The organism is Acinetobacter sp. YH01018 (assembly GCF_013420295.1).
Taxonomy (GTDB): Bacteria; Pseudomonadota; Gammaproteobacteria; order Pseudomonadales; family Moraxellaceae; genus Acinetobacter.
This window is the reverse complement of sequence record NZ_VOYL01000001.1, coordinates 1-210,263: the sequence shown is the minus strand read 5'-3', so window position 1 is coordinate 210,263 and position 210,263 is coordinate 1. Positions and strand designations below refer to the sequence as shown.

The window sequence follows — 210,263 nt, the reverse complement described above, 5'->3', positions numbered from 1 at the left end:
ACGGATGAATATATTGCAGAAATCACTCAACGTTTGAATCATCGCCCAAGAAAAAGACTCGGCTTTAAAAGTCCGAGTCAGGTATTATGGCAACAACATGGTGTTGCACTTCAAATGCTAATCTAAGAAATGTATAAAACCACGCAAAAGAGCGTGGTTTTTTACATCAGTTCAATCTAAATAGAGATTAGATTTTACCTACTAGGTCGATTGAAGGAGCTAGAGTAGCGTCGCCTTCTTTCCATTTAGCTGGGCAAACTTCACCTGGGTGAGCATGAACGTATTGAGCTGCTTTAACTTTACGAAGAAGTTCTTGAGCATCACGGCCAACACCACCAGCGTTGATTTCAACGATTTGGATTTTGCCTTCAGGATCGATAACGAAAGTACCACGGTCAGCAAGACCAGCAGCTTCGATTAATACGTCAAAGTTTTTAGCTAGAGTCCAAGTTGGATCACCAACCATTACATATTCAATTTTTTTGATTTCTTCTGAAGAATCATGCCAAGCTTTGTGCGTGAAGTGAGTGTCAGTAGAAACTGAATAGATTTCAACGCCTAATTTTTTGAATTCAGCGTAGTTATCAGCAAGGTCACCTAATTCAGTTGGGCAAACGAAAGTAAAGTCAGCTGGGTAGAAGAATACAACAGACCATTTGCCTTTAAGATCAGCTTCAGTCACTTCAATAAATTGACCGTTTTGGAATGCAGTTGCTTTAAATGGTTTAACTTCAGTATTAATTAAGCTCATCATTGTCTCCATGATTGAGGTTTGTATTTGATTTCCAAAAGGATAGCGAATTTTTTCTTATTGCTGAAACAGTATTTTTACATTATTGAAATCGGAAAAACCGAATTAACTAATATAAAGTCTACAATTCCACCAAATCTGATTCTTTATCTATTTAATCATTTAAAGATGATTATTAAATGACAAATATGCAGTTTTTCAGCTTGTCTAAGAACATGAAGGCTTGAGACTTAAAATTCAAGGGTAAATTTTTTTAAATTAAATTTATTTTTGACGCTCGAATCATTTTTAGGCTGAGTAATGGTGATCAGAAGATGTGTGTGAACATCATTAAAGATGGTGAATAGTGTAACTCTTGTTATACGTGGCGGATTTTAGCGTGGTTGATGATCTATTTCCCATACTTTTGAATATTCTTTACCTCAAACGCCATGAATAAATATTTGCCTGTCTTTCTCTCTGCGGCGTTACAGCGTAAAATATTCAGTTCAATTTTTTGTTTTGGGATAAATTATCTGTGTTAAGTCATTTAAATGTAGATCAATGGGTCATGGCACGTGACCGTCATCGTTTAAATCGACTACGCAAAGGTAAAGATGCCAACGAAAAACACTATCAAGAATTATTAGAAAAATCGAATCATAAAGTGCGTGAGCGCCTGTCCCGTGTTCCGAACATCAAACTCAATCAAGACCTGCCTGTTACCCAATATAAAGACAAGTTGATTGAAGCGATTCAACAACACCAGGTGATTATTGTGGCAGGGGAAACCGGTTCAGGTAAAACCACGCAATTACCACAAATTGCCATGCTGGCCGGTCGTGGGTTGACCGGAATGATTGGTCATACCCAACCGCGTCGACTGGCTGCGCGTAGCGTATCGCAGCGTATTGCCGAAGAAGTGGGGGAGAAGCTGGGTGAATCCATTGGTTTTAAAATTCGTTTTAACGAACAGGGGTCGCAAGACTCGATAGTTCGTTTGATGACGGACGGTATTTTACTGGCTGAACTGGTCAATGACCGTTATTTGACCAAATACGACACCATTATTATTGATGAAGCGCATGAACGTTCATTGAACATCGACTTCATCATGGGCTATTTAAAACAGCTTCTACCACGCCGCAAAGATTTAAAAGTCATCATTACTTCCGCAACTTTAGATGTAAACCGTTTTAGTAACTACTTTAACGGTGCACCTGTTTTTGAAGTGGAAGGGCGCAGTTATCCGGTAGAAGTGCGTTATCGTCCAATTTCAGAAATGAGTATTGGCGGTAGTGATGATGACGAGTTTGATGACTTTGAAGAAAACTTGCCGCGTGCAGTGGTACAAGCGGTAGAAGAATGTTTTGCCGATGCACAGCAAAAAGGCCATCCTGAACATGCCGATATTCTGATTTTTGCCAGTACCGAACAGGAAATTCGTGAATTGCAGGAAACCTTGCAAAAGCATGGTCCACGGCATACTGAAATTTTGCCTTTATATGCGCGTTTAGCCATAGCTGAACAGCAAAAGATTTTCAATCCTGGCGGTGGTGGACGACGCATTATTATTGCCACCAACGTGGCTGAAACAGCTTTAACCGTACCCAACATCCGTTATGTAATCGACAGCGGTTTTGCCCGTATTTCACGCTATAGCTACCGTTCACGGGTGCAGCGTTTACCGATTGAGGCAGTATCACAGGCGGCTGCCAACCAGCGTAAAGGCCGCTGTGGCCGTATTGCGCCTGGTGTTTGTATCCGGCTGTATAGTGAGGAAGATTTCCAAAGCCGTCCTGAATTTACCGAACCAGAGATTAAACGTACCAACCTGGCATCGGTTATTTTACAGATGCAGAGTTTAAATCTGGGTGATCTGGAAAGTTTTGACTTTATTGAGCCACCAGATCATCGCTTGGTTAATGATGGCCGTAAGTTGTTGATTGAGCTTGGGGCACTTTCTGAGAAAAATCCCCCTAAAGTTACAGATGAAAAGCAATCTGTAACTTCTTCCCCCTTTGGAAAAGGGGGAACACAAGGGGGATTAACCAAAATCGGTCAGCAGATGGCAAAAATGCCAATCGACCCGCGTTTAGCGCGAATGATTTTAGGCGGCGCGCATTTTGGTGTGCTCAATGAAGTGCTGATTATTGTCGCAGCTTTGGCTGTACAGGACCCACGAGAGCGTCCTGCCGATAAACAGATGCAAGCTGACCAGAAGCATGCCTTGTTTAAAGAAGGTGACTCTGACTTTTTGTTCTACATCAAGTTATGGGAAACCTTGCAAGCTAACCGTGCCTCGATGAATGAGAACAAGCGTCGTAATTTTGCACGGCAGCATTTTTTAAGCTGGTTACGTTTACGCGAATGGAAGAAAACCCATGAACAGTTGACGGAATTGGCGCAAGGCTTAAAGCTTTCCTTTAATGATAAAAAAGCCAGTTATGAAAACTTGCACCGTGCTTTATTGACCGGTTTGCTTTCGTTTATTGCCAATAAGACCGATGAACGCAATGTGTTTATGGCCGTTCGTCAGCAAAAAGCCCGTATTTTCCCGGCATCGACTTTGCATAAAACCAATACGCCGTGGGTAATGGCCTTTGAGATGGTGGAAACCTCTCAGGTATATTTGCGTACCTTGGCGAAGATCGAACCGGAATGGATTCTGCTGGCTGCACGTGACTTACTGAAACATCATTATTTTGAGCCGCACTGGTCGAAAAAAGCCGGTATCGTCAATGCTTATGACCAGATTTCCCTGTTTGGCCTGATTATTGAACCGAAGCGTTTGATGAACTATGAAAAAGTCGATCAGCCGGCAGCGCATGAAATCTTCCTACGTGATGCCTTAACCACAGGTAATCTCGGCATTATGCCGCCATTTTTGAAGCATAATCTGCTCAAGCTGGAAGAAGTGGAACGGGTAGAAGATAAGCTGCGTCGTCGTGATCTGGTAGTGGATGAAGAAACCATCTATCAGTTTTATGCCGAGAAAGTACCGCCAGAAGTGGCGAGCCGTCGAAGTTTTGAAGACTGGCGTGCGACGGTTGAGCCGCAAAATCCGCGCTATTTATTTGTCGAAGATGATGCGCTGTGGATGAATGATCGTCCGACCACCCAGCAATTTCCGGATTATTTGCATAATGGCGCTTTGCGTCTGGCAACGAGCTACCGTTTTGATCCAAGCCATGATGAAGATGGAGCGACGGTCAAAATCCCGCTACAGGCCTTGCCACAGGTCGATGAAGGTATCTGGTCATGGGGCATACCCGGCTGGCGTGAGGACTTGATTGAAGCCTTATTGAAATCCTTGCCTAAAGACAAGCGCCGCAATCTGGTGCCGATTCCGGATACTGCACGCAAACTGATGAAAATCATTGATGCAGTTCATTTACGTGAGCATATCTTCAAGTTTTTGGCTTTCCAGTTGCGTGGCGAACAAATTAGCGAAAAAGACTTTTCCTTTGAACGGATCGAGCAGTATTTGCTGCCGTTGATTAAAGTGATTGATGAAAAAGGTCGGGTGATTGAAAAAGGTCGTGATCTGCCCGAACTGAAAGCACGTTGCCGTACCGAAACACATAGTCCGGTCAAGCAGCTCAAAGGCGAATTTAAAGTTTTCCCTGAGAATTTTACTTTTGAAGCTTCACAAAAAGTGACTGGTGTTGTGGTAAAGCAATATCAGGCGCTGGTACCGACTAAAGCATTTGCAGAACTAGATGCAAAAGATGAATCTGGTGTGGTGATTCAGACCTTTAATGATCAGGCTGAAGCGATTAAACAGCACCGGGAAGGGGTCATTCGTCTGGTCTATATGCAGCTCGGCGATCTGGTACGTCAGCTGAAAAAACAGATTTCCAAACCGCTGGCTTTGGCTTATTCGCCTCTGGGCGATAAGGCCCAACTGGAGCAGATGTTGGTTTATGCCACCCTTCAGATGGCAATAAATGAGCTTCCTGTCAATACTGAAGAGTTTCAAAACTTGCTTTTAAATGTAAAAAAATCTTTCCTAACGCATGGTCAAGTGGCATTATCTATACTGAGCGATATTTATATTCAATGGCAGGATATTCGTCGAAAATTGTTGGTTTTAGACGATTCTATCTTTGGAAAAAATATTGATGATCTTGAAGATCAGCTTGATTTAATGAGTCTTTCCAACTGTGTGTATGTCAAATCTTTTGATATATGGCAGGAGTTTCCACGCTATTTAAAGGCTTTGGTCTTGCGTTTAGAACGCTTGCCAAATAACCTGCAAAGGGATAATTCTGCCATTGAGCAAGTTGACCCATGGATGGAAAAATTGTTTAAGTTTAAAAATGACGCTCGCCTGAAAGATTTGTACTTTATGGTCGAAGAATTTCGTATTTCCCTGTTTTCACAACCAATGAAAACAAAAATGCCGGTTTCTCCAACCCGCCTGCAAAAAGTATGGAATCAATTGGGCATTAATTAACAGAGCGCAAAATTAACGGGAGTTTTACATGGGCATTCGTATTACCGGTACCGGTCTTTATCATCCAGAAGAATCCATTAGCAATGATGAATTGGTTGCAAGTTTAAATGCTTATGTGGAACAGTTTAACCACGACAACGCGGACAAAATTGCAGCGGGTGAGATTGAAGCGCGTCGCGGTTCAGATGCAGAATTTATTGAAAAAGCATCCGGTGTTAAAAGTCGCTATGTTGCTGAAAAATCAGGTATCCTTGATCCGAAGCGTCTATATCCGCGTTTACGTGAACGTAGCAATGATGAACTTTCCATTCAAGCCGAATGGGGTGTGATTGCTGCTAAACAGGCGATGGAAAATGCCGGGGTTACAGCTGAAGATATCGACGTTGTGATTCTTTCATGTTCAAACATCCAGCGTGCTTATCCGGCTGTTTCAATTGAAATCCAAACCGCTTTGGGCATTCAAGGCTATGCCTATGACATGAACGTTGCCTGTTCTGCTGCAACCTTTGGTTTAAAACAGGCTGCGGATGCAATCAGAAGCGGTGCACGTCGTGTATTATTGGTCAATGTAGAAATTACGTCTGGTCATACTGATTTCCGTTCACGTGACTGCCACTTTATTTTTGGTGATGTAGCGACAGCATCGATTATTGAAGATACGACTACTAAAACTGGTTTTGACATTTTAGATACGCATTTGTTTACGCAATTTTCTAACAATATCCGTAACAACTTCGGTTATTTAAATCGTAGTGAAGATGCAGTTGTAGATGACAAACTGTTCCGTCAGGACGGTCGTAAAGTGTTTAAAGAAGTGTGTCCGCTGGTTGCAAAAATCATTACCAAACAGCTGGAGAAAAATAACATTGCACCAAGCAATGTGAAACGTTTCTGGTTACACCAAGCCAATGCCAGCATGAATGACTTGATCTTGAAATATGTAGTCGGTAAAGATGCTGACCGTGCGCTAGTACCTATTATTCTGGATGAATTTGCCAATACCTCTTCTGCAGGTGTGATCATTGCATTACACCGTACTGCACATGAAGTGAATGATGGTGAATATGGTCTGCTTTGTTCATTCGGTGCGGGTTATTCTGTTGGCTCGGTTCTGGTGCAAAAACACGTTGTAGCATAAGGAATCATCTATTGCAGGTTAAGCATGATGCCAGATGGATTAAATGCCTCAGTGCGTTGTCCAAACTGTATTTCACCCCAACCTTTTTAGGGGCTGAACAGATTGATGCTGCCAAACCTGCAATGTATGTCGGGAATCACACCCTATATGGGATATTTGATTCCCCGATTCTGATTGATTATTTATATAATCATCATCAAGTGGCTGTGGTCAGTGTTGCTGATCATGGCCATTTTTATTTGCCTGGCTGGCGTACCCTGTTTAAGAAATTCGGTGCTGTCGATGGTGAAAAAGCCTATATTCGTGCAGCGATGCAGCAAGGTTATTCGATTCTGGTCTTTCCCGGAGGCGGGCGGGAAGTTTTAAAAAGAAAAGGTGAGGCCTATCAGCTGATCTGGAAACAGCGTTACGGTTTTCTAAAACTCGCGCAAGAATTTAACTATGATATTGTGCCTTTTGCTGCCTTAGGTGGCGATGAAATCTTTGAGCTGGGCTTTGATGCCAATCGGATTATTGAAAGCGCGTGGTTTCAAAAACTGTTAAAGTTGCCGCAACTGGATAAATGGTTGCGCCATGGCGATGTCATTCCATCCTTGCCAAAAAGTATCATTCCGAAGCGTCTGCCTTTTTATTTTCAATTTATGCCGCGACAGAATTTAATGCATATTGAAAATAAGGAACAATTAAAAGATTTTCGCGATCAGATCCAGCAACAAATTTATGCGGGTTTAGAATATTTAAAACAACAGCGCGATGACAAAAAAGCTTGAACAGGCTTGACCTGTATTTTATTTCCACAATGATAAATGGATGAACCAGTCATTAGGCTTTAAGGATTCATCGAGCAGATTTGATTAAATTATGAACTCGGCATACAGTACCTGGATTAGATTACTATATGATTAAAATGATTAAATTCATTTTAGCATGATCATTTAATTTGAGGCGAGTATGGAACAGGATCGTTTAGTACTGCAAGATCAAGGGATTGCGAAACAGTTACTCAGAATTTCTAAAAATCTCAATGAAATTTTTCAAGATCAGCTCAATATTGTTGGTGAGCTGAATGCACAAAATATGTTTCGTATCGATCAGGAACGGCATATTGTACACGTGGCCAATGGGTTGTTTCAGTTGCAATTTCATGCCCCTGAGTCGGCGCAGACCAGTATTTTGCATTTTGATTTCACGTATCTGGGACAAAAAGCTGAATTACTGGAAGAATTCATACTGCATGATCTGTACTTTCTCACCAATGACTTAAAGCCGCAACATTCTCTGTATCTGCGTCAAAAAGCCCAGCAGCTGCGCCAGCTCTTACTCGATCAGGTGTATCTGTGGGTGCATGGTGCCGAGCGGGTGCGGGCTTATTTGAAAAATCTTTCCTTGCTTGAAGCTGAAATTATTGATCAGCTGATGATGAAAGCGAATATCTATTCTAATGCCGTTTTGACAGATTATGTCGTGAATAAAACGGCATTACCTGAAGCGCTGATCCAGATGCTGCAAGAGATCTGTTCAGTACAAAGGGTGTATGGAAATGAATTTTTACCCTTGCAAGCTTTAATGGAAGCGCTGGATGAATTTTGTTTTAGTGCAGCCCAGTGTTTGCCTGCAGCGATGTACCGCATTATGGCGCTTTCATTTGAAGAGCGCTTTAACTTGAATGAGCTAATGGAACATCAGGATGATATCCATTTGCTCTATCGGCATGCTTGCGAGCAACCAGCCTTGCTGGGCTTTGTGCGTTTGATGCGGCGTGAACTCTGGCAGCGTGATAATTTACTCTCCAAACATAATTTTCTGCACAGCTCGACTGGGGTCTGGCAAAAGAAAGTCGCAAAATTGCCCTTATTTGATTATCCGCGAGCGGTAAACTGGCTGTTTAAACAGTCTGCCGAGGTACTGGACTGGCTAAGCCGCAATATTCAGCAGAGCAGTGTACGGGTTGCAGTCACGGCATTCAGTTTTATCGATAGCAGTCAGGTTCATCCTCAAGTTATTTTAGCCACCTTGCAATACTTTCAGCATTGTTCAGCACGCATGTTTATTCATAGCTGTCATTATTTTGCCATGCAGGAAGCCTGGTTTGAGCATGAACATAATCATAGTGTGATGCTTAAAGGGCAGAATCAGGCTTTGGATGACCAGCGTATTGCCATCAGCCCATCCATTTTGTATCTGGATGAATGGATGGAGTTAATGCGCAATGTCACCCAAGGCAATGAGCAAACCGTGAAGAAAATCTATTTGCGTTTAAGCCGAGTGATGCAGGCCTATATGTTGTACTTGCACAAAATTACCAGGGTTTTCGGCGATGATTTAATGGCTTATATTCGACCGGAAACCCATCAGAATCGCGAATTTTATAGCGTGTTGCAGCGCTATAAAATGCAGCTGGATGAGTTTAGGCAGATCTTTTACCTGCGTGGCCGAAATATCCGGGTATCGGTGTTCGACGCCTATGTGCGTGATTATCTGGTTGAGTTTTTTAAGGACAATCAACCTGTAGCGAAAAGTACCAGCTGGATCGGGTTTTATCATCAGGCCACGGACTGGCATAATTACATCCAGAAGCAGGAAATTATCAGCCAGTTAAAGGCAAGTTATGCAGCTTCAGTATGGCAGCCTTTGATGCCGGAAAAAGTCATGCACTTTTCCAGCTGGAGCTTTGAAGAATTGACAGATCTGGACCGGATTATTGAAGAGTCGCAAAGATGTCAAAATTGTCTGGCAGCCAGTTATGCACAGCGGATTATTGAAAGAGAGTATGTGGCTTTTCATATGGTCTCGCAAACCGGCAAGTTGCATATGACTTTAGGCTGTTACCTGCGCGAAGGTAAGTTGATCTATGACCAACTTGAATATCCGCATAATAGAAAAACCGAATATCTTTTTGTCAATATCGCGCTGCAATTTATCTCCTGGTTAAATGGCCAGTTTGCGCCGTTTAAGTGACAGTCGCTGTCGCTAAACTTTTTTCCGGGCTTAACTTTTAGCAAAAAAATCGGTAGGCTATAGCCGTTAATTTACGGTTATAGGTCTTATGAAACAAGAAACTGCACTCAAGCTTTTGAAAGCGGGCGAAAATGTCTTTTTAACAGGTTCGGCTGGTGCAGGGAAAACCTATACACTCAATCAGTACATCAATTATCTGAAAGCCCGTAAGGTGCCTGTGGCGATTACGGCATCCACCGGTATTGCGGCAACGCATATGAATGGCATGACCATTCATACCTGGGCGGGAATCGGCATCAAGGATTTTCTGGGTGATGCTGACCTGAAAAACATGAAAGAACGCAAGTACCTCAAAGAGCATCTGGAAAATGCCCAGGTACTGATTATTGATGAAATTTCCATGCTGCATGCCAAGCAGCTGAATCTGGTCAATCAGGTTTTAAAATATTTTAAAGAAAGTGATGAAGCCTTTGGCGGGATTCAGGTCATTGTCGCCGGTGACTTTTTCCAGTTGCCGCCAGTGGGTAAAAATGACGAACGTAACCGGGACAAATTCTGCTTTATGTCCGACGCATGGGTGGAAGCCAAATTTCGGGTCTGTTATCTGACCGAGCAGCACCGCCAGGGCAATGACTATTTAAATGATATTTTAAATGCCATTCGCAGCCAAAGCATAAGCGCTGAACATCTTCGGGCTTTGGAACAGACCCGCCAGCAGGATGTGGGAGAAACCTTCACCCGCTTATATACCCACAATATGGATGTGGATAGCATCAACTTTAAGCATCTGAATGCCATTGATGCCGAAAGCAAGCAGTTTGACGCGATCTGTGATGGCAATGACAAGCTGATTGAAACCTTAAAATCGTCCGTACGTGCGCCTGAAAACCTGACTTTAAAGAAAAATGCCAAGGTCATGTTTGTTAAAAACAACTTTGATATGGGCTATATCAACGGCAGTCTGGGCGAGGTCATGGGCTTTGAAGAAGATGATGAATATGGCATTTTGCCCAAGGTAAAACTGACCGACGGTACGGTACTGCTGGTGGAGCCTGAAACCTGGTCGGTCGATAACGATGCCGGTAAAACCATTGCCAGTTTTCAGCAAATTCCATTACGTCTGGCGTGGGCCATTACCATTCATAAATCACAAGGCATGACGCTGGAAGCAGCCGAGATTAATCTGGCACATACTTTTGAAAAAGGTCAGGGCTATGTGGCACTGTCGCGTTTAAAAGCATTAAGCGGCTTAAAATTGCTGGGCATGAATGAACAGGCTCTGGAACTGGACAGTCTGGCCATCAAGGCGGATCGCCGTTTTCAGGAACTGTCGGAAGAAGCGGAAAACCACTTTGAACTGATCGATTTAACGCCGCAGCATAAGGCCTTTATCCGTCATTGTGGCGGCACCCTGAATGAAGCTGAAATTCAGCGTAACGAGAAGAAAATTGCCAAAAGTGGCGGCAAAACCAATTATGCCACTGCCACACTGGATGAAACCCGTGAACTGTTTGAAGAAGGCTATGAAATTCAGGATATTGCCGTTGAGCGCGGTTTGACGCCAGCGACCATTATCAATCATCTGGCGAAATTGCATAAAGAGCAGGGCTTGGACATTTCTGTAGCTCATCCGGGCGATGAGGTGGTGGAACAGGTACGGAAAATCTATAAGCGTTTAATGAAGCGTCAAAGTCCTGAAAACTTTAGTGAAGATGGTGAAATCAAGCTGCGCCCGATTGTGGAAGCGACCAGTCCGCGTATGGGGTACGATCAGGTGCGTTTGGCTTTGTTGTTTGTAGAATAAAGCATCATCAAACTCCTGCTCATGAATGATCAGTCAGGATGTATTGATCATTCATTACATCATCGCAAACTTCGGTTAAACTAAAGTCCTTTCAATCACGATATGCACGGCTATGGCATTTACTACGTGGTATACACTAAGAAAATTCGTTTATAACAATTTACATAATGAAGACTACGAAACAAAATTTAGTCGGGCGATCAACTATTTTTTAATTTTACTGATTCTGGGCAATGCGGCAGCCGTGTTGTTGGAGTCGGTGAATGACCTGTATCAATCCTATACAGCATTTTTCGATTTTTTCGAATATTTTTCCATCTTCATTTTTTCGCTTGAATATCTGCTGCGTTTTTGGTCGGTTGCCGAAGTAAATCCATTTTACAGTGCCTGGAAAAATCGCCTGAACTGGGTCAAAAGTGGTGCCGCAATTATCGATTTATTGGCCATTCTGCCGGCTTATATTAATTTCTGGGTGCCGATTGACCTACGTTTCCTGAGAATTTTACGGCTGATACGACTGTTAAAATTAACCCGTTATTTTGTTTCCCTGCAAATTCTATTGCGTGTGATTGAGCGAGAAAAAGGATCGTTCCAGGCAGTCATTTTTATTCTAGGCATTATGATCATGATGGCTGCTGCGAGTATTTATGTGGTCGAAAGCAAAGCCCAGCCAGAGGTGTTTACCTCCATTCCTGCCTCCATGTGGTGGGCCGTGGTGACCCTGACCACTGTAGGTTATGGGGATGTTACGCCGATTACACCGTTGGGGCGTTTTTTGGGCGCAATTATTACCATTTTAGGCGTCGGGCTGGCTGCTTTACCGGCAGGTATTTTGGCCACTGGACTAACGCACGAACTGGAACAGCGTAAGCAGAATCTGGAATTAAGGTTTAGAGAGCTCTTGCAGAGTTCGGAAATTGATTTATTGAGTGATCAGGAGAAAATAGAGATCATTCGCAAAGAGGTGGGGCTCACTTCGCATCAAACTCGAGATATTGTTTTCCAGCTGCTGCGCGAACAGCGAGAAGAAGCATTAAAGCAAGAACGCGAGCAATATGCCTATTGTCCACATTGCGGAAAAAAATTGCCAGAGTAAGCTGATATTTAGGGTCCGTTGACATTTCACACATGGTTTGCATTGTAGATTAAAATTGATGACTGGGCTTGATTGATGATTAGGCCGTGAAGGATGGGTGATGTCTTCGCTGGAATTGCTGGATTGATGCGTTCCTGACAGGTTGAAATGTGTATATATGGAGCGCTAAGGTTATGGAACTCACTCCAAGGGAGCCTTGTAAAAAATAATCACTTTGAGTCGGAAAAATAATTTGTTATGTTGGTTGTGATTAACCATAAGCTGGGTCAGTTTTAACGTTGAAAAAAACAGGATGATTTTTTCATTCAATGAAAATAAAAAAAATGAAAAGGAAAATATATGAAACAGTATCAGAGAGCAGCGCTTGCCCTAGTAGTGGCCAAGCTGGAGTTTGGCAATCATAAATCAAATATTTATGATTATAATGAAAGTGCATATCCCCAAATCAGCGGTAATGTAAATGCACATGAGGCAAAACTTTATGATTATCAGCGCTCAGCAGTTTTTGAAGGACGAAATACCGGCCGGGAATTTAACCTGTATGACTATGGTCATAGCGAATATATCAGTTTAAAAAAGAAAGGCATAAAAAAATACGAAGGTTACCATTATGGCAACTCAAGTTACTACGAAATTACGATTTCTGGCTTGACTATAACACTGTATGATTTTAGTACAGGACAATATTATAATTTTAGTTAGTTCGCCCTGAGTTGGATGCTAAAAATAGCTCCGATAAAGGAGCTATTTTTATTGTGCGATCTGGATTATGCAGCTTGCAGCTCTTTACGTACTTCTTTGGCCATTTTCACTAGCGTTGCCAGTGCTATTTTCGTCTCAGCCCAACCACGTGTTTTTAAGCCGCAGTCCGGATTGACCCATAAACGTTCAGCAGGAATGGTTTTTAATGCACCATCAATCACGGTACGCATGTTGTCACTGGTAGGGGTACGTGGACTGTGAATGTCATACACACCTGGACCAACTGCATTGGGATAACCTTGCTCGTGGAACACGTCTAACAGCTGTAAACCTGAACGGGAAGTTTCAATCGTGATGACATCTGCATCCATCGCTGTGATTTGTGGCAGGCAGTCTTTAAAGTCTGAATAACACATGTGGGTATGAATTTGCGTATCCACACGTGCGCTGCTTGAACAGTGTTTGAACGATTTTACCGCCCAATCCCAGTATTCAGCCTGATCGGCTTTACGCAGGGGTAAACCTTCACGGAATGCCGCTTCATCAATCTGGATAATTTCGACACCAGCATCTTGCAGATCAGAGACTTCCTGACGGATTGCTTCAGCCAGCTGTAAACATACTTCACGACGAGTCCGATGCGCAGGAGGGAATGACCAGTTTAGAATAGTAACCGGGCCGGTCAACATGCCTTTGACAATCTTGTCAGATAAGGTATTGGCATACTCAATCCATTTCACTGTCATTGCATTTGGACGAGTGATATCCCCCACGATGATTGGCGGGCGAACACAGCGACTACCGTAAGACTGAACCCAACCAAACTTGGATAACCAGAAGCCGTCCAGCAGACCTGCAAAGTATTCAACCATGTCGGTACGTTCGGCTTCACCATGTACCAGAACATCTAGACCAAGTTCTTCTTGCTGTTGAATCGCATATGCGATTCCTTTTTTCATTGCTGCTTCATAGGCATCGTTGGTCAAATTTCCGTTATTCCAGGCTGCACGTGCTGCACGAATTTCAGCAGTTTGTGGGAATGAACCGATGGTCGTGGTCGGGATCAAAGGCAACTTCAGTTTTTCTTGTTGGGCCTTGAAACGAATTTCAAACGGTGCTTGGCGAGATTGGGCCACTAAATCAAATGGTGCATCCACAGCTTTAGAAAGTTTTCCATTTGCATAAATGTGACCGTTTGCTAAGGCGACAAGCTCCTCTAGTTTTTGGCGGGCAAAAGCAAGTTTGCCATCTACTTCAGCAGGAATAGTTTCAGAACGCAGATCAACCGGCACGTGCAGCAATGAACAGCCCGTAGCAAGCCATAAACGCTCACCTAAAGATTTTTGTGCTGTTTGAACAATATCATTCAGGGCCACTAGGTCACTTGCCCAAACACTACGACCGTTGATTAAGCCCAAAGACAAGATTTTGTGTGTGGGTAATTGGTCAATGACTTTTTTCCAGAAAAACTCACCCACTTTTTCACGGGTAATGTCAATGTGTAAGCCTGCAACTGGAAGATTGACAGCAAGATTTAAATTGGCACCTAGAGTTTCAAAATAACTTGCCACAATCAATTTTAAACCATCATGACGTTGTAACAGATAATAAACCTGTTCAAATGCAGCTTGCCATTCTGGTGCAAGATCAAGTACTAAAGCCGGTTCATCGACCTGTACATATTCTACGCCGCGTGCTTTGAGTTCATCGAATAATGCTGCATAAATTGGCAGCAATGCATCTACAAATTTTAAATTTGTCTGATCTGCGCTTATGTCAGCATGATCATTTCCACATTCACAGGCATGTTTTTCTGCTTCTGCTGTATTTGCATCGACAATACGGGATAAATACAGAAAGCTGACTAAACCAGGGAGTACCACTTTAAGTGGTTGATTCAATGCCTTGGCGCGATCGACTTGCGCCAGTAAATCAGAAAAATCAGCTTTAAACTGTTGTGCTGAATTTAATTCAGGTACTAAGTAGTGGTAGTTGGTGTCAAACCATTTGGTCATTTCTAGTGCAGCAACATCGGTGCAGTGGGGTGCACGACCCCGTGCCAAATAGAACTGTTGATCAACTTGATTTAGCTTTTCAGCTTCTTTAAAGCGGGCTGGAATTACTCCTAAACGCACGGCATGGGTTAAAATACTGTCATAAAATACAAAGTCACCCACAGTCACCAAAGATAAGCCGGCATTTATTTGTGCTTGCCAGTTACTTGCTTCTAGCGCTTGGGCTTTTGCTAAAAATTCTGCTTGAGTTATTTCACCTTTCCAATAGCTTTCTTCTGCAAATTTAAGTTCACGTTTTGCACCAATGCGTGGGTAGCCCAAAATATGTGTAGTTAAAGTCATGATATTTCCAGGGAGATAGATGATCTCATTTTGTTGCAACTATCATGAACAAAAATAAAGATGAATCAAACTCATTATTTTCATGTTAAAATTATTTTTATTCATTATGTGATTTTTTGCTTTTGGGCTTCACGTACAAGGCCTCAAAAATTATGCTCTGTTGGAATGACTATTAATATGTTAGAAATTCGCCATTTAAAAACACTGACTGCTCTGCGTGAACATGGTTCACTGGTGGCTGCTGCCAATGACTTGTGTTTAACACCATCGGCTATTTCACATCAGTTAAAAGAACTCGATCACTGGTATGGGGTAGAGGTGGTCAATCGCCGTAGCCGACCGGTCACTTTTTCCAATGTGGGGCAGCGTTTGCTCAAATTGGCAGATGATGTACTGCCACAAATTCAGATTACCCAGACAGATATTACCCGTATTGTGCATGGCCAGACTGGGCGTATTATTTTCTCCTCTGAATGTCATAGCTGTTTTGACTGGTTAATGCCACTGCTCAACCAGTATCGCCACTTATATCCAGATGTAGATCTGGATTTTGCTTCCGGCTTTGAAGCCAATCCACATGAACTGCTGCAAAATGCCGAATTTGACCTGTTAATTACGGCAGATCCGATTGCCTTAAAAGGCATCGAATATTTTCCGATTTTTGAATATGAATCACGTCTGGTCTTGTCGAACACTCATCCACTGGTTCGTGCAGAACGTATTACCGTGCAGGAATTGGCAGAGGAAACTCTGATTACTTATCCGGTAGATAAGCACCGTCTGGATATCATGGCGAAACTGTTTATTCCTGCCAATATTCAACCCAAACAGATCCGGACCACGGATTTAACCCAAATGCTGATTCAACTGGTGGCCAGTGGGCGAGGTATTGCTGCACTTCCAGACTGGGTGGTGAATGAATATGAACAAAAGGGATGGGTGACTTCGCGCCGTTTGGATTGCGTTTCTGCGAGTGGTTTGCGCCGGACCTTGTATGCGGGTTATCGAACTGAAGAAAAAGAAAAAAGCTATTTTGAGGGTTTCCTGAAACAACTGGAAAAATTCTCGCAAAAGCGTAATCCATATTATTCTGCTTAAAAAATCGTGCTTGAATCCTATATAGAATCAAAGCCTTATAGGGAATTTTTTCATGATCCGAGTCAATGCTAGATTGATTGTTGCAAGCTCTTAGCTTATTCAAATCAACGATAAATAATCGTTTTTATTCTTGCTAGTCTAACGCTGGAATTGCCGAAGGAGAAGGTTGTGAGTGCCGTGCGTTGGCTCAGCAAAGATTTATGGATTATTGCAGCAGGATTTGTCGCTGCCATGCATGTAGGCAAGTTGCCACCCGCGGTTCCTGTACTCCAAGCCGAGTTAGGCATCAGCTTGGTACAAGCCAGTTTTTTATTATCTCTGGTACAGGTTGCCGGTATGTGCATGGCACTCGTGCTGGGTAGTTATACCGCTAAAATTGGCTTAAAACGCTGTGTACTATTGGGCTTGAGTTTACTCGCATTCGCCAGTTTTACTGGTGGTTTTGTGCAGGAATTCCCGGCATTGCTGGCACTGCGTGTGGTTGAAGGTTTCGGATTTTTACTGATTACCTTAAGTGGTCCTGCTTTTATCCGCCAACTGGTTCCGCTCGAGCAGTTACAAGCCAAGATGGGGCTATGGAGCGCCTATATGGGAGGCGGAATGGGAATAGGCTTGCTGTGTACGCCATTCCTGATCAATAGTATGGGCTGGCAAGGGGTTTGGATATGTTTCGGGATATTATCACTGGCTTTGGCAGCTGTGATTTACAGGGTTATTCCCGCAGTGCAGACCCATACCCAGTTGGTTGCAGTATTTGATTTAATTAAACTGACTTTAAAACATCCTCCAGCCTGGATTCTGGCCGCTATTTTTGGTGTATATGCCGGACAATGGTTGAGTCTGGTGGGATTTTTGCCCAGCATTTATCAGCAATATCAAATTCCTTTAGCCGTGGCAGGAGCCTTAACGGCAATCGTGGCGATTGCCAATGCTGTTGGCACCTTTGTGTGTGGTTTAATGTTACAGCGTGGTTTGCGGCCTCAAACTTTAGTCCAAACCGGTTTTGCCACCTTAATGGTCTGTGCCCTGAGTTTTTATCTGTTACGCGAATTTTTGCCCTTTATTCTGCAATTTATATTGGTTTTGAGCTTTTCATTATTTGGCGGTTTGGTCGCAGCGGTCGTGTTTTCTCAAGTATTAAATTTTTCCGCAAAGCCGATTGCCATTACCACTACAATAGGATTAGTCTTGCAATTTTCCGCCACATCTCAATTTCTGTTGCCGCCTTTGATTGCCTCAATTGTACTGGCCACAGGTGGATGGTTTTGGGTGGGAATTTTAATGGCAAGCCTATCCCTGATTGGCATGCTTTTAACCAGAATTTTATTTCGAAAAGCTGCATAAAGTGTGCAGATCAAGCCTGTCAATCATCCGTTGTCAGGCTTAAGAATAAAAAATCAAGAATGACCAATAAACAGGGTTAATATCCCTGCTGCAATTAAAGGGCCGACAGGAACGCCGCGCAATACTGCCACACCTGCAACCGTACCAATCAGCAAGCCTGCAACCACGTCAGGCTGATTGCTCATCAGTTTGACTCCGCGTCCACCTAGCCATGCGACCAGTACGCCAATGGCGATGGCAAGTAAGGATTTAAAACTCAAGAAGGATTTTAAAATGGCATCGCCGGGAATTTTGCCACTGGCAATCGGAGTCAGAACGCCAATAGTTAAAATAATGATGCCAATATTTAAACCATGTTGTTGCAGATAGGGAAAATATTCACTCAGCGGGGTAATGCGAAAAACGATCAGTACACCTGCAGCAATCGTTACGGCACTATTATGGCTAAAGATACCACAGGCCAATAAAACCAGCAGGACAATCAGGTTTAAATCGAGATGGGACATTATTTCAAGGGAGAAATTTATAAATCATTACTATTGTATAAGGTTTTGATGGAAGATTTGCCCGAAAAAGCAGGAACAATAAAAATACCCCTCATTTCAGTATAGAATGCGCATTCCGTGAGAGTAAAAGGTTAGGTCTATGTTGTTGGAAAAGATGTTGCAATCCCAGGGTTTTGGTTCGCGTAAACATTGCCAGCAGCTCATTAAAAACGGAGCGATTGCCATTCAAGGGGAAGTCATCAGCAATCCAAAACATAAACTGGATTTAAAGGATTTAACTTTTACGGTCTATGGTGAAACATTTGATTATCGGGAAAAAGTGTATATTGCCTTAAACAAGCCGCAAGGTTATGAGTGTTCACATCAGGCCACCCATCATTTTAGCGTATTTGATTTATTTGATGATGTGCTGATGAATCGTGGCTTGCAGTGTGTGGGTCGTCTAGATCAGGACACCAGTGGATTGTTGTTATTGACTGATGATGGACAATTTCTACAGGCCTTAACCCATCCGAAAAAACATGTGGCCAAAGTTTATCGTATGCAAACCGCTGATGCTGTAACGGAAGAGCATATTCAGCAGTTAAAGCAGGGAGTGGAATTGAGCAATGAATCGGGTATTTTTGCCGCGACTGATATCATTCTACTGGCTGAACATGAATTGCAGCTGACTATTCATCAGGGCGTTTATCATCAGGTCAAACGCATGCTGGCCGCAGTGGGGAATAAAGTAGAGCGATTGCATCGTCAGCAGATTGGCGCTTTGGAGTTAACAGATTTAGAAGAAGGGCATTGGATCTATTTAAGCCCCGAACAGGTGGAATTAGCCAAGACAAGAATGACAGCTTAATTGTTATTTCAGGAAACAATGATAGGTTTGGAATTCATCATCTTTGACAAAACCCATTTTTTGATAAAGCTGATGGGATTGATAATTATTCTTTTGCGTTTGTAGGCTGATACGTTGAGCGTTTTCATGACGTGCAAATAAAATCGCAGTATCGATGAGCTGTTTGGCTGAACCCTGACGACGAAAAGTCGGGGTGACGTAAACATCATCCAGAATGTAATAGGTGCTACAGGCGACTGATGAAAAGCCGAGATATAACAAAATAAAACCGGTAAAAATATCATCTTTTACATGAATGAAAATGATGCTTTCCTGATTTTGAAATCGCTGCTTTAAAAATTGATAAGATACATCCAGATTAGAAGAAGCACCATAAAATTGACGGTATTCATCGAATAAAACAGCAAGGGGGTGTAAATCTTCTAAAGAGGCGCGTCGTACGATCATGCGATACTCCATGCTTTTTTTTTTATAGTCTTTGCATGAAGCATACCTAAGTTTTTATGAGAATTTTTCTAAATTTTGTTTGTAAATGCGACAGTGTTAAGTTTTGTCACTTTCACCCAAAATGGCATTCAGTTCTTCAAAAAGGTCAAGATGGTCGTCATCCAGATCGAAGTCCTGATCATGAGAAACAGCCTGTTCTGTAGAGCTGTTTGAAGGGTTTTGTTGTTGCTTTAATTTTCGGATTTTTTGCAGTTGATCAAGGTTAATATTCTGATTTTCAATAGAAAATGGAATAGATTTTGTTAAAACAACTTGTTTGAAAAATAGTCGGACTGCTTGTGCTGGCGTAATGCCCAATTGTTTAAATACTGCAAAAGCATGCTTTTTTTCTTGGGAATCCAGTCGTATTTGATAAACTTCGGTTTTTCTCATGATTTTTTAAATACGTCTAATTACTTAACTTTTCAGCATTTATTTTAATCAAATTGAATGTAATTTCAATATTCATACGTTCGATTTACCAAAATATTTTGTAATGACAAAGATATTACAACGTTAGGTCAAAATGGGATGAAAAAGTCATGTTCTGTCCACTCAGGGGATCAATAAATGCAATATGTTTGGCTAACAGTTGCAGTGGTGCAGAAAAATCATCTTCTCTTTTATGTTGTACTGTTGGATAAAATGGATCGTTTTTAATGGCAATGCCTAAACTGCTTAAGTGCAGCCGCAGTTGGTGTTGCTTGCCGGTGGTTGGTCTTAGCTCATATTTTCCCCATGCTCTATCATGTTCGATCAGATCAATCTCTGTTTCACTATTTATTTTGCCTTCAACCACTTGCATGGTATAGAAGGGTTCACCTTTTTCCATACGATAACGTGTATAACATGGAAATGTTAAAGTGGCATGAAACGGTGCAATAGCGTGATAGGTTTTTTTTACCTCACGTTTGGCGAACATCTCCTGATAGATTGCACGGCTGGCAACCTGTTTTGAGAATAAAACCACACCGGCAGTTTCGCGATCTAAACGATGAATCGGGGTTAGAAATTCATTGCCGGTCTGTTTTTTTAATCGTACCAGCAGGGTTTCCTGTACGTATTGCCCCGTCGGACTGATGGTTAAAAAATGTGGTTTATCGATGACCAGCAAATGTTTGTTTTCAAATAAAACTTTATGTTCAAACGGAACGGGTATTTCATGGGCTAAAAAACGGTAATAGAACACATGACTATTTTCATTATAAGGTGCATCAACCGTTAAGATATTGCCTGCGGCATCATAAATTAAAGCGTCAGTAAAACGTTGTTGCCATTCAGCAGGCTTGATATGCGGAAATTGCTGACAAAGATATTGATATACACTGTCTGGTGCAGTAGAGGTTTTAGGAAGAAAAACTTTACTTGCGCTAACACCATCAATCATGGGCGGAAGAAATTCAGTACTGGTCATGTGATTTGTCGTAGATCAATCTGCTGTGCATAAAATCACTGCTATTTACAATGAAATGCAGGAAAAGTTCCATATTTGGAAGTGTGAACATGGGCAATAAAGCGGTGCGATGCTATCATAATTGTTCTTTTGAATCTTGTCGTGAGTAATATGCAGTATTCATTTAATTTGGCTTTAAACAATGAAGACGATACCCAAAATTTAGCACAGGTTTTGGCGCAGCATTTTACAACGGGTGTAATTTATTTAATTGGTGATTTAGGCGCGGGTAAAACCACACTGACACGCTATTTTTTGCAAAGCTTAGGCCATCAAGGGGCGGTAAAAAGCCCCACTTATACCTTGGTGGAACCGTATAATATTCATGGAAAAGACATCTTCCATTTCGATTTATACCGTTTAAATGACCCTTATGAACTGGAACTGATGGGCATTCGTGACTATTTGGAAACGCTGAATGCGCTATTTTTATTTGAATGGCCATCCAAAGGTGGCGATGAAATTCCACAGCCTGACCTGATTATCAATATTGAAAAGTCTGAAGATGAACTGATGCGTACTGCTAGTTTAAGTTTCTCGTCTGCAGCATTAAACCAAGCATTAGAGAGCCATTTTAACAATGCGTGATAATTTAAGCGAACGTCGTATTCATACCCTTAATCCTGCACTGGCGAACCAGATTGCAGCAGGTGAGGTGATTGAACGTCCAGCATCGGTGGTCAAAGAATTATTAGAAAATTCAATTGATGCAGGTGCGACGGAGCTTATTATTCGGGTTGAGCAAGGCGGCAGTACCCTGATTGAAATCATTGACAATGGTCATGGGGTTCATCCTGACGATTTGGCTTTGGCCGTCATGCGGCATGCCACCAGTAAAATCCAGACAGCAGAGGATTTACAGGCCATTGTTAGCTTGGGTTTTCGTGGTGAAGCTTTGGCATCGATTGCTGCGGTGTCACGCCTGACCCTGATTAGCAGTCAAAATGATGAAGGTATCGGTTATCAGGTGGAAGTGAATGGCACAGCTTTTGATCATCAGGAAATTCAGGCGGTTGCAGCACAAAAAGGCACCCATATTCGGGTGCAGGATTTATTTTTTAATGTGCCCGCACGTCGAAAATTCTTAAAAAAACAGGCGACGGAATTTGGTCATATTGAAGAAATCGTGCGCCGTCTGGCATTGACCCATTTCGATATCCGTTTTGTATTGGAGCATAACAACACTATTCGTCTCAATTTACCGGTTGCAGATAGCGGTGAGCTGCGTTTTCAGCGTGTGCAGCAGCTCTTGGGCCGACAATTTACCGAAAATGCGTACTGGATTGATGCTGACAGTATCAATATGCGCTTGTCTGGCTGGTTAGGGCATCCCTCAGATGCGCGTGCTCAAGCCGATTTGCAATATGTGTATGTGAATGGTCGGATTGTCAAAGACAAAACGATCTCACATGCCTTGCGTATGGCCTATGATGGTATTTTGCACGGTCATCAACATCCGGCGTATTTGCTGTTTTTAGAAGTTGATCCTGAAAATATTGATGTCAATGTGCATCCAACCAAACATGAAATCCGTTTTTTAAACCAGCGTGAAGTACATGAGTTTGTACGTCATTTTGCTAAAGAAAAATTGTCTGAATTTCAAACGGCCACAGCAGAACTGGCTTCGGCCATGAAAAGGGATGAAGCAGACCAGATTGCTGCGCTGCAGCCGCAACCACGTTATCAGGAACAATTTCAACTGCATAAAGCGGTAGATGCGTATACGCCACAACCGGAAGCGCAAATTTCCACCGATTTGCTCAGTGATTTTAATGCCAGCAGTCCGCAAACGGTACATTATGCTTCATCTCCGGCTGCAAATAGCTATGTGGGTTCACAACAGCTGAATAATGCCCTGAAAAGCTATCTGGCACCGTTAAGAGAAGAAATTGATACTGCTTCTTCTCAAATAAATAGCCTAAGTAATAGTGATAATATTGAAAAGCTGCAATCGACCTATGTAGATGAGCATCCACTCGGGATTGCAATTGCACAGTTACATGGCATTTATATTCTGGCACAAAACTCTGAAGGCCTGATTATTGTCGATATGCATGCCGCACATGAACGCATTGTGTTGCAGCAAATGAAAGCCGCATGGGATAAGCCTGAATTCTGGACATCACAACAATTGCTGATTCCTAAAGTAATTAGTATTAGCCGTATGCAAGCCATGCGGGTGGATGATTTAAAAGAACAGTTGGCACGTTTGGGCTTGGAAATAGATCAATATGGCGATGAGCAGGTGATTGTGCGCGGAGTTCCTGCCATTTTGCACAAGGCAGATTTTGCTGCTTTGGTTCCTGAATTGCTCAATGATCTCGATCCCAATGATGAAGCACAGGGATTGTTGCAAAAGCGTGACCAAATTTTAGCAGGTATGGCCTGTCATGGTGCTGTACGTGCGCATCGTATTTTAAGTCTTTCGGAAATGAATGCCTTGCTGCGCCAGATGGAACAAACCGAATTTGCCAGTCAGTGTAACCATGGACGTCCAACCTGGCGTGCATTTCCACTTTCACAATTAGATAAACTTTTTGCTCGAGGAGAGTAGTTGTACATGTCGAATCAATTGCCGGTCATCAATTTAATGGGACCAACTGCAAGTGGTAAAACCGCTTTGGCATGTGAACTTTATGAGCAGGGTCATTTTGAGCTGATCTCTGTTGATTCTGCGCTGGTTTATCGAGATATGGACATTGGTACCGCGAAGCCAACGAAAGAAGAGCAGGCACGTTATCCGCATCATCTAATCGATATTATCACTCCATTAGAAGTGTATTCGGCCGCCCAGTTTGTAGAGGATGGCTGTAGCTTAATTGATGATATCCATGCACGTGGTAAAACACCTATTCTGGTGGGTGGTACCATGCTGTATTTCAAGGCTTTATTAGAGGGATTGTCAAGTAATTTGCCCAGTGCCGATTATGCAGTACGTGCAGAAATTGAGGCTAAAGCGGAGCGTGAAGGCTGGGAGTCGGTTTATCAGGAATTATGTGAGGTTGATGCTCTGGCGGGGCAGAAATTTAAGGTCAGTGATAAACAGCGCATCATTCGTGCTTTGGAGGTATTTAAGCTGACTGGACAGCCAATTACAAAACTACAAGCTGAACAACCCAAAAATATACCATATCGCTACACATTTCATAATCATGCCTTATTACCTGATCGTGTAGAATTACACAAGCGTATCGAACAACGGTTAAAAATCATGTGGGATATCGGATTTTTACATGAAGTGGAAGGGCTGATTGAAAAATACGATTTAAATGATAATTTGCCATCCATGCGCTCAGTTGGTTATCGTCAAGCTCTAGAATTTATACAAAAAAGTGATCTAAGTATCAAAAAACGACAGGAAATGGAGGATAAGTCTTTATTTGCAACACGACAACTGGCAAAACGTCAATATACTTGGTTAAGATCTTTGCAAGAATCGCATAATTTTAAAACATATTTGACGGTCAAGCAGGCCCAAGAAGACTTGCGAAAGTGTTACGGATAAAGCAAAATTTAATAACTATCTTTTTTATAATTTTTATTGAGAAATAAAGATAGTTTTTTGCGCTGATTTTTAATTTTTTGGAGTTATAACATGTCTAAAGGTCAAACTTTACAAGATCCGTTCTTAAATTCTCTCCGTAAGGAACGTATTCCTGTTTCTATCTTCCTTGTGAATGGTATTAAATTACAAGGTCATATTGAATCATTTGACCAATATGTAGTTTTGTTAAAAAATACTGTAAGCCAAATGGTTTACAAACATGCGATTTCTACAGTTGTTCCTGCACGTAATCCACGTCCTGCTGGTGCTCCTGCTGGTGCTCAAGGTGCTGGCGGTTTTGGTGGTGGTCAGCCTCAAGGTGGCTTCGGTGGTCAAGGTGGCTTCGGTGGTCAAGGTGGCTTCGGTGGTCAAGGTGGCTTCGGTGGTAATCAAGGTGGTTTCGGTGGTCAAGGTGGCTTCGGTAGCCAAGGTGGTTTCGGTGGTCAAGGTGGCTTCGGTAGCCAAGGTGGTTTCGGTGGTCAAGGCGGCTTCGGTGGTCAAGCAAACCCAGGTTTTGAAGGCGAAACAAAATTTGAAGATTCTCAAGACGATGAAAATAATCGTTAATTGTTAATTCTTAAAAGCCTCTCTTTATGAGAGGCTTTTTTATTTTGAAGCAAATGAATGGACTAAAGACTGTAGACAATTCATCTATGCTTGCTCAATTTGGGCATAAATTTATATATGAAATATCAATAAACCTTAATCAGTTTTCTTGTGGGTAATAAAAAACCAGTTGCTTAAACAACTGGTTTTTGGGCTCAAATCAATTGAGGCTTATTTATTTTTTTTACGGTCTAGATTTGGGTCTTTGACTTCTACAAAGGCATTACTACGAATTTCACGTAACCAGCTATCCAGTTCAGCATCGAATTGACGTTCACCCAGAATTTGACGTGCCATGCGTTGTTGATATTCACGCGTCATATCTTGTTGGCGCATATCTGTAACCTGAAGAATGTGCCAGCCAAATTGAGTCTGGAAGGGTGCACTGATCTGACCGACAGCCGTGTTTTTCATTTGCACCTCAAATTCAGGTACCATAACGCCCGGGTTCACCCAACCTAAGCTGCCGCCATCACGTGCAGAACCTGGATCATTGGAAAAAGTTGATGCCAATACGGCAAAATCTTCACCCGCTTTTAAGCGGTTATGGATACTGTCAATTTGTTGTTTGGCATTTTCAGGACTTACTACTTCCGAAGGCTGAATGAGAATGTGACGTGTCTGGTATTGCGATACGATCGCTTTTTGCGCACCACCTTTACGTTCAATCAATTTTAACACATGAATACCGTCTCGCACTGGAATCAGGTCTGTAGTCTGACCTTCTTGCAACGTACTTACACGGGCTGCCAGTTCAGCCGGGATATCAGACAGGCTTCTAAAGCCCATATCTGCACCCTCCACTTTAACTGTCTTGGTAGTGAACTTTTGGTCAATCGCTTTAACATCATTGCTGTTATTCAGTTCAGCTTTGACAAGTTTTGCAGTTTTTTCTAAGGCTGCTTGGTCATCACCAGATACACGGATATGAATAACATGCGCTTGGTTCCCTAAAGCGGCTTGACCTTGTGGCGTCTTTAAGAAGTTTTCTACATCCTGATCGCTAATTTTAATACGGGACATCACCACTTGTTGACGCAGGCGATTAATTGCTAAATCTTCTGCAATGCGATTGCGCAAGGATTCGTAAGTCCCCGGTGCAATACCATCAAGCTTTTGCTGGAAGGCTTCTAAACTTTTGCTTCCAGATTGACCTGCAACCTTAAGCACAGCTTCATTCAGTTCTCTTTCATTCGGCTTAATATTGTAGCGTTTAACCTGTTCAAGTTGTGCTTGACGAATAATGAGCTGGTCAAGTGCCTGTTGCTGTAAATATTGTTCTGGTGGCAGCTGTTTTTTTTGTGTTTCTAATTGATGTTTGAGTTCTGCGATACCTTGTTCTAAATCACTTTTTAAAATGACACTGTTATCTACCACTGCAACCACTTCATCTGAGGATTGAGCAAATGTAGTCATTGATGAAGATAAGGCTAAAGCAAGCGCAGTCGCTTTAAAAAAATGTTTTAACTGTATTGTCTTCATTAACGTTGTGTCCAAGATTGATTAATATTATTGAAACCTAAAATACGGTTTTCTAGTAAAGATGAAAGCTTGTTGTTGAAGCCGCCTAAGCCTTTGAGGCTAATTTCCGCCATAATGGCACGTTTGGGTGAAACACCATCATCGTTCACGTTGTCCAGGTCATTATAGTAAGAGCGGCCATATACCGAAATGCCCCAGCAACAGGACTCATAATTTACACCGAGTAAATACTCACGAGCGACATTATTGTCCATATCATATTGTGCATGACCTAAAATACGCCAGTTATTTGCTACAGGTTGAATGAATGATGCGACAACCTGATCATACTGGTCTTGACGGTTCGGAATGTCTTTGCGGTAGAAATAACCCAAATTATAAAGATTTCCCTGATTACCTGTGTAATACAATTGCAGATCACGCTGTGCATTATCACCATTCGACATCCATGCAGAATTTGCACCAACGGTGAAATTTTGTGACAGTTGGCTAGAGACACTTAAAATAGGGCCGGTACGACGTTCAGTATCAAACTGATCAGCTTTATTTTCTAGCGTTACCCGGCGATCTTCAAAAAAGAAGCTTTGACCCACGCTGGTTTTTAAGCGTTCTAAACCTACTTCATCAAACAGACTATAACTTAGTCCTAAAGACAGAAAATTATTGTCTTCTAAACGGTCATGTCCATAGAAACGACGTGGACTGAATAACTGATCATAATTGATGGAGGCAGGAGCCGAGTCAAAGTTTGGATGTCCATCCTGGTTTTTATACGGTGCATAGGCATAAAAAGCGCGAGGAGTAAGTGTTTGCAGATATTTACCTTCTTTTTCAAAGGTTAAACCGGTATCTAAAGTGAATTGGGGGACGGTGACGGTCTTTGTTTCATCTGATGAGCTAATATTCTGAGCAGCAATCGTATTTTGATCATATACGGTATTTATATTGCGCAGTGAAATCTCAGGAATCATAAATGACCAAGGAGTACGATAGTTGTAACGCACTGCAAAATCATTGTAAATACGGGTACCGCTTGGTTCGTTGTTTGGGCTATTGAAATCAGTAATATCTTTTTTAAAGTAAGCGGTGTCATTATTGAATTCATATTGCAAACCTAAGGGATTGCCAGTTTTATAATTCAATAAAAATTGTGGTAGACGTGCATAAGGGCGGTCTACAGATGAAACGGTATTATCGAGCGTTTGGAAATTTTCAACTTTGAGTTGCGCAGATAATCCTGGAATTCCATTGCCGTAATTGAGCTGCCAGGCACGGCGCAAGTTTAATTCTGTTTTTGAGTTGGGATTGTTATTTAAATCAGAGAAATAGTCTTTATCTGAAACATAGTTATATTCAATATTGGTAGAAAACTGGTTGTTGATTTGCCAGTTATGTAAGAATTGCAAGCCTTTACGGTCTTGGTCATTATATTCGTTATCTGCAGCCAAGTAGCCGCCCGATACTCTGCCAGTGCCGTAATTTTTCGTTAAATAGCGGAATTCGCCTTCAAGCATTGCGCCGCGATTACCGATATAGCGCGGTGTAAGGGTTGCATCGTAATTAGGTGCCAAGTTTAAATAAACAGGAACTGTAAGTTCTACGCCACCATCGTTGGTAAATCCAAAACCTGGGGTCAAAATACCGGTAGTGCGACGGTCATCAATCGGGAAGTTGAAATAAGGTACTGCAAGCACCGGTACTTCTTTGACATAAAGTTTGGTACCGCGCGTTTCACCGCGTCCGGTTTCTTTATTTAAGGTAATTTTATCAGCCTGAATTTTCCAGCCTGGTTTTTCATCGGGTGGACAGGTGCTGTAGGTAGCGTTATTCATCACCACCACATTTTCTGAAGTGCGGGTGATTTTTTCTGCACGGCCATGTGCATGCTGCTCTTCAGAAATATAAAAGCTGTTATTTAAATCGCCTTGCTGGGTCTTTAAGTTGTAATTGATCTGGTCACTTTGTGCCAGTAAGCCGGCTTGTGCCATTTGCACGCGACCTTGTGCATTTGCGTAGGTTTGGGTCTGGTCGATGGTGATTTTATCGGCACGAATTTTGCGGCCTTGCTGGTCAATTAATACATTGCCTTCAAGAACAGAGTCGCCATTCGGGTCAAAATGACCATAATCTGCAGTCACTGTAGATGTGGCATTGTCTGGATCTGCAGCTTTGGTCTCCGGACTGATTGGTGTAATCCAGGCGCCTTTGCAATAAGCAGAGCTCAAATACTGTCCCTGACGTTGTTGAGCTTCAGGTGCTGATTTGTCTACATAGTATTGTTCAAAAAATTGTTGTCCAGGATATGACTCCTGAATACTGTCTTTCATTTTTTGGTTGTCGACAGTCGAAGCTGGAATTGTAGATTCAGCATAGCTTGAGATCGAGCTGCCACATAAAAGGGTTAAAATAGCAGTCGCTAAAGGATTAAATTTAAACTGATGCTTCATTTGTATCATTAACCAAGTATGCTTAATCGCAATTAATTATTCTCGCATCATAGAGAAAAAGTTGATAAGTGGCTACACTTAGCACTTTAAAAACTCAGCCTGTATTAGAATTTATCGCAAATGAATACACAACGTGAACAATTGATACAAACATGGATTACATCTGTACTTGGTTCAGATCAATTTGAGACGCATTTTTTGGCAGGCGATGCAAGCTTCCGTCGTTATGCACGAATCAAATTGAATAATAAAACATTTATGCTCATGGATGCACCACCAGAAAAAGAAGATTGTGTGCCTTTTGTGACGATTGATGAATTTTTTGATCAGAATGGTGTGCGTGTGCCGCATATTGTTGCCAAAGACCTGGAACTGGGTTTTTTGCTACTCGAAGATTTTGGTGATGTCTTACTTTCGACCTTGCTGAATGAGCAAACGGTAGATACTTATTATGTACAAAGTTTTAAACAGCTGATTCAATTACAAGCCATTGATGGGACAAATCATTTTCCAAATTATTCTTATGAAAAACTGATTTCTGAAATGGAACTGTTGACCGACTGGATGTTGCCGTCATTGCAGATTCAGCCAACAGCAGAAGAAAGTGCCTTAATTAAACGAACCTTTGCTATTTTAGCCAACGCGGCTTTGGCGCAACCGCAAGTCATTGTACATCGCGACTTCCATAGCCGTAATTTAATGAAAATTGCAGGCGAAACCGATCTGGGTGTGATTGACTTTCAGGATGCTGTAATTGGTGCAGATACTTACGATTTGATTTCAATTACCCGTGATGCCTATGTGCAATGGAATGCTGACCGTGTTTATACATGGTTTAAAACCTTCTATGATCTGTTGCCTGAATCGGCAAAACAGGACCGTGATTTTGAGCAGTTTAAAAAAGATGCCGACATGATGGCGATTCAGCGTCATATCAAAATTTTGGGTATCTTTGTGCGTCTGTTCGAACGTGATGGCAAGTCTGGCTATTTAAAAGACCTACCTCGTGTGATGTGGTATTTACTTGAAGAAAGTAAGCCTTATACAGAATTACAACCGTTTATGCAGTTTATTGAAGCCAGGGTTATGCCGAAATTTGAAGCAAAATACGGTGGTTATGAGGTTGCTGCATAATGAAAGCCATGATTTTAGCGGCAGGGCTGGGTAACCGTATGCGTCCACTGACCCTGCATACGCCAAAACCCTTGCTGGAAGTGGGTGGAAAGCCCCTGATCGTTTGGCATATTGAAAAACTGCAAAGTATTGGCGTCACTGAAATTGTCATCAATACGGCCTGGTTGGGCGAAAAACTGGCCTCAGCTTTGGGTGATGGGTCAGAGTTTGGCGTCAATATCTTGTGGTCACATGAAGGTGAAGGACTAGAAACTGCGGGGGGGATTATTAATGCCTTACCGCTTTTGGGCGAAGAACCTTTTATTCTGGTCAATGGTGATGTCTGGACCACCATGGATTTTGCGACCTTATTTGATGTGAAATTGCAGGATGACCTTGCTCATCTGGTTTTTGTCGATAATCCGGCTCAACATCCCAACGGTGACTTTATCCTTGCTCATGGCCGGGCTTATACTTTTGATCAGGCACAGCAAGGTGAAGCACTGACTTATAGTGGCGTTGCGGTGATTCATCCTGCGATGTTTGCAGGCCTGGAAAATGGTAAACGACCACTGGCACCTTTATTAAAGCAAGCGATGCTTGAACAGCAAATTACTGCATCCAAAATGCAGGGTGTCTGGGTAGATGTTGGCACTCCCGAGCGATTAAATGTACTGGATCAACAAATTAAGCAAGGCTTGTACGATTAAGTGCATATTCACTAAGCACAAGCTACTGTGACTTGTTGTATAAATCGGTATACTTCCATTAACTTTTCGAGACGTTATTTGTATATGCACCAGTTTTTCAAAGAACTTAAGCAGGGTAGTCAAGCTTTGGGTTTGGAGCTTAGCGATGAGGCTTTAAATTTATTACTCAAATACCAGGATGCTTTGGTACTGTGGAATAAAGCATATAACTTGACCGCGATTCGTGATCCGAAAGAAATGCTGGTCAAGCATCTGCTGGATAGCTTGAGTATTTTGAAAGATTTGCCTCAAGGTCGTTTGCTGGATATCGGAACCGGTGGAGGTATGCCAGGCATGATCATTGCATTATGTCAGCCTGAGCGTCAGTGTGTGTTGCTAGACTCGAACGGTAAAAAAATCCGTTTCCTGAAACAGTTTATTGCCGATTTAAAACTAAAAAATGTGGTTGCCGTACAGACGCGTGTCGAAAATGAGGAAAGCATTCAGGAGCTGGGTCAGTTTGATGTCATTACCAGTCGAGCATTTGCCTCTTTAACTGATTTTGTTGCCGCTTCTAAACCTTTTATGCATGCGCACAGTATTATTGCATCGATGAAAGGATTAATCCCTGCGGATGAAGTAGAGGCTTTAAAAAATGAATTCAGTTTTGAGATTATTGAACTGAAAGTTCCGCGTTTAGACGAACAACGTCACTTGCTTTTATTGAAACATATTTAATTTTTTCGAAGGATTGGGGTCACCATGGCACAAATTATTGCGATTGCGAACCAAAAAGGTGGCGTAGGTAAAACCACAACCGCAGTAAATTTGGCAGCATCGTTAGCTGTTTTGAAAAAGCGCGTTTTACTTGTGGATATGGATTCACAAGGCAATGCCACGATGGGGTCCGGGATCCAGAAAAACGATCTTCTATATTCGGTTACTGATGTGTTGTTGGGTGAAGTTCCGATTGAGACTGCAATTACCAAATCAGAAGTCGGTTATAAAGTTCTCGGGGCTAACCGCGATTTGGCGGGTGTAGAACTGGCGATTGCCGAACAGGATGGCCGCGAATATATTTTGCGTGAAGCATTGCAAGAAATAGAGTCTTCTTTTGATTATATTATTGTTGACTGTGCGCCCAGCTTAAGTCTGATTACGGTGAATGCCTTGGCTGCCGTACACGGTGTAATGATTCCGATGCAATGTGAATACTATGCTCTGGAAGGTTTGGCGGATTTAACCCAAACCATTGACCGTATTCAGCAAGCCCTAAATCCGGATCTGCAAATCGTGGGCGTTTTGCGCACTATGTACGATGCACGTAATGCTTTAACCCGTGATGTTTCAGAAGAGCTGGAGCAGTATTTTGGTAAAAAACTCTACGATACGGTGATTCCGCGTAATGTACGTTTAGCTGAAGCTCCTGCACATGGTTTGCCGATTATCTATTTTGAAAAAAGCTCCAAGGGTGCAGTTGCTTACCTGAATCTGGCAGCTGAAATGTTAAAGAAAAGTAAAGTAAAAAAAGGAAGTAACGCATGACCACAAAAAAACGCGGATTAGCAAAAGGTCGTGGTCTGGATGCCTTGCTTGGCTCAATCCAGAAAGAAAAATTACAAATGGAAGCTCAAGCGTTAGATCATGGTCAGCTGAAACAGATTAATGTCCATTTACTCAAGCGCGGTGAATATCAACCGCGACGTTTTATTCATGAGCAAGATCTTCAGGAACTGGCAGCATCGATTGAAAAGCATGGGGTGATGCAGCCGATTGTGATTCGTCCAATTGATGATGAAAAGCATCCCTATGAAATTATTGCCGGTGAGCGTCGCTGGCGTGCAGCACAACTGGCGGGTTTGACAGAAGTTCCTGCAATTGTTCGTGATTTGAATGATCAGGTTGCCATTGCCTTGGCATTGATTGAAAACATTCAACGTCAGGATTTAAACCCGATCGATCAGGCGATGGCACTCCAGCGTTTTCATGAAGAATTCGGTTTAAGTCATCAGGAAATTGCTGATACTGTCGGTAAGGCGCGTACTACAGTCAGTAACTTGTTGCGTTTACTGACACTGGCTGAATCGGTAAAAGACTTCATGCAGCAAGGTTTGCTGGATATGGGGCATGCGCGTGCTATTCTGACTTTAAAGGCTAAAGATCAGCTTAAGGTTGCAGAGCATGTGATTGAGAAAAGTTTATCTGTACGCCAAACCGAACAACTGGTGCGCGACTTGAATACGCCAAAACAAGAAAAACCGAAAGCTGAAATTGCACCCGATATTCAGCAACTGACACAGCGTCTGGCAGAGCGTTTCAGCGCAGATGTGAAAATTGATCATAATAAACAAGGCAAGGGGAAGCTTGTCATTCAATACCATTCACTTGATGAATTGGATGGGATATTAAATATCTGCTTTGCAGAATAATTTTTAAAATTTTTATTGGGGAAAACATATGTGGGAATTAGTTAAGGCGGGTGGGTGGCTCATGCTTCCCCTTGTTTTATGTTCAATTTTTACTGTAGCAATCACGATTGAGCGCTTTATTCGGTTAAAAAGAACAATGATCTTGCCTAAGGTATTGCTGTTAAATCAGGTGCAAAATATTGATATGGTCATGCAGCAGTTAAAGCAGGATCAAGCCTTACAAAGCAGTACTTTGGGGCGCATTTTTATGGCGGGTTATCAAAGTAAAAATCAAAATGAACAATTTGCCCGTGCACAAATGGAAACCACTGCTTCTCAAGAAATTGGTTATCTGGAAAAAAACATCAACTTCTTGGGAACCTTAAGTGCGGTAGCACCACTATTGGGTTTGTTGGGTACCGTACTGGGTATTATCGAATCCTTCTTGGTGATTGATTTAGGCACCAATAGCAATCCTACTCTAATGATTCCGGGTATTTCAAAAGCGTTGATCACAACGGCAGCCGGGATGTTTATTGCCATTCCGGCACTGTTTGCCTATCGCTATTTTCAGCGTTTGGTACAAGAATATATTGCAGAACTTGAACAGCAATCGACCTTATTTCATGCAGCGCTTTTCTATCAAAATTCTACAGATGAAGAACAAGATATTAGAAAAGCAGGTTAAGGTGGTGAAACATGAAATTCAAACGCACACAAGTTGAAGATATTCACATTAACCTGACACCCATGATTGACTGTTTGCTGTTTATCCTGGTTTTTCTACTGCTATCCACCACATTCAACCAGTTTAGCCGCATGAATTTAACCTTGCCGGATGCGCAAGGGGTGCCTCCCAAGCAGTATGATCATAAAATTGAAGTGGTGGTAGATGCTTCTGGACACTATTCCATTAATGGACAATCGATTGCCAGTAAGGAAGTGGTCGACTTAAGTACCGCAATTAAACAGATTTCCAATGACCGGCGTGATTTAATGTTTGTCATTGCTGCGGATGCCAAGGCAACGCATCAGGATGTGATTCGTGTGATGGATGTAGCAGGACAGTTAGGTTTTGTGAACGTCAATATTAGTACCAAAGTTCCGTCTAGGGGTTATGAGTGAAGCAAGATTTTAAGGTCTATCTGCGTCTTTTAGGATATCTGAAACCTTTTTGGGGTGTGGCAATACTGGTTTTTATCGGTTTTGCAATTAGTGCAGCGACTGAGGTTTCCATTGCGAAATTACTGGAAAAAATCATTACCGCCATCCAGCACAGAGACCAGAACTTTACTTCTATATTTCCTTTTCTGGTTATTTTATTGATGTTTTTTCGCGGTCTAGGTTCCTTTATTGGAGGCTATTATACCGCAGTCATCTCACGTAATCTGGTGTTTAATATCCGTCAGGAAGTTTTTGGAAAATTACTTAAACTTCCATCGCAATATTATCTGGATAATACCAGCGGGCATATCACCGCTAAAATCATGTATAACGTGGAGCAATTAACGGCTGCTTCATCTGAATCTCTAAAAACGATTGTACAACAAGGTTTGATTACCCTCGGATTGTTAGGGTATCTGTTATATAGCAATTGGCGACTTACTTTTATTATTCTGATTTTTGCTCCACTGATGGGGTTGCTGGTTCGCAAAGCATCCAAACGTATGCGTAAATTATCCCTGCAAGTTCAGGACACCATGGGGGATGTTAACCATGTGGTGCAGGAAACGGTGAATGGGAATTTAATTGTTAAGGGTTTTGGCGGGCAGGAATATGAACAAACGCGTTTTCGTGAAAACTCGCTGGAAAACTTAAGACGCGGTTTGAAAATGGTGGTGGTGCAGCAACTGAATAGCCCGGTTGTGCAGTTCATTATGTCCATTGCCATGGCAATTATCATCTGGATTGCATTACGTCCGGAAATTTTGCGGGATACCAGTGCAGGTGAATTTGTTGCCTACATTACAGCAGCCGGTATGTTAAGCAAACCGATCAAGGCATTGACGGATATCAATGAAAAGCTGCAACGTGGTATGGCTGCTGCACATTCCGTTTTTGAATTGCTGGATTTGCCGGAAGAGCAAAATGCAGGCGCTTTAACGCCAGTGCTTAAAGGTAATATTCGGTTTGAAAATGCCAACCTGATTTATGCAGATGGGCATCACGCGATTCAGGATTTCAACCTGAATGTCAAAGCGGGCGAAACCATTGCATTGGTCGGTCGTTCAGGTGCGGGAAAAAGTTCTCTGGTCAATTTGCTGGTACGTTTTCAGGAATTGAGTTCTGGCCATATTTATCTGGACCAGCAGAATATTCAAGATATAGACCTGCATAGCTTGCGTACACAAATTGCCATGGTGAACCAGCAGGTGGTATTGTTTAACCGCACTGTACGTGAAAATATTGCCTACGGCCAGCTTGAAAATGCGACCGATGCAGACATCATTGCGGCCGCAAAAGCTGCCTATGCACATGACTTTATTATGGCCTTGCCACAAGGGTATGACACGCAACTGGGTGCACAAGGCTTGAACCTTTCGGGTGGACAGCGCCAGCGTATCGCCATTGCACGTGCCATTTTGAAAAATGCACCGATCCTGATTCTGGATGAAGCCACCAGTGCACTGGATAATGAATCAGAGTATTTTATCCAGAAGGCATTTGATGCAGCCATGCAAGACCGGACAACCATTGTGATTGCCCATCGTTTATCCACCATTGAAAATGCGGATCGCATTGTGGTGATGGATCACGGTAAAATTGTCGAACAAGGTACGCATGCAGAATTGATTGCCCAACATGGAGCTTACTATCAATTGCATCAGCGTAATTTCGAGGAACACTGATTTATGTCATTCGCACAATTTATTCAAGATGCTTGGAATAGACAGGCCAAGTGGTTGATTGTGCTTAGACCTTTGTCATGGATTTATCGTGGTGGGTTTTTACTGAATAAAAAACTGTACCAATGTGGCGTTAAGGCCAGCTATCAATCTCCAGTTCCGGTAATGGTGATTGGTAATATTACCGTTGGTGGCAGCGGTAAAACGCCGCTGCTGATTCAGTTGGTTAATTATCTACAAAGCCAAAATGTCCGTGTCGGTGTCATCAGTCGCGGTTACGGTGGAAAAGGACCATTTCCAGCCTATGTGGATTTGGAATCGCTCCCCGAGATTGTGGGAGATGAACCCTGCCTGATTGTGCAGTCAACTGGTGTGCCCATGGTGGTAGGTTCAAACCGTCAGCGTAGTATTGAATATCTGTTGTCTAAACATGAGCTGGATTTAATTATCAGTGATGACGGTTTGCAGCACTGGGCTTTGGCACGCCAGATTGAGTGGATTGTGCTGGATCAGAATCGTGGTTTGGGTAATCAAAAGTTATTGCCTGAAGGATATTTGCGCGAACCGCCAAGCAGCTTAACAACAGCGACGGTCATTGAGCATGCCAGTCAGCCCAATTCCGAACTGAATATGCATTTAGAAGTCGCTGCGCCTTATTTGCTGAATGATGCGGAAGATGAAAGATCTTTTAATCCGGCGGATAATTTTTATGCTGTCGTGGGTATTGGTTTTCCGCAACGTTTTTACAGCACCCTGGATTCCATGGGGATTCACCAGTTTCAGTGCCATGAATTTCCTGACCACTATGATTATGAAATTACGGATCTGCAGTTTGAAGATAACAATCCTATTATTACCACGGAAAAAGATGCGGTAAAACTGCTGCCCCTATTAAAGCAAAATCCAAATTTTAAACGGGAAATCTGGGTGGTTCCTGTTGAAGCAGTGCTTTCACCGCAATGCTACGATGTCTTGCATCAACAGTTACAGCAACTTGGCATTCCAATCTCTTAAGGTTCATTGTTTATGAAACATATTGTTATTCCAGCACGTTTTGCAAGTTCCCGTTTGCCGGGCAAGCCGCTATTGGAAATTCATGGTCGTCCCATGATTCTACGAGTGGTCGACCAGGCAAAAAAAGTGGCTGGTTTTGATGATTTATGTGTTGCAACCGACGATGAGCGTATTGCAGAAGTTTGCCGTGCAGAAGACGTGGATGTTGTCATCACCAGTGCAGATCATCCCTCTGGCACAGACCGTTTAAGTGAAGTTGCCCGCATTAAAGGCTGGGACAGCGAAGACATTATTGTCAATGTACAAGGTGATGAACCTCTGCTTCCGGCTCAATTGGTGCAGCAGGTGGCTCAATTACTGGAATCGCAACCTGAATCTTCCATGTCGACCCTCTGTGAGCCGATTCATAGCCTGGAAGAGTTCCAGCGCGACAGCATTGTGAAAGTGGTGATGTCCAAATATAACCAGGCTTTGTATTTTAGCCGCGCCACGATTCCTTATGACCGTGATGGTGCCAAACAAGAAATGCAGCAATTACATCAACGGGCATACCGTCATTTGGGGCTGTATGCCTACCGTGTGAATTTGCTGCAAGAATATGTGTCCTGGGATATGGGTGTGCTGGAAAAACTGGAAAGCCTGGAACAATTACGTGTACTGGAAAATGGTCACCGTATTGCGATTGCGGTTGCAGAAGCCAACTTGCCACCGGGTGTAGATACCCAGGCAGATCTGGACCGTTTGAATCAGATGGACGTTTCCTGCTTCGAATAAGGTGAATACTTCCATGCAAGATAATGTTGTGGCACAAGTCTACCCATGGCAGCAAACGGTTTGGGAGACCTTGACCGGACGCTTTCCCAAGCTGGGGCATGGCCTGCTTTTTTACGGCAAAAAAGGCTGTGGCAAGGAAGCTTTTGCCCAATATTTTTTGGCTTGGGTGTTATGTGCCAATCGTCATGAAAACAATGCCCCTTGTGGTGAATGCGGCAGTTGTTTGTGGTTAAAGTCTGATACCCATCCCAACTATGTCCATATCAGCACGGATGAAGACAATAGAAAGCAGAATGCCAAAATCAAGATTGAAAAAATCCGTGATTTATTGCCCTTTGTGCAGCAAACCGTCGATGGCTGGCGCGTGATCGTGATTGAACCGGCAGAAGCCTTAAATATCGCTTCTGCCAATGCTTTGCTGAAAACCCTGGAAGAGCCGGGTGAGCGGGTGGTAATCATCCTGCTGGCCGATCATTACTTGAAACTTCCAGCCACGATTCGCAGTCGTTTGCAGCATTTTGCGCTGGACCGTATTTCTTCTTCGCAGGCCGATGCGTATTTAACCGAGCATTTACCCAATTTAGATCAAATGCAAAAACAACTGTTGATGAATTTATCTAATCAGATGCCATTACAGGCCATGCAGCTGGCTGAAACGGAATGGTTAAATAAGCGGCAGGAATTTTTAACGGACTGGCAAAAACTGGTCACGCAAAAAAATATGCCGATGGCGATTGCGACCAAATGGAATAAGGCGCTGAGTTTTAGTGAATTTTCACAAATGTTTGAATACTTGTTGTCCGATTTAATTTGTGTCAAGCTCAGTCAGCAGGTTAAAAATTCCGATCTGGATTTGAGTGCATTATCCAAACACTATACCTTGGAATTTTTATTTGTGGTTTATTCTGATTTGCAGCAAGCTAAACAATATATTGAGCAAAATGTACAAAGCAATTTAGTGCTTGATCAATTGTGTATAAAACTAATGAACATTTAAATATTTTTAAGGGGAATAAAAATGCAACCACGTATGGGCGGTATTATTCATGCCAATATCCCGGATATAGAAACTTTGTATGCCAGCTATATGCCTTATGTTGTTGGTGGAGGATTGTTTATTCCGACCAAACAGCCGGTTAAGCTTGGTGAAGAAGTGTTTGTGCTGGCAACCTTACCCGAACAATCACAAAAAATTCCTTTAACAGGCAAGGTTATCTGGGTCTCCCAAAAACAAAATGGCATCAAATTACAAGGTTTTGGTATGCAATTGACCGGAGAAAAAGGCGTTTATTACAAATCAGAAGCTGAAAAGTTGCTTACAGGTCTTAAGTCTGAGGGTCGAACTAGTTACACTATGTAGATATTTAAAAGATTTAGGAAATCACTGTGTTTGTAGATACTCACTGCCATTTAACCATGCTGGATCTAACGCCTTATGATGGCAATCTGGACTTGGCATTAGCTCAGGCGCGTGAAGCAGGAGTATCCAAATTCATGACGATATCGGTTGATTTGGATGACCATATCGAGCTTGCTAAAATTGCAGCACGTCATGCTGATGTTGGGTACAGTGTCGGTGTTCATCCCTGTGAAGATCCGGCGACCATGGCACGTGCAACTACAGATTATCTGATTGAACTGGCACAGCCTGAAAAGGTCTGGGCGATTGGTGAAACCGGCCTGGATTATTTTCATAGTACCGATTTTATTGCTGAACAAAAAGAATGTTTTGCCCGCCATATTCATGCCTCACAGGCAGTAAAAAAACCGGTGGTGGTGCATACCCGTGCAGCGAAACACGATACAGTCGATATCATTCGGGCTGAAAAATCCACGCATGGTATTTTGCATTGTTTTACCGAAGATTGGGAAACCGCAAAAGCTGTGCTGGATTGTGGTTATTATGTGTCATTTTCCGGCATTGTCTCTTTTAAAAATGCGCAGGATTTACGTGATGTGGCCAAGCAGGTTCCACTAGATCGGGTGCTGATTGAAACTGATAGTCCTTATCTGGCACCGATGCCATATAGAGGAAAATCTAATGAACCAAAATACGTGCCTTATGTAGCCAAAGCCTTAAGTGATGTATATGATAAGTCTGTTGAGGAAATTGCTTTCATTACAATGCAGAACTTTGAAAACCTCCTTAATTTAAAGTAAATAAATTAAATTGATATAAGCGCAGAAGAGAATTACAGAGTGAAGATGGATCGTCAGGCTCAGTTTCGAGCAAGAGAAGCGTTGATTTTTCAGGTTGCAGAGCAGTTGCTGTTAGAAAATGGCGAATCAGGGATGACACTGGATGCGTTGGCAGCAGAACTCGATTTGGCGAAGGGAACTCTATATAAGCATTTCCAGAGTAAAGATGAACTGTACATGCTTCTGATTATTCGTAATGAGAACATGTTGCTCGAGATGATTAAGGATGCAGAGAAGGCTTTTCCCGAGCATCTGGCATTCTTTATGTTGCATCATTTACATCATCCTGAGCGCACGGTACTGTTCCATCAAATTGAAGAACGTTTGTCTACGACCGGTATTGGGATCAATCTACTATTTAGTGAACTGTATCAGGTCAGAAAACAGCGTTTACGGATTATTATCCGTATGACTGAAAGCTATCTGGAAAGCATTCAAAGCAGCATGTCGACACGCGATTACCTGGCCTCCATTTGGGCCCTGACCCATGGTGCTGCGGCTATTCTGAATTCCAGTTTTTACCAGCGTTATCTGGGGTCGCGTGACACATTGCGCGTGGCCTATATCGATCAGGCACTGGCAATGCCCAAACAGGTCAGTTCTGCGGAACAGTTTGCTTAAAGGTATGCCATGAAGCCAATCCAGCCCTTATCAATTCGTGGTTTTACCCTGATCGAGTTGATGGTGGTCATTGTGATTATGGCAATCATGGCTTCTTTAATTCTGACCAGTATTAACGGGGTAGACCAGCGTAAAGCCATGCAGGCACGGGAAGTGTTTATGATGGATTTACGCAGGATTAACCGTGAAGCCAATGATCAGGCCCGCATTTTTGCCCTGGATGTACACAGTACCACTGATGTATCACCGTTCCGTTATGGAGTGGTTGAATACATCGTTCCTTCCATTCAAGCCATAGCCCCGCAAATTGTTGAAGAAAACAAAAAATGGCAAGAGTATACGGAATTTACTCCGAGGGCTTTGCCGGAGCATGTTTCTTTTAGCATTACTTCACTCGATCATGCTTATGAAAATGCCAATAATGAAGATTTGCTGAATTCGAATGCCCCACAGCTGCTATGGCTGGGTAATGGCGAAGCCAAACCGGTACGGATTCAGTTTTATTTTGAGCAGCGACCGATTGGTGAGGAAATCGAGATTGATCATCTGGGCAAAATCAATGCAAGTTAGATACTCAAAACATCACTGCTCACTAGATAAAACTTGCAAACTTTCTTGCGAGGCAATACCGCTCAGGTCGAGTATTACTCGACTTAATTGTGTGCACTCCGAACATGGTTCGTCATCTTGCGCTCGGACGAAACGTTGTTTGCCTCATCGCTGCTCCTCAAGCATAGCTTTCGGACTTGCGGCACGATCGAGTAGTACTCGACTTAATCGTGCCTCAGGCTTTACGCTATTGGAGGTGATGGTGGCCCTGGCAATTTTCGCCACTGCTGCAATTGCCTTTACCAAAGTGGCGATGCAATACACTCAGGCGACTTCGAATGCCATTTTAAGAACCAAGGCACAATTCGTGGCCTTAAATGAAGTGGCGCTGATGGAGGTGAATCAGGAGTGGTTACAGGGAACCCAATCCAAACAGGTCACCCAGCAAGGGGAAACCTGGCAAATTGACAAATCTGCACAATCGACCATCAGTCCCAATGTACAACGCATAGAGGTACAGGTCAGTTTGTTTAATGCGGAAACTGGCAAGGTTGAATCAGGAGTGACCCATGTGGTTTTCTTTAACCCGAAGGCCAAAGCATGAAAAAGCAGACTGCGAAAAATAAAAAAGGTTTTACTTTGGTTGAACTTTTGGTGGCAATTGCCATCTTTAGTGTGCTTTCCGCATTGGGTTGGAAAGTCTTTGATTATTTAATTAAGGTCAAAGACCGTAATGCTGAACATGAGATTAATTTGGGTCAGTTGCAGGAAGGCTATCAGCAGATTCTGCGTGACACCGTTCAGGTTGTGCCACTGAATGCCAATATCAAGGGTGATATTCAGCCTGCTTTGGTTTTGCAAAATGGTCGATTTAATTTTAGTAAAACCGGGGTTACTGATCCTTTACAGCAGGGTATTTCGCCGGATGAGCGCGTGGAATATCAATATCGTGCCGATGAAAAGAAACTGTATCGGCTGAAATATCGCAATTTAAACAGTACAGGGCGGGATCAGCCTGAGTCCAGTGTGCTATTAAATGATGTCGACCAGTTTGAAATTGTGGTATTAAATCCGAATGAGCTTAATGCGTGGCCAGAGGGGCAGGCGGATTTAAACGATGCCACACAAAAACAGATCTTGCCGAAGGGCATTAAAATTAAACTGACCGTCAAAGATGTGGCTTATGAGTGGATTTTCAGTTTATTAAACACCGATTATTTAAAACAGCAGAATAGTACTTTGAATAACAATGCAAATAGCAATACAAATAATGCTACATCATAAGGTGTGACTCAATTGAACATAAAGCCGCAACAGGGTGTTGCCTTAATTACGATTTTGGTCATGGTGGCACTGGCCACCATCCTGGCTGCGACCATTGCCAAAAGACAGGCCAATACAGCTGAAAACACGGCATATTTAATGCGTCAAAACCAGTCACTGTTATATGCCAAAAGTGCTGAAGCCTTTTTTTCAGAGCTTTTGGTCGATGATGCGGAAAATGCCGGTAATATTGATTATTTGCAAGAAAACTGGGCCAAACCGATGCCGGCTTTTCCGGTAGAGGATGGTTTTGTTGCGGGGGTTCTAGAAGATCAATCGGGAAAATTTAACTTAAACAGCCTGGTAAATGCGGATGGTACGCCCAATCCTCAGGCAAAAGCCTGGTTTGAGAAACTGTTGCTGCGTGTGGGATTGCCGGAAAAGTTAAGTGAGGCGGTCATTGACTGGCAAGATGCCGATAACGAAACCATAGACTCGATGGGTGCAGAAGCCAGTTATTATCAGGGATTGCCACAGGGCTATTTACCGGCAAACAGCAAATTTCATCGTGTAGAAGAACTGAAACTGGTACGTGGCTTTGAAGGAAAAAAATATCTGAAAATTGCCGATTATGTGAGTGCTGCTCCAAATGCTGATAACAAGGTGAATATCAATACTGCTCCGGCAATGCTGCTGGCCAGTCTCGATCCCAAACTGGATATCAACGCGGTGCAACAGCTGTTGCAACAACGCCAAGCCAAGTTGGAGCATTTTTCCAGTGTGAATGAGTTATGGGGTATTGAGCCGTTTAGTCAGGTCGGTGCTGATGTGAGAAGTGAGACAAGCAATTTGCTAGATGTAAAATCTGCGTATTTTAAAGCCAAAATTGAAGTGCAGCTCAGCGGACGTAAACGCCAGTTCAGTAGTGATCTGGTACGAAAAGATAAGTCGGTGTATATCGCATCTCGTAGTATGGCTCCATTCTAATTAGATCCCGAGATATGATGAAAAATGAGAAACACATCCATTCAACGGCATGTGTTTCTCCAATGCTATTGAACAGTAAAATTAATGTTCAGAATTTCACTTTTGCTTTATAACTTTCACTTTTGCTTTATAATCAAATTTAATTCACAGATTTTTGATTGCATCACGGCACATGTTAATTCGTAAGTTATTTAAGTTTGAAAATGCTCATATTGTGCGAAACTGCACATCGGATCGCTGTAAGCGTTCGATTCATGGTCATAGCTATAAAGTTGAATTGTTGCTTAAAGCGTCCAAGCTTGATCATGGTCAAATGGTCTATGATTTCGGATTATTAAAAGGCGTAATCAAAGATATTTTTGACAGTTTTGATCATGCGATCTGCTTCTGGCAATATGATGATGCTGAATATATTGCCGCTTGCAAAAAATTTAGTGCCCGCTGGGTATCTTTACCTGTTTCACCTTCTGCAGAACAGTTCTCACGCATTTTCTTCTATCTGGCACAACAGGTGCTTGCATCGACCATTACCCAAAATGGGGAAGGCGACGTAGAGGTTTATTCGGTGATTGTGCATGAAACCGATACCGGTTATGCGCAAAGCTTTATTGAAGATATTGAAAATGAACAAATGGGTGTGCTCAGTCTTGACCAGATTGTATTTTCTGAACAGGTCCAAGCGGAATGGGCAGATCCTGGAATGTATGAAAAATTACAACAAGGCATTAAATTCCAGAATCCAGCGGTCGATCTTCAAGTACAAATTTGAAGAAAATGAAAAAAGTTTGGGCTGGTCAAAAAAAAATAGGAAGCAAGTATGTCTTTAACGGAACAACAGCAAGCTAAACTCGATAAAATCCAGTTAGATGCAAGTTGGAAAAATGCATTGAGCGATTTTTTGCTCAGTGCCAAAATGGATGATCTAAAACAGTTCTTGCTGACTGAAAAACATGCCGATAAAATTATATATCCCCCTAATTCACTCATTTTTAATGCCTTAAATACAACACCTTTCAACCGTGTTAAAGTCGTTATTCTGGGTCAGGATCCTTATCATGGGCCCAATCAGGCACATGGATTAAGTTTTTCAGTACAAAGAGGGGTTGCATTACCGCCATCTTTACGTAATATTTTCCATGAATTAAATACTGATCTGGGTATTCCTGTTCCCAAGCATGGCGATTTAACCCGTTGGGCTGAACAAGGTGTGTTATTGCTCAATGCGGTATTGACTGTTGAAGCAGGACAACCGACATCACACCAGAAACGTGGATGGGAGGATTTTACTGATCATGTGATTGATGCTTTAAATGAGCAGTGTGAACATATCGTGTTTATCCTTTGGGGAGCCTATGCACAACGTAAAGGACAACGTATCGATCAAAATAAACACCTAGTATTGAAAGCTGCACATCCTTCTCCTTTGTCAGCAAATCGTGGTGGTTTTTTTGGTTGTAAAGTATTTTCAAAAGCAAATAATTATCTGAAACAAAATGGCATTAAGCCGATCAATTGGCAGCTGGACGCATGACACAATCTCCTGAACTAAAAAGTTATCATCCTGATCTGATTGTAGAGGAAGCAATCAACGGCTGGCGCATTGTTCGCCTGAATCGGCCGAAATCTCTACATGCTCTGGATGAATCTATCGTTACTGCACTCTTAGAAGTGTTCCAAGATTTTCACCATGATGATGCGGTAAAAGCGATCTGGCTGGATTCGACCACCCCGAAGGCTTTCTGTGCTGGTGGTGATGTCCGTAAACTTCGTCAGTTGGTCATTAATGATGAAGTTGCAACCGCAAACAAATTCTTTGAACAAGAATATGCGCTAGATTTATTGCTGCATAACTATGCCAAGCCAGTACTGGTTTGGGGTGAAGGTTATGTAATGGGTGGTGGTCTGGGCCTGTTTATGGCTGCACCATTCCGCCTGGTGACGCCTTATTCGCGTTTGGCAATGCCTGAAATTAATATCGGCCTGTATCCGGATGTCGGTGCGACACGCTTCTTGGCCGATCGAGGCGCGATTGGTCTGTTTACTGGTTTAACTGGTTCCATTATGACCTCTGCCGGTGCATATGGGATTGGCTGGGCAACCCATATTTGTGATGCACAGCGTGATAATGTGCTGGACAAAGTGCTGAATATTGATTGGGGGCATTATCCGGCAGGAGATTTTCGTGCCATTGATGATACTTTAAACAGTATGCACCGTCCGGTAGGTCCCGGACCTTTACAAAATTCACTGGATGTCATTCATAGCGTTTGCCGTGGGGTGAACTTTGAACATGACTATGAATCTATTATTGGGCTGAGTGATGCACGCAGTGATTGGCTTCGTCAAGCGAGTGAAAATCTGCAAAAAGGTTCGCCTACTACAGCAGCATTAACCTGGTTATTATGGCAGTGGGGCAAGCGTGTTCATTCTTGGAATGAAGTTTTTGAGCTTGAAACGCAAATCTCCAACTGGAAGATTCGTCACCCTGATTTCGTCGAAGGTGTACGGGCGCGTCTGGTTGATAAAGACCTGTCTCCGGAATGGATAAAAGGCAGTGATTTCTCTTTAAAAACCATCTTGTCTGACTGTCCGCCTGTGACCAATATTCAAAGCTGGAATGATCTGTTGAAGCATTACGGTATCATCAGTTAAGCAGATGACTGATGCTACACAATTGACTGACGAATACTGGATGCAGTTTGCGTATGAGCAGGCTGCTATTGCCGCTTCAAAACAGGAGATTCCTGTGGGTGCAGTCATCGTCAGTCAAAATCAGATTATTGGCGCAGGACATAATGCACCCATTTCTTTAAATGATCCCACGGCTCATGCTGAGGTTCAGGCTTTACGCCAAGCCTGTACAAATCTGAATAACTACCGATTACCTGAAGATGCGGTACTTTATGTGACTTTAGAGCCGTGTACCATGTGTGTTGGGGCTTTGATTCATGCACGGGTCTCCAAGGTCGTGTTTGGTGCAACTGAACCGAAAGCAGGTTCCTTAATTAGCATGCGTCGATTATTTGAAACCGGTTACTACAATCATGTTTTCGAGTATGAGGCAGGGTGTATGCAAGAACAGTGTTCCCAGCAGCTCAGCAATTTTTTCAAGATGCGCCGTGAGCAAAAAAAATTGCAGAAGTTACAAGAAAAATCTCTAAATAATCAAAATCATTAATTAAAATCATATAAACTATAATGACAATGAGTATTGTCAATAAAAATCAGGATAAGTCATGAATTCTATTCAAGTAAAAAAAGAATTTAACGCACCCATCGATCAGGTTTTTGATTTGCTATCAAAGCATGCCACCTACAATGTGGCTTTTGCACCGATTCAGGTTGAACGGATTAAAGACTCCAATGATCCTGAGCGTCCGGATGGTGTGGGCTCGGTACGCCGTATGGGTTTTGGTCCCGTCAAGCCTTTACGGGAACAGATTACCTTGCTGGAACCGAATCAGCGTATCGAATACCAGATTGTGAAAAACCCTTTGGTAAAACACCATTTGGGCATTATCGAGTTTGAGGCTAAAGATGATGACAAAACCTTGGTCACCTATACCATTGAATTGCAGGCACGTGCACCTTTTATCAGTAAATTAATCCTTGCACAGCTTAAATCTGCGATTAAACTAGGTTTTTCGAAATTAGCTAAAACTGTATAGGGTAAAGTGGAAAATTAATGACAGTTCAAATTATTACCATAGATGGGCCGAGTGGTTCCGGGAAAGGCACACTTGCGGCTAAACTGGCAGCACATTATCAATTTCATCTGCTTGATTCGGGTGCTCTATATCGTCTGCTCGGGCTGTCATTACATCAACAGGATTTACTTGATTGCCTGGATTCTGAACTGGAGCAATGCGTAAAAATTGCAACAAATTTAGACATAAAGTTTGTTACAACTGAGTCAGGTACGGTGGTCCAGCTTGATGGTGAAGACGTTACTCAAACCATTCGTACTGAACGAGTAGGAGAGTTTGCTTCAAAAGTTGCGGTAGTTCCTGAACTTAGAGCGGCGCTATTGGAGCGTCAACGTGCATTTGCACAAGCCCCGGGGCTGGTTGCAGATGGTAGAGATATGGCAACGTCCATTTTCCCTGAAGCGCAAGCCAAGATTTATCTGACTGCATCGGCTGAATCCCGAGCGGAGCGACGAGTAAAGCAGTTGCAGGGGATGGGGCTAGATGTTAAAATGAACGACATTTTAGCTAATATACAAGCTCGAGACAAAAGAGATATGGAGCGCACGGTCGCCCCACTCAAACCGGCAGCAGATGCATATATTATTGATAGTTCAGAATTGAATATCGATGAAGTATTCAAATTGATGACCCATTTTGTCGACAAGCAGTTAGCCAATTAACGAATTTTCAGCAAAAGCATAGCTAGATCAGTTTATTACGGACTATGTGGAAGCTTAATTAAACCGGCCTTGTCTGATCCAAGACCGCTGACTTATCAGGTATATCATGACCGAATCTTTTGCAGCCCTCTTTGAAGAAAGCGAATTAAACCTCAACGTTGAAAAGGGTGCAGTCATCCAAGGCGTTGTAGTAAATATCGACTCTGACTGGGTAACAGTTGACACTGGCCTTAAATCAGAAGGTATTGTTGACCGCGCTGAATTCTTAAACGACCAACGTGAACTTGAAGTTCAAGTTGGCGATACTGTTGATGTTGTTGTTGAAGCTCTTGACAACGGTATGGGTCAAACAGTTTTATCACGTGAAAAAGCGAAACGTGCTGAAACTTGGACTAAACTTGAAAAAATCTTTGAAGACGGCGAAATCGTTACTGGTGTTATCTCTGGTAAAGTTAAAGGTGGTTTCACTGTTGACATCGGTCCAGTTCGTGCGTTCTTGCCAGGTTCTTTGGTAGACACTCGTCCTATCCGTGATACAACTCACCTTGAAGGCAAAGAGTTAGAATTCAAAGTAATCAAACTTGATGCTAAACGTAACAACGTTGTTGTATCTCGTCGTGCTGTTATGGAAGCTGAATCTTCAGCTGACCGTGAAGCTCTTCTTGCTCAGCTTGAAGAAGGTCAAACAGTTACTGGTACTATCAAGAACCTTACTGATTACGGCGCGTTCGTTGACCTTGGCGGTATCGATGGTCTTCTTCACATCACTGACATGGCTTGGAAACGTATCAAGCACCCTTCAGAAGTTGTTGAAGTTGGACAAGAAGTTACTGTTAAAGTACTTAAATTCGACCGCGAACGTAACCGCGTATCTTTAGGCCTTAAACAATTAGGCGAAGATCCATGGTTAGCGATCATGAACCGTTATCCTAAAGGTTCTATCGTTAAAGCGCGCGTAACTAACCTGACTGACTACGGTTGTTTCGCTGAAATCGCTGAAGGCGTTGAAGGTTTAGTACACGTTTCAGAAATGGACCACACTAACAAAAACATCCACCCATCTAAAGTTGTTCAGATCGGTGACGAAGTTGATGTTATGGTTCTTGAAGTGGACGAAGAACGTCGTCGTATTTCTTTGGGTATCAAACAAACTCGTGCTAACCCATGGGAAGAGTTTGCTAAAGACCACGACAAAGGCGAAAAAGTTTCAGGTACGATCAAATCAATCACTGATTTCGGTATCTTCATCGGTTTACCAGGCGGTATCGATGGTCTAGTTCACTTGTCTGACATCTCTTGGAACGAACAAGGCGAAGAAGCGATTCGTCGTTACAAGAAAGGTGACACTGTTGAAGCAGTTATCCTGTCTGTAGATGCTGAAGGTAACCGTATCAGCCTTGGTATCAAACAAATGAACAGCGATCCGTTCAACGATTTCTTGGCTGCTAACGAACGCGGTGCGCTTGTTAAAGGTACTGTAACTGCAGTTGACGCTCGTGGCGCTACTGTTAAGTTAGCTGACGAAGTTGAAGCGACTCTTAAAGCATCTGAAATCAACCGCGACCGCGTTGAAGATGCAACTAAGTTCCTTGAAGTTGGTCAAGAAGTTGAAGCTAAGATTATCAATGTAGACCGTAAATCTCGCTCTATCAACTTGTCTATCAAAGCGAAAGACGAAGCTGAAGAGAAAGAAGCGGTTGCTAACTTGAAAACAGCTGCAGCTGGTCAAGACAATGGTCCTAAGACTATTGGTGATTTGATCAAAGCTCAAATGGGTAACTAAGTAGATGTTAAAATGTATTGTTAATGTAAATTAACTAATACTTTTTACACAAATACTGTAAACGGTAGCGTAGTATTAACTTATTACGCTACCGTTTTGTATTTAAACAGGTTATTATCGTTTCATCTACAAAGTAGCTTGATAATTAAAGAGGTCGCAGATGACTACTGAAGCACTGAATAAGTCTGACTTAATAGAGCGAATTTCCCTAAAAAATCCACACTTGGCAGAACCTTTGGTTGAAGAAGCTGTTAAGATTATGATTGATCAAATGATAGCCGCATTATCATCTGATAATCGTATTGAAATCCGGGGTTTTGGCAGTTTTGCTTTGCATCACCGTGATCCACGTTTGGGGCGTAATCCTAAAACAGGTCGATCTGTTGAAGTAGCTGCGAAAGCAGTTCCGCATTTTAAACCTGGCAAAGCATTGCGTGATGCAGTAAACGAATCGGTACAGTAATAAAAAATTTATGGGGTGTTTATGCGTTACATTTTAGTCGCATTGCTCATTGTACTTTTTGGCTATTCATTGGCTCTTGTGCTGCAAAATGGTACTGAACTTTCAGTTGACCTATTGTTTACACAGGTACCGGCAATGCGTTTAGGTTTATTGCTGTTATTAACCTTGGCATTAGGTGTGGCATTGGGTTTGTTGTTAGGGGTACAAATTTTCCGGGTATTTCAAAATAATTGGGAAATTAAGCGACTACGTAAAGACATCGAACATCTTCGAAAAGAACAAATACAGGCGGCACAACTGGCAGCAGCTGAGGCAGCAGCTCATAGCAGACATGAAAAAACAGTTTTAGACATTCATTCGAATGATCGTTCGTCTAATCCCTTATAGTGCTGTGTGTTAGTGATAATGTTTGGGTTTTAGCCAGCCAGCTTGAAACCGAAACATTGAATAAATTTTGGGACACCCTAAAGTAAATGCTTCAGGGTGTTTTTTATTTTTACAAGCTAACCTTATAAGGAAAATTTAAAGCAATAACGTCAATGAACTAATTTTTTATCACTTTGTTAAACCTTGGAATACCTTTTATAATAAGCTTTCTTTTTTGTCTGAGCGAAGGTAAGTCTCTTGAGTATCATTGTTGCACTGGATGCTAAAAGCCAATATGACGCATTAACGATTGCAGAGCAGTTAGACCCTGCATTATGTCGGGTGAAAGTTGGTAAAGAGCTATTTACTCATGAAGGCCCAAATGTGGTAAAGGCATTACATGACAAGGGTTTTGAAGTTTTCCTGGACTTGAAGTTTCATGATATTCCCAATACTACGGCTCAAGCCGTATGTGCAGCAGCAGACCTAGGTGTTTGGATGGTGAATGTGCATGCATCAGGTGGCCGTAAGATGATGGAAACCTGTGTAGAGCGCTTAAAAGCGGGTAACTATAATACGCAGCTGATTGCAGTGACTGTGCTGACTTCAATGGGGCGTGAAGATTTAAAAGATATTGGTTTAGATGTTGAACCATTTGAACAAGTGCAACGTCTTGCAAAACTCACTCAGGAAAGTGGTCTGGATGGGGTGGTCTGTTCTGCTCAGGAAGCCAAAATGCTGCGTGAAACTTTAGGACAGGGCTTTGCTTTAGTCACTCCGGGCATTCGTCCGGCGGGTGCTGCGGCAGATGACCAAAAACGTATTGTCACACCTAAGCAAGCCATGCTGGATGGTTCTACACATTTGGTGATTGGACGACCAATTACCAAGTCGGACAATCCGCGTCAAATGCTAAAAGATATTTTGGCGACCTTGTAACTTTACACCCTCTCCCTTGCGGAGCAGTGCTCCTCATCTCCCAAAGGGAGAGAGAACGTCCCATTATTGTAAAAATGGACAAGTTCTCCTTCTGGGAGAGGAGGTAGGTGAGGGATAAATATAAAAATTAAACTGCTGCCAGCACACTCACCAATATGGGTGCTAGTATAGAAAGAATAAAGCCGCTGACCATGGCGTGTGGAATAAAATCATTGCCACAGGCCTGTTTTACCATCGGCAAAGTGACATCCATTGCTGTTGCTCCTGCTGAGGAAATTGCAGAGCGTGGATAACGCCAACCGATAATATACATAAACACAATTGCCAGAATTTCTCTAAACAAGTCATTCATCAGTGCAATACTGCCAAGATGGGCATTTTTGAGTTCTGTGACCACAATACCGGTCATGGAATAAAAGCCATAACCTTGGGACAGCATGATGAGATCTTTTAAACTGATGTCTTGAATCAGTGTAGCTGTAACGAAAGCACCCAGTAGTGAACCGACTATACAGCCCAATGGCACCAGTAAAATTTTCCAGTTCAGCCAGGATCGGTCTAAGGGTGAATAGGCAAGATCCAAGCCAATCATGAACATGAACGCCAGTAATAGGTTCCAGGTACTTATATGCAATGTGTAGCCCATGTAGGCTGTAGATTCAGAAAGTACATAACCTAATAGTAAGGCAATAAAAGCATAACTGATATTGATCAGGGATTTGCTCACAAGGCTCATAGACACTTTGCCGTGACTCGGTTGATAACCCAAAAGCCTGAATAACACATAACAGCAGAGGAATGCGCCGAGGCTGGTGAGTATGGCTAAAACAGCGGCCTGATTCAGGATTTGCCAAGGCTGAGCAATCGTATGTAATGTTTGCCTAAACTCAATGGCAATAGCAATCAGCAGAATATAGGTAAAATAGGGCAGAATCTTAAAAGCAAATAGGTAAAATAGGGCAGAATCTTAAAAGCAAGATGCACAAGCCAGTGAGGTAAGCGTCTTGCCAAAACAAATCCGAGCACTAAACAAAGCAGTAACTGGAAAATCAACCAAAAGGATTGCATAAAGAATTAAGCAGCTAATAAATACCTGTTTATTATGACCGTTAAATATTTAGGCTGCACGACTTCCAGCTGTTTTATTTAGCAGACGGAAGTCAGCAGGATTAAGCTTTTTTGTCTGTAGCCAGTATTTCCAGGTATAAGTAGGCCACAGGGCAAAGTTCTTGCCGCTATCTTGCTGGTACCAGCTCACACAGCCAGATTGCCAGACTGTGCCATCAAGCAATTTTTGTATACGCTGGTTGAATCGGTCTTGTACCTGATCTTTAACCACAATGGCATGACTTTGCGTGTTTTTAACCAGTTCAATCATTTGTAGAATATAGTTCACCTGAGATTCAATCATAAAAATCACGGAGTTGTGTGCCAAAACCGTATTAGGTCCCAGCAACTGAAATAAATTGGGAAAGCCTTTGGTACACATCCCATAGAAGCTTTCTGCACCCTCCTGCCAGGCACCGCGCAAATCTTGTCCGTGTTCACCACTACATTGAAATGATTTTAGATAGATGCGTGGATCGGTAATAAAACCGGTTCCATAAATTAAGCAATCAATCTTACGTTCTTTGCCATCTTTGGTAATGATGCTGTTTTCAGTAAATTCCTGAATAGCCTCGGTCACCAGTTCAACATTGCTTCGGTTAAAAGTGGGATAGTACTTATTGGATACCAAAATACGTTTGCATCCCATGATGTAATCAGGTGTCAGTTTTTGCACCAGATTTTTGTCTTTGACCTGAAACTTGATAAAAGCTTCTGCCAGTTTTTGGGTGTATTTCATCACTGCAGGTTGAACAATGGGAACCACGCGAGATTCATTGGACCAATATAAGCGTGCCCGGTGCAGTTTCCTAAACCAGTCTAGTTTTTTAAATAATTTCTTTTCAACATTCCAATAGCGGCGTTCATCTCTAGGAATGACCCAAGCCGCAGTACGCTGGAACACATAGAGTTGCTTAACTTTAGCTGCAATTTCTGGAATGTATTGAATTGCACTCCCACCTGTCCCAATTGAAGCAACATTTTTGTCTGTCAAGTCATATTGGTGATCCCATTGTGAGGAATGAAAAACTTTACCCTGAAACTTTTCAATGCCCTTGATATGAGGGATATGGGGTACATGTAAAGGGCCGGATGCAAAAACCACAAATTGAGCAATTAAAGTTTGTTCATTATTGAGGATGAGTTTCCAGTCACAACTTTGTTCATTGTATTGGGCAGCCAGAACTTCACGATTAAATTGGCAATATTTTTCCAGGTTAAAGCTAAAGCCAGTGACTAAATCTTGTATATATTTAAAGATTTCGGGTGCTTCAGCATAGCGTTTTGACCAGTCGCTTTTGGGGGCAAAAGAAAGGGAATACATATGGGACTGGACATCACAGGTTGCACCGGGATATTGGTTTTCGCGCCAGGTTCCCCCTACATCACTGGCTTTTTCCAGGATCACAAAATCATGCATATTGCTTTGTAGTAGACGTATAGCCATCGCCAAACCGCCAAAGCCTGCACCAATGATAGCGATTTTTGTTTATGTTGGCATAGATTGCTGCAGTGTTTGATTGTGCATTTTTTATTGGCCTTATTGCTTCTATTATTTTTGTATCTTATAGCAAGGGTGAGATAACCGACATGATAGCCATGACAGAAAAATTGATAGTTTCGGCAATTTGCAAGCATGAAAAATTATAGTAAAAATTAAGAGGTTATTTTGATGTGATCCTGCTATGAAACGTTCCATTCTCGGCTTGATGTATTTAATTCAAGGCATGCGTAAAGCTGGGATTGCTGTTGATCCAAAACTTCAAAGTATTGGACTGCGTGCGGATGCATTGGATCCTAGCTCAATTATTCATCCAGGTCTGGAATGGGATGTGCTTAAAGTTATTGGGCAGGATGTGGCACCAGAAAAAGGTTTGTTTATTGGGCAGCATTATGCACTTGCGGGTTATGGTCCTTTACTGATGTTACTGGTTACCAGTGAAAATATCCGTACTGCTTTAGAGCAGGGGATTCGCTATCAGGCATTAACTCATTTAACAGGCGTGTTAAGTTTAAAATATAAAGCTCAAAAGGTGGCTTTGTGCTATGTACCTGAAGATTTAAACAGTGACCTCGGACTGTTGCGAGCACAATGTGAAATATCGGGAACTTATAAATTTATTCAAGATCTGTATAACATGATGGGCTTAAGTATTCCCCGAATGCAGATTGAACTACCGTTTGTGCTGCCTGAAAATCAGCAGGATCTAGATGTCTATCAGGATTACTATGGTACTGAATTACAGTTTGCTGCTGAGTCGGCGGCATTCTGGTTTGATGATGCCGTGTTAAATGTACAAATTCCTTCAGCAGATAAAATGACCTTTAATCTTTATGAGAGCAAATGTATTGCTGAGTTGGAGCGTTTAAAGATGAATAAATCTGTACCCTCCCTGGTGCAGCGTGTGCAAGATTATCTGGAGCTGCAAGCAGGTGTAATGCCTAGCATGGCAGAGACGGCACAAGCGCTGCAAATTCCAGAACGTACGTTGCGGCATCAACTGCAACAGTTACAAAGCAGTTATAAACAGATACGTGAACAATTGATTAAAGACAAGGCATTAAGATTGATGGAATATAAAGAATATTCCATTGAAATGATTGCAGAGTTGCTGGGTTATTCAGAGCCTGCAGCTTTCAATCATGCCTTTAAACGCTGGTTTGGACAAAGTCCACGCCAGTACTTTAAGTAGTTTTGTAAATAGCCTAAGTATATTAATGCCAAAGTGTTATATATTTCACCTCAACCTTCGCTATACTTTCAATAGCCTAAAATAGTATTCAATCCTATGTCAGATTTAAATTCTAAGCACAGTACAGCCTTTATTCCCTTATCACCTGCGGAGCGCTATGCACAGGCCATCGCGTCTGGTCAGTTCATGCCGGATGAGGCGCAGGCGCAAGCTGTACATGAGTTGGATCGCGTTTGGCAAGAGTTGATTCAGCGTTTCAAAGCTTCAAAAAAAGCGTTTCGCCGTTTTCGTCGTCAAACCTCACCACGAGGTGTATATATGTGGGGTGGTGTAGGGCGAGGTAAAACCTGGTTAATGGACCAGTTTTTTGAGTCGATTCCGTTTCGCCGTAAAACGCGCATGCATTTTCATCATTTCATGCAACATGTACATCGTGAGCTGAATAAATTATCAGGGCAGCGAAATCCGTTGGATCAGGTTGCAGACCAGATTTACCAGCAGGCAGTGGTCATCTGTTTTGATGAATTTTTTGTTTCTAATGTCACAGATGCCATGATTCTGAGCGAGTTATTCCAGAAACTCTTTACCCGTGGCATTACCTTGGTGGCGACTTCAAATATTGCACCCGATGGTTTATATAAAAATGGAATCCATCGTGACCGTTTTATACCTACCATTGAAATGGTGAAAAAACATTGTGTAGTTCTCAATGTGGATGCCGGCGTGGATTATCGTTTACGTGTGCTGAAACAGGCACAACTGTTTAAACATCCATTAACACATGAGCATAAACTCTGGATTGCGCAGCGCTTTACTGCTTTAACCCAGACTCAAACCCAATCTCAAGAACCGATTATCATCAATAACCGTATTGTTGAAACCATTGGTCATACTGAAGATGTGTTATGGTGTGAATATTCAGAGCTGTGTTTAAAACCGCGCAGTCCGGCTGACTTTATTGAAATCGCCAATATCTATAATACTGTACTGGTCAGTAATGTGCCGCATTTGACCGATTATCTATCGGAAGGTACACGCCGTTTTATCTATCTGGTCGATGAGTTTTACGATCGTGGGGTCAAACTATTGCTGACTTCGGAAGACAGTATTATTGACATTTATCAAGGCGAAAAACTGGCCTTTGAAATTGAACGCACACGTTCACGTTTACTGGAAATGCAGTCTGATGATTATCTGAACTCTGAACATAGACAAATACAGGGATCGGCCTCAGAAGCCAGCTAAAGATCAAGCGCCTAAACAGGCGCTTTTTTACATAAATTGTTTGAGTGTTTTATCGACATTTTGTTCTATTCGTGGCTTAATCTTTGCTCGACAGTGATAGAAATAGCGTTTTTGGTTGGTTTTAAAACAAAATTCTGCACTTAAGTCTAATTTCGACATTTTAAAAACTTTATAGACTATAAAAAGGTATTCAGGCAGATAATAATGTTGCATTTGTGATCTTTATTTTATTGAGTGATGTGTACATTCATTTATTAAGAAATGATCATTATTTAGGAATGTGATAATACTATTCAGCTAGGTATAAATCGGTATACTAGAATCTCTTGTTATAAAAAGTAGCAATATCAGGAAAGACAATGACTGCACGTATTCAAAAAGGCAAGTTAGCGATTGCTAAAGAACTTTACGATTTCATCGAAAATGAAGCATTACCAGGTTCTGGTTTGGACAGTGAAACATACTGGAAAAACTTTGAACAAGTCGTTGTCGATCTTAGTCCAAAGAACAAAGCACTATTGGCTAAGCGTGATGACCTTCAAGCTAAAATTGATGAATGGCACCGCAACAACAAATTTGAACTCGAAGCTTACAAAGCTTTCCTTACTGAAATTGGCTACTTATTACCAGAAGTAGAAGATTTCCAAATCAGCACAGAAAATGTAGATGAAGAAATCGCATTATTGGCTGGTGCGCAATTGGTAGTACCTGTGCGTAATGCACGTTACTGCTTGAATGCGGCAAACGCACGTTGGGGTTCTCTATACGATGCGCTTTACGGTTTTGACGTAATCTCTGAAGAAGATGGCGCGGAAAAAGGTAAGGGCTATAACCCGGTTCGTGGCGCAAAAGTTATCGAATTTGCTAAAAACTTCTTAAACGAAACCTTCCCTCTGGTAAATGGTTCACATGCAGATGCAACCAAATATGCGGTTGAAGGCAAAAAATTAGTTGTGACGCTAAAAGATGGTTCAACAACGAGTTTAGCAAAAGAAGGGCAATTTGTAGGTTTCAATGGTGATGAAGCTGCACCAACTGAAATCGTACTTTTAAACAATGGCTTACACGTTATTGTTGAAATTGATGCAACCAGCCCGATTGGTCAAACTGACGCTGCTGGCGTAAAAGATCTTGTACTTGAAGCTGCTGTAACCACCATTCAAGACTTGGAAGACTCTATCGCAGCTGTAGATGCTGAAGAGAAAGTTGAAGGCTACCGTAACTGGTTGGGCTTGATGCGCGGTACACTTTCTGAATCAATCGAGAAAAACGGTAAAACCGTGACTCGTACATTGAACCAGGACCGTACTCATAAAAACCTGATTGGTGGTGAAACGACGCTTCATGGCCGTTCATTGATGTTGCTTCGTAACGTGGGTCACTTGATGACAAACCCTGCGATCTTGGTAGATGGTCAAGAAATCTACGAAGGTATCATGGATGCGTTAATCACGCCGTTATTGACTTTTGCTGACATTAAAGGCGAAAACACGATCAAGAACTCGCGTAAAGGTTCTATGTATATCGTGAAGCCAAAAATGCATGGTCCAGAAGAAGTTGCATTTGCAGTTGAGTTATTTGAACGTGCTGAACAGGCACTTGGTTTACCTGCGAAAACTTTAAAAATCGGCATCATGGATGAAGAACGTCGTACATCTGTGAACCTGAAAAACTCTATCGCTCAGGCGAAAGACCGTACCATCTTCATTAACACCGGTTTCATGGACCGTACAGGCGATGAAATCCATACGTTTATGGAAGCAGGTCCATTTGTTCGTAAAGGTGAAGTGAAGTCACAAATCTGGTTCCCGGCTTATGAAAACCGTAACGTGATGATCGGTCTTCAAGCAGGTTTACGTGGTAAGGCGCAAATTGGTAAGGGCATGTGGCCAAAACCAGATATGCTTGCAGATATGTACAAAACCAAGATTGAGCATCCAGAAGCTGGCGCAAGCTGTGCATGGGTTCCGTCTCCATCTGGCGCTGTGATTCACGCGATCCATTACCATCAATGCAACGTGTCTGAGCGTCAAAAAGAATTGTTGAATACTCAGCCGTTATCATTAGATGACTTGTTAACTCCACCTTTAGCAACAGATACTAACTGGACTGCTGAAGAGAAAACTAAAGAGCTTGAAAATAACCTTCAAGGTATTTTGGGTTATGTAGTTCGTTGGGTTGATCTGGGTGTAGGTTGTTCTAAAGTGCCAGACATCAACGATGTTGGCTTGATGGAAGACCGTGCGACATTACGTATTTCTTCTCAACACGTTGCAAACTGGTTGCGTCACGGTATTGTAAGCAAAGAGCAAGTGGAAGAAGTGATGCAACGTATGGCTAAAGTGGTTGATGAGCAAAACGCAAATGATCCAGCTTACACACCAATGGCACCAGGTTTTGATGGCTGTGCTTACAAAGCTGCATATGACTTAGTCTTTAAAGGTGCTGAACAACCTTCTGGTTATACTGAACCGCTACTTCATGCATACCGTTTGAAATTAAAAGGTTACACAGGTGATTAATCCTGCGTAATCAAGCTACATAAAAAAGCCTCTTCGGAGGCTTTTTTATTGTCTAAAAGTAACAAAAATTCTTTTATTCTGGCACTTTAATACATTCAGTTATACATTAATCTTCAAAGCAAAATAACTAAAGGATTTGATGATGCAAGCTTATCAATTTAATGATGAACAATTTATAGCAGGACATTGGCTAAAAGGAACGTCAACCCATACGCTTCATAATCTCAATCCTTATACTCAAGAACTTATTTTAAAATTGCAGGCTGCCAGCCTTGTCGATGTGGATAGTGCTTATTCGGCTGCAGAGCGTAGTTTTGCTACCTGGTCGCAAACGCTTCCATCCAAGCGTAAAAACATTATCCTCCGAGTTTTGGATGTGGTCAAAATAGACGCGAAGAAATCATTGACTGGCTCATTCAGGAGTCTGACAGCACACGTTTTAAAGCCAATATTGAAGTAGATGCTGTATTGGGTATTATCAATGAGGCCATCACATTTCCTGAAAGAATGGAAATCCAGAAATTGCAATCTATAGACCCTACTCGCAAAAGCCATGTAGTACGAAAAGCGCTCGGCGTGATTGCAGTAATTAGTCCTTGGAACTTTCCATTTCATCTTAGTATGCGTTCTGTAGTCACAGCCCTAGCGATTGGAAATTGTGTGGTGTTAAAGCCTGCAAGTGATACACCTATTACAGGAGGAATGCTACTTGCCAAAATTTTTGAAGAAGCGGGTCTCCCTGAGGGGGTATTCAGTGTGGTTGCCGGTTTAGGTGGTGAAATAGGGGATTACTTTGTTGAGCACGATACCCCTAAAATGATTTCATTTACAGGTTCAACCTTAGTTGGAAAACGTGTTGGGCAATTGGCAGTTGGTGGTAGCCATCTGAAGCGAATAGCACTGGAACTGGGCGGTAATGCGCCTTTAGTGGTGCTGGATGATGCTGATCTGGATCTGGCAGTGGAACTCGCTGTGGTGGGACGTTTTTTGCATCAGGGACAAATTTGCATGAGTACCAATCGGGTGATTGTCGATGCTAAAGTTTATGATACTTTTGTTGAAAAACTGGTCATTCGCACTAAAAACATTGTCTACGGTGACCCTGAGCAAGAGGATACTCTCATTGGCCCGATTATTAATGGGGCACAAGTTGAAAAAATAAAACACATTATTGCTCAGGCACTGCAAGAGGGGACTAAACTTATCGTGAGAGGTGATATTCAAGATAATATGGTGCCACCGCATATTTTTATTGATGTCAATCCTGAATCCAGTTTAGCCAAAGAAGAAAGTTTTGGGCCAGTCTTACCGATCATTAAGGCTCAAGATGAAGCCGATGCTTTGCGTTTGGCTAATAACACAGCCTATGGGCTATCCAGCGCAGTATGTACCACCGATCTCGAGCGCGGAACTCGTTTTGCAATGCAGATTGATGCAGGTATGACACATATCAATTCCATAACCGTGGCAGATCAGCCGAATGCACCCTTTGGCGGAGAGCGAAATTCAGGCTTGGGACGGTTTAATGGACAGTGGATATTGGATGAGTTCAGCCGTACACATTGGTTAACGCTTCCGAATAGTCATGTGAAGTAGAAATGATGTGATTAAAGTTATAATGCAATAAGTTTTAATTTAAGTCTTATTGTATGTGCGCTAATTTTAAACCGCTTACTTTAAAGCAGCTTCGTGAGTTGAATCTTCCGGATATTCCTTTTGAATATCCGGATGAGGTCTATCCAAATTATGAGTTGCCCTTGCTGTTCAAATCAGCGCAAGGTTTGGAGTGGCGTAAGGTTGGTTTTGGGATGGTACCTAAATGGGCTGAAGATAAAACTATTGCCCTAAAAACCTATAATGCTCGAAATGAAACTTTGCTACAAAAACCGACATTTATAAATGCTGCTTCAAAATGCAAATTTGGCGTGATGCCGGTGAGTGAGTTTTATGAGTCAAAATATATTGAGAATAAGCCTCAACGTTGGGGGGTACGCCGAAAGGACGGCCATGCTTTTTATATTGCAGCGCTCTATGAAATTTGCCGAATTGGAGATGAAATTATTCGTTCAGCAACCATGCTTACGATGGATGCTATAAATCACCCTATGATGAAAGATTTTCATGAACCCGGAAATGTAAAACGCTCAGTGATTATTATTCCTCACGAGCGTTTAGAGGAATGGTTAAGTTTGAACTCACCAGATATTCATTCTTTCGTAGAAGGGTTTCCGGAGGTAGATTTTGAATGTTCACATGTTCCAAAGGCAAAAATCGAAAAAATTAGTCCCCAACTTAATTTTTTCGATTAAGCTTAGATGATTACGATAAATTTTTAAAAATATGTTGCAGGCTTTCCATCATTTTTTCAATTTGTAATGGAGTTAGGCCTTGGTAAGATTGTTTGAGAACTATATTGCTCAGATCTTTAATTTTCAGGGTCATTCGTTGTCCTTTCTCGGTTAAGACAACTCGGGTAATCCGGGCATCATCTTCACATGAATAGGTTTCAACTAGTCCTTCATCTTTTAAACGATAGACGATTTTGGTGGTGGTCGACATTTTGGAAATGACCATTTCGGAGAGGTCTGAGACGCTGGCATGAGGTTTGGATTTTAGTGACAGTAAAATACGGCGACGTGAATTGTCCAGACCATATTTTTTCAGTGCATGATCTAGTTTTTTTACACTTTGTGCATGAACTTGAGTAATCCAGTAGTAGGGGAAATCTCCTAAATCAAAATTTTCACCAGATAGAAGTAAAAATCTACTATATTTCTTGGGCATTGTTTATTTTCTCCCCATTAATTTTTTATTTATAATTTATTGCTTCAACATTTTTTAGAAAATGTAAAAAATGCATGAATTGTATATTATCTGTAAAGTCCAAAAGAAAAATTCAGTATTAAACCGAAATTTTAAATTTACAGCTCTATTACATTATCGTGATAAATTTTTAAAAATATGTTGCAGGCTTTCCATCATTTTTTCAATTTGTAAAGGGGTTAAACCATCGAATGATTGTTCCAAAACCACATTGGTCAGGTCATTAATTTTCTGAGCCATTTGTTGTCCTTTCTCGGTTAGGATAACTCGGGTAATCCGGGCGTCATCTTCACATGAATAGGTTTCAACCAGTCCTTCATCTTTTAAACGATAGACAATTTTGGTGGTGGTTGACATTTTAGACACCACCATTTCGGATAGATCTGACACGCTGGCACGAGGTTTGGATTTTAAAGCGAGCAAGATACGGCGACGTGAATTGTCCAGACCATATTTTTTCAGTGCATGATCAACATTTTGTACGTATTGAGCATGCACTTGACTAACCCAGTAATATGGAAAATTTTCCAGCTCAAAATTATCTGTAGATGGTAAAAACTTACTGTATTTTTTTGTCATCTATACTCTTCCCAATAATAATTGTTGTAATTGTATTTTATTATTGTAACTTATTTTTAATAAATTTAAAGTGAAAACGATATCTTTTAAAATATTGTAAAGTAAAACTTAAAAATCATTTGTTTACTTTCGAATTTAACCCGACTTAATGGGCTAAATTTTTAAAAATATATTTTAAACTTTCCATCATTTTTTCAATTTGTAGGGGAGTCAGACCTTCAAAAGATTGTTCCAAAACCACATTGGTCAGGTCATTAATCTTATGTGTCATTTGTTGTCCTTTCTCGGTTAGGACAACTCGGGTAATCCGGGCATCATCTTCACATGAATAGGTTTCAACCAGTCCTTCATCTTTTAAGCGATAGACGATTTTGGTGGTGGTCGACATTTTGGAAATGACCATTTCGGAGAGGTCTGAGACGCTGGCATGAGGTTTGGATTTTAGTGACAGTAAAATACGGCGACGTGAATTGTCCAGTCCGTATTTTTTCAAAGCGTGATCTACATTTTGTATATATTGGGCATGCACTTGAGTGACCCAATAATAAGGAAAATTTTCCAGAGAGAAATCTTCTGCAATAGAAGGTAAAAATTTACTGTACTTTTTAGTCATGGAGAAAAGCCTCCCTAAGATTGTTGTATTTAATTTGTTGAAAAGCGTCTTATTTAAATCCAATTTTGCCTAACAACGCACATTATTTTTATTGTTATTAATATATCTCAAGTTTTTTATATTGCAATAAGGAAACTTATATTTATAAATTTCCTTACAAAAAGAATTAAAATTGAGCATAAGGGTTAGAAAAGAGAGGGCATAGCTGTCTTGGTCTTGATGAAATCCGACAATATTTTGAACGAAATTCAATACGTGTACGAGGATTTCAGGATTTTGATATGTTCTGAAGATAACGTTGTTCTGGGGATGTTGTATTGTAAAGTGGCAGGCTGTGGCAGGCTGTGGCAGGCTTAAGCATTTCAAACTTTTGGGCAGTATGCCTGAACATGATCTTATTTATGAGGTATTGCACATCATCCTGTAAATTTTAATAATAGAATTAGAAGCTTGCCTATCTTAAGTTTAGCTATCATTTATTCAATTCAATAATCTTGATCATCCTTGATTCGAATGAAAAAGGTTGGGAAACTGGTCTTGTTAATAAAATATTTTCGACATTGGGATTGTACATACAATAAGTCAATCCCGTGTCGTGTATACAAGTAAATCCTCTAAATAAGTCTTTAAATAAATAATTGTTTAATAATATTTTTTGAATAATTTATTCATTGAAGGATCAATCTTAATTTTCTTAATCTAAAAATCGGATAAGGTCGAAATAAAAGCGTCAAAAGTAAGCTAAATTGCATGGCAGGCTAAGATGAAACTGCTCAAAATACAAAAATTTGATTACAAATTTAATAGATTGTGCATAATAAATTTATCTATTGTTGAAAAGGTCACTTATATGGATCCGTCGCCGTGCCGGTTTAAATTTTTTTTAACCAAATTCTTGAAAACGGAGATATAAACTAATGGAGTTTTTATTAGATCCGGGAATTTGGGTTGGTTTGCTTACCCTTATTGTTTTAGAAATTGTTTTAGGTATTGATAACCTAGTATTTATTGCCATTTTGGCCGAAAAACTTCCTCCAGAACAACGTGATAAAGCACGTGTAGTAGGTCTTTCCCTAGCTTTATTCATGCGCTTGGGCTTATTGTTTGCTATCTCTTGGTTAGTCACTTTGACCAAACCGCTTATTACCGTCTTTGATTGGACATTCTCAGGGCGAGATCTTATTCTTTTATTCGGTGGTTTATTCCTGGTCTATAAAGCTGTGACTGAACTGCATGAAAAAATTGAGGGCAAGCCTGAAGTTAAAGTTACCACCAATATTGTTTATGCAAGTTTTACCGCAGTTGTTGCACAAATTGTAGTGCTAGACGCGGTATTCTCTCTAGATTCGGTGATTACCGCAATTGGCATGGTCGACAACATCTATGTGATGATGGTGGCCATGATTGTTGCCATGGCTGTGATGTTGCTGGCTTCTAAATCGTTAACTGCTTTTGTAAACCGACATCCGACTGTCGTGATTCTGTGCTTAAGTTTCTTGTTGCTGATTGGTGTTAGCCTGATTGCAGAAGGTTTTGGTTTTCATATTCCGAAAGGTTATATCTATTCAGGTATTGGTGTTGCCATTGCAATTGAAGCATTTAACCAGTTTGGTCAACGTAATATAGCCAAACATGAATCTAAAATTCCATTACGTCACCGTACTGCAGATTCCATCTTGAAAATGATGGGCGGCAAAATGGAAACGGTCACTGACAGTGCCCAACACTTCGAAGCTCAAGAAGCATTTGCCGATGAAGAGCGTTATATGATCGGTGGAGTATTAACCCTGGCAGAAAGGTCAGTTGCTTCGATCATGACCCCTCGAAGCCAGATTTCATGGGTGAATCTGGATGACACTGCTGAACAGATTCGTGAACAGGTACTTGCTGTACCGCATAGCCTGTTTCCGGTTTGTCGTGGTAGCCTGGATAAAGTATTGAGTGTGGTTCGTGCCAAAGAACTCCTTGATGTCATTGAAGAGCCAGAACAGCTCAAGGCTTTAATCAAACGCCATCGTCCGATTTATATTTTTGAAAAAATGAAAGTGATTGATGCCATTAATACTTTGCGTAGTTCGAAAGGTTCATTGGTATTAGTCAGTGACGAGTTTGGAAATGTACAAGGTTTGATTTCTCCTCTGGATGTATTTGAGGCGATTGCAGGTGAGTTTCCGGATGCTGATGAGCAGCTCGATCTGGTGAAAATAGATGATCATACCTGGAAAGCCTCTGGCATGCTTGATGTGTATCAGCTTGAACTGGAGCTGGGCATGCTGGATTTAGTTGAAGAAGAGGCGGGTTATATCAGTCTTGCGGGGCTGATTTTAGAGAAAACTCATGGCAAAGTCAGTCTTGGGGCGCAACTGGAATATCACGGTATTCACTTTGAAGTGACTGAACTGGAAGATAACCGGATTAAGTTTGTACTCATTACCTATCCTTAGAGAGTGTGATCGAGTAGAGTTGAGTAAAGAGGGTAATTCAAGATTTAAACTCGAGATTTATATCTTTTAATCACTCTTTTTTCCCTATTGAAAAAGCCTAATGGACTCGATCTATTGGGCTTTTTTATTATGCTTTGTAGTATTTTTATATACATAGATTGTCGTCGTAATATTGTAGCCAGGTAAAAAACTGAGGAACTGTAGTTTAAATCACTATTTCTAGTGATATTTAAGTCAGCTGAAATCGGGAATAATTGATAGTTATCAAAAAATTGGATCAATTTGATGCGTATTACAGAAACGATAGTCGATTTTGCAAAACTTGCATCTGAAGAAAAGCATCGTTTTTTTAAACTGATCTGTGAATTTGATCAACAAATTTTTCCCGATTCTTGCGAAGAAGAAATTTATAATTTTGTCTATGATCAGGATGCTGTTTCAGTTCTAGTGGTTCATTATTATCATAAAAATACACGGGTCGGACAAAATATTATTCCTGTGCTTAAGCTTTCTCTAGAGGGGCATCCTATCTTTGTGGTGAGCTACCGGGCCAGTATTTTACCTGCTTATCGTAAAGGTAACAGGACACTTAAAACCGCAATCCGGGTTGCAATTAATCACCGGATTAAACATCCCGGTATTCCATTATGGTTTGTACCTACCATTATACAACCCAAAATTTATACTTATTTTGCGTCTCGTTCACAAAATTTCTTTCCACGTAGAGACAAAGAAATTCCACAGGAATATTTAAAAATTCTACAGATGATTCAGCAGCGTAAATCGGAAGTGCATAAACGTCGTGAAGATATTTTTGTCTATCCTTATGTGATGCCCCACACGACACCTGAACACATTCAACGTCTAAGAAATAAGGCAACGCCACATATCAATTTTTTTATGCAGCATGTACCTGACTATTTTGATGGCATGGGTTTGCTTTGTATCTGCAAATTGGATTTGCCAACGATTTTGGAAACGGTATTTAATTTATTTACAGGTCGAAAAATCTATTAAATTTCCGTCGTCATTCACTTTTTTATACCGATACTGGCATGGATATAAGCCCAGACCCGGTCATTACAATCTGAACCAGGTCAACCTTAGTAACAGGAATGTAGACTAAACTTAAAGGCTAAGAATTTTAAGATCCGCATATTGTTGGATTAAATCCGGATTTAAACTTTGAATTTGATCCATAAAGGCCACATTAAACCGTCCGACCGTTTGAGCTTGATCGAAGGCCAGTTTTCCTGAAATGGCAAAATGGGTATGGGCTGCAATCGTCGCAATCGTTGGTGATGTAACAGCGCAATAAGCTGCGATTAATGCACCCAGTGCACAACCTGTCGCAGTGACTTTGGGCTGTAAATAAGAACCGCCATTGACCTGAATTACGACATCTAGCTCTTTAGTCAAAATAAAATCGGATTCACCAGAAATGGCAATACAGTCAGCATGGGCTAACAGTACTTTAGCCTGATGATAGACATCGGCACTATCCAAAGTGCTATCCACGCCTTTGGATTCTACCTGGTTGCCTGCAAGCGTACTGATTTCTGAAGCATTACCGCGAATGACCGTGGGATGATATTGCAGTAATTTATCTACCATATCCGAACGCCATTTTAGAATAGGACCATAACCTACTGGGTCGAGCACCCATGGGGTATGGGTACGCTGCGCCGTTTGTGCAGAAATTTGCATGGCCTGCATCTGCTCATTGGTTGGTGTACCCAGATTAATACTGAGTGCAGCGGCAATCGTGGTAAAACTTTCGGCTTCGAACGGATTGTCAATCATAGCCGGAGAGGCACCTGCGGCCAGCAATACATTGGCTGCATAATTTGCTGCAACACTGTTAGTAATACATTGCACCAAAGGCTGCCGGTTTTGCAGTTGTGTCCATGCTTCAACAATCTGCTCGACCAATGTTGACATTTGATTCATGGGATTATTCCTTGAATTGTACAGGGTAGAGTCGGAGAAACTGGACATATCAATCACCATCTAGTGGGTGAAATTTTATTGGGTAAAATAGTGGTCTTGATGCTTACAGGTTCGACAGCAGAGTGTCACATAATTTTCAGCATCATAATCGACAGTAAGTTCATTAGAACCACAATACATACAGCGTTTTTGTGAATAAAAACTTAATCGCGGTTCAATTTTTTTCCATAATTTCCAGATGGGCTGGAAAAAAATACTCTCATCATAGCCCAGAAAGCGGAACAACAGGATTTCGCTCATCTTGCTAAAAGGAATGTTGTGTGGACGGGGCAGGGTGGAGGTTTCCCATTTTTCAGTCACGGAACGTTCACGATATTGCTGTAAGGTTTTCTTTAACAAGTTGGTATTAATAAAATTTTCATTGCGTGCTTGTAGGGCTTTTTGCTGATGCAAATATTCTAAAGCAGTTTGTACTAAATAGTAGATTTGACCTACTGCCAGAGAATCCATCAGGCGATAGCAGAAGGTCTGAAAGCTGTTGTTCCCTGCAATTTGAATGCCCCAAGTCCGACAATAAAACTGGGCAAACTGAATAATTTCCTGATACAGCACCAGATAAAGCGTATTTTTGACTTCATCGGCATTTTTAAAAGGCACACCCAAGGTTAAATTTTCATAGAACCAGTTTCTCAGTTGCTGGGTAATACTGAACAGACTCGGTTCCGAATAACCGTCCAAACGGACATTGACGTAATAATGATGGGCTTCGGATGCAAAATCCTTGGCAATCAGGATCTGTTCTTTTACCAGTTGCTTGATCAAATAATTCTGGAACAGATAATTTGGTGTAAGGGAATGATATTTAATGTTTTCCCAGTCTATATATTCATGATGCGTAGTATGTTCCTGAACCTGATTATCCAGAATACTGAGTAAAAACAATTTATTTAAAAAACTGATTTGATCCAGCCGGTATTCAACAGCATCTTTGTCTTTGGACTTCAGCTTACGCTGTTCTTGCAGCCGTGTTTCAGCCAGCATTTTTTTACGCTTGGACAGACATGTTTCACAGTGGCAGTTGCCACGTCCATCTTGAAACAGGCGATGATGACAGTGGCTGCATTCATGAAAATTCATTGCTTGATCGTACTGTTCAGCCTCTATCCAGAACATGGATGCCTGACATAAAGGACATGATGTACTTTCATCGAGCTGTTTTTGCAGAATTTGAAGAAGCATGGAATGGGTCGATCACAAGTCGGGTTAATCATTGCAGAGATTATACACCTGTCTTTTGCCAGGACGTGATGGAATAGTACTGAATGGAAAATAATTCGCTAAGCACAAGCTGGCCAGAAAGTAGGATACTGAAAAAATAGCCTAAGTTTTACAATACATTGAAATATGTGGAGGTGAAGACCTGATCTTTCATCTCCACAATAAAGGATAGAGGGCATCAGAAGGATGGGATTGAATCAGAAGGTAAGTTTTCGGTTAATAAGAGGCAGGACAAGGCAGAGACTCATCCTCCTCGCCTAGCTGCTTTGCATTAATCAAGGCCTGAACTTTTTTAGATGGAACTTTTCTGCTTCCTAGAGCATCGTAATTATTTAAAATTGCGTAAATATCCGCCGATTGCATCGGAATACCTTCACAGCTCAAAAACATGGCAATCACTTTGTGATCAATTCCGGCAGCATCAAGTGTTTGCATGGTTTTGATATTTTCAACGCGAACAATATGGTCTTTTAAATACATAATACACCTCTTCTCGTTTTGTTTTAATTTTATAGTGCGCTTTACACAGATGAATACAAGCAAAAATCGTGCTCAAAATGTAGTCATCTTGAAAATTAGTGTCAATTTGGGTTAAGTCTTTTTATTTAATCTGAAAAAAATAAATTTATACAAACATATATGAAAAAGGCGCTATCCGAGCCGCAGGAGTATAGGGTGGAAAGTGAAGACATATTCTCGGCATGATGTGTAGCATGTGCTTCTTTTATGCACCTTAAGTCATCAATAGTGACATTAATTGTACCAATGTGCATAACTTGAATTGAAAACTGACAGCAATATGCCCATATATGACTTAAATCAATGGCACAGACAGATTGCGAAAGTTGTCGTATGATCGAAGCGTTTCACAACAACAAAGTCTTGGCTTAAGAACGACAGAATTAGGACATTATATGAATATCGCGGCAAACCCGGTGGTTGAAGCAGACCAAACAGTTTATTTAAAAGACTATCAAAAACCTTCTTTTTGGGTGGATTCAATCAACTTAGATATTCGAGTCTATACAGATCATACCCAGGTCAATGCAAACCTGGTAATGAAGCGTCAGACTGCCGGGGATTTGGTGCTGCTGGGCCGTGATCTGGAATTAAAATCCATTACTTTAAACGGCAAGTTGCTGACTGAGGCAGATTACACGCTTGATTCAGAACAATTGGTGATTGCCAATGCACCAGATCAGGTCATTCTGGAAACTGAAGTGGTCATTCATCCGGAAAGCAATACCCAGCTTGAAGGTTTGTATCAGGCCAGTGGTGATTTATTCGTAACGCAAAACGAGCCTGAAGGTTTCCGTAAAATTACCTTCTATCCAGACCGTCCGGATGTCCTGTCTGTATTTACTACCCGTGTCGAAGCCGATAAAAAATTTCCGGTACTGTTAGCCAATGGTAACCTGATGGAAGCTGGTGAGGCTGGTGAAGGTCGTCATTATACTATCTGGCAAGATCCGACCAAAAAACCAAGCTATCTGTTTGCCTGTGTGATTGGTGATTTGGCGGTACTGAAAGATTCTTATGTGACCTCTGAAGGCCGTAATGTATCGCTGGAAATTTATGCCGAAGAAAAAGATATTCCAAAATGTCACATTGCCATGGAAGCATTGAAACATTCGATGCAATGGGATGAGGAACATTATGGTCGTCCCTATGACCTAGACAATTACATGATTGTGGCAACCAGTGCCTTTAACATGGGTGCCATGGAAAATAAAGGTCTGAATATTTTCAATACGTCTTGTGTGCTTGCCGATGAAGAATACACCACTGATGCTGCCATCATGCGGGTACAGTCGGTCATTGCCCATGAATACTTCCATAATTGGACCGGAAACCGGATTACCTGCCGTGACTGGTTCCAGTTGTGCCTGAAAGAAGGCTTGACGGTATTCCGTGATCAGTCTTTCTCAGAAGATTTACAGTCCGCAGCGGTACAACGTATTGATGATGTAGCTGTACTTAAAGCCCACCAGTTCCCTGAAGATTCTGGTCCATTATCGCATCCGCCACGTCCAGATCATTTTGTCGAAATTAATAACTTCTATACGGCGACGGTGTACGAAAAAGGTGCGGAAATTAACCGTATGATGTCGACCTTACTGGGTAAGGAAAAATTCCGCCAAGGGACTGACGAATACTTCCACCGTCATGACGGTCAGGCAGTAACCGTTGAGGACTGGGTGGCTGCGCTTACTGCTGGTTCAGGCGTGGATTTATCGGCATTCCTGATCTGGTATAACCAACCGGGTACGCCAAAACTGCAAGCCACAGGCGAGTATGATGCTGCAACTCAAACCTATCGCTTAAGCTTTAAACAAAGTTTAAAAACGAATGCAAAATATCCTAACCTCAAAGCGGTTCCGATTCCTGTGGCTTTGGCATTGTTTAATGCCGAAACAGGTGAGCAATATACCTTGCAATCTGAAGCACTGTTTGAAAATGGCGTAAAAGATGGCATGTATTTATTTGATCAAAATGAGGCAAGCATTGAATTTAGTGGCGTAACGGCAAAACCTGTGGTGTCATTGCTGCGTAATTTTTCTGCACCGGTCAATCTTGAATTCAACTATTCAGATGAAGAACTGGCCTTCTTGATGCAATATGAAACCAATGGTTTTAACCAGTGGCAGGCCACTCAAACCCTGCTGGAACGTATTTTTCTGGAAGAGCATGATGCTGATATTTATATTCAAGCTATGAAACATACTTTGCCTGAAGTCATTAAAAAAGATCCACTTTTGGCCTCACGTCTGTTTGATGTACCGACCGAAGGCTATTTGGGTAGCCGTATCGATACCGATTATCAACCTGCTAAAATTCAGGAACAGCGTAATGCTTTAATGGACACGTTAGCACGTGAATTGGGCGCATTCTGTAAACAGACTTATCTGGACTTAGATCCGGATAATCAGGGCGAATTCTCTCAGGCGATGGGTGTACGTGCCCTCAGAAACATCATGCTTGCTATGATTGCACGTCAGGGTGATGCCTCTGCCTTTGATTTAGCGTATGAACAGTATCATACAGGCAATATGTCTGAACGTTTGGGTGCACTTAAAGTCTTGGTTTGGAATGATGCGCCACAAGCCAAAGAAGCTTTAGCAGACTTCTATAGCCGCTTTGAAGATGAAGCCTTGTCGTTAGATCAATGGTTTCTGGTTCAGGCAGCGCATCCAAAAGCAAATGCAGAAACCATCAAATACTTAACTTCACATCCAGACTATGATTTGGGGAACCCCAACCGTATTCGTTCGGTAAGTGGCGGTTTAAATGCAAATCCAGTCAATACCTGGAGTTTTGGTGTGCAACACTTTATTGATCTGGCTAAATATCTGGACGAGAAAAACCCGATTGTCGGTTCACGCTTATTACAAGTGCTTTCTCGCTGGTACACCTTGGCAGAGCCACAACGTACAGAAGTGAAAAATGCACTGGAAGCCTTAAAGCCACAAGTGAAATCTAAAAACGTATCGGAAACTTTGAATAGTATGTTGAGTATCTAACTGAGCATCCATTAATCATGAAAAGCCTTTTCTTGGTGCAAACTGAGAAAAGGCTTTTTTGTTGATATTTCAAGTATTGTACGGGCTGAAAATGCTGCTTATGTTTAGATTAACTTAGTTGAATACTGGAATAGTAAGACATAATTCATATTGCATAATTACTTTAAAAGTGTCGAATAAATCACTGTTATGGCTTAAAATAGCCATGTCAAAGCTCATCTTAAGGTGAGCTTTTATCATTTACAGACTGTGATTGCATTAGCCTGTCATTTTACTAAATAGACTGGAGATTGGTTTTGTTAGTTAAAATTGAAGATGGTTTCTACCTAAATTCTCAGCATATCATTGCAATTCGGGTTTCAAAAAATGCGACTGACGGAAATTTTGCTGTGTTGATTGAATATACACCGAATAATATTCAGGCGATGGGAAGCTATCAAAAAAACTTTGCCAGCAAACTTGAAGCAGAAATTTACCTGCAAAATTTACATCAGCATATTTCCAAAACATAAACTGTGTTGAGGTTACTTCAATGCTGATTAAAAACAGTTTCTTTGGCAAATACGCCCCATTCAGTTTACCAGCTTGAGATCAAGTGCATGGCTGGCGGCAGAAGCAAATGATAGACATACTTATGTAATAAAAAGTCCCTGTGCTGCAGGGACTTTTTATTGCTTAGACTTTCATAATCAGTACTGGAATAGGAGACTGAGTCAAGACTTCTTGGGCCACACTTCCCAACACTAATTTCTTAAATCCGGTACGACCATGTGAGCCCATAATAATCAGATCGGCACCCACTTCATCGGCAACCTGCATAATACCTTCAGCAGGTGATACACCCCGAACGATTTTGGTATCGACTGCAATGCCATCACGAATGAAAGATTGCTTGATTTCTGCCAGGTTCAACTGTGCATTTTTTTCAGCTTCGATAAAGTAATCGGTAATTGCCGGTGCGACTTTATAAAAATCAACTCCAACAAAAGGATCAACCGCAATCACACTGGTAATGGTGACCTGGCAATTTAAAGGTTTGGCCAAAGCCAGAGCCTGTTCAACAGCGGCATAAGAAATAGGAGATTCATCTACTGGAACCAAAATATGTTTATAAGTCATGAAATTACCTTATGAATATTGCTGAATGGATAAGTGTGATGGAGATTTATAATCAGTTATGATGATCATTTTACCAATTGCCGAAATTGATAAAATGAGCCTTTCATCTATGGAGAGGCTCATTAAAAAACTTATTCTTTGACCACTAAAACAGGAAGCTTGGTGGTTTTTAGAACATCCTGAGCAAAGCTGCCCAGAAGGAATTTTTGAAAACCTTTACGACCGTGAGAACCCATCACAATCAGGTCAGTTTTCAATTTTTCCGCAGTTTCCAGAATACCTTCTTCTGAAATATTGCCCTTAATGATTTGAGGTGTTGCAATGACACCATTTTCAGCGGCAATTGCTTTGGCTTTTTCTAGGGCTTTTTCGGCATTGGCATAAGCCTGCACAAAATATTCTTTCATGATTGGAGATGGATAATAAAAATCTGCTTGAGAAAATGGGTCTTCAGTAACCAGGCTGATCAAGGTTAACTGACTGGAAAATGCTTTAGCAATTTGAGCTGCATTTTTAACTGCAGAGAAAGAAATTTCTGAGCCATCAACTGGGACTAAAATATTTTGATAAGACATAAGCATGATTCCTTAGCATTTATTATGTAGCTATTGTTTATACATAGCACATTGTATTGAATTGATCAATTTACTCTGTAAAAAATGTTTTAAAATTCATTAAATTATATACAAATTATAAATATAACTGTATTCACTGTGACATTCAAAAACCGAGTTTAAAAATCAACATTTGGGCCTGTATTTCTAAATGTTTAAACAGTCATTAAAATGCTGCAAAATATGATGATTTTTCTCAATTTTGTGGAAAAGTTGATAGGGCAAATTGTGTATTCGAAATCTTTTAGTCTAAGTGTATGCCTCATTGCTGCACTATCCAGTAGTGCTTGCCAGAATATACAAAGCAATAGCAAGGTCATTGCCAGTGTATTTAATGCCTCGACCAATGTTCAAAAAAAGTTTATTGATCGGCATGCTCCTGAAGTTTTAGCTCAAACCAATATTGCATATCTGCAAAATCCGGCGCTGCATCTGGATCTTTACCAACCCCGTGATATTGCAGAGTTGGGAAACCGGCCGACGGTGGTCTGGATTCATGGCGGTGGCTGGATTTCCGGTTCTAAACAACATGCTCGAGGCTACTTTAAACGTCTTGCTGATCAAGGCTATAACGTGGTTTCAGTCGAATACCAATTTGCTCCGCAAACGATTTATCCTGAGCAGCTGCTGCAAATTAATCAGGCCCTAAAATTCATTAGCGAGCATGCCGAGACTTACCATATTAATGCCCAGCACCTGTATCTGGCGGGTGACTCGGCAGGTGCAAATTTAGTCAGTCATTATGCAGCTTTACTCAGTAATCCTGATTTTGCCCGAAAGTCTGCGATTTCACCGTTAATCCAGCGTGAGCAAATTAAAGGGTTGATCCTGCATTGTGGTATTTATAATATGAATGCCTTTATCAAAACGGCTCCAGATGAATTAAAACTGATTGAATGGGGAGTGTTTAATCTGGTTCAGGCCTATACCGGCAATAAAAAAGATGATACAGATTTCTTAAAAAGCATTTCTCCCATTCAATATTTAACTGCGAATTATCCGCCTGTTTTCATTAGTGGCGGCAATAAAGACTTTTTGACCAGGACTCAGTCTGTCCCTTTTGTAAGTGCTTTGCTTAATCAGAAGATACCGGTAACCGAAGTTTTTTATCCTGAGTCTAAAGAGTTTTTGGTCCATGAATATCAGTTTATGATGAGTAAAAGGGCCAGTCAGCAGACATTTAAGCAAACCATCCAGTTTATTCAAAAATATAGTGATTCAGCTTTGTAGCTTCGTTTTAGACAGGTCATATCTAAAAATGGGACAGCCCTTAAATTATTTAAAATAGTACTTTAATGTAAATTGAGCAAAAGATGATTAGAATTCTGTTTTGTTAGCTTATCCCTTACTGGGTTTAGCTATTATTTTAGAAGAAACAGAACTCACTTTTTGCTCAAAATGGAAGATTCTGGCAAACAGGGATCGAGTTTGCTGGTGATTGTGTGTTCTAAATTCATCGGGCGGGGTTAGCAGGAAGATTAAGAAATTATCATCCTGCATGTCAAGCACACAATTATAAACCTGATTCTGGCTTACCCTGTGCAGGAATATCCATAGCCTGATTAATAAACCGCAAAAATTATTTGCAGGATTGCACTACTTTAAACCTGAATATAATGGATACGACAATACCAAAAATTAAACCCCAGAAGGCTGAACCAATCCCAAAAAACTGAATGCCGGAAGCGCTGAATAAAAAGGTCAATAATGCGGCTTCTCGTTCGCGGACATCCTGAAAGGCGATAGCTATGTTGTGGCTAATGGTGCCCAGTAAGGCAATGCCGGCCAGAGCAACAATAAAAATGGCTGGGAAAGACATCAGCAAACTGGTCAGTGTCGCCGCGAAAACCCCCATCAAGATATAGAAAAATCCACAGCTTATGCCGGCAATATAGCGTTTCTCTGGGTCAGGATGAACCTGATCATCCAGACTGACGGCTGCACTAATGGCTGCAATATTGACCGTGTAACAGCCAAATGGAGCCAGCAGGGTCTGGGTAACTCCGGTCCAGCCAATCAGCTGATTGACATGGGGCTGATAGCCATAGCTTTTGATCATGGCAATACCGGGTAAATATTGTGATGCCATGTTAATGACGAATAATGGCAAGGCCAAACCCAAAAGGGCGGACCAGCTAAATTCAGGACTAATCCATACCGGTTGCGCCAAACTCCATTGTAAAACTGGAGGATGAAACTGCATAAACATTGGACAGAGCACAAGTCCGGCAATCACGGTAATGACGATGCTGTAACGTGGAGACAGACGTTTAGACAGAACATACGCTGCTAACAATGAAATGATAAAGCCCCAGTCATTTTGCATGCTGGCAAACAGGGCAATGCCGAATTTGAGTAACACACCTGCCAACATGGCACTAGTTAAGCTTTGTGGAATATAAGATAAAATTTTCTGAAAAATACCCGAAAAACCTAAAATGGCACTGAGTAAACCACAGACCAGAAATGCACCGATGGCTTCGTGCAAGCTATAACCATTGCCAGTGGCTAAAATCAGGGCCAGTCCAGCAGTTGACCATGACGTGGCAACTGGATATTTAAATTTCCAGGACAAAATTAAACCAGACAGTCCAATCCCTAAACCTAATGCCCAAAACCAGGAGCTAATTTGCTCTGGCGTAGCCCCTAATATTTGTGCAGCTTGAATGACCAAAACTGCCGAAACACTGATACCAATCAGAAAGGTAATGAAACCTGCAAATACCGCAGGAACGGAAAAGTCTTGGAGAAATTTGTGCATACATCCTTTGCGTGCTGGATTTGTTAAAATTTGAAAAGTGTAATAATCATACGCCTGTGGTTAATAAGCGGAAAGAAATTATTGCCTCAATTTATAGGCTTTTTACAGGTTTAATTTGCTTCTTTAGACCGTAGAACTACAGGGTTGAGGTCGCGAGTTTAATCCCGAAACCACAAAATAACAGTCCCACAGCTGCTACACATGAGGCCGTTACTTTATAACGCGAAGTAAAATAAGATGCCAGTTTTGCACCGGAAAAAATCAGGATGGTTAAATAACTCATGCTAATGATCTGCAAGATGACTGCAAGTGCAGTAAAGGTAATGGCCGGATAAGGATAGGCCGGATCGACAAACTGCACAAAAAAGGACAAATAAAATAAAATGGCTTTGGGGTTTAAAATACTGATGGTTAATGCTGTTTTAAAGGGTTGCAGCTGTTCAATATTTTTTTCTACTGTTGCTATTTGTGTTGTGGAGTGCAGGACATTCCAGGTGTGATAGGCAGCAATCAGCAATTTTATGCCCAAATAACTTAAGTAAATTGCACCGATAATCTTTAGTAAGGTAAATACCCAAGGGAAAGCATGCAGTAATGAGGCTGCACCCAATGCTGTCAGTAGAATTAAAATCAGGTCACCGGTATAGACACCAAAAGCACTTTTATAGCCGGCTTTAATACCGAAACGTGAAGCGATGGACATCACATACAGTGAATTTGGACCGGGTAGTAATACGATTAGGGTAGTGCCAATAATATAGGTGCTAAGATCGGTTATGCCGAACAAAATATACTCTCAAATCATCAAAAAAGCCGACCTGTTCACTATAACAAAATCGGCTTTTTTTAGGGAAAGATAGGAATAAATTAAGCTTTAATTTCAGCATCCAAGCCGAAAGATTGGCGCAGTAAGGTATTTAACTGTTCACGCGCTTTAATAAATCCGTCAATGCCGCTTTGTAACAGTTGAGAAGACATTAAATCTTTTTCAATCTGAGCTTTAAAGCTTTCTTGGGTTAAAGGCTCAACCTGATGCTGGCAATGGGCCTGAGTATGATCGTTGCTAAGCTGGGCCACCACTTCACGCTGGTCCTGTTTCAGTTCTGCCAGAAGGTTAGGAGAAACGGTAAGCAGATCACAGCCAGCCAATCCAAGTACCTGATCTATACTGCGGAAACTTGCGCCCATTACTTCTGTTTTGATGCAATGCTGCTTGTAGAAATGATAAATCTGTTTGACTGAAAGTACACCCGGGTCTTTATCAATTGGATAATGATCGACATTTTCCGCTTTTTTATACCAGTCCAGAATACGGCCGACAAAAGGTGAAATCAGGGTGACATTGGCGTCCGCACAGGCTTGAGCCTGATGCAAGCCGAATAACAGGGTCAAGTTACAATGAATGCCTTCAGCTTCTAATGCTTTGGCTGCCTGAATGCCTTCCCAGGTGGAAGCGATTTTAATCAGGATACGGTTCTGATCGATCCCATAGGTTTTATATAATTCCAGAAGTTCTTTGGCTTTGGCAATGGTGGCTTCAGTATCGTAAGAAAGTGCTGCATCGACTTCGGTAGAAACACGTCCTTGAATCAGTTTTAGAATTTCCACACCAAACTTGACTGTCAGGATATCGATGGTACGTTCAACCAGAAGATCGCCACTATACCCTTCAGATTTCGCCTGTTCAAAGGCAGCTTCAATCAGTTCTTTATTTTCAGGCTGATTCGCTGCAGCTGTAATCAGTGAAGGATTTGTTGTTGCATCAAGAGGGCGAAATTTTTCGATTGCGGAAAAATCGCTACTGTCGGCAACAATGGTAGTAAGGTTTTTTAATTGATTTAAGGCTGATTGAGTCATTGTCGTCTGGTTCTTAAAGTTATTTCCCGTTTATTTGTTATATCACAATCTCCTGTTATCCAAAGTAAAAAGCGCGTATAAGACCTGTCTATTTTATGTTTTTTCTTGAATTTCGGATGTGATTAATCAAAAAATGAGCAGCAGCACCCAGCTGGCTTTCACGACTCCAGACCAGATCAACAAAATATTCAAATTTTGGAGTGAAATCCAAAAAGTTAAGAATCTTAAGTTGTTGTTGAATATGCGGATTCTGGTTTAGCATTTCTAAAGGTAAAACTCCCCATCCCAGACCCTGCTGGATCATGGCACAGGCAGATAAATGGTTATCTGTACGCCAGTATTTTTTTGAAAATAACAATTCCGGCTTGATGCTGCGATCGCGACTTGCCACTACAATTTGCCGGCTTTGCAAAATTTGCTCATAGCTCACCTGTTCAAATGTGGCCAAGGGGGAGTCAATAGCCGTAACCGGCACCAAAGCCTCACGCTTGAGTTCGACAAACTGTTCGCGCGTTTCCAGCTGTTCGCGTTCAAACATGAGTGCTAACTGCGCAGTCTGGTTGAGCAGCATCTTTAAGGCATCTTCCTGCGGAGCTGAAAAAATATTGATTTGCAGTTCTGGAAACTGTTTTTCCAGCAATGAAATATAGTCAATCCATTTTGTGTGCAACAGTTCAGAGACCACCACAATATTTAAAGCAGATTCCAGACCTTGACTCAGGGCAAAAGCTTGCTGTTTCCATTGATTGATTTCAATTAAGAGCTGTTCGGTTTTTTCATATAAGGTTAGCGCTTGTGGGGTCGGTACAGGCTCACGGCCAGCACGGGTGAAGAGGGATAAATTAAGATCAACTTCCAGATTGGCAATCGACATACTAACTGCCGAAGGTACTTTGCCGAGCTGTCTGGCAGCCGCAGAGAATGAGCCGCTTTCAATCACGGTTTTAAATATGATCAGTTGTTCTTGATTAATATTCATCTATCAAAACTTTTGAAAGAATCTAATTCGATTAATCAATATTATCAAAATAAAATGTCTGCATCCAAATGAAAGAGTTTTAAAATGTTGATGTCAAAAAGAAGGATAATCCATGCGCTAAGCTATGAAACGATCCTACTGGTGATCATTGCAATTGCATTAAGCTTTATTTTTGAAATGCCTATGGAGGTGACCGGTAGCTTAGGTGTTGCAATGGCCGTGACTTCCGTGATTTGGAATATGACTTTCAATCATTTTTTTGAAAACTTTGAAGCCAAACGTCAACTGAAAAGAACAGTCGGTGTACGTGTTTTACATGCTATTGGTTTTGAAGGTGGTTTGATGCTGGCGACCATTCCAATGGTGGCTTATGCTTTGGAGATGTCAATTTGGCAGGCAATTTTGACTGATCTCAGTATGACTTTGTGTATTCTGGTCTATACTTTTATTTTCCAGTGGTGTTATGACTATATTGAAGCTAAATTGAACATTAGTCATCATGTGAAATCTACAGCCTAATTTAAATCTGTGATCTAAAAAGCATGGCTGATGTATGGTTTTTGATAGACACTCATCTTATTTGTATTTTCGCATATTCAAGATATTAGTGAGCATATAAATAGCCAAATAATAAGATGATAATAAAAAAGCCCCTCACTCGAGGAGCTTTCCTGAACCAAAGATTCAGATTATTTTTCAATAATTGCTGTTACACCTTGACCACCCGCAGCACAAATCGAGACTAAAACACGGCCTGAACCTTTTTGGTGAATCAGTTTTGCTGCGGTTGCGATAAGACGACCGCCAGTGGCTGCAAATGGGTGACCCGCTGCTAAAGATGAACCTTTAACGTTAAGCTTGGAACGGTCAATTGAACCCAGTGGAGCATCCAAGCCTAAACGTTCTTTACAGAATTTTGGGTCTTCCCATGCCTTAAGGGTAGAAAGAACCTGTGATGCAAATGCTTCATGAATTTCATAGTAGTCGAAATCTTGCAGGGTAAGACCGGCACGTTCGAGCATACGTGGAACGGCATAAGCAGGTGCCATCAACAAGCCTTCTTTTTTCTCAACAAAGTCAACTGCTGCAGTTTCCTGGAATGTTAAGTAAGCTAAAATTTCGTGACCATTGGCTTTAGCCCATTCCTCAGAAGCTAACAATACACAAGATGCACCATCAGTGAGTGGAGTTGAGTTGCCCGCAGTCATGGTACGTGCATCACCTTTACCAAAAGCCGGTTTAAGTTTTGCAAGTTTTTCTACAGAAGAATCTGCACGTAAGTTATTGTCACGTTCTAAACCGATGAATGGTGTGATCAGGTCATCGAAGAAGCCTTCTTCGTATGCAGCCGCCATTTTTTGGTGAGATGACGCTGCAAGTTCGTCCTGTGCTTCACGAGAAATACCCCATTCAAGTGCAGTAATCGCCTGATGGTCACCCATAGAAAGACCGGTACGTGGCTCACCGTTTTTAGGGGCATCCATCAAGTCTTTAACATTAATTTTGGTTAATGCTTTTAAACGGTCTTTCGCGGTTTTCGCAATGTTCAGTTCAAGCAATGCCTTACGTAAGCCATCACCGAAAGAAATTGGCGCATCAGAAGTCGTATCTACACCACCCGCAATACCGACTTCAATTTGACCCAGTGCAATTTTGTTGGCAATCTGGAATGCTGCTTGCAAGCCTGTACCACAGGCTTGCTGAATATCGTAAGCAGGTGTTTCTGGAGCAAGTTCAGTATTTAACACGCACTCACGGGTCATGTTAAAGTCACGGCTGTGTTTTAAAACTGCGCCGGCAACGACTTCGCCTAAACGTTGACCTTGTAAATTAAAACGCTCAATCAGACCATTTAATGCTGCAGTAAACATGTCGCTGTTAGAAGCAGTAAAGTAAGCACCGTTTGAACGGGCGAAAGGAATACGGTTACCACCGATAATTGCAACGCGGCGAACTGTGTTTTGGCTCATGGTGTTATCCTGTTGAACAGACGTTTGAGGTGTAGATTCGGGTGTTATTGTCGTTGAAGCTATAGTTTTACTACGTGCCGATGTGGAACGGGTACGGGGTGTTTTAGGCGCAGCATCTGCTGACGTGGCCGCCGGGCCAGAAGTTTTAGTTGTGCGCGCAGTACTTTTTGATGGTTTTGACACAGTTTCCGTAGCAGAATTATCGACTGCCGGATTTTCTTGAGTTGTTTTGCTCATCAGGCTTTTCCAAGCATTTTACAGTATTCTTGGCGTGTACATTAACATAATCTAAAAACAGCTGAATTGACTAAAATGACATTAGGCAAAGCATTCAGGTCAAGACATCTATAATTTAACTCAAGTATGATTCTATGGAAACTGATGGATGTATTGAAATATAAGTGCCTGACATCATATTGAAGTTAAAAAGATATTTTCAAAACCATCAAAAATTAATTTGTATGAGAGATAATAAACATGACTGATCAATACCAAACCTTTGCAAAATCTCCTATTGGTAAATTTGTCATCAAAAATTTAGGCTTGCCATCGCCAACTTTTTTAGAGCGTTTTGAGTCTGCGACACCTGTAGTGAAAGGGGCGGTGTTATTTGGTGCTGCATCATCAAGTACATTATCTGGTGCAATCGCACAGGTTCTGGCCAATATTCATGCCAATAGCTACGCAGGTAACAACTCCGAATTACAGCAAGCAGCTGCAAAAACAGGTTTAAATCTGGGCGCTTTTCACCCGGGCGATAAAGAGTCTAAATTTAAAGCAGTCATTTTTGATGCGTCTGGTATCCAAAACTCTGAACAGCTAAAAGAACTTTATAACTTCTTTAACCCGATTGCGCGTCAAATCCAGGCTTCAGGCCGTGTCATCGTTGTAGGGATTAGCCCTGAGACTGCAAAAACGCTAAAACAGGCCATTGCCCAACGTGCACTTGAAGGTTTTGTAAAATCAGTCGGTAAAGAGTTTAAGAAAGGTATAGCGGCAAATCTGATTTATGTTGATCAAGGTGCTGAAGCAAACCTTGAATCTACAGTGCGTTTTGCATTATCTCCGCGTTCTGCTTATGTTTCTGGTCAAGTTATTCGGGTTTCTAAAGCTGAAGTTGTCGATGTAGACTGGGCCAAACCTCTTGCTGGAAAAACTGCTGTAGTCACTGGTGCAAGCCGCGGGATTGGTGAGGCGATTGCCCATGTACTTTCACGTGATGGCGCACATGTCATTTGCCTGGACGTTCCCCAACAGCAGGCGGATCTGGACCGTGTTGCGGGTGCCATTGGCGGTTCAACTTTAGCAATTGACATCACGGCTGCGGATGCCGGTGAAAAAATTAAGGCTGCAGCAGCGGCGAAGGGCGGTCTTGATATCATCGTACATAATGCAGGAATTACCCGTGACAAAACTTTGGCCAATATGAAACCAGAGCTTTGGGATTTGGTGATCAACATTAACTTGTCTGCAATTGAGCGTGTCAATGATTACCTTATTGAAAATGCAGGGTTGAACAGCAACGGTCGTATTGTTTGCGTATCGTCAATTTCAGGTATTGCGGGTAATTTAGGGCAAACCAACTATGCTGCTTCTAAAGCGGGCGTGATTGGTGTGGTGAAATTTACGGCACCTATTTTGAAAAATGGCGTAACCATTAATGCCGTAGCACCGGGTTTCATTGAAACGCAAATGACAGCGGCAATTCCATTTGCGATTCGTGAAGCAGGTCGCCGTATGAACTCAATGAGTCAAGGCGGTCTACCGGTTGATGTTGCTGAAACAATTGCATTATTTGCATCTTCAGCGTCTACAGGTTTAAATGGTAACGTGGTTCGTGTGTGTGGTCAAAGCTTGTTAGGGGCTTAACACATTAAAGTCCTCTCCCTTGGGGAGAGGATTTAGGAGAGGGAGATAAGGGGATATATTATTAACCCTCTCTCTAGCTCTCTCCCAGAGGGAGAGAGAACTCCATTAAATAAATTAGAAAAACTTCCAAAGGTTCAGTATGAATACTCGCCATTTTAGTCAACTTCCAAAACCTTATTTAGCCTATCCGAAAGTGATTCAAGGCTTGATTTTTAAAAAGCCTAAAGGTGAACAAGTGCTGCCGCAAGTTGAATATGTGGTGGATTCATTCAAGGTCGATCAAAAGCATCTTAAAGCTTATAACGAAGTGTGCGGCTTCAAGAATAATGGTTATATTCCAGCCATTTATTTAGCGGTGCTATCGCAAAGCCTGCAAATGCATATGATGACGACTGAGACTTTCCCATTTGCAATTTTAGGTCTGGTACATATTCGCAACCAGATTAAACAAAACCGCAAAGTGGGTACTAATGAAGCATTAACATTGTCCTGCAAGTTTGGTGATGTACAACCTCATGATAAGGGCGTGCAGTTTGACTTTATGACCACGGCGAAAGTCGGCAATGACGTGGTGATGGAAGGGGTAACTACCTATTTAGCCCGTCAAAAAACCAGTGTTAAAGCTACTCCTAAACTGGTAGACAATAAAACGCCAGCCTATGAACTCAATGCCGAATGGAATGTATCTGAAAATACTGGTCGTCGTTATGCTTTAACGTCTGGTGACTTTAACCTGATTCATATCCATGCCATCACGGCAAAAGCATTCGGTTTTAAACAGGCGATTGCCCATGGTATGTGGAGCAAAGCGAAAGCACTGGCCAGCTTAACTTTGCCAGATGCCTACGAAGCTGATGTCTGGTTTAAGCTCCCGATGTATCTCCCTTCAAAAGTGGAGTTCTTGACTGCTCAGGAAGGACAATATACCGAGTTTGTCATCCGAAACGGTAAAAACAAAAAACCGCATGTCACGGGAAGTGTCAAAGCACTTTAAGACCAAAGCCTAAGTCACTGTCGATTTAGGCTTTTTTGTTTTAAGCTCATGGAAAACAGATTTCTAGGGATGGAAGGATGCAGCAACTAAAAGATTACCTTTTTGCCAATACGGCAAATTATCAAGGTCACGTCGATGAACGCTTTATCGACCTTGCCAGACAGTTCAGCCGGATGCAGGATGCACGGACAGAGTTAGGTGGCGCTGCTCTGGTGATTTATTTTCAGGGTCAAAAAGTTGTTGATATCTGGACAGGGAAAAAGTCTGAAACCGAAAGCTGGCAAGCAAATACCTTGTCGCTCTGCTATTCCACCGGGAAAGGGGTTTTATCTACCTTAGCGCATATTTTAGTCAGTGAAGGTTTTGTTGATTATGATATTCCAGTAGCAACTTACTGGCCTGAATTTGCCCAACAGGGTAAAGATCAAATTACCTTAAGGCATATGCTGAGTCATCAAAGCGGTTTATATGATATTCACAATCTTGTTGCTGATGCCTCGGAAATGGCGGATTGGCAGCATATGCTTGCTATTATAGCCCAGGCCAAACCACGTTTTGCAGTGATGACAGATGCAGCATATCAGCCCTTAACCTTTGGCTGGCAAGTCGGTGGCATTTTGGAAAAAGCCACAGGTAAAACACTGGCGGAACTGATGCAACAATATCTGGTTGCACCATTACAATTAGATGCTGCCTATTTTGGTGTACCTAAGGAAAAACTTGCTGAAGTTGCCAGGATTATTCCTCAACAAAAAGTTTCAAAAGATAAGCTTCAAAATTCCAAACCTAAAGTAAAACCTGCACAGGCACGCAAAGCATCTCCATTCGATAAATTATTGGAGTTATCCGGCCAAAAACCTCAAGACTTTCAGGATGCGATGATTCCAAAAGGAATGAAAAATTTCAGCTTTTTTAGTGATCAAGGTTTACAAGCTATAATTCCTGCGGCAACAGGTGTGTTTAGTGCCAATAGCCTAGCTCGAATTTATGCCATGCTTGCCAATGGCGGGGAGTGGCAAAGGCAGCAGTTGATAGGCACTGAAATCTTTAAACAGTTAAGCCAAATTCAGTACACCCGACGTGACCGGATTATGCCACTACCGATGCATTGGCGATTGGGTTATCACCGGATTTTAACTTTAGGCAAATCATCATCAGGGTTTGGGCATATGGGCTTTAATGGCTCTGGTGCATGGTGTGACCCGGAGCGTGGTTTAAGTTTTGCCTATACCCATAATTTTTCCACGGCTTCCATCACAGGCGATTACCGGCTGTGGGGCTTGACCCAGGAAACACTACGCTGCGCGGATCGTATCTTGGCAGGTCGTAAGGGTTGGTTTTAATGTGCAACATGTTGTTGAGGAAAATAACGGGAAAATATGCTACTTTGCCTGAGATTCTAGCTGCTGTTGATATTTCATGAAAAATGTCGTGTTAATTCCTTTGCTGGCAAGTACTGCATTATTGGGATGTCAGGATGCCAAGCAATCGAATACGCAAGGCAATGCATCTATAGAGTCGAAAAAGCAACTGGCAGCATGGGCAGGAGAATATGAGGGTACAACACCGTGCATGAGCTGTTTATCCCGTTGCGAAGATTGTCCAGGTATGGCTGTGACTTTGGCATTGTATGAAGATTAAACCTATACCTTAACCCGTGAAAGTTTAAGTGGTCATAGTGAAGTCGAAACCTTGAAAGGTAAGCTGCGTTTTATAGATGAATCAAAGCAAAGAATTGAGCTGATCAATGTGGCAACGCGTAATTTACTCTATGTAAATTTAGATGAAAAAGTTCTTGAAATTCGTGAAGATCAAAGCGGTAAAAGCTATCAGATGCAAAGTGATTTTCTTTTGGGAAAACTGAGCTAATTTTATTGAATGTATAAATAAAAATTTCGTCTTTGTTTCGGCAGAATACAAGATTTTTATTGTTCATACCTCCGCCATTTATTTCACTATTTTATAAAAAAACAGTATGCTTAGACCTGTAAAAAGGAGCATACATGTATCAAGTACTTGCACGAAAATACCGTCCACGTAATTTTAATGAATTGGTGGGGCAAAACCATGTGTCGCGCGCACTGACGAGTGCCTTGGAACGTGGTCGGTTGCATCATGCGTATTTGTTTACCGGGACTCGCGGAGTAGGTAAAACCACGATTGCCCGTATTTTGGCGAAATGTCTGAACTGCGAAACTGGCGTGACCTCAACGCCTTGTGAAGTGTGTGCAACCTGTAAAGCGGTGAATGAAGGCCGTTTTATCGATTTAATCGAGATTGATGCGGCTTCACGTACCAAAGTAGAAGATACACGTGAATTGTTAGATAATGTTCCCTATGCGCCTACGCAAGGTCGTTTCAAGGTTTACTTGATCGATGAAGTGCATATGCTTTCGACGCATTCCTTTAATGCCTTACTGAAAACATTAGAAGAACCACCTGAACATGTAAAATTCCTTTTTGCTACCACTGATCCACAAAAATTACCGATTACTGTTATTTCCCGTTGCTTGCAATTTACTTTGCGTCCACTAGCAGTCGATGAAATTACCGAACATCTCACCAGTATCTTAAACAAAGAAGAAATAAAAGCCGAACAGGATGCCATCTGGCAAATTGCTGAATCTGCCCAGGGGTCATTACGTGATGCCTTATCTTTAACCGATCAGGCCATTGCCTATGGTCAGGGCGCAATCCAGCATCAAGATGTCAAAGACATGCTGGGTCTGATTGACCGTACCATCATTTATGATTTGATCTTGGCCATTCATCAGAACCAGAAAGCCCGTGTCAGTGAATTGCTGATGCAATTTAGACAACAGGCGCTGGATGTGTCACTGGTTCTGGATCAATTGATTTCAACCCTGCATGAACTGGCATTACTGCAGTATTTGCCTGAGCTGAGCTTGAAATACAGTGCTGAAATCAATCAAAAGATTATGCAGTTGTCGCAACGCATTTCAGCACAAGATTTGCAATTGTATTATCAGGTGGCCTGTAAAGGCCGTGCTGACCTGCAACTGGCGGTGACGCAAGAGCAGGGCTTTGAAATGTGCGTATTGCGCTTATTGGCGTTCCGTCCATTACAGCCCAATGAAGTTCCGCTATCACAAGTACAACAAGTTGTTACACCGAGCGTTCAGCCTGTAGTACAACAGTCGATTCAACATGAGGTTCAGCAGCAAGCAGCTCAAAATATAATGGTAGAACAGGACACACCTGTTGAATCAGCAGCTGTATATGATGATTTTGATGATGCTCAGTATGATGATGACTCATTTAATGAAGTTACAGCTCAATCTGTTTCTGTAGATGAACCAAGTTCGGATGATTTCCTGGAGAAAGAAACTGTAGAAGCTGAAGTGCGATCTACTCCATCAGATTCTTCATTGCATCCAGCTCAAGTACAGTCGGAAAAAATTATCTTCGATCCATCGAGTGACGATGCTTTATTTGGCTTTGATGATGAGCCTGAAGCAATAAGTACTACAGCTGATGAAAGCAGCAGCGATGATTTTCTGTTTGATGAACTAGTACCATTAGCAGCCAATGAATTAACGCCTGTCAAAGCTCCAGCGGAAGTTCAGGCGCAAGCTCAGCAACCTGTAGAAGAAACCGCACAAGATTTATTATTTGATTTGGCAGCTGAACCGGCTGTTCCGGCACATCAAGAGGTACAAGGCAATCTGACCGATATTTCATCAAAACTGATGCCACAAGATATTTTAAGACTAAAGCCTCAAGTTCTTGAAGGCGAGTGGATGGTGGATAAGTGGGAGTATTGGTTCCGTAACAGTGATCTTTCACCGGCAGTCCAAGAATTGGCTCAGCATGGCGTGATGACGGGTCAAATCAATGGTGAATCGACTTTCCACATTCCAAAGCAATATGAAGCTTTGTTGACTCAGTTGCAGCATGCCTTGGAGCATGCCTTAAAAACTGAATGGTCGAGTACTCATTTTCAGGTTCATTATGCAGATGTAGAAACCACAACGCCGTATAGCATGCAAAGTGAGCGTAAAGAAAAAGCCTATGCACGTGCGGCAGAGTTACTGCATGCAGAACCTGCGGTCAAAGAGCTTCTGCAAAACTTTGAGGGTGAAATACAGAATATCCAGCTCAAATAAGCTTATTCATTCACACTGTACTGATAGAGAGTATCCCGCATTTTAATTGGAATCGGGGTGCTTTTTCGTGTCTGGCGGTCGACAAATACATGCACGAAATTGGCTTTGCGCTGAGGCCACATCATGGTCCTGTTTGAAAATGGCTAAATCATATTGCAGGGATGAATTGCCCAGTTTGGAAATTGTCACACCGACATCAATGATTTCAGGATAAGACAATTCCTGAAAAAAACTGCATGCCGAATCCACGACTAATCCAATCACGGGCGAATAGCGAATATCAAAGTCTGCCTTTTCAATCAGCAGGGAATTGGCAGCGGTATCAAAATAACTGTAATAAGTCACATTGTTGACGTGTCCATAAATATCATTATCCGACCAGCGGGTTTGAATCGGTAAAAAATATGAAAAATCGGCACGATGTTTAGGGATCTGTTTCATTGCTATAGTCACTTTAATGATTTCATTTTTTTCTGGAAAGCCTATGAAAATACAAGTTAAAAATAGCTCATCTCAATAAAACTGGATGACCTGTAATAACTGTAAAAGCAATTTAGATATTACTTAAATCTTTATTTTTATCAGCAGCATAAGTTTGATTTAAGCATAAATAGCTTGATAAATTTCCCGTGCGTCATGTTGGTTGAGATCACGCGGGTTATTTTGCAACAGCCGGGTTTGTAGCATCGCATCATTGGCCAGTTGTTCCAGCATATTTTCAGGCACATTCAAATCTTTCAACCTTAAAATCAGGCCGCTTTTGTCCAGATGATTCTGCATGTGGTCAATAAATAAATCACATAGACCGTCTGTACTGCCGTTGCTTTTCGGGTCAAGCCAGCACATCAGCTCGGCATAGTACTGTTTGGCATTCGGGGCGTTGAACTTTAACACTTCGGTCAACACCAGAGCATTGCTATGCCCATGTGAAATATGAAAATGTCCACCTAAGGGATAAGCCAGCGCATGAACTGCTGCCACTGGAGCATTGGCAAAGGCCTGTCCGGCGAGCATGGAGCCAACCAGCATATTTTGCCGTGCTTCTAAATTCTGCCCATCTGCCAGGACCAAACTTAGATTTTTATTGAGTAATCTTAACGCCTGTTTGGCTAACATGTCAGCATAGGGATTCTTTTTGATTTTTGAGGTATAGGCTTCAATCGCATGCACCATCGCATCAATACCGGTTGCCGCGGTAATATGTGCAGGTAAGTTTTGGGTAAAAGTCGCATCTAAAATGGCGACATCGGCAAATAAAACTGGAGCAACGATGCCGGTTTTGGTGGTTTCACCTGTAGTGACAATCGAGATGGGAGTGACTTCGGAACCTGTACCTGCCGTTGTAGGAACTAAAAACAGCGGCAATCTCGGTTGTTTGGCATTATTTACGCCATATAAATCCTGCAAATTTTGTTGTTGCTGCGGATGAGCCAGAACCGCAATCACTTTGGCAACATCCAGTGAACTGCCACCACCAAAACCCAAGATGATGTCTGCTTTTTCATTTTTGGCGAAGTTTACGGCGTCCAATACAATATGTTCAGGAGGATCGGCCTGAACGTTTGAATAAATTGCATAGGGCAGTCGAATGGTTTCTAAAATTTCAATAATCGGCATATGCAGTTGCTGCTGAATGATACCTGAATCGGTGACCAGCAGCAGTTTTTTATACGTCTGTTGTTGTAATAATGGCTTTAACTCATAGATCGAGCCCAGTCCTGAAATAATATTCGAGACGGTTTGAAATTGAAAATGGCTCATCTATTGCTTCCTTTTTGATATCAAATTCAAGATTATTGTTTTAGTGTTCTATAGGATTCATCCTGTAAATAACTTAACATAAGACACCTGAAAATAAAGCAGTAATTGAGGTTGTTATGTCATCCAAAACGCCCTATAAGGTGTTATGTGTATGTTTAGGAAATATTTGTCGCTCTCCTACGGCAGAAGTTGTTCTTAGACATTTTTGTGATAAACAGCAACTGAATATTATGATCAACTCTGCAGGAACCAGTAATTACCATCCCGGAAAAGCACCAGATGAGCGTAGCCAGAAACATGCCTTAAAACGGGGCTATGATTTATCATCGTTACGGGCGCGCCAGTTAAAAGCGCAAGATTTTCTTGAATTTGATCTTATTCTGGCGATGGATCATGAAAATTTATTCAATATTCAAATGCTTTTAAAACAGGCTCAAACCGCCTATGCGGCCCACCAGATTCGGGCAAAAATTGCATTGATGAGTGAATACGATCAAACTTATCCCAAACAGGCGTTGCCAGATCCTTATTATGGCGGAGCAAATGGGTTTGAGCGTGTACTCGATCAGTGTGAATCGAGCAGCTTGGCTTGGGTCAGCATTTTTAAACAGCAGTTCAAACAACAGATCGATGTGAAATAAAGGTTTAAGCACATGAATATTCAAACTCAAATTCAACTTAAGCCTTTTAATACCTTAAGTCTTGATGCAACCACATCGCATTACTGCAAAGTTCAGTCCACAGCTGAATTGGTGGATGCTTTAAATTATGCTAAGCAACAGCAGTTAAATGTTTTGATTCTGTCTGGTGGCAGCAACATGCTCTTGCCGGAAAAAATCCATGCGCTGGTGATTCATATGGACATTCAGGGCATTGAATATGTGATTGAAGATGATTACAGCAAAACCATTCGCGTGGGTGCAGGTCAGGTCTGGCATGATTTCGTACTCTGGACTACAGAAAATCATTTATATGGCCTGCAGAATCTGGCACTTATTCCAGGTTTGGTCGGTGCATCTCCGGTACAGAATATTGGTGCCTATGGAGTAGAAGCGGGTGAGTTCATCGAGTCGGTTCAAGTTTATGACCGTCAGCTGGAACAATTCAGCACCATTCTGGCTCAAGATTGTGATTTTTCCTATCGGCACAGTATTTTTAAAGATGACCCGAACCGTTTTGTGATTACTCATGTGACTTTTAAGTTGCTTAAGCAAGCCCATTTAATGTTGAATTATGGTGATCTCAAGCAGGCAGTAGGTGAAGAACAGACGGCTGAAAACCTGCAAAAACAAGTCATTCAGATTCGTCAAAGTAAATTGCCAAATCCAAAAGAATATCCGAATGTGGGAAGTTTTTTCAAAAATCCAATTATTTCAGAACAGCTTTTTGACCATTTGGCACAGACATTTCCGAATTTGCCCCATTATCCTCAAGCAAAAGGTGGGGTTAAAATTGCAGCAGGCTGGCTGATTGATCAATCAGGCTGGAAGGGTAAAAAACTGGGTGTGGTGGGTATGTTCCATAAGCAGGCTTTGGTGCTAGTCAATTATGATCAGGCCAATCTGGCGGATGTTCAGACCACGTACCATGCTGTACAACACGATGTGCAGCAAAAATTTGATATTTTGTTAGAACCGGAACCGGTCTTGTTTGATGAAACAGGCTTAATTCGTTCACATCTGGAATAAAAAATGATGGCGAAATCGCATTGGATGGTACGACTGGTACAAATAGCTTCAGTGCTATTTGTACTGTTCGGTTGTTTCATGGTTTTGCTTTATTCACCCTTTTATTCTGGTTGGGTGGTGAGTGCATTAAACAGTTTTGTGCCTGTAGAGGTGAATCAGGTCGCGGCAAAAAGCCAGCAAATGGCAGCTTTAAGTGAACATGAAAATCTGGAGCCGGGTTCTAAAGTCTGGATTGCCCGTCAAGCCTATCTAAAATTGATGGAAGAGGCGATACAAAGCCATAATTCACAGGATCTGGTATTGATTCAAGCGCGTTATAAAGCCTTGCAACAAACCATTGAAGATGCCCAGATCAAAGAAGAACAACAACAGGACAAACCGCAAGTTCCGCTGCTGGCAAAGCCGGTTGAAGCTGCATCTGAAGCAGAAGATCCCACCCAAACGGTCAAAGATTTGCTGGATTTAAACAGCAGCGAAAATAAAGCCTTAATGGAAAAATATCTGGATTTTCTGCGCACGCATGAAATAGAACCGGAAAAGGTGGCTGGAGAAGCGGTTGACGAAACAATCTATCAGGATATTGCCCTGATTCAGGAGCAAAATGAACAATCACAGTCACAAAGCTCTAAACCTTATGCAATTGTGGTCCTGGGTGGTGGGTTGACACTGGATAAAAATAGCAAGGATATTGTGGTAAACAAATATACCCGTCTGCGTTTAGAAAAAACCTTAGAAATAGAACGACAGTACCATTTACCGATTGTGCTGAGTGGTGTTGAAGCACCGTATATGCAGCGCTGGTTAAAAGCATATAATGTCGATGCGAAACTGCTGGAAGACCGCAGCATGAATACCTGTGAAAATTCGCGTTTTAGCTCATTGCTATTGCAAAAAAAAGGTGGAGCTCCACGGGTGATTCTGATTACCGACCGTTATCATATGCCGCGTACCCGTCGTTTATTTGCCTTGAATGGTATTGAAACTGTACCTGTGGAAGCACCTATGCCCACTCAATTGACCCACTGGCGTCCAAGTGAACAGAATTATGACCATAGCCGCCGTGCCAATTATGAAATGTTAGCCACTATTCGTGATATCTGGTTTGGTTCCAGTGATTGCCGAGAGGTACCTTAATGCCTGATATTCCATTTTTAAATCCTGCTATTTTAAAACAGCTGGATTTACCCGTTCCAAGTCGTGAAACCACACCTCAATTACTTGAAGCATTGAATCTGAACCAGCCTTATCAACCTTCACTCGAAATTCAGGCCTATCGCAAGTTATATGGTTTGCATTTGCTGGACTGTGAGCACTGGCAAGGCTATGTGCAAATGCCTTTGTTTAAATTGCATGTACAGGTATTTCAACCGAATCTGGGAAAAATTGCCTTACCGAAAATACGTGGCACGGTATTTTTACTGCACGGCTACCTGGAACATAGTGGGATTTACCAGCCGATTATTCGTGAATTGCTGGAACAGGGTTTTAGTGTCATTACCTATGATTTGCCCGGTCATGGCCTGAGTGACGGTTCGCCGGCAAATATCAAAAATTTTGATCATTACCAGCAGGTATTACATGCTGTTTATCACTACATTAAAAATGCCGAGCAATTACCGAAACCCTGGTTAGGAATCGGTCAGAGTACCGGTGGTGCCATCTGGATGCATCATTTGCTGGAATTTGCCCAGCGTCGTGAAAATCCCTATGTAGACCGTGTATTATTGCTTTCACCGCTGCTTCGACCAGCCAAGTCGGCGTGGTGGCATAATTCTGTTGGTCTGGGTATTATCCGACGGATTAAGCGTCAGGTACCACGGCATTTTAGGCGTAATAATCATAATCCTGAGTTTTTACGTTTTGTCCGTTTAAAAGATCCGTTACAGCCCCGTATGATGGGAATGGACTGGATTCTGGCCATGTCAAAATGGATGCAGGAAATGGAAGAGCGTCCTGCTTGCCGCATTCCCGTCTGGTTGGCACAGGGGGCACAGGACCAGACGGTCGACTGGCGCTATAATATTGAGTTTATTCGTCGCAAGTTCCGTTTACAGACCTTATTGATGCTGGAAGAAGGGTCACACCAGTTGATCAATGAACGTGCTGATATTCGTGCGGCCTTAACCGGTTTGATTCCTGCTTTTTTACATGCCCAAAGCTCATCTGGTTATTATTGATTTGCTTTACATGACTACCTGAAAGAGGCTCATGTGGCACCTGCTGTCCCACAGTTAAATTCCAGGTGTTTGATTCGTGAGTGTGGCAAGGATGCCACACGTTCCCCATCACGACAGGATGTCGTGTATGGGGAATAAAGACTTTTGCCTACTTTTGGTCTGTCAAAAGTAGGGTTCAGCCTACACAAAGTGACTTGAACTTTTAAAGAAAAGACAAGGCTGAGAAAAAATTAAATATAAATATCAAATATTTAAATATAGAATGTCATCATATTGATTTGGTGCTGAAAATAAAATTCAAATTATGGGACAGCACTGGCCCATGTAGCCTCTTTGTTGATTCTTTGAAATGCAATTCACTTTGAATTTGTGTCCCGATTAAAATCTTTCTGCATGGGCTAAGTTCCAGATGCGATAATAGAAGTTTTCATGATCTCCTGCTTTGCAGTTGAGTAATTCACCTTCTTTTAACCAGAAGTGCAACTGGGCATAATTCTTGATTTCCCGGTCATTAATGCGCTGGGCTAAATGATGTGGCTTGATATCCGCTGGATGTTTTAAGCCTGCGACTGCAATCATTTCGGATAAGGCACGCAGGGTATTTTTTTGAAAATTCAAAACACGAACTGCCTTGCTGGGAACATGCAGGGCTTTTTGCCGTTCCTGGTCTTGGGTGGTAACACCAACCGGGCATTGGTTGGTATGACAACTTTGTGCCTGAATACAGCCTACGGCAAACATAAAGCCACGTGCTGAATTGACCCAGTCTGCCCCAATTGCCATGGTACTAGCAATGTCAAATGCACTGATAATTTTGCCGCTTGCTCCTATCTTGATTCGATTTCTTAAACCTGCACCGACCAAGGTGTTATGGACAAACAGTAAACCTTCACGTAAAGGCGTACCCACGTGGTCAATCAGTTCAATCGGGGCGGCACCACTACCACCTTCAGAGCCATCTACCACAATAAAGTCTGGCACAATTTGAGTTTCAAGCATGGCTTTGACAATACTCATGAATTGCCAAGGCTGGCCAATACAGAGTTTAAAGCCCACCGGTTTACCGCTAGACAGTTCACGCAGTTGCTGTATAAAATGCATCATTTCAATCGGAGTGCTAAATGTAGAATGTTGTGCTGGGGATACGCAATCATGTTCCCGGCTCACTCCGCGTATCTGGGCAATTTCTTCTGAAATTTTGCTTTTGGGTAAAATTCCTCCATGACCCGGTTTTGCCCCTTGAGACAGCTTGATTTCTATCATCTTGATTTGCGGTAATCGTGCTTGCTTGGTAAATTTTTCCGGATCGAACTGACCCTCCAGAGTACGGCAGCCAAAGTAGGCACTACCCAGTTCCCACACGATATCCCCACCATTTTCCAGATGATAAGGGCTGATACTGCCTTCACCCGTATCATGGTAAAAATTGCCCATTTTCGCCCCCAGATTCAACGCCCGAATCGCATTGGCGCTCAGGCTGCCAAAACTCAGGGCGGAGATATTCATAATGGAGGCGCTATAGGGCTGTCGACATTGATGATTGCCGATTTGAATACGGAAGCTTTCAGGATCGGCAGGTTTGCATGGTGTAATGGAATGGGTAATAAAACGGTAATCTTGCTGATAGACATCAATCAGGGAGCCAAACGGTTTATCGGCATTTTTATTCTTGGCACGTTGATAAACCAGACTGCGTTGCATCCGTGAAAAAGGCAGGGCATCCTGATCGTCTTCAATAAAATATTGCCGGATTTCAGGACGAAACTCTTCAAAAATAAAGCGAAAATGTCCAATGATGGGATAATTTTTCAGGATTGAATGCTGATTTTGCAAGATATCATATACACCAACAAGGGTCAGGATTCCTGAAATCAGCCATAAAGAATTCAGAAAGGGATCGGAAAGAAAATAATGAATAGATTGAGGTTCATAGATAATTCTAAACCAGCTAATTGTTAAGGTAATAAAAATACAGCTAAACCAGACCGAGTATCGTGAGAAAAAAGTATTTAAAAGTCTATGTCTGACGGCTTGGGCTGGAACTGGCATTTTCATGTTTCCATCAAATGGTTCATAATATGAATTTGCCTATTTTATGTACACTGTACAAGTTCTGATTTGTAAAACCACTAAAAGGAGCTAAGAGTAAATCTCAGCTGTTAAGGTTGAGTATAGGCATTCTTGAATTGAATGAAAGTTGGACTGAACACTACATAAGAGTATATAAACACATGGAAATAGAAATTCAGAATAAATGCTTAATCAATAATCAGATTAACACTGCTGATCTTATGCTTTCACAAAGCGGAGAGTTTGAATTACATTGGTTTTATCTAAGCCACAGAGGTAATTTATATGACGATGAAATCCATTCGCTATAATAGTGGAGAACTGGCGTGCTAGTAGAGCACAATATGTTTTTCTCCATGTGTAAAATCCGTCACCATCAAGCTTTGTGTCGGGGTGAGAAAATAAAGCTTGATGTTCTATAAGCCTACCAGACAATACTAAAAATAGATCCAAGCAGAAATATTCTATAGTCCCAAAGATTGGGACTTTTTTTATTGTTTATTTCAGTGCTTTTATTCATCCCCGATTTGACGAACTGCATTGGAAACTTCAATCGGCTCGATGTGCTGAATCTTGTTGCCAAAACTCCTTAACCACCATGCCAGTTGTGAAGTGAAAGGCACGGTTGCAGTGACTTGGGCCAAACCATTCTCTAATTTTTCAATCACCTGGTCCGTGCTGAGCTGGCTTTCATCAAAGTAATGTGCATCTTCTTCTGTCATGGTCAGTTTTAATGTCACATTTTGGGTCGGTTTGTTATAGTCGACCCTAAAGCCTAAGGCACCGGATTCAATATAGGCATCAATATCAAAGTTAACCGGATGCATCGCGCGCGAATTTAGCACTACAGCCGATTTAAAACGATGCAGGGCAAAGGTCTGAATATCGGTTTTATCATGGCGGGTACAAATCAAATAAATAATCGCACCTTTTTGTACCAACGCTAAGGGATTTAAAATATAGGTTTTTTCTTCGCCAGAATGGCTGCGTCCCTGGTAAACACATTCCAGCTGTTTGTCTTGCAGCAAGCCTTCATAAATGGACTGTTGTGCCAGTTTGTCGACGACAGGGGGAATCAGCGGTTGAGTCGCCGGGACAATACGCACACGGTTAATCCATTGGCGTACATTGTTTTGGGTCGACAAGCTGCGACGTGCCAGATCAAACCATGGATTCATCTCTTCAATCAGGCTAGGCGGCAACAGGTGTTTTAAATGTTCTTCGACCATCATAAAGGTGACTGCTTGCGAGCTGGTCATATGCGGCAAACTTTGAATAGGCGCATCTGAACGCCAGCGCCAGCCTTGAGGCACGGTTTTACTGCTTTCAATCGGAAAACGTAGCGAGATTTGATTTAAATCACGTTGAATGGTACGCAGGCTGATATCAATGCCTTCACGCTGTAAAATTTCCTGTAATTCACGGGTGCCCATCCATTTCCCGGTAGAAAGACGAGATAAAATTTGCCACTGACGATACAGGCTATTTGACGTTTCTTTTTCTTGTGAAGACATAACTAAAATTAAAGAACCAGTAGAGTGTTTATATATCCATTAAATGATGAACACAATAAAAAAACTGAATTATTTTCGCAAGCATGGGTGTCTGTAACTCTGCATATTTTGCTCCAGATTTATGCAAAAAATGCCGTTGAATGCATAAAATCATCATAGCTCAATAACTTAAAGAATGATTGGCATGTTTGTTGCTAGAGTCTAATCACAATAGAAAACAATGACGAGGTTTGTATGCTTAAAGAGAATCAAGATACAAATTCAATTTCTTTATTAGAAAATTTTGCTCACAGTGATATCGAGACTAATAGTAGCGTGACTACGGTAAATCAAGTAAAGCCACAAAATAAGGTAAATGCATTATTTCAACAGTTCAAATCACATTTCTTTAATGAGCTGGTTGATGATCGAAACATGTCCGGAGAAACCTGCCAAAAGATAGAACATTGGTTATCACAGCATACCTTGGAAGAGTTAAAGTCGCTTAACCAAACCGCCAAGGAGCATTTTTTATATGACGGTATTACTTTTACCGTCTATGGCGAATCTGAAGGAATTGAACGAACCATTCCCTATGATCTGATTCCGCGTGTCATTGAGAAAAAACAATGGAACAAGGTGTCCCTAGGTTGTGCGCAAAGGGTACGCGCGCTGAATTTATTTTTACACGATATTTATCATCAACAGGACATTTTAAAAGCCAATATTGTGCCTGAGTTGCAGGTGTTGGCTCATGAAGCTTATCAGCCACATATGTATGCACATGACCTGAAAGGAAAAATTTACAGTCAAATCAGTGGGATCGATATTATCCGTGACCGTCATGGTGAATTTTATGTACTGGAAGATAATTTAAGAACGCCATCCGGTGTGTCTTATATGCTGGAAAGCCGGAAAATTAGCCAAAAAATAATGCCACAGCTGTTCCAGCAAAATAACATTTTGGGTATTGAACAATATCCTCAGTTACTCAAAGAGATCCTTGTTGAAAATGCCTATGTAGATAAGCCTTTTATTGTGGTCTTGACTCCGGGTCGTTATAACAGCGCATATTATGAACATTCCTTCCTGGCAAGGGAAATGGATGTGCCTTTAGTGACATCACGTGACCTTTTTGTAGAGAACGATAAGGTTTATGTCAAAACGATTCGTGGCAGACAGCGTGTTGATGTAATTTATCGGCGAGTCGATGATGCATATCTCGATCCTTTATGTTTTTTGCCGGATAGCACCTTGGGTGTGCCTGGCTTAATGTCAGCATATTTAAATCACAATGTGGTGATTGCCAACGCGCCGGGTACCGGAGTGGCTGATGATAAATCGATCTATCCATACGTGGATAAAATGATCCATTTTTATCTGGGCGAGCAGGCCATCTTAAAAAATGTACCGACTTATCTGTGTCGGGAAAGTGAAGATCTGGAATACGTCTTAGCCAATCTGGAACAACTGGTGGTGAAAGAAGCACAGGGTTCAGGTGGTTATGGCATGTTGATTGGCCCACATGCCTCAAACAGCCAGATTGAATCTTTTAGAGACAAAATTAGTGCGGCACCGCATTTGTATATTGCTCAGCCGACACTGGATTTATCAGTTTGCCCGACTTTAACCGATTTTGGCGTGGCAGAGCGTCATATAGATTTGCGACCATTCGTCCTTAGCTCACCATATCGAACCGAGATTGTACCGGGTGGCTTGACACGGGTAGCCATGCAGGCAGGGTCGCTGGTGGTGAATTCTTCACAAGGTGGTGGCATTAAAGACACCTGGGTTGTCGATAATCTGCATTCATAGACCTTTAACCATGGGAAGGAAATCATGATTTTATTAAATAGTAATGCTCAGCACATTTTTTGGTTAGGTCGTTATTTAACCCGGATTCAATATACCTGTAGCCAGTTTCCGTTTGTGGAAGATCAGGAGGCATTGCAATATGCCCATGCTTTTTGCTTGCCGGCTTTTGATGCGAGTTCACTCAATGCATTATTGCTGGATGCTGAACAGCCGTCGTCTTTTCATCAACAATTTCAATATGCCAAAGACAACATACAGGACTTGCGTGGCATACTTTCAGCCAAGACCTATGCAGAGCTGAATCAGCTAATTAAAAATGCTCATGCGAATGCGAGCTATATATGTGACGTGGCAGCAGATTGCCATGATGTGATAGAGGCTGAATCGGCAGATGTGTTTCTGTTTTTTAGTTTGGGGCAGAATATTGAGCAATTGGACAGACAAATTCGTCTAAAACAGGACCAAAACACAACTTTAGATAATATTGATAAAATTGTTGATCTGCTGACTCAGATTGGCTGGGATAAGCTAGATGCTGCCTGGCAGCAGCTTAAATTAAACCCGGATAGTATGAATTTCTATCACTTTAGTGATCATATTCAACAGCTGTTTGAGGTGGATGTATGAAGTTGATGATTAATCACCAAACGCATTATCAATATAGTGATCAGGTCTGCAACAGTATTCAGTATATTAAAATGACGCCAGGCAGCAATGCTCACCAGCAGGTACATTGTTGGGATGTGAGTGTGCCGGGGTTAAAAGAAATTAAAAGTGATGCTTTTAAAAATATCTGGATTACCAGTTCGCAGCGACAGCCCTACAGCCAAATGACCATCATGGCACAGGGCATTGTCGAGATTAACCCTGATACGCAATCTGGAGTTGCTACTGACATCAATCCACAATTATTTTTGCAGCCTACCACAAGTACGCTGTGCAATGCCGACATGAAAAGTTTTGCAGATTGCTATGTTCCTCGCATTAATCGGGCTAACCTGATGGTGCTGTCTGAAGCCATCTTGAATTATATTCCCTATACACCTGAGCAAACTTCGGTCCATACCTCTGCAATCGAGGCTTTTCAATGCCGACAGGGGGTATGTCAGGATCACAGCCATGTCTTTATTGCCATGTGTAAATATTTAGGCTTGCCGGCACGTTATGTATCAGGTTATTTATTTGTACCCTATACCTCTCATCTTGCCAGTCATGCTTGGGCAGAGGTTTTTTTTGAAAATACGTGGTATTGTTTTGATACCAGCAACCAGTTATTTACGCCTAATGCACATATATATGTCGCCATAGGCCGGGATTACTGGGATGTTGCGCCAGTGCGAGGGATACGAGAGCGTGGAGGTATTGAATCCATGAGCTCTATTGTTCAAGTGCTCGCTTGCTGAAAATTTTAAAGTCATAAGGAGTTTCTAATGACTTATTGTTGTGCGCTACGGTTAAAAGACGGCTTGGTTTTTGTAAGTGATACCCGTACCAATGCCGGAGTTGATCACATCTCGGTATTTCGCAAGCTCTATATCTTTGGTGTGGAAGGAGAACGGTTTTTAACCATCCAAACATCAGGGAATTTAGCCACAACTCAAGCAGTGATTGGTCACTTAAACAACCATCTGGAACTTAAACAGGAACCGAACTTATATAGTGTCAACACCATGTTTGAGATGGCGGAACTGGTGGGCCATACCTTGAAAAAAGTGATTGCCGATGTGGTTGAAGATGCTCACACGCATGAACAAAGTAATTATTACTGCAGCATTTTGCTGGGCGGGCAGATTCAAGGGTCAGAAATGCAACTGTATAATATTTACCCGCAAGGCAATTTTATTTGTGCCACAGAAGATACTCCGTATTTTCAGATTGGTGAAAGTAAATATGGCAAGCCCATACTCGACCGGGCTTTAATTTATGAAATGCCTTTAGATGAAGCCGTACGCTGTTGTTTAATCTCTTTTGATTCTACCTTGCGTTCCAATGTTTCTGTAGGGATGCCACTTGATACGGTCGTGTATAGAAAAGATTCTTTGCATATTCCGAATGGCAAACGAATTTATGAAGAAGATCCCTATTTCTGGAAACTCAGTAAACAGTGGTCAGATACTTTGCGCCGTGGCTTACAGGAATTGCCAATCCCGACTGATGACTATCTAGAGTAATAAGCAGTTATGAAATTGTAAAAAAACCCAAGTACAAGCTTGGGTTTTTTTATTGGGATTTAAAATATTATTTTCTTATAGGACGTGCACTTAAACGACAGAGTAGCTCATAACCAATGGTGCCATTGGCTGCGGCAACATCATCAACCAGACGATTTTTACCCCAGAGTTCAACTTCAGTTCCAAGCGGAGCATCCATACCGGTCACATCAATGGCAATCATGTCCATGGCAACGCGGCCAATCACACGGGTCGCTTGACCGTTAATAGATACATAGTTCTGTTTAGGGAAGGCACGAGGGTAGCCATCTCCATAACCAATTGAAACGATAGCGAGGTCCATGTCTTTGTCAGCGGTAAAGGTGGAGCCATAACCGACATGTTCACCTGCTTGAATGTGGTTTAGGGCAATAATTTCAGCCGTAAAAGTCATGACCGGTTTAAGTCCTAAATCATGGACGGATTGATCTGCAAATGGTGATGCACCATAAAGCATGATTCCTGGACGGACAAAATCAAAATGCAGTTCAGGCCATTTATAAATAGCAGCGGAATTACAGCAAGAGCCCATCACGGGCGCACAAGCTTGTTTCACTTGCAGGAACTGATTTTTTTGTTGTTCATTTAAAGGATGGTTGGCATCGGCATTGGCAAAGTGCATGGCCAATACACAAGTAAAACCCTCAGCTTTAAGTGAATTAATTACTTCAATAATTTCGGGTACTTTAAAACCAAGACGGTTCATACCGCTATTCAGCTTGACCCAAACTTTTAATTTTTTACCAATATAAGCTGCTTTATGGGCGCGTAACCAGTCTAACTGTTGCTGATGATGGACCACACATTCAATATTGTTCTCTATCACCACCTGCATTTCATCTTCAGAAAAAATGCCTTCAATGAGGGTAATCGGTTGCTTATAGCCAAGTTCACGAATTTCTAAAGCCTCTTCCAGGCAGGCGACACCAAAAGCATCCGTTTCACCCAAGGCTGCTAAACAGTCTTTGACTCCATGTCCATAAGCATTGGCTTTGACCATACTGACAATTTGAGCAGTCGGTGCAAGTTGTTTGACACGGTTTAAATTATATTGAAGGGCTTCTCTATCAATATAAACTGTTGCTTGGCGCACCCTCGTCACTCCTTGGGATTACAATAAAAAATTACAGCAATTTGTTATATCAAATCGCTTATAAGCTCTACATAAGAATATTATAGATATGCTATTCCTCAGTCTTGAAAATGAGGAACTTAAGCAAAATGGAGAGGGATATTGTAATCCTATGACTGAAAATAAACACTAAGTTAAAGTGTATTTTTCACCAAATATTAAACAGAAAAAATTTATGTAATACGTAGCAGTGATGAATTAAAGCAATGGTACAAGAAAAATAAATTTAAAAAAACGAGGTCAGCACCTCGTTTTTTTATCTTATTCTTCATCATCATATTGAGCGTAGAACTCAGGTGAGAGATTGCTAAAGCGCGTGTATTGACCTTCAAAAGCTAGACGAACCGTACCGATCGGTCCGTTACGCTGCTTGCCGATAATAATCTCGGCAGTACCGGCTTCTTTGGATTCCTTGTTATACACTTCGTCACGGTAAATGAACATGATCAAGTCGGCATCCTGCTCGATCGCACCAGATTCACGTAAGTCGGACATCACCGGACGTTTATTTGGACGGTTTTCCAGTGAGCGGTTCAGCTGAGAAAGTGCAATGACAGGACAGTTCATCTCTTTAGCCAAGGCTTTTAAGCTGCGGGAAATTTCTGAAATCTCGCCGACACGGTTGTCACCCATACCAGGTACTTTCATGAGCTGAAGGTAATCGACCATGATGCAGCCAATTTTTCCGCCATGCTGTTTGGCAATACGACGGGCACGGGCACGTAATTCCGTCGGAGGCAGGGCAGAAGAATCATCGATGTACAGATGTTTTTCCTGTAGCTGTAAAATGGTACCGGTGACTTTAGACCATTCATCGCCATCCAGTTTACCGGCACGCAGATGACCCTGATGGACTTTACCGTAAGCAGAAATCAGACGCATGGCAATCGAATCTGCGGGCATCTCCATAGAGAAAACCAGGGCAGGCAAGTCACAGTTAAACAGCACACTTTCCACCAGGTTCATGGCGAAAGTGGTTTTACCCATAGATGGACGTGCAGCCACAATAATCAAATCACCAGCCTGCATACCTGAAGTTTTATTATCCAGTTCCACGAAACCTGATGTTAAACCGGTAATGTTCCCTTCCATTTGGGAAAGTTCGTTCAACTTGTCAAAAACATCGGCGACTACTGCATTAATTGGTTTTGGGCCTTGGGCTTTGGCATTGTTGTTATGCTGTTCAGCAATCGAGAAGATGTTGGTTTCAGCTAGATCCAGAATTTCACTCACGCTACGACCTTTGGTGTCGTAAGCATTCTGTAAAATTTCAGAGCTGACTTTAATCATGCTGCGTAATGTTGAAAATTCTTTAATTTTATTGGCATAAGTTTCCAGGTTATAAAAGCTGGAAGGAGAATCTGCCATTAATTGCATTAAGTATTCTTCGCCACCCACAGCTTCAAGCAGGTTCTGTTTGATCAGCCAGTCATTGACCAATACGGCATCATAAGGCGAGTTTTCCTGGGCTAATTTTTCAATGGCACGGAAAATATATTTATGACGTGTGGCGTAGAAATCGTTTTCACTTAATACATCACCGACTTGCTCAAAAGATTCTGCGACCGTCATCAGCGCGGCAAGAACAGCTTGTTCAATTGCCAAGTTATGCGGAGGTGTACGAAACTCTTTAAGTTGGCCTGACTCATTTGCTTTATTATCTACTTTAACTGAGTTAAGCATAGCGCTGGCATTCGCCTGTGACATATAAAACCCTAATTTTAAATGCAATAAATGAGTAATTTGAAAAAAATGCCGAAGAATAAAAAAGGTATTATCTTCGTATAAACAGATGATACGCGCTCTTAAAAAAAATGCGAATCGAAAATTTCATTTATTTAAGTATCTAAAAACAGTCAAAATAAATGAAGTGAACAAGGTCTATATAAGGGTTAATTCAACTATTTTGACTATTTTGACTATTTTTAGAGATAAAAAAAGAGCATGCAAAAGCATGCTCTTTTTCTTGCAAGAAATTACTCAGATACGATAGTAACGAGAACTTCAGCAATAACATCATGATGCAATTGGATTGCGATGTTGAATTCACCAGTGTGACGAAGCGCACCGTTTGGTAAACGAACTTCTGCACGGTCAACTTCAAGACCTGCATTAGTTAAAGCGTCAGCGATGTCACGAGTACCGATAGAACCGAATAGTTTACCTTCGTCACCAGCTTTAGCAGTGATTACGATGTTAACTTCGTTCAATTGGTCAGCACGTGCTTGAGCAGCAGCTAAAACGTCAGCTTCAGCTTTCTCAAGTTCAGCACGACGAGCTTCAAAAGCAGCAGTGTTCGCTTCAGTCGCTGCAACTGCTTTACCCTGAGGGATAAGGAAGTTACGGCCGTAACCAGCTTTAACTGATACTTTATCGCCTAGTTTACCAAGGTTTTTAATGCGTTGTAATAAGATAATATCCACAGCTCAACCTCACTTATGATTGTCAGTGTAAGGGATCAACGCTAAGTAGCGAGCTTGTTTGATAGCAAGCGCCAATTGACGTTGGTAACGAGCTTTAGTACCTGTAATACGGCTAGGAACAATCTTGCCGTTTTCAGTGATGTACTGTTTCAAAGTATCGATATCTTTGTAGTCGATGTACGTAACGTTCTCAGCTGTAAAGCGGCAGAACTTGCGACGACGGTAAAAACGTGCCATGTAATGTTCTCCTTATGCTTCAGCAGAGTCTTGAGCTTGTTGTGCTTCTTCACGTTGAGCTTTACGCGCACGTTTTTCTTCAGCACTCTTAGCAAGTAAAGACTCTTCAGTGATAGCGTGTTCACGACGAATAATAACATTACGAAGGATTGCATCGTTATAACGGAACAATTCTTCTAATTCATTAAGCGTAGCTTGACCACATTCAACGTTCATTAAAATGTAGTGAGCTTTGTGAATTTTGTTAATTGGGTAAGCCAATTGACGACGGCCCCAATCTTCTAAACGGTGAATTTGACCTTCAGCTTCTTTGATGTGAGTTAGGTAACGTTCTACCATACCCACAACTTGATCGCTTTGGTCTGGATGTACCAAAAGTACGATTTCGTAGTGACGCATTGTCAGCTCCTTACGGTTTATACAGCCTCTGCAAATACAAGCAGAGGCAAGGAGTCACAACTAAAGTTGTGTCGCATAAATTGCGAAGCGTGAATTTTAGAGCCTTTGCTGGCTAAATACAAGGTTTGAGGAGAGCAAAAAGCAAAAATACTGAAAATAGTGCTGAGCTAAATTTTGCTTATTATAAGGATGAAAAGGAAATTACTTACTAAAAGTTTGTTATTGAAAATAAGGAAAGTAAACAAAGTATAACGAGAAGGGTGCAAAGTGTATGACATATCTAATTAAAAGATAGAGCAGGACTCTATCTTTTAAAAAAATATGATGGGTAATTGTGGGGCTGTTGAAGTGAAACTAAACAACAGGCTGATGACAGTGATTAATTTGACAGAGAACATGAAATATTGCTTTGCCCATAACTGATCATTTTCAGCTTTAAAGCCCTGAATACTCAAATACACCCAGTACAGACACAAAAGGTTCAGTACGACCACATAAATCCAATTTGTATAACCATAAACAAATAATCCATTCATGGTGATACAGAACAATACAACGTAGATGAGTGACTCAATCTTGGTACGATGAATTGAACGTGCTACAGGTAAAATTGGAATCCCTGCATTTTTGTAATCTTCAAAGCGGTAAACTGCAATTGCCCAAGAGTGAGGCATTTGCCAAAGTGCATACCCAATAAAAATAAGTAAAGCACCCATGTCAAACTGATTTGCAACAGCGGTATAACCAATTACAGGTGGAGCCGCACCGGAAATACTACCGACAATGGTTTGGTGAATGGTTGTCCGTTTTGTCCATAAGCTGTAAAAACCAACATATACAACAAAACCAATAACAGCAAATAAAAAAGCGTACTCATTGACCCAAAACCACAAAATGCTAAAACCAGCGAATCCAAGTACCAGGGAATAAACCAAAGCAACAGGAACGGAAACTGATTTTTTAACCATCGCACGATTTTGCGTACGTTGCATCTTTTGGTCGATGTCTTGGTCAATGATGTTATTGACTACACAACCTGATGCTACAACCAGAGTTGTACCGAGAAGGGTAATGAGAAGAAGAAGGAAATCTACAGAACCTTGGGCAGCTACAAAGTAGCCACCCAAAGTGGTAACGAAGTTACCAAAGAGAATTCCTGGCTTAGTCAGGAATAAATACTTTTTCAGCATGACAACCAGTTTAGATCATCATGTTGTAGTGAAGGTAGTTCATGATCCATACAGAACCAACCAAAAGGATGGCAATGGTCAGAATCGTATAAACGAATGCAATAACGTTCCAGCGTTGCTCTGAAGAAGAGTTCATGTGCAGGAAATAAATTAACTGTACAAGAATCTGAGCAACTGCAGTAATTGCAATCACGGTAATCAAGATACCACGGCCAAAACCACCAGCCATCACCATTCCGAAAGGAATGATGGTCAGGATGATAGATAGGATAAAGCCAACTGTATATTGTTTAACGTTACCGTGTGCTGCACCAGCTGAATTGTGATCGTGACTCATTAGAGAACTCCCATCAAGTAAACTACGCTGAATACACAGATCCAAACGATGTCAAGGAAGTGCCAGAACAAGCTTAAGCATGCAAGACGACGAGTGTTTGGAAGAGTCAAACCATATTTCTTGATTTGAACCATTAACACGATCATCCATACCAAACCAGAAGTTACGTGAATACCGTGTGTACCTACCAGCGTAAAGAACGAAGATAAGAATGCACTTGTGCTAGGGCCATGACCTGCATGAACTAAATGATTGAACTCATATAATTCCATGCCGATGAACGAAGCACCAAATACCCAAGTAATTGCAAGCCAAGTAAGAACTTTAGATACGTCTTTTTTGTAGGCAGCAAGAACAGCAAAGCCGAACGTTACAGACGAAATCAAGAGGGCGAATGTTTCAGTTAATACGAAACTGAGAGATTCACCAAAAAGATCTCGTGCACTTGGAGTACCAACTGGAACGTGACTGCTTAATACAGCAAACGCGATGAAGAGTGTACCGAATAGGATCAAGTCACTCATCAAGTAAGACCAGAAACCAAAGACCGTGATGTCAGTATCATCGTGATGATGATGTTCATCGTGTCCGTGGTTATCGTGATGAAGTACTTCAGCCATAGTCTTAGTCCTTCTTCAAGTGTTTTTCAAGTTGTGCATAACGTTCGTTTTCGATGCGTTCAACTTCAGCAGCTGGAACATAGTAATCCACTTTCTTGGTGAAAGAAGACACGATGAAGCTAATGATCGCAGAAACGAATGTAATCGCTACTAACCACCAGATGTGCCAGATTAAAGCAAAGCCCATAACAGTAATGAACATCGCGATAACAAAACCAGCCGCACGGTTGGTTGGCATATGAATGTCTTCATACTTGGTTGGTTTAGTGTATGCAATACCGTTTTCTTTGTCAGTCCAGAAAGTATCAATACCGTTGATCTTTGGAAGATAGGCAAAGTTATAGAACGGCGCTGGAGAAGAAGTAGACCATTCAAGCGTACGGCCATCCCAAATATCGCCAGTAACGTCCATGTTTTTCTCGCGTTGCAAGAAACCCACCACGATTTGCATAACGAAACATGCAATACCCAGTGCAATAAGAACTGCACCAACTAAAGCAATATTTACATATGGATCCCATTCAGGGTTGTCAAATGTATTCAAACGACGAGTCATACCCATGAAACCAAGGATATAAAGTGGCATGAACGCAAAATAGAAACCGATGAACCAGAACCAGAATGCTGCTTTACCCCAAGCTTCATTTAACTGCCAGCCAAACATTTTTGGCCAGTAGAAGATGATACCTGCGAACATCGCAAACACTACACCACCAATAATTACGTTATGGAAGTGAGCGATAAGGAATAAAGAGTTGTGTACTAGGAAGTCCGCTGGTGGAACTGCCATCAATACGCCTGTTAAACCACCGATACCGAAAGTCACAAGGAAGCCAAGTGTCCAAAGCATTGGTGTTGTATAGGTAATGCGGCCCTTGTACATGGTGAATAACCAAGAGAAGATTTTCACACCAGTCGGGATCGCAATAATCATGGTCATGATACCGAAGAACGCGTTAACGTTGGCACCTGCACCCATGGTAAAGAAGTGGTGAACCCAAACAACAAGTGATAAAACACCAATTGCTACAGTAGCGTACACCATTGATTTGTAACCGAACAAAGCTTTGCGGCAGAATACGGCAGTAACTTCCGAGTAAATACCAAAAGCTGGTAATACCAAGATATATACTTCCGGGTGACCCCAAGTCCAGATCAAGTTTACATATAACATTGGGCTACCACCCAAGTCATTTGTAAAGAAGTGGAAGTCAAAGTAACGGTCAAGTGACAACATTGCAATAGTCGCAGTTAATACTGGGAATGTCGCAATGATAAGTACAACAGTAACTAAAGATGTCCAGGTAAAAATAGGCATATCCATAAGGGTCATGCCAGGCGCGCGCATTTTAATGATGGTAACGAAGAAGTTAACACCAGTTAAAAGTGTACCCAAGCCTGAAATCTGCAGTGCCCAAATGTAGTAGTCTACACCTACGCCAGGAGAATATTCGATACCTGATAGAGGAGGATAAGCCATCCAACCTGTTGCAGCGAATTCACCTAAAGCAAGAGAAGCCATTACCAGACCAGCAGCGCCAGCGAATAGCCAGAAGCTTAAAGAGTTTAATAGCGGGAAGGCAACATCACGTGCACCGATTTGAAGTGGTACAGAAATGTTCATCAAACCAACCACAAGACCCATCGCTACGAAGAAGATCATGATTACGCCATGCGCAGTAAAGATCTGATCGTAATGTTCTGGGTGCAAGTAACCTTCACCACCACCTTTTGCAAGGAACTGTTGAAGACGCATCATGATCGCATCGGCAAAACCACGCAGAAGCATGACAATCGACACAATGATATACATGATACCAATTTTTTTATGGTCTACAGATGTGAACCATTCGTTCCACAAATAGCCCCATTTTTTGAAATAGGTGATACCTGCAAACAGTGCAAGACCGCCTAGGACCATCATGGCAACTGTCACCAGCACGATTGGATCGTGAGGGATTGCATCCGGACCTAACTTACCTAAGAAGCTCATGTCTTATTCCTCTACAGAAGCAGTCGCATGTTCAACATTTGCATGAGCTTCAGAAGCAGCAGCTTCATGACCAGCAGTTGCCGAGTGATCAGCACCGTGGTAATTACTCATGTATTTGTTAATCACAGATTCGAACAGTTTAGGTTCTACTGAAGAATAATAAGTCACTGGGTGTGGCTTAGTCGGATAAGGCTTCAACGCTTCAGCAGCAGCCTTCTCTTCAGGAGTTTGCGCTTTCGCAACGATTGCTTCGATTTGGTGCTTAGAGCGGTTACCGTCACGTAAGGTTGCAAATTCAGCTTGATCTAAAACTGTTTTTTGAACAGCTTGAGGATTAATGGTATTACCATTACCCGCTTTAACTGCAGCAACCCATTCAGCAAACTGAGCATCAGTCACAGAGTGTGCACGGAAACGCATTTGCGAGAAACCATAACCTGAATAGTTAGAAGAGAAACCGCGGAAGCCTTCAGCAGGACTGGTTTCATTTGCCAAGAAGTTCAGGTGAGTTTGCATACCCGCCATAGCATAAATCTGACCAGACAATGCAGGGATGAAGAACGAGTTCATTGTGAAGTTAGAAGTTAAACGCAGGCTAACCGGAGTTTTTTCTGGGAAACGAATTTCGTTAACAGTCGCAATGTTTTGTTCTGGATAGATAAAAATCCATTTAAACTGTTCAGCAATAACCTGAACATTTAAAGGTGCTTTATCTGATTCTAGCGGACGGTATGGGTCATACTTGTGGGAACCCCACCAAGTTAACCAAGCTAAAATACCAATAATAATAACAGGAACACCCCAGACTACAATTTCAATTGCAGTAGAGTGTGCCCATGTAGGTTTATAGTCTGCATCTTTATTCGACGCGCGATATTTCCATCCGAACCATAATGCCATAATCGCTGATGGAATAACCACCAATAGCATTAAGTAAATCGCAGTCAACATGAGGTTTGATTGACCTTCAGCAACTGGACCTTTGGAGTTCAGAAGTACTAAATCACCACCACACCCAGTCAAGAGTGCAGCCATCGCAGATAAAGACAATACAGCTAAAATTGTTTGTCTCATTTTACAACCTCGGTGAAGAGTCCCATTCCCTAATTTAATATGGGATAGCGATTAAAGTGTCGCATGATTGGAAATGTTTATTTTTCACTTAGAAAATCCAAGCACAGTAAAGCCTTCCCAATCATGAGGCACCGCTACGTTGTAGGGCATTATGCCTGATATCGACAAACTAAGCTATATGTAAAGTGGCTTTAAATATCTGTTATAAAAACTGATTTTTTTACTCGGAATTAAGCTTTTATTATATGAATTTTATTTTAATATCAATATTCTGCGGAAAAACAGGGATATAAAAACAATCCCTGTCTAATTATATGCTTATTGTTTAACCACTTTGGTTTTGGCTAACTTATCATGTAAGGTCTGGCGCTTTTCGCCCAGTGCAAAAACATGATCAATAATTGTAATAAATGGCATAAATAGCAAATTTAAAACGATAAAAATAAAGCTACGTAAAGTGAAAGCACGCATCAGGCTGACTTTTTCACCATTATCGGCATCTACAATTTTAATTTTGGTCAGTTTTTTACCGATGCTTTGCCCGGATTTTGCCAACATAAATGCCTGTATACCTAGCATAATAATGAGGTAAATAAACATGGTCTGCCAGGCTTCAGAAGGTATAAGGGTAAATAATTCCTGTTGCAATTGCATGGCTTGAGTGGAAGTCTCGGCCGATTGCATTTTTTGCTGAATCTCGGATAACTGGTTAAATTGCTCCGGTTTTAGGAAAAATGACGGAATTGCGGCTGCAGGTAGCCAGAGTAGCAAGTCAATGATTTTTGCCAAAATACGGGTTGGAATTGCAGCCAACTCCTGTCGGGCAGTTGCTTTTTTTTCCACCTGAACTTTACGAATAGCTGAATTCTGTACAGGGCTAGGTTCTGGAAAAGCCGCAGGTGCGATATAGCCTTCAGGTGTATATACAAGTTTACCTTGGGTTAATTCACCTAAAGCCTTCCATTCGGTCATACCTTGATGCCAGGCCAAATCTGTTAGCAGCACTTGTTGGCTAGCGAGCATTTGATTAAGCTGCTCTAAGGTGTAAGGACCGGCTTGTTGATTATTTCTCGCCAAGTAAATTTGCATAAAACTCAATTCTCAAAATAAATCTAAAATACAAAAAATCGCAGAAGAAAAAAAAGACCCACGAATGGGTCTTTTTTAACATGTTTTATTACGCTTGTTGAGCTTTTTCTTCTGCAAGGAAGAACCAAGTGTCTAAAACGGAGTCCGGGTTTAAAGAAACAGACTCAATACCTTGTTCCATCAACCATTTAGCCAGGTCAGGGTGATCAGAAGGGCCTTGACCACAAATACCTACATATTTGCCTGCTTTACGGCATGCATGGATTGCCATAGAGAGAAGTGCTTTAACCGCTGGGTCACGTTCATCAAACAGGTGAGAAACGATACCAGAGTCACGGTCTAAACCAAGCGTTAACTGAGTCAGGTCGTTAGAACCGATAGAGAAACCATCGAAGTGCTCAAGGAACTGTTCAGCTAACAATGCGTTGGTTGGTAATTCACACATCATGATCACTTTCAGACCATTCTCGCCACGTTTCAGACCATTCAATGCCAATAATTCAATGACACGTTTCGCTTCGTTTACTGTACGTACGAATGGAATCATGATTTGAATGTTGGTTAAGCCCATTTCGTCACGAACTTTTTTCAATGCACGGCATTCAAGTTCGAAGCAATCACGGAAGTTGTCAGAAACGTAGCGGCTTGCACCACGGAAACCAAGCATTGGGTTTTCTTCTTCTGGTTCGTATAACTTACCACCGATCAGGTTGGCATATTCGTTTGACTTAAAGTCAGACATACGCACGATCACTGGTTTGTCAGCGAATGCAGCAGCAAGGGTAGAAATACCTTCAACCAGTTTCTCTACATAGAACTCGATTGGAGAAGCGTAACCTGCAGTACGTGCCATTACAGCAGCGCGAGTTTCGCGTGGAAGGCTGTCAATGTTGAGCAATGCTTTAGGATGCACGCCAATCATACGGTTGATGATGAATTCAAGACGTGCCAGACCAATACCTGCGTTTGGAATTTGTGCGAAGTCAAATGCACGGTCAGGGTTACCTACGTTCATCATGACTTTAAATGGAAGCGCAGGCATAGATTCGATAGAGTTACGTTGAACTTCGAAATCTAAAGCACCTTCATAGATAAAGCCTGTGTCACCTTCAGCACAAGAAACAGTTACTTCTTGACCATCGGTCAGAACTTCAGTTGCGTTACCACAACCTACAATCGCTGGAACACCAAGTTCACGTGCAATGATGGCAGCGTGACAAGTACGGCCACCACGGTTGGTGACAATAGCAGCAGCACGTTTCATCACTGGTTCCCAATCCGGGTCAGTCATGTCAGATACGAGTACGTCACCGTCTTGTACTTTATCCATCTCTTTAATCGAAGTGACGATGCGGACTTTACCAGAACCGATACGTTGACCAATTGAACGGCCTTCACAAACCACAGTACCTTTTTGTTTAAGCAGGTAGCGTTCCATGGTGCCGACATTTTCACGGCTTTTTACGGTTTCTGGACGTGCCTGAACGATATAAAGCTGACCGTCATCACCATCTTTGGCCCATTCGATGTCCATTGGGGCGCCGTAATGTTCTTCAATGATCAAGGCTTGTTTTGCAAGTTCTTGCAGCTCATGATCATTTAAGGAAAATTGTTGACGCTCTTGTTTCTCAACGTCGACGACAACGACAGATTTACCTGCTGCACCTTCTTCACCATAAATCATTTTTTGGTGTTTAGAGCCCAGGTTACGACGCAGGATAGAATGCTTGCCATTTTTAAGAAGTGGTTTAGAAATATAAAATTCGTCAGGGTTAACTGCACCTTGAACGACCATTTCACCCAAGCCATAAGAAGCGGTAATAAATACTGCATCACGGAAACCAGATTCTGTATCCAGTGTGAACATTACACCAGCAGCACCAGTTTCAGAGCGGACCATACGTTGCACGCCAGCCGACAACGCTACGATGTCGTGAGCAAAGTTTTGGTGTACACGGTAAGAAATTGCGCGATCGTTATAAAGTGAAGCAAATACTTCCTTAATGGCTACAAGAACGTTGTCGATGCCACGGATGTTCAGGAAGGTTTCTTGTTGTCCTGCAAATGATGCATCTGGCAAGTCTTCTGCTGTTGCAGATGAACGAACGGCAACCGCGATGTCAGGGTTGCCGTTTGAAAGAGCAGCGAAAGATTCGCGAATTTCCTTTTCAAGTTCTGCTGTAAGCGGAGTTTCGACAATCCATTGACGGATTTTTGCGCCAGTTTCTGCTAGAGCTTTTACGTCATCAACATTAAGCGCTGCAAGCTCGGCGTTGATTTTAGCGTTTAGGCCACTTTGCTCGAGAAATTCACGATACGCAGCAGCTGTGGTTGCAAAACCACCCGGTACTGATACACCAGCATTAGACAAATGGCTGATCATTTCACCCAGTGATGAGTTTTTCCCACCAACGAGTTCAACGTCGTGTTTCCCTAATTTTTCTAGACCAATTACGCGCGCTTCCAAAGTTGTTACTCCACTTATGCAGTATTAATCACTATCTTGGCATGAAATTATAACAAATCGCCCAGCTTTTTGATTTACTCGGCGACACTCATGTAAGATCGGTTTACTATAAAGATTTTACAGCACTTAGACAAATATTTAAGGAGAATTTTAATGTCAGAAGGTAAACAGATTAAGCGCAGTGTGTTTTTTATCTCCGATGGGACTGCAATTACTGCTGAAACCCTGGGACACTCACTGTTAGCACAGTTTCCTCATGTAGATTTTGACATTCATATTATTCCTTATATTTCTTCAGAAGAAGCTGCGATGAATGTGGTAGCTGAAATCAACCAGCGTGCCGATCAAGATGGGCAACAACCTTTGGTGTTTGATACCTTGGTAGACCCGTATGTGCGTGATATTATCAATACTGCAAATGCAGTAAATCTTGATGTTTTTGAAGGGCTTATTGGAAAATTGTCTGAGGTGTTGGGTACTGCGCCTACAACTTTAGTCGGACAAACTCATGCTGTAACAGATTCTGAGTCATATAAAGCACGTATTGATGCAGTGCATTTTGCCCTAGATAACGATGATGGCGCACGCACACGTCATTATGACAAGGCCGATCTGATCCTGATTGGGGTTTCCCGTTCCGGTAAAACACCGACTTCAATTTATCTTTCATTACAGTTTGGAATTCGTGTGGCGAACTATCCGCTGACCGAAGAAGACCTGGATGACAACCGTTTACCTGCGGTATTAAAGGCACACAAGCATAAGCTATTTGGCTTAATGATTGATGCTGAACGACTTGTAGCGATTCGTAGCGAACGTAAAGCCAATAGCCGTTATGCAAGTTTTAATCAATGCCAAATGGAACTGCGTGCCGTAGAAGGCATTTATATTTCAGAAGGCATTAAATATCTGAATGTTTCTGAAATGTCGATTGAGGAAATTTCAACCCGTGTTTTACAGATGACAGGTTTAAAACGTCGTATTGGCTAATTTAAAAATGGAGTTAAATTCAGATTTAACTCCATTTCTATAATCGAAAATATAGAGCGTAATTATATGAATAAAGTATTAAAAATAAATAAAATAACTCTTGGTTTTGCTTGGTTTAGTCTGATAACTGCGCATGTTTTTGCACAATCTGTGGCTGATTTTGAAACCCAAATGATCAAACAATATGATCAAAGGCGTTTAGCAGACAGTTATGAGAGTGAGGGTGTTAATCAGGAGGTGGCTGTAAAAGTAGTCGATTTCATTCAGAGTCATCCACAAAGTTTCCACTATAATTTTAAAAATCTAGCCAGCAAAAACATGATTTCTATACATTATAGCCCTGATCAAAAGCTGAAATTTTATGCATTTGATATTTCAGCTGGCGGTACGATGCGGGAATTCGAATCTTATGTGCAATTTAAACAGGGCAATAAAGTTGTTACTCAGGCGGTGAATGATGGAGGATTTATACGATCCATTCAGCAAACTGAGCTGAATAAAGCACCTACTTATTTTATTTCAAGTACCTATATTGGCAGCAGTTGTGTAGGGGCCTATGCTATTCAGGCAGCGAAAATTAGAAATGCGCAATACCAAGCTGTCGAGGTATTTAAAATCGGAACGAAAGTACTGAACCATATTGATGTCAGTTATGACTGTCATTATTATCCAGAAAATATCCAGCCTTTTGATATGAATCGGCACTATATTCGTGTTTCTAAAAATCTTAAAAACATCGATATTTTAGTTATTAAGCCATCAGGTGAATTAACTTCTAATTATTTGCGTTATCAAAAGGCTAAACATTATTATCAATATATTGGCATAGTAAAATAAAATGCATAAGAGCGGCTGATATGTCTCTTTTTATGTTGAAACGTCAATAGGTAGTGATAATGACATCTACTAAATGTTCAACACCTTCCATGCTTTGTACTGCATTTTCAGTAATTTTTACCACAGGCCAGGTAATCAGCTTGCAGTTATCCTGTTGCAGCGCAGTGTAATAACGATCCGATTTGAGAAAAACCTTGTTTCCAGATGCCGAATTGGGCATTAGCTGGCGTTTTAACCAGGTATCTTGAACTTGGGAATCCAGATAGCGAATAGCCAGTAATGATTTTATGCGGGTATTAAATAAACGGCGATTCTTGATAATCAAAGGGTGCGAAAGCAGTTTGTGAATGCCTTTTTCAGTTTGAGGTAAGATAAAAAGTGGTGTAATTTGAAATACTTCTACAAATTTTGCGGTATTGCAGATCTGTTCCAGATGCATAACTGTCATCTGGTTGCCTCCAATAATAGCCACATTTAAATTAGTGAAATCAAAATTGTTAATATCTTCAGAAGAGACGATTTTCCCCTGGAATTTCTGGAAAAAATCGGGTGCATTTTGAAAGAATCCATCCAATGGATTCTTTTTCTTGTTGACCATTTTTATATCCTTTTTTATTTTTACTTTTGTTGCAGTTTGTTCTGTACTTCATAGGTATATCCAAGATGGAACTTTGGGTAAAGATTTTTCTGGAATCTTGTCAGTCATCGCCATCATGGCATCGGCAGGAATATGAAACCATTTTTTTAGGTCTGTTGAAGCCATTATGTACACCTCTAAAATCATGGTTTAATGGCAAGTGTATGAAAAAGCCGGACAATGTAATTTGCTTAAGTACTTAAAGTGATATGAGCATTTTTGTTAATCATCTAGTGTGCTTATTTGTTGAAATAATTTATTTAAATATTTGATATTTATGATTTAATTAATGTATTTTTTGTCCGACTTGTATCCTTAAAATGGATTATTCTTTATAGAGCGATGCCTCGAACACAAGTTCGTAAATGTTGTCCAGTCTTATTGCTAAAAATAGATCAGATGATCAACTGAATGAGCAGTTGTGATAAAAAATAGCACCTCAAGCAGGTGCTATTTACGATTTTAAAAGAATTAAGCGTTTTTGATATTCATCAATAATTCAAAGTTTTCAAGACGTTTATTTGTGTCATAGATATCACAGGTAAAGATAAATTCATCGACATTATATTTTTCTAACAGATTTTTTAAACCAGCTTTAACCGTTTCAGGTGAGCCAATTTGTGCCATGGCATAGAAACTATCAACCGACATTTTTTCTGCAGGTGACCAGATTTCATCAATATTTTTGATTGGCGGTTTCAACTTGCCACGTTGGTTACGGAACATTGAAATAATACGCTGATAGGGTGATGTTGCTAAATATTGCGCTTCTTCATCTGTCTGAGCGATTACCGTTGGAACACCCATTGAAACATAAGGCTGATCCAGGTATTCAGAGGGCTCAAAGTTCTCTCTATATAGCTTGATCGCCTGATCGAGCATTCGCGGTGCAAAATGGGAGGCAAATGAATAGGGTAGACCCAACTTTGCGGCCAGTTGTGCACTGAATAAACTTGAACCGAGTAACCAGACGGGAACATGGGTACTTTGACCTGGAGTTGCCACAATACGTTGCTGTGGTAGTGGATCTTTAAAGTATTGCAGAATTTCCAGTACATCTTGTGGGAATTGATCTTCAGTTTCCTGACGGCCACGACGCAGTGCACGCATTGTATTTTGATCCGTACCCGGTGCACGACCAAGACCAAGTTCAATACGGTTTGGATAGAGTGTTGCCAAAGTACCAAATTGCTCTGCAACTATTAAAGGGGCATGGTTCGGTAGCATGATGCCGCCTGAGCCGACTTTTAAAGTTCGAGTATTTGCCAATAAATAACTTAAGAGAACAGCAGTTGCTGAACTGGCGATGCCGGACATATTGTGATGCTCAGCGAGCCATAAGCGTTTATAACCTAATTTTTCGGCATGTTGAGCCAAAGTAAGTGCATGATGTAATGAAGATAGAATGCTTTTATTTTCACGAACAGGAGCAAGTTCGAGAATTGAAAATTGGGTATCTTTTAAAGAACGCATTTGTTTTCTCTGATATCAAGGCAAAGAAAAGCATACGTTGCCTGACCGGATTTGTATATCGTTTTTTTTCGATATAAATGTTGCGTAAATATGTTTAGGTGAAGTACAAGTATGAAAAAAGCACCCGAAGGTGCTTTAATGTCAATTGATATCGCGATGAATTAACGTTTACCGTTTTTGTACCATCCTAAGTGACGGCCATTGTCGTGGCGGTCACTGTAACGGTAGCTGTCATAACGGCGATCATAGCGATCATTATAACGACGCTCATCACGATCATAACGGTCATCGTAGCGACGGTCTTCGCTTACTTTTTTACCCAGTACTGCACCACCGGCAGAACCTAATCCGGCACCAATATAGCCGCCGTTGGTACCACCCATATTTTTACCTACGGTATAACCGCCAGCACCGCCCAAAGCCCCTCCAATTACGGCACCCGTACGGTCACGTTTGTTGGCAGCCACACCTGCACCTGCACCACCGCCGATTGCAGAACCGATCATTGCGCCAGTGGTGCCACCCATTTGTTTACCCACTGCGGCACCTACGACACCGCCCAGGGCAGAAGTTAAGGCCGTATTTGTTGTATTGCCTGCATAGGCTGTAGTCATGGTTAAAGCAGATGAAGTCACTACAGCAGCAAGAATGAGGGAATTAAATTTCATGGCAAAACTCCTTTTTGAGGCTTTTGTTATTTCTTGAGTTAAATGTAAGCAAAGATTTAGAAATGAAAATGGATGAGTTGTTGATTATTTGTATTTTTTATCTTCCAGATTTGTTCATAATTAATATGAATTACCATGATGAATAATAAAAAGCACCCGAAGGTGCTTTAAAGAGTCCGATCATTAATGGCAAATTAACGGCGACTGTAACGACGGTTGTCATAGCTATTATAACGGCGGTCATAACGGTCATCATAACGGCGGTCTTCTGAAACTTTTTTACCCAGTACCGAGCCACCTGCAGCACCTAAGGCAGAGCCGATATAGCCACCCGTAGAACCACTCATGTTTTTACCGAGGGTATAACCGCCTACACCACCTAAACCAGCCCCGATTGCAGCGCCAGTACGGTCACGTTTATTTGCTGAAACCGCAGCACCGCCCGCACCACCAATGACAGAACCAATCATTGCACCAGTGTTACCGCCCATTTGTTTACCTACCGCTGTACCTACAACACTACCAAGTGCAGAAGTTAAAGCGACATTGGTCGTATTGCCTGCATAAGTGCTTGTAGTCGCAATAGCAGAAGTGGCAATGACTGTAGCAAATAAAACTGAATTAAATTTCATGGTAGACTCCAGTGGAAAGCGTTTGTTATCTCTTGAAATAAGAATAGAACAAGGCCTGGCATTGAAGATGAATGGCGTGTTAAAGGTGTGTGTTTTTTTCTGCCAAATTTATCCATAATTAACAGCGGATAAGGCAAATAAAAGTAAAAAAGCACCCGAAGGTGCTTTTTTACTATGTGCAGTTCGTGTATTAACGATGGCTGCGATAATATTTTTTAGAATGTTTTTTGTATTTACGTTGGTCAGCACGACGGTCTTCCGATACTTTTTTACCCAGAACCGAACCACCTGCAGCACCTAGTGCAGAACCGATATAGCCACCTGTAGTTCCACCCATGTTTTTACCGACTGCATAACCGCCTACACCACCTAGGCCGCCACCGATGGCAGCACCGGTACGATTACGTCGGTCTGCAGAAACTGCCGCACCACCCGCACCACCAATAGCAGAGCCAATCATTGCACCGGTATTGCCGCCCATTTGTTTACCAATTGCGGTACCTGCTACGCTACCTAATGCAGAGGTTGCCGCAATACGAGTAGAGTTGTCGGCATGAGCAGAAACGGTAAACATTGATGCGGTTGCCATTGTTGCGCTGAGTAATAGTGCATTAAGTTTCATAGTTAACTCCATGTCCAAAAGTGAACGTTGTAAGTAAGTTCTTTCGATGTCGGCAAATGTAACAAAAATTTTTTCCAACAATGTGGAGAGGATCAACTAGAGTTGTGGCGTTTAGTGTCTGCTTTGTAAAGTTTCTTTAACAAAGTTGAAAAATACTCATAAAACGCACGTTTATCAGGCAAATCTGCGTAAAACTGGTATCAATACAGTTCTTATCTTAAAAAAATCCCTTTCTACATGTGGTTTTGTCCCCACAATATCTATGTCATTTAACCCTTAGAATCGTTACACTAGGCACAATTTTTTTGCGCTGATCTATGTCCTATAAGGCATGGGGATAGCCTTTGTATTGAGATATTTAGCAAAATGAAAGAATCGTTACGTTTACGATTAGATCAACTTTCTGACCGTCATGAAGAATTAAACGCATTACTTGCCGACGTTGAAGTGATTTCAGATAACAAACGCTTCCGTCAATTGTCACGTGAACATAGTGACCTATCCGAAATCACCGAGGTCTGGACTAAATTCCGTCAGGCAGAAGAAGATATACAAACTGCTGAAGCCATGTTGAGCGATCCTGACTTTAAGGAAATGGCTCAGGAAGAAATAAAAGACAATAAGGCGCTGCTGGAACAACTGGAAGCAGACTTAAATATTCTGATGATTCCGAAAGATCCAAATGATGCCAACTCGGCTTATCTGGAAATTCGTGCCGGAACCGGTGGTGATGAAGCTGCCATCTTCTCGGGCGATTTATTCCGTATGTATAGCAAATATGCTGAAACTCAGGGCTGGCGTCTGGAAATCCTGTCTGAAAATGAAGGTGAACACGGCGGTTATAAAGAAGTCATCTGCCTGATTAATGGTGAAGGTGTTTACGGTCGCTTAAAATTTGAAAGTGGTGCACACCGCGTACAACGTGTTCCTGCAACTGAATCTCAAGGTCGTGTGCATACTTCAGCATGCACAGTAGCAATTTTGCCTGAAGTGGATGTGGATACTTCGGTAGAGATTAACCCGGCAGATTTGCGTATTGATACTTATCGTGCATCGGGTGCAGGTGGTCAGCATATTAACAAAACCGATTCGGCAGTCCGTATTACTCACATTCCAACCGGTACGGTGGTTGAATGTCAGGATGAACGTTCACAGCATAAGAACAAAGCCAAAGCCATGGCACTTCTGGTTTCACGTCTGGAAAATGCCAAACGTGCGGCGGCAGATGCGGCAACTTCGGAAATGCGCCGTGACCTGGTGGGTTCCGGGGACCGTTCGGAACGTATCCGTACTTATAACTATCCGCAAGGTCGTATGACTGATCACCGTATCAACCTGACTTTATATAAGCTGGATGCCGTGATGGAAGGTGACTTGACCGAATTGCTTGACAGTTTGCATCGCGAATATCAGGCAGACCAGCTGGCACTTCTTGCACAGCAGAATGGTGGCTAATGAATATTGCACAGGCTTTGGCCTTACGTGGTGATGCAGAAAGCTATGAACGCCAGGAAAATGCGTGGTTACTTGAGCACATTACCAAAATTGATGCTTTTGATTTGCCATTGAAAAAAACTCTGGAATTAACAGCAGAGCAAGAACAGGCATATCGTAATGGCTTGGCACGTATTGCAGCAGGTGAACCTCTGGCTTATGTCACGGGGTCACAGCCATTCTGGACACTGGATTTAAAAGTCACCAAAGACACCTTGGTGCCACGTCCAGATACAGAAGTACTGGTCGAAACGGTACTGAAACTCGATTTGCCTGAAGATACCCGAATTGTCGATTTAGGCACCGGAACTGGAGCCATTGCCTTATCTCTTGCTAGTGAACGTCCGGATTGGTCTATTACGGCAACCGATATCTATGCACCGACTCTAGAAGTTGCTCAGTTTAATGCTGAAAAGCATGATCTTGGGCATGTGCGTTTTGTTTGTGGTTCCTGGTTTAAACCTCTGGGCCGTGAATTCTTTGATGTCATTGTTTCCAATCCGCCGTATATCGATGCAGATGATATCCATATGCAGGATTTGGCGACTGAACCGGAGCGGGCTTTGGTAGCAGACAAACATGGTCTGGCAGATTTGGAGCAGATTATCCAGCAGGGCAAAAAGCATTTAACCGTCAATGGTTGGGTGGTGCTGGAACATGGTTATGATCAGGGTGAGGCGGTACGGCATATCTTTACTCAAGCCGGTTTTAAGCAAGTGCGTACGGTAAAAGACTATGGTGGTAATGACCGTGTCACTTTGGGGCAATGGCTACATTAATCTTAAAAAAGATAAAAAATAAAGCGCATCATGCGCTTTATTTTTTGACTACATCCCGCCAGCGTAACAGCCATTTTTCAGCAATTTTCATTAAGCTATCCGTCATTTTGCCTAAAATAGCCAATAAAATAATTGCAATAATGACAATGTCAGGTCGAGAGGTTTCCCGTCCATCACTGAGCAAATAACCAATCCCTTGAGTGGCCGCGATCAGTTCAGCAGCAATCATAAACATCCAGGACAAGCTCAGGCTGTTGCGTAAACCGGTTAAAATACCCGGGGATGCTGCCGGAAGTACAATCTCCTTGATCTGTTGCAGGTATTTCAGACGGTAGACTTGCGCGACTTCAATCAGCTTGCGGTCTACGCCCTGAATCGCTGCAACGGTATTGGTATAGGTCGGGAAAAATGCGCCGATGGCAATCAGGGTAATTTTGGATGCTTCATCGATGCCTAACCACAGCAGTAACAGGGGAATCCAGGCCAGACTTGGAATCGACTTAATCGCTGAAAAAGAAGGTTCTAAAAATTCTTCAGCTTGCTTGTTTAAACCGACCAAGATGGCGAAAACCAGCGCAAGTCCACTGCCAATAAAGAAACCTAGAAATACCCGCCAGGTACTGGTCCAGATATGTAGCCACAAATCACCTGTAGACAGTTCTAATAACGATTGCCATAAACTGCTGGGTGCGGGGAGCAGGTAGGGTGCTATAAAACCGTTTCTAACCAAAATTTCACACAGGATCAACGCAAGAACAGGGATGACCAGCCCCTTCAGCTTGCTTAATAATTTAAGCAAGCCAGGCGCTGGGATGCTATCCACTTTAGGTTGAATCGGTGCCTTATTCGTTGTTACAGACGAACTCATTATCTATTTACAACCTTGTTTGCATATTTTGCATCAAACAGTTGATCAATCACCTGATTGACATTAGTGCCTTTACGAACTAAATCCTCTTCGGTCAAAATGGTTCCTGATTTTTTCAATGCATTGAGATGTTTTACAGTTGGGATGTTTTGCTCAAAATTGGTACGGCTGAGTTGCAGTTTGGCCACAGCAATAGGCAATTTCGATTCCCGTGCCAGCAATTCGGCCAGTTTGGCTGGATTGGCTTTGGCCCATTTACGTGCCTGTTCATAAGCTTTAATCACCGCTTCGATGGCTTCCGGGCTTTGGCTCGCAAATTGCTCCCTGGTACTTAATACGCTGTAACTATTAAAACCGACATTTCGATACAGCAGTTTTGCACCTGACTGGACTTGTGCAGAAGCCATTAGTGGATCTAAACCTGCCCAGGCATCGACTTGGCCACGTTCAAGCGCCGTTTTACCATCTGGATGTTGCAAATGTACAAGCTGAACATCCTTTTTATTTAAGCCTGCTGTTTCCAGTGCCTGTAAGGTAAACAGGAAAGGGTCTGTACCTTTGGTGGCGGCAATTTTTTTTCCTTTTAAATCTTTTAGGTTTTTAATGGGAGAATTTTTTGCAACCAATAAGGCCGTCCATTCAGGCTGACTCTGGATGTAGACGGTTTTAATCGGACTGCCATTGGCACGGCTGAGTACGGCTGCCAAACCGGCGGTTGAGGAAAAATCTACACTGCCACTATTTAAATATTCGAGTGAACGGTTACTCCCTTGACTAAACACCCATTTAATCTGGGTTTTAGGTAAAGCTTTTTCCAAAAGTTTTTGTTCCTTCACCACCAAACTGGTCGGAGCATAATAGGCATAATCCAGCTTTAGCGTATCAGGTAGGGCTGCCATGCTATATTGACTGACCAAGCCGAATGTGATCGCTGTGAGTATTTTCGTTTTGAAACCAGAATTTTGCATATAAGTCCCGATAGAATGATTTGAATGAGATGCGGCAAATACTGCCAGTAACTCAAGGGATAAGACAAAAGAGTAATTTTTATAAAATTATCTTAATTCTGGATATATTGAATTTTGTGAAATAAGTTTATGAATTTTAATGAATTTATTTTGTATGTTTAAATATTTTGCACTTTATATCAAAAAGTTACATCAGTATGAATAAAAGTAAAATATGAAACAATTAAGAAAAATGAGATTTTGTAATTTTAATGTAATTACTATGTAATTACATTAATGGTTGCGTTTGGCGATTGCTGAAAACAAAAATTTAAAGTAAATAGTCAAAACTATGTTTTTAAATGGTAATGCAACCTGCCAACAGGATGTGATGAGTAATTCAGATCTGTCTGGTGTAGCATAAGAGAGGTAAGTAGAAAGAATACGTGGTCAGATCTATTATTGGGGCGTGATATAAAATCAAACAAATTAAATTGATTTAAAAAAAGCGACTCACTGGAGTCGCTTTTTTTAATGGGTTTTAGATTTATATTAGAAAATCTTGTAAACCATCAGATATGTCTAAGTGTGCAAGTGCATCGGTTTCAAGGGCTAAACAAAGCGCCACAATTTTTGCTGTATCTGCAAGATATTGCTCATCTTTTAAAGCTACGCCAGTTTGTAAAGCTTGAATACGATCAGCACTGATATCCAGTGCCTGAGCGGATTCAATGGCATCTGCACGATTGAAGAAATTGACCACCACATTTTGAAGTGCAGAATCAGCAGTATTTAAAATACCTTGATTGAATAACTCATCAAATTGACTGGTGTGAGAATTGAGAGAATGAGTAAAATTTTGCACCAAGCTTTGCTCTAGTACATCAATCATTTTAAGCATGTCAGAACCTTTAATATAAGGTGATTTAACAGGGAGATTACAGCAGGGGTGGCATAAAGATATGCCTTTAAATTGGTTGAAAAGTAATCTATTTTGTCGCTTTTTGCAAATAAATTCCGACGAAAAATGCATCATTTTTTAAGTCAATGAAAAGCAAAGAATTATTAAATTTTTAGAAAAGCAGCTATATTCTTATGGCTTATATTGAATTTATTACTCCTTATTTTGCCGATAAGCCCCGGGACTGACGCCGGTCCATTTTTTGAAAGCACGATGGAATGCACTCGGATCGTGAAAGCTGAGTTCATCACTAATTTGTTGCAAAGTTTTCTCTGTTTTGGTCAGAAATTCAATGGCGGTATCACGCCGGATATCATTTTTAAGTTGTTGATAGCTTACCCCTTCGCTTTTTAAACGTCTTTGCATGGTGGCATCCGAAATATTTAAGCGCTGGGCAATTTCATTCAGTTCTAACCATTCCGCAGGTGGAACATTCATTAAATGTTTACGGATTTGAGAACTAATGGCATGTGGATTTTTAAAGCGCACCAGCAGGTTATGCGGTGTCTGTCTAATAAACTGATGCCATGACTGTTTGTCCTGTTTGATCTGAATATTTAAATAATTGGCATCGAACTGGATATAGTTTTCATGGCTATTGTATTGAATATTTTCACAAAAACGGACTTTATAGTCCTGATCATCCAGTGGTGCATCACATTTGAGCTGAATCTGGTTCAGTAAGACCCGTTGTCCGCTTAACCAGCACATCAAAGCATGAATCAGCATTAAATAGGTGGCATAGCTGAACATTCTTTTGGTGTGTTTCTGTTCATAAATCACAATATAGGCATAGTTTTCCTGCACAGATAATTGACTGATAAAATCATCCAGTACCAGATTTAAAAACTGCAAAATTTGCTGTAGGGCTTTTTCCAGGGTTTCGGCATGCATGACCGATTGTGATAACAGTTTAAAACTGCCGCGCCGCATTGGGTGGCTGTCCATCCCAAAAAACTCGTCATTCATGACATCTGCCAGTTCGGTCCAGAGCTGGGCATATTGTGAAACTGAAACGCGAGCCTTACTGGAATGCAGCAACTCAACAGGAATACCGGATTTGAGCAAGATATTTTGCGTGTTCAATCCCTGATGCTGCGCCGATAAAAGCGCTTCATGCACCAGACTGATCGAGATTGTGCCTTTACTGTAATTTAAGTCTTGTTCATTCATGTACAGATGTCCGTATTCCGTATTTTTACTACCGTGACCTGGATTGTCCAAATCCATCATAAAAGATGCAAGGTTTGGAAATTGTACTCTAGCTGAACTGCCTTTACTCTGCATCTTAAGTCGAGTGTTTATTCAAATAATTAACAGGAACAAAAAATGAAAATTCAAGGAAAAGTATTTGTCGTGACAGGCGGTGCATCGGGTTTGGGTGCAGCCACAGCCACTTATCTGGTGGGTCAGGGCGCTCAGGTGATTATGGTGGATATGAACCAGGAGCTGGGTCAGGAAATGCAGCAGCGCTTGGGTGAGCATGCAGTTTTTGTCAAACTGGATGTGACCGATGAGCATTCAGTCAAAGTTTTCTTTGAAAATATTGAACAGCAGTATGGTCAGTTAAATGGTTTGGTGAACTGTGCCGGGATTGCACCGTCTGCCAAAGTGTTGGGTCGTGATGGCATTCATGATCTGGGTCTGTTCCAGAAAGTATTGAATATCAATGTCAGTGGTACTTTTAACATGATCCGTTTTGCGGCAAGTTTGATGGCGAAATATCAGTTGCAGCCAGGTGAAGAAGAGCGTGGGGTGATTGTCAATACAGCTTCAGTGGCTGCATTTGAAGGGCAACTCGGGCAAGTGGCTTATGCTGCTTCTAAAGGTGCTGTGGTGTCCATGACTTTACCTCTGGCACGTGAACTGGCGCGTGAGGCGATTCGGGTGATGACGATTGCACCAGGCATTATGGAAACACCAATGCTGAAAGCCATGCCGCAGAATGTGCAGGAGGCTTTGGGTCAAATGGTGCCGTTTCCATCGCGTTTGGCCAAGCCGGAAGAGTTTGCACATCTAGTCGGACATATTTTTGAAAATACCTATTTGAATGGTGAAGTGATTCGTTTAGATGGTGCGATTCGTATGCAGCCTAAGTAATTATTGATAATTGCAGCGGCATGACGGAGTCTTTTCAATATGTAATAAAACTCTGTTTAACCTTCGGTTCGACCTACTTTTCTTTCGGGAAAAGTAGGCAAAACCATCCCCATTCGCAAAACCTGTTTAATCAAAATTACAGTCCTCTGTCTCTCGGAAACATTATCTTTTAGATGTATTTCAGGTTGCGAATGGGATTGTCGTGTATCAAATATTTCTTAAATTTTTATAAATAAAGAATTTTAAAAACTGAATGTGAAACATGAGAGGGAAGCTCAATGATTTTAAATGACGAACAAAAGATGGTTCAGGACATGTTGCGGGATTATTCGCAAAACAAGTTAAAACCTACTGCCGCAGAACGTGATAAAACTGCGCAATTTCCCGCACAAGAACTGAAAGAACTCGGTGAGCTGGGTGCTTTGGGCATGACCGTATCCGAACAATGGGGCGGTGCGGGTTTGGACTATGTTTCGCTGGTGCTTGCCTTGGAAGAAATTGCTGCAGGTGATGGCGCGATTTCAACCATTGTCAGTGTGCAAAACTCTTTGCCGTGTGGCATTACCCAGCGTTACGGTACAGAAGCACAGAAACAGAAATATCTTACCAAACTGGCTACAGGTGAATGGCTCGGATGTTTTTGTCTTACCGAACCGCAAGCTGGTTCCGATGCCGGTGCACTGGAATGTAAGGCAGAACGTGATGGAGATGCATGGGTATTGAATGGCACCAAACAGTTCATTACCACAGGCAAACATGCCCAAGTGGCGATTGTCTTTGCTGTGACCGATAAAGCCGCAGGGAAAAAAGGCATCTCCTGTTTCCTAGTTCCTACAGACACAGAAGGCTATATTGTTTCGCGTCTGGAAGAAAAAATGGGACAGCATTGTTCAGATACCGCCACCATCATTTTTGAAAATTGCCGGATTCCTGCCGAAAATTTATTGGGTAAAGAAGGTGAAGGTTACAAAATTGCCCTATCTAACCTAGAATCAGGACGAATCGGGATTGCCGCACAATCGGTCGGCATGGCGCGTGCTGCACTCGATGCTGCTGTGGACTATGCCAATCAGCGCAAAGCATTTGGGGTAGAAATTGTACAGCATCAGGCCGTTGCATTCCGTCTGGCAGATATGGCCACGCAGATTGAAGCGGCACGACAACTGATTTTCCATGCAGCAACTTTAAAAGATGCCGGCTTACCGTGTTTGAAAGAAGCTTCTATGGCCAAGCTGTTTGCATCCACCATGGCGGAGCGGGTGTGTTCCGATGCCATTCAGATTCATGGCGGTTATGGCTATGTCTCGGATTTCCCGGTAGAGCGGATTTACCGCGACGTACGGGTTAGCCAGATTTATGAAGGGGCTTCGGATATTCAGCGCCTGGTCATTGCACGTGAGGTGACTAAAATCTAAACCGGCTAAAGCTTCAAATGGCTAAATTCTAGACTTTAGTCGGTGTTCAAATCCTGCACATTTTCTGATGGATAAGGAAATTGCAGGAGCTGGAGAATCATGGTTATCTAAGTCAACTGTGAAGTAAAAAACTTAAAAATGCTGAATCAGCTTTGGCATTTTTAGAGTCAGAACAATAAGCAAAATGGATCAGCAAAGCAGAAGCTTTGTTTATAAAATAACGGATGAGAGGTTGTCGTCATGAAGACACTACAACAAGCATATCAAGAGTTTAATTTTGATGATTTTCTTGCACAGCAACTGGTCGGTACGGCTGAGTCAGTCAATGCCTATGTTGAATGTTGCGAGCGTTATCTCGGTTTAAACAAAACGGCCTTAATCTGGGAAGGCAAAAACGGCGAGTCCGCAGAGTGGACATTTGAACAACTGGCAGAAGCCTCTGGAAAATTGGCAAATTATTTTGCATCCATAGGCTTAAAAGCAGGTGATTGCATTGCCGGTTTATTGCCGCGTACGCCTGAACTGCTGATTAGCATTTTAGCCACCTGGCGTATGGGTGCAATTTACCAGCCATTGTTTACAGCTTTTGAATCCAAAGCCATTGAGCATCGGATTAATACTGCCAAAACCCAATTGATTGTCACCAATGCAGAACAACGCTCAAAACTGAACGGTGTCACTGTACCGCATATTTTAACAGTCCATCCACAAGATGCTTCAAGTCATGCAGATGCCGATTTCTGGGCAGAACTGGCGCAACAGTCAGAATCTTTTGAACCAGTAATGCAGACTTTTGCAGATGATTTCCTGATGATGTTTACCTCAGGAACCACGGGTTTGGCAAAATCGGTGCAGGTTCCTTTAAAAGCACTGCTGGCATTTAAAGGCTATATGATCCACGCGGTGGATTTGCGTGAAGAAGACTCTTTCTGGAATCTGGCCGATCCGGGTTGGGCTTATGGTTTGTATTATGGTATTACCGGACCTTTAAGCTTGGGGCATAGCATTATTATGGATGAACGTGCCTTTAGTGTAGATAACGCCGTGCAGATCATTAAAAAGCATAAAGTCAGTAACTTGACTGGTTCACCAACGGCATTTCGGATGTTTTTCGGATTCAAGGAAAAATTTGATCCATCGATTAAAGAACATTTACGTGCCGTCAGTAGTGCCGGTGAGCCATTAACCCCAGAAGTGATTCACTGGTTTAATCATGATTTGAATGTGAATATTTATGATCAATATGGCCAAACTGAACTGGGGATGGTGATTGCCAATCATCATGCTTTAGAACATGAAAAGAAAGTCGGTTCTGCAGGTTTTGCTAACCCGGGTCATCGTTTTGTGGTCTTGAATCAAAACTACGAAGAAGTGGAAAAAGGCGGTATTGGTACCTTGGCTATTGATTTTTCGCAATCACCTTTAACCTGGTTTAAAGGTTATGGCGGCAATAACCGTAAATCATTCGTTGGGCATTATTATTTAACTGGTGATACGGTGAAATTAAATGAACTGGGTGGGGTAGATTTCATCGGACGTGCTGACGATGTCATTACAACGTCAGGCTATCGTGTGGGTCCTTTCGATGTGGAAAGCACTTTACTGGAATGTGCTGAGGTTTTGGAATCTGCAGTTATTGGCAAGCCAGACCCGGAACGTACCGAGGTGGTGAAAGCTTTTGTCGTGCTTAAACCGCAATTTGCGGCTTCGGATGCGTTAAGCCATAAACTTCAGGAATATGTGCGTTCACGTTTGTCTAAACATGCCTATCCTAAAGAAATCGAATTTGTCGAAGGTTTACCTAAAACCACGAGTGGTAAAATTCAACGCAATTTACTCAAGCAGCAGGAAATTGCCAACATGCAAGGAATTCAGAAAGTCAGTTAAACCTTTTTCGTTTTTTTAAGTTTCATGCTCTTGCACCCGAAAGGGTGCTTTTTTTAGTCCTATGCAAAATTCATTTTGAACTATAATGGCTGTCTGGTTTAAGCAAACGCAAGTAATAGACAGGATAAGCAAGTGACCCAAGCACTCGACATGGACCTAGAGTTAAGCGATGAAGAAATGCATCTTTACAGCCGGCAAATTCTGCTGGATGGTTGGGACATTGAAGCCCAGGAAAAACTGAAACTTGCCAATGTCCTGATTGTCGGTTGTGGTGGAATTGGCTGTACTACAGCTGAACTTCTTGCTCGGGCAGGTGTAGGAAAAATCACCTTAATTGATGCTGACACTATTGAAATGAGTAATCTGCAACGGCAAATAGCCTATGTGGAAGACAATATCGGTTTCTATAAAGCTGAAATACTGGCCAAGCGTTTAAAGCAGATTAATCCGCATATCCGTGTTGAATCTCAAACAGTAAAACTGGACGAGAGCAATGCAGAAGCATTAATTTCAACTCAAGATCTGGTTTTAGATGGCTGTGATAATTTCACTACACGTTATCTCGTCAACCAAAGTTGCAAGCAATTCAATGTACCTTTAATCAGTGCTTCAGCGATTGGTTTTCAGGGACAGCTGTTTATGGTAGAAGACGAATCGGCCTGTTATGAATGTCTATTTCCCAAAGAACAGCATGCCAATGAAAACCTGCGCTGTGCAGATTCAGGCGTATTAGCTACGACTCCGAATGTTATGGCGAGTTTGCAGGCGCATCATGCTTTACTCTACTTGGGTTTGGGCAAAACACCACTGAAGCAAAAACTGATGCTCTGGGATGGATTAAGCATGAAACAACGTCTACTGGCTTTCGAAAAAGATACAGATTGTCCAATCTGTCAGGCAAGATAGACCTGCAAGACCATATTTTTTTGCTACACTCGCTATAATTTAATTCTAAGCTGACATTATGAAAAACAATATCTGGTTAGATGGCCTGCGTTCAGTTGCCCGTGTCGGGGAAACGGCTGTCATTGCAGCAAAAGCAGGCTTTAAATACGCCACAGAAAAACCAAGTAACGCCAAGCTGATGCGTGAAACTTTTGAATCCTTAGGTTCAACCTATATCAAGCTTGGACAGTTTATTGCCAGCACACCTTCCTTGTTTCCACGTGAATATGTGGAAGAATTTCAGGGCTGTTTAGATCAGACCCCATCATTGCCTTTTAGTTATGTACAAGGCGTATTGGCCTCTGAGTTTGCAGGTCGAAATTTAGATGAAATTTTTGCTTCCATTGATGAAAAGCCTTTAGCCTCGGCTTCTATTGCACAGGTTCACGCAGCCAAACTCGTGACTGGTGAAGATGTTGTTATTAAAGTGCAAAAACCGGGTGTGGAAACCATTCTGTATACCGACTTGAATGTCTTGCACTGGGCCACCAAGATTTTGGAAAAAGCCGTACCGAAAGTGAAATTTGCATCACTTGCCGATATTGTCGAGGAAATTAAAACTCGGATGGTACGCGAAGTCGACTTTATTGAAGAAGCGCAAAACCTGGATGATTTCGTTAATTATCTGAATATAACGCAAAACCAGAAAGCTACTGCACCAAAAGTTTATCATCAATACTCAACCCGCCGTGTACTGACCATGCAGCGCTTATATGGCGTGCCATTGACCGATTTTGATGTAGTAAAAAAAGTGGCTAAAGACCCATCTCAGGTGCTCATTACCGCCATGAATACCTGGTTTGGCAGCTTGATGATGTGTAACAGCTTCCATGCAGACCTGCATGCCGGAAACCTGATGCTGCTTGAAGATGGCCGGGTCGGCTTTATCGATTTTGGTATTGTGGGCCAGCTAAAACCTGAAGTCTGGACAGCTTGTATCGCCTTCATGGATGCGCTGCAAAAAACCGATTACACCTTAATGGCTGAAAACATGCTGAAAATGGGCATGACGGACAAGAAAATTGATACTCAAGTTTTGGCGGCTGACTTAGAACGTCTGTTCAGTGGTGTCCTTTTGGCTGATCCTCAAGAGTTACTCACTTCCAATCCTGCTGATTTAAACGACATCATGATGGATATGGTGGGAGTGGGCGAGCGTCATGGCATTCGCTTCCCGCGCGACTTTGCCTTGCTGTTTAAGCAAATGCTGTATTTCGATCGTTTTATGCGCATTCTTGCACCATATACAGATATCTATGCAGACCAGAGATTGCAAATGGTGCAAACTCTTGACCCAAATGTATTATTAAAACATTAATTTAATCCCTCCCGGCCTCCCTTTGATAAAGGGAGGAGTGCTTCATTGCTAAAAAATATAAGTGATGAAAGTCCCTCTTTTCTAAAGAGGGATTTAGGGAGATTATTTATAAATATCATATTCTCGAGTGATCAAATGGACGCAATTATCATTGAAGGTTTAAAGGTTGAAACAGTGGTGGGATGTTTCAATTGGGAACGTCAAATCATGCAGCCTTTAATGCTGGATATGACCATCCAGACCAGTCTGGAACAGGCTTCCAATTCGGATCAGCTGGAACATACGCTAAATTACGCTGAAATTTGCGAGATTTCTGCCAAAGTCATTCAGGAAGCCAAGCCTGAATTGATTGAACATGCAGCAAAACTTGTGCTAAATGCGCTTTTTACTACCTTTCCCACAGTAGAATCGATTATGATTACCATCCGTAAGCCTGCCATTATCGCGCAAGCAAATTCTGTAGGAATTCGTCTTGAACGCCACCGAAACGATATTCGCCTTAGCTCTGGCGAGTAATTGTCATCCCCAACAGCATTTTCAAAACGCTATGAAACAAATCTCTGGTTTGGGAGAGGTTCAATTCTCTCAAATTTATGTGATTCCGTGTCGTGATGCGGTGGGGGCGGATTACTGGAATGCGGCGTGTTTGTTAAAAGCTGTAATGTCGGTGGATGATATCATTGCATTATTAAAAAGAATGGAAGCGGATTCTGGTCGGGTACGGCCTTCACATCAAATTTCATTGGATATGGATTTAATTGCCTGGGGACAGGATTTACAGCACATGCAGTTTAATCCTAAAAAGTTGCCGTTGGCTCTAGATGTTAAAATACCGATGCTGGATATTTGGCAAAGTAGCGATTTCCAGCATGAAAATCATCAATTTCCAGTGGTCAATTGGACAAATTAAAATTAATTCCCTTATGTATCAGAAAATTTAGTTGATTAAAAATAGCCTAAGCAAAATAAGATAGCTTGATGACTTAATTTGCTCCACTAGGTAATAAAAATTGAGTAGCAGCATGTGATTAATCCTCAAAAAACCACCAACAGTATTACAATCTAAATGCTATTTAGTGGTAATTGAGATCTATGGGGAAGTGCCAATCATTCTATAAAAAACGCAACCTATAAAGTTGCGTTTTTTATTTCAAGGATTATTTAACGGTAAATAGTAATGGAGCTGACCAAATTACTGCTGGCTGCATAGGTCAGGTTGCTTCCACTAATATTGTTGACGTTAAAGGTAGTCTGCGTTGCACTTTTGATGGTGCCGCTATTGATTTGGCATTGCCCCAAGCTGTTTGTCGTACAGTTAAGATTGCTGCCACCTACAGAGAAACTGCCAGTTACTGTTGCATTCGGCACGGCAAGGTTATTGCTATCGACCACAGAAATGGTCACATTGGCACGCCATGTACCGTTGCGATAACGTAGGGTTGTTGCATTGAGTTTGCTGATATGCGCAATAATACTTGGTACTGGGGTGATGGTCTGTGTGTCTATCAAGTTATAGAGCAATCGGTTTGGGCTACTCATCGGATTTTGAATCAGATTTATAGTACTTTGGTTGAGCAGTTGATCAGTAATACTTTGCGGTGTTGCAGTACTGTTATTTTCTAGCATTGTCGCGACTACGCCTGCAACATGTGGCGAAGCCATTGAGGTTCCGCTGGCAGTTGCTGCCGAGCTATTGCTACCAATCCAAGCAGAGGTAATCTGACTGCCTGGAGCGAAAAGATCGACACAACTGCCATAGTTCGAGTAGCTGGCACGGGTATCGGTTGAATCTGTGGCAGCAACGGTAATGGCTTTGCCCGCGCGAGCAGGAGAGCTGGTACATGCATCGGTATTTGAATTGCCTGCAGCAACCACTGGTACATAGCCGTTATTAAACAGGTTATCTATAGCAGTATCGAGGGTACTATAGGCACTGCCACCGAGAGACATATTCACCACTGCGGATTTTCGACCATTTTGAATAATCCAGTCCAGTCCGGCAATCACACCGCTCATAGCACCTGAGCCTGCACAATCGAGTACCCGTACAGGTACCAAGCCCACATTTTTTGCGATTCCATAAGTACTGCCACCTACAGTGCCAGCCACATGTGTACCATGGCCGTTACAGTCATTGGTGCCATTGTTATCGGCAATTGCAGAATAACCGGTTTGTACACGACCGTTAAATTCCTGATGTGAGGCTAAAATACCGGTATCGACAATATAGGCATTCACCCCAGAACCGGTTTTGTTATAGTTAAATGATTTGCTTAGTGGCAAATTGTGCTGGTCAATACGATCCAGACCCCATACAGGATTGCTTTGCGTGATTGTATTAGTCTGCATCAGAGTATCTTCTTCTACATAACTGACTTGCGGATTTTTCTGCATAGCCGTAAGGAAAGCTGACGTAGCCTGTTCTGGAATACGTACGGCAAAACCACGAATCGCCCGGTTATACGTAAATAAAACTTGCCCCCCATGCTGTTTTGCTATTGCTGCAGCAGCTTGTGCAGGGAGATCTGAACCCGCCTGGAGCACTACAATATACTGGTTCTTGATGGGTGAAGCTGTTGTCGTGCTGGTCAATGTGGGTGCTAATACGGTCGGTGAAGAGTTTGCTGTCGTTGTGCTGGGTGTGGAAACTTGTTGGTTGGTCAGTACTTGATCTTGTTTTACTGCTGTTGTAGCAGCTTTATTCGATGGTGTGCTTACCGCATAAGCCAGGACAGCAACAGCTGAACTTGCTGCAAAGATGGAAATTTTATGGATCCTGTTCATTCGATACTCCTGACCCCAACCATAGCGGCTGAAAATTTAATTAATAAAATAGGGTAATTGTCATGCATTGTTCTGCTCAAAAGATAGCAGAATAAAATGAAGTTTTAATGGCATCATCAAATAATAATTTTTCTCGAAATCTGTTTTTTATTGGTTTTTTAAATGTTTCAATGATGTTTTGGGACGAGAAATATATGTGATTATAAGTTGATTGAGCATAGAATTTTCTTTATTTACTGTTCCAACTTGTTCCTGGAGAAAGATGATCTGGAATTTTTGTTAATAAGTATCGGGTGATTTTTACTTCGTTTTGTAAGCATTTGCTCACATGAATTTAAGGTTATAGCGTCTATTTGAAATACTGGAAATTTTATATGTTGAGTTCAACAAGAACAGGAAGTTCTGCAAAAGAATTATAACAAACAAGCACAAGGACCGTCAGGTACGACAGGAGTTATACCGAGCGAACTCATACGAAAAAGCCCGACAGGATGTCGGGCTTTTTTTATTGTCGACTAATTAATGTGTAATAAGGATGTTACCAAACCTAACGGTCTTCCAGATGGCAAACGTAATCGACAATATCATCCGTGATAATTTTAAATTGGGTTTTTTTAGGCACATAAAAAGATTCACCAGCATGATAGGTTTGGCTCTCTGTATTGTTGCCAATTTGAACCAAACACTTCCCTGAAACAATTTCTATGCGTTCAGCGACCACAGTTTCAAAAACCAGAGGACGCTCTGTGGGCAGAATCACACCTAAGGTTTTTTTTCTTCCATCTGTTAACTCAATTACATGGCTGATAGAACAGCCATCAAAATGGATGTTTGATTTTTTCTGGACAGAGACAAAATTGAACTGGGTAGACATACCTTGCTCCTTAAATTATTTTTGTTGTTAGTTTTTTTGTTCTTTATGCAGCTAATATTTATTTTTATAAAGGATACGAATGAATTTTTTTATATGTTTTGGTCATCGTATTGTATAAATTTTACAAAAATAGAAGCTTTACAGGGTGCTATAAAAACCTATCCATACCATTAAAATTTTAGACACGTGTTGTAAGCTAAAACTCACAAGGAAGGAGGTTTATTTCTAATATTTTTAGATTTATTTTTTGGATAGAAAAGTCTTTTAAAAACAATTTATTGTAAAGGAGTAAGACATATATAAATAATACCCTGCCTATAAAATCCTAAAAAACATCATGTTGATCAGATGATATCTACTAAGAAATCACTTTATTCTGCTGATGAAATATAAAAGCTTAATAAATCAGACTGGTCTTTGCAATAAACAATGATCTGGCATAAAAAATTGCTCAGGTCAGCAGTGTCATCGACAATTATCCCGTGCTGAACATTTTATTGATGCAATTTTATTGGGGGAGCTCAGAATCTTTCTGCCCATTTTTATCGGAATCAAAGCTTATCCCTTGGGAAAATATGTACTGCTGATTCTGCTTGCCTGCTTTATCATCATGATATTGATACTGTTCTTGCGGTGGTGGTCTGTATCTTATTGTTTCAGATTATGTATTTTATAGTCGTTCGTTAGAAAAAATCGTGATGAATAGACATAAAAAAGCCCACATTCAAGTAGGCTTAATCATGCAAATGTAGATTAAATATAATAACTGGTCTTGGTCATCAGTTTGGAAATAGCGGTCATGGTAATACGGACCGGTATTGGCAAATCTACACCGCCAGCCTTCAGTGCGGTATCTCGATGATGCAATTCATCTTCATTCATTTGCACCAGTATTTTACGTGAACGTTCATCCTGTTCAGGTAACTGACTGATATGATGCTGTAAATGCAAGCTCACCTGACGTTCGGTTTCTGCCACAAAACCAAGGCTATATTTATCTCCGGCAATACCGGCAATCGCACCCATGCCAAAAGACAGGCCATACCACACCGGATTGAGCAAACTGGTGTGGCTATCCAGTTCTTTTAAACGGTCTTCACACCAGGCCAAATGATCCTGTTCTTCAATTGCAGCTTGTTCCATTTCACGGCGTACATTCGGGAGTTTGGCTGTTAATGCCTGACCATGATAAAGCGCTTGGGCACACACTTCACCACTATGATTGACCCGCATTAAACCGGCCACATGGCGTGCTTCACTGACACCGAGTTTGGTTTCAACTTCATTTCCCGGGTTTTCACGGTGTGCAGAGGTTGTGCCCGGAACCAGGCTGCGTAGTGCCTGGTCAAATGAATGAATAAATTTGTCAATACCGGTATATTGGCGCATAAAATTAATCCTCTAAAGCATCTTGTTGCTGTGCTGCAAGCATGGGCTTGAGCTTAAACAAGAGCCATGTAGTGAAAATGGCGCTTAGAATCGCTGTGATACTAAAAAGTATTTTAATATCAATCTTAAGCACACTTAAGATGATAATAGAAAATATAGCAGAGGATACCATGAATACGGCATTGAGAATGTTGTTTGCAGCAACTACACGTGCGCGATGTGATGGCGGCGAAAAAGCCTGCATCATGGCATAAAGCGGTACGATATAAAAACCGCCACTAATCCCAAGTAATGTCACAGCAAGCATGACATGGTAATAACTCCAGCCTTGGGTAAAGACATCTTTCAAGCTGAGCAATTCACCGCTACGTTCCGGTACAAAAGCCAAACTCGCTGCCAGATAAAAAGCAAACACGGTTAAGCCAATCGCTCCTATCGGAACCATTTTCAAATTGACTTCTGTACCACCAATTCTGCGGCACAATAACGAACCAATGCCAATCCCGACAGAGAAGAACGTTAATAGCAGGCTGACTACATTTTCAGAGGCGTGCAGGTTTTGTTGAGTTAGCTGCGGAATTTGGGTGAGATAGGTCGCGCCATAAAACCAGTACCAGGAATTGCCGAGTAAAATCAGGAACACGATTGGTAAACTTTTGGCATAACCCAGGGTTTGAAAGCTGGTTCTAAAAAAGTTCCAGTCAATGTGTACGTCTGGTGAAGTCACCTTTTGTTTTAAGACAAAACGACTGGAAAAATATCCCAGCAAGGCAATCGTCACAATCGTTAAGCTGATCCACAACAAATTGCCGTCCGAGGCAGAAATGACCGCACCGCCTAAAATCATCCCGACTAAAATGGCAATTGAAGTTCCTGACTGAAATAAGGCATTTCCGGACATCAATTCATTGGGCTTTAAAATTTCTGGCAAAATGGCATATTTGATTGGTCCGAAGAAAGTCGAGTGAGTACCCATTAAAAATAAAGCCACTAATAAAAGCCACAAATGACCGAGTAAAAAACCCGCCGAGCCAATCAGCATAATCACGATTTCGAGAATCTTGATGCCCCGTACAAGTTGTGAACGTTCGTATTTGTCGGCAATCTGTCCGGCTGTGGCAGAGAAAATGAAATAGGGTAAAATAAACAACAAGGCTGCAAGGTTATTCAGTGTGCTTACGCTGGCAGTTTGCTGGTTAATCCAACCATAGGTAATGACCAGTAATAAGGCTTGTTTATACACGTTGTCATTCAGGGCACCAAAAAATTGAGTGACAAACATCGGTAAAAACCGGCGTGTGCCTAAGAGATGTTCATTTTTTTCCATGGTTTGTGGACTTCATTAAGTTTTATTAAGAAATGTGAGCATTTGGTAAAACACTATAAAAATCATGTATGATGTTTTTAACCTATACTTTAGTGAAAATTCCAATAGATTTGAGTTTGTTAGCGAGCTTTCATTGGGCATTTCCATTACAAATATTATATGAGTTTAGAGTTTTTTATGCTTTCGAAACTGAATTTTAAAAAGACGACGCTTACTTTAAGCGTCAATTCCATTTTACAGTGGAACAATGAGCATAAACGATTCGGACTCAGTATTTTACTCATGTTACTGGCTCAACACGGTTTTGCACAAGTGACTCAGCCAAATAGCATCATCACTGAAGCGGAATTTCAGCAACAACTCAAAAATGAAGCTATTCAGCAGGGTGTGGGCAGTAGTGCAGAATTGGAAAAGCCAGAAAACATTCAGCAAACTCCGATTGAACCTGATAGCTTGCAAATGCTGGAGCAGCAAGAACAGGCAACCCAACCTCTGGAAGAATTCAAGCCGATTGAATTTGAGGATCTGGAAGAACTGCCGATAACCCCTGTCAATGCAGAAATGGCAAATGAAATTTTTCGGGTTGCCGAAGAGGCGAAACGAGAAGCCCAGCAATACCGCGCCGGTCAGAGCACAGAAGTAGCCGTTTCTGATGCCACACAACAAGAGTTGGTTGAAATTAATCAGGCACCGGTAAATATCGATCAGTTGATGTCGAATATTGAGGCAGATAGCCAGATTGTGGTTGAAGCCAATGCAGCCGGTAAAACTTTACCTGAACTGGCCCCCACTGATGAAATTGAAGAACCGAATTTCTTTAAACGCTGGTTATATAAAATACGCCCGCCGCGTCAGCTAAATACTGCCAAGCTGGATCGTATCAGTGCCGATGTGATTATTGTCCCTACAGCAAATAGTAGCGATGTTTCAGCCAAAGCTTATGCGCAGGCTATGGAAAATCTGAAAGAAAATATCAGAGCTAAACTTTCCAGTTTTACCCGGGAATCTTTTAGTGATTTCCCTTCAGCATTGCCGCAGCTGAGGACATTGTCAAATCAGGCTGCACAAGCAGTTGGCTTTTATAATGCCGAATTTAAATTCGAGAAACTCAGTGAAAGTCGTGTTCGGGTCAGAGTAACGACAAATGCACCGGTACAGATTAAAGCACAGAATATTGAATTTAGCGGTGCAGGAGAAAACCAGCCCCAGTTTCAGGTGATCCGGCTTTTGCCCGATCAGGATGTAGGCGATATTTTCAACCATGGTCTATATAAGGAAACCAAAAACCGTATTAGCGATGCCGCAACCAACAACGGTTACTTTGACAGCTATTGGCGCCTGCATGATGTAAAAGTAGCCCAGCCACAAAATACTGTCGATGTGAACCTGCGCTATGAAACGGGCGAACGCTACAAGTTAGGCCCAGTCGAATTCCGCATGAGTGATCCGTCACAGCCATTTCCAATTGATATGGATGTTCTGCAAAGTATGGTTTCCTGGGAGGATGGTGCCGATTATACTTTCTGGCGTGTCAATGGTTTAGCCAATAACCTCACCAACTCGCGTTATTTTAATTACACTCTGGTGGATGCAATACATCCAGATCCAGTTGAGAAAGCGCTGGAACTGCCGCCCGATATTCAGGCTTTGGTCGATCAGCAAAAAATATCTGAAAGTGAGGCTACCGTTCAGGATAAAAAACGGGTCGCTTCCGCTAAAGAAGTCACCCAATCTGTAGCCGATGAAACCCAGTTTGCGGGTCAAGAGGAAACTGAAGGGGATGAAAATCTTCGTCAGATGCGTGCACAGCAGGAAACCAAACAATCTGAAGAAGAGCGATTAAAAGTTCAGGCACGTGAAGAGAAGAAAGTTCCAGTGATCGTGACTTTAAATGCTGATCGTTTAAATAGTGCAGAACTAGGGGCAGGTTATGGTTCCGATACAGGAGCACGATTACGTGCTCAGTACCGCCGTGCCATCGTCAACCGCCGTGGACATTCTTTTGATGCCAACATGGAAGTGTCGCAAATTCGCCAGTCTATCGACGGACGTTATAATATTCCCTATAACGATCCTATCAATGACTACATCAGTATCGTTGGCGGTTATGAACGTGAAGAACGTGATGACGTGGCACAGGGGAATAGCCTGAAGATTGAATCTGCTGTGGCTGGTGCTGACAGAATTATTAAAAGACCGCGTGGTAGCTGGCAACATACTTTTGGTCTCCGTTATCGTTTGGACCAGATTACCCAACAGGGAACCATTAATACCAATGAAATTCCTGATGCATTTATTGCCAATGCCAATGACCAGCAGCAATCTTTATTGTTGGGTTATGAGGCATCACTTGCGACCAGCGATAAACGGGTCAATCCGGGTAAAGGCTTTAAGCAGACCTATAAGGTCGAACTTGGCAGTGAGTCATTATTGTCTGATGCTGATATGGCCATTCTCAATGCAGGCTGGCGTTTTATTTATTCATTGGGTGAAAATGATAGTCACCAGTTTGTCGGGCGTGGCGATTTGGGTTATATCCTGACCCAGGATTTTAGCAAGGTGCCTTATAACCTGCGTTACTTTACTGGTGGTGACCAGACCGTACGTGGTTTTGACTATAAAAGTCTATCGCCGGAAGAAAATGGATTTAAAATCGGTGGTCAGGCTCTGGCTGTGGGATCACTTGAATATAACTATCAATTTAAAGAAGGTTGGCGTGCAGCCATTTTTAGCGATGTCGGCAATGCTTACGATAAAGATTTCAATACGCCTACTGCATACAGTATGGGCTTGGGGCTGCGTTGGGCATCGCCAATTGGCCCTATTCGTATAGATGTTGCTTCAGGTATTTCTGATGACAATCATCCAATACGTCTGCATTTCTTTATTGGTTCACAATTATAAATACTGGTTTTTATAAATCTTAGTTTTTAGAGAGTATTATGGCTGAAGTAGAACAGCAACCGGAAACGGAAACACCTAGACCGAAAAAGCGTCGTATTTTAAGGAGTGTGCTATTCACATTGCTTATCGTGTTTGTGTTGCTGATTGCTTCTTTTGCCGTGATGTTTAGTACCGATAAAGGCAGCAAATTCTTGCTGGACCGTGTTTTAGAGCGTCAGCAAATTATTCATTATGAATATGAAGGCGGTAATCTGCTCAGCGGTATTATCCTAAAAAATATTTTAGTCATGCTCAAACCTGTAGACGTTAAAATTGACCGAGCAGATGTCACTCTGGGCTGGCGTGCCATCCTTAAAAAAGAAATTCATCTGAATCGTGCCGATGTACGTAATCTGCAAATTATCACTAAACATCCACCGAGTGATAAACCATTTAAATTTAATGAAATCCGTTTGCCCTTTGTTTTGCGTCTAGACACGGCAGATGTCGATCATCTGCTGATTAAAACTGCTTCGGCAAGTGTAAAGTTTCACGATATTCACCTGAATGACGCGCTCTGGTCAGGTACTGAATTGCAGTTTGAAGATTCCCGGATGGATATGGGCTACCTTTCGGTGAAAAATGCCACGGGGAACATGAAGTTTGAAGGGAAATATCCTTTACATGCTGTGGGTGATCTGAACATACCTGCACTGCATAAAAATCTAAATATTTATGATATCAAGGTGGTAGCAACAGGGTCTTTAGACACGATTCAGGCAGGCGTTGCGACCAATACCCCAGACCTGTTAACCGGTTGGGTGGTACTGCATCCGGTACGCAAACATGTGCCGATGTTTGGCGAGTTAAATTTAAAAAAATATCATTGGCCATTACTGACAGAACAAAAGCTATATACCAAAAATGGCGTGGCTAAATTTAATGGTGATATTCAGCGTTTAAATATCGATGCCATTACAGATTTAAGCGGTAAAAATATTCCGCAAGGTCAATATAACGGCAGTATGCATACCGACTTGGTGCATCAGCTCGACATTAGCAATTTAAATGGTCAGTTGATGAGTGGTGCGGTGAATGTTGCAGGCGTGGTGAGCTGGAAAAATCATGTCACTTGGGACATGAATGGCCGTGTCGATAAAATTAATCCCAAAGATAAACTGATTCCGCAAATCATCCAAGACTTTCTACCTCCAACTCTGGATGCCAAAATTGCCTCTAAAGGCCGTTTGCAAAATGGTCTGCATTTAACCGCATTGGTAGATTTTGACCGTTATGAAACATGGAATCTAAAGCTCGATCAGGCCGAACAAAAAGGCAAAAAACTCAATCCGATGCTGCTGAATGTGGCCTGGCAAAATATTGATCGCGCTGTGCCTTATGTGGGCTGGTTAAGCAGTAAATCGGGTGACGTAAAATTGGCGCTGGTTGAAGGCAAGCAGGATATTCATGTCACCACTACAGTGACCAAAAATGATAAGGGCAGGTTGCCTGAAGGCTTGTATACTGCCCAGCTCAATTTCAAAAATAATGACTTGAATATCCCGAGTTTTAGTTATGTAGCAGGTAAAGGTAGTTTAAGCGGTAGTGCCAAAGTAGATTTGCCGACCAAAAAACGTCAATTGAAATGGAATGCCATTCTCAATGCCAAAGATTTTAATCCACAAACTGTTGCGGTGGCTGCACCGGTGAATCTGCTCAATGGACAGGTAAAAGCCAATGGTTTTGCCAAACCGAATCAGCAGATTATTCATTTGAATGCGATTAATTTAACCGGTCGCCTGGCGCAGCAAAATAACAACGAAACTGTACGCTTAACTGGTCGTAGCACCATCGCCCTTTTATTTAATACCCAAAAAGCGGGTGGTGCATTTAAAAGTTTTGCTGTCAATTATGATGGCGCACTCAATGCCAGTCAAATTCCGGCCAGCGAAGGCATGCTCAAGTTCAAGATCTCCGGTACACCTGAACTGGTTAAAGTCGATGAACTGAAACATTCAGGTATTGCCGGAAAAATTTATGCCAGTGGTCTGGTCTATCTTAAAAATGGTTTGGGCTGGAATATCAATGCCTCTTTAGTACGTTTTAAACCGCATTATTTTGTCTCATCTGTGCGCGGTGAATTGTCCGGTAACGTGAAAACTGAAGGGGTTTGGTCGGACAACTTAAAACGTATTAATATCCAGAAACTGAATATAGCCGGTATCATCAACAATAAACCTGTTCGCGGAACAGGAAATCTAGCGATGGTGATTAATTCAAATCAAAAAGGCTTCCTGCCACAACAGTTTGAAGCGAACAACTTGTATCTTTCTTATGCCAAAAACCAGCTTCAGGCCACAGGCAATGCACAGAATCTAAGGCTGAAAATCAATGCGCCGGCCTTGTATGAAATATACAGTGGACTTCGTGGCCGTGCTTATGGCTATTTAAATGTGCAATCACAACCACGCCTGCAAGCGACGGCCAATCTGGCGGTAGATGATTTCGGTTTTAACCAGTTATTCAGTGTTAAAAAATTACGTGTACAAGGCGAGCTGCCGACTTCTGAGTCGGCTCCGACCTTGATGACTGCAAAAATGGAAAACTTGCGTAGTGGTAAGCGTGAGATTCAGCAGGGTGAAATTTCACTGGCCGGAACGCGTAAGGCCCATATCCTGAAAGTACAAGCACAAAACAGACTGTCTAAATTTTATGTGCAATTGGCTGGTGGTTTTAATGCACAGAATGACTGGTTGGGACAAATCCAGAAAGGTGATTTTGACTCCTTGCGCGCACGTTTGGTGCAACGTCAGAATGCCTCGGTAATTTATAGTTCTGCTAAAAGCGAATTGTTTGTCGGTGCGCATTGCTGGTCGAGTCAACAAAGCCAGTTGTGTTTTGACCAACCGATTCGGGTCAGTAAAACCAGAGGTAATGTTTCATTTATTACCCGTAATGTCGATTTAAATGACTTTGCTGCTTTTATGCCAGAAGGTCTGGAAATTACCGGTAAGGTCAATGGTTATACCAAAGCTACTTGGGCACAAGGCAGCAAGCCAAAAATTGATGCCAGACTGGTTAGCCGTAATGGTGTGATTGGGCTGGCAGCTGAAGATCCACAAGATATAGGATCTACACTTAAATATAATGAAATTGCTGTGGTGGCAAAAAGTATTGCTGCGGGTTTACAGGTTCGTTTAGATGTTAAAACCCCTGAAATTGGTACCGGTTATGCCAATGTCATTATCGACCCTTATAAAGACAGAATGCCGATGCGCGGTGAGATCGCCTTCGATCAGGTACAACTGAAAGTCTTTAAGCCATTTATGCGGGATGTCCGTTCCCTGGCGGGCAACTTGTCTTTTGCTGGAAAAATTAGCGGTACTTTAACGCAGCCTTTGCTGAATGGTGAAATGCGCCTGAAAGATGGTGCGATCAGCATGATTTCCTTGCCGGTGAATTTAACCAATATTCAGGTCTATTCTTCCATTCGCCAGGATCACGCTACCATTAACGGTGCATTTAATAGTGGTCAAGGTGCAGGTGCATTGACTGGTAGTGTAAATTGGAAAGATGATCCCCGCATTCAGTTGCATTTAAAAGGTGAAAACCTGCTTATACGTCAGGCGCCGTTAATTACCGCCGTAGTTACGCCGGATTTGTCTTTAGATGTGCTGCCATTTAAGAAGAAATTAAGCTTAAACGGTAAGGTGGATGTGCCACGTGCGTTGATTTCGATGCCTGAAGCTTCCGCACCGGTAATCAATGTGTCTTCAGATGTTCGAATCGTGCGTGAAGGACAAGACCAGCTTGCAATATTAAGGGCAGCCCGTCCTTGGGATATCCGTGCCGATGTGATGGTTAATTTAGGTAATCAGGTAATTTTCCAGGGCTTTGATAGTCGTATTCCACTGGCCGGACGTTTGTATCTTTCACAACGTGGACTTGAAACCGCCATGCGTGCTAATGGTGCAATTGGGGTCAGTCAACGGGTAAAAATTGAAGCCTATGGACAAAGTCTGGATTTGAATCGTGCGATTTCACGTTTTAACGGTCCTTTATATAACCCGACCCTGGATATCGATGCTAATAAGACTGTACAAGGTAGTCTGGTTGGGGTGCGTGTAACAGGCACAGCAACCAGTCCGAATATTCAGGTCTATAACGATGCCGGATTGTCTGAACAGGAAGCCTTAAATGCCATCATTACTGGCCGTATTAATGAGGGGGCTAGTGGTATTAGTCAGGAAGCGGGCTTTAAGTCCGATGTCAATAATACCATTGCGGCTGCCGGAATCAGTATGGGCTTAGGCGGTACACGCGCTCTCACCAACCAGATTGGACGTACTTTTGGTCTGAGTGGTCTGGCGCTGGATGCACAGGGAACGGGAGATGATACTCAGGTCAGTGTGACAGGTTATATTACACCGGATCTGTTCATCCGTTATGGTGTAGGGGTGTTTACACCAGTGAATAAATTGACCTTGCGTTATCAAATGAATAAACGTTTATATCTGGAAGCGAGCCAATCGCTAGAACGTGCGATAGACGTGTTCTATAACTGGCGCTTCTAATGGCTTGAGAATATAAATTCTCAACTATTTGTTATATTTAAAATTTTATCAAGATTGGTCTGCATTGTTTTTAGCAGTGTAGACCATATACAGCTTGTTGCATCATTTCGGACTTAAATACAAGTGTTGCATTTGTGGTTTTAGCTACAACAAAATATCTCATCATCAGTTACACAAATAAGGATAGTTCACTATTGAATAACACTGTCGAATGTTTGAGCATGATATTTTGTTGATCAAACAAGTGATGGATTGTCATGATAGATGAAGAAAAGCCTTTAGATTTTGACGATGATAATGAGCCTCAAGATTTCGAAGATGAAGAATTTATCGACGATAAGAGAGAGGAAGAGATGTACAACACGATTACTAAAGATGGCTCAAGTGTTGACCCTGCAGATGATGGAACTCGTCATATTCGACCTGAAGATGGGGATCCGATAGAAGTTGAAGAGTAAAGAATAGCCCAATTCAATATTGGGCTATTTATTTTCTGTGAGGTGGTGGACATGAATGAAACAATATTTCCAATCCCCCGATTCTGACCTCAGCAATGTCACTCGCAACGTGCATCATTGAAACTAAAATTAATGAACTGGTAGATCAACTACTCAATAAAACACCCTAATTTAGCGCATCAGTGTTTTAAAATCCAAAAAAAGCGAGAGTTAAACTCTCGCTTTTTTTAAATCATACTTGCAGTCGGCAAGCGCGATTTAAAAATTATAGTGCTACGATGTTTACAGCATTCGGGCCTTTTTGACCTTGAGCGATGCTGAATTCAACTTGTTGGCCTTCAGCCAAAGTTTTGAAGCCATTACCAGTGATTTCGCTGAAATGAGCGAAAACGTCAGGGCCATTTTCTTGTTGAATAAAACCAAAACCTTTAGTTTCGTTAAACCACTTAACAGTACCTTTTACAGTATTAGACATAATAAAATCCTTAAAAATGTTTTTAGCTTATTGAAAAGCCAGATAATTTAACTTGAAAATAAGAATGGAACTTTAAATCTGAAAAACGAAGGATTATGACTAAAACTGCGAAATACAAGAAGATTTACCAGAGCAAACTATTTTTCTAGTTGGCTTTAAGCATACAGTTATGTATGAAATTATGCAAATGAATAGCTACCTATTGCTGCATTTTATAGCTTAAATTTGTAACTTAATAATTATATTTAATTAAATTAATAACTTAAAGATCAGTTAAAAATAAAAAAATCAATTCAAAGTCTTTTTTAAAACCATGAACTTAAAATAGAGCTTATTTTTATGTACTTGATTTTAGTTTGCTCATGATTTTTGGGGATATCTTGTTTTGATGATTTCGTATTTTCATGAACTTTGATTATGATAGGGGGCAATAGGAGAACATTGATGAAAAAGTTATTCACTTTGATGGCATTGGTTGCCTTGGTGGGCTGTGCTGAAAAGAAGCCGCTAACACCTGAAGAGCAGTGGAAAGGCTATTGTACGAGTATGGGTAATGCGGCAAACAATATTATGTATGATCGTCAAAATACCATTACCAAAGAGGCCGCTATAGAACACGCCAACAAGATTGAAGATGAAATCACCAAAACCTTTATTCTGGATATTATTGAACAGGTCTATGCATTTCCTATAGATGAAATTAGTAAAGATCCAGAAGCCAGCCGTAATCAATTTAAGCAGAAAATAACTGAAAAATGTATCGCTACGCCGCATGATAAAATGCCGAATTACAAACCGTTCTAATGAACGGTTTTTTATTGGGTGACTTAAAATAGCCTGAGTATATTGATCAGCATAAATTGTGACATTTGCTTCATTAAAAATATGGAAAAACTTATCTTGTTATTGAATAATGAAATCAAGAATTATAATGACTGGAGTAGAAATATGGATGTGATTGGCTACTTACATCATGAAGATTTGCTCTTGGAAGATGAGCACGGTGTAGCAATTATTGGTGGTGCAAATTATGTCCTGAGTGTGGGAGATAAAGTGTTTCTGCGCAGAAAATTGGCAGATCAGCATTATCCTCGTTATTTAGTTGATATTTCATTCGCCAGTAATCAACATCAAGGCCTGTTTGAAGATGAATGTGCAGTTAAATTTACCGGGAATCGTACAGAATTAGCTCAATATTTAACAGCTACCACTGTCCACTAAGGTTGAATATTTTTATAGAAGCAAAACAGGCAACATGGAGTTGTCTTTTTTGTGTTGAATGTTCCATTAAAAGTAACTTTTTTCATCATCAAAAAGCTTTAAAAGTGAAGGATTTGCTTATTGTGTAATCGATATGGGCATTATTTAGCTATAAAATAATGGGCATCACAAAGAAACACTGTAGTTGCATTAACTTTTAACTGGAATTTTAGTAAAATTTAGCAGTCCATATTATTTGCGAAGCTTTGCATAAGCTGGAATTCGTAAATAATTTTTTAAAAAAGAGGAATAACACTGTGCTAGAAGCTTACCGCCAACACGTTGCAGAACGTGCCGCACTCGGAGTCCCACCGAAGCCACTTGACGATGCTCAAACAGCTGACTTGGTTGAACTATTAAAAAATCCACCAGCTGGAGAAGAAGCATTTTTAGTTGACTTGCTTGAAAACCGTGTTCCAGCAGGTGTTGACCAAGCTGCTTATGTTAAAGCTGCTTTCTTGGCTGCTGTGGCAAAAGGTGAAGCGACTTCGCCATTAGTTTCTAAAGAACGTGCGGTTTACTTACTGGGTACTATGCTTGGTGGTTATAACGTTGCGCCTTTAGTTGAACTTTTAGACAATGCAGAATTATCAGGTTTAGCTGCTGATGCATTGAAAAAAACTCTTCTTGTATTTGATGCATTCCATGACGTAGCTGACAAAGCGAAAGCGGGCAATGCAAATGCACAAGCTGTTATGCAGTCTTGGGCTGATGCTGAATGGTTCACTAGCCGTAAAGACGTTCCAGAAGAAATTAAACTCACTGTATTCAAAGTTACTGGTGAAACTAATACTGATGACTTGTCTCCAGCTCAAGATGCTTGGAGCCGTCCGGACATCCCATTACATGCAAATGCGATGTTGAAAAACGAACGTGATGGCATCAATCCTGAAAAACCAGGTGAAGTTGGTCCATTAAACCAAATTAAAGAACTTGTTGCGAAAGGCAACCAAGTTGCTTACGTCGGCGACGTAGTTGGTACAGGTTCTTCTCGTAAATCTGCAACTAACTCTGTTCTTTGGTTCTTTGGTGACGAAATTGCTCACATCCCGAACAAAAAAGACGGTGGTTACTGCTTAGGTGGTAAAATTGCTCCGATCTTCTTCAACACAATGGAAGATGCTGGTGCGTTACCAGTCGAGATCGACGTTACCAACATGAACATGGGCGACGAGATCACACTTAAAATCGACCATGCTGCTGCTAAAGTAACTGCATTCAAAGATGGCGCTCAAATTGCCGAGTCTGAACTCAAAACTCCAGTGTTGTTAGATGAAGTACGTGCTGGTGGCCGTATCAACCTGATCATTGGTCGTGGTTTGACTGGTAAAGCGCGTGAAGCTTTAGGTCTTGCACCTTCAACTTTATTCCGTACTCCAGTTCAACCTGAGAATACTGGTAAAGGTTTCACTCAAGCTCAAAAAATGGTAGGTCGCGCTTGTGGTCTTCCAGAAGGTCAAGGTGTTCGTCCAGGTACTTACTGCGAACCTAAGATGACAACTGTTGGTTCTCAAGATACAACTGGTCCTATGACTCGTGACGAATTGAAAGACTTGGCTTGCCTAGGCTTCTCTGCTGACCTAGTAATGCAATCTTTCTGTCACACAGCTGCGTATCCAAAACCAGTTGACGTACAAATGCAACACACGCTTCCTGATTTCATCATGAACCGTGGTGGTGTTTCATTACGTCCAGGTGACGGTATTATTCACTCTTGGTTAAACCGTATGCTTCTTCCAGATACTGTTGGTACTGGTGGTGACTCACATACTCGTTTCCCAATCGGTATTTCATTCCCAGCAGGTTCTGGTCTTGTAGCGTTCGCTGCAGCGACTGGTGTTATGCCACTAGACATGCCTGAATCTGTTCTTGTGAAATTCAAAGGTAAAATGCAGCCTGGTATCACTCTACGTGACCTTGTACATGCGATTCCTTACCGTGCGATCCAAGAAGGCGATCTTACTGTTGAGAAAAAAGGTAAGAAAAACATTTTCTCTGGTCGTATCCTAGAAATCGACCTGACTGAAATGGAAACTGAATTAACAGTAGAACAAGCATTCGAACTTTCTGATGCTTCTGCTGAACGTTCTGCTGCTGGTTGTTCAATTACGCTTTCTGAAGAGAAAGTTGCTGAATACCTCCGTTCTAACATCACTATGTTGAAATGGATGATTTCTCAAGGTTATGGCGATGCGCGTACTATGGCTCGTCGTGTTGAGAACATGGAAAAATGGTTGGCGAATCCATCACTTCTTAAAGCTGATGCTGACGCTGAATACACTAAAGTGTATGAAATCGACCTAGCTACAATCACTGAACCTGTTCTTTGCTGCCCGAATGATCCAGATGACGCGAAACTTCTTTCTGACGTTCAAGGCGTTAAGATTGATGAGGTATTCGTTGGTTCATGTATGACGAATATCGGTCACTTCCGTGCTGCGGGTAAATTACTTGATAAAGTACCTGGTGGCGTATTGTCTACTCGTTTATGGTTGGCTCCGCCAACTCGTATGGACGAGCACCAATTGATGGAAGAAGGTTTCTATAACATTTATGGTAAAGCTGGCGCTCGTACTGAAATGCCAGGCTGTTCATTATGTATGGGTAACCAGGCACGTGTAGCTCCGAACACAACTTGTGTATCGACTTCTACTCGTAACTTCCCGAACCGTTTAGGTCAAGGCGCTAACGTTTACTTAGCTTCTGCTGAACTTGCATCTGTTGCTGCTGTACTTGGTAAATTACCAACTCCAGAAGAATACCAACAATATGCAGCTCAAATTGACAGCATGTCGGCTGACATCTATCAATACTTGAACTTCGACAAGATGGGCGAGTATACAGATGCTGCTAAAGACATCGATACTAAGAAAATTGCTGCTGCTCAATTGTCTTAATTGATTAAGTAGTTGAGAATAAGGGCTGATTTATCAGCCCTTATTTTTTGGAGTAATGACAAATATAGAGAGTTGGTATTCTGGGCTTTTTAAAAGCCTCAATGAATTTATACAAACGTCTGATCTTTGCTGAAAAGTAATATTTCCAAGCACTCTAATAGAACAATGACTTTAAATATTCAATAAAAGTGCGAATATTTTGTTGAGATGGAATATGAAAAGCGCGTTTAAAAATTACTGATTTTTTAAAAAATAATCAATTAATATTTTCTTATTAAAAATAAATATTTATTGAATAAGTTTAGCTAAACAATTTAGAATAAAAACTACACAGTTCTAGTGGTTATTCAAGTCCGTGAATCTACCAGCTACTCACTATTTCTTGTTGATTTACCCAATTTGCTTAATTCTGATTGGTACGGCCTTTATTGTTGCATATTTAAGGTTTAAAGCACCCAAGTATTTAATGTGGATGGGAGTTGGTTGTATTCTGTTATCTGTAGCATTCGCTACACAGACATTGATGACAAATACACAACTACGGCTAACAGCGCCTTGGTTTGCAATTATGTATATAGGTGGGGTTTGGGCAGTCGTACATGGAATGTTCTTAAAAGCTAATGCTAAATTAAATATATGGATCTCTTCTGGCCTTATTATTGCGGGTATAACTTTACTTCTATATTTCACCTATATCGATGAGAATTTATGGTCACGAGTGGTCATAGTTAGTGTGGTGGTTTTATGCTTGGAAGCTTTAGCCCTACCAAAAGTATATGCTTTATTTAAAAAAACCTATGCTTTAGAAAAACTTTTGTGTTTGAGCTATTTTTTCGTCGTTATCTATGCATTTATTAGAGCTTTAATAGTCATTGTGTATCTTCAAGAACTGCAATATATGACCGTGGCGACCACAACTTGGTGGATGATGCTGATTTCTATAAATGTTTTTATCAGTCTGTGGTTTGCCATTATTCTCTCGGCCGTAGCTGTAAAAGAAATGTTTACTAGCCTTAATGAAGAGCGGTTGAGAGATCCTTTAACCAAATTGTATAACCGTAATGGCTTTCTGGAAAAAACCAAAGACCTGTTTGAGAAAAAACAGTATGGTGAAGTTTATCTTGTGATGTGTGATATTGATAATTTTAAGAATATAAATGATACATGGGGACATGTTGTGGGAGATAAAATTTTATACGCATTTGCCGATATATGCAGATTTAATATTCGGGAAGGTGATATTGTTGGGCGGTTTGGTGGGGAAGAATTTATTATCTTGCTGCAAAGTCCAAATGAGGAGGCTTCATGGGTTTTGGTTGAGCGTTTACGTAAAAAGGTTGAAGATCAAATTTTTATTCATGACATTAAAATTACTGCAAGTTTTGGAGCGGCTAAAATAGAGACAGAATCCCAGTTTATGAGTGCCTTGGAAATAGCAGATAAGCATTTATATGAAGCCAAAAATAGTGGACGAAACCGGGTATGTTTTAATTAAAAAAATTAGATTTACCTTTAATGTCCGGATTTTGAATTAAATAAAAATTATAGAACGCCATTATTTTTGTTCATCATATACAAGTAATAAATTTTAGGCATTAAAAAGCCCCATGGTTAGGGGGCTAGTCGTATATAAGATCTAAGCTTATATACTGTAAGAGGCTCATCTCAAACTAAGTGTATTAGAACATAATTTTCTAAAATTGGCGATGTATAAATGCTTAAGCCAAGAGTTCTTTTCCAATCACCGACCATAAATTTCGATGAGACTTCTTAAACATCAGCATATGACCAATCGTTTTATGTCCGTAGCTTTTCGGTTTTAGCTCAATCATTTGAGTATCGGCATTCGGGTACAGGCGTAATAAATCCTTTACGTTGGCTTTCGTTGCAATTTCATCATCCGATGACCACAGTACCGTAATCGGGCAGCTAATTTGAGTGTGATAATCTTCAAACACGCTTTTGCCAATCGCATTGATCACATAACCCGGTTTACGACAAAATTGTGCCCATTGTTTGGCGACATCTTTAGGTAGATTTTCTCCCATTCCAATTGCTTGAGTTGGAGCATAACCTTTGGTGATGCGAGCCAATGGAAAAAGGACATTAAACATGACAGAAGCCAGCAATTTGGTGCGGCCCTTTAAGCCTTTAACATGCCCGGTTGAACCTGAAACCGCAACAACTTTGGCTACTTTTTCATGATTAGGCACAATCCCCAAAAGCTGACCGCCAGCACTGTGACCAACTAAAATGACCTGATCGGCTCGAGTTTTATATAACAAGGTCTCTATTGCAGCAGAAATATCCAGTTTACCCCAATCTACAATGCTGGCTTCAGATTGACTAACCGGACCATGTAAAGAACGACCAATTCCGCGGAAATCAAAACTCAAAACCTCATAGCCTTGTGTGATTAACCATTCTGCAAAAGCATGATAAAAATTCTGGGTAATCCCGGTTGCTGGACAGATGAGGACTGGGTAATTCTTTTTTTGCGTAGCGCTGGCTGCATAAAAGCGGCCGCTAAGTGAATATCCATCTTTACAGGTAATTGTTAATGATTCAAAAGTGTTCATATGGAGAATATGGAATAAGTATATATGGTAACTACTGTAGCCAAGTTCTAAAAAGAAACTTGTATAATTCATGACTTTAAAGTCAAAATAACGATCTAAAAAATAAGGATATAAATGCATGGAAGCGGAAAATTTAACACAGGCTGTAGCTTGGGCCGTGTTGTTTAGTGGTGTTTTTCTTTGGGTGGGTATGCTGACCGGGGTATGGAAATATTATCAGATTCGTCATTCAGCACAGGCGCGGGCTCATTATTATGTCGATATTGCGCATAGAAGTAGCTTGCTCTATGCACCAGCCAGCCTGATTATTGCAATTCTAGCCCATTTTTCAGTTTGGAGTGAGGGACTTAACTTTACTTTTGTATTGATCAATCTTTTCTTTTTTAGCTTTTCAATTTTAAGTTATGTGTTACATGGCTGGCTGAAAGATACGACCAATCAGTTTAAGCAGCCTCATCAAATGGGACGTTGGCATTTGCCAAAATGGATGCTAAGTAGTGCAATTATTCTTCTGATCATTGGAGAGTTGGGTGCTACAGCAGGATTATTGCTTGGTACAATGATCGGCCTGGTGAAAGTTTTAACTTGATGGTTGGTGATTTGGGTATAAGTTTTGGATGATTAATTATTATTAAGATGGGTGATAGTTCACCCATCTTTTATTCTGTAGAAGTATTCTGCTTTTGTTGACGGTATTTCTGATCGACCACAGCCCACACATAGAAAGCTACCGATACAATAAAAGCATACATAAAGAATTCAGGTTTTAAGTTGCCTTGAATTAAACCATGAATAATGAGTGTCACAATCAGAGCAACCGTAGTACTCAAATAAGTGACCATATTCTTATTTGCTTTTAGAGCGTTAATGAAGATTTCTTTATTGAAATGTAATGATAACATCTCCACTCCTCCGGTTATATATTGACCTAAACCTAATTGTTTTAGTCAGATTAGTTTCTATTGTTGTACTTGGTATTTCGATTCATTTCAATAGTTGATGTCACTATTTTGTCATAAAAATATGTTAGACATAAGTTTATAGCCTGATTTTATTCAACATATAAATGCTGGATATTTCTTCTGAATATGCAATTATCCTCCTCATTCATTCTTACTAGTTAAAAAGATGTCAAGATACTCAACAATAGTAAATATAAAAGAAGCAATATTGATGCCAGTCTAGAAGTGTATCAAGGTTTGGGACGGGATGCGGTAGGATCAGTCTAATCGTGACTGATTGAATTTTATATGTTTTAAGCAAACATGTTAGATTGATGAGGATGTAAACAATAAAACCCAGTTTGGGTAAAACATGATGTTTTATTGATCACTGTTAAAATCAGGTTTGGGTAAAACCAGATTTTAAGCACATCAACTCAGTTATTTTTTAACTTTATCGATGACGATAGCAATAATCAGCACAATAATAGATGGAATCAGCCATGCTAAATTTTGTGCGTTTAACGGTAGATTTTGAATGAAGCTAGGTAAGTAGGCTTCAAGTCCTGCAACTTTCAGGCCGTCAAAAATACCGAATAACAGGGCTACTGCAGTTACTGGTGCAACCACATAAGCAGGCCGGTTGAAAAATTTCCACAAGAAGCTCAGTAGAATCACTGCAATTGCTGGTGGATAAATGGCACTTAAAACAGGTACAGACACAGCAATCAGTTTGGTTAAACCGAGGTTTGAAATGATGAAAGCGAAACCAACCAGAACAAACACTAAAATTTTATAAGGAATTTTAGTCAGTTCCGAAAAGTATTCTGCACAAGCACAGGTTAAACCAATCGCTGTTACCATACAGGCCAGGAAAATCATGCCGGTCAAGAATACAGAACCAATATCACCAAAAGCATGCTGCACATAGGCATGCAGGATCACTGCACCATTGGCTGCATTTGGAGCGACTTCATGGCTGCCTAAACCGAGTTTAAACAGGCTTAAATAAACCAAGGTTAAACCTGCACCAGAAATCAAGCTGGCAATCACGGCATACTTGGTCACCAGTTTTTTATCTGTTACACCACGTGAATGAATTGCGTGAATAATAACAATACCAAATACCAATGCACCCAAAGTGTCCATAGTTAAGTAACCATTGACAAAACCTTCAGAAACTGGGGCAGTCGCATAGTTGTTAATTGCTGGTGAAATGAACCCAGCAGGAATGACAAATGCAGAGATACCTAATACTGCCAAAGAAATAATCTTTAAAGGTGCCAGGAAGTGGCCGACAGTATCGAGCAGTTTGTTGGGATATAAGGAAATAACAGTGACGACTGCAAAATAAATTGCACTATAAATCAGCAGACTGCTACTTGATGTACCAAAATAGGAAGAGAAACCGATTTCATAGGAAACTGTGGCTGTACGAGGTGTTGCAAATAGAGGACCAACAGCTAAGTAACATACAATGGTTAAAATCAGGCTGGCGATTTTACCCAGAGGTGAACTTAAATTCTGGATTGATCCTTCTACACGTGAAAGTGCCATAATGGTGATAACAGGCAGGCCAACTGCAGTAATAAGAAAACCTAAAGCAGCTAACCATACATGTTCACCCGCTTGTTGAGCGACAATTGGTGGAAAGATAATATTGCCCGCACCAATAAAAAGTGCAAAAGTCATAAAACCCAAGGCAATAATATCCCTTGTGCGGAGATTCGTCATAAAAAGGGAGAGGAATTAAACAAAAAAGCGATTTTAGAAGATATTAGTGCTTTTTTACAGTTCATTTTATGCAGCTTATAAGTTTTAGAGGTTCAGTAAGCTCTTAAACTGAACAACTGAAGAGTTTAAGTTTATTTATATATTTGATTAATTGGTAAAAAGCATAAAAGTATAGGCTGTTATGCTTTTTTAATTTTTTAAGCAGATTTTGATTTTTTTATACTGATCGTTTAAATGTATATAAATTAACCGCATGGTTGACTAAAAATGCTCAAAACTCCGCTGTTTATCTGCTCATATTAAACAAAATTAAAGTAAAAGGACTATAATCATAAGCCTTATTTCTGAGGATGATGCAATGAAAGCTTCCACTATTACCATTAAAACTGAGCAAGATTTAGAGAAACTCCGTATTTCTGGACGTTTGGCTGCTCAGGTTTTGGAGATGATAGGGAAGTATGTCAAGCCTGGAGTAAGTACCGAGTATCTGGATGATATCTGCAATGACTTCATTGTGAATACCTTAAAAGTCATTCCAGCCAACGTGGGCTATTATGGCTATACCAAAACCACCTGTATTTCTCCAAATGAAGTGGTGTGTCACGGTATCCCATCGCCAAACACCATTTTGCAGGATGGTGACATTATCAATATTGATGTGGCGATCATTAAAGATGGTTATTTTGGCGATACTAGCCGGATGTATTATGTCGGAAATGTAAAACCGGAAGCGAAAAAACTGGTTGAAACCACTTATGAAGCCATGGTAGCCGGCATCCATGCGGTGAAACCGGGCGCAACTTTAGGTGATATCGGTTTTGCCATTCAGTCTGTGGCTCATCGTGAGGGCTATAGCATTGTCCGTGAATACTGCGGTCATGGCATTGGTAAGGTCTATCATGAACAGCCGAATGTGCTGCATTATGGTCAGCCTGGTCAAGGTCTGATCCTTAAAAAAGGCATGGTTTTTACCATTGAGCCGATGGTCAATGCAGGCAAGGCGCGTGTTAAAGAGCTTAAGGATGGCTGGACTGTTGTTACAGCAGACCGCTCTTTGACAGCACAATGGGAACATATGGTTGCGGTAACGGATACCGGTTTTGAACTGTTATCTCCTTGGCCAGAAGGTACCGGTTCATATCCTGAAATTTAAACGAGAAAGATAAAATGAAATAGATTGTTTTATACTTTGGTATAAAATTGTTGATTTTATGTTCAAATTAAGTTTTAAAATCTATTAATTTTAATTTATATTGTTGATTTATATAATAAAATTATTTTTATTATTATTTTGTAATATATTTTATATATTAGATTTATATATTTTTTCTTTGTACTATACAACTATAGATTCTAGCTGTAGTTTCTTATTTTTCCTTATTTAAAGTTTATAAGCTTATCCACCTCGGATAAGCTTTTTTTTGCCTAAAATTTTGTATTACTCAAGTGAATTTTACTTTTTTGTGATCAGTCTAGCCGTTTGTAGGGTGCAAGCAACAACTCAAAGGCTTTGAAGATAAACCTGATTGTTTTTCCAAGCAGAGGCATGAGTATTAATACTTGCTGAGCTGTTCCACCAAATAGTCGATAAAGACACGGACCGCGGGGAGCAAGCCACGGCGTGAAGGATAGACTACATGAAAAATACCATGCGGTGCTTTCCAGTCCGGCAGTACACGCACCAGTTCACCACTTTGAACATAGTCCTGAACAATGCTGTCAGGCAATAGCACAATCCCGCAATTTTGTCGTGCCAGTTGTGCCAGCATCATCAGGTCAGACCCCATCACCACGGGATTGACCTTGATTTTCTTCTGCTGTTTTTTATTATCGTGTACAACAATATACTGGTCTAAATGCTCATCCGACATGCTGAGAATTTGATGATCGCTTAAATCTTCCGGCTGTTTTAAGTCGCCAAATTCATTCAGATAGGCCTGGCTGGCAAACAGGTGCTGTTCGATATTTTCAAATTTGCGTAAAACCAGATTCGGGTCATCATCCAGATTGGAACGTACCCGGAGTGCCACATCAATGCCTTCATTGATGATATCGACACGGCGGTTACTGACAATGAGCTGTACCTTAATTTCAGGATAGGTTTTCAGGAATTTCGGTAAAATCTTGGCAATTTCATTTTGCGCAATTGAAACAGGCAGGCTGACCTTGATCACACCGCGTGGCTGAATGCTGAGATGGTCGACCAGATCGTGGGCCGCTTGTGCAGCATTCATCATGACCTGGGCATGGCGGTAAATATTCATGCCAATGTCGGTTACGGCAAAATGGCGGGAACTGCGCTGGATCAGCCGCACACCTAAATGTTCTTCCAGATTGTAAACGCGGCGGCTTAATTTTGATTTTGGAATATCGGTTGCGCGTTCTGCTGCACTAAACCCTCCATGTTCCACCACTAAGGCAAAGCAATAAAAATCATCAAGATCGGTCAGCATTTAAGAATTCCATTTATGCAACAATAAGCAGATTAAAAAATTATTGTTGCATTATGTCAATGGCTGCTGTGTCGTTTTGCTATTGAACAGAACAGTTTAGTGCTGTTGTCCTAACCATTCTTTTAGATGTTGCATGCCTTGAGTAGCAGTCATCACAATTTTCTGGAATTGTGGCGGGAGCCGCTGCCGGTCCGCCTTGGGGTCAATATAGTAAGCGCTACAATGCGCTGGAATTTCATGAATTAAGCCTGCCACGGGATAAACCTGCAGGCTGGTGCCAATCACGATAAAAATATCCGCATCCTGTACGCAGTCTTGTGCATCGGCATAAGCAGGCACAGCCTCGCCAAACCAGACCACATGTGGACGTAAAGGATAGCCATCCTTGCTGAAGTGTTTACTCAAATCCAGCTCAGAGCCTTCGACCGGATAGAATTCAGTGCTGTACTGAGCGTTTGGTCCGGAGCTTTTCGCCAGCCGGATATTGCCATGCAGATGAATGACCTGGCTGCTTCCAGCACGTTCATGCAGGTCGTCAATGTTTTGAGTAATGACATGCACATCAAAAAACTCTTCAAGTTCGGCAATCAGCAGATGAGCTGCATTGGGCTTGGCAGAGAGAATATTTTTGCGCCGTTGGTTATAGAAACGCTGGACCAGTTCCGGATCACGTTTCCAGGCTTCAGGTGTGGCGACGTCTTCGATTCGGTACTGCTCCCATAAGCCATCACTGTCACGAAAAGTGTTGATGCCACTTTCGGCACTCATGCCAGCACCGGAAAAGACCACCAGTTTTTTCATTTTGGCTCCTGACTTGATTCAGCTGTTTAAGGTTGATGAGCTGCATTGGCTTTCAAGAATGCGCTCATTTCTCGAGCAAACTTTAGCGGTTCGCTAAGCAAGGGGGTATGTCCAGATTTTTCAAAACGGACTTGTTTGGCATGGGCAATGCTTTGTGCAATCAAGGTTTGACCTTTCACCGGATAAAGCCTGGATTGCGTGCCACTGAGAAAAGTTACCGGACATTGCAGCTTTTGCAGGGCTTCGCGGTAATCTTCCTGATGGTACAGATAGTTGTTGATATACCAGGCCATATAGTCGACCCGGTGAGAGGGCAGTAATAAGCTTTGCAATCGCGACTGGTTGAGTACCCATTCAAAGGCTTTTAAACTGTATCTATTGCTATTTTGCAGGCCAATAAACTCTAGCCAGAGCTTGGCAAGCTGTCCGCGGGCTTGGCTATTCAGGTCTTTTATATATTGAATGTGTTGATGCTGAGCCAGCAACTGCGACAGCTCGGTCAGAATAGAAATAAACAGCTGATGCTGTGGACCAAATAAACCATAATCCCAGCTATCATCTACCGAAATTTTAGGGGTCTGGTCAATATGTAAATAGGCTGCAATCTGTTCGGCAAAGTTGCCATATTGCATGCCATGCATGGCCGTGGTTGCACCCATGGAATAGGCGATCACTACAAGATCATTTAAATGAAGCTGTTCAATCAGGCTGTCAATATCACGCCAGTGACTGGAAATCGCATCCAGTTCGGGAATGGCACACCCTTGAGAACCCCCAAAACCGCGCCAGTCCGGAATAATAAAGCGATGCGTTTTAGCATGCCGGTAAAGAAACGGAAGCCATTGCCAGCTTTGCATTCCCAGACCTGACAGGACCAAGACCGGTTGTCCTTGTCCAAACTCGCGAACAAAAAGTTGTTCATTATCGGGCATCAGGTAATGTGGCATGCGTGTGTCCTTTTTTAGTTCTTATGTTCAAATGCTTTTAACTGTGGAATCATGGTCTCTAACCACTTGATCCAGCCCATTTCCAGGTCAATCCCCAGTTGCAGAATCATTTTATGAATAAACAGAGTCCGGTCCTGATCCTGTGCATGGGCAAAATCTTTGGCAAAGATCGTTTGGTAAATTTTCAAATTTTGTTGATGCAAGATCAGGTGCCTTTCCAGTTCAGGCAACACCGTATTGCCACCGAGTTGAGCTTCGGCACGCAAACGCACCATTAAATCATCGCGCAATTGCGCAGGTGGACTTTGTTTGACCATCCAGTCAGCCAGTTCGGCGCGCCCCAATGCTTCAACCTGATAGGTCTTTTTACGGGTATTGGAACTGTGATCTTCAAGCGTGGAGATCCAGTTCTTTTGTTGCATGGCGCTGAGTTCACGGTAAATCTGCTGATGGGTCGCATTCCAGAAAAATCCCATGGAGCGGTCAAAGCGACGAGCCAAATCAATACCGGTACTGGGTTTTTCAATCAGGCTGGTCAATAAAACATGGGCTAAGGACATAAACGGCTCAGTCAATAAATCTTTACAGCTTCATTATGCAACATGTTGCATAAAAAACAAATCTGGAATATAAGTTATGCAACAAGTTGCATTAAAAGATATTTGCCAGCTGAGAAAGCACGCCAAGGAGATTGTATGTCTAATTACCCGCATTTATTAGCGCCTTTAGATTTAGGCTTTACCACACTTAAAAACCGCGTTCTGATGGGATCCATGCATGTCGGTCTGGAAGAGGCTCCACGTGGTTATGAGCGTATGGCGGCATTTTATGCAGAACGTGCACAAGGGGGTGTCGGGCTGATTGTGACGGGCGGGATTGCACCGAATGATGCAGGCCTGACTTTCGCGGGCGGAGCGAAATTAGACTCTATACAAGAAGCGGAAAAACATAAGGTGATTACCCAGGCGGTGCATGATGCCGGGGGTAAAATTGCCATGCAGATTTTACATACCGGGCGTTATTCCTATCAGGCCGACTTGGTTGCACCATCTGCTATTCAGGCACCGATCAACCCGACTAAACCGCATGCCTTAACCAGCGCAGAAGTACAACAAACGATTGCTGACTTTGCCCAATGTGCAAAACTGGCGCAATATGCCGGATATGATGGCGTAGAAATCATGGGTTCGGAAGGCTATCTGATTAATGAGTTTATTGCGGCACGGACCAACCATCGTGATGATGAATGGGGCGGCAGCTATGAAAACCGTATCCGTTTCCCGATTGAAATCGTACGCCGTACCCGTGAAGCGGTAGGTGAAAACTTTATCATCATCTACCGATTATCGATGCTGGATCTGGTCGATGGCGGATCTACTTTTGAAGAAGTGGTGCAACTGGCCAAGGAAATTGAAAAAGCCGGTGCCACCATTATCAATACCGGGATTGGCTGGCATGAAGCGCGCATTCCGACCATTGCCACCAAGGTGCCACGTGCAGCATTTACCTGGGTTACAGAAAAACTCAAGGGTTTGGTCAAGGTTCCTCTCATTACTTCAAACCGTATCAATACCCCGGAAATGGCAGAACATGTGTTGGCTTCGGGTCATGCCGACATGATTTCCATGGCGCGTCCCATGCTTGCCGATGCCTTCTTTGTGCAAAAAGCAGAACAGGGCCGCAGTGATGAAATCAATACCTGTATTGGTTGTAACCAGGCCTGTCTGGATCATATTTTCTCCATGAAAATTGCATCTTGTCTGGTCAATCCACGTGCCTGTTATGAAACGGAGCTGATTTTTAAGGAAACGACTCAGACTAAAAATATTGCCGTGATTGGCGCAGGACCAGCAGGTTTAAGTTTCGCAACTTATGCTGCTGAACGAGGACATCAGGTCACCATTTTCGAAGCAGCTAATCAAATTGGCGGTCAGTTCAATATTGCCAAGACCATTCCAGGCAAAGAAGAATTTTATGAAATCTTGCGTTACTTCAAACGTAAAATTGAATTACAGCCCAATATTAAAGTGCTTTTAAATCACCCAGCGACTTATGAAGCATTAAGCCAGTCCGACTTTGATGAGATTGTGGTAGCGACAGGTGTCACTCCGCGTCATTTAGAGATTGACGGTATTGACCATCCGAAAGTACTCACTTATCTCGAAGTATTAAAAGAACGTAAGCCAGTCGGTCAACGTGTCGCAATTATTGGGGCTGGTGGTATCGGCTTTGATACCGCGGAATATTTAACCCATGAAGGCGATAGTGCCAGTCTGAATCCTGAAAAATTCTATAATGAATGGGGTATTGATACGCGTTATGAAAATGTTGGTGGATTGAAGCACGCACAAGTAGAACAGTCCAATCGTGAAATTTACTTATTGCAACGCAAGGCAAGTTCAGTGGGTGCGGGCCTGGGTAAAACCACCGGCTGGATTCACCGTACCGGTTTGAAACACCGTGCAGTGAAAATGCTGGCAGGAGTCAGCTATGAAAAGATTGATGATCAGGGCTTGCATATTGTAGTGAATGGTCAGCCGACCGTTTTAGAAGTCGACAATATCGTGATTTGTGCCGGTCAGGAACCTTTCACCGCGATGTTCGATCAACTGAAAGCGGATGGTAAAAATGTGCATTTGATTGGTGGAGCCAAAGAAGCGGGTGAACTGGATGCCAAGCGTGCCATCCGTCAAGGGGCTGACTTAGCGGCTGTGATTTAAAAATATTGAAACCTACTTTTACAATTTTTGTTTACAAATCAGGATTTCTGGTGAAGTAGACAAATAGATATGTAATTTTTCCCTCTCCTTTATTAAAGGAGAGGGTTAGGGAGAGGATTTAATTATTTAATATTAAATAGATGAATCTCCCTAAATCTCCCTTTTTCAAAGGGGGACTCTTTTTATTTAAAATATAAAACAAAAAAGGAAGCTAAAATGACAATCGAAACCACAAAACAGGCAATTGCGTGCTGGCATGAAATGCTGCAAACAGGTGACATGTCTATTCTGAATGAATTACTGGCTGAAGATGTAGTATTTCGTTCACCTGTAGCATACAACCCTTATCTGGGCAAACAGGTAGTATTTTTTATTCTGAGTAATGTGATCCAGATCTTTGAAAACTTTACTTACCACCGCGAATTCTATACTGAAGATGGAATGAATGTGGTGCTGGAGTTTTCCGCCCATGTGGGTGAAAAAAAACTCAAGGGCATTGACATGATTCAGTTTAATGAACATGGTCAAATTATTGATTTTGAAGTAATGCTGCGTCCGAAGAGTGGTCTGGAAGCATTGGCGGCACAGATGGGGCAACGTATGGCTGCTTTTATACCAAAAGTATAAAGAGTATAGTAAAGGTATGAACTGTTAATGGAATGACATGTACTAAGTATTTTGCGTTACATCATTTTTGAGGTAAACCGAATATGAAGTTTGTGGTCAATAAAATCGGTCAGTTGGTGCAAGAAATTGTCGATCAGATTACGGGTGCGGCATTGCCTACCCTGTACTATGATCCACAAGGTGAAGCAGGGCAAGTGCTTGAAGTTTTGCCCCAACTTAAACAGAAATACCGTCCAACGCCGTGGCTGTCAAATACACATCTGCATTTGATCTATTTTGATTTAATTAAAAAAAAAGCGGTGCAACTCCAATATGAGGTTATTGAACAGTTAAACATGTCTGATGGAGGGATTACGGCTATTGCTTGGTATGGACTTCATGTTGCTGAAGATACCCCAACTATTGTGTTGATGCCTACCTTGATGGGTACACCGGAAAGTATGGCCGAGCTGGTTCGTGACTTGCATCGACATACCGGATGGCGTGTAGCCTTATGTTTGCGCCGTGGCCATGCCAATTTACCTCTGCCTGTTCCAAAAATTTCCATGTTCGGTTCGACTGATGATTTACGTGAACAGATTCAATATATTGAAAGCAAATTTCCAGATTCGAGCCTTTATGCGGTTGGTTCATCTGCGGGCACAGGACTATTGGTCCGCTATTTAGGAGAACAAGGCGAGCAAACACCGTTTAAGGCAGCATTTGCCTTGTGTCCAGGGTATGACACTGAACTGGGTTTTCAAAATGTACATCCTTTCTATAGTAAAGTGATGACGAAAAAGCTATTTGAATCCTTTATTCATCCTTATAGCGAAACATGGCAACAAACCGCCTCCTTGCCCAAAGTGCTTGCTGCCAGGAATTTATTGGAGTTTCAATCTTATTATTTTGAACTGGCAGGCTATAGCAGCTTTGAAGACTATAATCAGGCCACCAATCCGATTCATGTATTTGAAAATGTCAAAATTCCGTTGATGATTTTAAATGCGGAAGATGATCCTGTGTGTCATATCCGGAATCTGGAGCCTTATAAGGAAACCCTTCAGAAGATGCCAAATATTGTGGTTGTGACCACTAAAAAGGGCAGCCACTGTATTTTTTATGAGGGCCTTAAACAGCCTGAATCTTGGGCAGCACGTTTGATTGCAGATTATTTGCGGGTATACCAGTAAAGTAATTTTCTACATGTAAGGATCGATAGGGTAAAAACCTGAAATCTTTTAATACAATTGTAATTTGTAACACTGATATATTAATGAGACTTAAATCAGTATTTCTGTTATAATAGCTTCAACAATAAAACTGACATGAAAATGTTCTCGTTCAAAATTGGTATACGAGAAATCTCCTCTCATTCGAGTGATCCCAAGTTAAGGTTGTTATTTTGAAATGCCAATGGTGGCTTTTCTATCGGTATTAAAAAATTGGTGTAAATGTTGAATAAAACTGAAAATTTAGTTGCAAAATCGGTAAATAGTCGTGAAATTGTTGTGTCGTTAATTCCTTTTAAAAAAATGCAAAATACCCGTGATGGGTTTACATGGGTTGAAGTAGGCAAAAAAGTCTTGCTTGAATCCGGTATTGAAATTGATTTGAATCTTGATGGCCGCAGTTTCTATACGGGTGTAAATGAAATGTTCCGGCTTAATGCGCATGTAAATGCGGTGTAAGGGTTAGAGCAATACGAAAACCGTCTTTAAGGCGGTTTTTTAATGCCTGAAAATTTTACTTGAGCTTGCCTGTTGAACAAGTCAGGAAATATTTTCTTGATGGATCTCTAGACAGCAGTTAGTGAAGAAGAGAGCAAGTCTACAAATTGTAAAAAAATTTAAATCTGAGTCCATGAAACCCCCTAAAAATAGGTAGTAAAAATTAACAGGAAAGTTCAATCATATATTATGAGCTGAATATTTAAATGTAAGTAAAAAGTTAAAGACTTAAGATTTAAGTTTTTGAAAAATAAATAAATATTAAAATAAAGGAAATGTTTTAAAAACAAGCGACATATTTTGCAATGAATTGTTGTATTTGTAATGAGAGAAAGTGTAGATTTTAAAATGTGATATTTATATGTTTAGTATTTTTTGATACATTTATGTCAATAATTGTTATTGTCTGACAAAAAATATCTGTGTATAAAGAGAGTTCCACAATAAGGAAGTGAGAGTGGGTTATGAAAACAATAGAACTCCTTGTAACTTCATCATCTGCACTGATGCTGATGTTTGTGATTTATGCATTTGGGCAAATGTTTAATTAATCAGAAAAAGATATTTCATAAAAAAGCACCCGAGGGTGCTTTTTTCGTGAGTAGGATTTTAAATGAAAATTTTCATTTCTTTATATTCTGTCCCATGCATCTTTTACAGCATGTTTCGCTTGTTGCCACTTTAAGCGAGAGTTCGCCTTAAACTGTTCCCATTTGCTTTCAAGATCATTTTCCGAGTCTTCAAAACGGGTATTTTCGCCGTATTCAGAACGTGAATTTCTTCCAAATTTATAAGCAGAGGATAAATCCTTGTCATAATCAATATCGGGAATATCACGCTGTAAATCTTGATAATAAGGTCGACTGGTATAATTTTCACGCCAATACCGATCAGACTCATTATTTGACGTACGGTTTTGATTTTCTAAAGTGGGATCCGTCATTTTGTGTAGCTCCTAATTTTCGGAATCAATAGAATAGCCAAGCAATGAAATACGATTTCACAGTTTAAAATGTGAAATTCAATGTTCAATCAATGCATTATTGCTGTTGATTATTTTGGTCATTCTGATTTTGTCGAAAATCTTGCTGTTGACCAGTTTGCTGACGTTGCTGATCATTTTGCTGCTGTTGTTGCGGGTTACCTTGTTGCTGACCAGTTTGCTGGCGCTGTGGGTCATTTTGCTGTTGATTAGGTTGTTGTTGCTGACCAGACTGTTGACGTTGCTGGTCATTTTGTTGCTGCTGACCCGGCTGTTGATGTTGCTGATCATTTTGTTGCTGTTGTTGAGGCATATTGCCTTGCTGTTGGCCAGGCTGTTGACGTTGTTGGTCGTTCTGTTGCTGCTGTTGGCGTTGTTGATCATTTTGTTGTTGGGGTTGATTTTGATTAGTCATCTCTACACCTCATATATAATATATATTTTTAATAAAATCTGTTTAACCAGATACAATTATTATTAGCATGAATATTTCATTAAAAAATAAAATGGATGTTACATAATGTTTTAAATGTAATTATAATAATTACATCATATATTATATCTATGAAATATATCGGTTATTAGGTGTATTGATATTTACAAATTTAAATTTTAATTATTATTTTATTAAATTTTTTTAATAATTTTAATGAGGCTTTTACATATTTGTTGAATCAGTTTATTTAATTTTTCTGTTTTCTTTCCTTTACACAAACATCGGTAATTATATATTTTGTTTTTGTATAAAATTGAATAAAAAAAGTTCCCTCAGGTTTTTCTGAAGTTTCAGAACCGCCAGGTTTGAGTAATCCTGTACATCCTACATAAATATCTGAGGTAAACATATTCTTTGCTTTTTTTACCAATTCTTCAGTAATTTCAATAGATTCAGGTGTATATTTTGCTATCAGTTTTGGAGAGATTTTCAGTATTTTTTCTTTAACTTTCAGGTCATAACACACTAAACCTCCAATTAGAATTTTGCCAGAGAATGGAGTCAGGGAAAATAGGTAAGCTAAATAACCTGCGGAAGCGCTTTTAATGAAAGTCACTTTTAATTTTTCTTTAGCCAATAATTCACAACATTGAGTCATCATATTTTTTTTGCTTTATTTTAATTTCATCTTCATATTCTAAAAAACAAATAAAATATTTTTTAAAAGGTGACTAGTTTCTCATTTTTTTGGAGTATGAATATTTTAAATATTTGATATATAAAAACTGATTATTTTTTGATTCAACATAAATTAAACGAATAATAACAATTATAGGCTTTTTTCATGAAACCCAAGTGAATTAAGTTTATATGCTAATTACCGCTTGGAGAATAAAAAATGCCAGTAGCAGTAAAAAAGCAATTACTAGAATTGGTTGATAAAAATCATCAAAATTATTTTGATTTGGTTACTTTTTTTCTCAATGGTGAGGTTTCTATTCAAGAAAAGGAAAGAAAAGCTTCATATTTTTTAAAAAAAGAAATCCAAAGCTTAACTTATAACTCCATCGATTTTCCCCCTGATATCAGTAAAATCCAGGACTGGATTCTAGAAAATAATAAGTTTCAATGTGCTGAATATCAGGCTTATTTAGAAAAAAGAAATAGGGGGGCAGGGCGAGAATATTTTAAAAATGTGGGTCCTCTCATGAGGGCTAAATGATCTCTATGTTCTATTTAAGATTGTTAAATTTAAGCACCATGCGATGATTGTTATCGAATAACTTTAATTCACTATCGGTTGCATCATAGCTGGCCACTTGGCTTAAGGCTTGGGAAAATTTTTGCGGTAAATCGGTAGGATTTAAACAGGCTTTTTCGGTAGTGACTAAATTGGAAAATTTAATCTGGGTGCCTTTTACTGCATAACCGCCCATAAATTGGTTACAGCCATCACTACCGCTGAGGTGGCTATGACCAAAGCTAAGTATTGGAACTGCAGATAAAGTAGGTGAGGCTTTATAACTAACCTGATTAATTTCGGTCATCACCCAATTTTTGTTTTGCAATTTTGCTAAATTTTTTTCCGTAGAAGAGTTAAGCATTGAGGGTATACAGCCGACTAACACCACAGAGGCAGCGATGCTACTTGCTATCATCATTTTATTTAACATTTGCTTTCTCCCATTGATTTCCCTTAAAGGCAATTGTGAGGCAAATAACACATAATAATTTTATAAAACTTTTCTCAATTCATTTGATTATTAACGAATAATCCACATAAATCGATCGAAAAATGAACATTGGTTATGTCAAATGGGCAGCATCAATTTTTTTCTTATCATGATTATTTTATTTCAGTGCAATTGATCTTGATCATGGACATATTAATATTATGTTATACGTGGTCTAAATGTAAGTCATGGACTGGATTGATAAAGAAGCTCATAGAAAGGTGGACTTTTTTCTTTTTGATAAAATTTCGATCAATCCATTTTATAGGTGATTCAGTTTGAAATTTTAGTATGTCAGAATGTATCCTCCAAACAGAGGGTAAATACAGATGTCTGATATAGAACTAAAAAAACTAGATGAATTGCTTGAAGCAGCTGCCAAAAAAGGCAAAAAAGTTGAGAAAATCTTGCTAGGATATAAAGCTTATGTTTGCTTAATGGGGGATACATCATTTCATGATGAGGTGATGAATTCAGCTATAAATCCAAACAAACGTAAATATAAAAAGCATAAAATTAAGGTTACCCAAGATGAGTACCAGTTTGAGTTAAAATATGTATAGCTCATAATTTTAGAAAACAGGCCTATAGAAATATGGGCTTTTTATTTCCTGAAAAAAGCAAGTCTTCATGCTAGTCGTCCGCTTAGATACCTCACATTAAGCAGGCTTTTTCATATTGTATAAATCATTAATTAAGACTTATTAATAATGTGATTTAATTATCATTATTTTATTTTTTGGTATGTTTTGCCACTGAAAAATATTTGAATAGTGTACAAAATAACCATCAGAAACTGCTGTAGTTTCTGAATGACCTCCCAAGGTCCTTAGTTTATAAGCCCACATCGTCTTTCCATGAGTGGGCTGAACCGTACCAGGTTTGTCGGAGACTTTTTATTTAAGTTAGGCCACCTGACCTAATGGGTTAATTTTATCATAGTACATTGCTTCAAAATCAAAAGGTGACACATAACCTAGTGCACTATGTACACGCTTTTTATTGAACCAATCTACCCTTTGCTTGGGCTTCATTGGTCGCCGTAGCAAAAAAAGCGTATGGTACTGGGTCTCAATGTGAAAAGGTCATGTTTAACCAAGGTGGATGGAAGAAAGTATGCCAGGAATAGCACTACAAACTCACTTCCATACCCATACTCACCATCAAAAAAACTATCCCAAACAGTTCAGCCTAATTCTCTCTAGATTTTTTATGTCAATTGAATATTTTTTAAAACAAACAGCTCAATAAAGAAAGTCCCTATAAAATATATTTATATCCATTTTATAAATTTTTACTCTAAAATCAGTAAGGTTAGGGCTACTTAATAGGAGTCTACAAAAAATGAAAAAATATTTATTTTAATTTTTGTAGACGGATTTGTAGACTATTGAAGTGCAATTAGTGGCAAAACCATGCAATGTGATGCAACTATTAAATGTTTTAAGTTATTGAAAATACAATGGAATGCAACTAAATGCTAAGCTTGCCAATCCAGCACAAACTGTCAGGATTCTACTTCTTCTACTATTCCATCGTTGGTACGTTCATGCCTTTTTGGAATTTGTATCTGGAAGATCAAGGCTTTAATTATCAAGAGATTGGATTGTTATCTTCAATCGCAATCATTACCCGCTTTTTCGCGCCGTTCATTTGGGGATGGATTGCCGATAAATCGGGCAAAAGAATGCTATTGGTCCGTATAGCTACATGGATGGAATCCTGTATCTGGTTCATGATTTTTTTGATCCCAAATACCTTTCAGTCTGTTGCATTGCTTATGCTGATTTTTAGTTTTTTTCAGAATGCCATCTTAGCGCAGTTTGAAGGGGTCACATTGTTCTGGTTGGGGGATAAGCGCAATCAGCTGTATGGGAAAATCAGAAAATGGGGCTCGGTGGGTTTTATTGTAGGCGTTTTTGGTATTGGTGCTTTACTTGAAATTGTCGCTATTTCCATGCTCCCGCTGATGTTGCTGTGTATCGCATTTTTGGCTTTTCTTTGGTCTTTTAGCATTAAAGAACCCAGCACAGCCCCACAATCGCAACAACAATTAGAACCATTATTGCCGATATTAAAACGGCCTGTGGTGGCTGCTTTTTTTGCTATTGAATTTGTTTTGTTATTTTCCCATGCGCCATTTTATAGTTTCTATAGTAATTACTTGCATCAAGCTGGTTTTTCGACGACTGAAATTGGCCTGTTGTGGTCCGTCGGGGTGGTTGCAGAAATTATCATGTTTGCTTTTGCCCATATTTTCTTGACCCGGTTTTCGTGGCGCAGTCTTGTCAGTTGCTGTCTGGTCCTGACCGGTGTACGGTGGATTGTTGTTGGACTATTGCCTCATCTCTTGGTGGCACAGTTTTTAGCCCAAAGCATTCATGCCTTTAGTTTTGGCCTGTTTCATATGATTGCCATGCGCATTATCTTTCAAAACTTTTCCGCAGGTCAGCAAGGCCGCGGTCAGGCCATGTACAGTACCATGTGGGGCTTAGGTGTCGCTTTAGGAAGTATTCTGGCTGGAAGATATTGGCAAGTCATCTCAGGAGAGATGATTTTTGTTCTTGCCGGGTTTTCAACAGTTGTGGGTTTGCTATTTGTGCGCTGGCTACCGAAATATATTCAACATGGCTAAAAATTTTTAAAAAAAGTCAGTATTTTACATTTATGACCAAGATTGCCGCTGTGTGGTCTTTATTATACAGCTGCATCAGTACGAAAAACTACTGATTCTTTCGGCTTGATAGACCAATTTTTTGTGCAAATTCAACCTGAAATTATATTGTTGTAATATGGTGATAAATACTGGTTTTTCATAAAAATATGCTAAGTTATAACAAAGGATTTTTAGCACTGAATTGATGTATGAAAAAAACATATTTTACAATTTTACTTACATTGTGCTCATCTGTTGCGATGGCAAATGACAATCAAGCTGTAGTCGCAACAGAAGAAAATGATCGAGCTGAAAATTCGAATACCATTCGTATTGTGACTCGTCCAGAAATTGTTGGCTTATGGGGGATGCAAGTTGCCAATAATAATAAATGCATTGAATATTATAATTTTAAATCGAATAACAATGTCATTATTAAAAGTGGCCAGGAGTGGTCATCTGGAATTTATGATTTTCAACCAGCTCAAGAGGAACGTTCCTTATTATCTGCACTGGTTTTGCAAGTAAAGTATGACAATAATGAAAAGGATTGTTCAGGTCTGCAAGAAGACCAGACTGGCGAGATTTCCCAATATTTCGTGCAGTGGAAAAACGCATCAACAATAAATTTCTGCAGTAATGAGAAAGCTGAACAGTGTTTTGCCACCTTGCGCCGTGTTTTGCCTTAATGATTGTTCATGATTTTATAAATATATCGTTATACAGATAAAAAAACCGCTCATAAAGAGCGGTTTTTTATCTCGGTTTATTTAAGACGCTTCTTGATAAGCTTCCAGCTTTTTCAATAAGTGTTTTTCCAGATAGTGAATATCCATCGCTTCTTTACAGAAGTTTTCATCTTCCAGAATCAAATCTCTATGTAAAGGAATGTTGGTTTTTACTCCGGTCAGGATCGTTTCTTCTAATGCCTGTTTCATACGTGCAATAGTCGTATTACGATCTTTACCATGGGCAATGAGTTTTGCAATCATTGAGTCATAATAAGGCGGAATGCTGTAGCCTGGGTAAATATGCGAATCCATACGGATACCTGCACCACCTGGAGCATAATAATTTTCAATTTTGCCCGGAGATGGTAGGAATGTGGTTGGATCTTCCGCATTGATACGGCATTCAATGGCATGACCACGTATTTCCACTTGATCTTGTTGAATCTCAAGGCCAAGTCCGCCAGCAATACGCAATTGCTGCTCAATAATATCAATACCAGTGACCATTTCGGTAACAGGGTGTTCAACCTGGACACGGGTGTTCATTTCAATGAAGAAGAACTCACCATCTTCAAACAGGAACTCGAATGTACCAGCACCACGGTATTGCATAAGCTTACATGCATTGACACAGGCTTCTAAAATTTCAGCGCGAGCTTCTTCTGGTAAACCTGGAGCAGGTGCTTCTTCCAATACTTTTTGATGGCGACGCTGTAAAGAACAGTCACGATCATACAAGTGAATGGCATGACCATTACCATCTGCCAAAACCTGAACTTCGACGTGACGCGGTTTTTGCAGGAAGCGTTCCATATAAACTGTGTCATCACCAAACCACATTTCAGCATCACGCTGTGCAGCCTGAACCGATTCAAGCAGGGTATCGACACGTTCAACAATACGCATACCACGACCACCACCACCAGAAGCAGCTTTAACGATCAGCGGGAAACCAATTTCTTTGGCTTCTGCAAGGGCATTGTGAATAGTCACTGCATGATCACAGCCTGGTACTGTTGGTACACCGGCTTTCTTCATGGCAATAATGGCAGAAACCTTGTTACCCATCAGACGGATGTGTTCCGGACGTGGACCAATAAAGATAAAGCCAGAATTTTCAACAATTTCTGCAAATTCGGCATTTTCAGACAAGAAACCATAACCTGGGTGAATGGCATCTGCACCGGTAATTTCAGCAGCCGTAATAATTGCCGGGATGTTTAAATAGCTTTCGCTACTTGCACCCGGACCAATACATACCGCTTCATCACAAAAGCGTAAATGCATCAGGTCTTTATCGGCATCGGAATAAATACCTACGGTTTTAATTCCTAAAGTTCTGCAAGCTCGGGTGATGCGTAAAGCAATTTCACCCCGGTTTGCAATTAAAACTTTTTGCAACATTGTGAATCCCCGTGGTCTTAGGCGCGATAGCGGAACAATGGTTGACCGAATTGAATCACTTCGCCATTTTTCACCAGAATTTCTTCAATCACGCCACTTTGAGTTGCTTCAATCGGGTTCATGATTTTCATGGCTTCAATAATACCCAGTGTTTCACCTGCAGAAACGGTTTGGCCCACTTTCACGAATGGTGCTTCACCCGGGTTTGGTGCTGCATAGAACACACCAACCATAGGCGATGTTTCAACTGCACCGCGTGGTGTTTTTGCAGCAGGTGCTGCAGCTGCAGTAGCTACAGGCATTGCAGGAACAGCTGCTGCTACCACAGGATTGCGACGGGTGAGGGCGATGGATTGGTCACCCTCTTTAACTTCGATCGCTTGTAAGTCAGATTCAATCATCAGGTCGATGAGTTTCTTGATTTTACGGATATCCATGAGACAGTATTCCTAATTATGATTGCTTAGAAGGTTGAATTTTATCGATGGCGAATTCCAGTGCAGCGCTATAACCTTTTGCACCTAAACCACAAATCACGCCAACGGCTTTATCGGATAAATATGAATGATGTCGGAATGCTTCACGTGCGTGTACATTAGACAAGTGAACTTCAATAAACGGAATGGCAACACCAAGAAGCGCATCACGTACTGCAACAGAGGTATGGGTCAACGCCGCAGGATTGATAATGATGAATTGAACGCTTTCTTTTTGTGCTTGATGAATTCGGTCGACAATTGCACCTTCCCAATTGCTTTGAAAAGTATCTAGGGAAAGAGATGCATTCTGAGCTTGAGCGATGAGCTTTTGATTTATATCGTCTAGGGTAAGGTGTCCATAAACTTCAGGTTCACGCATACCGAGTAAATTTAGATTCGGTCCATGAATAACCAAAATGGTTGAGCCCATTCAGCTTGCTCCAATTATAAGTTTGCAAATATACCTTGCAAGATGTCAGCAAAGTTTGCGTATTATGGCAAATAATCCCGTATTTCTATTATAATTTGTTTAAATTGATACGGAAGCTATGTGTCAAAACTGAGCTATATAATGAGAACTTTGCAGGTAATTGGCAATGTTAAAAAATGACATTTTTTATAATTATTACTAGTTCTTACATTGTAAGCTAAATTGACCAAAACAGTTCATTTATTTTGTGTAACAGTCACGGTAGAGTCATGAATAGGCAGCAGTTCCTTCCAGCAGATGGTATCGCGTGGTGAGCTGTGCTGCTGTTTCATCTGCCAGGCCGAATTGGCAGAATGATAGACCACCTGTATACAATCCGATCCATAGCGTTGTTGCATTTTCAACAAGGTGTTCATTAAATTATCCCATTGTTGAATCAATGCTAAAGGTTGCCCTAAGCCATGAATATAGTGCTGTTTAACAGATAATGCACTAAAATGACTTCCACATTTCCACTTTCAAATATTTATAATTTATTTAAATAAAACATCTATTTGCTTTAATGAAAGCCAGCAAGTCATCGCTTGCATATTCAAGACTTAGCGCGTAAGACAGCCTATTTTTATAGGGTGGGCCAGATACCTTTTCATAGCGTGAACCATGGACACAGCTATACAATTGCTGCCGGTTTAAGCGTTTATGAGCACGGCTGACATGAAAAATCACTGCATGTTTGATAATTGATTTTTTGGTTAATACTGTAGCGAAACTGCGTGATGAAAGAATGCTTTTTGCTGGTGTTACAGGATCATTGAATGTAGTACATGATTGACCTTTTAATTCAGGAATTGTCCGTGCAATCATCACCGAAAATTGTTTGCCGAGATGATATTTATTGGCAAAAGTTAAGTCATAGCAACTATAAATTTTATAGTCTTGAAACTGTTTGCCGTTTTTACGACCAATACCCAAATTTCGATGACCAGTGTTTCTACGAGCAGGCTTTCATAACTGCATAAGTCTAAATGTGGTAAATAGCATAGAGACTTAAAACAAAGACTTATTTTGACAAAATAACTGGCCTGTTTGGCTTGGGTCTTAGTAATGCCACTCTTATGCAGCATAGTAAACCCAGTGATTGCTCAATGAGCTGGATTAAGACTCGACAATATTTTTCTAGAATTATTCTAGATCAAAATATTTTGCATAACTGCTGTGCTGGATAAAACAATTATCAATTTAAGGGGGAGTTTAGGTTCTAAATCATCAGATGGAAATGCTGTTCCAGAATCCCAAAAAGTGCCGTGACATATCTGTGTATAAAGCGTAGTTACTGAAAGATACTTTGACTCCTATCAGGCCAAGTCTATTGTTCAATTTTATAAAAATATAAGTACATTATTGGAAAGTATATATAACCACAGGTTGGCCATTTAAATGAGGATTAAATCTCCGTTCACAGCTTACATAGCAGTTAATATCAATTAAGGCAAAGAGTTGGTTAGCCATTTTTCTTATTTTGAAATTGTAACGTTTTCAAGGTGAGGAAAATAAAATCGTTTATAAATTTCAATTTTTAAAAATTCGAATAATCAAGAGATCATTCGATAAAGAGCTTGAGCAGCATGTAAGGTTCAGTGTAATTAGCGTTAATAGCGTAAAGATGAGATTCAGTGATAGACTAAAAATCAGTAAATTAATATTTTGATCATTACAATGAATTAAGTCGAAACAGTTTGCAGGTTGGTTAATCAGAAATATCCGCTAGATTAATAAGAGTCGTAATTACATACGGCATATCCCTAGTAATCAGGGCTAGTAATCAATCGAAAGGATGAATATGAAAATGGCTAATCAACAACAATCGAATCCGCAAAGCGAAAATCAAAAGCATCAACAGCAACAGCAGCAACAAGACAATCAACGTCAGCAAAACCAAGGCAATCAACGCCAACAGCAGCAAAAAAACCCTCAACAGCAAAAATAATCCTAAAACTTGCTTAGGATTTACCATAAGCCTCAAGTTTACTTGGGGCTTTTATCTATCTTATCTGCGTATGTTAAAAGTAAAATTTTGATCAGTGCCGGCTATATATCAACTCATTAAATTTATTAGCGCAATTTTTTTAAAATACAGGTCACTACACCCCAGATCGTCAACTGTTCTTCACTGCGCAAATAAATATCCGGATATTCTGGGTTTTCTGCTTTTAACCAGATTTTCACTTCTCTATTTTTCTGTTTTTCTATCATTAATCGTTTAACGGTAAACTCATTATTAATTAAAGCCAAAACAATATCGCCATGTTCTGCGTTCAAGCTACGGTCAACTAAAATCTGGTCATCAATGTCTATACCAGCATTCTTCATTGACAACGAATTTATCCGTAATACAAAGGTACTGGAGGCGTTGTGTACGAGATATTGATTTAAGTCGATAACGTCTTCAGCGTAATCCTGACTCAGAGAGGAAAAACCTGCCTCAACCGATTCCAACGGATAAGGAATATCGAGTTGGGTCTGAATCTGTATTGAATGCAGTTCAATCTTCTGACTACGGTCATCTGCGGGTTTGGGTTTTAACCAGGACTTAATTTCAGATACTTTAGACTCTGGTACGCGCATCACCACAGTTTTTTCCTGATACTGGGTTTTGCGGCCAGCATTTTTGCGTTTGCCGCCGTGACCATATTGAGGGCTTATTGTAGATTCTGTCGCATTTTGTGGTTTCATTTACATTTTTTTTGATTTCGTAACATTTTCAAGATTAGCAAAAAATACTGAAAATAAAAAGTTTAGCCATGTTAAATCGTTCTAAGTTAAACTGTGGCTATTCGGTTTTTATCTGCCAGAGAAGCGCAATGTCAAAAAAATCCCAACAACTTTCACCCTTAGAAGAGCTGATTGCTGAACAAAAGTTATTGTGCGAGGAGTTCGATTCTGCTTACGTTCAGGTGAGTGGTGATGATGTCGTAGCTATTGCGGTTGAGACTTTAAATAAGGAACCGATTGTCGGGATTCGTAAAAAGCCTGAAACGGATGAAAATATTGGCTGGTTTATTTACGGGGGCGAACTGGAAGAGGGGGAAGACTTTTTCCAGACCATGACTGTTCGAGAATTACAGGATATTTTACCTGAAGTACTGCCATACCTAGCTTTGGGTGAGGGTTTCCGCTTTATGATTGATCGTGAAGATTATGAAGATGTGTGGAAGGAAGACTAATAATGCATGAGCCACGGAATATGTGGCTTTAATTAACTTCACTGCAAAGCATTACATTTCTATGTTGGTGTATTTATAGACAATTATTGCGGCTATGTTAATATAATAAGCAAATACACCTTGTGTAAGGGGAGTTGCTCCATGACAGCTTATACCATTATGAAAGCAGGCAAATATGAGGATGACATGATTCCTAAACTTGCCATACATGCTTTCCGTCACGCCTTTAACAAAGCATGTACGGTAGCAACGGTCGTTTATGCAAAAGATCAGCAATTACTACAACACGAAGTCAATGGACAAGAAACCGTGATTGCAGACCTACACCAAAACTATATAAGTGTTAATCATCTTCCTAAAGTTTTAAAACGCAAGAGAAAACAAGAGGCAGCTGTATAATAGAATGCCTCAACCAAGAATAAGGATGTTTGCCGGTCCGAATGGATCTGGAAAGAGCACAGTCAAAGAATATTTATTGCCCCATTATATTGGGGCTTATTTAAATGCCGATGAATTGGAACAGAATCTTCGCTTGAGTCAACGACTGGATTTAATGATCTATCATCCTGCCTTAAAAGCTCAATCCCTCATTGCTTTCCTTAAACAGAAAAAGCGTCCTCAATCCGGTCAGCTTTTGGCTTTACTGCAACATGAACCCACCATAATTGATGACTGGAATATCCAGTTTCAGCCATCAGAAATAGATTCTTATCTTTGCGCACGAATTATTGACTATATTCGCCTGGAATTTTTGCGCTTAAAAATCAGTTTTACTTTTGAAACGGTAATGTCTCATATCTCTAAAGTTGAATTTCTACAACAAGCACAGCTGCAGGGATTTAAAATCTATTTATACTATGTTTCTACGGTTGACCCTAGAATTAATATTGCCCGGGTTAAATACCGGGTGAGTGTAGGTGGACATCCTGTTCCGGAGCAAAAGATTGTGGAACGTTATTATCGCAGTATTGATTTACTCATGCAGGCGATTGATGCCAGTGATCGTAGCTATTTGTTTGATAATTCTTCTAATGGCGAAAAAGCCGCTTTTATTGCCGAGATTGAAGCGGCTGAAACATTGAAAATGAACCCTGAGGTTCAACAGTTACCGTGGTGGTTTGCAGAAAAAGTATTTAAAGAATTTAGCGAATAATTCTTTATATCAAGATCTTTGGGATTAAAAAAACGGAAAAAATCAAACAAGATCTAACACCTGAATGGATATTATCTACCAATATGCTGGATTATTATGCGCCGTCCAAAGCGACTATATTTATCAAAATAGCCTAAGCAATAATAACTTTTTGCAGTTTATTTCCATACCAATCGTTCTTTGATTCTCCAAAAAGGGCAGTACAATTATTTTATTAAAAGTATTATGCGTTGGATAATCAAATTCAGGTTTTTCTTTATCATATTGTCATGATTATTGACCCGAAGATAGAAAAGAAGATCGCTATATAAGAAATATTCTCCTGAATGAAACTACAACAAAAGCAGATTTGTTGAAATGCGTAACCGCCGTGATGCAATATTTCCTATGCCTAAACTGATTTTACCTGCAATTCAGGTCAATATCGATGGAGGATATCCTGGAAGCTGAGGTCAATGCAGGCTAAAAATAGGATATTAAGCCTAATTCTTTCATCTTAAGAACTTCCAGTTTTATACTCTTTTAAATATCTCTCAAAACAGAACAATTCATTAAAAATTTGCCTATACCTACATAAATAGCCTAAGCAAAAAAAATATTTTAGGAAATTAACAATTGATTAAATACCTAATTTACTCAAAAATAATTTCATCTAAAAAGTAATGAAAGCACTCCATGATTTTAAATCACCAAATACATATTAATGAAACTGCTACAGCAAAAAATACGCTGGTATTTATTCATGGCCTCTTTGGCAGTTTAAGTAATCTAGGTATGCTGGCACGTGCATACTATGAATCTCATTCAGTCATTCAAATAGACATCCGTAATCACGGCCATTCAACACATGCAACAGAAATGAATTATGCTGTCATGGCAGCAGATATTCTAGAAACATTAGATAGTTTAAATATTCAAAAATTCTCTGCTATTGGTCATTCCATGGGGGGGAAAATTGCCATGCAATTGGCAAATCAGGCAGGGCAGAGATTAGAACAATTGGTGGTTTTGGATATGGCACCATTTGCATACCAGGAAAACCATCATAAGCAAATTTTTAAAGCTTTGTTTGCAGTCAAAAATGCACAGATTGAAAGTCGGCAGCAGGCGACCCAGATTATGCGTGAATATTTAAATGAAGAAATGGTGATCCAGTTTTTAATGAAGTCTTTTAATAAAGGCCAATGGTTATTTAATGTCGATGCTTTATTTAATCATTACTCAGAAATCCTGGATTGGAAGATGATCCAGCCTTGGCAAAAAGAGGCACTGTTTATTCGTGGTGGTAAATCTGCCTATATCAGTAAGGATGAACATTTCAGTGCCATCAAACAGCAATTTCCGCATGCTAAAATTCAGGTTATTGATGATGCTGGACATTGGCTGCATGCTGAAAAAACGCAATCAGTTCTGGATGAAATGAATCGATATCTAAACTAAGTTTAGATATCAAATAGGTTCCCTGTTATTCAAAAGCTATCATTGATAGAATCGGCCAACAGTTGATCTTCAGCCATTAACTGTTCAGCCATTGCAGCAGTTTTTTTGAGCCCCGACATTCGATACTCGCTATGACCATAATCTTGAATGGAGGTCCAACGGCCACCCCAGGTTAAACCGACCGATTCTGCAACTGTTCCATATAACTGGTAGCCTTGCATTGCCCAAGGGTCACGTTCTGAAATAACCACTTTACCATTACGCTTAAATGCAACATCGGCAGCCAAACCAAACTGATGATAACTTTGAAAAGCTTTGGCTCGAGTAATATGACTATTGCCAGCCAGGGCATTCTGGCGCTCTGGACTACGGTAACCCTCTAATAAAACCATTTCATAACCATAACGTTGTTGCATGATTTTAAATACCATTAATAAACGCTGTTTATAACGTGGATTCATTTTATGCCATCGACGATCGGCAGATATGATATCTCCATGTAAATGTGAGATAGCTGAAGATTCTATATTTGTACTAAATATTTTTGTCTGAATACTGGACTGGCTAGCCTCAATATGACTTGCGGAAATAATAGCTTCTTCAATTAAAGATTGTTCTACTTCAAGAGGAGGTGAAAGCATTTGCCCATCGAGCAAGGTATAAATTTGAGGATCTACTTCTTTTAAATACGCTGCTTCAATTTTAGTCGGACTTATGGGGCTGGTAAAAGCAAAAACTAAGATACTGGCAAATAATGAAAATCCAGAAACCAGTATCCACCATTGTTGTAAATGCCAATACGACTGGAGTTGTGTAGGTGCAGCAGCATCATTGAACTGCTGAGCAAATTGCCTGGCAGAATATAATTGTTTCTTAGCTTGCGGAATAATGACCAAAAAGAATTCTTGTACTTTAAAGCGTAAATCATAAAAAAATAACCAGGCCAGACTGAAAGCCAGCACAATAAACCCCGTGAAAATAGCAATAATCATGGAAAGACGACACTTTCTGAAGATATTGCACGTGTTTTAGTCTCAGAAATATTTATATAAACTTGAGCCAATTCATCCGATTCACGGTCTTTTACCAGACTTTCTCTAGCACTTAGCTGCTGATTAACAAGTACGGTATATGACAAAGAGTCAACATCTTGAGTTTGAGGGAACTTAACTCGATGGTTGTCCTCTTGCTCAGGCTGATTTATTTTAAAGTCAGGTGGGCTGCCATGCATTTCTAAGCCTGTCAAAATTTGCTGCTTATTTTGCTTATGTGCTAAGACCTCCTGCTTAAACAAATCTATATTGCTAAATACAGAACGCTCCTGAATTTTCTGCTGATCTAAAATGGTTAAAAAGGTCGGTTTTGAAGTGGTCATGTTCTATTTTCTTTTTTAATTTTTTTATGGCAAATAAATTGTAATATAGGCTTGTTCAGCAGGCTGACTGATAATGTTCTTATAAATAGATAATGACTTATTATTCTGATTTGAAAGCATCAAATTTAAAGATAAAAATGATAATAAAGCAAAAACTGCTAAAAAGACTAAAACTCCTCTAAATGGTAATTCACGATGAATGATATGTTTAATTTGATCAGGTAACGCGGCAAAGGGTGAAAAAGATGCTTTTTTACCTTTTAAAAAATCAATTTCATCTCCAACCCGTGCCATCATATGATTCAAACTTTGTATGGACTCAATTCTAAATTTACCTTGAAAGCCAAGTAGCATGCAGTAATGAAAGACTTCTAGGGCTACTAATCGCTCTTTGCCTTGACTCCGCAATGACTCCAGAATTTCAAAAAAGCGATAGCCTGCGAGCTGTGAGCCAAAAAGGCTTAACTGTAAAGGACTAATCATCCAGTGATTCTGTAAATCAAAAAATTGTGCATTTGGTTGAGTCACAATGATTTCATCAAGCAAAGCACAATACGCATATTTTGCATCGTGAATATCAGCTGCTGAAAATTGCAGTTTTCGCGCCTGATTCTCAAAACGATCTAACAGGGCTAAAATTTTCTCCTTGAATTCATCTGGATTTACTGGAATAAATTGATTCTTCAATAAAAAAACTACATAGAAACCCTCATGCAATAAATCAACTAGATTTGTTGCACTTGTGACGTTAGAAGTTGCAGTTCGGTTTAACCCCAAATCAATTTGACCATTTTCAAAAAGTAAAGGCATTTGATTATTCATATACTGCTTCCTTAGCCATTAATCACTGCAATAACATCAACTGAAATATCCTGAAAGCCGGCTGGGATATAAATACACATTGATTCAGCATCCAACATACGTTGATATAATTCATTATTGGGTTCAACTTCAAAATAACTGACACCAGAACGTACTGGAATTGCTGTAGGGACTTGCATGAGATGATGTAAAGGAATGACGGGAAGGGCAGCTACAACACGTTGTTCTACATCTACGGAATTACCCACTTTAAAACGCAGTGGGACTAACTGAACCAGCTCATGGCTTTGCATCAGACCACTCGAAACTGCAATATAAAGTTTCGTGTCACGGGTAATTTTGTCGGATTCCAGACTTCCAACCCAATACGAAGGACGTACTTCTTTTAAGGGAATGCTGATATAGCGATTTGAAATAATGGTATCGAGTAAATCACGCAGAATGGCATCAAGCTGTGAAAAGCTTTCTTGTAAACAATGATGTTTATAATGAGGCAATTGATCCACTTCATAGGCGGTAGAAAAAGTCAGCAGTGATCCGGTTAAACGCAGTAATTCAAAAAATAATCGTTCAGGATGAATATGCGGATATTGTAAAAGATGACTCAGGGAGGCATATGCGGTGTTTAAGACATTCACTAACCAGAAAGAAACAATATCACCAGAACGGAACTCTATGAGTTTTTGATCATTTTCACGATTGTTGCTTTGAATGGCCTTAATTTTCGCTTTAATGATATTCAGACTACGTTTTAAACCTGACATCAGGCTGGCAGATGCATCAATATGCAAGATCGGTGGAATAAACTTGCAATCAAATTCAAAATTTCCCGAACTTTGCCGTTTAACTTTTGCCACGGCTAAATACAGAAATCCATCCAGGTTATGATTGGGTTCAATGTCAGACTCAAGTAGTTTAAATTCTGCACGGCGTCTTAACAAGGTAATATCTACGGCTGTAGCATCGGTAAATAAATCATGTGTTTCAGTTAAGTGTGAGTGATAACGGCTAGGCTGGCTACTTTCTGCAAACGAGACATTGCGCTTATTGGGCTGAATTATAGGTAAGGCCAAATAGATCGTTATTTCTCCGCGTAAAGTTAAGCTATCCAGTTGAATGGGTTCTGGTAATAAGTCACGTGCCGGTGCCTGATAAATTTCGCCATCTTGCCAAAGCATTTCTATTTTTTCTAAAGCCAGAACATGCGTACTTAATTGCACCTCATCAAATTGAATGGATTGAATCCCGTAAGCAAAAGGAATGGTTGATCGGATGGTGTGATTTAAACGCTGTTCATGATAGGCATCTTGCAATTGAAAATGTTGTGGACGTAAAAATAAGCCTTCGCCCCAAAGAATTTTTTCTGCTTTAAACATTAAATTTACCCGTTGTTATTCGTATTATGAGTCGTGTTATAAGGATTGTTTTTGTACACCCAAAAGTTCATGTACTGTTTCTAAAGGGTTCTCGTTTTTAATCACCTGGCTCAGCCATTCATGTAGAGGCATCTGGCTCCATTTAATTGTTTTTTGTAGTAAATAGCTGACCGGGCTATGCGGTTCATTGACCTGGAAGTAATCAGCAATATCTTGTAAAAGCTGCATGGCTTGTGCACGATTTGCTAAATGATTTTGTGCGTGCAGCTGAAATTTTTGTGCACTAATCGCTGTCGGTGGATCAACAGTTTGGTTTACTGTTTTAGCTGAATCGGTCAGGTCAGTGATAGGGCTGGATGGATCCGTCATGCATACTGAACCAAACGCATCAGTTTTGTAGATTTTTTTCAGGTTGCCATGAATCGATTCCAGCTGAGAATCGATAGCTGTAAAACCTGGAGCATCTACACCCATGAAGCCATCTATTACATTTTTTAAAATATTCCACTGATTCAAAATTTCCAAAAAAGCCTGATAATTTTGATATTGTAAAGATTTTGACGTATTCAATATTGCCTGTTCAAATTGCTCTAGAGCTATATTGACATGACTGGTACTATTTTCTTCACTATGTTTACGGTGTAGATTTTGTTGATGTAATAAGCCATCATAGTCAATTAAAGAATAAAAAGGCGAAATATTTACCAAGGGAATATTCTTAATCAACATGGGCAGTTGATTAATCAGTCCTTGCAACAATCCCAGACGTTGATCCAAATCCTCCTCTTCAATTTTTGGATGTAACAGTATCCAGAAATCGTTTAAGCTACGTTGGGTTAATTCTAAACCTTTGGCTACTCCATCAAAATCGTACAGATTGGACCAGGCTTCAACTAACCAGGTATATAAACGAATATCTTTGGTTTTTTCAGTCAAAAGTTCAATGGATTTATCCTTTACAAAACTCCAATCGGCCAGTTTCGGTTCTGTAATCCAATCACCTTGTTCTAAAAGTAAATTATCCTGAGTTCGTGCTTTTTTAATGGCATGGAACTCATTGGAAAAAGAACAATCCATCCCGCAAGGGGCTTCAGCTGAAATTGCTTTTAATAATCTTTCCAGTTCTAAACTCATGTTCTGCCTTCTGTTTTTTTAATTATGCTTCAGTGATACGGAGCTTTTTTCTCGGTTTTTTTTATGGATTTAACTACCGGATTAACTTGATACAATATTTCATTGTCTTGAACATCGATAAAGATATGTTGTGGCATTTTTTGTTCCGCCAATCCGAGTAAAATTTGTTTAGCTAAAGCAGGTAATACAAATGAATTGAGGATGTTATCAATATTACGTGCACCACTATCAATTTCAGTACAATGGCTGAGCAGTAATTCAATCAAGTTTTCACTATAGCTAACTTTGGTGATGTATTGTTGTTCTAAACGTGCAGTAATTTTGCCCAGTTTATGTTTGATAATGCTGAGCAGTAATCCATCATGTAAAGGGAAATAAGGCACAACACGCATACGACCTAAAAATGCCGGTTTAAACTGTTGATATAAACTTGGCTTTAAGTGCTCTATTAATTGTTCTGCTGTTGGCCATTCCTCAACTGCTGAGTTTAAGCAGGCTTGCATAATGACACTGGAACCGACATTGGAGGTCAGCAGGATGATGGTATTTTTAAAATCAATTAAACGCCCTTCGCTATCTTCAAGCATGCCTTTATCGAAAACTTGGTAAAACAATTCCTGAACATCAGGATGTGCTTTTTCAATTTCATCCAATAACACAACACTATATGGATTACGGCGTACGGCTTCCGTTAACACACCTCCTTGACCATATCCAACATAGCCGGGAGGAGCTCCTTTTAGTGTAGAAACCGTATGTGCTTCCTGGTATTCAGACATGTTGATACTAATCAGATGAGATTCACCACCATATAACTCATGAGCAAGTGCTAAAGCTGTTTCTGTTTTACCTACACCACTTGGACCCACCAATAAAAATACGCCTTGGGGTTTATGTGGATCTTCTAGTTTTGCTTTAGAGGTTTTAATGCCCTGAACTAGCTGATTTAAGGCATTCTCCTGTCCCATAACTCGTATTGACAGCTTATCTTTTAAATTCAAAATCTGTTTAATTTCATCATTGGCCATCTTTCCTACAGGGATCCCAGTCCAGTCAGAAATAATTTCATGAATCATTTGCGCATTTACGCGTTCAAAAACCAGGGGAGTGGTGCCCTGAAGCTGAGCAAGAGCTTCACGACATTGAGTAATATCTGGATTTGACTGACCTATAGCATGTTGTTCCAGTTCTTTAATCCTGTTAACCAGTTGTAGCTCTTTTTGCCACTGAGCTTGTGTATCACTTATTTTCTTGGCTAACTCAGCAATTTTAGCTTTTAGCGCCATGATGCGTTCATGGTGAATAGGCATATTTTGCTGTTCTTTTTCTAGAATATCTTGTTCCAGATTCAGGTTATGCCATTGTGCCTGTAACTGATCCAACCTCACCGGTTGTGCATTTTGCGTTAAAGCTACTCGGGCCGCTGCTGTATCCAATACACTGATGGCTTTATCTGGAAGCTGACGCCCACTGATATATCGATGAGAACTATGGACTGCTGCAACAGTTGCTTCATCTTCAATGTTTACATTAAAATGATGAGTCATGACAGGAATCATGGCGCGCAGCATATCAATAGCCACTGCTTCTGTTGGTTCTTCTACTTTCACCACTTGAAAGCGGCGACTCAGAGCCACATCTTTTTCGAAAAACTGTTTATATTCAGCCCAAGTCGTTGCTGCAATGGTGCGTAATTCACCACGTGCAAGTGCTGGTTTAAGCAGATTGGCTGCATCGTTTTGTCCTGCCTGGCCACCCGCACCAATTAAGCTATGTGCTTCATCAATAAATAAGATAATAGGGTGAATAGAACTTTGAACTTCCTGAATGACCTGTTTTAGACGATTTTCAAATTCACCTTTGACACTGGCACCTGCCTGTAAAAGCCCCATATCAAGCATATGTAAATGAACATTTTTTAAAGCTTCGGGAACCTGATTGTTGGCAATTTTAACAGCCAGGCCTTCAACTATAGCCGTTTTGCCCACCCCTGGATCACCCGTTAAAATAGGGTTGTTTTGACGACGGCGCATTAAAATATCCAGCATCAGGCGAATTTCGAGTTCCCGACCAACCACTGGATCAATTTTCCCTTTTTGAGCTTTTTCGGTTAAATCAATGGTGTACCGATCTAAAGCAAGCGTTTGCAATATCTGTTTGGATAATTGTGGGGTTGATATCGTATCTGGATGGGCTGCATTCTGTTCGTATTGTTGCTCGATACTTTGTGTACATTCATTTAAAAAGTTGTGTTTCATATGGTCTATTGGTAACAATTCAAATAGGCTAGAAGCTCTGATCGCTATTTGATAAAGATCTGGCGCAGTTAATAATGCGACCAGAAGATGACTGGTTCGAATCAAAGGTTTTTGTTCTGCTGAGGCCAATAACCAGGCTTGTTCTAATAGACGTACGATTGATTTTGCAAAAATAGGAGTCCGTGTATTGCCTTTAGGCAATTGCGCCACACTTTTCTTTAAATCATCCATTAACTCAAGACGTGATATTTTGTAATTTTCTAATAGCAATTGGACATCATTATTTTCTTGATTGTGTAGAATTTCTAAAAATATGTGTTCAATTTCTATTTCGTAATTGCGTTGGGCTATACAGGTGTTGGCTGATTTCTCCAGTACCAGACGGGCACAAGAAGATAATTTTGTAATCAGAATTTTTAAATTATTCATAACATACTCAATATCATTAAAAGAACATCAGTTTTTATTCTGTTTATTTACTGAATGATTCTGGTTTTATTTCTAGTTTGATTGTTTTTTAAATTTATTTATTTAAAATAATGAATTATATTTATTTTTTTATAAAAATAATCTGCACATAATACACATTTTTTCTAAAAATCAAAAAAATATATGATGATTTTTTGTATCTTTTACATAAAAAAACAATAAAAAGTGTGGTTTTTACTTAATTAACTGTTGACTTAAGCTAGTTGTTTTTTGTTAAATCTGCGCATTGATTAAGAATCATAATAATAAATTAAAGATTATAAAAATCATTTAATGTTCTTAAACCTATACTAATAATTAAATTTAAAGCTATAAAATTAGAGGCATCTTTTGAATAAATATAAATTTTTTTTATCCTTAGTGATGGGACTATCTATCATTCCTTTAACCTCCGCGAATGAAAAATCTATTGAACTCAAAAGAGGTTGCATTAAGAACTATCCTTTGGTTCGTGATGAAATCGATCCAGAATTATTAAATATCTATCATCAGATATGTGATAGAAAAAATAAGAAAAATATTGAATTGAAAAATGATTTATCTATTCAAGCTGCTCAAAGATTTCAGGCCATCGGGAAAAATCTGAAAGCATTGCAATGGGTCGAGGAGTTGCGTAAACAGAATGTTCAGCGCAGAGAGCTGACCGATGTTGCTTTTCTTGCCGGGATAGGGATTAGCGAGAGTAATTTACAGTATATGCGTAATAATGAAATGCGTTACCTAAATGCAGAAAATACCTATCCTGCAGCAAAAAAATTGTCTGATCATATTCAGATTTCCTTACCTGAACCTGATACCTCTAATGCTAAAGTCGTTACTGCAAGCACGGTCAGACTAAAACAACGGCTGAAAAGCAGTACTTTATCAAATCGTACCGTTGGAAAAGCCAACTCTGTAAGCCATCCCCAAAGTGTCAATTTACAGAGCAGAGTAATTAAAACATCTGCACGAGATACGACAGCGGCAAAAAAACCGCAAAGTAACAATTCTATAACTTCGGGTTCAAGCCCATTTGCTTCATTTAATAAGAACTAAAATAGGACAGTCTTCATGGCTAAACGTGAAAGTGTACAAAAGAAATTACAACGTATCCGTCCACCACGTGTACAGCTCACTTATGATGTAGAAGTCGGAAATGGTAAGGAAATAAAAGAGCTGCCTTTTGTGATTGGGGTTTTAGGTGACTTTTCGGCTGCCTCGGAATTAGAAAAAACCAAATTAAAGGATAAAAAATTTATCAATGTTGATTTGGATAATATTGATGAGGTCATACAATCACTGGCACCTCGTGCGGCTTTTCAGGTTGAGAACACCTTAACCGAAGAAGGAGGTTATATGTCAGTAGATTTAACTTTTAATTCAATGGCAGATTTCCGTCCAGAGAATGTCGTACAACAAGTCGATCCATTACGTCAATTGGTGGAGGCACGAGAACGCCTAACTGATTTGCGTAACAAAATTTCAAATAATGAACGTCTTGAAGATTTGTTGGATGAAATTCTGCAAAATACAGATCAAGTTCGCAAGTTAAGCGTGGAGGCAGAACATGAATAATTTTCATACTGCCACTGCAACAGCTACAGATATTCAAGAATTTACTTTGCTGGATTCGATTGTTGAGCAAAGTCGCATCGCACGTAATGAGGAAGAACATCATCGGGCCAAAAGCCTGATAGCTGAATTGGCTAAAGAAGTGATGGCTGGAACCATAACGGTTTCCGAAAATATGACCTTGTCTATTGATAAGCGAATTGCAGAAATTGATGCCTTAATTTCCAGCCAGTTAAGCAAAATTATGCATCATGAACAATTTCAGAAAATTGAATCAACCTGGCGTGGCTTATACTATTTCTGTCAGGAAACACCATCGCATTCTTTAATTAAAATTCGTATGCTCAACACCAGCAAAAAAGAACTGATTAAAGACTTTCAGGGAGCAACTGATTTTGATCAGAGTATGCTGTTTAAAAAAATCTATGAAGAAGAATATGGTTCGTTTGGCGGTGCACCTTATGCCACATTAGTGGGTGATTTTGAATTTGATCGCACTCCATCTGATATGTATTTGCTGGAGCAGATTTCCCATGTCGCTGCAGCAGCACATGCACCCTTTATCTCAGCAGCAAGTGCCAATATATTAGGTCTAGCGTCATTTACCGATATTGATCGCCCACGTGATGTTTCTAAAATTTTTGAAACTGCTGAATATGTTCAGTGGCGTTCATTCCGCGAAAGTGATGATGCCCGTTATGTGGCATTGACCATGCCTCGCGTATTAGGGCGTCTGCCATATCATCCCAAAGATGGAACTGTTACACAAGGCTTTAACTTTATAGAAGAAGTGACTGGTCAAAACCATGCTGAATATTTATGGATGAACGCAGCTTATGCATTTGCGACACGCTTAACCAATGCTTTTGATATGCATGGTTGGTGCGCAGCCATTCGTGGCGTGGAAGGTGGTGGTCTGGTTGAAGGTTTGCCAGTGCATACGTTCAAGACTAATGATGGTGAAGTAGTATTCAAATGTCCCACTGAGATTGCTATTACTGACCGTCGTGAAAAAGAACTCAGTGATTTAGGATTTATCCCTTTAGTACATTGCAAAAATACCGACTATGCTGTTTTTTTTGGTGCGCAATCGACTCAAAAACCGAAAAAATATGAGAGTGATAGTGCAAATGCCAATTCCGCTTTATCGAGTCAGATTCAATACATTATGGCCGTTTCACGTATTGCGCATTATTTAAAGGCTATGATGCGCGACAAAGTGGGTAGTTTTGCATCTGCTGGTAATGTTGAAGCATTTTTAAATGAATGGCTATCGCAATACGTTTTGTTGGATGATGGTGCATCGCAAGAGGCAAAAGCACAGTATCCGCTTCGCGAAGCTTCAGTAAAAGTTGTAGAGAACCCAGCTCAACCTGGACACTACAAGTCTGTGGTCTTTTTACGACCACATTTTCAATTGGATGAGTTGTCAGTTTCTTTGCGACTTGTTACTGAGTTACCTCAGTCCTCTAACTAATCAGAGCGCAATTTTATAATAATTTAAAAATAAAACAGGAAAATTAAAAAAATGAAAGATATATACGTACAATTTCGAGGTAAATATAAAGTTGATGGTGAATCTCGTGACTCCGAGCACAAAGACTGGCTAGAAGTAAATTCTTGGGCACACAATATTCGTCAACCCAAATCAGCGACATCTTCAAGTGTAGGGGGCCATACTGCCGAAAGGGTTGAACATTCAGATATGCTATTTATGAAAGATTTAGATGCAACCAGTCCAAAACTTTGGGAAGCATGTTCAGCTGGATATACCTTTGACGAAGTTCAAATCGATTTTTATCGTGCCAATGGTGATAAACGGATTAAATATCTTCAAATTAAATTAAAGCATGTGCTTGTTTCAAGCGTTACCCCAAACGTCAATGAAGAAGGGGTTCCGACTGAATCTTTTGGTTTGAAATATGCTGCAGTAGAGTGGACTTATAATCAGCAGGATATTAACGGTACACAAAAAGGTGCGGTGACCAAGAAATGGTCTCTTTCTAATAATACAGCTTCTTACGCTGCATAATGTACTGACCCAAATAGTGGCCAACTACCGTTGGTCGCTATAAATGATTTTTAATTTTATAATTAAATAATAAGAACATGAATTTAGACCAATTATATCCCTACGGCTTTAAAACCACTTTATTCGACCGACTATTAGCTGAAACTGAAAAGAATGACCATGGGATTTCGCTTCAAAAATTACGAGAATCTGTAGCCTTGGATCTAGAGGATTTACTGAATAGCCGCATGTCGCTATTGAATGGCGTAATTGATGACTTTCCTTTAGCAAAACAGTCCGTTCTGCAATTTGGGATTATTGACTTTGTGGGGCTATCAACAGCCAATCCCATAGACCGGGACAAAATTTGTCAATCTATCGAGCAATCGATTGCTGCGCATGAACCGAGATTAAAACAGGTTAAGGTCACCATGTTATTTGATGGTCATAACATGGGAGGATTGTCTTTAAGTATTCAAGCTTATTTAAACATTCAGCCTTTATTTGAGCCGGTCATTCTGGATGTTTTATTGAAGCCCACAACACAACAATATGTTATTTCAGCAAGATCTTAAGTAGGTTTACCGTGATTGAAGAACTCTTACCTTATTATGAAAAGCAATTACAAGAATTTGGACAACAATCGCGTGAATTTGCACAGAAATATCCAAAAATTGCTCAACGTCTATCGCTCAATCAAGAACAAATTGACGATCCGCATATTGAACGTCTGATTCAGGCTTTTTCACTCATAGCTGCACGTATTGATAAAAAACTAGCAGACAGTTATGAGGTTTTTACCCGTTCATTATTTGAAGTCATGTTTCCTCAATATCTTAAGCCATTTCCAGCATGTTCAGTGGTCAGTTTTGAAGATATAAATAAGATAAAACAGTTGACGGAGGTACATGAAATTCCTAAAGCGACTTCCTTAAAGTCACGTAGTTTTAAAGGCGTACAGTGTGAATTTAGCACGACCCAGCCTGTACGATTATTACCGATCGCTTTAAAAAGTCTGAATTTTAAAACCCATCCTCGTACACATATGTATTTAAATCAGAATGCGACGCTTAGTTTAGGCTTTGAAATTTATCAAGGAAGCAGACACCTTTTAATTAATGAAAATTTACCGATTTACTTAGATGCGATTGCAAATTTTCCTTTGCAGGTCCTGGATGGCATATTCCATGCCAGCACAAGATTTTCATTAAGAATTGGCAATCGCGTTATTGAAATTGCTCATCCATTTGCAGTCATGGGCTTTGCTGAATCTGAAAGTTTATTACCGATTGATCAACATACCCATCATGCTTATCGTTTACTGATTGAATACTTTTGTTTTCCTGAAAAATTTAATTATCTCAATCTTAATTTAAATTTCTTGAAACATTTAACAGAAGAAGAGACAGCATTTGAAATATTGATTCATTTAAAAATTAATTTAAATGATCAGGCCTGTATCCGAAACTATACTGAGCTGAATGTTGCAAACTTTAAGCTATTTTCAACGCCTGTGGTGAACCTATTTTATAAGCAGGCTGAACCACAGAAAATCAATCATAAACAATTAGAATACCCATTGCTCACTGATGCACATCATCCCGAATTTTATCAGATTTATTCAATAGTTGAGATGAACATGATTCGGGAAAAAAGTAATCAGGATCAGATTAGAGTTCCCATCCTACCATTTTTTGCCATGAGTCATTATCATCAGCATAATGAGCAATATTTTTATAGTCTGAATCAGACACAATTGCAGAACAATGGGGTTGAAACCCATTATTCCATTGTTTCTAAACATTTATCACCCCAAAGTACCAAGTCTGATTTTATCAGTACACAATTGCTCTGTTGTAATCGGGATTTGCCGCATGAAGCTTTAAGTCAGGCCAATAATGTTTTGAATTTGAATGAGAGCCACCTTGCACGGCGTGCGATGATGTTAAAGCGACCGTCCAAGCCATATTACTTTGAGCAAAATAAAAATGAACAATGGCGCGTTATTTCTCATTTATCCTTAAATACCTTATCTCTGATGAAAGGAGATGCCGTTAGCCATATTAAAGAGCTTTTAGTGCTTTATAACTTGCCTAAATTAAAAGAAAACCAGCTTATTATTGATGCTATCAAAAAGATTGATTTCTCTTTGACACAAAAACTGGTTGAAGCACAACCTTTTCCATTATTTGTCCGGGGTATTAAAGTGAGTTTAGTCATAGATTCACAAATTTTTAAAGGCCATAGTCTGTATATTTTCAGCCAACTTTTAAGCCATATTTTTAATTTAAAAGTTCAAATGAATAGTTATGTTGATCTTGTGGTCAGTGATTCAAATACTCAACAGGAGTTATACCAATGCGTGCAGAACGTTGGTGGCAAGAAGCTTCTGTAATAGATGATCTCTTTACCACACCTACAGCTTATGAGTTTATTCAGGCGACACGTTTGTTGCGCCATAGGCCACATTCATCTACAACGCAGTATTGGGCGAATGATTTTAAATTTCACAGTTCTTTAAATCTTAATTTTCCAGTGACTGAGATAGAATCCTTAACTTTTGAAAACAAGTATATACAGATCACTAATCTCATGATGGGAATCACCGGTATACAAGGTGCTTTGCCCTATAGTTATACCCATAAAGTTAAGCAAAGTCGTCATCAGCAAAGACAAGAAATCCTTGGTTTTCTGAGTCTATTTAATCATAAATTAACAACACAATATGTCGATGCGAGTTTGGCTTATTATTTACCCATACGGTATGAAATTGAAAAGGAAAATGATTATCTGGATGTCCTGCATGCCTTGAATGGGTATGTCAGAACACAACAGGATCAGACTGAATTAGATGATTATTTTGCTGAATTTTCAGGTTTAATGCAGGGGCAAAATAATACCGCATATGCTTTAAAAACCATGCTGAATTGTATTTTCAAAAATGACTTTAAAATAAAACAGTGGGTAGAAGAAAAATTCAAATTAGAAGATGCACAACGAACAACTTTAGGGGGGAATGCCAATTTACTCGGTAGAAATACATTCTGTGGTGAGAGCATTCGACAAATTGATGGAAAAGTAGAGATTCAGATTGGCCCATTATCTAGAACGGATTATTTGAGTTTTTTACCCAAGCAACAAATGAGTGAAAAATTAAAGAAAATAATTTCAACTTGGTGTAGTCCCACAACACTGGTGGATGTACGCTTAATATTAAAAAAAGAAGAAATACAGCCACTTTGCCTGAATACAAAATCCGAGCAGGGCTTGGCACAAAACGCTTTTTTAATGACTCAAAATAGAGAAGCTAATTTGGAGACATGTTATGCATTATTTGGGGAGCTTCAATGAATAAGCTGGTGCTGGGAACGTTCAGTAGTATTTTTCTATTGTTGGGTGTGATCATTATTTATTATTGGCGTGATATTCAATATGAACCTTCAAGTTTAGATTTAGTATCATATTTTCTTATATGGCCTGTAGTTTTATCTATCATTCTGCTTGCACCATATTTTATTTATCAGGCCTATCAATCATATATAAGATGTCGACAGCAGCATCACGCCTTATTAGAACAGCAATCAAATAAAGCACATACTGAGCATGAGCTAAAAGTTGAAGAGATCCAATGTTTCAATTTAAATATTTTTTCATCTTCTGTGTGCCATGCATGGGGTGAAAATACAACAATAATTGATGGTCTAAAAAAGTTTAAATCGCCGGAATTAGATCCTCATTTGGAAAATAGTTATGGCTTAGCTGTTTTATCCTACAGGATTCAAATGCTCGATCATATTTTAAAGCTGGAAGAGAATGAGCAAAATGAAGAAGATAAAGTGGGGCGCTTGGCACGTATAAAAGCTTTAATTCAACAACAATTAGAACAACAGAATGAAACCTTAATGCAAGTGGCTGAGCATTTAAAGCGGTCTGCATTATTTTATGATAGCGAATTGGCATATCAATACCGGATGCATCCTGGATGGAGCAATACCGATACTTCAGGCCGTGATGCAGACGAACAGTGCATCTCAATAAAGCCGGTACCACGTCTAAATCGACTCAATATTCATATCTTATTATCAGACAACGTGTTACATGTCTGGGATGAATATTCAAGCCGGGAAATGCTGTCTAATTTTATGCAATCCTTGGGAACGATCTCACAGCAAATACATCTGCAACATCATTATATTGCCCAGCAAAGTGCTTATACAGACTGGCTGAATTTATTGGATCAAATATCAAAACAAAGTCAGGAATTTTCATTAATAATGAATGTGGACTCTGAAATTGACCAGACATTTTTGGATGAAAAAATGTCTGGGGTGGATGATTATTTGCCAGCAGAATTTGCATCCAGTTGGTGTGTGGCCGCTGAAGGTGTGAAGATCAATAATCTAGATGCAATCAAGACGCTTAAGGTTGCCAATAATGTAGGTAATTTATTGACTTGCCTTAATCAGGAGATGCCTGATCACGCTGATCAGACCCAACAAGAACAACCTTTTATACTGGTTTTAGATGATACAACGGATATAAAAAACGTTAAGAAAAATAATCAGACATTTTTATCTACTTTAATTGAACCTTACCATTTTATACATACATACCCGATTTTTGGTCATACACAACAACTCGCAAAAATTTTTGGTTTTATGTTGGGTATGCATCTGTCAAAGGAGATGACCAGCATGATATACAGCACTGACCAAGCCTTAACCCATGCTTTTTTTAAATCGATGTAGAATTAAATTAATTCAAATAACAAATCATTTAAATATAAATAAAATAACGAGAATCACATGTTTTATACTATTTTAGCTTATCTTTGGCAGTATGTGACCCATCCCAAAGCCATTATTGCACTATCTGTATTAGTGGCATTATTGTCTTCTTATCATACTATTCCGCGAAATATTTTTTGGGCATTATTTTCAACTTATATTTTAATTATTATCGGCTATGGCATTTATAGACTGGTGCAAAAAAAACGCCATATTCAACAGGGTGCTGTGCTTGCAGAAGCAATTGAAAATAATACACAAGCGGAATATGACAAGCAGAAAAATATGCAAGACTTACAGTTGATTAGCCAGCAAATGAAAGAATCGGTCCAGATGATTCGCAAATCAAAGTTGGGGAATCAAAAAGGCAACGCAGCTTTATATGGATTACCTTGGTATATGGTGATTGGGAATCCTGCTGCAGGTAAAAGTTCAGCTATTTTTCATTCGGGTCTCAAATTTCCGTTTGAAAATTCCCATCAAAAAAGTGTTTCTTCTGGCCTGAGCGGGACAAGAAACTGTGACTGGTTTTTCTCTACCGAAGGGGTATTGCTGGATACTGCCGGGCGTTATTCCGTTTATGCTGAAGATCAAGCTGAATGGTTAGGCTTTTTAAATTTATTAAAGAAAAGCCGTAGTCAGGCACCTGTTAACGGTTTAATTGTAGTGGTCAGCATTGCAGAACTGATCAGCCAAAGTCCTGAACAATCCATAAAACTGGCTAAAAATTTAAGAGCACGCATTCAAGAGATTACGGAACGTTTAGAAATATTTGCCCCCATTTATGTTGTGTTTTCCAAAATGGATTTGATTGCAGGATTTAGCGAATTTTTTGAATGTTATGATGTCGATGAATTTGATCAGGTATGGGGTGCGACCTTAAAATATGATCCAGATTCCATGCAGAATGTAATGGCACTTTTTGAACAGCATTATGCTGTTTTATATGAAGGTTTAAAAGGGTTAAGTACCACACATCTTAGTCGACGTCATAGCCAGAATATTTCTCCCAGTGTAATGACATTTCCTTTAGAGTTTAAAAGCTTAAAACCGGTACTGAAAACCTTTATAGGGACCTTGTTTGAAGAAAATCCCTACCAGTTTAAACCCGTATTCCGTGGCTTTTATTTTACCAGTGCCTTACAGCAGGGTATGACCGAAAGTCCAATGACTGAACAGATGTTACAGGATTTTCATTTATCAGCAAGCTTAAATAGTGAAAATCCTGTACCGGGTCATTCAGTTTCACAGCATCATGGTTACTTTTTGAAAGGTCTATTTTCAGATGTGATTTTGAAAGACCAGCATCTGGTTAAACAGCATATTAATCCTAAACGCAAGAAACAACGCTACTTTGCTTTTATTGCGGCCTTGCTGGGGATTTCCATAATATTAAGCTTGTGGATCTGGTCATATCGAAATAATCAACAGCTGATCGCCGATGTTCAGGCCGATTTAGACAAGGTCTTACAATTGCAAAAGCAATCAGGCCAACAACTCTCTACACAGCTGAATGCTTTGCTGATTTTACAGGAGCGTATGCAACAGCTTGATCAATTTGAAGAAAATCAACCTATTCAGTTTGGTTTTGGACTGTATCAAGGCAATACATTGCGAGAAAAATTACAAGGCGAATATTTAGCGGGAATTAAACAACTGCTTTTGCAGCCAACCCAGCAGAATATTGCGCAGTATTTACGGCGTATAAAAAGTAATGAAGCTACTTTAAAAGCCAATCATGTCAATGCAGAAATAAAACAAGGAGTGAAAACTCAGCAATATCTAGACCCTTCCGAAACCAATCCGCAAGATGCTTATAACGCTTTAAAGGCTTACTTAATGCTGAGTAATCCTCAATATATGGATTCAAGTCATCTAGGTGATCAGCTGACACGTTTTTGGCGTCCCTGGCTGGATTCAAACCGGGAACAAATGCCACGTGGTGAAATGATCCAGAAAGCCGAGCAAATATTATCCTATAGCATTACACTGGCAAATGATCAGAAACTTCCTGTGCTTGAAGCTGATTCTTTGCTGGTTGATCAGACCCGTCAGGTTTTGCTGGCTATCATTCGCGGAATGCCTGCACGGGATCGCGTATATAACGAAATTAAAATGCGTGGTGCAGTGCGTTATCCTGCTGTAACGATAAAACAGTTAGTTGGGGAAAATAGCCAAAATACCGTACTGGGAAGTTATGCCTTACCGGGCATGTTTACTTATAGAGCCTGGAATGAATATGTAGAAAAAGCCATTGATGATGCTGCGAACCGTCCAACCGATAGCAAGGATTGGGTGTTAAATAGTACCCAATCGGATGATCTCACCTTTAGCGGTAGCCCAGACCAGATTCGTAAGCAGTTAACTACATTATATAAACAGCAATATATCGCTGAATGGCGCAAATTTTTAAATGGCATTTACTATGCAAAAGCCAATAATTTTAACCAGCAAACAAAAAATATGGAAATCTTGGGTGAGCCAGAAAATTCACCTATACGTACCATTATTGAGCGAGTGACTAAAGAAACCAGCTGGGATAATCCAATGGTTCAGGCAGAGCTGGCTACACCGAAAACCGGTTTCATGGCCTGGTTTAAATCGAAAATTTTAACCTGGGATGAACCTAAAGTTGCGCAACAGGCATCAAACCAAGTCCAGGGCGTCATTGCAAAAAAATTTCGAATGTTCTATCAACTGGTTCGTAAACGTGATGATCAACAAAATAAATCTTTATTAGATGAATACATGCAATCATTGGCGCAGGTGAGGAGCAAGTTCAATGATCTTAAAAGTGCAGGGGAGATTGGTCCCGCAGCCATCATTTTAGTCAAGCAAACAATTAATAATCAGAACTCTGTTTTTAATCAGAGTCAAAAAATGATTGATGAAAAAATGACTGTTGGCTTGAATGAGCCGGATCATCAGGTTTTACAAAAATTATTGATGAGCCCATTAACTCAATCTTTTGATTGTTTATTGATTCCTGCTCAACATGAAATGAATAAATTATGGATGATACAAGCCAATCAACCGTTTACCGCTAACTTAAGTCAAAAATATCCATTTAATCCTTCTGCGAGCTTACAAGCAACTCGTCAGGAAATCAGTCAGATTTTAGGTGAAAACGGCAGTATTGCACGTTTTGTCAAAGAGAATCTCGATCCACTGATCATTCGTCGTGGTTATCTATTAACGTCTAAAACCTGGAAAGATTTGGGGATTAGTCTAAATCCACAATTTGTGATGAATTTCCAAAGTTATGTTGCTCCTAATAATGGCATGGCCACGGGTGAATTGAATCAAACAACGGTAACAGCTGCAGTCAATCAATCAAATTTCCAGTTTTATCCATTAGAAAATCCACAACTGCTTTCTTATACCATTGATATTGATGGTCAAAGAATGGTTTACGAAAATGGCATTCAACAATGGGTGAATTTTGTCTGGCCAAATCAAGGATCTATGCCTGGCACACGTATTACAGTGGTGGATTTACAAGGACAAACGCATACCATTTTTGATGAACCGGGTGAGTATGGCATTAACCGTCTCATTGATCATGCACAGCGGACTCAACGTGGCAATAGTTTTGAGATGATCTGGAAAGACCAGCAAAACCCTAGTTTAGCTGTGAAAGTAAATTTCCGTTTGATTAGTGGTAATTCAGGACATATTGGTTCGAGTCGTGGTTATGCCAGCATGCAACTGGTTGATCAGGTTGTAAATGATAAATCGGTTCGTGTTGTTTCAGCACAGACAGCTCCAGTACCTGTAACCGTGGTTAAAACAAATACAACTGCTACCTTGGCAAGTATGAAGAGTGCTGGAGCTACACCATAATGAATAAAATGATTATTGATTCTTATTTAGTAGAACAAAATGCAGGATTGCTGCTCTAGAACAGGCTTTATAAGCCCATTTAAGTCTTAGCCAAGGCATGGACCTGTTTAGACAAACCTTTTTTAGTGAATAGAATATTATGAAAAAAAAATATATTAAAAATATTTCTCAGCACTTTTTTTTAATTTTAAGTTTATCTGTAGTGGCTCATGCGGAAATGGTTGTTATTGAGGGAGCAGTACCCAGTGAAGCAAGTAAACAGGTAATTTTAACTAAAATGTACCTTACGTATGGTCAGGAAAATATTGTAGATAAAATTCAAGTTCGTACTGTTACTGCTCCTAATGGCTGGAGTAATGCGATTAGTCATGTCATTACAGAGGATTTAAAGAAAGTCAAACAGGGCAAACTGAGTGTACGCGGCACTCAAATGGATTTATCCGGGAAAATGAGTAATCCTAATGATATTCAGCCGACGACTACAAAATTTCAAAGTCTTGTATCTGCTCCTTATCACTTAACTACACGATTATCAGTCAACCAAGCTGAACAGCAAATGATTGATGCTGCATTAAAGCACCGTATTATTGAATTTGAATCTGGAAGTGCCGTGCTAACTGCATCAGGTACAAAAATTTTAGATGAAATGTCATTAGCATTAAAGAAAGTGGATGGCAAGAAAGTAAAGGTGATTGGCCATACCGATAGCTCTGGTGATGCAAATAAAAACCTGGTTTTAAGTCAACAGCGTGCGGCAGCAGTTAAAAATTATTTAATTGGGAAAAATATTGCAGCTGCAAATTTAACCGCAGAAGGTTTTGGTTCAAACCAACCTGTTGCTGACAATACCACTGCAGAGGGACGTCGGAAAAACCGTCGTATTGAGTTTGAGGTTCAATAGATGTTTCCCATAAGTCCTTTTTATTTCTCTCTAAGCTTGGTTTTAAGCAGTGTTTTAAAATCAAGCACATGAAAAAAATAAAGAGGGTGTCAAAAATGATGAAAGACGTTTAATAAATGATTATATTTAATATTCTATGGAATAAGGAAATAGGTCATTTCCTTATGCATTTTTATGCTCAAGTATCCTGAATTCTACGCCAGGGTTTTGCCTGTTCAATTTCATAGGCCAATTCAATTAACGTTTTTTCATCCCCAATATTGGCAGAAAGTTGCATGCTAATCGGTAAACCATCCTCTTGCGTTTGTCCCATCGGGATCGACATACCTGGCGCACCCACCACATTTTGAATTGGAGTAAAAGTAACGTAATTTTGAATTCGATCAAATAATTGATCAAAGGGAAGCTGCGGCGACAGGTAACCAATTTGTGGCGTCGTATGCGCTAATACTGGAGAAAGCAGAACGTCATACTGGTTAAAAATGTCTTGATACTGTTGTTGCATTCTTTTTAAACGATACAAAAATAGCGGCGTTTTGTAAAAATTCTTCTTATAGAGTCCGGCAAGTCCTAGCGTTAAATTATCCAGCTGTTTGGCATTAAATCCAGCACCAAAAGCCTTTTTGCCAAAAGTTTGCAGCATAAAGGATAAAAAACCCCAATATTCACTAAAATCATCAACAAAGCTAATCGAGATAGGTAACTGAAACTCTTCAACATGATGACCCAAATCTGCAAGTAATTTCGCAGTCTGGCTGAGAGTGAGTGTTGTTTCCTGATCAATTTGACCGGTGATGGATTGGGTCACCAAGCCAATGCGTAAACGGCGCTGGATCGGCTGTTCAATTAGGCCAAATTTAGGCAGTTTTTTATTATAAAATCTTTGCTCCATACCGGCATAAAAATAAGCCGTATCACGGACACTACGGGTAACGACACCTTCACTAATGATATTGATGGGTAAAGAACGTGCGGTATCACTATCAAAAGTACGGCCGCGACTGGGTTTAAGACCAATCAAACCACAACAGGCAGCGGGGATGCGAATTGAACCGCCACCATCATTGGCATGCGCAATAGGCACTACACCTGAGGCTACGATTGCAGCAGAACCACCGGAAGATGCCCCGCAAGAATAGTCTGTATGCCATGGATTGAAAGTCGCACTGCCATCTTTAAACTCTGTGGTGGCATTTAAACCAAATTCTGGCATGGTCGTTTTGCCTAAAACGACAAAGCCCTGGTCTAAAAATTGTTGACTGATCTTAGGGTTAATTAATACAGTCTTGCTATTTACTGCTTTAGAACCATGACTGGTTGCAAGGCCCTGATAATCGGTATTGTCTTTAAAAAAGAAGGGCACACCTGCAAAAATTCCTGTTTGTTTGAAACGTAGTTTTGCTAAAGCACGCTCAAAACATTCAAGCTGAATTGCATTGAGATGTGGATTGACGCGTTGTGCACGTGCAATTGCCGCTGCAGTTACTTCCTGTACAGAAGCCTGTTTATCGCGAATTAATTGTGCGATACCCACGGCATCTAGATCGCTCATTACATCATTATCAAATGCATGAATACGTTTAGAATTTTGTGATTCCATATCATTATAGCCCCATATTTCCCAATATTTTTGTTTTTCATTTGGTCTGATTTTAATCAGCATAAGCGCAGACTACTGCTCAATGAATCATTTTACAGCATAATGACAATATTCGCTGTCAATTTAAACTAATCATCCACGATAACGCTTTGCAGCGTAGAAATAACCTTGTCCAATGAATGTTGAATTGAATCAGACCATGCAAATGAACAATTAATTCTTAAATAATGCTGTTTTTGTGTGGTGATGTTAAAAAGCTGGCCCGGTGCAATGCCAATTTTCTGCTGGATGAGGGTTTCATAAATGTACATGCTATCTACATTTTTAGGCAGTTTAAGCCATAAAAAATAACCACTTGGATGATATTCAACTTTACATCTGGCTGGTAAATTCAACTCTAAATATCTATAAAATAACAATTTATTATGCTGTAAATTTTTACGTAAGTTGCGCAGATGTTTTTCATAATGAAAATTAGATAGAAATTCCACTAAAGCGCTTTGCAGTAAAGAATTGACTGAAATCGTGCTCATTAATTGCAGGTGCTGAATATGCTGTGAGTATTTCCCGGCATGTACCCAACCCACTCGAAACGTCGCCCCCAGGGTTTTCGAAAAAGAAGAGCAGTGCAGGACTAAATTATTTTGATCATAATAAGTCATCGGTAACGGCTTTTTATGGCCAAAATACATTTCTTCATACACATCATCTTCAATCATATGAACTTGATATTGATGTAATAATTTTGAAATTTGAAACTTTATATCCTCTGAAACGGTAAAACCTACCGGATTATGGCTATTTAACATGAACCAGCAGAGTTTTACCGGATAGGTTTTTAAGATATGTTCAAAAGCTTCTAGGTCAAATCCATGTTTAGGATGTTCAGGAATAGTGACCACTTTTAGGCCTAATCGTTCAGCCGCTTGCCAGGCACCATAAAAAATATTTTGCTGCAAGATAATATAGTCACCAGGTTTGGCAATCGCTTGTAAGGCCAGGTTTAGTGCATCCAAAGCACCCGATGTAATGACAATGTCATCAGGATCAGTGGGTATGCCTTGCATACAATAGCGTTGGGCAATCAGTTTGCGTAATGAAAAATTTCCTGGGGGCAAACTATCAATAGCATCATAACTTTTTTTATTACGCGCGATTTGTCCCATAATTTGCGTTAGTTTTTTGGAATAGACCAAATCACTGTCTGGAAATGCCGAACCAAATGGAACGATGTGTTCGCCTTGAATGGATTTGAGATATTTAAAAATTAATGAATTAATCTCAATATTGGAATTGAGAGAAACAATTAAAGGTGCATTGTGTTCATGGTCTGCATATGTATTTGCAATGTAGTAGCCAGATTTCTCTTTCGCATAAATTAAACCTCTAGATTCAAGCTCTTGATAAGCATTCATCACGGTAATCAGGCTAAAACCGGAAAGCTGTACTTGTTCACGTAAAGAAGGGAGTTTTTCATGGGCTTTAAGTGTGCCACTTTCAATCAATTGTCTTAATTGATGAGCAAGCTGTTCTGACTTATACATGTTGAAGTGTTAGTTATAGAAAGTGACTGTGTATAAATATAGCGCCATTTAATCAATATTAAAGTATTTTTATAACAGATTTGCTTGAAAATACTGATCTGTTATAAATTTTATGTCTGATGTTGTATCTATCAAATTTGAAAATATTTGCAATACTAGCCCACAATTAAATGCAAATGCATGATGAAAATATATGTACAGATGTGGAAATGGAGTTACAAATGTTTGAAATATCGCAACTAAATTTGATCCATCAGTTGTTGGCAGGATACGAAATTTCTCCGCAGGTTAAAAGATTACTTAAGCAAAAATATTTGAATGTTGAAGCCACAGTATTGAGAGCAAAAAAGCTTAGAGAGATAGAGAAAGCAGGGCAGATTGTGATCCTGCAAGATCCTATTACAGAGCATATTGAAGATTTGGCTTATTTATTTTCACCCTTTATATTGGCAAATTTGAATCAAAAGGTTGTTTATTACACAGTCAAGAATGAGCAAAGTTTAAGCATTTTGTCACGTTATTATCAGGCCAACCAAAGTAACCTTAGCTTTAATTTTGATGAATTATTGGATAGTCTGGGGCTATCTATACAATTAAATGATGAAGAAATGAGCCCGAAAGATTCATTTTATTTAAATTTAATCAATGCTTTATGTAATTCAAAAGTATCTAGAATAATTTGTATTACGCGTTTAGATATCAATCTGGAGCTGATTAATCTAATCGCTCATTTTCTGCATGTACAGATTCAAATCATCACACTGGAAAATCAAACTGAATACATAGATATAAATAAAATCAATATGTTACAGCTATTATTTAAGAACAAAAATGATGAATATATACAACTTTGTACAAAGCTTTCTAAAATAAATGGTAAATTACTGAAAATATTAGATTTATATAGTCTTGATCAAGCACAATTACTGGTAGATGATATGTTTTATTCCGAGCATATTTTTGAAAAGCTTTCAGTCTATGGTGAATATATGCAAACTAAAATTCAATATCATTAAACTAAAAAAGCAGCATTTTTGATGAAAATATGCTGCTTGATCGTAGCTGTAGTTATGGTTGTGATTATGTAGCAATTAGGGAAGATATGAATTATCGGCGCCAACTACGAATGCGACACCGATACAGAATAACAAAGCATAAATTCCAAACCAAATAATGGCTCGCTTGAACGCTTTATCTGAAATTTCACTGTCAGCGTATTTTTGCTGTTTTTTTGGCTCTTGATCGTTCATCAGCTATCTCAATTTGGCTATCTGTCAGGTTAATTATTGACGATGTAACAGAGCATCTATAGATACAAAAAAGTGAAATATTTATATAACAGTTATAGATACCTGGATATCAAACCGTCTGCTTCGATAATCGTAAAGGTGCGTATTCTAAAAGCGGACATTTTTACTTTGGAGAAACCGGACATTTCTATTTGGGGTTTACAAAATTAATTTCGTATAATGTATATTATGTTAAATAAGATATCCGAGATTGCGCCCTACATAACTCAGCCGTTGGCGCAACTTCACTGGAGAGATTCACCAACATATTAATCTCTCCAGTGAAGTATCTTAATGAACATAATATACGTTATGCCGAAATCCGTGAGCCAAATTTATCCTGTAGACATAACTGCTATAACAAAGTAAGAAATGCTAAACATAAGAATAGAAATTTATGACTACAAAGCACATCAAGAATTGCTTCTTTCATTGATCTCTCCAGTAATCAGTTTCATAAAATGCTGTTAAAAAAAACCAAATAGCAAAACGACTAAATACAGTAAGAAATCCCTCATACTTGACGGATATTTTAATAAAAAAACTATTTTGATTCATTTTTAGTCAATCGTAACCCGCATGTTATAAGATGCTATAATCTTCCAATCGTATGATCTAACCTAATAAAAAGCACCTTTAATTGATCTATTTCGATGGAATAATCTTCATTAGATAACTGCATGTTTTTTAAATGTTTTTCTAAGCATTGGCGAATAAAAATATAATCTTCTTTAAGTAAAACACCCTTATTTCGATTATAGCTGACTGTTCTATATAGATGTCTATTAATCATTCAGTGTAAAATCCGATTTTTATCACATACTTAGTTTTAAAATGCCAGAAAATCTATTTAATAAAAACAGATATATTTCAAACACAAATCTACTTTATAAAATTGCCAAAGATGCTTTGCTTGAAAAACATGTCATTAAACGAGGAAATCAAATTTTAGTATATGAAATCAGCAGCTTAAAACAACGAGGTAAATTCATTAAAAGCCTAGAAATAAAAAGATTTTATTTAATCAGTTCGGGCGGAACACGCCCTCTGCTATGCCCTATTAGATTCATTCTCCCGGACTTTGTAATCAGAGAGAAGACGCTTCAGTATTTTGATTTTCCGGTTCACTCGTAGACACTCGTTCTGTAGATTTTTCACTAGAATTTGAATGGCTTGATGATGAATTATTCTGAGCAAAATAATTAAATGGTCTATAACCATCTAACCACCTTCTACAATCCTTTTCAGATACTGAAAGCATGTAATTGCCCTGCTGATCTACAGCAAAAGGTTTTGAAGGATCATAAACATACTTCTTCACTTGACCAGTAGAAGAAACAGACAAGCCACCTTTTGAAATATCATCAAACCATTTTGTGCATTCAGGGGTTTCAATATTCACAGCTTTTCTACAGATATTAGATAAATCTTGAATCTGCTGTTGTTGGGGTTGCTGTTGAGACTGAGACTTAGTCTGTTGTTGCGAAGCTGAAGACGCAGGCGAAGAAGTTGAAACAGTTTCAGCTTGAGCAGAATTTTTAAAGAATCCAAATTCAGAGGAATAAGCTCGATAGCCAGAATAAACAATTAAACAAAGAAAAAGTAAAACTGGGATTTTCAAACCCCAAGGCAATGAAGCTTTAGCTGTATGCTGTTCTGCTGAAATGTAATACTTAAAAAGCCGTTTAGGAAAAAACCATATTTTCCAAGACAGGGCATTTTTACGAGTAGCATTACCAAAACTATCCTGAATCTCAGAATAACTATAAATAATCGCCAACTGCATCTTAAAAAGACGACGAAGAATTAAATGCTCAGAGGTTGCAGCCTTAACAAAGGAATTTAAAAGGTCAGGCTTTTGAGTAACTAAAACAATATCAAAACCAAAATGACGATGCATGGTTAAAGCACGGCCAATATCTAAAATATCCTCTTTAGCTCTCTCAAGTGCTGCCTTTTGAAGATTGCGAACATTTTGGATTAACTGTTCTTGTTCTTTGACTTTTAAAGATAAAAGCAATTCTGTATAAACAAAACCATGCTTATTCAAAAGACCTATTTTTAAAGGAGTTGGGAGATTTACATAATCTAAAATCTTGGCAACTTCATTATTATAAAGTTCATTAAGATAGCGAGGTAACTGATAATTTTTAAGCAAATCAGTCTTAGAAAAAGCTGGGTGTTCATGGGCTTCATCAAAAACAATTAAAGAACCATCTGGAAGATCACGCCAATCAAAAGGATTATTTGTTGATGATGTGATAGGTAAAACACCTGGAATATTAATTCCAATGATGTTTGTAAAAATCATACGATTAGGATTTTTTCTAACCGTTGTTTCTAATAATTCAACACACCAGAGTGACTTACCTGATCCAGGTGGTGCTGATATGGCTGTAAGCATTTTATACCCCTTTTGTTCGATCTCCCCACGCGCACACTAGGCAGGAATCACAGGCTCATCCCGCCCAGCGCGCGCGCATAGCGATCCCACAAATGTGTTAAGACTTCCCCACCCAAATACGCGCACACTTGATAAATATGACAAGCTGTATAGTGGATAGAAGCATTGATAAACATAGATCAAGCGTTAAAAGCTTGGAGAATGAAAGTGCAATTTCTGGAAGATTATCTAATGACTTTTGAGCCTCAATAATTAGTTCATCTAAAATATCTTTGACCCAGTTATAAGGGCACTGTTGCAAATAGGAAATTGAGTTGTAGTTTGCTTGGTTAATCAGGTTTAAATTCCGAAAACTCTATTTACTAGCCACACCTCTCCTAGAAAATTACCGTTATAAAATAATGAAGCTTGTCCTTTACGCAAAGCACGCATGACCTCAATACCTTTAATTGTGGCATAAGCAGTTTTAATAGACTTAAATCCCAACGTAGCCTTGATGATCCGTTTGAGCTTGCCATGATCACATTCAATCACGTTATTCTTGTATTTAATCTGTCGATGCTCAAGGTCTTCAGGACACTTTCCTTCTTGTTTTAGTCGCGACAAAGCACGGCCATAGGTATGAGCCTTATCAGTGTTTATGACTCGTGGAATCTGCCATCTTTTGAAATGATTCAACATCTTACCAAGAAAACAATAAGCTGAATGGGTATATTTCGTCTAGCAGAAAGATAGAAATCAAGAGTGTGGCCACATTCGTCAACTGCACGGTATAGATATGCCCATTTGCCATTCACTTTTACGTAAGTTTCATCCAGATGCCATGAATGTCGATCTGTAGAATTACGCCAATACCAACGTAAACGTTTTTCCATTTCAGGAGCATAACGCTGAACCCAACGATAAATCGTGGTGTGATCGACATTTACTCCTCGTTCAGCGAGCATTTCCTGAAGTTCACGATAGCTGATGGCATATTTGCAGTACCAACGGACGGCCCAAAGAATGATTTCACCCTGAAAATGACGACCGTGGAAAGCATTCATCTGCTGATCCTTTAGCTAAAAGAGTATTTAGCTTACCATCAGCAGCTATTTGCAACAGTGCCATCCAGGCTGGGCTGAAAATGAATCCAGCTCGACAGGCAGGCATTTTTGCCGGGTTGCCCGTTGAGTTACCTGCGCTAACGGTTAACAGAGTTTGTGGTTCAGGTGTACAGGCAATTGTAAGTGCTTCCTTGGAAATTTGGTCAGGGATGGCAGATTGTACTTTGGCTGGTGGAATGGAAAATATGGATCGCGCTCCCTACTTATTACATCAAGGACGCTGGGGAATTAGAATGGGGGATGCTGCTCTTTTGGACAGTATGTTACTAGACGGGTTACATGATGCTGAACCGTACCGGGTTTGTCGGAGACTTTTTATTTAAGTTAGGCCACCTGACCTAACGGGTTAATCTTATCATAGTACATTGCTTCAAACTCAAAAGGCGATACATAACCGAGTGCACTATGTACACGCTT

The 210,263-nt window shown here is 40.6% G+C and carries 186 protein-coding genes and 8 pseudogenes; 112 read left to right on the top strand and 82 right to left on the bottom strand.

The window, feature by feature from the left end; genetic code table 11:
• Positions 1-187: 187 nt before the first annotated feature.
• A complete protein-coding gene (gene ahpC, locus FTT83_RS00960; RefSeq protein WP_166168833.1) occupies positions 188-751 on the bottom strand; it encodes an alkyl hydroperoxide reductase subunit C in 564 nt (187 codons plus the stop codon).
• Positions 752-1,301: 550 nt separating this feature from the next.
• Here ahpC and hrpA point away from each other — a divergent pair.
• The 7 genes from hrpA to FTT83_RS00925 all read left to right on the top strand — a co-directional run bounded on the left by hrpA (position 1,302) and on the right by FTT83_RS00925 (position 12,887).
• Positions 1,302-5,189, top strand: a complete 3,888-nt coding sequence (gene hrpA, locus FTT83_RS00955) for an ATP-dependent RNA helicase HrpA (protein ID WP_218951817.1) — start codon at positions 1,302-1,304, stop codon at positions 5,187-5,189.
• A gap of 28 nt (positions 5,190-5,217) precedes the next feature.
• On the top strand, positions 5,218-6,327 hold the full coding sequence (locus FTT83_RS00950) for a beta-ketoacyl-ACP synthase III (protein ID WP_086195508.1): 1,110 nt from the start codon (positions 5,218-5,220) through the stop codon (positions 6,325-6,327).
• 11 nt (positions 6,328-6,338) lie between these two features.
• Complete coding sequence (locus tag FTT83_RS00945) at positions 6,339-7,097, top strand: lysophospholipid acyltransferase family protein (protein ID WP_180176151.1); 759 nt, start codon at positions 6,339-6,341, stop codon at positions 7,095-7,097.
• A 181-nt stretch (positions 7,098-7,278) separates the two neighbouring features.
• A complete protein-coding gene (locus FTT83_RS00940; RefSeq protein WP_180176150.1) occupies positions 7,279-9,285 on the top strand; it encodes a hypothetical protein in 2,007 nt (668 codons plus the stop codon).
• 88 nt (positions 9,286-9,373) lie between these two features.
• Positions 9,374-11,089, top strand: coding sequence for an AAA family ATPase (locus tag FTT83_RS00935; protein ID WP_180176149.1), 1,716 nt, complete (start codon positions 9,374-9,376; stop codon positions 11,087-11,089).
• 112 nt (positions 11,090-11,201) lie between these two features.
• Positions 11,202-12,185, top strand: coding sequence for an ion transporter (locus FTT83_RS00930; RefSeq protein ID WP_131274806.1), 984 nt, complete (start codon positions 11,202-11,204; stop codon positions 12,183-12,185).
• Positions 12,186-12,524: 339 nt separating this feature from the next.
• Positions 12,525-12,887: a hypothetical protein gene (locus tag FTT83_RS00925; RefSeq protein ID WP_180176148.1), complete on the top strand. Its 363-nt coding sequence runs from the start codon at positions 12,525-12,527 to the stop codon at positions 12,885-12,887.
• 65 nt (positions 12,888-12,952) lie between these two features.
• Here FTT83_RS00925 and metE read toward each other — a convergent pair whose 3' ends face one another.
• Positions 12,953-15,244, bottom strand: coding sequence for a 5-methyltetrahydropteroyltriglutamate--homocysteine S-methyltransferase (gene metE, locus FTT83_RS00920; protein ID WP_180176147.1), 2,292 nt, complete (start codon positions 15,242-15,244; stop codon positions 12,953-12,955).
• A 177-nt stretch (positions 15,245-15,421) separates the two neighbouring features.
• Between metE and FTT83_RS00915 the strand changes: the two genes are divergently transcribed.
• Together FTT83_RS00915 and FTT83_RS00910 are read left to right on the top strand one after the other, a co-directional pair.
• Positions 15,422-16,342, top strand: coding sequence for a LysR family transcriptional regulator (locus tag FTT83_RS00915; RefSeq protein ID WP_086195502.1), 921 nt, complete (start codon positions 15,422-15,424; stop codon positions 16,340-16,342).
• Positions 16,343-16,510: 168 nt separating this feature from the next.
• Positions 16,511-17,686 (top strand): MFS transporter, encoded by a 1,176-nt coding sequence (locus FTT83_RS00910; RefSeq protein WP_180176146.1) that lies wholly within the window; start codon positions 16,511-16,513, stop codon positions 17,684-17,686.
• 53 nt (positions 17,687-17,739) lie between these two features.
• On the opposite strand, the gene FTT83_RS00905 is transcribed toward FTT83_RS00910, so the two are convergent.
• The gene (locus tag FTT83_RS00905; protein WP_218944694.1) at positions 17,740-18,192 is read right to left on the bottom strand and encodes a DUF441 domain-containing protein; all 453 of its coding nucleotides are present in this window, start codon (positions 18,190-18,192) and stop codon (positions 17,740-17,742) included.
• 139 nt (positions 18,193-18,331) lie between these two features.
• On the opposite strand from FTT83_RS00905, the gene FTT83_RS00900 reads away from it, so the two are divergent.
• A complete protein-coding gene (locus FTT83_RS00900; RefSeq protein WP_180176145.1) occupies positions 18,332-19,042 on the top strand; it encodes a pseudouridine synthase in 711 nt (236 codons plus the stop codon).
• 3 nt (positions 19,043-19,045) lie between these two features.
• Here the strand turns inward: FTT83_RS00900 and FTT83_RS00895 are convergent, their stop codons facing one another.
• The 3 genes from FTT83_RS00895 to FTT83_RS00885 form a co-directional block, all read right to left on the bottom strand.
• Positions 19,046-19,489: an N-acetyltransferase gene (locus FTT83_RS00895; RefSeq protein WP_086195499.1), complete on the bottom strand. Its 444-nt coding sequence runs from the start codon at positions 19,487-19,489 to the stop codon at positions 19,046-19,048.
• A gap of 96 nt (positions 19,490-19,585) precedes the next feature.
• The gene (locus FTT83_RS00890; RefSeq protein WP_180041695.1) at positions 19,586-19,921 is read right to left on the bottom strand and encodes a type II toxin-antitoxin system RelB/DinJ family antitoxin; all 336 of its coding nucleotides are present in this window, start codon (positions 19,919-19,921) and stop codon (positions 19,586-19,588) included.
• 115 nt (positions 19,922-20,036) lie between these two features.
• Complete coding sequence (locus FTT83_RS00885) at positions 20,037-20,942, bottom strand: pseudouridine synthase (RefSeq protein ID WP_180176144.1); 906 nt, start codon at positions 20,940-20,942, stop codon at positions 20,037-20,039.
• Positions 20,943-21,092: 150 nt separating this feature from the next.
• Here FTT83_RS00885 and tsaE point away from each other — a divergent pair, with 150 nt between their 5' ends.
• From tsaE to hfq, 4 genes are all read left to right on the top strand, one after another.
• Complete coding sequence (gene tsaE / locus FTT83_RS00880; protein ID WP_180080434.1) at positions 21,093-21,569, top strand: tRNA (adenosine(37)-N6)-threonylcarbamoyltransferase complex ATPase subunit type 1 TsaE; 477 nt, start codon at positions 21,093-21,095, stop codon at positions 21,567-21,569.
• A complete protein-coding gene (gene mutL / locus FTT83_RS00875; RefSeq protein WP_180080377.1) occupies positions 21,562-23,535 on the top strand; it encodes a DNA mismatch repair endonuclease MutL in 1,974 nt (657 codons plus the stop codon). Before tsaE ends, mutL begins: the two co-directional genes overlap by 8 nt.
• 6 nt (positions 23,536-23,541) lie before the next feature.
• Positions 23,542-24,486, top strand: a complete 945-nt coding sequence (miaA, locus tag FTT83_RS00870; protein WP_180080374.1) for a tRNA (adenosine(37)-N6)-dimethylallyltransferase MiaA — start codon at positions 23,542-23,544, stop codon at positions 24,484-24,486.
• A 90-nt stretch (positions 24,487-24,576) separates the two neighbouring features.
• The gene (hfq, locus tag FTT83_RS00865; protein WP_086195493.1) at positions 24,577-25,092 is read left to right on the top strand and encodes an RNA chaperone Hfq; all 516 of its coding nucleotides are present in this window, start codon (positions 24,577-24,579) and stop codon (positions 25,090-25,092) included.
• Positions 25,093-25,302: 210 nt separating this feature from the next.
• Here the strand turns inward: hfq and FTT83_RS00860 are convergent, their stop codons facing one another.
• Both FTT83_RS00860 and FTT83_RS00855 read right to left on the bottom strand, forming a co-directional pair.
• The gene (locus FTT83_RS00860; protein WP_180176143.1) at positions 25,303-26,613 is read right to left on the bottom strand and encodes a peptidylprolyl isomerase; all 1,311 of its coding nucleotides are present in this window, start codon (positions 26,611-26,613) and stop codon (positions 25,303-25,305) included.
• Positions 26,613-29,060 carry an LPS-assembly protein LptD gene (locus FTT83_RS00855; protein WP_180174679.1) on the bottom strand — a complete coding sequence of 816 codons (2,448 nt, stop codon included), beginning with the start codon at positions 29,058-29,060 and terminating at the stop codon, positions 26,613-26,615. The genes FTT83_RS00860 and FTT83_RS00855 overlap by 1 nt, the downstream gene beginning before the upstream one ends.
• A gap of 120 nt (positions 29,061-29,180) precedes the next feature.
• Between FTT83_RS00855 and FTT83_RS00850 the strand changes: the two genes are divergently transcribed.
• The 28 genes from FTT83_RS00850 to pyrF all read left to right on the top strand — a co-directional run bounded on the left by FTT83_RS00850 (position 29,181) and on the right by pyrF (position 51,443).
• A complete protein-coding gene (locus FTT83_RS00850) occupies positions 29,181-30,194 on the top strand; it encodes an aminoglycoside phosphotransferase family protein (RefSeq protein WP_180176142.1) in 1,014 nt (337 codons plus the stop codon).
• Positions 30,194-30,883, top strand: coding sequence for an N-acetylmuramate alpha-1-phosphate uridylyltransferase MurU (murU, locus tag FTT83_RS00845; protein ID WP_180080362.1), 690 nt, complete (start codon positions 30,194-30,196; stop codon positions 30,881-30,883). Before FTT83_RS00850 ends, murU begins: the two co-directional genes overlap by 1 nt.
• Before the next feature lie 84 nt (positions 30,884-30,967).
• The gene (gene rsmG / locus FTT83_RS00840) at positions 30,968-31,600 is read left to right on the top strand and encodes a 16S rRNA (guanine(527)-N(7))-methyltransferase RsmG (RefSeq protein ID WP_180080359.1); all 633 of its coding nucleotides are present in this window, start codon (positions 30,968-30,970) and stop codon (positions 31,598-31,600) included.
• Between the two features lie 24 nt (positions 31,601-31,624).
• Entirely contained in the window at positions 31,625-32,407 is a 783-nt protein-coding gene (locus tag FTT83_RS00835; RefSeq protein ID WP_180080356.1) for a ParA family protein, read from the top strand.
• Positions 32,404-33,291: a ParB/RepB/Spo0J family partition protein gene (locus FTT83_RS00830; protein ID WP_086195486.1), complete on the top strand. Its 888-nt coding sequence runs from the start codon at positions 32,404-32,406 to the stop codon at positions 33,289-33,291. Before FTT83_RS00835 ends, FTT83_RS00830 begins: the two co-directional genes overlap by 4 nt.
• 28 nt (positions 33,292-33,319) lie before the next feature.
• Positions 33,320-33,958, top strand: a complete 639-nt coding sequence (locus FTT83_RS00825; protein ID WP_180080352.1) for a MotA/TolQ/ExbB proton channel family protein — start codon at positions 33,320-33,322, stop codon at positions 33,956-33,958.
• Between the two features lie 11 nt (positions 33,959-33,969).
• Positions 33,970-34,395, top strand: coding sequence for a biopolymer transporter ExbD (locus tag FTT83_RS00820; protein ID WP_092818364.1), 426 nt, complete (start codon positions 33,970-33,972; stop codon positions 34,393-34,395).
• On the top strand, positions 34,392-36,119 hold the full coding sequence (gene msbA / locus FTT83_RS00815) for a lipid A export permease/ATP-binding protein MsbA (RefSeq protein WP_180176141.1): 1,728 nt from the start codon (positions 34,392-34,394) through the stop codon (positions 36,117-36,119). Before FTT83_RS00820 ends, msbA begins: the two co-directional genes overlap by 4 nt.
• A gap of 3 nt (positions 36,120-36,122) precedes the next feature.
• The gene (lpxK, locus tag FTT83_RS00810) at positions 36,123-37,130 is read left to right on the top strand and encodes a tetraacyldisaccharide 4'-kinase (protein ID WP_180176140.1); all 1,008 of its coding nucleotides are present in this window, start codon (positions 36,123-36,125) and stop codon (positions 37,128-37,130) included.
• A 12-nt stretch (positions 37,131-37,142) separates the two neighbouring features.
• Positions 37,143-37,904 (top strand): 3-deoxy-manno-octulosonate cytidylyltransferase, encoded by a 762-nt coding sequence (kdsB, locus tag FTT83_RS00805; RefSeq protein ID WP_180176139.1) that lies wholly within the window; start codon positions 37,143-37,145, stop codon positions 37,902-37,904.
• Between the two features lie 13 nt (positions 37,905-37,917).
• Complete coding sequence (locus tag FTT83_RS00800) at positions 37,918-38,901, top strand: DNA polymerase III subunit delta' (protein ID WP_180176138.1); 984 nt, start codon at positions 37,918-37,920, stop codon at positions 38,899-38,901.
• 21 nt (positions 38,902-38,922) lie between these two features.
• Positions 38,923-39,264, top strand: a complete 342-nt coding sequence (locus tag FTT83_RS00795; protein WP_092818360.1) for a PilZ domain-containing protein — start codon at positions 38,923-38,925, stop codon at positions 39,262-39,264.
• A 26-nt stretch (positions 39,265-39,290) separates the two neighbouring features.
• Positions 39,291-40,064 (top strand): TatD family hydrolase, encoded by a 774-nt coding sequence (locus FTT83_RS00790; RefSeq protein ID WP_180176137.1) that lies wholly within the window; start codon positions 39,291-39,293, stop codon positions 40,062-40,064.
• 45 nt (positions 40,065-40,109) lie between these two features.
• Complete coding sequence (locus FTT83_RS00785) at positions 40,110-40,724, top strand: TetR/AcrR family transcriptional regulator (protein WP_086195477.1); 615 nt, start codon at positions 40,110-40,112, stop codon at positions 40,722-40,724.
• Between the two features lie 9 nt (positions 40,725-40,733).
• Complete coding sequence (locus FTT83_RS00780; RefSeq protein WP_180176136.1) at positions 40,734-41,294, top strand: type II secretion system protein; 561 nt, start codon at positions 40,734-40,736, stop codon at positions 41,292-41,294.
• Positions 41,295-41,457: 163 nt separating this feature from the next.
• Entirely contained in the window at positions 41,458-41,877 is a 420-nt protein-coding gene (gspI, locus tag FTT83_RS00775) for a type II secretion system minor pseudopilin GspI (protein WP_373456096.1), read from the top strand.
• Positions 41,874-42,557: a type II secretion system protein GspJ gene (locus FTT83_RS00770; RefSeq protein ID WP_180176134.1), complete on the top strand. Its 684-nt coding sequence runs from the start codon at positions 41,874-41,876 to the stop codon at positions 42,555-42,557. Before gspI ends, FTT83_RS00770 begins: the two co-directional genes overlap by 4 nt.
• A gap of 18 nt (positions 42,558-42,575) precedes the next feature.
• Positions 42,576-43,523, top strand: a complete 948-nt coding sequence (gene gspK / locus FTT83_RS00765) for a type II secretion system minor pseudopilin GspK (protein ID WP_180176156.1) — start codon at positions 42,576-42,578, stop codon at positions 43,521-43,523.
• A gap of 172 nt (positions 43,524-43,695) precedes the next feature.
• Positions 43,696-44,292 (top strand): 6-carboxytetrahydropterin synthase, encoded by a 597-nt coding sequence (locus tag FTT83_RS00760; RefSeq protein ID WP_180041646.1) that lies wholly within the window; start codon positions 43,696-43,698, stop codon positions 44,290-44,292.
• Between the two features lie 48 nt (positions 44,293-44,340).
• Positions 44,341-45,054, top strand: coding sequence for a uracil-DNA glycosylase (gene ung, locus FTT83_RS00755; RefSeq protein WP_180080325.1), 714 nt, complete (start codon positions 44,341-44,343; stop codon positions 45,052-45,054).
• The gene (locus FTT83_RS00750) at positions 45,051-46,175 is read left to right on the top strand and encodes an enoyl-CoA hydratase/isomerase family protein (protein WP_086195472.1); all 1,125 of its coding nucleotides are present in this window, start codon (positions 45,051-45,053) and stop codon (positions 46,173-46,175) included. The genes ung and FTT83_RS00750 overlap by 4 nt, the downstream gene beginning before the upstream one ends.
• 4 nt (positions 46,176-46,179) lie before the next feature.
• Positions 46,180-46,701 carry a tRNA adenosine(34) deaminase TadA gene (gene tadA, locus FTT83_RS00745; RefSeq protein ID WP_086195471.1) on the top strand — a complete coding sequence of 174 codons (522 nt, stop codon included), beginning with the start codon at positions 46,180-46,182 and terminating at the stop codon, positions 46,699-46,701.
• Between the two features lie 58 nt (positions 46,702-46,759).
• Positions 46,760-47,191 (top strand): SRPBCC family protein, encoded by a 432-nt coding sequence (locus FTT83_RS00740; protein WP_086195470.1) that lies wholly within the window; start codon positions 46,760-46,762, stop codon positions 47,189-47,191.
• A 17-nt stretch (positions 47,192-47,208) separates the two neighbouring features.
• On the top strand, positions 47,209-47,892 hold the full coding sequence (gene cmk, locus FTT83_RS00735; RefSeq protein ID WP_086195469.1) for a (d)CMP kinase: 684 nt from the start codon (positions 47,209-47,211) through the stop codon (positions 47,890-47,892).
• A 106-nt stretch (positions 47,893-47,998) separates the two neighbouring features.
• Complete coding sequence (gene rpsA / locus FTT83_RS00730) at positions 47,999-49,675, top strand: 30S ribosomal protein S1 (RefSeq protein ID WP_086195468.1); 1,677 nt, start codon at positions 47,999-48,001, stop codon at positions 49,673-49,675.
• 160 nt (positions 49,676-49,835) lie between these two features.
• Positions 49,836-50,138, top strand: a complete 303-nt coding sequence (locus FTT83_RS00725) for an integration host factor subunit beta (protein WP_180041642.1) — start codon at positions 49,836-49,838, stop codon at positions 50,136-50,138.
• A 21-nt stretch (positions 50,139-50,159) separates the two neighbouring features.
• Complete coding sequence (locus tag FTT83_RS00720; RefSeq protein WP_086195466.1) at positions 50,160-50,525, top strand: lipopolysaccharide assembly protein LapA domain-containing protein; 366 nt, start codon at positions 50,160-50,162, stop codon at positions 50,523-50,525.
• A 237-nt stretch (positions 50,526-50,762) separates the two neighbouring features.
• On the top strand, positions 50,763-51,443 hold the full coding sequence (pyrF, locus tag FTT83_RS00715; protein WP_086195465.1) for an orotidine-5'-phosphate decarboxylase: 681 nt from the start codon (positions 50,763-50,765) through the stop codon (positions 51,441-51,443).
• 127 nt (positions 51,444-51,570) lie between these two features.
• Here pyrF and FTT83_RS00710 read toward each other — a convergent pair.
• Positions 51,571-52,511: pseudogene (locus FTT83_RS00710) on the bottom strand (lysine exporter LysO family protein).
• Between the two features lie 49 nt (positions 52,512-52,560).
• Entirely contained in the window at positions 52,561-53,997 is a 1,437-nt protein-coding gene (locus tag FTT83_RS00705; RefSeq protein ID WP_180176133.1) for an NAD(P)/FAD-dependent oxidoreductase, read from the bottom strand.
• A 238-nt stretch (positions 53,998-54,235) separates the two neighbouring features.
• On the opposite strand from FTT83_RS00705, the gene FTT83_RS00700 reads away from it, so the two are divergent.
• The 5 genes and pseudogenes from FTT83_RS00700 to FTT83_RS00680 all read left to right on the top strand — a co-directional run bounded on the left by FTT83_RS00700 (position 54,236) and on the right by FTT83_RS00680 (position 61,319).
• Positions 54,236-55,243: an AraC family transcriptional regulator gene (locus FTT83_RS00700; protein ID WP_086195463.1), complete on the top strand. Its 1,008-nt coding sequence runs from the start codon at positions 54,236-54,238 to the stop codon at positions 55,241-55,243.
• A 96-nt stretch (positions 55,244-55,339) separates the two neighbouring features.
• On the top strand, positions 55,340-56,488 hold the full coding sequence (zapE, locus tag FTT83_RS00695) for a cell division protein ZapE (protein ID WP_086195462.1): 1,149 nt from the start codon (positions 55,340-55,342) through the stop codon (positions 56,486-56,488).
• Between the two features lie 359 nt (positions 56,489-56,847).
• Entirely contained in the window at positions 56,848-59,010 is a 2,163-nt protein-coding gene (locus FTT83_RS00690; protein WP_180176132.1) for a malate synthase G, read from the top strand.
• A gap of 139 nt (positions 59,011-59,149) precedes the next feature.
• Positions 59,150-60,606, top strand: a pseudogene (locus FTT83_RS00685) (aldehyde dehydrogenase family protein).
• A 53-nt stretch (positions 60,607-60,659) separates the two neighbouring features.
• Positions 60,660-61,319 carry an SOS response-associated peptidase family protein gene (locus FTT83_RS00680; protein WP_180174687.1) on the top strand — a complete coding sequence of 220 codons (660 nt, stop codon included), beginning with the start codon at positions 60,660-60,662 and terminating at the stop codon, positions 61,317-61,319.
• 10 nt (positions 61,320-61,329) lie between these two features.
• On the opposite strand, the gene FTT83_RS00675 is transcribed toward FTT83_RS00680, so the two are convergent.
• The 3 genes from FTT83_RS00675 to FTT83_RS00665 all read right to left on the bottom strand — a co-directional run bounded on the left by FTT83_RS00675 (position 61,330) and on the right by FTT83_RS00665 (position 63,025).
• Complete coding sequence (locus FTT83_RS00675; protein ID WP_180044574.1) at positions 61,330-61,794, bottom strand: MarR family winged helix-turn-helix transcriptional regulator; 465 nt, start codon at positions 61,792-61,794, stop codon at positions 61,330-61,332.
• Positions 61,795-61,947: 153 nt separating this feature from the next.
• Positions 61,948-62,412 carry a MarR family winged helix-turn-helix transcriptional regulator gene (locus tag FTT83_RS00670; protein WP_166168911.1) on the bottom strand — a complete coding sequence of 155 codons (465 nt, stop codon included), beginning with the start codon at positions 62,410-62,412 and terminating at the stop codon, positions 61,948-61,950.
• 145 nt (positions 62,413-62,557) lie between these two features.
• Positions 62,558-63,025 carry a MarR family winged helix-turn-helix transcriptional regulator gene (locus FTT83_RS00665; RefSeq protein WP_180042955.1) on the bottom strand — a complete coding sequence of 156 codons (468 nt, stop codon included), beginning with the start codon at positions 63,023-63,025 and terminating at the stop codon, positions 62,558-62,560.
• Between the two features lie 917 nt (positions 63,026-63,942).
• Between FTT83_RS00665 and FTT83_RS00660 the strand changes: the two genes are divergently transcribed.
• Both FTT83_RS00660 and FTT83_RS00655 read left to right on the top strand, forming a co-directional pair.
• On the top strand, positions 63,943-65,469 hold the full coding sequence (locus FTT83_RS00660) for a TerC family protein (protein ID WP_180176131.1): 1,527 nt from the start codon (positions 63,943-63,945) through the stop codon (positions 65,467-65,469).
• A gap of 285 nt (positions 65,470-65,754) precedes the next feature.
• Positions 65,755-66,486: a hypothetical protein gene (locus FTT83_RS00655; RefSeq protein WP_180176130.1), complete on the top strand. Its 732-nt coding sequence runs from the start codon at positions 65,755-65,757 to the stop codon at positions 66,484-66,486.
• A gap of 111 nt (positions 66,487-66,597) precedes the next feature.
• Here FTT83_RS00655 and thiM read toward each other — a convergent pair whose 3' ends face one another.
• The 3 genes from thiM to FTT83_RS00640 all read right to left on the bottom strand — a co-directional run bounded on the left by thiM (position 66,598) and on the right by FTT83_RS00640 (position 69,177).
• Positions 66,598-67,419, bottom strand: a complete 822-nt coding sequence (gene thiM / locus FTT83_RS00650) for a hydroxyethylthiazole kinase (protein ID WP_180176129.1) — start codon at positions 67,417-67,419, stop codon at positions 66,598-66,600.
• 75 nt (positions 67,420-67,494) lie between these two features.
• The gene (locus tag FTT83_RS00645; RefSeq protein ID WP_180176128.1) at positions 67,495-68,658 is read right to left on the bottom strand and encodes a hypothetical protein; all 1,164 of its coding nucleotides are present in this window, start codon (positions 68,656-68,658) and stop codon (positions 67,495-67,497) included.
• A gap of 255 nt (positions 68,659-68,913) precedes the next feature.
• Positions 68,914-69,177, bottom strand: a complete 264-nt coding sequence (locus tag FTT83_RS00640) for a hypothetical protein (RefSeq protein ID WP_086195451.1) — start codon at positions 69,175-69,177, stop codon at positions 68,914-68,916.
• 434 nt (positions 69,178-69,611) lie between these two features.
• Here FTT83_RS00640 and pepN point away from each other — a divergent pair, with 434 nt between their 5' ends.
• Both pepN and FTT83_RS00630 read left to right on the top strand, forming a co-directional pair.
• Positions 69,612-72,218: an aminopeptidase N gene (gene pepN / locus FTT83_RS00635; protein ID WP_180176127.1), complete on the top strand. Its 2,607-nt coding sequence runs from the start codon at positions 69,612-69,614 to the stop codon at positions 72,216-72,218.
• Between the two features lie 296 nt (positions 72,219-72,514).
• Entirely contained in the window at positions 72,515-72,730 is a 216-nt protein-coding gene (locus FTT83_RS00630; protein WP_180042960.1) for a hypothetical protein, read from the top strand.
• Positions 72,731-72,893: 163 nt separating this feature from the next.
• Here FTT83_RS00630 and FTT83_RS00625 read toward each other — a convergent pair whose 3' ends face one another.
• Both FTT83_RS00625 and FTT83_RS00620 read right to left on the bottom strand, forming a co-directional pair.
• The gene (locus tag FTT83_RS00625; protein WP_131274561.1) at positions 72,894-73,337 is read right to left on the bottom strand and encodes a universal stress protein; all 444 of its coding nucleotides are present in this window, start codon (positions 73,335-73,337) and stop codon (positions 72,894-72,896) included.
• 131 nt (positions 73,338-73,468) lie between these two features.
• Entirely contained in the window at positions 73,469-73,912 is a 444-nt protein-coding gene (locus FTT83_RS00620) for a universal stress protein (protein ID WP_166168925.1), read from the bottom strand.
• A gap of 267 nt (positions 73,913-74,179) precedes the next feature.
• Here FTT83_RS00620 and FTT83_RS00615 point away from each other — a divergent pair, with 267 nt between their 5' ends.
• The gene (locus tag FTT83_RS00615; RefSeq protein WP_373456095.1) at positions 74,180-75,181 is read left to right on the top strand and encodes an alpha/beta hydrolase; all 1,002 of its coding nucleotides are present in this window, start codon (positions 74,180-74,182) and stop codon (positions 75,179-75,181) included.
• A 349-nt stretch (positions 75,182-75,530) separates the two neighbouring features.
• Here the strand turns inward: FTT83_RS00615 and FTT83_RS00610 are convergent, their stop codons facing one another.
• From FTT83_RS00610 to FTT83_RS00595, 4 genes are all read right to left on the bottom strand, one after another.
• Entirely contained in the window at positions 75,531-76,712 is a 1,182-nt protein-coding gene (locus FTT83_RS00610) for a benzoate/H(+) symporter BenE family transporter (protein WP_180176126.1), read from the bottom strand.
• A gap of 136 nt (positions 76,713-76,848) precedes the next feature.
• Positions 76,849-77,499, bottom strand: a complete 651-nt coding sequence (leuE, locus tag FTT83_RS00605) for a leucine efflux protein LeuE (RefSeq protein WP_180042962.1) — start codon at positions 77,497-77,499, stop codon at positions 76,849-76,851.
• 80 nt (positions 77,500-77,579) lie between these two features.
• Positions 77,580-78,569, bottom strand: coding sequence for a transaldolase (gene tal / locus FTT83_RS00600; protein WP_180080290.1), 990 nt, complete (start codon positions 78,567-78,569; stop codon positions 77,580-77,582).
• An 88-nt stretch (positions 78,570-78,657) separates the two neighbouring features.
• Positions 78,658-79,548: a LysR family transcriptional regulator gene (locus FTT83_RS00595; RefSeq protein WP_180080287.1), complete on the bottom strand. Its 891-nt coding sequence runs from the start codon at positions 79,546-79,548 to the stop codon at positions 78,658-78,660.
• An 84-nt stretch (positions 79,549-79,632) separates the two neighbouring features.
• Here FTT83_RS00595 and aceI point away from each other — a divergent pair, with 84 nt between their 5' ends.
• Positions 79,633-80,067, top strand: a complete 435-nt coding sequence (gene aceI, locus FTT83_RS00590; protein ID WP_180080284.1) for a chlorhexidine efflux PACE transporter AceI — start codon at positions 79,633-79,635, stop codon at positions 80,065-80,067.
• Between the two features lie 170 nt (positions 80,068-80,237).
• On the opposite strand, the gene FTT83_RS00585 is transcribed toward aceI, so the two are convergent.
• A complete protein-coding gene (locus tag FTT83_RS00585) occupies positions 80,238-81,755 on the bottom strand; it encodes an acetyl-CoA C-acetyltransferase (RefSeq protein ID WP_180080280.1) in 1,518 nt (505 codons plus the stop codon).
• A 240-nt stretch (positions 81,756-81,995) separates the two neighbouring features.
• Between FTT83_RS00585 and FTT83_RS00580 the strand changes: the two genes are divergently transcribed.
• The 5 genes and pseudogenes from FTT83_RS00580 to dnaX all read left to right on the top strand — a co-directional run bounded on the left by FTT83_RS00580 (position 81,996) and on the right by dnaX (position 88,508).
• A complete protein-coding gene (locus FTT83_RS00580) occupies positions 81,996-83,387 on the top strand; it encodes a 3-oxoacyl-ACP reductase (RefSeq protein ID WP_180080276.1) in 1,392 nt (463 codons plus the stop codon).
• 139 nt (positions 83,388-83,526) lie between these two features.
• Positions 83,527-84,381, top strand: a complete 855-nt coding sequence (locus tag FTT83_RS00575; protein ID WP_180176125.1) for a MaoC/PaaZ C-terminal domain-containing protein — start codon at positions 83,527-83,529, stop codon at positions 84,379-84,381.
• A 77-nt stretch (positions 84,382-84,458) separates the two neighbouring features.
• Positions 84,459-85,724 carry a serine hydrolase gene (locus FTT83_RS00570; RefSeq protein WP_180176124.1) on the top strand — a complete coding sequence of 422 codons (1,266 nt, stop codon included), beginning with the start codon at positions 84,459-84,461 and terminating at the stop codon, positions 85,722-85,724.
• Between the two features lie 76 nt (positions 85,725-85,800).
• Positions 85,801-86,250 (top strand): annotated as a pseudogene (locus FTT83_RS00565) (copper resistance protein NlpE N-terminal domain-containing protein).
• A 134-nt stretch (positions 86,251-86,384) separates the two neighbouring features.
• Positions 86,385-88,508, top strand: a complete 2,124-nt coding sequence (dnaX, locus tag FTT83_RS00560; RefSeq protein WP_180176123.1) for a DNA polymerase III subunit gamma/tau — start codon at positions 86,385-86,387, stop codon at positions 88,506-88,508.
• Between the two features lie 2 nt (positions 88,509-88,510).
• Here dnaX and FTT83_RS00555 read toward each other — a convergent pair.
• Both FTT83_RS00555 and FTT83_RS00550 read right to left on the bottom strand, forming a co-directional pair.
• A pseudogene (locus tag FTT83_RS00555) lies at positions 88,511-88,949 on the bottom strand (acyl-CoA thioesterase).
• Positions 88,950-89,108: 159 nt separating this feature from the next.
• A complete protein-coding gene (locus FTT83_RS00550; protein ID WP_180176122.1) occupies positions 89,109-90,269 on the bottom strand; it encodes an iron-containing alcohol dehydrogenase in 1,161 nt (386 codons plus the stop codon).
• A gap of 116 nt (positions 90,270-90,385) precedes the next feature.
• Between FTT83_RS00550 and FTT83_RS00545 the strand changes: the two genes are divergently transcribed.
• Genes FTT83_RS00545 through FTT83_RS00530 form a run of 4 tightly spaced genes read left to right on the top strand, consistent with a single transcriptional unit; the run spans position 90,386 to position 94,134 of the window.
• On the top strand, positions 90,386-90,910 hold the full coding sequence (locus tag FTT83_RS00545) for a low molecular weight protein-tyrosine-phosphatase (protein WP_180176121.1): 525 nt from the start codon (positions 90,386-90,388) through the stop codon (positions 90,908-90,910).
• 12 nt (positions 90,911-90,922) lie between these two features.
• On the top strand, positions 90,923-91,957 hold the full coding sequence (murB, locus tag FTT83_RS00540; protein WP_180042974.1) for a UDP-N-acetylmuramate dehydrogenase: 1,035 nt from the start codon (positions 90,923-90,925) through the stop codon (positions 91,955-91,957).
• Positions 91,958-91,963: 6 nt separating this feature from the next.
• On the top strand, positions 91,964-93,091 hold the full coding sequence (locus FTT83_RS00535) for a YdcF family protein (RefSeq protein ID WP_180176120.1): 1,128 nt from the start codon (positions 91,964-91,966) through the stop codon (positions 93,089-93,091).
• A complete protein-coding gene (locus tag FTT83_RS00530; protein WP_180176119.1) occupies positions 93,091-94,134 on the top strand; it encodes an alpha/beta hydrolase in 1,044 nt (347 codons plus the stop codon). The genes FTT83_RS00535 and FTT83_RS00530 overlap by 1 nt, the downstream gene beginning before the upstream one ends.
• A 378-nt stretch (positions 94,135-94,512) precedes the next feature.
• On the opposite strand, the gene FTT83_RS00525 is transcribed toward FTT83_RS00530, so the two are convergent.
• Together FTT83_RS00525 and FTT83_RS00520 are read right to left on the bottom strand one after the other, a co-directional pair.
• Complete coding sequence (locus tag FTT83_RS00525; RefSeq protein ID WP_180176118.1) at positions 94,513-96,183, bottom strand: FMN-binding glutamate synthase family protein; 1,671 nt, start codon at positions 96,181-96,183, stop codon at positions 94,513-94,515.
• A 533-nt stretch (positions 96,184-96,716) separates the two neighbouring features.
• Positions 96,717-97,718 (bottom strand): YafY family protein, encoded by a 1,002-nt coding sequence (locus tag FTT83_RS00520; RefSeq protein WP_180042977.1) that lies wholly within the window; start codon positions 97,716-97,718, stop codon positions 96,717-96,719.
• Positions 97,719-97,952: 234 nt separating this feature from the next.
• On the opposite strand from FTT83_RS00520, the gene FTT83_RS00515 reads away from it, so the two are divergent.
• From FTT83_RS00515 to FTT83_RS00500, 4 genes are read left to right on the top strand one after another with little or no spacing between them, the layout of a single operon-like run.
• Positions 97,953-99,512: a circularly permuted type 2 ATP-grasp protein gene (locus FTT83_RS00515; protein ID WP_180174567.1), complete on the top strand. Its 1,560-nt coding sequence runs from the start codon at positions 97,953-97,955 to the stop codon at positions 99,510-99,512.
• Positions 99,513-99,536: 24 nt separating this feature from the next.
• The gene (locus FTT83_RS00510; RefSeq protein ID WP_180174568.1) at positions 99,537-100,139 is read left to right on the top strand and encodes an alpha-E domain-containing protein; all 603 of its coding nucleotides are present in this window, start codon (positions 99,537-99,539) and stop codon (positions 100,137-100,139) included.
• Entirely contained in the window at positions 100,136-100,915 is a 780-nt protein-coding gene (locus tag FTT83_RS00505; RefSeq protein WP_180176117.1) for a transglutaminase family protein, read from the top strand. The genes FTT83_RS00510 and FTT83_RS00505 overlap by 4 nt, the downstream gene beginning before the upstream one ends.
• 27 nt (positions 100,916-100,942) lie before the next feature.
• Positions 100,943-101,683, top strand: a complete 741-nt coding sequence (locus FTT83_RS00500) for a proteasome-type protease (RefSeq protein ID WP_086197263.1) — start codon at positions 100,943-100,945, stop codon at positions 101,681-101,683.
• A gap of 67 nt (positions 101,684-101,750) precedes the next feature.
• Here the strand turns inward: FTT83_RS00500 and alr are convergent, their stop codons facing one another.
• The 12 genes from alr to ppsA all read right to left on the bottom strand — a co-directional run bounded on the left by alr (position 101,751) and on the right by ppsA (position 114,683).
• Positions 101,751-102,815: an alanine racemase gene (gene alr, locus FTT83_RS00495; RefSeq protein WP_180082209.1), complete on the bottom strand. Its 1,065-nt coding sequence runs from the start codon at positions 102,813-102,815 to the stop codon at positions 101,751-101,753.
• Between the two features lie 300 nt (positions 102,816-103,115).
• Positions 103,116-104,561 (bottom strand): replicative DNA helicase, encoded by a 1,446-nt coding sequence (dnaB, locus tag FTT83_RS00490; protein ID WP_086197265.1) that lies wholly within the window; start codon positions 104,559-104,561, stop codon positions 103,116-103,118.
• A gap of 269 nt (positions 104,562-104,830) precedes the next feature.
• Positions 104,831-105,277, bottom strand: coding sequence for a 50S ribosomal protein L9 (rplI, locus tag FTT83_RS00485; RefSeq protein ID WP_086197266.1), 447 nt, complete (start codon positions 105,275-105,277; stop codon positions 104,831-104,833).
• A gap of 9 nt (positions 105,278-105,286) precedes the next feature.
• The gene (rpsR, locus tag FTT83_RS00480) at positions 105,287-105,514 is read right to left on the bottom strand and encodes a 30S ribosomal protein S18 (RefSeq protein WP_004719336.1); all 228 of its coding nucleotides are present in this window, start codon (positions 105,512-105,514) and stop codon (positions 105,287-105,289) included.
• Between the two features lie 12 nt (positions 105,515-105,526).
• The gene (gene rpsF, locus FTT83_RS00475) at positions 105,527-105,913 is read right to left on the bottom strand and encodes a 30S ribosomal protein S6 (protein ID WP_086197267.1); all 387 of its coding nucleotides are present in this window, start codon (positions 105,911-105,913) and stop codon (positions 105,527-105,529) included.
• A 311-nt stretch (positions 105,914-106,224) separates the two neighbouring features.
• Positions 106,225-107,103, bottom strand: coding sequence for a heme o synthase (cyoE, locus tag FTT83_RS00470; protein ID WP_180082208.1), 879 nt, complete (start codon positions 107,101-107,103; stop codon positions 106,225-106,227).
• Positions 107,104-107,113: 10 nt separating this feature from the next.
• On the bottom strand, positions 107,114-107,440 hold the full coding sequence (locus FTT83_RS00465; RefSeq protein WP_086197269.1) for a cytochrome o ubiquinol oxidase subunit IV: 327 nt from the start codon (positions 107,438-107,440) through the stop codon (positions 107,114-107,116).
• Positions 107,440-108,060, bottom strand: coding sequence for a cytochrome o ubiquinol oxidase subunit III (gene cyoC, locus FTT83_RS00460; RefSeq protein ID WP_086197270.1), 621 nt, complete (start codon positions 108,058-108,060; stop codon positions 107,440-107,442). Before cyoC ends, FTT83_RS00465 begins: the two co-directional genes overlap by 1 nt.
• A gap of 4 nt (positions 108,061-108,064) precedes the next feature.
• Complete coding sequence (cyoB, locus tag FTT83_RS00455; RefSeq protein ID WP_180082207.1) at positions 108,065-110,053, bottom strand: cytochrome o ubiquinol oxidase subunit I; 1,989 nt, start codon at positions 110,051-110,053, stop codon at positions 108,065-108,067.
• A gap of 3 nt (positions 110,054-110,056) precedes the next feature.
• The gene (gene cyoA / locus FTT83_RS00450; RefSeq protein ID WP_180082206.1) at positions 110,057-111,127 is read right to left on the bottom strand and encodes a ubiquinol oxidase subunit II; all 1,071 of its coding nucleotides are present in this window, start codon (positions 111,125-111,127) and stop codon (positions 110,057-110,059) included.
• Between the two features lie 318 nt (positions 111,128-111,445).
• A complete protein-coding gene (locus FTT83_RS00445; protein ID WP_131274772.1) occupies positions 111,446-112,216 on the bottom strand; it encodes an RDD family protein in 771 nt (256 codons plus the stop codon).
• A gap of 88 nt (positions 112,217-112,304) precedes the next feature.
• Positions 112,305-114,683 (bottom strand): phosphoenolpyruvate synthase, encoded by a 2,379-nt coding sequence (gene ppsA / locus FTT83_RS00440; RefSeq protein ID WP_180176116.1) that lies wholly within the window; start codon positions 114,681-114,683, stop codon positions 112,305-112,307.
• 153 nt (positions 114,684-114,836) lie between these two features.
• Between ppsA and FTT83_RS00435 the strand changes: the two genes are divergently transcribed.
• Both FTT83_RS00435 and FTT83_RS00430 read left to right on the top strand, forming a co-directional pair.
• Positions 114,837-115,673, top strand: a complete 837-nt coding sequence (locus FTT83_RS00435) for a pyruvate, water dikinase regulatory protein (protein WP_086197275.1) — start codon at positions 114,837-114,839, stop codon at positions 115,671-115,673.
• 66 nt (positions 115,674-115,739) lie between these two features.
• Positions 115,740-116,510 (top strand): hypothetical protein, encoded by a 771-nt coding sequence (locus tag FTT83_RS00430; protein ID WP_180176115.1) that lies wholly within the window; start codon positions 115,740-115,742, stop codon positions 116,508-116,510.
• Between the two features lie 43 nt (positions 116,511-116,553).
• Here the strand turns inward: FTT83_RS00430 and FTT83_RS00425 are convergent, their stop codons facing one another.
• The 5 genes from FTT83_RS00425 to FTT83_RS00400 form a co-directional block, all read right to left on the bottom strand.
• Positions 116,554-117,108 carry a flavoprotein gene (locus tag FTT83_RS00425; RefSeq protein ID WP_180176114.1) on the bottom strand — a complete coding sequence of 185 codons (555 nt, stop codon included), beginning with the start codon at positions 117,106-117,108 and terminating at the stop codon, positions 116,554-116,556.
• A 510-nt stretch (positions 117,109-117,618) separates the two neighbouring features.
• Complete coding sequence (locus tag FTT83_RS00415; RefSeq protein ID WP_180176113.1) at positions 117,619-118,620, bottom strand: LLM class flavin-dependent oxidoreductase; 1,002 nt, start codon at positions 118,618-118,620, stop codon at positions 117,619-117,621.
• Positions 118,621-118,781: 161 nt separating this feature from the next.
• On the bottom strand, positions 118,782-119,288 hold the full coding sequence (locus tag FTT83_RS00410) for a hypothetical protein (protein WP_180176112.1): 507 nt from the start codon (positions 119,286-119,288) through the stop codon (positions 118,782-118,784).
• Positions 119,289-119,482: 194 nt separating this feature from the next.
• Entirely contained in the window at positions 119,483-119,920 is a 438-nt protein-coding gene (locus tag FTT83_RS00405; RefSeq protein WP_180176111.1) for a glycine zipper domain-containing protein, read from the bottom strand.
• Between the two features lie 190 nt (positions 119,921-120,110).
• A complete protein-coding gene (locus tag FTT83_RS00400) occupies positions 120,111-120,542 on the bottom strand; it encodes a hypothetical protein (RefSeq protein ID WP_131274948.1) in 432 nt (143 codons plus the stop codon).
• A 366-nt stretch (positions 120,543-120,908) separates the two neighbouring features.
• On the opposite strand from FTT83_RS00400, the gene prfA reads away from it, so the two are divergent.
• Positions 120,909-121,997 carry a peptide chain release factor 1 gene (prfA, locus tag FTT83_RS00395; RefSeq protein WP_180044288.1) on the top strand — a complete coding sequence of 363 codons (1,089 nt, stop codon included), beginning with the start codon at positions 120,909-120,911 and terminating at the stop codon, positions 121,995-121,997.
• The gene (gene prmC, locus FTT83_RS00390) at positions 121,997-122,815 is read left to right on the top strand and encodes a peptide chain release factor N(5)-glutamine methyltransferase (protein ID WP_180176110.1); all 819 of its coding nucleotides are present in this window, start codon (positions 121,997-121,999) and stop codon (positions 122,813-122,815) included. Before prfA ends, prmC begins: the two co-directional genes overlap by 1 nt.
• A gap of 37 nt (positions 122,816-122,852) precedes the next feature.
• Here prmC and FTT83_RS00385 read toward each other — a convergent pair whose 3' ends face one another.
• The 4 genes from FTT83_RS00385 to FTT83_RS00370 all read right to left on the bottom strand — a co-directional run bounded on the left by FTT83_RS00385 (position 122,853) and on the right by FTT83_RS00370 (position 126,764).
• On the bottom strand, positions 122,853-123,683 hold the full coding sequence (locus FTT83_RS00385) for an ABC transporter permease (RefSeq protein WP_180044284.1): 831 nt from the start codon (positions 123,681-123,683) through the stop codon (positions 122,853-122,855).
• On the bottom strand, positions 123,683-124,651 hold the full coding sequence (locus FTT83_RS00380; protein ID WP_180044282.1) for an aliphatic sulfonate ABC transporter substrate-binding protein: 969 nt from the start codon (positions 124,649-124,651) through the stop codon (positions 123,683-123,685). Before FTT83_RS00380 ends, FTT83_RS00385 begins: the two co-directional genes overlap by 1 nt.
• A 526-nt stretch (positions 124,652-125,177) precedes the next feature.
• Positions 125,178-125,531, bottom strand: coding sequence for a hypothetical protein (locus tag FTT83_RS00375; RefSeq protein WP_180044280.1), 354 nt, complete (start codon positions 125,529-125,531; stop codon positions 125,178-125,180).
• A gap of 213 nt (positions 125,532-125,744) precedes the next feature.
• Positions 125,745-126,764 (bottom strand): AraC family transcriptional regulator, encoded by a 1,020-nt coding sequence (locus FTT83_RS00370; RefSeq protein ID WP_086197284.1) that lies wholly within the window; start codon positions 126,762-126,764, stop codon positions 125,745-125,747.
• A 156-nt stretch (positions 126,765-126,920) separates the two neighbouring features.
• Between FTT83_RS00370 and FTT83_RS00365 the strand changes: the two genes are divergently transcribed.
• The 7 genes from FTT83_RS00365 to FTT83_RS00335 all read left to right on the top strand — a co-directional run bounded on the left by FTT83_RS00365 (position 126,921) and on the right by FTT83_RS00335 (position 134,166).
• Positions 126,921-127,691 (top strand): 3-hydroxyacyl-CoA dehydrogenase, encoded by a 771-nt coding sequence (locus tag FTT83_RS00365; RefSeq protein ID WP_180044278.1) that lies wholly within the window; start codon positions 126,921-126,923, stop codon positions 127,689-127,691.
• A 278-nt stretch (positions 127,692-127,969) separates the two neighbouring features.
• Entirely contained in the window at positions 127,970-129,106 is a 1,137-nt protein-coding gene (locus FTT83_RS00360) for an acyl-CoA dehydrogenase family protein (protein WP_180044276.1), read from the top strand.
• A gap of 240 nt (positions 129,107-129,346) precedes the next feature.
• Entirely contained in the window at positions 129,347-130,993 is a 1,647-nt protein-coding gene (locus FTT83_RS00355) for an AMP-binding protein (RefSeq protein ID WP_180176109.1), read from the top strand.
• A gap of 150 nt (positions 130,994-131,143) precedes the next feature.
• Positions 131,144-131,899 carry a HesA/MoeB/ThiF family protein gene (locus tag FTT83_RS00350; RefSeq protein WP_218948958.1) on the top strand — a complete coding sequence of 252 codons (756 nt, stop codon included), beginning with the start codon at positions 131,144-131,146 and terminating at the stop codon, positions 131,897-131,899.
• Positions 131,900-131,957: 58 nt separating this feature from the next.
• Positions 131,958-133,256 carry an AarF/ABC1/UbiB kinase family protein gene (locus FTT83_RS00345; RefSeq protein ID WP_180176108.1) on the top strand — a complete coding sequence of 433 codons (1,299 nt, stop codon included), beginning with the start codon at positions 131,958-131,960 and terminating at the stop codon, positions 133,254-133,256.
• Positions 133,257-133,391: 135 nt separating this feature from the next.
• A complete protein-coding gene (folB, locus tag FTT83_RS00340) occupies positions 133,392-133,772 on the top strand; it encodes a dihydroneopterin aldolase (protein ID WP_180044268.1) in 381 nt (126 codons plus the stop codon).
• Positions 133,729-134,166, top strand: a complete 438-nt coding sequence (locus tag FTT83_RS00335; protein WP_180044266.1) for a 2-amino-4-hydroxy-6-hydroxymethyldihydropteridine diphosphokinase — start codon at positions 133,729-133,731, stop codon at positions 134,164-134,166. Before folB ends, FTT83_RS00335 begins: the two co-directional genes overlap by 44 nt.
• A gap of 251 nt (positions 134,167-134,417) precedes the next feature.
• On the opposite strand, the gene FTT83_RS00330 is transcribed toward FTT83_RS00335, so the two are convergent.
• The 4 genes from FTT83_RS00330 to FTT83_RS00315 form a co-directional block, all read right to left on the bottom strand.
• Positions 134,418-136,040, bottom strand: a complete 1,623-nt coding sequence (locus FTT83_RS00330; RefSeq protein ID WP_180176107.1) for a S8 family peptidase — start codon at positions 136,038-136,040, stop codon at positions 134,418-134,420.
• 547 nt (positions 136,041-136,587) lie between these two features.
• Entirely contained in the window at positions 136,588-136,914 is a 327-nt protein-coding gene (locus FTT83_RS00325; RefSeq protein ID WP_086197291.1) for a pyrimidine/purine nucleoside phosphorylase, read from the bottom strand.
• Positions 136,915-137,667: 753 nt separating this feature from the next.
• Complete coding sequence (gene coq7 / locus FTT83_RS00320) at positions 137,668-138,303, bottom strand: 2-polyprenyl-3-methyl-6-methoxy-1,4-benzoquinone monooxygenase (RefSeq protein WP_180176106.1); 636 nt, start codon at positions 138,301-138,303, stop codon at positions 137,668-137,670.
• A gap of 4 nt (positions 138,304-138,307) precedes the next feature.
• Positions 138,308-139,630, bottom strand: a complete 1,323-nt coding sequence (locus FTT83_RS00315; RefSeq protein ID WP_180176105.1) for an MFS transporter — start codon at positions 139,628-139,630, stop codon at positions 138,308-138,310.
• A gap of 177 nt (positions 139,631-139,807) precedes the next feature.
• Here FTT83_RS00315 and FTT83_RS00310 point away from each other — a divergent pair, with 177 nt between their 5' ends.
• From FTT83_RS00310 to FTT83_RS00300, 3 genes are all read left to right on the top strand, one after another.
• Positions 139,808-142,534, top strand: a complete 2,727-nt coding sequence (locus tag FTT83_RS00310) for an autotransporter assembly complex family protein (RefSeq protein ID WP_180176104.1) — start codon at positions 139,808-139,810, stop codon at positions 142,532-142,534.
• A 38-nt stretch (positions 142,535-142,572) separates the two neighbouring features.
• Positions 142,573-147,087: a translocation/assembly module TamB domain-containing protein gene (locus tag FTT83_RS00305; RefSeq protein ID WP_180176103.1), complete on the top strand. Its 4,515-nt coding sequence runs from the start codon at positions 142,573-142,575 to the stop codon at positions 147,085-147,087.
• A 257-nt stretch (positions 147,088-147,344) separates the two neighbouring features.
• The gene (locus FTT83_RS00300; protein ID WP_180176102.1) at positions 147,345-147,545 is read left to right on the top strand and encodes a hypothetical protein; all 201 of its coding nucleotides are present in this window, start codon (positions 147,345-147,347) and stop codon (positions 147,543-147,545) included.
• A gap of 265 nt (positions 147,546-147,810) precedes the next feature.
• Here the strand turns inward: FTT83_RS00300 and FTT83_RS00295 are convergent, their stop codons facing one another.
• Complete coding sequence (locus FTT83_RS00295) at positions 147,811-148,020, bottom strand: cold-shock protein (protein ID WP_086175076.1); 210 nt, start codon at positions 148,018-148,020, stop codon at positions 147,811-147,813.
• Positions 148,021-148,464: 444 nt separating this feature from the next.
• On the opposite strand from FTT83_RS00295, the gene FTT83_RS00290 reads away from it, so the two are divergent.
• The 4 genes from FTT83_RS00290 to FTT83_RS00275 all read left to right on the top strand — a co-directional run bounded on the left by FTT83_RS00290 (position 148,465) and on the right by FTT83_RS00275 (position 153,672).
• The gene (locus tag FTT83_RS00290) at positions 148,465-148,824 is read left to right on the top strand and encodes a hypothetical protein (RefSeq protein WP_180176101.1); all 360 of its coding nucleotides are present in this window, start codon (positions 148,465-148,467) and stop codon (positions 148,822-148,824) included.
• 144 nt (positions 148,825-148,968) lie between these two features.
• Complete coding sequence (locus FTT83_RS00285; protein WP_180176154.1) at positions 148,969-149,241, top strand: hypothetical protein; 273 nt, start codon at positions 148,969-148,971, stop codon at positions 149,239-149,241.
• Positions 149,242-149,537: 296 nt separating this feature from the next.
• On the top strand, positions 149,538-152,177 hold the full coding sequence (locus FTT83_RS00280) for a bifunctional aconitate hydratase 2/2-methylisocitrate dehydratase (protein ID WP_180176100.1): 2,640 nt from the start codon (positions 149,538-149,540) through the stop codon (positions 152,175-152,177).
• Positions 152,178-152,532: 355 nt separating this feature from the next.
• Entirely contained in the window at positions 152,533-153,672 is a 1,140-nt protein-coding gene (locus FTT83_RS00275; RefSeq protein ID WP_180176099.1) for a GGDEF domain-containing protein, read from the top strand.
• Between the two features lie 223 nt (positions 153,673-153,895).
• Here FTT83_RS00275 and FTT83_RS00270 read toward each other — a convergent pair whose 3' ends face one another.
• Positions 153,896-154,756, bottom strand: a complete 861-nt coding sequence (locus tag FTT83_RS00270) for an alpha/beta fold hydrolase (protein WP_180176098.1) — start codon at positions 154,754-154,756, stop codon at positions 153,896-153,898.
• Between the two features lie 118 nt (positions 154,757-154,874).
• On the opposite strand from FTT83_RS00270, the gene FTT83_RS00265 reads away from it, so the two are divergent.
• Entirely contained in the window at positions 154,875-155,345 is a 471-nt protein-coding gene (locus FTT83_RS00265) for a hypothetical protein (RefSeq protein WP_180176097.1), read from the top strand.
• Between the two features lie 70 nt (positions 155,346-155,415).
• Here FTT83_RS00265 and FTT83_RS00260 read toward each other — a convergent pair whose 3' ends face one another.
• Positions 155,416-155,658 carry a hypothetical protein gene (locus tag FTT83_RS00260; RefSeq protein ID WP_086197385.1) on the bottom strand — a complete coding sequence of 81 codons (243 nt, stop codon included), beginning with the start codon at positions 155,656-155,658 and terminating at the stop codon, positions 155,416-155,418.
• 480 nt (positions 155,659-156,138) lie between these two features.
• Positions 156,139-157,431: a branched-chain amino acid transport system II carrier protein gene (gene brnQ, locus FTT83_RS00255; protein ID WP_180176096.1), complete on the bottom strand. Its 1,293-nt coding sequence runs from the start codon at positions 157,429-157,431 to the stop codon at positions 156,139-156,141.
• Between the two features lie 358 nt (positions 157,432-157,789).
• On the opposite strand from brnQ, the gene map reads away from it, so the two are divergent.
• A complete protein-coding gene (gene map / locus FTT83_RS00250; RefSeq protein WP_180043739.1) occupies positions 157,790-158,584 on the top strand; it encodes a type I methionyl aminopeptidase in 795 nt (264 codons plus the stop codon).
• Positions 158,585-158,984: 400 nt separating this feature from the next.
• Here the strand turns inward: map and FTT83_RS00245 are convergent, their stop codons facing one another.
• From FTT83_RS00245 to FTT83_RS00230, 4 genes are all read right to left on the bottom strand, one after another.
• The gene (locus FTT83_RS00245; protein ID WP_180176095.1) at positions 158,985-159,884 is read right to left on the bottom strand and encodes a LysR substrate-binding domain-containing protein; all 900 of its coding nucleotides are present in this window, start codon (positions 159,882-159,884) and stop codon (positions 158,985-158,987) included.
• A gap of 96 nt (positions 159,885-159,980) precedes the next feature.
• Positions 159,981-160,685 (bottom strand): Sir2 family NAD-dependent protein deacetylase, encoded by a 705-nt coding sequence (locus tag FTT83_RS00240; RefSeq protein ID WP_180176094.1) that lies wholly within the window; start codon positions 160,683-160,685, stop codon positions 159,981-159,983.
• A gap of 26 nt (positions 160,686-160,711) precedes the next feature.
• Positions 160,712-161,632, bottom strand: a complete 921-nt coding sequence (locus tag FTT83_RS00235) for an alpha/beta fold hydrolase (protein WP_180176093.1) — start codon at positions 161,630-161,632, stop codon at positions 160,712-160,714.
• A 14-nt stretch (positions 161,633-161,646) separates the two neighbouring features.
• On the bottom strand, positions 161,647-162,192 hold the full coding sequence (locus FTT83_RS00230) for a PadR family transcriptional regulator (RefSeq protein ID WP_180176092.1): 546 nt from the start codon (positions 162,190-162,192) through the stop codon (positions 161,647-161,649).
• Between the two features lie 135 nt (positions 162,193-162,327).
• Between FTT83_RS00230 and FTT83_RS00225 the strand changes: the two genes are divergently transcribed.
• From FTT83_RS00225 to FTT83_RS00210, 4 genes are all read left to right on the top strand, one after another.
• Positions 162,328-164,352: an FAD-dependent oxidoreductase gene (locus FTT83_RS00225; protein WP_180176091.1), complete on the top strand. Its 2,025-nt coding sequence runs from the start codon at positions 162,328-162,330 to the stop codon at positions 164,350-164,352.
• Between the two features lie 216 nt (positions 164,353-164,568).
• A complete protein-coding gene (locus tag FTT83_RS00220; RefSeq protein WP_180176090.1) occupies positions 164,569-164,979 on the top strand; it encodes a nuclear transport factor 2 family protein in 411 nt (136 codons plus the stop codon).
• Between the two features lie 83 nt (positions 164,980-165,062).
• Entirely contained in the window at positions 165,063-166,151 is a 1,089-nt protein-coding gene (locus FTT83_RS00215; RefSeq protein ID WP_180043727.1) for a YheT family hydrolase, read from the top strand.
• Positions 166,152-166,412: 261 nt separating this feature from the next.
• A complete protein-coding gene (locus FTT83_RS00210; RefSeq protein ID WP_373456094.1) occupies positions 166,413-166,649 on the top strand; it encodes a hypothetical protein in 237 nt (78 codons plus the stop codon).
• A gap of 670 nt (positions 166,650-167,319) precedes the next feature.
• Here the strand turns inward: FTT83_RS00210 and FTT83_RS00205 are convergent.
• The 3 genes from FTT83_RS00205 to FTT83_RS00195 all read right to left on the bottom strand — a co-directional run bounded on the left by FTT83_RS00205 (position 167,320) and on the right by FTT83_RS00195 (position 168,767).
• Entirely contained in the window at positions 167,320-167,631 is a 312-nt protein-coding gene (locus FTT83_RS00205; RefSeq protein WP_180043725.1) for a hypothetical protein, read from the bottom strand.
• Positions 167,632-167,728: 97 nt separating this feature from the next.
• Positions 167,729-168,085, bottom strand: coding sequence for a hypothetical protein (locus tag FTT83_RS00200; protein WP_180043722.1), 357 nt, complete (start codon positions 168,083-168,085; stop codon positions 167,729-167,731).
• Positions 168,086-168,353: 268 nt separating this feature from the next.
• Positions 168,354-168,767, bottom strand: a complete 414-nt coding sequence (locus FTT83_RS00195; protein ID WP_180176089.1) for a CinA family protein — start codon at positions 168,765-168,767, stop codon at positions 168,354-168,356.
• 237 nt (positions 168,768-169,004) lie between these two features.
• Here FTT83_RS00195 and FTT83_RS00190 point away from each other — a divergent pair, with 237 nt between their 5' ends.
• Positions 169,005-169,328, top strand: coding sequence for a hypothetical protein (locus tag FTT83_RS00190; protein ID WP_180176088.1), 324 nt, complete (start codon positions 169,005-169,007; stop codon positions 169,326-169,328).
• 10 nt (positions 169,329-169,338) lie between these two features.
• Here the strand turns inward: FTT83_RS00190 and FTT83_RS00185 are convergent, their stop codons facing one another.
• Complete coding sequence (locus FTT83_RS00185; protein WP_180044159.1) at positions 169,339-169,779, bottom strand: META domain-containing protein; 441 nt, start codon at positions 169,777-169,779, stop codon at positions 169,339-169,341.
• Between the two features lie 389 nt (positions 169,780-170,168).
• Here FTT83_RS00185 and FTT83_RS00180 point away from each other — a divergent pair, with 389 nt between their 5' ends.
• Positions 170,169-170,402: a hypothetical protein gene (locus tag FTT83_RS00180; protein ID WP_086197365.1), complete on the top strand. Its 234-nt coding sequence runs from the start codon at positions 170,169-170,171 to the stop codon at positions 170,400-170,402.
• 342 nt (positions 170,403-170,744) lie between these two features.
• Here the strand turns inward: FTT83_RS00180 and FTT83_RS16285 are convergent.
• Positions 170,745-170,855: pseudogene (locus tag FTT83_RS16285) on the bottom strand (IS3 family transposase); the annotation flags it as partial.
• A gap of 461 nt (positions 170,856-171,316) precedes the next feature.
• On the opposite strand from FTT83_RS16285, the gene FTT83_RS00175 reads away from it, so the two are divergent.
• Positions 171,317-172,474 (top strand): MFS transporter, encoded by a 1,158-nt coding sequence (locus FTT83_RS00175; RefSeq protein ID WP_180044153.1) that lies wholly within the window; start codon positions 171,317-171,319, stop codon positions 172,472-172,474.
• A gap of 230 nt (positions 172,475-172,704) precedes the next feature.
• On the top strand, positions 172,705-173,184 hold the full coding sequence (locus tag FTT83_RS00170) for a hypothetical protein (protein ID WP_086197360.1): 480 nt from the start codon (positions 172,705-172,707) through the stop codon (positions 173,182-173,184).
• Positions 173,185-173,265: 81 nt separating this feature from the next.
• On the opposite strand, the gene accC is transcribed toward FTT83_RS00170, so the two are convergent.
• The 5 genes from accC to FTT83_RS15995 form a co-directional block, all read right to left on the bottom strand.
• Positions 173,266-174,630, bottom strand: coding sequence for an acetyl-CoA carboxylase biotin carboxylase subunit (gene accC / locus FTT83_RS00165; protein WP_180176087.1), 1,365 nt, complete (start codon positions 174,628-174,630; stop codon positions 173,266-173,268).
• 17 nt (positions 174,631-174,647) lie between these two features.
• Positions 174,648-175,067, bottom strand: a complete 420-nt coding sequence (gene accB, locus FTT83_RS00160) for an acetyl-CoA carboxylase biotin carboxyl carrier protein (protein ID WP_086197358.1) — start codon at positions 175,065-175,067, stop codon at positions 174,648-174,650.
• Between the two features lie 16 nt (positions 175,068-175,083).
• Positions 175,084-175,539 carry a type II 3-dehydroquinate dehydratase gene (gene aroQ, locus FTT83_RS00155; protein WP_166169925.1) on the bottom strand — a complete coding sequence of 152 codons (456 nt, stop codon included), beginning with the start codon at positions 175,537-175,539 and terminating at the stop codon, positions 175,084-175,086.
• Between the two features lie 236 nt (positions 175,540-175,775).
• On the bottom strand, positions 175,776-175,955 hold the full coding sequence (locus FTT83_RS16000) for a DUF4113 domain-containing protein (protein ID WP_257234859.1): 180 nt from the start codon (positions 175,953-175,955) through the stop codon (positions 175,776-175,778).
• A 121-nt stretch (positions 175,956-176,076) separates the two neighbouring features.
• Complete coding sequence (locus FTT83_RS15995) at positions 176,077-176,511, bottom strand: hypothetical protein (RefSeq protein WP_257234858.1); 435 nt, start codon at positions 176,509-176,511, stop codon at positions 176,077-176,079.
• Positions 176,512-177,385: 874 nt separating this feature from the next.
• On the opposite strand from FTT83_RS15995, the gene FTT83_RS00145 reads away from it, so the two are divergent.
• Positions 177,386-177,526 (top strand): hypothetical protein, encoded by a 141-nt coding sequence (locus FTT83_RS00145; RefSeq protein ID WP_166169875.1) that lies wholly within the window; start codon positions 177,386-177,388, stop codon positions 177,524-177,526.
• A gap of 125 nt (positions 177,527-177,651) precedes the next feature.
• On the opposite strand, the gene FTT83_RS00140 is transcribed toward FTT83_RS00145, so the two are convergent.
• Positions 177,652-178,272: a LexA family transcriptional regulator gene (locus FTT83_RS00140; RefSeq protein ID WP_180176086.1), complete on the bottom strand. Its 621-nt coding sequence runs from the start codon at positions 178,270-178,272 to the stop codon at positions 177,652-177,654.
• 128 nt (positions 178,273-178,400) lie between these two features.
• Here FTT83_RS00140 and FTT83_RS00135 point away from each other — a divergent pair, with 128 nt between their 5' ends.
• The 5 genes and pseudogenes from FTT83_RS00135 (at position 178,401) to FTT83_RS00120 (ending at position 181,356) form a co-directional block, all read left to right on the top strand.
• Complete coding sequence (locus FTT83_RS00135; protein WP_180044142.1) at positions 178,401-178,763, top strand: hypothetical protein; 363 nt, start codon at positions 178,401-178,403, stop codon at positions 178,761-178,763.
• A 141-nt stretch (positions 178,764-178,904) separates the two neighbouring features.
• Complete coding sequence (locus FTT83_RS00130) at positions 178,905-179,162, top strand: hypothetical protein (protein ID WP_180044140.1); 258 nt, start codon at positions 178,905-178,907, stop codon at positions 179,160-179,162.
• 4 nt (positions 179,163-179,166) lie between these two features.
• Entirely contained in the window at positions 179,167-179,916 is a 750-nt protein-coding gene (locus FTT83_RS00125; RefSeq protein WP_180044138.1) for a zeta toxin, read from the top strand.
• A 336-nt stretch (positions 179,917-180,252) separates the two neighbouring features.
• Positions 180,253-180,366, top strand: a pseudogene (locus FTT83_RS16280) (MBL fold metallo-hydrolase); the annotation flags it as partial.
• Positions 180,367-180,591: 225 nt separating this feature from the next.
• Positions 180,592-181,356, top strand: a complete 765-nt coding sequence (locus FTT83_RS00120) for an alpha/beta fold hydrolase (protein WP_180044136.1) — start codon at positions 180,592-180,594, stop codon at positions 181,354-181,356.
• A 29-nt stretch (positions 181,357-181,385) separates the two neighbouring features.
• On the opposite strand, the gene FTT83_RS00115 is transcribed toward FTT83_RS00120, so the two are convergent.
• Genes FTT83_RS00115 through tssH form a run of 6 tightly spaced genes read right to left on the bottom strand, consistent with a single transcriptional unit; the run spans position 181,386 to position 188,750 of the window.
• Positions 181,386-182,348 carry a M15 family metallopeptidase gene (locus tag FTT83_RS00115; RefSeq protein ID WP_180044134.1) on the bottom strand — a complete coding sequence of 321 codons (963 nt, stop codon included), beginning with the start codon at positions 182,346-182,348 and terminating at the stop codon, positions 181,386-181,388.
• Positions 182,345-182,731 carry a hypothetical protein gene (locus FTT83_RS00110; protein ID WP_180044132.1) on the bottom strand — a complete coding sequence of 129 codons (387 nt, stop codon included), beginning with the start codon at positions 182,729-182,731 and terminating at the stop codon, positions 182,345-182,347. Before FTT83_RS00110 ends, FTT83_RS00115 begins: the two co-directional genes overlap by 4 nt.
• 24 nt (positions 182,732-182,755) lie before the next feature.
• The gene (locus tag FTT83_RS00105; RefSeq protein ID WP_180176085.1) at positions 182,756-183,553 is read right to left on the bottom strand and encodes a DotU family type IV/VI secretion system protein; all 798 of its coding nucleotides are present in this window, start codon (positions 183,551-183,553) and stop codon (positions 182,756-182,758) included.
• Between the two features lie 11 nt (positions 183,554-183,564).
• Complete coding sequence (tssK, locus tag FTT83_RS00100) at positions 183,565-184,929, bottom strand: type VI secretion system baseplate subunit TssK (protein ID WP_180044523.1); 1,365 nt, start codon at positions 184,927-184,929, stop codon at positions 183,565-183,567.
• 36 nt (positions 184,930-184,965) lie between these two features.
• Positions 184,966-186,063 carry a type VI secretion system protein TssA gene (gene tssA, locus FTT83_RS00095; RefSeq protein ID WP_180176084.1) on the bottom strand — a complete coding sequence of 366 codons (1,098 nt, stop codon included), beginning with the start codon at positions 186,061-186,063 and terminating at the stop codon, positions 184,966-184,968.
• A gap of 29 nt (positions 186,064-186,092) precedes the next feature.
• Positions 186,093-188,750, bottom strand: a complete 2,658-nt coding sequence (gene tssH, locus FTT83_RS00090) for a type VI secretion system ATPase TssH (protein WP_180176083.1) — start codon at positions 188,748-188,750, stop codon at positions 186,093-186,095.
• A 390-nt stretch (positions 188,751-189,140) separates the two neighbouring features.
• Here tssH and FTT83_RS00085 point away from each other — a divergent pair, with 390 nt between their 5' ends.
• From FTT83_RS00085 to FTT83_RS00040, 10 genes and pseudogenes are all read left to right on the top strand, one after another.
• Positions 189,141-189,845: a hypothetical protein gene (locus FTT83_RS00085; RefSeq protein WP_180044530.1), complete on the top strand. Its 705-nt coding sequence runs from the start codon at positions 189,141-189,143 to the stop codon at positions 189,843-189,845.
• Between the two features lie 15 nt (positions 189,846-189,860).
• Positions 189,861-190,364 carry a type VI secretion system contractile sheath small subunit gene (gene tssB, locus FTT83_RS00080; protein ID WP_180044532.1) on the top strand — a complete coding sequence of 168 codons (504 nt, stop codon included), beginning with the start codon at positions 189,861-189,863 and terminating at the stop codon, positions 190,362-190,364.
• The gene (tssC, locus tag FTT83_RS00075; RefSeq protein WP_180044534.1) at positions 190,357-191,838 is read left to right on the top strand and encodes a type VI secretion system contractile sheath large subunit; all 1,482 of its coding nucleotides are present in this window, start codon (positions 190,357-190,359) and stop codon (positions 191,836-191,838) included. The genes tssB and tssC overlap by 8 nt, the downstream gene beginning before the upstream one ends.
• 51 nt (positions 191,839-191,889) lie before the next feature.
• Positions 191,890-192,393, top strand: coding sequence for a type VI secretion system tube protein Hcp (locus tag FTT83_RS00070; protein WP_180044536.1), 504 nt, complete (start codon positions 191,890-191,892; stop codon positions 192,391-192,393).
• Positions 192,394-192,470: 77 nt separating this feature from the next.
• On the top strand, positions 192,471-192,947 hold the full coding sequence (tssE, locus tag FTT83_RS00065; protein WP_180044538.1) for a type VI secretion system baseplate subunit TssE: 477 nt from the start codon (positions 192,471-192,473) through the stop codon (positions 192,945-192,947).
• A gap of 11 nt (positions 192,948-192,958) precedes the next feature.
• Positions 192,959-194,767: a type VI secretion system baseplate subunit TssF gene (tssF, locus tag FTT83_RS00060; protein WP_180176082.1), complete on the top strand. Its 1,809-nt coding sequence runs from the start codon at positions 192,959-192,961 to the stop codon at positions 194,765-194,767.
• Complete coding sequence (gene tssG, locus FTT83_RS00055; RefSeq protein ID WP_180042545.1) at positions 194,731-195,723, top strand: type VI secretion system baseplate subunit TssG; 993 nt, start codon at positions 194,731-194,733, stop codon at positions 195,721-195,723. The genes tssF and tssG overlap by 37 nt, the downstream gene beginning before the upstream one ends.
• Positions 195,720-197,120, top strand: coding sequence for a hypothetical protein (locus tag FTT83_RS00050; RefSeq protein WP_180042546.1), 1,401 nt, complete (start codon positions 195,720-195,722; stop codon positions 197,118-197,120). Before tssG ends, FTT83_RS00050 begins: the two co-directional genes overlap by 4 nt.
• Before the next feature lie 57 nt (positions 197,121-197,177).
• On the top strand, positions 197,178-201,002 hold the full coding sequence (gene tssM, locus FTT83_RS00045) for a type VI secretion system membrane subunit TssM (RefSeq protein WP_180176081.1): 3,825 nt from the start codon (positions 197,178-197,180) through the stop codon (positions 201,000-201,002).
• A 220-nt stretch (positions 201,003-201,222) separates the two neighbouring features.
• A pseudogene (locus FTT83_RS00040) lies at positions 201,223-201,903 on the top strand (OmpA family protein); the annotation flags it as partial.
• 178 nt (positions 201,904-202,081) lie between these two features.
• On the opposite strand, the gene FTT83_RS00035 reads toward FTT83_RS00040, so the two are convergent.
• Both FTT83_RS00035 and FTT83_RS00030 read right to left on the bottom strand, forming a co-directional pair.
• On the bottom strand, positions 202,082-203,503 hold the full coding sequence (locus FTT83_RS00035) for an amidase (protein WP_180042549.1): 1,422 nt from the start codon (positions 203,501-203,503) through the stop codon (positions 202,082-202,084).
• A gap of 128 nt (positions 203,504-203,631) precedes the next feature.
• Positions 203,632-205,047 carry a PLP-dependent aminotransferase family protein gene (locus tag FTT83_RS00030; RefSeq protein WP_180042550.1) on the bottom strand — a complete coding sequence of 472 codons (1,416 nt, stop codon included), beginning with the start codon at positions 205,045-205,047 and terminating at the stop codon, positions 203,632-203,634.
• 221 nt (positions 205,048-205,268) lie between these two features.
• Here FTT83_RS00030 and FTT83_RS00025 point away from each other — a divergent pair, with 221 nt between their 5' ends.
• On the top strand, positions 205,269-206,063 hold the full coding sequence (locus tag FTT83_RS00025; protein ID WP_180189936.1) for a hypothetical protein: 795 nt from the start codon (positions 205,269-205,271) through the stop codon (positions 206,061-206,063).
• Between the two features lie 75 nt (positions 206,064-206,138).
• Here the strand turns inward: FTT83_RS00025 and FTT83_RS00020 are convergent, their stop codons facing one another.
• The 3 genes and pseudogenes from FTT83_RS00020 to FTT83_RS00010 form a co-directional block, all read right to left on the bottom strand.
• On the bottom strand, positions 206,139-206,297 hold the full coding sequence (locus tag FTT83_RS00020; RefSeq protein ID WP_180042552.1) for a hypothetical protein: 159 nt from the start codon (positions 206,295-206,297) through the stop codon (positions 206,139-206,141).
• A gap of 1,126 nt (positions 206,298-207,423) precedes the next feature.
• Positions 207,424-208,740, bottom strand: coding sequence for a zonular occludens toxin domain-containing protein (locus FTT83_RS00015; protein WP_180082326.1), 1,317 nt, complete (start codon positions 208,738-208,740; stop codon positions 207,424-207,426).
• Between the two features lie 339 nt (positions 208,741-209,079).
• Positions 209,080-209,786: pseudogene (locus FTT83_RS00010) on the bottom strand (IS6 family transposase).
• 80 nt (positions 209,787-209,866) lie between these two features.
• Between FTT83_RS00010 and FTT83_RS00005 the strand changes: the two are divergent.
• Positions 209,867-210,169, top strand: coding sequence for a hypothetical protein (locus tag FTT83_RS00005; protein WP_180082325.1), 303 nt, complete (start codon positions 209,867-209,869; stop codon positions 210,167-210,169).
• Positions 210,170-210,263 lie beyond the last annotated feature (94 nt).

What these genes read in the sequence shown, in the direction of transcription:
- FTT83_RS00365 (WP_180044278.1), top strand. Translation starts at nt 126,921, where the DNA reads ATGAAAATTCAAGGAAAAGTATTTGTCGTGACAGGCGGTGCATCGGGT.
- FTT83_RS00070 (WP_180044536.1), top strand. Translation starts at nt 191,890, where the DNA reads ATGAAAGATATATACGTACAATTTCGAGGTAAATATAAAGTTGATGGT.
- dnaB (WP_086197265.1), bottom strand. Translation starts at nt 104,561, where the DNA reads ATGTCACAGGCGAATGCCAGCGCTATGCTTAACTCAGTTAAAGTAGAT.
- FTT83_RS00375 (WP_180044280.1), bottom strand. Translation starts at nt 125,531, where the DNA reads ATGCTTAAAATGATTGATGTACTAGAGCAAAGCTTGGTGCAAAATTTT.
- FTT83_RS00015 (WP_180082326.1), bottom strand. Translation starts at nt 208,740, where the DNA reads ATGCTTACAGCCATATCAGCACCACCTGGATCAGGTAAGTCACTCTGG.
- FTT83_RS00270 (WP_180176098.1), bottom strand. Translation starts at nt 154,756, where the DNA reads ATGAACACTTTTGAATCATTAACAATTACCTGTAAAGATGGATATTCA.
- accC (WP_180176087.1), bottom strand. Translation starts at nt 174,630, where the DNA reads ATGTTGCAAAAAGTTTTAATTGCAAACCGGGGTGAAATTGCTTTACGC.
- FTT83_RS00825 (WP_180080352.1), top strand. Translation starts at nt 33,320, where the DNA reads ATGTGGGAATTAGTTAAGGCGGGTGGGTGGCTCATGCTTCCCCTTGTT.
- tssM (WP_180176081.1), top strand. Translation starts at nt 197,178, where the DNA reads ATGTTTTATACTATTTTAGCTTATCTTTGGCAGTATGTGACCCATCCC.
- FTT83_RS00175 (WP_180044153.1), top strand. Translation starts at nt 171,317, where the DNA reads ATGCTAAGCTTGCCAATCCAGCACAAACTGTCAGGATTCTACTTCTTC.
- FTT83_RS00380 (WP_180044282.1), bottom strand. Translation starts at nt 124,651, where the DNA reads ATGCAAAATTCTGGTTTCAAAACGAAAATACTCACAGCGATCACATTC.
- FTT83_RS00025 (WP_180189936.1), top strand. Translation starts at nt 205,269, where the DNA reads ATGTTTGAAATATCGCAACTAAATTTGATCCATCAGTTGTTGGCAGGA.
- hrpA (WP_218951817.1), top strand. Translation starts at nt 1,302, where the DNA reads ATGGCACGTGACCGTCATCGTTTAAATCGACTACGCAAAGGTAAAGAT.
- FTT83_RS00530 (WP_180176119.1), top strand. Translation starts at nt 93,091, where the DNA reads ATGCCTGATATTCCATTTTTAAATCCTGCTATTTTAAAACAGCTGGAT.
- FTT83_RS00720 (WP_086195466.1), top strand. Translation starts at nt 50,160, where the DNA reads ATGCGTTACATTTTAGTCGCATTGCTCATTGTACTTTTTGGCTATTCA.
- FTT83_RS00885 (WP_180176144.1), bottom strand. Translation starts at nt 20,942, where the DNA reads ATGACCAGTACTGAATTTCTTCCGCCCATGATTGATGGTGTTAGCGCA.
- FTT83_RS00265 (WP_180176097.1), top strand. Translation starts at nt 154,875, where the DNA reads ATGGAAGCGGAAAATTTAACACAGGCTGTAGCTTGGGCCGTGTTGTTT.
- ahpC (WP_166168833.1), bottom strand. Translation starts at nt 751, where the DNA reads ATGAGCTTAATTAATACTGAAGTTAAACCATTTAAAGCAACTGCATTC.
- dnaX (WP_180176123.1), top strand. Translation starts at nt 86,385, where the DNA reads ATGTATCAAGTACTTGCACGAAAATACCGTCCACGTAATTTTAATGAA.
- FTT83_RS00145 (WP_166169875.1), top strand. Translation starts at nt 177,386, where the DNA reads ATGGCTAATCAACAACAATCGAATCCGCAAAGCGAAAATCAAAAGCAT.
- FTT83_RS00795 (WP_092818360.1), top strand. Translation starts at nt 38,923, where the DNA reads ATGCAACCACGTATGGGCGGTATTATTCATGCCAATATCCCGGATATA.
- FTT83_RS00035 (WP_180042549.1), bottom strand. Translation starts at nt 203,503, where the DNA reads ATGGAATCACAAAATTCTAAACGTATTCATGCATTTGATAATGATGTA.
- FTT83_RS00690 (WP_180176132.1), top strand. Translation starts at nt 56,848, where the DNA reads ATGACTGCACGTATTCAAAAAGGCAAGTTAGCGATTGCTAAAGAACTT.
- FTT83_RS00415 (WP_180176113.1), bottom strand. Translation starts at nt 118,620, where the DNA reads ATGCGTTCTTTAAAAGATACCCAATTTTCAATTCTCGAACTTGCTCCT.
- zapE (WP_086195462.1), top strand. Translation starts at nt 55,340, where the DNA reads ATGTCAGATTTAAATTCTAAGCACAGTACAGCCTTTATTCCCTTATCA.
- folB (WP_180044268.1), top strand. Translation starts at nt 133,392, where the DNA reads ATGGACGCAATTATCATTGAAGGTTTAAAGGTTGAAACAGTGGTGGGA.
- FTT83_RS00245 (WP_180176095.1), bottom strand. Translation starts at nt 159,884, where the DNA reads ATGCTGACCGATCTTGATGATTTTTATTGCTTTGCCTTAGTGGTGGAA.
- FTT83_RS00800 (WP_180176138.1), top strand. Translation starts at nt 37,918, where the DNA reads ATGCAAGATAATGTTGTGGCACAAGTCTACCCATGGCAGCAAACGGTT.
- FTT83_RS00935 (WP_180176149.1), top strand. Translation starts at nt 9,374, where the DNA reads ATGAAACAAGAAACTGCACTCAAGCTTTTGAAAGCGGGCGAAAATGTC.
- FTT83_RS00240 (WP_180176094.1), bottom strand. Translation starts at nt 160,685, where the DNA reads ATGAAAAAACTGGTGGTCTTTTCCGGTGCTGGCATGAGTGCCGAAAGT.
- rpsR (WP_004719336.1), bottom strand. Translation starts at nt 105,514, where the DNA reads ATGGCACGTTTTTACCGTCGTCGCAAGTTCTGCCGCTTTACAGCTGAG.
- FTT83_RS00930 (WP_131274806.1), top strand. Translation starts at nt 11,202, where the DNA reads ATGGCATTTACTACGTGGTATACACTAAGAAAATTCGTTTATAACAAT.
- FTT83_RS00925 (WP_180176148.1), top strand. Translation starts at nt 12,525, where the DNA reads ATGAAACAGTATCAGAGAGCAGCGCTTGCCCTAGTAGTGGCCAAGCTG.
- FTT83_RS00905 (WP_218944694.1), bottom strand. Translation starts at nt 18,192, where the DNA reads ATGTCCCATCTCGATTTAAACCTGATTGTCCTGCTGGTTTTATTGGCC.
- FTT83_RS00405 (WP_180176111.1), bottom strand. Translation starts at nt 119,920, where the DNA reads ATGAAATTTAATTCAGTTTTATTTGCTACAGTCATTGCCACTTCTGCT.
- ung (WP_180080325.1), top strand. Translation starts at nt 44,341, where the DNA reads ATGTCTTTAACGGAACAACAGCAAGCTAAACTCGATAAAATCCAGTTA.
- FTT83_RS00620 (WP_166168925.1), bottom strand. Translation starts at nt 73,912, where the DNA reads ATGTCTTATCAAAATATTTTAGTCCCAGTTGATGGCTCAGAAATTTCT.
- FTT83_RS00195 (WP_180176089.1), bottom strand. Translation starts at nt 168,767, where the DNA reads ATGATGACTCAATGTTGTGAATTATTGGCTAAAGAAAAATTAAAAGTG.
- rpsA (WP_086195468.1), top strand. Translation starts at nt 47,999, where the DNA reads ATGACCGAATCTTTTGCAGCCCTCTTTGAAGAAAGCGAATTAAACCTC.
- miaA (WP_180080374.1), top strand. Translation starts at nt 23,542, where the DNA reads ATGTCGAATCAATTGCCGGTCATCAATTTAATGGGACCAACTGCAAGT.
- tssK (WP_180044523.1), bottom strand. Translation starts at nt 184,929, where the DNA reads ATGTTTAAAGCAGAAAAAATTCTTTGGGGCGAAGGCTTATTTTTACGT.
- tssH (WP_180176083.1), bottom strand. Translation starts at nt 188,750, where the DNA reads ATGAATAATTTAAAAATTCTGATTACAAAATTATCTTCTTGTGCCCGT.
- FTT83_RS00655 (WP_180176130.1), top strand. Translation starts at nt 65,755, where the DNA reads ATGCGTATTACAGAAACGATAGTCGATTTTGCAAAACTTGCATCTGAA.
- FTT83_RS00385 (WP_180044284.1), bottom strand. Translation starts at nt 123,683, where the DNA reads ATGAGTTCGTCTGTAACAACGAATAAGGCACCGATTCAACCTAAAGTG.
- FTT83_RS00860 (WP_180176143.1), bottom strand. Translation starts at nt 26,613, where the DNA reads ATGAAGACAATACAGTTAAAACATTTTTTTAAAGCGACTGCGCTTGCT.
- map (WP_180043739.1), top strand. Translation starts at nt 157,790, where the DNA reads ATGAAAGCTTCCACTATTACCATTAAAACTGAGCAAGATTTAGAGAAA.
- FTT83_RS00770 (WP_180176134.1), top strand. Translation starts at nt 41,874, where the DNA reads ATGAAAAAGCAGACTGCGAAAAATAAAAAAGGTTTTACTTTGGTTGAA.
- FTT83_RS00260 (WP_086197385.1), bottom strand. Translation starts at nt 155,658, where the DNA reads ATGTTATCATTACATTTCAATAAAGAAATCTTCATTAACGCTCTAAAA.
- tadA (WP_086195471.1), top strand. Translation starts at nt 46,180, where the DNA reads ATGACTGATGCTACACAATTGACTGACGAATACTGGATGCAGTTTGCG.
- rpsF (WP_086197267.1), bottom strand. Translation starts at nt 105,913, where the DNA reads ATGCGTCACTACGAAATCGTACTTTTGGTACATCCAGACCAAAGCGAT.
- mutL (WP_180080377.1), top strand. Translation starts at nt 21,562, where the DNA reads ATGCGTGATAATTTAAGCGAACGTCGTATTCATACCCTTAATCCTGCA.
- murU (WP_180080362.1), top strand. Translation starts at nt 30,194, where the DNA reads ATGAAAGCCATGATTTTAGCGGCAGGGCTGGGTAACCGTATGCGTCCA.
- FTT83_RS00670 (WP_166168911.1), bottom strand. Translation starts at nt 62,412, where the DNA reads ATGACAAAAAAATACAGTAAGTTTTTACCATCTACAGATAATTTTGAG.
- FTT83_RS00855 (WP_180174679.1), bottom strand. Translation starts at nt 29,060, where the DNA reads ATGAAGCATCAGTTTAAATTTAATCCTTTAGCGACTGCTATTTTAACC.
- FTT83_RS00020 (WP_180042552.1), bottom strand. Translation starts at nt 206,297, where the DNA reads ATGAACGATCAAGAGCCAAAAAAACAGCAAAAATACGCTGACAGTGAA.
- FTT83_RS00515 (WP_180174567.1), top strand. Translation starts at nt 97,953, where the DNA reads ATGCTTAAAGAGAATCAAGATACAAATTCAATTTCTTTATTAGAAAAT.
- FTT83_RS00220 (WP_180176090.1), top strand. Translation starts at nt 164,569, where the DNA reads ATGACAATCGAAACCACAAAACAGGCAATTGCGTGCTGGCATGAAATG.
- metE (WP_180176147.1), bottom strand. Translation starts at nt 15,244, where the DNA reads ATGACTTTAACTACACATATTTTGGGCTACCCACGCATTGGTGCAAAA.
- FTT83_RS00465 (WP_086197269.1), bottom strand. Translation starts at nt 107,440, where the DNA reads ATGAGTCACGATCACAATTCAGCTGGTGCAGCACACGGTAACGTTAAA.
- FTT83_RS00645 (WP_180176128.1), bottom strand. Translation starts at nt 68,658, where the DNA reads ATGCTTCTTCAAATTCTGCAAAAACAGCTCGATGAAAGTACATCATGT.
- FTT83_RS00525 (WP_180176118.1), bottom strand. Translation starts at nt 96,183, where the DNA reads ATGCCAGTTCCAGCCCAAGCCGTCAGACATAGACTTTTAAATACTTTT.
- FTT83_RS00355 (WP_180176109.1), top strand. Translation starts at nt 129,347, where the DNA reads ATGAAGACACTACAACAAGCATATCAAGAGTTTAATTTTGATGATTTT.
- FTT83_RS00345 (WP_180176108.1), top strand. Translation starts at nt 131,958, where the DNA reads ATGAAAAACAATATCTGGTTAGATGGCCTGCGTTCAGTTGCCCGTGTC.
- FTT83_RS00305 (WP_180176103.1), top strand. Translation starts at nt 142,573, where the DNA reads ATGGCTGAAGTAGAACAGCAACCGGAAACGGAAACACCTAGACCGAAA.
- FTT83_RS00130 (WP_180044140.1), top strand. Translation starts at nt 178,905, where the DNA reads ATGACAGCTTATACCATTATGAAAGCAGGCAAATATGAGGATGACATG.
- FTT83_RS00115 (WP_180044134.1), bottom strand. Translation starts at nt 182,348, where the DNA reads ATGATTATTGCTATTTTCACGGGGTTTATTGTGCTGGCTTTCAGTCTG.
- FTT83_RS00820 (WP_092818364.1), top strand. Translation starts at nt 33,970, where the DNA reads ATGAAATTCAAACGCACACAAGTTGAAGATATTCACATTAACCTGACA.
- tssG (WP_180042545.1), top strand. Translation starts at nt 194,731, where the DNA reads ATGCGTGCAGAACGTTGGTGGCAAGAAGCTTCTGTAATAGATGATCTC.
- FTT83_RS00580 (WP_180080276.1), top strand. Translation starts at nt 81,996, where the DNA reads ATGACTGATCAATACCAAACCTTTGCAAAATCTCCTATTGGTAAATTT.
- FTT83_RS00360 (WP_180044276.1), top strand. Translation starts at nt 127,970, where the DNA reads ATGATTTTAAATGACGAACAAAAGATGGTTCAGGACATGTTGCGGGAT.
- FTT83_RS00725 (WP_180041642.1), top strand. Translation starts at nt 49,836, where the DNA reads ATGACTACTGAAGCACTGAATAAGTCTGACTTAATAGAGCGAATTTCC.
- brnQ (WP_180176096.1), bottom strand. Translation starts at nt 157,431, where the DNA reads ATGACGAATCTCCGCACAAGGGATATTATTGCCTTGGGTTTTATGACT.
- FTT83_RS00005 (WP_180082325.1), top strand. Translation starts at nt 209,867, where the DNA reads ATGAATCCAGCTCGACAGGCAGGCATTTTTGCCGGGTTGCCCGTTGAG.
- FTT83_RS00400 (WP_131274948.1), bottom strand. Translation starts at nt 120,542, where the DNA reads ATGAAACTTAATGCACTATTACTCAGCGCAACAATGGCAACCGCATCA.
- FTT83_RS00675 (WP_180044574.1), bottom strand. Translation starts at nt 61,794, where the DNA reads ATGCCCAAGAAATATAGTAGATTTTTACTTCTATCTGGTGAAAATTTT.
- FTT83_RS00185 (WP_180044159.1), bottom strand. Translation starts at nt 169,779, where the DNA reads ATGTTAAATAAAATGATGATAGCAAGTAGCATCGCTGCCTCTGTGGTG.
- FTT83_RS00700 (WP_086195463.1), top strand. Translation starts at nt 54,236, where the DNA reads ATGAAACGTTCCATTCTCGGCTTGATGTATTTAATTCAAGGCATGCGT.
- coq7 (WP_180176106.1), bottom strand. Translation starts at nt 138,303, where the DNA reads ATGCGCCAATATACCGGTATTGACAAATTTATTCATTCATTTGACCAG.
- FTT83_RS16000 (WP_257234859.1), bottom strand. Translation starts at nt 175,955, where the DNA reads ATGAACACCTTGTTGAAAATGCAACAACGCTATGGATCGGATTGTATA.
- FTT83_RS00105 (WP_180176085.1), bottom strand. Translation starts at nt 183,553, where the DNA reads ATGAATAATCAAATGCCTTTACTTTTTGAAAATGGTCAAATTGATTTG.
- FTT83_RS00315 (WP_180176105.1), bottom strand. Translation starts at nt 139,630, where the DNA reads ATGGAAAAAAATGAACATCTCTTAGGCACACGCCGGTTTTTACCGATG.
- FTT83_RS00425 (WP_180176114.1), bottom strand. Translation starts at nt 117,108, where the DNA reads ATGGTCAACAAGAAAAAGAATCCATTGGATGGATTCTTTCAAAATGCA.
- FTT83_RS00445 (WP_131274772.1), bottom strand. Translation starts at nt 112,216, where the DNA reads ATGCAAATTTACTTGGCGAGAAATAATCAACAAGCCGGTCCTTACACC.
- FTT83_RS00300 (WP_180176102.1), top strand. Translation starts at nt 147,345, where the DNA reads ATGATAGATGAAGAAAAGCCTTTAGATTTTGACGATGATAATGAGCCT.
- FTT83_RS00505 (WP_180176117.1), top strand. Translation starts at nt 100,136, where the DNA reads ATGAAGTTGATGATTAATCACCAAACGCATTATCAATATAGTGATCAG.
- FTT83_RS00585 (WP_180080280.1), bottom strand. Translation starts at nt 81,755, where the DNA reads ATGAGCAAAACAACTCAAGAAAATCCGGCAGTCGATAATTCTGCTACG.
- pepN (WP_180176127.1), top strand. Translation starts at nt 69,612, where the DNA reads ATGAATATCGCGGCAAACCCGGTGGTTGAAGCAGACCAAACAGTTTAT.
- FTT83_RS00210 (WP_373456094.1), top strand. Translation starts at nt 166,413, where the DNA reads ATGTTGAATAAAACTGAAAATTTAGTTGCAAAATCGGTAAATAGTCGT.
- hfq (WP_086195493.1), top strand. Translation starts at nt 24,577, where the DNA reads ATGTCTAAAGGTCAAACTTTACAAGATCCGTTCTTAAATTCTCTCCGT.
- FTT83_RS00575 (WP_180176125.1), top strand. Translation starts at nt 83,527, where the DNA reads ATGAATACTCGCCATTTTAGTCAACTTCCAAAACCTTATTTAGCCTAT.
- cyoE (WP_180082208.1), bottom strand. Translation starts at nt 107,103, where the DNA reads ATGCTGAAAAAGTATTTATTCCTGACTAAGCCAGGAATTCTCTTTGGT.
- FTT83_RS00660 (WP_180176131.1), top strand. Translation starts at nt 63,943, where the DNA reads ATGGAGTTTTTATTAGATCCGGGAATTTGGGTTGGTTTGCTTACCCTT.
- FTT83_RS00545 (WP_180176121.1), top strand. Translation starts at nt 90,386, where the DNA reads ATGTCATCCAAAACGCCCTATAAGGTGTTATGTGTATGTTTAGGAAAT.
- FTT83_RS00595 (WP_180080287.1), bottom strand. Translation starts at nt 79,548, where the DNA reads ATGAATATTAATCAAGAACAACTGATCATATTTAAAACCGTGATTGAA.
- FTT83_RS00225 (WP_180176091.1), top strand. Translation starts at nt 162,328, where the DNA reads ATGTCTAATTACCCGCATTTATTAGCGCCTTTAGATTTAGGCTTTACC.
- FTT83_RS00430 (WP_180176115.1), top strand. Translation starts at nt 115,740, where the DNA reads ATGAATAAAGTATTAAAAATAAATAAAATAACTCTTGGTTTTGCTTGG.
- cmk (WP_086195469.1), top strand. Translation starts at nt 47,209, where the DNA reads ATGACAGTTCAAATTATTACCATAGATGGGCCGAGTGGTTCCGGGAAA.
- FTT83_RS00640 (WP_086195451.1), bottom strand. Translation starts at nt 69,177, where the DNA reads ATGTATTTAAAAGACCATATTGTTCGCGTTGAAAATATCAAAACCATG.
- FTT83_RS00125 (WP_180044138.1), top strand. Translation starts at nt 179,167, where the DNA reads ATGCCTCAACCAAGAATAAGGATGTTTGCCGGTCCGAATGGATCTGGA.
- FTT83_RS00705 (WP_180176133.1), bottom strand. Translation starts at nt 53,997, where the DNA reads ATGGCTATACGTCTACTACAAAGCAATATGCATGATTTTGTGATCCTG.
- FTT83_RS00535 (WP_180176120.1), top strand. Translation starts at nt 91,964, where the DNA reads ATGGCGAAATCGCATTGGATGGTACGACTGGTACAAATAGCTTCAGTG.
- FTT83_RS00785 (WP_086195477.1), top strand. Translation starts at nt 40,110, where the DNA reads ATGGATCGTCAGGCTCAGTTTCGAGCAAGAGAAGCGTTGATTTTTCAG.
- FTT83_RS00780 (WP_180176136.1), top strand. Translation starts at nt 40,734, where the DNA reads ATGAAGCCAATCCAGCCCTTATCAATTCGTGGTTTTACCCTGATCGAG.
- FTT83_RS00610 (WP_180176126.1), bottom strand. Translation starts at nt 76,712, where the DNA reads ATGCACAAATTTCTCCAAGACTTTTCCGTTCCTGCGGTATTTGCAGGT.
- prfA (WP_180044288.1), top strand. Translation starts at nt 120,909, where the DNA reads ATGAAAGAATCGTTACGTTTACGATTAGATCAACTTTCTGACCGTCAT.
- FTT83_RS00665 (WP_180042955.1), bottom strand. Translation starts at nt 63,025, where the DNA reads ATGACTAAAAAGTACAGTAAATTTTTACCTTCTATTGCAGAAGATTTC.
- FTT83_RS00230 (WP_180176092.1), bottom strand. Translation starts at nt 162,192, where the DNA reads ATGTCCTTAGCCCATGTTTTATTGACCAGCCTGATTGAAAAACCCAGT.
- FTT83_RS00235 (WP_180176093.1), bottom strand. Translation starts at nt 161,632, where the DNA reads ATGCCACATTACCTGATGCCCGATAATGAACAACTTTTTGTTCGCGAG.
- FTT83_RS00295 (WP_086175076.1), bottom strand. Translation starts at nt 148,020, where the DNA reads ATGTCTAATACTGTAAAAGGTACTGTTAAGTGGTTTAACGAAACTAAA.
- accB (WP_086197358.1), bottom strand. Translation starts at nt 175,067, where the DNA reads ATGGATATCCGTAAAATCAAGAAACTCATCGACCTGATGATTGAATCT.
- FTT83_RS00110 (WP_180044132.1), bottom strand. Translation starts at nt 182,731, where the DNA reads ATGACCACTTCAAAACCGACCTTTTTAACCATTTTAGATCAGCAGAAA.
- tssC (WP_180044534.1), top strand. Translation starts at nt 190,357, where the DNA reads ATGAATAATTTTCATACTGCCACTGCAACAGCTACAGATATTCAAGAA.
- FTT83_RS00170 (WP_086197360.1), top strand. Translation starts at nt 172,705, where the DNA reads ATGAAAAAAACATATTTTACAATTTTACTTACATTGTGCTCATCTGTT.
- FTT83_RS00285 (WP_180176154.1), top strand. Translation starts at nt 148,969, where the DNA reads ATGGATGTGATTGGCTACTTACATCATGAAGATTTGCTCTTGGAAGAT.
- aceI (WP_180080284.1), top strand. Translation starts at nt 79,633, where the DNA reads ATGTTGATGTCAAAAAGAAGGATAATCCATGCGCTAAGCTATGAAACG.
- FTT83_RS00135 (WP_180044142.1), top strand. Translation starts at nt 178,401, where the DNA reads ATGTCAAAAAAATCCCAACAACTTTCACCCTTAGAAGAGCTGATTGCT.
- FTT83_RS00900 (WP_180176145.1), top strand. Translation starts at nt 18,332, where the DNA reads ATGTTGTTGGAAAAGATGTTGCAATCCCAGGGTTTTGGTTCGCGTAAA.
- FTT83_RS00140 (WP_180176086.1), bottom strand. Translation starts at nt 178,272, where the DNA reads ATGAAACCACAAAATGCGACAGAATCTACAATAAGCCCTCAATATGGT.
- FTT83_RS00850 (WP_180176142.1), top strand. Translation starts at nt 29,181, where the DNA reads ATGAATACACAACGTGAACAATTGATACAAACATGGATTACATCTGTA.
- murB (WP_180042974.1), top strand. Translation starts at nt 90,923, where the DNA reads ATGAATATTCAAACTCAAATTCAACTTAAGCCTTTTAATACCTTAAGT.
- FTT83_RS00940 (WP_180176150.1), top strand. Translation starts at nt 7,279, where the DNA reads ATGGAACAGGATCGTTTAGTACTGCAAGATCAAGGGATTGCGAAACAG.
- FTT83_RS00290 (WP_180176101.1), top strand. Translation starts at nt 148,465, where the DNA reads ATGAAAAAGTTATTCACTTTGATGGCATTGGTTGCCTTGGTGGGCTGT.
- FTT83_RS00500 (WP_086197263.1), top strand. Translation starts at nt 100,943, where the DNA reads ATGACTTATTGTTGTGCGCTACGGTTAAAAGACGGCTTGGTTTTTGTA.
- FTT83_RS00750 (WP_086195472.1), top strand. Translation starts at nt 45,051, where the DNA reads ATGACACAATCTCCTGAACTAAAAAGTTATCATCCTGATCTGATTGTA.
- FTT83_RS00890 (WP_180041695.1), bottom strand. Translation starts at nt 19,921, where the DNA reads ATGAGAAAAACCGAAGTTTATCAAATACGACTGGATTCCCAAGAAAAA.
- FTT83_RS00370 (WP_086197284.1), bottom strand. Translation starts at nt 126,764, where the DNA reads ATGAATGAACAAGACTTAAATTACAGTAAAGGCACAATCTCGATCAGT.
- rsmG (WP_180080359.1), top strand. Translation starts at nt 30,968, where the DNA reads ATGCACCAGTTTTTCAAAGAACTTAAGCAGGGTAGTCAAGCTTTGGGT.
- FTT83_RS00520 (WP_180042977.1), bottom strand. Translation starts at nt 97,718, where the DNA reads ATGTCTTCACAAGAAAAAGAAACGTCAAATAGCCTGTATCGTCAGTGG.
- FTT83_RS00310 (WP_180176104.1), top strand. Translation starts at nt 139,808, where the DNA reads ATGCTTTCGAAACTGAATTTTAAAAAGACGACGCTTACTTTAAGCGTC.
- FTT83_RS00510 (WP_180174568.1), top strand. Translation starts at nt 99,537, where the DNA reads ATGATTTTATTAAATAGTAATGCTCAGCACATTTTTTGGTTAGGTCGT.
- FTT83_RS00330 (WP_180176107.1), bottom strand. Translation starts at nt 136,040, where the DNA reads ATGAACAGGATCCATAAAATTTCCATCTTTGCAGCAAGTTCAGCTGTT.
- FTT83_RS00215 (WP_180043727.1), top strand. Translation starts at nt 165,063, where the DNA reads ATGAAGTTTGTGGTCAATAAAATCGGTCAGTTGGTGCAAGAAATTGTC.
- prmC (WP_180176110.1), top strand. Translation starts at nt 121,997, where the DNA reads ATGAATATTGCACAGGCTTTGGCCTTACGTGGTGATGCAGAAAGCTAT.
- FTT83_RS00120 (WP_180044136.1), top strand. Translation starts at nt 180,592, where the DNA reads ATGATTTTAAATCACCAAATACATATTAATGAAACTGCTACAGCAAAA.
- FTT83_RS00200 (WP_180043722.1), bottom strand. Translation starts at nt 168,085, where the DNA reads ATGACTAATCAAAATCAACCCCAACAACAAAATGATCAACAACGCCAA.
- FTT83_RS00030 (WP_180042550.1), bottom strand. Translation starts at nt 205,047, where the DNA reads ATGTATAAGTCAGAACAGCTTGCTCATCAATTAAGACAATTGATTGAA.
- tssA (WP_180176084.1), bottom strand. Translation starts at nt 186,063, where the DNA reads ATGAGTTTAGAACTGGAAAGATTATTAAAAGCAATTTCAGCTGAAGCC.
- tssB (WP_180044532.1), top strand. Translation starts at nt 189,861, where the DNA reads ATGGCTAAACGTGAAAGTGTACAAAAGAAATTACAACGTATCCGTCCA.
- tsaE (WP_180080434.1), top strand. Translation starts at nt 21,093, where the DNA reads ATGCAGTATTCATTTAATTTGGCTTTAAACAATGAAGACGATACCCAA.
- FTT83_RS00325 (WP_086197291.1), bottom strand. Translation starts at nt 136,914, where the DNA reads ATGTCTACCCAGTTCAATTTTGTCTCTGTCCAGAAAAAATCAAACATC.
- cyoB (WP_180082207.1), bottom strand. Translation starts at nt 110,053, where the DNA reads ATGAGCTTCTTAGGTAAGTTAGGTCCGGATGCAATCCCTCACGATCCA.
- FTT83_RS00190 (WP_180176088.1), top strand. Translation starts at nt 169,005, where the DNA reads ATGCCAGTAGCAGTAAAAAAGCAATTACTAGAATTGGTTGATAAAAAT.
- FTT83_RS00680 (WP_180174687.1), top strand. Translation starts at nt 60,660, where the DNA reads ATGTGCGCTAATTTTAAACCGCTTACTTTAAAGCAGCTTCGTGAGTTG.
- tssE (WP_180044538.1), top strand. Translation starts at nt 192,471, where the DNA reads ATGAATTTAGACCAATTATATCCCTACGGCTTTAAAACCACTTTATTC.
- aroQ (WP_166169925.1), bottom strand. Translation starts at nt 175,539, where the DNA reads ATGGGCTCAACCATTTTGGTTATTCATGGACCGAATCTAAATTTACTC.
- lpxK (WP_180176140.1), top strand. Translation starts at nt 36,123, where the DNA reads ATGTCATTCGCACAATTTATTCAAGATGCTTGGAATAGACAGGCCAAG.
- FTT83_RS00915 (WP_086195502.1), top strand. Translation starts at nt 15,422, where the DNA reads ATGTTAGAAATTCGCCATTTAAAAACACTGACTGCTCTGCGTGAACAT.
- FTT83_RS00435 (WP_086197275.1), top strand. Translation starts at nt 114,837, where the DNA reads ATGTCAGAAGGTAAACAGATTAAGCGCAGTGTGTTTTTTATCTCCGAT.
- FTT83_RS00950 (WP_086195508.1), top strand. Translation starts at nt 5,218, where the DNA reads ATGGGCATTCGTATTACCGGTACCGGTCTTTATCATCCAGAAGAATCC.
- FTT83_RS00570 (WP_180176124.1), top strand. Translation starts at nt 84,459, where the DNA reads ATGCAGCAACTAAAAGATTACCTTTTTGCCAATACGGCAAATTATCAA.
- tal (WP_180080290.1), bottom strand. Translation starts at nt 78,569, where the DNA reads ATGACTCAATCAGCCTTAAATCAATTAAAAAACCTTACTACCATTGTT.
- cyoC (WP_086197270.1), bottom strand. Translation starts at nt 108,060, where the DNA reads ATGGCTGAAGTACTTCATCACGATAACCACGGACACGATGAACATCAT.
- FTT83_RS00550 (WP_180176122.1), bottom strand. Translation starts at nt 90,269, where the DNA reads ATGAGCCATTTTCAATTTCAAACCGTCTCGAATATTATTTCAGGACTG.
- FTT83_RS00835 (WP_180080356.1), top strand. Translation starts at nt 31,625, where the DNA reads ATGGCACAAATTATTGCGATTGCGAACCAAAAAGGTGGCGTAGGTAAA.
- FTT83_RS00410 (WP_180176112.1), bottom strand. Translation starts at nt 119,288, where the DNA reads ATGAAATTTAATTCCCTCATTCTTGCTGCTGTAGTGACTTCATCTGCT.
- FTT83_RS00895 (WP_086195499.1), bottom strand. Translation starts at nt 19,489, where the DNA reads ATGATCGTACGACGCGCCTCTTTAGAAGATTTACACCCCCTTGCTGTT.
- FTT83_RS00625 (WP_131274561.1), bottom strand. Translation starts at nt 73,337, where the DNA reads ATGACTTATAAACATATTTTGGTTCCAGTAGATGAATCTCCTATTTCT.
- FTT83_RS00740 (WP_086195470.1), top strand. Translation starts at nt 46,760, where the DNA reads ATGAATTCTATTCAAGTAAAAAAAGAATTTAACGCACCCATCGATCAG.
- FTT83_RS00205 (WP_180043725.1), bottom strand. Translation starts at nt 167,631, where the DNA reads ATGACGGATCCCACTTTAGAAAATCAAAACCGTACGTCAAATAATGAG.
- cyoA (WP_180082206.1), bottom strand. Translation starts at nt 111,127, where the DNA reads ATGAGACAAACAATTTTAGCTGTATTGTCTTTATCTGCGATGGCTGCA.
- kdsB (WP_180176139.1), top strand. Translation starts at nt 37,143, where the DNA reads ATGAAACATATTGTTATTCCAGCACGTTTTGCAAGTTCCCGTTTGCCG.
- thiM (WP_180176129.1), bottom strand. Translation starts at nt 67,419, where the DNA reads ATGAATCAAATGTCAACATTGGTCGAGCAGATTGTTGAAGCATGGACA.
- FTT83_RS00180 (WP_086197365.1), top strand. Translation starts at nt 170,169, where the DNA reads ATGTCTGATATAGAACTAAAAAAACTAGATGAATTGCTTGAAGCAGCT.
- FTT83_RS00760 (WP_180041646.1), top strand. Translation starts at nt 43,696, where the DNA reads ATGTTAATTCGTAAGTTATTTAAGTTTGAAAATGCTCATATTGTGCGA.
- FTT83_RS00830 (WP_086195486.1), top strand. Translation starts at nt 32,404, where the DNA reads ATGACCACAAAAAAACGCGGATTAGCAAAAGGTCGTGGTCTGGATGCC.
- FTT83_RS00350 (WP_218948958.1), top strand. Translation starts at nt 131,144, where the DNA reads ATGGACCTAGAGTTAAGCGATGAAGAAATGCATCTTTACAGCCGGCAA.
- FTT83_RS00050 (WP_180042546.1), top strand. Translation starts at nt 195,720, where the DNA reads ATGAATAAGCTGGTGCTGGGAACGTTCAGTAGTATTTTTCTATTGTTG.